Source organism: Devosia lucknowensis (assembly GCF_900177655.1).
Lineage (GTDB): Bacteria > Pseudomonadota > Alphaproteobacteria > Rhizobiales > Devosiaceae > Devosia > Devosia lucknowensis.
The window spans coordinates 851,489-1,080,172 of sequence record NZ_FXWK01000001.1 but is presented as its reverse complement, the minus strand read 5'-3'; the positions used below and the strand labels follow the sequence as shown (position 1 = coordinate 1,080,172).

General features: G+C 62.3%; 212 protein-coding genes, 10 tRNA genes and 2 pseudogenes (2 of these 224 only partly in view). 87 read left to right on the top strand and 137 right to left on the bottom strand.

The genetic code is table 11. From position 1 onward, the window contains the following. The 5 genes in view from CCK88_RS05085 to CCK88_RS05065 are tightly spaced (at most 56 nt apart) and all read left to right on the top strand, a layout consistent with a single transcriptional unit that may run on beyond the window. A protein-coding gene (locus tag CCK88_RS05085) for an ABC transporter substrate-binding protein (RefSeq protein WP_086469409.1) crosses the window boundary here: on the top strand, positions 1–240 show its end. The gene continues 801 nt to the left of window position 1, outside the view; 240 of the gene's 1,041 nt are visible here — the last part of the coding sequence; its start codon lies beyond the left edge, outside the window; its stop codon occupies positions 238–240. Between the two features lie 56 nt (positions 241–296). Then, on the top strand, positions 297–1,106 hold the full coding sequence (locus CCK88_RS05080) for an ATP-binding cassette domain-containing protein (RefSeq protein WP_086469408.1): 810 nt from the start codon (positions 297–299) through the stop codon (positions 1,104–1,106). After that, entirely contained in the window at positions 1,103–2,353 is a 1,251-nt protein-coding gene (locus CCK88_RS05075; RefSeq protein WP_086469407.1) for a sugar ABC transporter permease, read from the top strand. The genes CCK88_RS05080 and CCK88_RS05075 overlap by 4 nt, the downstream gene beginning before the upstream one ends. A gap of 18 nt (positions 2,354–2,371) precedes the next feature. Further along, positions 2,372–3,100 (top strand): SDR family oxidoreductase, encoded by a 729-nt coding sequence (locus tag CCK88_RS05070; RefSeq protein ID WP_086469406.1) that lies wholly within the window; start codon positions 2,372–2,374, stop codon positions 3,098–3,100. Between the two features lie 8 nt (positions 3,101–3,108). Beyond that, complete coding sequence (locus tag CCK88_RS05065; RefSeq protein WP_086469405.1) at positions 3,109–4,707, top strand: FGGY-family carbohydrate kinase; 1,599 nt, start codon at positions 3,109–3,111, stop codon at positions 4,705–4,707. A 32-nt stretch (positions 4,708–4,739) separates the two neighbouring features. Here CCK88_RS05065 and CCK88_RS05060 read toward each other — a convergent pair whose 3' ends face one another. The 7 genes from CCK88_RS05060 to CCK88_RS18755 form a co-directional block, all read right to left on the bottom strand. Further along, entirely contained in the window at positions 4,740–5,567 is an 828-nt protein-coding gene (locus CCK88_RS05060) for an MBL fold metallo-hydrolase (RefSeq protein ID WP_086469404.1), read from the bottom strand. Positions 5,568–5,571: 4 nt separating this feature from the next. Beyond that, the gene (locus CCK88_RS05055) at positions 5,572–6,351 is read right to left on the bottom strand and encodes a TatD family hydrolase (protein ID WP_086470822.1); all 780 of its coding nucleotides are present in this window, start codon (positions 6,349–6,351) and stop codon (positions 5,572–5,574) included. 8 nt (positions 6,352–6,359) lie between these two features. After that, positions 6,360–7,910, bottom strand: a complete 1,551-nt coding sequence (gene metG, locus CCK88_RS05050) for a methionine--tRNA ligase (protein ID WP_244557431.1) — start codon at positions 7,908–7,910, stop codon at positions 6,360–6,362. Continuing rightward, complete coding sequence (locus CCK88_RS18650) at positions 7,907–8,932, bottom strand: AAA family ATPase (RefSeq protein WP_086470821.1); 1,026 nt, start codon at positions 8,930–8,932, stop codon at positions 7,907–7,909. The genes metG and CCK88_RS18650 overlap by 4 nt, the downstream gene beginning before the upstream one ends. Before the next feature lie 166 nt (positions 8,933–9,098). After that, positions 9,099–9,785, bottom strand: a complete 687-nt coding sequence (gene tmk, locus CCK88_RS05040) for a dTMP kinase (RefSeq protein WP_086469402.1) — start codon at positions 9,783–9,785, stop codon at positions 9,099–9,101. A 264-nt stretch (positions 9,786–10,049) separates the two neighbouring features. Beyond that, complete coding sequence (locus CCK88_RS05035; RefSeq protein WP_244557430.1) at positions 10,050–11,192, bottom strand: D-alanyl-D-alanine carboxypeptidase family protein; 1,143 nt, start codon at positions 11,190–11,192, stop codon at positions 10,050–10,052. Positions 11,193–11,249: 57 nt separating this feature from the next. Next, complete coding sequence (locus CCK88_RS18755) at positions 11,250–12,299, bottom strand: septal ring lytic transglycosylase RlpA family protein (RefSeq protein ID WP_280173808.1); 1,050 nt, start codon at positions 12,297–12,299, stop codon at positions 11,250–11,252. 231 nt (positions 12,300–12,530) lie between these two features. Here CCK88_RS18755 and metH point away from each other — a divergent pair, with 231 nt between their 5' ends. Both metH and CCK88_RS05020 read left to right on the top strand, forming a co-directional pair. Continuing rightward, positions 12,531–16,286: a methionine synthase gene (metH, locus tag CCK88_RS05025; RefSeq protein WP_086469401.1), complete on the top strand. Its 3,756-nt coding sequence runs from the start codon at positions 12,531–12,533 to the stop codon at positions 16,284–16,286. 138 nt (positions 16,287–16,424) lie between these two features. Then, on the top strand, positions 16,425–16,760 hold the full coding sequence (locus tag CCK88_RS05020) for a hypothetical protein (protein ID WP_086469400.1): 336 nt from the start codon (positions 16,425–16,427) through the stop codon (positions 16,758–16,760). A gap of 154 nt (positions 16,761–16,914) precedes the next feature. Here the strand turns inward: CCK88_RS05020 and CCK88_RS05015 are convergent, their stop codons facing one another. Next, positions 16,915–17,463 carry a DUF1643 domain-containing protein gene (locus CCK88_RS05015; RefSeq protein WP_086469399.1) on the bottom strand — a complete coding sequence of 183 codons (549 nt, stop codon included), beginning with the start codon at positions 17,461–17,463 and terminating at the stop codon, positions 16,915–16,917. Then, positions 17,460–18,362: a bifunctional methylenetetrahydrofolate dehydrogenase/methenyltetrahydrofolate cyclohydrolase FolD gene (gene folD / locus CCK88_RS05010; protein WP_086470819.1), complete on the bottom strand. Its 903-nt coding sequence runs from the start codon at positions 18,360–18,362 to the stop codon at positions 17,460–17,462. The genes CCK88_RS05015 and folD overlap by 4 nt, the downstream gene beginning before the upstream one ends. Positions 18,363–18,437: 75 nt before the next feature. On the opposite strand from folD, the gene CCK88_RS05005 reads away from it, so the two are divergent. The 3 genes from CCK88_RS05005 (at position 18,438) to CCK88_RS04995 (ending at position 21,264) form a co-directional block, all read left to right on the top strand. Then, a complete protein-coding gene (locus CCK88_RS05005) occupies positions 18,438–19,046 on the top strand; it encodes a DUF1176 domain-containing protein (protein ID WP_170926358.1) in 609 nt (202 codons plus the stop codon). A gap of 4 nt (positions 19,047–19,050) precedes the next feature. Beyond that, positions 19,051–19,479 (top strand): DUF1801 domain-containing protein, encoded by a 429-nt coding sequence (locus tag CCK88_RS05000; protein WP_086469398.1) that lies wholly within the window; start codon positions 19,051–19,053, stop codon positions 19,477–19,479. 309 nt (positions 19,480–19,788) lie between these two features. Then, complete coding sequence (locus CCK88_RS04995; protein WP_086469397.1) at positions 19,789–21,264, top strand: AMP nucleosidase; 1,476 nt, start codon at positions 19,789–19,791, stop codon at positions 21,262–21,264. An 8-nt stretch (positions 21,265–21,272) separates the two neighbouring features. Here CCK88_RS04995 and CCK88_RS04990 read toward each other — a convergent pair whose 3' ends face one another. After that, entirely contained in the window at positions 21,273–21,863 is a 591-nt protein-coding gene (locus CCK88_RS04990) for a hypothetical protein (RefSeq protein ID WP_086469396.1), read from the bottom strand. A 177-nt stretch (positions 21,864–22,040) separates the two neighbouring features. On the opposite strand from CCK88_RS04990, the gene arr reads away from it, so the two are divergent. Then, positions 22,041–22,454: an NAD(+)--rifampin ADP-ribosyltransferase gene (gene arr / locus CCK88_RS04985; RefSeq protein ID WP_086469395.1), complete on the top strand. Its 414-nt coding sequence runs from the start codon at positions 22,041–22,043 to the stop codon at positions 22,452–22,454. Between the two features lie 76 nt (positions 22,455–22,530). Here the strand turns inward: arr and eno are convergent, their stop codons facing one another. Further along, positions 22,531–23,808 (bottom strand): phosphopyruvate hydratase, encoded by a 1,278-nt coding sequence (eno, locus tag CCK88_RS04980; RefSeq protein ID WP_086469394.1) that lies wholly within the window; start codon positions 23,806–23,808, stop codon positions 22,531–22,533. A 103-nt stretch (positions 23,809–23,911) separates the two neighbouring features. Beyond that, a pseudogene (locus CCK88_RS04975) lies at positions 23,912–24,867 on the bottom strand (NAD-dependent epimerase/dehydratase family protein). 90 nt (positions 24,868–24,957) lie between these two features. On the opposite strand from CCK88_RS04975, the gene CCK88_RS04970 reads away from it, so the two are divergent. Beyond that, on the top strand, positions 24,958–25,389 hold the full coding sequence (locus tag CCK88_RS04970) for a VOC family protein (protein ID WP_244557429.1): 432 nt from the start codon (positions 24,958–24,960) through the stop codon (positions 25,387–25,389). Positions 25,390–25,464: 75 nt separating this feature from the next. After that, positions 25,465–26,457 carry a serine hydrolase domain-containing protein gene (locus tag CCK88_RS04965; protein WP_086470817.1) on the top strand — a complete coding sequence of 331 codons (993 nt, stop codon included), beginning with the start codon at positions 25,465–25,467 and terminating at the stop codon, positions 26,455–26,457. Positions 26,458–26,593: 136 nt separating this feature from the next. On the opposite strand, the gene CCK88_RS04960 is transcribed toward CCK88_RS04965, so the two are convergent. From CCK88_RS04960 to tpiA, 4 genes are all read right to left on the bottom strand, one after another. Next, a complete protein-coding gene (locus tag CCK88_RS04960) occupies positions 26,594–26,770 on the bottom strand; it encodes a DUF4169 family protein (protein ID WP_086469392.1) in 177 nt (58 codons plus the stop codon). Positions 26,771–26,949: 179 nt separating this feature from the next. Then, positions 26,950–28,578, bottom strand: a complete 1,629-nt coding sequence (locus CCK88_RS04955; protein WP_086469391.1) for a CTP synthase — start codon at positions 28,576–28,578, stop codon at positions 26,950–26,952. Positions 28,579–28,689: 111 nt separating this feature from the next. Then, positions 28,690–29,253 carry a preprotein translocase subunit SecG gene (secG, locus tag CCK88_RS04950; protein ID WP_086469390.1) on the bottom strand — a complete coding sequence of 188 codons (564 nt, stop codon included), beginning with the start codon at positions 29,251–29,253 and terminating at the stop codon, positions 28,690–28,692. Between the two features lie 143 nt (positions 29,254–29,396). Continuing rightward, on the bottom strand, positions 29,397–30,140 hold the full coding sequence (tpiA, locus tag CCK88_RS04945; protein ID WP_086469389.1) for a triose-phosphate isomerase: 744 nt from the start codon (positions 30,138–30,140) through the stop codon (positions 29,397–29,399). Positions 30,141–30,272: 132 nt separating this feature from the next. Here tpiA and CCK88_RS04940 point away from each other — a divergent pair, with 132 nt between their 5' ends. The 8 genes from CCK88_RS04940 to lexA all read left to right on the top strand — a co-directional run bounded on the left by CCK88_RS04940 (position 30,273) and on the right by lexA (position 38,856). Continuing rightward, a complete protein-coding gene (locus tag CCK88_RS04940; protein WP_086469388.1) occupies positions 30,273–32,147 on the top strand; it encodes a peptidylprolyl isomerase in 1,875 nt (624 codons plus the stop codon). Between the two features lie 30 nt (positions 32,148–32,177). Further along, positions 32,178–33,686 carry an anthranilate synthase component I gene (trpE, locus tag CCK88_RS04935; protein WP_086469387.1) on the top strand — a complete coding sequence of 503 codons (1,509 nt, stop codon included), beginning with the start codon at positions 32,178–32,180 and terminating at the stop codon, positions 33,684–33,686. Between the two features lie 221 nt (positions 33,687–33,907). Continuing rightward, positions 33,908–34,507, top strand: a complete 600-nt coding sequence (locus CCK88_RS04930; protein WP_086469386.1) for an anthranilate synthase component II — start codon at positions 33,908–33,910, stop codon at positions 34,505–34,507. Further along, the gene (gene trpD, locus CCK88_RS04925) at positions 34,504–35,523 is read left to right on the top strand and encodes an anthranilate phosphoribosyltransferase (RefSeq protein WP_210189901.1); all 1,020 of its coding nucleotides are present in this window, start codon (positions 34,504–34,506) and stop codon (positions 35,521–35,523) included. The genes CCK88_RS04930 and trpD overlap by 4 nt, the downstream gene beginning before the upstream one ends. Then, positions 35,523–36,335, top strand: coding sequence for an indole-3-glycerol phosphate synthase TrpC (gene trpC, locus CCK88_RS04920; RefSeq protein ID WP_086469384.1), 813 nt, complete (start codon positions 35,523–35,525; stop codon positions 36,333–36,335). Before trpD ends, trpC begins: the two co-directional genes overlap by 1 nt. Beyond that, entirely contained in the window at positions 36,335–36,814 is a 480-nt protein-coding gene (gene moaC / locus CCK88_RS04915; RefSeq protein WP_086469383.1) for a cyclic pyranopterin monophosphate synthase MoaC, read from the top strand. The genes trpC and moaC overlap by 1 nt, the downstream gene beginning before the upstream one ends. Next, the gene (locus tag CCK88_RS04910) at positions 36,811–38,013 is read left to right on the top strand and encodes a molybdopterin molybdotransferase MoeA (protein WP_170926357.1); all 1,203 of its coding nucleotides are present in this window, start codon (positions 36,811–36,813) and stop codon (positions 38,011–38,013) included. Before moaC ends, CCK88_RS04910 begins: the two co-directional genes overlap by 4 nt. 129 nt (positions 38,014–38,142) lie before the next feature. Then, a complete protein-coding gene (lexA, locus tag CCK88_RS04905) occupies positions 38,143–38,856 on the top strand; it encodes a transcriptional repressor LexA (protein WP_086469382.1) in 714 nt (237 codons plus the stop codon). A 598-nt stretch (positions 38,857–39,454) separates the two neighbouring features. Here the strand turns inward: lexA and CCK88_RS04900 are convergent. Next, positions 39,455–39,949: a hypothetical protein gene (locus tag CCK88_RS04900; RefSeq protein WP_086469381.1), complete on the bottom strand. Its 495-nt coding sequence runs from the start codon at positions 39,947–39,949 to the stop codon at positions 39,455–39,457. 291 nt (positions 39,950–40,240) lie between these two features. Here CCK88_RS04900 and uvsE point away from each other — a divergent pair, with 291 nt between their 5' ends. Further along, on the top strand, positions 40,241–41,278 hold the full coding sequence (gene uvsE, locus CCK88_RS04895) for a UV DNA damage repair endonuclease UvsE (protein ID WP_086470815.1): 1,038 nt from the start codon (positions 40,241–40,243) through the stop codon (positions 41,276–41,278). A gap of 159 nt (positions 41,279–41,437) precedes the next feature. On the opposite strand, the gene CCK88_RS04890 is transcribed toward uvsE, so the two are convergent. Further along, positions 41,438–43,246, bottom strand: a complete 1,809-nt coding sequence (locus tag CCK88_RS04890) for an IlvD/Edd family dehydratase (protein WP_086469380.1) — start codon at positions 43,244–43,246, stop codon at positions 41,438–41,440. Positions 43,247–43,535: 289 nt separating this feature from the next. Here CCK88_RS04890 and CCK88_RS04885 point away from each other — a divergent pair, with 289 nt between their 5' ends. Genes CCK88_RS04885 through CCK88_RS04870 form a run of 4 tightly spaced genes read left to right on the top strand, consistent with a single transcriptional unit; the run spans position 43,536 to position 47,912 of the window. Beyond that, a complete protein-coding gene (locus tag CCK88_RS04885; RefSeq protein WP_170926356.1) occupies positions 43,536–44,453 on the top strand; it encodes a 2-dehydro-3-deoxygalactonokinase in 918 nt (305 codons plus the stop codon). 8 nt (positions 44,454–44,461) lie between these two features. After that, a complete protein-coding gene (locus tag CCK88_RS04880; RefSeq protein WP_086470814.1) occupies positions 44,462–45,073 on the top strand; it encodes a 2-dehydro-3-deoxy-6-phosphogalactonate aldolase in 612 nt (203 codons plus the stop codon). Further along, a complete protein-coding gene (locus tag CCK88_RS04875; RefSeq protein WP_170926355.1) occupies positions 45,070–45,945 on the top strand; it encodes an SMP-30/gluconolactonase/LRE family protein in 876 nt (291 codons plus the stop codon). The genes CCK88_RS04880 and CCK88_RS04875 overlap by 4 nt, the downstream gene beginning before the upstream one ends. Before the next feature lie 8 nt (positions 45,946–45,953). Beyond that, a complete protein-coding gene (locus tag CCK88_RS04870) occupies positions 45,954–47,912 on the top strand; it encodes a beta-galactosidase (protein ID WP_086469377.1) in 1,959 nt (652 codons plus the stop codon). Here CCK88_RS04870 and CCK88_RS04865 read toward each other — a convergent pair. Then, positions 47,881–49,965: a ComEC/Rec2 family competence protein gene (locus CCK88_RS04865; RefSeq protein ID WP_170926354.1), complete on the bottom strand. Its 2,085-nt coding sequence runs from the start codon at positions 49,963–49,965 to the stop codon at positions 47,881–47,883. The genes CCK88_RS04870 and CCK88_RS04865 overlap by 32 nt on opposite strands. Positions 49,966–50,087: 122 nt before the next feature. Here CCK88_RS04865 and gltX point away from each other — a divergent pair, with 122 nt between their 5' ends. After that, positions 50,088–51,509: a glutamate--tRNA ligase gene (gltX, locus tag CCK88_RS04860; protein ID WP_086469375.1), complete on the top strand. Its 1,422-nt coding sequence runs from the start codon at positions 50,088–50,090 to the stop codon at positions 51,507–51,509. 177 nt (positions 51,510–51,686) lie between these two features. After that, the gene (gene gltA / locus CCK88_RS04855) at positions 51,687–52,976 is read left to right on the top strand and encodes a citrate synthase (protein ID WP_086469374.1); all 1,290 of its coding nucleotides are present in this window, start codon (positions 51,687–51,689) and stop codon (positions 52,974–52,976) included. Here the strand turns inward: gltA and CCK88_RS04850 are convergent. The 17 genes from CCK88_RS04850 to proS form a co-directional block, all read right to left on the bottom strand. Next, positions 52,955–54,100 carry a lipid-A-disaccharide synthase gene (locus CCK88_RS04850; RefSeq protein WP_086469373.1) on the bottom strand — a complete coding sequence of 382 codons (1,146 nt, stop codon included), beginning with the start codon at positions 54,098–54,100 and terminating at the stop codon, positions 52,955–52,957. The genes gltA and CCK88_RS04850 overlap by 22 nt on opposite strands. 21 nt (positions 54,101–54,121) lie before the next feature. Continuing rightward, positions 54,122–54,931 carry an acyl-ACP--UDP-N-acetylglucosamine O-acyltransferase gene (gene lpxA, locus CCK88_RS04845; RefSeq protein WP_086469372.1) on the bottom strand — a complete coding sequence of 270 codons (810 nt, stop codon included), beginning with the start codon at positions 54,929–54,931 and terminating at the stop codon, positions 54,122–54,124. Beyond that, positions 54,928–55,401, bottom strand: a complete 474-nt coding sequence (gene fabZ, locus CCK88_RS04840; protein WP_170926353.1) for a 3-hydroxyacyl-ACP dehydratase FabZ — start codon at positions 55,399–55,401, stop codon at positions 54,928–54,930. Before fabZ ends, lpxA begins: the two co-directional genes overlap by 4 nt. After that, positions 55,398–56,426 (bottom strand): UDP-3-O-(3-hydroxymyristoyl)glucosamine N-acyltransferase, encoded by a 1,029-nt coding sequence (gene lpxD / locus CCK88_RS04835; RefSeq protein ID WP_086469371.1) that lies wholly within the window; start codon positions 56,424–56,426, stop codon positions 55,398–55,400. Before lpxD ends, fabZ begins: the two co-directional genes overlap by 4 nt. A gap of 71 nt (positions 56,427–56,497) precedes the next feature. Continuing rightward, positions 56,498–58,612 carry an outer membrane protein assembly factor BamA gene (bamA, locus tag CCK88_RS04830; protein WP_086469370.1) on the bottom strand — a complete coding sequence of 705 codons (2,115 nt, stop codon included), beginning with the start codon at positions 58,610–58,612 and terminating at the stop codon, positions 56,498–56,500. A 183-nt stretch (positions 58,613–58,795) separates the two neighbouring features. Further along, positions 58,796–59,932 carry an RIP metalloprotease RseP gene (gene rseP / locus CCK88_RS04825; RefSeq protein WP_086469369.1) on the bottom strand — a complete coding sequence of 379 codons (1,137 nt, stop codon included), beginning with the start codon at positions 59,930–59,932 and terminating at the stop codon, positions 58,796–58,798. A gap of 42 nt (positions 59,933–59,974) precedes the next feature. Next, positions 59,975–60,829 carry a phosphatidate cytidylyltransferase gene (locus CCK88_RS04820; RefSeq protein ID WP_170926352.1) on the bottom strand — a complete coding sequence of 285 codons (855 nt, stop codon included), beginning with the start codon at positions 60,827–60,829 and terminating at the stop codon, positions 59,975–59,977. After that, complete coding sequence (locus tag CCK88_RS04815) at positions 60,826–61,587, bottom strand: undecaprenyl pyrophosphate synthase (RefSeq protein WP_086469367.1); 762 nt, start codon at positions 61,585–61,587, stop codon at positions 60,826–60,828. Before CCK88_RS04815 ends, CCK88_RS04820 begins: the two co-directional genes overlap by 4 nt. A gap of 31 nt (positions 61,588–61,618) precedes the next feature. Then, positions 61,619–62,179, bottom strand: a complete 561-nt coding sequence (frr, locus tag CCK88_RS04810) for a ribosome recycling factor (protein WP_086470812.1) — start codon at positions 62,177–62,179, stop codon at positions 61,619–61,621. 105 nt (positions 62,180–62,284) lie between these two features. After that, entirely contained in the window at positions 62,285–63,004 is a 720-nt protein-coding gene (gene pyrH / locus CCK88_RS04805) for a UMP kinase (RefSeq protein ID WP_086469366.1), read from the bottom strand. 193 nt (positions 63,005–63,197) lie between these two features. Beyond that, positions 63,198–64,124: a translation elongation factor Ts gene (gene tsf, locus CCK88_RS04800; RefSeq protein WP_086469365.1), complete on the bottom strand. Its 927-nt coding sequence runs from the start codon at positions 64,122–64,124 to the stop codon at positions 63,198–63,200. Between the two features lie 111 nt (positions 64,125–64,235). Further along, entirely contained in the window at positions 64,236–65,009 is a 774-nt protein-coding gene (gene rpsB, locus CCK88_RS04795) for a 30S ribosomal protein S2 (RefSeq protein ID WP_086469364.1), read from the bottom strand. A 329-nt stretch (positions 65,010–65,338) separates the two neighbouring features. Further along, on the bottom strand, positions 65,339–65,986 hold the full coding sequence (locus CCK88_RS04790) for an exonuclease/endonuclease/phosphatase family protein (protein WP_140048888.1): 648 nt from the start codon (positions 65,984–65,986) through the stop codon (positions 65,339–65,341). Positions 65,987–66,023: 37 nt separating this feature from the next. Continuing rightward, positions 66,024–69,479 carry a DNA polymerase III subunit alpha gene (gene dnaE, locus CCK88_RS04785; RefSeq protein WP_086470811.1) on the bottom strand — a complete coding sequence of 1,152 codons (3,456 nt, stop codon included), beginning with the start codon at positions 69,477–69,479 and terminating at the stop codon, positions 66,024–66,026. A gap of 516 nt (positions 69,480–69,995) precedes the next feature. Next, on the bottom strand, positions 69,996–70,682 hold the full coding sequence (locus tag CCK88_RS04780; RefSeq protein ID WP_086469362.1) for an ABC transporter ATP-binding protein: 687 nt from the start codon (positions 70,680–70,682) through the stop codon (positions 69,996–69,998). Further along, the gene (locus CCK88_RS04775; RefSeq protein WP_086469361.1) at positions 70,675–72,048 is read right to left on the bottom strand and encodes an ABC transporter permease; all 1,374 of its coding nucleotides are present in this window, start codon (positions 72,046–72,048) and stop codon (positions 70,675–70,677) included. The genes CCK88_RS04780 and CCK88_RS04775 overlap by 8 nt, the downstream gene beginning before the upstream one ends. Continuing rightward, positions 72,045–73,394, bottom strand: a complete 1,350-nt coding sequence (gene proS, locus CCK88_RS04770; RefSeq protein WP_086469360.1) for a proline--tRNA ligase — start codon at positions 73,392–73,394, stop codon at positions 72,045–72,047. The genes CCK88_RS04775 and proS overlap by 4 nt, the downstream gene beginning before the upstream one ends. 296 nt (positions 73,395–73,690) lie before the next feature. Between proS and CCK88_RS04765 the strand changes: the two genes are divergently transcribed. Next, positions 73,691–74,020: an MmcQ/YjbR family DNA-binding protein gene (locus tag CCK88_RS04765; RefSeq protein WP_086469359.1), complete on the top strand. Its 330-nt coding sequence runs from the start codon at positions 73,691–73,693 to the stop codon at positions 74,018–74,020. Here the strand turns inward: CCK88_RS04765 and CCK88_RS04760 are convergent. The 4 genes from CCK88_RS04760 to mgtE form a co-directional block, all read right to left on the bottom strand. Next, positions 74,017–74,268: a DUF1467 family protein gene (locus tag CCK88_RS04760; RefSeq protein WP_086469358.1), complete on the bottom strand. Its 252-nt coding sequence runs from the start codon at positions 74,266–74,268 to the stop codon at positions 74,017–74,019. The two genes, CCK88_RS04765 and CCK88_RS04760, sit on opposite strands and share 4 nt — an antisense overlap. Positions 74,269–74,356: 88 nt before the next feature. Beyond that, on the bottom strand, positions 74,357–74,782 hold the full coding sequence (locus tag CCK88_RS04755; RefSeq protein WP_244557428.1) for a DUF1489 family protein: 426 nt from the start codon (positions 74,780–74,782) through the stop codon (positions 74,357–74,359). Then, on the bottom strand, positions 74,779–75,456 hold the full coding sequence (locus CCK88_RS04750) for a glutathione S-transferase family protein (RefSeq protein ID WP_086469357.1): 678 nt from the start codon (positions 75,454–75,456) through the stop codon (positions 74,779–74,781). Before CCK88_RS04750 ends, CCK88_RS04755 begins: the two co-directional genes overlap by 4 nt. 342 nt (positions 75,457–75,798) lie before the next feature. Further along, a complete protein-coding gene (mgtE, locus tag CCK88_RS04745) occupies positions 75,799–77,214 on the bottom strand; it encodes a magnesium transporter (protein ID WP_086469356.1) in 1,416 nt (471 codons plus the stop codon). Between the two features lie 115 nt (positions 77,215–77,329). Between mgtE and CCK88_RS04740 the strand changes: the two genes are divergently transcribed. Further along, on the top strand, positions 77,330–77,683 hold the full coding sequence (locus CCK88_RS04740; RefSeq protein WP_086469355.1) for an MmcQ/YjbR family DNA-binding protein: 354 nt from the start codon (positions 77,330–77,332) through the stop codon (positions 77,681–77,683). Positions 77,684–77,978: 295 nt separating this feature from the next. Here CCK88_RS04740 and CCK88_RS04735 read toward each other — a convergent pair whose 3' ends face one another. The 4 genes from CCK88_RS04735 to ugpB form a co-directional block, all read right to left on the bottom strand. Then, on the bottom strand, positions 77,979–79,022 hold the full coding sequence (locus CCK88_RS04735; protein ID WP_086469354.1) for a sn-glycerol-3-phosphate import ATP-binding protein UgpC: 1,044 nt from the start codon (positions 79,020–79,022) through the stop codon (positions 77,979–77,981). A gap of 5 nt (positions 79,023–79,027) precedes the next feature. Next, positions 79,028–79,876: a sn-glycerol-3-phosphate ABC transporter permease UgpE gene (gene ugpE / locus CCK88_RS04730; RefSeq protein ID WP_086469353.1), complete on the bottom strand. Its 849-nt coding sequence runs from the start codon at positions 79,874–79,876 to the stop codon at positions 79,028–79,030. A 2-nt stretch (positions 79,877–79,878) separates the two neighbouring features. Further along, positions 79,879–80,763 carry a sn-glycerol-3-phosphate ABC transporter permease UgpA gene (gene ugpA, locus CCK88_RS04725; RefSeq protein ID WP_086469352.1) on the bottom strand — a complete coding sequence of 295 codons (885 nt, stop codon included), beginning with the start codon at positions 80,761–80,763 and terminating at the stop codon, positions 79,879–79,881. Between the two features lie 87 nt (positions 80,764–80,850). Continuing rightward, entirely contained in the window at positions 80,851–82,176 is a 1,326-nt protein-coding gene (gene ugpB, locus CCK88_RS04720; RefSeq protein ID WP_086469351.1) for a sn-glycerol-3-phosphate ABC transporter substrate-binding protein UgpB, read from the bottom strand. A gap of 335 nt (positions 82,177–82,511) precedes the next feature. On the opposite strand from ugpB, the pseudogene CCK88_RS18925 reads away from it, so the two are divergent. The 3 genes and pseudogenes from CCK88_RS18925 to CCK88_RS04710 form a co-directional block, all read left to right on the top strand. Further along, positions 82,512–82,610, top strand: a pseudogene (locus CCK88_RS18925) (GFA family protein); the annotation flags it as partial. A 45-nt stretch (positions 82,611–82,655) separates the two neighbouring features. Beyond that, positions 82,656–83,048, top strand: coding sequence for a hypothetical protein (locus CCK88_RS04715; RefSeq protein WP_244557427.1), 393 nt, complete (start codon positions 82,656–82,658; stop codon positions 83,046–83,048). Positions 83,049–83,120: 72 nt separating this feature from the next. Beyond that, positions 83,121–83,540 (top strand): nitroreductase/quinone reductase family protein, encoded by a 420-nt coding sequence (locus CCK88_RS04710; RefSeq protein WP_086469349.1) that lies wholly within the window; start codon positions 83,121–83,123, stop codon positions 83,538–83,540. Positions 83,541–83,638: 98 nt separating this feature from the next. On the opposite strand, the gene CCK88_RS04705 is transcribed toward CCK88_RS04710, so the two are convergent. From CCK88_RS04705 to CCK88_RS04570, 28 genes are all read right to left on the bottom strand, one after another. After that, a tRNA-Leu gene (locus CCK88_RS04705) sits at positions 83,639–83,723 on the bottom strand. Positions 83,724–83,875: 152 nt separating this feature from the next. After that, entirely contained in the window at positions 83,876–85,549 is a 1,674-nt protein-coding gene (locus CCK88_RS04700; protein WP_086469348.1) for a ribonuclease J, read from the bottom strand. Between the two features lie 74 nt (positions 85,550–85,623). Then, positions 85,624–86,454 (bottom strand): biotin--[acetyl-CoA-carboxylase] ligase, encoded by an 831-nt coding sequence (locus tag CCK88_RS04695; RefSeq protein WP_086469347.1) that lies wholly within the window; start codon positions 86,452–86,454, stop codon positions 85,624–85,626. Then, positions 86,455–87,900, bottom strand: coding sequence for an NADH-quinone oxidoreductase subunit NuoN (nuoN, locus tag CCK88_RS04690; RefSeq protein ID WP_086469346.1), 1,446 nt, complete (start codon positions 87,898–87,900; stop codon positions 86,455–86,457). 9 nt (positions 87,901–87,909) lie between these two features. Then, on the bottom strand, positions 87,910–89,493 hold the full coding sequence (locus tag CCK88_RS04685; RefSeq protein WP_086469345.1) for an NADH-quinone oxidoreductase subunit M: 1,584 nt from the start codon (positions 89,491–89,493) through the stop codon (positions 87,910–87,912). Continuing rightward, positions 89,493–91,610, bottom strand: a complete 2,118-nt coding sequence (gene nuoL, locus CCK88_RS04680) for an NADH-quinone oxidoreductase subunit L (protein WP_086469344.1) — start codon at positions 91,608–91,610, stop codon at positions 89,493–89,495. The genes CCK88_RS04685 and nuoL overlap by 1 nt, the downstream gene beginning before the upstream one ends. Positions 91,611–91,620: 10 nt before the next feature. Continuing rightward, positions 91,621–91,929, bottom strand: coding sequence for an NADH-quinone oxidoreductase subunit NuoK (gene nuoK / locus CCK88_RS04675; protein WP_086470809.1), 309 nt, complete (start codon positions 91,927–91,929; stop codon positions 91,621–91,623). Positions 91,930–91,944: 15 nt separating this feature from the next. After that, entirely contained in the window at positions 91,945–92,553 is a 609-nt protein-coding gene (locus CCK88_RS04670; RefSeq protein ID WP_086469343.1) for an NADH-quinone oxidoreductase subunit J, read from the bottom strand. Positions 92,554–92,564: 11 nt separating this feature from the next. Next, positions 92,565–93,053, bottom strand: coding sequence for an NADH-quinone oxidoreductase subunit NuoI (gene nuoI / locus CCK88_RS04665; RefSeq protein WP_086469342.1), 489 nt, complete (start codon positions 93,051–93,053; stop codon positions 92,565–92,567). Then, positions 93,053–94,150: an NADH-quinone oxidoreductase subunit NuoH gene (gene nuoH / locus CCK88_RS04660; protein WP_086469341.1), complete on the bottom strand. Its 1,098-nt coding sequence runs from the start codon at positions 94,148–94,150 to the stop codon at positions 93,053–93,055. Before nuoH ends, nuoI begins: the two co-directional genes overlap by 1 nt. 9 nt (positions 94,151–94,159) lie before the next feature. After that, complete coding sequence (gene nuoG, locus CCK88_RS04655; RefSeq protein WP_086469340.1) at positions 94,160–96,262, bottom strand: NADH-quinone oxidoreductase subunit NuoG; 2,103 nt, start codon at positions 96,260–96,262, stop codon at positions 94,160–94,162. Between the two features lie 5 nt (positions 96,263–96,267). Then, positions 96,268–97,575, bottom strand: a complete 1,308-nt coding sequence (gene nuoF / locus CCK88_RS04650) for an NADH-quinone oxidoreductase subunit NuoF (protein WP_086469339.1) — start codon at positions 97,573–97,575, stop codon at positions 96,268–96,270. Between the two features lie 2 nt (positions 97,576–97,577). Continuing rightward, a complete protein-coding gene (locus tag CCK88_RS04645; RefSeq protein ID WP_086469338.1) occupies positions 97,578–97,781 on the bottom strand; it encodes a hypothetical protein in 204 nt (67 codons plus the stop codon). Next, positions 97,782–99,119, bottom strand: a complete 1,338-nt coding sequence (gene nuoE, locus CCK88_RS04640) for an NADH-quinone oxidoreductase subunit NuoE (protein ID WP_086469337.1) — start codon at positions 99,117–99,119, stop codon at positions 97,782–97,784. Then, complete coding sequence (locus CCK88_RS04635) at positions 99,119–100,309, bottom strand: NADH-quinone oxidoreductase subunit D (protein ID WP_086469336.1); 1,191 nt, start codon at positions 100,307–100,309, stop codon at positions 99,119–99,121. Before CCK88_RS04635 ends, nuoE begins: the two co-directional genes overlap by 1 nt. Then, positions 100,309–100,941, bottom strand: coding sequence for an NADH-quinone oxidoreductase subunit C (locus tag CCK88_RS04630; RefSeq protein WP_086469335.1), 633 nt, complete (start codon positions 100,939–100,941; stop codon positions 100,309–100,311). The genes CCK88_RS04635 and CCK88_RS04630 overlap by 1 nt, the downstream gene beginning before the upstream one ends. A gap of 9 nt (positions 100,942–100,950) precedes the next feature. After that, entirely contained in the window at positions 100,951–101,532 is a 582-nt protein-coding gene (locus CCK88_RS04625) for a NuoB/complex I 20 kDa subunit family protein (RefSeq protein ID WP_086469334.1), read from the bottom strand. Further along, complete coding sequence (locus CCK88_RS04620; RefSeq protein ID WP_086469333.1) at positions 101,523–101,888, bottom strand: NADH-quinone oxidoreductase subunit A; 366 nt, start codon at positions 101,886–101,888, stop codon at positions 101,523–101,525. The genes CCK88_RS04625 and CCK88_RS04620 overlap by 10 nt, the downstream gene beginning before the upstream one ends. A gap of 395 nt (positions 101,889–102,283) precedes the next feature. Further along, entirely contained in the window at positions 102,284–102,847 is a 564-nt protein-coding gene (locus CCK88_RS04615) for an outer membrane protein (protein WP_086469332.1), read from the bottom strand. Between the two features lie 224 nt (positions 102,848–103,071). Beyond that, complete coding sequence (locus CCK88_RS04610; RefSeq protein WP_140048886.1) at positions 103,072–103,662, bottom strand: outer membrane protein; 591 nt, start codon at positions 103,660–103,662, stop codon at positions 103,072–103,074. A gap of 319 nt (positions 103,663–103,981) precedes the next feature. Then, positions 103,982–104,533 (bottom strand): outer membrane protein, encoded by a 552-nt coding sequence (locus CCK88_RS04605; protein ID WP_086469330.1) that lies wholly within the window; start codon positions 104,531–104,533, stop codon positions 103,982–103,984. A 228-nt stretch (positions 104,534–104,761) separates the two neighbouring features. Further along, positions 104,762–105,490 (bottom strand): peptide-methionine (S)-S-oxide reductase MsrA, encoded by a 729-nt coding sequence (gene msrA, locus CCK88_RS04600; protein WP_086469329.1) that lies wholly within the window; start codon positions 105,488–105,490, stop codon positions 104,762–104,764. A 145-nt stretch (positions 105,491–105,635) separates the two neighbouring features. Next, positions 105,636–105,712 (bottom strand) — tRNA-Asp (locus CCK88_RS04595). 66 nt (positions 105,713–105,778) lie between these two features. After that, positions 105,779–105,855, bottom strand: a tRNA-Asp gene (locus CCK88_RS04590). Between the two features lie 220 nt (positions 105,856–106,075). Beyond that, a tRNA-Val gene (locus tag CCK88_RS04585) sits at positions 106,076–106,151 on the bottom strand. Positions 106,152–106,290: 139 nt separating this feature from the next. Then, the gene (locus CCK88_RS04580; RefSeq protein ID WP_046104301.1) at positions 106,291–106,563 is read right to left on the bottom strand and encodes an HU family DNA-binding protein; all 273 of its coding nucleotides are present in this window, start codon (positions 106,561–106,563) and stop codon (positions 106,291–106,293) included. 202 nt (positions 106,564–106,765) lie between these two features. Then, positions 106,766–107,962 carry a Tet(A)/Tet(B)/Tet(C) family tetracycline efflux MFS transporter gene (gene tet, locus CCK88_RS04575; protein ID WP_086469328.1) on the bottom strand — a complete coding sequence of 399 codons (1,197 nt, stop codon included), beginning with the start codon at positions 107,960–107,962 and terminating at the stop codon, positions 106,766–106,768. Between the two features lie 134 nt (positions 107,963–108,096). Then, positions 108,097–109,599, bottom strand: a complete 1,503-nt coding sequence (locus CCK88_RS04570) for an NAD(P)H-hydrate dehydratase (RefSeq protein WP_086469327.1) — start codon at positions 109,597–109,599, stop codon at positions 108,097–108,099. A gap of 156 nt (positions 109,600–109,755) precedes the next feature. Between CCK88_RS04570 and CCK88_RS04565 the strand changes: the two genes are divergently transcribed. Together CCK88_RS04565 and CCK88_RS04560 are read left to right on the top strand one after the other, a co-directional pair. Further along, complete coding sequence (locus CCK88_RS04565) at positions 109,756–110,403, top strand: PilZ domain-containing protein (RefSeq protein WP_086469326.1); 648 nt, start codon at positions 109,756–109,758, stop codon at positions 110,401–110,403. A 202-nt stretch (positions 110,404–110,605) separates the two neighbouring features. Next, positions 110,606–111,256, top strand: a complete 651-nt coding sequence (locus CCK88_RS04560; protein ID WP_140048885.1) for a PilZ domain-containing protein — start codon at positions 110,606–110,608, stop codon at positions 111,254–111,256. A 97-nt stretch (positions 111,257–111,353) separates the two neighbouring features. On the opposite strand, the gene glnA is transcribed toward CCK88_RS04560, so the two are convergent. Together glnA and CCK88_RS04550 are read right to left on the bottom strand one after the other, a co-directional pair. Next, positions 111,354–112,763, bottom strand: coding sequence for a type I glutamate--ammonia ligase (glnA, locus tag CCK88_RS04555; RefSeq protein ID WP_086469324.1), 1,410 nt, complete (start codon positions 112,761–112,763; stop codon positions 111,354–111,356). 67 nt (positions 112,764–112,830) lie between these two features. Then, complete coding sequence (locus tag CCK88_RS04550; protein ID WP_086469323.1) at positions 112,831–113,169, bottom strand: P-II family nitrogen regulator; 339 nt, start codon at positions 113,167–113,169, stop codon at positions 112,831–112,833. A 219-nt stretch (positions 113,170–113,388) separates the two neighbouring features. Between CCK88_RS04550 and CCK88_RS04545 the strand changes: the two genes are divergently transcribed. The 5 genes from CCK88_RS04545 to CCK88_RS04525 all read left to right on the top strand — a co-directional run bounded on the left by CCK88_RS04545 (position 113,389) and on the right by CCK88_RS04525 (position 117,302). After that, positions 113,389–113,745 carry a nuclear transport factor 2 family protein gene (locus CCK88_RS04545; RefSeq protein WP_086469322.1) on the top strand — a complete coding sequence of 119 codons (357 nt, stop codon included), beginning with the start codon at positions 113,389–113,391 and terminating at the stop codon, positions 113,743–113,745. 61 nt (positions 113,746–113,806) lie between these two features. Next, a tRNA-Leu gene (locus tag CCK88_RS04540) sits at positions 113,807–113,891 on the top strand. Positions 113,892–113,936: 45 nt separating this feature from the next. Next, positions 113,937–115,316 (top strand): trigger factor, encoded by a 1,380-nt coding sequence (tig, locus tag CCK88_RS04535; RefSeq protein ID WP_086469321.1) that lies wholly within the window; start codon positions 113,937–113,939, stop codon positions 115,314–115,316. A gap of 400 nt (positions 115,317–115,716) precedes the next feature. After that, positions 115,717–116,019, top strand: a complete 303-nt coding sequence (locus tag CCK88_RS04530; RefSeq protein WP_086470808.1) for a PRC-barrel domain-containing protein — start codon at positions 115,717–115,719, stop codon at positions 116,017–116,019. A 125-nt stretch (positions 116,020–116,144) separates the two neighbouring features. Beyond that, the gene (locus CCK88_RS04525; RefSeq protein ID WP_086469320.1) at positions 116,145–117,302 is read left to right on the top strand and encodes a GGDEF domain-containing protein; all 1,158 of its coding nucleotides are present in this window, start codon (positions 116,145–116,147) and stop codon (positions 117,300–117,302) included. Positions 117,303–117,428: 126 nt separating this feature from the next. Here the strand turns inward: CCK88_RS04525 and CCK88_RS04520 are convergent, their stop codons facing one another. Together CCK88_RS04520 and CCK88_RS18355 are read right to left on the bottom strand one after the other, a co-directional pair. Next, complete coding sequence (locus tag CCK88_RS04520) at positions 117,429–118,943, bottom strand: ABC-F family ATP-binding cassette domain-containing protein (RefSeq protein WP_086469319.1); 1,515 nt, start codon at positions 118,941–118,943, stop codon at positions 117,429–117,431. 275 nt (positions 118,944–119,218) lie between these two features. Further along, on the bottom strand, positions 119,219–119,389 hold the full coding sequence (locus CCK88_RS18355; RefSeq protein ID WP_170926351.1) for a hypothetical protein: 171 nt from the start codon (positions 119,387–119,389) through the stop codon (positions 119,219–119,221). 296 nt (positions 119,390–119,685) lie between these two features. Here CCK88_RS18355 and parE point away from each other — a divergent pair, with 296 nt between their 5' ends. Continuing rightward, on the top strand, positions 119,686–121,701 hold the full coding sequence (gene parE / locus CCK88_RS04515; RefSeq protein ID WP_086469318.1) for a DNA topoisomerase IV subunit B: 2,016 nt from the start codon (positions 119,686–119,688) through the stop codon (positions 121,699–121,701). Here the strand turns inward: parE and CCK88_RS04510 are convergent. Further along, positions 121,698–122,525 carry a DUF1206 domain-containing protein gene (locus CCK88_RS04510; RefSeq protein ID WP_170926350.1) on the bottom strand — a complete coding sequence of 276 codons (828 nt, stop codon included), beginning with the start codon at positions 122,523–122,525 and terminating at the stop codon, positions 121,698–121,700. The genes parE and CCK88_RS04510 overlap by 4 nt on opposite strands. Positions 122,526–122,914: 389 nt before the next feature. On the opposite strand from CCK88_RS04510, the gene CCK88_RS04505 reads away from it, so the two are divergent. Together CCK88_RS04505 and CCK88_RS04500 are read left to right on the top strand one after the other, a co-directional pair. Then, positions 122,915–124,321, top strand: coding sequence for a DEAD/DEAH box helicase (locus tag CCK88_RS04505; RefSeq protein WP_244557426.1), 1,407 nt, complete (start codon positions 122,915–122,917; stop codon positions 124,319–124,321). Positions 124,322–124,465: 144 nt separating this feature from the next. Then, complete coding sequence (locus tag CCK88_RS04500; protein ID WP_086469315.1) at positions 124,466–125,533, top strand: GGDEF domain-containing protein; 1,068 nt, start codon at positions 124,466–124,468, stop codon at positions 125,531–125,533. Here the strand turns inward: CCK88_RS04500 and CCK88_RS04495 are convergent, their stop codons facing one another. The 9 genes from CCK88_RS04495 to CCK88_RS04455 all read right to left on the bottom strand — a co-directional run bounded on the left by CCK88_RS04495 (position 125,534) and on the right by CCK88_RS04455 (position 134,449). Further along, on the bottom strand, positions 125,534–126,802 hold the full coding sequence (locus tag CCK88_RS04495) for a 3-phosphoshikimate 1-carboxyvinyltransferase (protein ID WP_086470807.1): 1,269 nt from the start codon (positions 126,800–126,802) through the stop codon (positions 125,534–125,536). Positions 126,803–126,998: 196 nt separating this feature from the next. Beyond that, positions 126,999–127,379, bottom strand: a complete 381-nt coding sequence (locus tag CCK88_RS04490; protein WP_425290608.1) for a HesB/IscA family protein — start codon at positions 127,377–127,379, stop codon at positions 126,999–127,001. Between the two features lie 52 nt (positions 127,380–127,431). After that, positions 127,432–127,803, bottom strand: coding sequence for an SUF system Fe-S cluster assembly protein (locus CCK88_RS04485; RefSeq protein ID WP_086469313.1), 372 nt, complete (start codon positions 127,801–127,803; stop codon positions 127,432–127,434). A gap of 11 nt (positions 127,804–127,814) precedes the next feature. Then, the gene (locus tag CCK88_RS04480; RefSeq protein WP_086469312.1) at positions 127,815–129,035 is read right to left on the bottom strand and encodes a cysteine desulfurase; all 1,221 of its coding nucleotides are present in this window, start codon (positions 129,033–129,035) and stop codon (positions 127,815–127,817) included. A 157-nt stretch (positions 129,036–129,192) separates the two neighbouring features. Then, complete coding sequence (sufD, locus tag CCK88_RS04475; RefSeq protein ID WP_086469311.1) at positions 129,193–130,404, bottom strand: Fe-S cluster assembly protein SufD; 1,212 nt, start codon at positions 130,402–130,404, stop codon at positions 129,193–129,195. A 2-nt stretch (positions 130,405–130,406) separates the two neighbouring features. Next, positions 130,407–131,168 (bottom strand): Fe-S cluster assembly ATPase SufC, encoded by a 762-nt coding sequence (gene sufC / locus CCK88_RS04470; RefSeq protein ID WP_086469310.1) that lies wholly within the window; start codon positions 131,166–131,168, stop codon positions 130,407–130,409. 36 nt (positions 131,169–131,204) lie between these two features. Next, the gene (locus tag CCK88_RS04465) at positions 131,205–131,708 is read right to left on the bottom strand and encodes a cupin domain-containing protein (protein ID WP_086469309.1); all 504 of its coding nucleotides are present in this window, start codon (positions 131,706–131,708) and stop codon (positions 131,205–131,207) included. Position 131,709: 1 nt separating this feature from the next. Continuing rightward, a complete protein-coding gene (gene sufB / locus CCK88_RS04460; RefSeq protein ID WP_086469308.1) occupies positions 131,710–133,239 on the bottom strand; it encodes a Fe-S cluster assembly protein SufB in 1,530 nt (509 codons plus the stop codon). 64 nt (positions 133,240–133,303) lie between these two features. Then, positions 133,304–134,449, bottom strand: coding sequence for a cysteine desulfurase family protein (locus CCK88_RS04455; RefSeq protein WP_086469307.1), 1,146 nt, complete (start codon positions 134,447–134,449; stop codon positions 133,304–133,306). A 282-nt stretch (positions 134,450–134,731) separates the two neighbouring features. Between CCK88_RS04455 and CCK88_RS04450 the strand changes: the two genes are divergently transcribed. Then, on the top strand, positions 134,732–135,394 hold the full coding sequence (locus CCK88_RS04450) for an alpha/beta hydrolase (RefSeq protein WP_086469306.1): 663 nt from the start codon (positions 134,732–134,734) through the stop codon (positions 135,392–135,394). Positions 135,395–135,665: 271 nt separating this feature from the next. Continuing rightward, positions 135,666–136,910, top strand: a complete 1,245-nt coding sequence (tyrS, locus tag CCK88_RS04445; RefSeq protein ID WP_086469305.1) for a tyrosine--tRNA ligase — start codon at positions 135,666–135,668, stop codon at positions 136,908–136,910. A gap of 97 nt (positions 136,911–137,007) precedes the next feature. Here tyrS and CCK88_RS04440 read toward each other — a convergent pair whose 3' ends face one another. Then, positions 137,008–140,430: a YhdP family protein gene (locus CCK88_RS04440; RefSeq protein WP_086469304.1), complete on the bottom strand. Its 3,423-nt coding sequence runs from the start codon at positions 140,428–140,430 to the stop codon at positions 137,008–137,010. 204 nt (positions 140,431–140,634) lie between these two features. Between CCK88_RS04440 and CCK88_RS04435 the strand changes: the two genes are divergently transcribed. Together CCK88_RS04435 and CCK88_RS04430 are read left to right on the top strand one after the other, a co-directional pair. Beyond that, positions 140,635–141,114 (top strand): peroxiredoxin, encoded by a 480-nt coding sequence (locus CCK88_RS04435; RefSeq protein ID WP_086469303.1) that lies wholly within the window; start codon positions 140,635–140,637, stop codon positions 141,112–141,114. Between the two features lie 79 nt (positions 141,115–141,193). Further along, entirely contained in the window at positions 141,194–142,327 is a 1,134-nt protein-coding gene (locus CCK88_RS04430; protein WP_140048884.1) for a M23 family metallopeptidase, read from the top strand. A gap of 204 nt (positions 142,328–142,531) precedes the next feature. Here the strand turns inward: CCK88_RS04430 and prfB are convergent. Together prfB and CCK88_RS04420 are read right to left on the bottom strand one after the other, a co-directional pair. Beyond that, positions 142,532–143,654, bottom strand: a protein-coding gene (prfB, locus tag CCK88_RS04425) for a peptide chain release factor 2 (protein WP_140048883.1) whose coding sequence is annotated in 2 segments (ribosomal slippage) — positions 142,532–143,584 and positions 143,586–143,654 — 1,122 coding nt in all. Because the reading frame shifts where the segments join, the coding sequence is not laid out codon by codon here. Between the two features lie 107 nt (positions 143,655–143,761). Further along, positions 143,762–144,295, bottom strand: a complete 534-nt coding sequence (locus CCK88_RS04420; RefSeq protein ID WP_086469300.1) for a peptide deformylase — start codon at positions 144,293–144,295, stop codon at positions 143,762–143,764. Between the two features lie 40 nt (positions 144,296–144,335). On the opposite strand from CCK88_RS04420, the gene CCK88_RS04415 reads away from it, so the two are divergent. The 7 genes from CCK88_RS04415 to mnhG all read left to right on the top strand — a co-directional run bounded on the left by CCK88_RS04415 (position 144,336) and on the right by mnhG (position 150,710). Further along, positions 144,336–144,412, top strand: a tRNA-Arg gene (locus CCK88_RS04415). Positions 144,413–144,683: 271 nt separating this feature from the next. Further along, positions 144,684–147,617, top strand: a complete 2,934-nt coding sequence (locus CCK88_RS04410) for a monovalent cation/H+ antiporter subunit A (protein WP_425290627.1) — start codon at positions 144,684–144,686, stop codon at positions 147,615–147,617. Continuing rightward, a complete protein-coding gene (locus tag CCK88_RS04405; RefSeq protein ID WP_086469298.1) occupies positions 147,617–147,949 on the top strand; it encodes a Na+/H+ antiporter subunit C in 333 nt (110 codons plus the stop codon). The genes CCK88_RS04410 and CCK88_RS04405 overlap by 1 nt, the downstream gene beginning before the upstream one ends. Before the next feature lie 4 nt (positions 147,950–147,953). Beyond that, a complete protein-coding gene (locus CCK88_RS04400) occupies positions 147,954–149,591 on the top strand; it encodes a monovalent cation/H+ antiporter subunit D (protein WP_086469297.1) in 1,638 nt (545 codons plus the stop codon). Further along, positions 149,588–150,076 (top strand): Na+/H+ antiporter subunit E, encoded by a 489-nt coding sequence (locus CCK88_RS04395; RefSeq protein WP_086469296.1) that lies wholly within the window; start codon positions 149,588–149,590, stop codon positions 150,074–150,076. The genes CCK88_RS04400 and CCK88_RS04395 overlap by 4 nt, the downstream gene beginning before the upstream one ends. Further along, on the top strand, positions 150,073–150,354 hold the full coding sequence (locus CCK88_RS04390) for a K+/H+ antiporter subunit F (RefSeq protein WP_086469295.1): 282 nt from the start codon (positions 150,073–150,075) through the stop codon (positions 150,352–150,354). The genes CCK88_RS04395 and CCK88_RS04390 overlap by 4 nt, the downstream gene beginning before the upstream one ends. Beyond that, the gene (mnhG, locus tag CCK88_RS04385; protein WP_086469294.1) at positions 150,351–150,710 is read left to right on the top strand and encodes a monovalent cation/H(+) antiporter subunit G; all 360 of its coding nucleotides are present in this window, start codon (positions 150,351–150,353) and stop codon (positions 150,708–150,710) included. The genes CCK88_RS04390 and mnhG overlap by 4 nt, the downstream gene beginning before the upstream one ends. Positions 150,711–150,717: 7 nt before the next feature. On the opposite strand, the gene CCK88_RS04380 is transcribed toward mnhG, so the two are convergent. The 3 genes from CCK88_RS04380 to CCK88_RS04370 all read right to left on the bottom strand — a co-directional run bounded on the left by CCK88_RS04380 (position 150,718) and on the right by CCK88_RS04370 (position 153,988). Then, positions 150,718–151,173 (bottom strand): PTS sugar transporter subunit IIA, encoded by a 456-nt coding sequence (locus tag CCK88_RS04380; protein WP_086469293.1) that lies wholly within the window; start codon positions 151,171–151,173, stop codon positions 150,718–150,720. A gap of 105 nt (positions 151,174–151,278) precedes the next feature. Then, a complete protein-coding gene (locus CCK88_RS04375; protein WP_170926349.1) occupies positions 151,279–152,301 on the bottom strand; it encodes a carbohydrate kinase family protein in 1,023 nt (340 codons plus the stop codon). A 97-nt stretch (positions 152,302–152,398) separates the two neighbouring features. Next, positions 152,399–153,988: a sensor histidine kinase gene (locus CCK88_RS04370; protein WP_140048882.1), complete on the bottom strand. Its 1,590-nt coding sequence runs from the start codon at positions 153,986–153,988 to the stop codon at positions 152,399–152,401. A gap of 178 nt (positions 153,989–154,166) precedes the next feature. Here CCK88_RS04370 and CCK88_RS04365 point away from each other — a divergent pair, with 178 nt between their 5' ends. Next, entirely contained in the window at positions 154,167–154,640 is a 474-nt protein-coding gene (locus CCK88_RS04365; protein ID WP_086469290.1) for a CAP domain-containing protein, read from the top strand. After that, the gene (locus tag CCK88_RS04360; RefSeq protein WP_244557425.1) at positions 154,630–154,863 is read left to right on the top strand and encodes a sulfurtransferase TusA family protein; all 234 of its coding nucleotides are present in this window, start codon (positions 154,630–154,632) and stop codon (positions 154,861–154,863) included. The genes CCK88_RS04365 and CCK88_RS04360 overlap by 11 nt, the downstream gene beginning before the upstream one ends. Here the strand turns inward: CCK88_RS04360 and CCK88_RS04355 are convergent. Further along, a complete protein-coding gene (locus CCK88_RS04355; RefSeq protein WP_086469288.1) occupies positions 154,860–156,011 on the bottom strand; it encodes a D-alanyl-D-alanine carboxypeptidase family protein in 1,152 nt (383 codons plus the stop codon). The two genes, CCK88_RS04360 and CCK88_RS04355, sit on opposite strands and share 4 nt — an antisense overlap. 165 nt (positions 156,012–156,176) lie before the next feature. Between CCK88_RS04355 and CCK88_RS04350 the strand changes: the two genes are divergently transcribed. Both CCK88_RS04350 and CCK88_RS04345 read left to right on the top strand, forming a co-directional pair. Then, positions 156,177–156,746 (top strand): DJ-1/PfpI family protein, encoded by a 570-nt coding sequence (locus tag CCK88_RS04350; protein ID WP_086469287.1) that lies wholly within the window; start codon positions 156,177–156,179, stop codon positions 156,744–156,746. 113 nt (positions 156,747–156,859) lie between these two features. Beyond that, a complete protein-coding gene (locus CCK88_RS04345) occupies positions 156,860–157,276 on the top strand; it encodes a winged helix-turn-helix transcriptional regulator (protein ID WP_086469286.1) in 417 nt (138 codons plus the stop codon). A gap of 7 nt (positions 157,277–157,283) precedes the next feature. Here the strand turns inward: CCK88_RS04345 and CCK88_RS04340 are convergent, their stop codons facing one another. Continuing rightward, positions 157,284–158,180: a division plane positioning ATPase MipZ gene (locus CCK88_RS04340; RefSeq protein ID WP_086469285.1), complete on the bottom strand. Its 897-nt coding sequence runs from the start codon at positions 158,178–158,180 to the stop codon at positions 157,284–157,286. Positions 158,181–158,796: 616 nt separating this feature from the next. Here CCK88_RS04340 and CCK88_RS04335 point away from each other — a divergent pair. The 4 genes from CCK88_RS04335 (at position 158,797) to CCK88_RS04320 (ending at position 161,523) form a co-directional block, all read left to right on the top strand. Next, positions 158,797–158,946, top strand: coding sequence for a DUF1127 domain-containing protein (locus tag CCK88_RS04335; RefSeq protein ID WP_086469284.1), 150 nt, complete (start codon positions 158,797–158,799; stop codon positions 158,944–158,946). A gap of 150 nt (positions 158,947–159,096) precedes the next feature. Beyond that, the gene (locus CCK88_RS04330) at positions 159,097–159,657 is read left to right on the top strand and encodes a type 1 glutamine amidotransferase domain-containing protein (protein WP_086470806.1); all 561 of its coding nucleotides are present in this window, start codon (positions 159,097–159,099) and stop codon (positions 159,655–159,657) included. A gap of 43 nt (positions 159,658–159,700) precedes the next feature. Next, positions 159,701–161,083 carry a methylenetetrahydrofolate--tRNA-(uracil(54)-C(5))-methyltransferase (FADH(2)-oxidizing) TrmFO gene (trmFO, locus tag CCK88_RS04325; RefSeq protein ID WP_086469283.1) on the top strand — a complete coding sequence of 461 codons (1,383 nt, stop codon included), beginning with the start codon at positions 159,701–159,703 and terminating at the stop codon, positions 161,081–161,083. Continuing rightward, on the top strand, positions 161,080–161,523 hold the full coding sequence (locus CCK88_RS04320; RefSeq protein WP_086469282.1) for a YiiD C-terminal domain-containing protein: 444 nt from the start codon (positions 161,080–161,082) through the stop codon (positions 161,521–161,523). The genes trmFO and CCK88_RS04320 overlap by 4 nt, the downstream gene beginning before the upstream one ends. A gap of 46 nt (positions 161,524–161,569) precedes the next feature. On the opposite strand, the gene CCK88_RS04315 is transcribed toward CCK88_RS04320, so the two are convergent. From CCK88_RS04315 to yajC, 4 genes are all read right to left on the bottom strand, one after another. Then, on the bottom strand, positions 161,570–162,415 hold the full coding sequence (locus CCK88_RS04315) for a phytoene/squalene synthase family protein (RefSeq protein WP_086469281.1): 846 nt from the start codon (positions 162,413–162,415) through the stop codon (positions 161,570–161,572). After that, positions 162,415–162,807 (bottom strand): Mth938-like domain-containing protein, encoded by a 393-nt coding sequence (locus CCK88_RS04310; RefSeq protein WP_086470805.1) that lies wholly within the window; start codon positions 162,805–162,807, stop codon positions 162,415–162,417. The genes CCK88_RS04315 and CCK88_RS04310 overlap by 1 nt, the downstream gene beginning before the upstream one ends. Positions 162,808–162,952: 145 nt before the next feature. Then, positions 162,953–165,517, bottom strand: a complete 2,565-nt coding sequence (secD, locus tag CCK88_RS04305) for a protein translocase subunit SecD (protein WP_086469280.1) — start codon at positions 165,515–165,517, stop codon at positions 162,953–162,955. 60 nt (positions 165,518–165,577) lie between these two features. Next, positions 165,578–165,925, bottom strand: a complete 348-nt coding sequence (gene yajC / locus CCK88_RS04300) for a preprotein translocase subunit YajC (RefSeq protein WP_086469279.1) — start codon at positions 165,923–165,925, stop codon at positions 165,578–165,580. A 195-nt stretch (positions 165,926–166,120) separates the two neighbouring features. On the opposite strand from yajC, the gene CCK88_RS04295 reads away from it, so the two are divergent. Further along, on the top strand, positions 166,121–166,990 hold the full coding sequence (locus tag CCK88_RS04295; RefSeq protein WP_425290607.1) for an ATP-binding protein: 870 nt from the start codon (positions 166,121–166,123) through the stop codon (positions 166,988–166,990). A gap of 100 nt (positions 166,991–167,090) precedes the next feature. Here the strand turns inward: CCK88_RS04295 and CCK88_RS04290 are convergent, their stop codons facing one another. From CCK88_RS04290 to CCK88_RS04240, 11 genes are all read right to left on the bottom strand, one after another. Then, positions 167,091–167,960 (bottom strand): M23 family metallopeptidase, encoded by an 870-nt coding sequence (locus tag CCK88_RS04290; protein ID WP_170926348.1) that lies wholly within the window; start codon positions 167,958–167,960, stop codon positions 167,091–167,093. Positions 167,961–168,634: 674 nt separating this feature from the next. Continuing rightward, a complete protein-coding gene (surE, locus tag CCK88_RS04285; protein WP_086469277.1) occupies positions 168,635–169,411 on the bottom strand; it encodes a 5'/3'-nucleotidase SurE in 777 nt (258 codons plus the stop codon). Beyond that, a complete protein-coding gene (gene serS, locus CCK88_RS04280; RefSeq protein WP_086470803.1) occupies positions 169,408–170,739 on the bottom strand; it encodes a serine--tRNA ligase in 1,332 nt (443 codons plus the stop codon). Before serS ends, surE begins: the two co-directional genes overlap by 4 nt. 232 nt (positions 170,740–170,971) lie before the next feature. Continuing rightward, positions 170,972–171,805 (bottom strand): twin-arginine translocase subunit TatC, encoded by an 834-nt coding sequence (tatC, locus tag CCK88_RS04275; RefSeq protein ID WP_244557424.1) that lies wholly within the window; start codon positions 171,803–171,805, stop codon positions 170,972–170,974. Then, the gene (gene tatB, locus CCK88_RS04270) at positions 171,802–172,539 is read right to left on the bottom strand and encodes a Sec-independent protein translocase protein TatB (RefSeq protein WP_086469276.1); all 738 of its coding nucleotides are present in this window, start codon (positions 172,537–172,539) and stop codon (positions 171,802–171,804) included. Before tatB ends, tatC begins: the two co-directional genes overlap by 4 nt. Positions 172,540–172,599: 60 nt before the next feature. After that, the gene (locus CCK88_RS04265; protein WP_086469275.1) at positions 172,600–172,812 is read right to left on the bottom strand and encodes a twin-arginine translocase TatA/TatE family subunit; all 213 of its coding nucleotides are present in this window, start codon (positions 172,810–172,812) and stop codon (positions 172,600–172,602) included. A 119-nt stretch (positions 172,813–172,931) separates the two neighbouring features. After that, positions 172,932–173,597 carry an SMC-Scp complex subunit ScpB gene (gene scpB, locus CCK88_RS04260; protein WP_086469274.1) on the bottom strand — a complete coding sequence of 222 codons (666 nt, stop codon included), beginning with the start codon at positions 173,595–173,597 and terminating at the stop codon, positions 172,932–172,934. Then, positions 173,594–174,382: a segregation and condensation protein A gene (locus CCK88_RS04255; protein WP_086469273.1), complete on the bottom strand. Its 789-nt coding sequence runs from the start codon at positions 174,380–174,382 to the stop codon at positions 173,594–173,596. Before CCK88_RS04255 ends, scpB begins: the two co-directional genes overlap by 4 nt. Positions 174,383–174,469: 87 nt before the next feature. Beyond that, positions 174,470–176,563, bottom strand: a complete 2,094-nt coding sequence (locus tag CCK88_RS04250; protein ID WP_086469272.1) for an SPOR domain-containing protein — start codon at positions 176,561–176,563, stop codon at positions 174,470–174,472. 97 nt (positions 176,564–176,660) lie between these two features. Further along, positions 176,661–178,406, bottom strand: coding sequence for an arginine--tRNA ligase (gene argS / locus CCK88_RS04245; RefSeq protein WP_086469271.1), 1,746 nt, complete (start codon positions 178,404–178,406; stop codon positions 176,661–176,663). Positions 178,407–178,436: 30 nt separating this feature from the next. Next, positions 178,437–179,627 carry a deoxyguanosinetriphosphate triphosphohydrolase gene (locus CCK88_RS04240; protein ID WP_086469270.1) on the bottom strand — a complete coding sequence of 397 codons (1,191 nt, stop codon included), beginning with the start codon at positions 179,625–179,627 and terminating at the stop codon, positions 178,437–178,439. A gap of 86 nt (positions 179,628–179,713) precedes the next feature. Here CCK88_RS04240 and CCK88_RS04235 point away from each other — a divergent pair, with 86 nt between their 5' ends. The 3 genes from CCK88_RS04235 to xth are packed head-to-tail and all read left to right on the top strand — an operon-like array spanning position 179,714 to position 182,018. Beyond that, a complete protein-coding gene (locus CCK88_RS04235; RefSeq protein ID WP_086469269.1) occupies positions 179,714–180,067 on the top strand; it encodes a HesB/IscA family protein in 354 nt (117 codons plus the stop codon). A gap of 57 nt (positions 180,068–180,124) precedes the next feature. After that, entirely contained in the window at positions 180,125–181,222 is a 1,098-nt protein-coding gene (locus tag CCK88_RS04230) for a serine hydrolase domain-containing protein (RefSeq protein ID WP_086469268.1), read from the top strand. A 16-nt stretch (positions 181,223–181,238) separates the two neighbouring features. Beyond that, positions 181,239–182,018, top strand: coding sequence for an exodeoxyribonuclease III (gene xth / locus CCK88_RS04225; RefSeq protein ID WP_086470801.1), 780 nt, complete (start codon positions 181,239–181,241; stop codon positions 182,016–182,018). Between the two features lie 24 nt (positions 182,019–182,042). Here xth and CCK88_RS04220 read toward each other — a convergent pair whose 3' ends face one another. Next, the gene (locus CCK88_RS04220) at positions 182,043–182,849 is read right to left on the bottom strand and encodes a tetratricopeptide repeat protein (protein WP_170926347.1); all 807 of its coding nucleotides are present in this window, start codon (positions 182,847–182,849) and stop codon (positions 182,043–182,045) included. Positions 182,850–183,461: 612 nt separating this feature from the next. Here CCK88_RS04220 and CCK88_RS04215 point away from each other — a divergent pair. Next, on the top strand, positions 183,462–185,303 hold the full coding sequence (locus tag CCK88_RS04215; protein WP_086469266.1) for an ABC transporter ATP-binding protein: 1,842 nt from the start codon (positions 183,462–183,464) through the stop codon (positions 185,301–185,303). A gap of 45 nt (positions 185,304–185,348) precedes the next feature. Here CCK88_RS04215 and CCK88_RS04210 read toward each other — a convergent pair whose 3' ends face one another. From CCK88_RS04210 to CCK88_RS04185, 7 genes are all read right to left on the bottom strand, one after another. Beyond that, on the bottom strand, positions 185,349–186,356 hold the full coding sequence (locus CCK88_RS04210) for a CorA family divalent cation transporter (RefSeq protein ID WP_086469265.1): 1,008 nt from the start codon (positions 186,354–186,356) through the stop codon (positions 185,349–185,351). A 4-nt stretch (positions 186,357–186,360) separates the two neighbouring features. Further along, complete coding sequence (locus tag CCK88_RS04205; protein WP_086469264.1) at positions 186,361–189,114, bottom strand: valine--tRNA ligase; 2,754 nt, start codon at positions 189,112–189,114, stop codon at positions 186,361–186,363. 123 nt (positions 189,115–189,237) lie between these two features. Continuing rightward, positions 189,238–189,981, bottom strand: coding sequence for a DUF2497 domain-containing protein (locus tag CCK88_RS18750; RefSeq protein WP_086469263.1), 744 nt, complete (start codon positions 189,979–189,981; stop codon positions 189,238–189,240). Between the two features lie 189 nt (positions 189,982–190,170). After that, positions 190,171–191,541 carry a TolC family outer membrane protein gene (locus CCK88_RS04195; RefSeq protein ID WP_086469262.1) on the bottom strand — a complete coding sequence of 457 codons (1,371 nt, stop codon included), beginning with the start codon at positions 191,539–191,541 and terminating at the stop codon, positions 190,171–190,173. Between the two features lie 124 nt (positions 191,542–191,665). Continuing rightward, positions 191,666–192,310, bottom strand: a complete 645-nt coding sequence (locus tag CCK88_RS04190; RefSeq protein WP_086469261.1) for a protein-L-isoaspartate O-methyltransferase family protein — start codon at positions 192,308–192,310, stop codon at positions 191,666–191,668. A gap of 101 nt (positions 192,311–192,411) precedes the next feature. Then, complete coding sequence (locus CCK88_RS18350; RefSeq protein WP_170926346.1) at positions 192,412–192,570, bottom strand: hypothetical protein; 159 nt, start codon at positions 192,568–192,570, stop codon at positions 192,412–192,414. 238 nt (positions 192,571–192,808) lie between these two features. Beyond that, positions 192,809–192,882 (bottom strand) — tRNA-Cys (locus CCK88_RS04185). Positions 192,883–193,008: 126 nt separating this feature from the next. Here CCK88_RS04185 and CCK88_RS04180 point away from each other — a divergent pair. The 8 genes from CCK88_RS04180 to CCK88_RS04145 all read left to right on the top strand — a co-directional run bounded on the left by CCK88_RS04180 (position 193,009) and on the right by CCK88_RS04145 (position 199,706). Beyond that, the gene (locus CCK88_RS04180; protein ID WP_086469260.1) at positions 193,009–193,221 is read left to right on the top strand and encodes a hypothetical protein; all 213 of its coding nucleotides are present in this window, start codon (positions 193,009–193,011) and stop codon (positions 193,219–193,221) included. A 68-nt stretch (positions 193,222–193,289) separates the two neighbouring features. Next, positions 193,290–194,477, top strand: coding sequence for a benzoate/H(+) symporter BenE family transporter (locus tag CCK88_RS04175; RefSeq protein WP_086469259.1), 1,188 nt, complete (start codon positions 193,290–193,292; stop codon positions 194,475–194,477). Continuing rightward, positions 194,474–195,085 (top strand): molybdenum cofactor guanylyltransferase, encoded by a 612-nt coding sequence (mobA, locus tag CCK88_RS04170; RefSeq protein ID WP_086469258.1) that lies wholly within the window; start codon positions 194,474–194,476, stop codon positions 195,083–195,085. Before CCK88_RS04175 ends, mobA begins: the two co-directional genes overlap by 4 nt. Before the next feature lie 94 nt (positions 195,086–195,179). After that, a tRNA-Asn gene (locus tag CCK88_RS04165) sits at positions 195,180–195,255 on the top strand. A gap of 98 nt (positions 195,256–195,353) precedes the next feature. Further along, positions 195,354–196,574 (top strand): MFS transporter, encoded by a 1,221-nt coding sequence (locus tag CCK88_RS04160; RefSeq protein ID WP_086469257.1) that lies wholly within the window; start codon positions 195,354–195,356, stop codon positions 196,572–196,574. Then, positions 196,571–197,023 carry an SRPBCC family protein gene (locus tag CCK88_RS04155; protein ID WP_086469256.1) on the top strand — a complete coding sequence of 151 codons (453 nt, stop codon included), beginning with the start codon at positions 196,571–196,573 and terminating at the stop codon, positions 197,021–197,023. The genes CCK88_RS04160 and CCK88_RS04155 overlap by 4 nt, the downstream gene beginning before the upstream one ends. Positions 197,024–197,076: 53 nt before the next feature. After that, entirely contained in the window at positions 197,077–198,495 is a 1,419-nt protein-coding gene (locus CCK88_RS04150; protein ID WP_244557423.1) for a cryptochrome/photolyase family protein, read from the top strand. A 161-nt stretch (positions 198,496–198,656) separates the two neighbouring features. After that, positions 198,657–199,706, top strand: a complete 1,050-nt coding sequence (locus tag CCK88_RS04145; RefSeq protein WP_086469254.1) for a cysteine synthase A — start codon at positions 198,657–198,659, stop codon at positions 199,704–199,706. A gap of 42 nt (positions 199,707–199,748) precedes the next feature. Here the strand turns inward: CCK88_RS04145 and CCK88_RS04140 are convergent, their stop codons facing one another. After that, a complete protein-coding gene (locus CCK88_RS04140; RefSeq protein ID WP_140048881.1) occupies positions 199,749–200,240 on the bottom strand; it encodes a hypothetical protein in 492 nt (163 codons plus the stop codon). Between the two features lie 73 nt (positions 200,241–200,313). Between CCK88_RS04140 and cls the strand changes: the two genes are divergently transcribed. Further along, complete coding sequence (cls, locus tag CCK88_RS04135) at positions 200,314–201,765, top strand: cardiolipin synthase (RefSeq protein WP_244557422.1); 1,452 nt, start codon at positions 200,314–200,316, stop codon at positions 201,763–201,765. A gap of 5 nt (positions 201,766–201,770) precedes the next feature. Then, positions 201,771–202,484, top strand: coding sequence for an alanyl-tRNA editing protein (locus tag CCK88_RS04130; protein ID WP_086469252.1), 714 nt, complete (start codon positions 201,771–201,773; stop codon positions 202,482–202,484). A 9-nt stretch (positions 202,485–202,493) separates the two neighbouring features. On the opposite strand, the gene CCK88_RS04125 is transcribed toward CCK88_RS04130, so the two are convergent. From CCK88_RS04125 to CCK88_RS04105, 5 genes are all read right to left on the bottom strand, one after another. Then, positions 202,494–203,531: a transporter substrate-binding domain-containing protein gene (locus CCK88_RS04125; protein WP_170926345.1), complete on the bottom strand. Its 1,038-nt coding sequence runs from the start codon at positions 203,529–203,531 to the stop codon at positions 202,494–202,496. A gap of 90 nt (positions 203,532–203,621) precedes the next feature. Beyond that, positions 203,622–204,422, bottom strand: coding sequence for an amino acid ABC transporter ATP-binding protein (locus CCK88_RS04120; protein WP_086469250.1), 801 nt, complete (start codon positions 204,420–204,422; stop codon positions 203,622–203,624). A 4-nt stretch (positions 204,423–204,426) separates the two neighbouring features. Beyond that, positions 204,427–205,554, bottom strand: coding sequence for an amino acid ABC transporter permease (locus CCK88_RS04115; protein WP_086469249.1), 1,128 nt, complete (start codon positions 205,552–205,554; stop codon positions 204,427–204,429). 9 nt (positions 205,555–205,563) lie between these two features. Beyond that, complete coding sequence (locus CCK88_RS04110; RefSeq protein ID WP_086469248.1) at positions 205,564–206,754, bottom strand: amino acid ABC transporter permease; 1,191 nt, start codon at positions 206,752–206,754, stop codon at positions 205,564–205,566. A 111-nt stretch (positions 206,755–206,865) separates the two neighbouring features. Then, on the bottom strand, positions 206,866–207,882 hold the full coding sequence (locus CCK88_RS04105; RefSeq protein WP_086469247.1) for an amino acid ABC transporter substrate-binding protein: 1,017 nt from the start codon (positions 207,880–207,882) through the stop codon (positions 206,866–206,868). Between the two features lie 219 nt (positions 207,883–208,101). Between CCK88_RS04105 and metC the strand changes: the two genes are divergently transcribed. Then, positions 208,102–209,289 (top strand): cystathionine beta-lyase, encoded by a 1,188-nt coding sequence (gene metC, locus CCK88_RS04100; protein WP_086469246.1) that lies wholly within the window; start codon positions 208,102–208,104, stop codon positions 209,287–209,289. On the opposite strand, the gene CCK88_RS04095 is transcribed toward metC, so the two are convergent. Then, positions 209,271–210,008: a phosphatase PAP2 family protein gene (locus CCK88_RS04095; protein WP_140048880.1), complete on the bottom strand. Its 738-nt coding sequence runs from the start codon at positions 210,006–210,008 to the stop codon at positions 209,271–209,273. The genes metC and CCK88_RS04095 overlap by 19 nt on opposite strands. A gap of 104 nt (positions 210,009–210,112) precedes the next feature. Here CCK88_RS04095 and CCK88_RS04090 point away from each other — a divergent pair. From CCK88_RS04090 to CCK88_RS04080, 3 genes are all read left to right on the top strand, one after another. Further along, a tRNA-Pro gene (locus CCK88_RS04090) sits at positions 210,113–210,189 on the top strand. 86 nt (positions 210,190–210,275) lie between these two features. Then, entirely contained in the window at positions 210,276–210,581 is a 306-nt protein-coding gene (locus CCK88_RS04085) for an ETC complex I subunit (protein ID WP_086469244.1), read from the top strand. A 95-nt stretch (positions 210,582–210,676) separates the two neighbouring features. Then, complete coding sequence (locus CCK88_RS04080) at positions 210,677–211,540, top strand: TraB/GumN family protein (protein WP_086469243.1); 864 nt, start codon at positions 210,677–210,679, stop codon at positions 211,538–211,540. 48 nt (positions 211,541–211,588) lie between these two features. Here CCK88_RS04080 and CCK88_RS04075 read toward each other — a convergent pair whose 3' ends face one another. The 8 genes from CCK88_RS04075 to CCK88_RS04040 form a co-directional block, all read right to left on the bottom strand. After that, complete coding sequence (locus tag CCK88_RS04075; protein ID WP_086469242.1) at positions 211,589–212,740, bottom strand: Gfo/Idh/MocA family protein; 1,152 nt, start codon at positions 212,738–212,740, stop codon at positions 211,589–211,591. A gap of 114 nt (positions 212,741–212,854) precedes the next feature. Beyond that, positions 212,855–213,913 carry a sugar phosphate isomerase/epimerase family protein gene (locus tag CCK88_RS04070; RefSeq protein ID WP_086469241.1) on the bottom strand — a complete coding sequence of 353 codons (1,059 nt, stop codon included), beginning with the start codon at positions 213,911–213,913 and terminating at the stop codon, positions 212,855–212,857. A 139-nt stretch (positions 213,914–214,052) separates the two neighbouring features. Next, the gene (locus CCK88_RS04065) at positions 214,053–215,195 is read right to left on the bottom strand and encodes a Gfo/Idh/MocA family protein (RefSeq protein WP_086469240.1); all 1,143 of its coding nucleotides are present in this window, start codon (positions 215,193–215,195) and stop codon (positions 214,053–214,055) included. A gap of 1 nt (position 215,196) precedes the next feature. Further along, positions 215,197–215,946 carry a sugar phosphate isomerase/epimerase family protein gene (locus tag CCK88_RS04060; RefSeq protein WP_086469239.1) on the bottom strand — a complete coding sequence of 250 codons (750 nt, stop codon included), beginning with the start codon at positions 215,944–215,946 and terminating at the stop codon, positions 215,197–215,199. Between the two features lie 170 nt (positions 215,947–216,116). Then, on the bottom strand, positions 216,117–217,199 hold the full coding sequence (locus tag CCK88_RS04055) for an ABC transporter ATP-binding protein (RefSeq protein WP_086469238.1): 1,083 nt from the start codon (positions 217,197–217,199) through the stop codon (positions 216,117–216,119). A gap of 4 nt (positions 217,200–217,203) precedes the next feature. After that, positions 217,204–218,127, bottom strand: a complete 924-nt coding sequence (locus CCK88_RS04050) for a carbohydrate ABC transporter permease (RefSeq protein WP_244557496.1) — start codon at positions 218,125–218,127, stop codon at positions 217,204–217,206. Between the two features lie 2 nt (positions 218,128–218,129). Then, positions 218,130–219,071, bottom strand: a complete 942-nt coding sequence (locus CCK88_RS04045; RefSeq protein WP_086470799.1) for a carbohydrate ABC transporter permease — start codon at positions 219,069–219,071, stop codon at positions 218,130–218,132. 94 nt (positions 219,072–219,165) lie between these two features. Further along, entirely contained in the window at positions 219,166–220,407 is a 1,242-nt protein-coding gene (locus CCK88_RS04040) for an ABC transporter substrate-binding protein (RefSeq protein ID WP_086469236.1), read from the bottom strand. Between the two features lie 225 nt (positions 220,408–220,632). On the opposite strand from CCK88_RS04040, the gene CCK88_RS04035 reads away from it, so the two are divergent. The 3 genes from CCK88_RS04035 (at position 220,633) to CCK88_RS18885 (ending at position 222,250) form a co-directional block, all read left to right on the top strand. Further along, positions 220,633–221,682, top strand: a complete 1,050-nt coding sequence (locus CCK88_RS04035; RefSeq protein ID WP_086469235.1) for a LacI family DNA-binding transcriptional regulator — start codon at positions 220,633–220,635, stop codon at positions 221,680–221,682. Positions 221,683–221,731: 49 nt separating this feature from the next. After that, positions 221,732–221,808 (top strand) — tRNA-Arg (locus CCK88_RS04030). A 178-nt stretch (positions 221,809–221,986) separates the two neighbouring features. After that, positions 221,987–222,250, top strand: coding sequence for a CPCC family cysteine-rich protein (locus CCK88_RS18885; protein ID WP_086469234.1), 264 nt, complete (start codon positions 221,987–221,989; stop codon positions 222,248–222,250). 37 nt (positions 222,251–222,287) lie between these two features. Here CCK88_RS18885 and CCK88_RS04020 read toward each other — a convergent pair whose 3' ends face one another. Both CCK88_RS04020 and CCK88_RS04015 read right to left on the bottom strand, forming a co-directional pair. Then, complete coding sequence (locus CCK88_RS04020) at positions 222,288–223,580, bottom strand: glycoside hydrolase family 32 protein (protein WP_086469233.1); 1,293 nt, start codon at positions 223,578–223,580, stop codon at positions 222,288–222,290. A gap of 35 nt (positions 223,581–223,615) precedes the next feature. Next, positions 223,616–224,758 (bottom strand): glycoside hydrolase family 2 TIM barrel-domain containing protein, encoded by a 1,143-nt coding sequence (locus CCK88_RS04015; RefSeq protein WP_140048879.1) that lies wholly within the window; start codon positions 224,756–224,758, stop codon positions 223,616–223,618. A gap of 160 nt (positions 224,759–224,918) precedes the next feature. Between CCK88_RS04015 and CCK88_RS04010 the strand changes: the two genes are divergently transcribed. Beyond that, positions 224,919–225,662, top strand: coding sequence for an HAD hydrolase-like protein (locus tag CCK88_RS04010; RefSeq protein ID WP_086469231.1), 744 nt, complete (start codon positions 224,919–224,921; stop codon positions 225,660–225,662). A 3-nt stretch (positions 225,663–225,665) separates the two neighbouring features. Here CCK88_RS04010 and CCK88_RS04005 read toward each other — a convergent pair whose 3' ends face one another. Continuing rightward, the gene (locus CCK88_RS04005) at positions 225,666–226,220 is read right to left on the bottom strand and encodes an ArsR/SmtB family transcription factor (RefSeq protein ID WP_086469230.1); all 555 of its coding nucleotides are present in this window, start codon (positions 226,218–226,220) and stop codon (positions 225,666–225,668) included. A 166-nt stretch (positions 226,221–226,386) separates the two neighbouring features. Between CCK88_RS04005 and trhA the strand changes: the two genes are divergently transcribed. Next, entirely contained in the window at positions 226,387–227,076 is a 690-nt protein-coding gene (trhA, locus tag CCK88_RS04000; RefSeq protein WP_086469229.1) for a PAQR family membrane homeostasis protein TrhA, read from the top strand. Here trhA and CCK88_RS03995 read toward each other — a convergent pair. Together CCK88_RS03995 and CCK88_RS03990 are read right to left on the bottom strand one after the other, a co-directional pair. Next, complete coding sequence (locus tag CCK88_RS03995) at positions 227,060–227,548, bottom strand: DUF192 domain-containing protein (protein ID WP_244557421.1); 489 nt, start codon at positions 227,546–227,548, stop codon at positions 227,060–227,062. The two genes, trhA and CCK88_RS03995, sit on opposite strands and share 17 nt — an antisense overlap. Positions 227,549–227,559: 11 nt before the next feature. Then, positions 227,560–228,117, bottom strand: coding sequence for a cold-shock protein (locus tag CCK88_RS03990; RefSeq protein ID WP_170926344.1), 558 nt, complete (start codon positions 228,115–228,117; stop codon positions 227,560–227,562). A 247-nt stretch (positions 228,118–228,364) separates the two neighbouring features. Here CCK88_RS03990 and CCK88_RS03985 point away from each other — a divergent pair, with 247 nt between their 5' ends. Further along, positions 228,365–228,684 carry the 5' portion of a VOC family protein gene (locus tag CCK88_RS03985; protein ID WP_086469226.1) on the top strand. 103 nt of this gene lie beyond the right edge of the window, so 320 of the gene's 423 nt are visible here — the first part of the coding sequence; it begins with the start codon at positions 228,365–228,367; its stop codon lies off the right edge, out of view.

Below are 228,684 nucleotides of genomic sequence, written 5' to 3'. Positions count from 1 at the left end.
ATTTCCAAGCCTTCGGAGATCGTGGCCCGTGCTGCTGCCGAAGTGGCCGTCAAGTTGATGAACGGCGAGACCCCCGAGGCCACGCACACCCTCTACGACACACCCTCGCAGCTCTTCACGCCTGCGGTAGTCACTGCCGAAAACATCAAGGCAGAGATCTTCGACAAGGGTATCCAAACGGCAGCAGAAGTGTGCACCGGTGAATATGCGGAAGGCTGTAGCGCGCTGGGCATCCAGTAACAAGCGTCCCCCAGGCTCCGTCCTTTCGGGGGCGGGGCCGAATTCGCGAGATCGATATGACAGAACTGACGCAGCCGCAGACTGAGCCGATCTTGAGGCTGCGCGGCATTTCAAAGAACTTCGGTGCCGTCTCGGCGTTGACCAATATCGAGCTTGACGTCCATCCCGGCGAAGTCGTGGCGTTGGTCGGCGACAATGGTGCGGGTAAATCGACGTTGGTCAAAATTCTCGCCGGCGTGTTTCAGCCAAGTGCCGGCACCATCGAATATCTGGGTAGTCCAGTGTCCCTCAACGGTCCGGGACGGGCTCTCGAACTGGGCATCGCCACCGTATTCCAGGATCTCGCCCTGTGCGAAAACCTCGATGTCGTGGCCAATCTTTTCCTCGGCCACGAATTGGCGCCGTGGCAGCTGGATGAAGTCTCGATGGAATTGCGCGCCTGGTCGCTGCTGCGAGAACTCGCCGCCCGCATCCCATCAGTGCGCCAGCCCATTGCCTCGCTCTCCGGCGGTCAACGCCAGACGGTGGCTATTGCCCGATCTCTGCTGCTCGAGCCGAAAATCATCATGCTCGACGAGCCGACTGCCGCGCTCGGCGTCGCCCAGACCGCCGAGGTGTTGAACCTCATCGAGCGCGTTCGCGACCGCGGGCTTGGTGTCATCATCATCAGCCACAACATGGAAGATGTGCGCGCCGTTGCCGACCGCATCGTCGTCCTGCGGCTTGGCCGAAACAATGGCGTCTTCACCGCCGATACGTCCCACCAGGACCTCGTCGCCGCCATCACCGGCGCCAGCGAAAACGCCGTCACCCGCCGCCAGAAAACACGCGCCGAACACGCCGCTACCAGAGAGGCCGGACTATGACCATGCCCGATCCCCAAAATGCAGCAGCCCTCGACCGCGCCGACAGCCGCGTTCGCAACGACGACAGTTTTGCCGGCGCCTGGCGCGGCTTTGTCGACCGTGTCCGTTCCGGCGATCTCGGCATGTTGCCGGTCATTGTCGGGCTCATTCTCATCTCGGTTGTCTTCACCGCGCTCAACCCTGTCTTTCTCGCCCCCAATAACCTCGTCAACCTGCTCTTTGATTGCGCCACGGTCGGCGTAATTTCCCTCGGCATCGTCTGCGTCCTGATGCTGGGCGAAATCGATCTGTCCGTTGGTTCGATGAGCGGGCTTGCCTCGGCCATAATCGGCGTGCTGTGGGTCAATACAGGCATGCCTCTCCCCGTCGCCATTCTCGCCGCTTTGGCGACTGGCGCTCTGGTCGGTTTCGTTTATGCCATCTTCTATACCCGCTTGGGCATGCCAAGCTTCGTCGCCACGCTGGCTGGCCTACTCGCGTTGCTAGGTCTGCAACTTTACCTCCTGGGCGCCACCGGTTCGATCAACCTGCCCTTCCAGTCTGACCTGGTGCGCTTCGGGCAGACCCTGATCATGCCGGATTGGCTGAGTTACCTGCTTGCCATCATCCCAGGCGCCCTGATTGCTTTCAACGGCTGGCGCACCAGTCATCGCCGTGTCGCCGCAGGCCTTTCACCACTTGCAATGCGGTTGGTCTTTGCCAAGGCAATCGCGCTGACGCTCGCTCTGGGCATTGCCGCCTGGTATCTGAACCTCGGTCGCGGCCTGCCGTGGATGTTCGCGCTCTTCGTGCTGATCGCCGTAGTGCTGAACTATGGCCTGACCCGGACGAAGTGGGGTCGCTCGATGTTCGCGGTCGGCGGCAATCGGGAGGCAGCACGACGCGCCGGCATCAACGTCAAGCGCATCTATACGTCCGCCTTCGTGATCTGCTCGACCCTTGCTGCCGCAGGAGGCATTCTTGCCGCGTCGCGCCTGGCCTCTTCGAGCCAGCAGGCCGGTACCGGCGACGTCAATCTCAACGCCATCGCGGCTGCAGTCATTGGCGGCACCAGCCTCTTCGGCGGGCGGGGCAGCGCCTGGTCGGCCGTGCTCGGCATCATCGTTATCCAGGCCATTTCGAACGGCCTGACCCTGCTCAACCTGTCCTCGTCGTTGCGCTACATGATTACGGGCGCCGTGCTCGCCATCGCTGTCATCGTTGATTCCCTCGCGCGCCGCAGCCGCGTCACGCATGGACGTGCCTAACTATCGGAGAATGCTGAAATGACCCAGAAGCTGAGCGGCAAAGTTGCCGCCGTGACGGGTGCCGCCTCGGGCATAGGGCTTGAATGTGCCCGCGCCATGCATGCAGAAGGCGCGCGCGTGGTGCTGATCGATCGCGATGCAGCACGCCTCGACGAGCTGGTCGGTGACATGGGCGACGGCGCTTTTGCCCTTAAGGTCGACCTTTTCGACCATGCCCAAGTCGACGGTCTTGGCGAGGCCATTCGCGCCCTGGCCGGCGGGCTCGACATCTTTCACGCTAATGCCGGCGCCTATGTCGGCGGACCGGTGGTGGATGGCAATCCGGATGACTGGGAGCGCATGCTGAACCTCAATATCAATGCCACCTTCCGCGCCGTCCGCTCGGTGTTGCCGCATCTGGTGGCTCAGAAATCGGGCGATGTCGTCTTCACCAGCTCCATCGCGGGACTGGTGCCGGTGGTGTGGGAGCCGATCTACACGGCTTCGAAATTTGCCGTGCAGGCCTTCGTTCACACTCTTCGACGCCAGGTGGCGCCGGACGGGGTTCGCGTCGGCGCCGTTGCACCTGGCCCGGTTGTCACCGCTCTACTCAAGGACTGGCCCAAGGCCAAAATGGACGAAGCTCTTGCCAATGGAAGCCTGATGCAGCCGACCGAAGTCGCCGAGGCAGTCGTCTTCATGGTCACCCGGAAAAAGGGCGTCACCATACGCGATCTCGTCATTCTGCCCACAACTGTTGACCTTTAGGGCTCCCCATGACTATCGCCCAGCATTTCCTCGGCATAGACGTCGGCACGGGCAGTGCTCGCGCCGGCATTTTCAACGCCGCAGGCGAGATGCTCGCGTCAGCCAAGCGCGACATCGCCATCTTCCACGAACCTGGCGAGATCGTCGAACAGTCGAGCAACGACATTTGGCGCGCTATTTGCGCTTCGGTACGGGAAGCGCTTCGGGTTGCCAAAATGCAAGCCGGCGACATCGGCGGCATCGGTGTCGACGCCACATGTTCCCTCGTCGTTCTTGGACAGGGCGGAGCCCCCCTGCCCGTCGGTCCCTCCGAAGATCCGGAACGCAATGTCATCGTCTGGATGGATCATCGTGCCATCGATCAGGCCAGGCGGATAACCTCCCAAGGCCACGACGTCCTGCGCTATGTCGGCGGCACGATTTCACCGGAGATGGAGACGCCGAAGCTCCTCTGGCTCAAGGAGCACCGGCCACAGGTCTTCGATGCTGCCGAGAACTTCTTTGATCTTGCCGACTACCTGACCTGGCGCATGAGTGGCAGCCTCAGCCGATCATCCTGCACTGTCACCTGCAAGTGGACCTACATTGCCCATGAGCGCCGCTGGGATCCAACCTATTTCCACGCCATCGGCCTCGGCGACCTGGCCGAAGAGGGGTTTCGCCGCATTGGCACCGATATTGTGGCTCCAGGGACCCGCATCGGCGGCTTGACCCCTGAGGCCGCGAAGGACCTCGGCCTTATTCCCGGCACGCCGATCGCGGCTGGCCTGATCGATGCTCATGCTGGCGGCGTCGGCACGGTGGGCGCGATAGGGCGACCCGAAGAAAACATGGCCTATGTGTTCGGCACCTCGTCGTGCACCATGACCACGACCGGCGATCCCGCCTTCGTCCCGGGCGTCTGGGGTCCCTACTACGATGCGATGCTCAGCGGCCTCTGGCTTAATGAGGGTGGACAGTCGGCCGCGGGCGCGGCGATCGATTGCCTCGTGGCGCTTCATCCAGCCACGATTGAGTCAAGGCAGCGGGCAGCCGTTCTTGGCCTTCCGCTGCTATCCTACCTGTCCCGCAGTGCACGCCAGCAATATGATCTGGCGTCCGAAACTGTCCTGCTGGCCGACGGGCTTCACGTCGTCCCAGAATTTCTGGGCAACAGGGCGCCCTTCGCCGACCCCGACGCGCGCGCTGTCATCGCCGGGCTCGGCATGGACCAGTCGGAACTCAGCCTCGTCGCCCTCTATGTCGCGGGCCTGACAGGGATCGGCTATGGCCTCCGGCAGATCATCGAAACCCAGGCGCGACACGGCGCGCCGGTACAGCGCGTGGTTATTTCAGGCGGCGCCGGCCAAGACGAACTGGTCCGACAGTTGCTCGCCGACGCTTGCGGGTTGCCCGTCATTGCGACAGAGGCGGATGAGCCAGTCCTCCTCGGCGCCGCAATTTTGGGGGCGCTGGCTGCAGATGCATACACCACGATGACAGACGCAATGGCGGCGATGACCCGGAGTAGCCGAGCGTTTCAGCCTGCCGTGGGGGCGATCGGAGATGTGCACGAGCGGCGATACCGGGTCTTTACTGCGCTACAAGCTGCGGCCAGACGCAGTTAAAGACCGCGAGATCCAGCTTCTCAATCAATGTGTTAGCGACGATCCGCTGTCACCTTGACCTCCATGCCGTCGAAGGCAGGTGCGACATTGGAAGGCGTGGTTCGATCTGTTTCGGCATAGTCGAGATCGATGTGCATGTTAGTGAGGACCGCTTGGCGCGGCGCATGCTTGGCGATCAGCTGGAGCGTTTCGGGAAGGCTGAGGTGGCTGGGATGAGGCGTCGGGCGCAGCGCGTCGACGATCCAGGTATCCAGTCCCTCAAGAGCCGGTCCTGCCGTTTCCGGGACGGAGGAAAGATCGGGGGTATAAGCCAGTCCGCCGACGCGATAGCCGAGGGCGTCGATGTCCCCGTGATGGAGGTTAAAGGCTTGAAATTCCAACGTTCCGCCGGGGCCTTCGACACGCACCATGTCACCATCGGTGATCTCGTGGGCGTTGAGGATCGGCGGGTATGAGCTACCCTGTGGCGTTGAGAAGCAGTACCCGAAGGCCTCTCGCAGACGCAGGCCGCACGCGGCCGAGAAGTAGACGTCTACACGCCGGCGATTATGCAGCGCCAGAACCCGGAGATCGTCGATCCCGTGGGTGTGGTCGGCATGCTCATGGGTGTAGAGAACGGCATCTATGCGATCCACCCTCGTGCCCAGGAGCTGCTCGCGAAGGTCAGGCCCGGTGTCGATAAGTGCCCGTGTTGGTTCATCAATTGCGTCGCGCCAGCCTTCGATGAGCAGCGCGCAGCGGCGCCGGCGATTGCGTGGATCGGACGGATCGCAGGCACCCCAGTCATTGCCGAGGCGCGGGACGCCGCCGGATGATCCGCAGCCCAGAATGGTCGCGATGATCCGGTCCGGCGGAGCCATGATTTCAGCTCACACCGGTCTTGGAGAACAGGCGGCCGAAGTTCGCGGTGGTTTCGGCGCCGAGCTGTTCGAGCGAAATGCCCCGGATTTCCGCCACTTTCTGCGCAGTATGGCGCACAAAACTGGGCTCGTTCGACTGACCGCGATGCGGAATCGGCGCGAGATATGGGGCGTCGGTTTCGACGAGATACCGGTCCGCCGGGACCATGCGGGCCACGTCCTGGATTTCCTGGGCGTTCTTGAACGTGACGATCCCAGAAAAAGATACGTAGCCACCGAGACTTAGCGCGCGATTGGCGAGGTCACGACCGGCAGTGAAGCAATGGAGGACGAACGGAAAAGCCCCCTGCCCGCTTTCTTCCTCGAGGATCGCGGCCATGTCCTCGTCGGCCTGACGGCTGTGGATAACCAGTGGAAGACCGGTGATGCGCGCCGCCGCGATGTGGCGCCGGAGGCCGGTCGCCTGGGCCTCGCGCGGCGCATTGTCATAGAAGTAATCGAGCCCGGCCTCGCCGATAGCAACGCAACGCGGATGGGCACTTAGACGAACAAGTTCATCCGTTTGTATATGCAGTTCCTCATGCGCGTTGTGCGGATGAGTACCGACAGAGCACCAGACGTTCGGGAAACGTTCTGCCAAGCCGGTGTAGGTGGAAAAGTTCTCCACCCTTGTGGAAATCGTCACCATTCCCGCCACGCCGGCTGCGGCTGCGCGAGCGAGGACGCCGTCGAGATCGGCGGAGAGCGCTTCGAAATCCAGGTGGCAATGGCTATCAATAAGCACGATTTTTGTCACTCAACCGGCTTTTCCAGACGCGCAAAAACGCCCTGGGGTGGCGGAAGTTCGGAATTTGCTAGCAGACTGTTAGCATTTGCCGCCGCAACGAGCGTGCGCTGGTCATCAGGGACGCCGAGCTGGTCGAGAAGCCTCGATGCCGAAGCCGGAACGAAGGCCTGCATCGGGATGGCGAGACGACGAACGGTGTCGGCGGTGACGTAGAGGACGGTCGCCATGCGAACAGGATCGGTCTTCTTGAGGGCCCAGGGTTCCTGTGCGGCGAAGTAGTTATTGGTCGAGCTGAGGGCGGCGATGATGGCGCCGGTGGCCTCGTGAACCAATTGCTGGTCCATGGCCTTCTGTGCCACTTCGAGCGCCTCGGTCACTTCGGCGATGATGGCGGTGTCGGCGTCGGTGAGCGCACCGAGTTCGGGTACCCTGCCCTCGCAGTTCTTGTTGATCATCGACAGCGACCGCTGGGCGAGGTTGCCGAGGTTGTTGGCAAGGTCGGCGTTGACGCGGTTGACGAGCTTGTCGTTGGCGTAGTCGCCATCATTGCCGAAGGAGACTTCGCGCAGGAAGAAATAGCGGACGGCGTCGGCGCCGAAGGTCTCGACCAATGCAAAGGGGTCGATGACATTGCCGAGAGATTTGCTCATCTTCTGGCCATCGACCGTGAGGAAACCGTGGGCGAAGACGCGGTGCTGCACGTCAAGGCCTGCACTCATGAGGAATGCGGGCCAGTAGACCGTGTGGAAGCGGATGATGTCCTTGCCGATGACGTGGAGATCAGCCGGCCAGAACTTCCTGAAGAGTTCACTCTGCTCGTCCGGATAACCGACACCGGTGATGTAGTTGGTGAGCGCATCGACCCACACATACATGACGTGACCATCGGCGCCGGGCACGGGGATGCCCCAATCGAAGGTAGTGCGCGAGATCGACAGGTCCTGCAGGCCGCCCTTGACGAAGGAAATAATCTCGTTGCGACGCTCCTTGGGCGCAATGAAATCGGGGTTGGCCTCGTAGAGATCGAGAAGTTTCTGCTGATAGGCGGAGAGTCGGAAGAAATAAGTCGGCTCCTCGACCCATTCGACTTCCGCTCCTGACGGGGCAAAGCGCTTGCCATCCTTTTCGGTGAGTTCGGCCTCATCGAAATAGGCCTCGTCGCGAACGGAATACCAACCCTTGTAGGTGGACTGGAAGATATCGCCGTTGTGGCTCTGTTCCATCTTCTTCCAGATGGCCTGGGAGGCGTCGTGGTGACGCTTCTCAGTCGTGCGGATGAAGTCGTCGTTGGACAGGTTCAGCGCCTCGGCAAGGCGCTTGAACTCGGCTGCATTGCGATCGGCGAGTTCCCGGACCGGGATGCCTTCCCTGGCAGCCGTCTGCACCATCTTGATGCCGTGCTCGTCAGTGCCGGTCAGGAAGTAGACCTCCCTGCCCTCCAGCCGCTTCCAGCGGGCAATGGCGTCGGTCGCGATCATCTCGTAGGCGTGGCCGATATGCGGCGCGCCATTGGGATAGGAAATCGCTGTCGTGACGTAGAAAGGCTTGGTGGTCATTCTGGCTCGGCGGGATTGGCGATGAGGGCGCAGTGCTTCCTGATAGCGTCGAAAAGGACCACCAGCGTCTGCTTCATATCGAGGTTGACGCTGTCGGCTTCCGCCAGGAGAGCGCCAGCCTTCTCCCATAGCTCCGTGGCAGAGGCAAGACGCCTGCGCGCGCCCGGCTCCATCGCTGCCTCGCGCATTTCCGTCGCCAGCCAATCGTTGAGGATTTCGCGCGCAAAGGACATGTCGGCCCCCTGCGGATCGCTGCCCAGAGCATCAGCCAACTGGAGATGGGCAGCCACGGGTGCCGCATCGGGCCGTCGAAGCCAGAGCACGAGAGCGCCGACCGGCGAGTTTTCCGCCAGTGCAAGAGTCTCGAAGGCACGCCGCGGCCTGCCGCCGGCAAGCTGGATCGCCCGCTCGAGCGCGGTCCGGTCCAGATCGGGAAGGCTCGTGGTGACAACCGAGGCGACCAGATCGTCCGGCAGCGGACGGAGCGCGAGATTGTGGCAGCGCGAGCGAATGGTGGGCAGCAACTGCCCGGGGCGATGCGAAATCAGGAAGAAGGTCGTGTCCGCCGGCGGCTCTTCCAGGGTCTTGAGCAGGGCATTGGCGGCATTGGGATTGCAGTCGTCGATGCTGTCGAGAATGGCGATGCGATGCCCGGCCCGACCCCGCGTGTGGTGCAGCGCCTCACGCAACTCCCGCACGTCTTCGACCCGGATCACCGAATAATAGCTCCTGGCATCCTTGGGACGGCGCCTCAGGACCGAGAGGTTGGGATGAGAGAAGGCGGCGACCTGCTCGCTGACGCGATGCGCATCCTCGTCGCCGGTCGCGGTGAGGATGGCGACGGCCAGCTCGAAAGCGAGGGTGGCCTTGCCGATCCCCTCGGGGCCGTGGAACATGATCGCGCCTGGAAGCCGACCTTCGGCGAGCTGCGCGAGGATAGCGCCACGAGCGCCGTCATGACCGATGGCGGCCTGGCGCTGTTCCGGCAGCGGCAGATCGGGGAGCGCGGTCGGATCAGTCATTGCGAACCGGCTCTCCCGGCCTGGGTGGACCCCAGATCGTCCGCCATTTCCCGATGGGGCTCGCTCCGGAGGCCAGTCCAAGCATTTTTGCGCGGTGAGAGTGGCCCTTGGGTCAAGTCCGAGAGCGGCGCGGTGTGTGGGGATGGATTGGGGCCGAGGGCGGTGGTCACTGGACCGGACCGGTCTGGAGCTCAGGGAAACGGCCGCTGACGACTTCCCAGATGGCCGCTTCGAGTTTTTCCTCGCCCTGCTCGGCCGAGAGGACGACGCAGCGATCGGGATTGTTTGCGGCGATATCGAGGAAGTTTTCACGCAGGCGCTGGTGCCAATCCAGCTCCTCCTTCTCGAAGCGGTCGCCCGTCAGCTGCAGCCCATCCTCGACGGCGCGCTGCTCAACGCGCTTGAAGGCGAGAGCCGGATCCATGTCGAGGACGATGGTGAGATCGGGGACATGCCCGTCGAGGGCGAGGTTCTCGAGGGCATCGATCAGGCCGTCATTCACGCCACCAGTCAGCCCCTGATAGGCGCGGGTGCTGTCGCAGAAGCGGTCGGAAATGACCCAGGTGCCCTTGGCCAGGTTCGGGGCGATCAACTGATTGACGTGATCGAGGCGAGCGGCGGCGAACAGTACAGCTTCCGCCCCGGCGCCCCATTCTTCGGAACGGCCCTGGAGAATAAAGGAGCGGATGGCTTCGGCCTTGGGCGTGCCACCCGGCTCGCGCGTGCGCACGGCCTCGATGTCACGATCGCCCAGATTGTTGAGAAGCCGCCGAACCTGCGTGGACTTGCCCACGCCTTCACCGCCCTCGAAGGTGATGAAGCGAGCAGGACGACGATTTGGCGCTTCGAGCATGGGCAGGATGATTCCTTGGTCCGGTTCTTTTTAGGGCACCGCGGTGGATGGGGAAAGATAGGAGGGGTCGGTGGCTGAAAAAGGCCCCCACCCAACCTCCCCCTAGAAGGGGGAGGGACCGAGGGAGAGGCCACCGGTGACGCGCCGAGTTACCCCTCGCCCGCTCCGCTACAGGCCGAAGGCCTCGCTATGCTACCTTCTCCTCAAGGAGAAGGGTAATAAGGAACAGAGACGTCCGTGGCCTCTCCTCAGGATCGGGCCGGATCAAAGCCAGCCCAACGCCAATTGCTTCAGGGCATCCGTTGCCCGGCGGACAAGGTCGCCCTGCGCGACCGTTTCGGCAGCGAAGAGCGGCGTCGACTGAACCAGCTGGTCGTTGCAGAACACGCGCAGTTCGGCGACCTGAGCGCCCTGGTTGACCGGCGGGAGCAGCGGCGCGGAATAGCTGACGGTCGCGCTGAGGCACTGACGGGAACCCCGCGGCAGGTAGAGCGCGATTTCGCCCTTGCCGACGAGAGCGACGTTGGGGCTCGACCCGCCGTAGACATCGGCATAGGCCACCACCTGCCCCTCGGCATAGGGCGTGAAGCGCTCGAAGGCGCGGGCGCCCCAGGTGAGCAGCTTGCGCGCCTCTTCGGTGCGTTCGCGCATGGACGTCAGGCCATGAACAACGGCCACCAGACGCCGGTCGCCCTGGGCGGTCGAGGTGACAGAACCGTAACCGGCCGCTTCCGTATGACCGGTCTTGAGACCATCGACGCCGATGCCCATTTCGACCAGCGAATTGCGGTTGGCCTGCTTGATGCCGTTCCACTCCATCTCCGGCTCGGAGAAGTAGTGGTAGTATTCGGGAAATTCGCGGATGAGGTAGCGACCGATCTCGGCCAGGTCGCGGGCCGTCGAATATTCGTTGGGATCGGGCAGGCCCGTGGAGTTCGTGAAGTTGGAGCCATCCAGCCCAATCTGGCCGGCCAGCTCGTTCATCATCACGGCAAAGGTGCCCTCGGAGCCGGCAATGCCTTCGGCCAGCACGATGGCGGCATCATTGCCGGACTGAATGATGACGGAGCGGACCAGATCCTCAACGCGGATCTGGGAATTGAGCTCGGCGAACATGGTCGACCCGCCGGACGAGGCACCCCCGGTGCGCCAGGCATTTTCGGAGACGAAGAACTCGTCGTCGAGGCTGACGCGCCCTGCCCTGATCTCGTTGAAAACGACAGCCAGGGTCATGAGCTTGGTCATGCTGGCCGGCTCAAGCCTGAGATCGGCATCCTTCTGGAAGATGACCGTGCCGGATTCGTAGTCCATGAGGACGGCGAAGCGCGCCTTGGTTTCGAATTCAGCCTGGGCAGACGCCTGGACCGCCAATCCCAGAAACAGCGCGATGGCGAGCAGTATTCTCACAGGCAGTCCCCCTATCCGCCAGCCCGGCACATGCGGAGGGCCAGCCAGTCCTTGCCATCAATAGATGACAGCATCTCCAAGGCCAAGCTGACGCGCCAAGGCCAGAGCATCGTCCGCCGTCGCACCGGGCTTGAGGTGCGTCAGAGTGAGACGGGTCGCCGGGCGACCGCTGACCTCAACCGCTTCTTCGGTGACGGCGCCGAGCAGCGCAAATTGCTGGGCAAGATTGGCAGCGTTTGCCGGATCGGCATAGACGCCAAGCGCCATTGTGATCGCGCGGCTATCCTCATCGACGGATGCGGCCCATGCGGCCAGCTCGGCATTACCGCCCGCCATGGCATTGACGGCTGCATGCGCCGTGCCGATGGCGGCGTCGGCCTGCTGCGGCGTCGTATCGGCATAAGAAAAGAGGCCAGTGAAGAAGTTTGCGGTCATGCCGGCAAGGCTGCGATCGCTCTGGCCGCCGGCGCTGGCGACCTGAACGCCGGTATCAAAATTGGCGGGACCGTTGTAGCTGGCCACGAGGGTCCGGGTATCATCGCCCTCCAGTGGAGCGGGCCCGACATAATCGACCTTGATGGATGCCGACCCCTTGGTAACGTAACCCAGCATGGCAGCAGCGCGATAGGACAGGTCCATGACGCGACCCGGAAGGTAGGGACCGCGATCATTGACGCGGACAATCAGCGAGCGGCCGTTTTCCTGATTGGTCACCCGGACATATGACGGCAGCGGCAAGGTGGGATGCGCGCCGGTGATGGCATTGGCCGAGAAGATTTCGCCATTCGCCGTGTAGCGACCATGAAAATCCGAACCGTACCAGGAGCCCTTGCCCGTGGACGAGTATCCCGTGGGGTTTTCCTGCGGGACATAGGTGACGCCGCGGACCGTGTAGGGCTTGCCGACCTGATAGCGCCCGCCGCCGCGCGGCGGATTGGGATTGCTGGTGACCCGGGGCGATACGGCGACGCCGTATTCACTGGAGGTGAAAGCCGCCCGCTTGACGGTGGCCCCGAGGCCGCCGCCCGTCGCGCAGGCCGCGATCATGGGCATGAGGAGAGCCGAAAGGCCAATGACACGGACGGCGCTGCGCCAGGAGGTCGTCACGGTACGCAATACTCTTTGCAAAACACAGGTCTTCGCGCGGGAGCATAGCCGGCAAAGAGAGTGTTTCAAATTAAGGAACAATTTTACGGTTTAGAGGGAGTTAAGGCAGCGATGAGCACCGCCCCGCGGCAGCAGGGATGGCCATTGGCGCTTGACTGATATAAAGATATCTTTATGTGATCGGCGCAGCACCCTCCCTGTGCCTGCCCAGTAGAGAAAGCGAGGACGGCGATGAGCCCCTCCCCCATCAACGACACGCCCATCATTCCGGACTGGAACGAGGTTCGCTCGGCGCTGAGCCGCGCCATGGCCGAGCGCATCCTGGTGCTCGATGGTGCGATGGGCACGATGATCCAGCGGCTGGGCCTGACCGAGGAGAATTTCCAGGGCGAGCGCTTCAAGGACTGGAGCCATCCGCTCAAGGGCAATAACGACCTCCTCGTCATCACCGAACCCAGGATGATCGAGGATATCCACTTCGCCTATTTCATGGCGGGTGCCGACATCGTCGAGACCAACACATTCTCGGCAACCTCGGTGGCACAGGCGGACTATGCCTGCGAGGACGCAGTCTACGACATCAACTACCAGGGCGTGGTGGTCGCGCGACGCGCGGCGATCCGCGCCGAGGCAGAGGACGGGCGCCGGCGCTTCGTGGCGGGCGCGCTCGGGCCGACCAACAAGACCTCGTCCATGTCGACCGACGTCAACAGCCCCGGTCATCGCGCCATCACCTTCGACCAACTGGTGGCGGCCTATGGCGAGGCCATTCGCGGACTGGTGGATGCGGGCGCGGACCTTCTGTTGTTCGAGACGATCACCGATACGCTGAACACCAAGGCCGGCATCTTCGCGGCTCAGCGCCTGTTCGAAGACCGCGGCATCGACGTGCCGATCATGATTTCGGGCACGATCACCGACCTTTCGGGGCGCACGCTGTCGGGGCAGACGCCGACGGCATTCTGGTATTCGGTGCGGCACGCCAATCCAATCACCATCGGGCTCAACTGCGCGCTGGGCGCGGACCTGATGCGCGACCATATCGCCGAACTGTCGGCGGTCGCGGACACGTTCATCTGCGCCTATCCCAATGCGGGCCTGCCCAATGAAATGGGCGCCTATGACGAAACGCCCGAGCAGATGGCGCGGCAGCTGGAGGCCTTCGCAAGCGACGGGCTGCTCAACATCGTCGGGGGGTGCTGCGGCTCGACGCCCGATCATATCCGCGCCATCGCCGATACGGCCGCACGCTTCAAGCCGCGCCAGGTGCCCCAGGCCGAGCGGCTGTTGCGGCTGGCGGGGCTCGAGCCATTCACGCTGACCAGCGACATTCCCTTCGTCAATATCGGCGAGCGCACCAATGTCACGGGATCGGCCCGGTTCCGGAAGCTGATCACGGCGGGTGACTATACCGCGGCGCTCGATGTGGCGCGGGACCAGGTGGCCAATGGTGCGCAGGTCATCGACATCAACATGGACGAGGGCCTGATCGACAGCCAGCAGGTGATGATCGAGTATCTCAACCTCCTGGCCGCCGAGCCCGACATCGCCAAGGTGCCTGTCATGATCGACTCGTCCAAGTGGGACGTGATCGAGGCCGGGCTCAAATGCGTGCAGGGCAAGGCGCTGGTGAACTCGATCTCGCTCAAGGAAGGCGAAGAGCAGTTCATCCACCACGCCAAACTCGTGAAGGCCTATGGCGCCGCCGTGGTGGTGATGGCGTTCGACGAGACCGGACAGGCCGACACGAGGCAGCGTAAGGTGGACATCTGCGCGCGGGCCTACAAGATCCTCGTCGAGGTCGTGGGCTTCCCGCCCGAGGACATCATCTTCGATCCCAACGTGTTCGCGGTGGCGACGGGTATCGAGGAGCACAATAACTACGGCGTCGATTTCATCGAGGCGACGCGGGAAATCACCGAGCAGCTGCCGCATGTGCATATCTCGGGCGGTATTTCCAACCTCAGCTTCTCGTTCCGCGGCAATGAGCCGGTGCGCGAGGCCATGCATGCGGTGTTCCTCTACCATGCCATTCGCAACGGCATGGACATGGGTATCGTCAATGCCGGGCAGCTCGCCGTCTATGAAAGCATCGACAAGGAATTGCGCGAGGCCTGCGAGGACGTGATCCTCAACCGGCGCGCGGATTCGACCGACCGGATGCTGGAGCTGGCCGAGCGCTACAAGGGCCAGGCTGGCGGCGAAGGCAAGGTCAAGGACACCAGGTGGCGCGAGCTGCCGGTGGCCGAACGCATTACCCATGCACTCGTCAACGGCATTACCGAATTCATCGAGGCCGACACCGAGGAAGCGCGCACCACATTCGAGCGGCCGCTGCACGTGATCGAGGGACCGCTGATGGCGGGCATGAACGTGGTCGGCGACCTGTTCGGCTCGGGCAAGATGTTCCTGCCGCAGGTGGTGAAATCGGCGCGCGTCATGAAGCAGGCCGTGGCCTATCTGCTGCCCTTCATGGAGGCCGAGAAGGCCGCCAATGGCAGCGCCACGGGCCGCAGCAGCGCCGGCAAGGTGCTGATGGCGACAGTTAAGGGCGACGTGCACGATATCGGCAAGAATATCGTGGGCGTGGTGCTGGCCTGCAATAACTACGAAATCATCGACCTGGGCGTCATGGTGCCCACACAGAAGATCCTGGAGACCGCCAAGGCGGAGAATGTCGATGTCATCGGGCTGTCCGGCCTCATCACGCCTTCGCTCGACGAGATGGTGCATGTAGCGGCCGAAATGGAGCGCGAAGGTTTTGATATCCCGCTCCTGATCGGCGGGGCGACGACCAGCCGCGTGCACACGGCGGTGAAAATCCATCCGCGCTATGCGCGCGGCCAGGCAGTTCATGTCAACGACGCCAGCCGCGCCGTTGGCGTGGTTTCGAACCTGCTGTCTGATGACACCAAGGTGACGTTCATCGAGCAGGTGCGGGCCGAATACGCCAAGGCCGCCGCGGCGCACGAGCGTGCCGAACAGGAAAAGCGCCGGTTACCGATCGAGGCGGCCCGGGCCAACGCCTTCAAGCCCGACTGGACCAGCTACACCCCGCCTGCCCCGTCGTTCCTCGGAACCCGGGTGTTCGCGGATTTCGACCTGGCGGAACTGGCCCAGTACATCGACTGGACGCCCTTCTTCCAGACGTGGGAGCTGAAGGGTCGCTACCCCGCCATTCTCGAGGACGAGAAACAGGGCGAGGCCGCGCGGGCGCTGTGGGCCGATGCGCAAGCGATGCTCAAGCAGATCATTGATGAGAAGTGGTTCAAACCCAAGGCGGTGGTCGGTTTCTGGCCGGCCAATGCCGTCGGCGACGACGTGCGGCTGTTCACCGGCGAGGATCGCCGCGCCGAGCTGGCAACGTTCTTCACGCTGCGCCAACAATTGTCCAAGCGGGACGGCAAGCCGAACATGGCACTATCCGACTTCGTGGCGCCAGAGGGCAAGGCCGACTATCTAGGCGGCTTCGTCGTTACCGCCGGCCTGGAAGAAGTCGCGATCGCCGAGCGCTTCGAGCGGGCAAACGATGATTACTCGTCGATCCTCGTCAAGGCCCTGGCCGACCGCTATGCGGAAACGCTGGCCGAGTTCATGCACATGAAGGTGCGCCGTGAGCTCTGGGGCTATGCCGCCGACGAGACGCTGACGCCCGAGGACATCATTCTCGAAACCTATCAGGGCATTCGCCCTGCCCCAGGTTATCCTGCCCAGCCTGACCACACTGAAAAGACGACGCTGTTCCGCCTGCTCGACGCCGAGAACACGGTGGGCGTGACGCTGACCGAGAGCTACGCCATGTGGCCGGGCTCGTCGGTTTCCGGGCTCTATTTCAGCCATCCGGACGCCTATTATTTCGGTGTGGCCAAGGTAGAGCGCGATCAGGTGCATGACTACGCACAGCGCAAGGGCATGGACGTGGAAGAGGTCGAGCGCTGGCTCGGGCCGATCTTGAACTACATGCCGGGTCGGGTGGCGGCGGAGTAAGTCGGCACCCCCACCCAACCTCCCCCTGAAACAGGGGGAGGAGCCGTCCGGTGGTCCACCGCCACCGAGGCGGACTCGATAAGTCCCTCCCCCTCCTTCAGGGGGAGGCTAGGTGGGGGCTCTTCTCAGGAGACCAACATGCAGCCCATCCCCGTGACTCTCGTCACCGAACCCGGTCAGCTTGTCGCCCTCGACGCGGACACGGCCCTGCTGCGTCTACCCGCCAATTCCGGCCACGGCCACGCCGATGGCGATACCTGTGTCGCGTGCGCGGCGCAGACCGATGTGCGGGCGCAGCTTTACAACCTGCTGGAAGAACGGCGGCGCGACATGCGGCCGGCTTTTTCGCGGGTTGTGGTGGATGCCAGCGCGGTCAAGGACACGGCGCAGGTGGTCGCGGCGCTGACAGGCAAGCTGCCGGCGCAGGCACTGCGGGATCATACCGTGGCAAGAATGTTCGTGCTGGTGGGGTAGGTCACCCCTGCCTTCTCCCCTTGCGGGAGAAGGTGGATCGCGCGTAGCGCGAGACGGATGAGGGGTATCCTTCGCGAACTCGGCGCTGGAAGAGACCCCTCATCCGCCCTTCGGGCACCTTCTCCCGCAAGGGGAGAAGGGGATAAGCAGGCAGCTAGCCTGGGAACCGCACCAGCGGCGTATCTGCCCTGAGATAGAGGGGATGCTTGGGCGAACCATCGCCATTGGAGCCGAAGCACCAGAGGTCGATGCCGTCGGCGCGGAGGGTGTCGACGAGTTCGCGACCGGCGGGGGCCAGTGCCTTGTTGAGCTTGCCGTGGCAGAGGACGACGCGCGCTGCTCCCCTCGCCGCATCACGGATCATGGGCAGATTGGCGGGTGAGACGGCCGAAATGCCCGAGGCTACCAGCATTTTCGGATCGGTGGCTCGATAGTCGCCGACATTGCATTTTACCATGCCGGAAAATCCTTCGCGTCGGGCAAAGGTCCATTCGCGAGCGCAGGTCGGATCGTCGACGGTGGCGTCGGCAGTGGACGGGTTCATGCCGATGAAGACGATGTAGCGCTCGGGGAAGGTTTCGCCCAGCCAGCGGCGCATGCGCTGGCGATAGCGGCCATCGGCGCTCATGACGGCGTCGCCCCGGACCCCTTCGCCCAGGCGCAGGCGGACCTTGCCGCCCGGGTCGTGCAGGGCGGAACTCATGCCGTCAGGTCGCTCGGCGGAGTCAGACCGTTGATGAGCGAGGCGGTGGTGATGGTATTGGCCAGGAGGCAGGCAATGGTCATGGGACCGACGCCGCCGGGCACAGGCGTGATGGCGGCTGCGACTTCGGAGGCAGCAGCGGTATCCACATCGCCAACAAGACGCGTCTTGCCTTCGCCGCGCTCGGGCGCATCGATGCGGTTGATGCCGACATCGATGACGACGGCGCCGGGCTTGATCCAATCGCCCTTGATCATCTGCGGACGACCGACAGCGGCAACGACGATGTCTGCCTGACGCACCACTGCAGCGAGGTCCCTGGTGCGCGAATGGGCGACAGTGACCGTGCAATTGTCGCGCAGCAGCAGCTGCATCATCGGCTTGCCGACGAGATTGGAGCGGCCGATGATGACGGCATGCTTGCCCTCGAGGCTGCCGAGTTCATCGCGTAACAGCATGAGGCAGCCGAGCGGCGTGCAGGACACCGGGCCGGCCAGGCCGATCTGCACCTTGCCGACATTGGCGGGCGTGAAGCAGTCCACATCCTTGGCAGGATCGATGGCTTCGATGACCTTGTTGGGATCGATGTGTCTGGGGACCGGCATCTGAACGAGGATGCCGTGGACGGCCTTGTCGTCGTTGAGGCGGCGAATGAGTTCGAGCAGATCGAGCTCGGACACGTCCTCGGGCAGTTCGTACTTGTAGGAGTTCATGCCCACTTCGGCGGTCTGCCTGGCCTTCGAGGACACGTAGACCTGGCTGGCTGGATCGTGACCAACGATGACCACTGCCAGACCGGGGGTGATGCCGTGCTCGGCCTTGAGGCGCTCGACATGGCCGGCGATGCGACCGCGCAGTTCTTCGGCAAAACGTTTCCCGTCGATGATTTTTGCGGTCATATCGGCCCCGATCTGCTTGAATGGCTGGGTGCGGGAGCGCTTCCCGCAGTTTGGCTTCGACATAAGGGATGCTCGATGATCCGTCCATTGCTTTGCCTGCCATTGCTGGCGGTTTTGGTCTCGCCGGCCCTGGCCCAGGATGCCTCGATGGAAAAGAGGGTGATGAAGCTTCATGCCCTGGCCGGTGGTGACTGGTGCGAGCCGGATGCCCAGCCCTACGACCCGGAAGACGCTTTCCGGAGCTGGACATTTACCTACCAGCCATCGTGGGATGAAAACGCCGAGCCCGAAGAGGTCACGCTGTTTCGCGTCTGGTGCATGTCGGGCGCCTATAACGTAAACCACGCCTACTACATCCTGACGGACTTCAACGGGCTCATGCCGCTGAGTTTCGCCACGCCGACCTACAAGACCGAATATGGCGAGGCGGATGATGGCGACGCCCCGCTGGAAAGTCTCAAGGTCACCGGCATGGGCACATCGAATTTTCTCGTCAACTCCGAGTTCGACCCCGATAGCAAGACGATAACCGCGCATTCGCTGTGGCGCGGCATCGGCGATGCGTCCTCGACCGGCTGGTGGGTGTTCGACCAAGGCGACTTTTCGCTGCAGCAGTATGATATCGACGCCAGCTACGATGGCGAAGCCAACCCGGAGACCGTCGTCGACTACCGGGAGGGTTGAGCCGATGGCCGAGCAGAAGACCAAGCCCCATTCCGGTGATGTCGATGCGTATCTGGCGCAGATCGAAGACCCCACCAGACGCGCCGATTCGCGGGAGCTGCTGGCTATGATGGCCGACGTGAGCGGGCACGAGCCCGTGCTCTGGGGCACGATGGTGGGCTTCGGACAGTATCACTATCGTTACGCATCGGGCCATGAATGGGATGCCTTTCGCATCGGCTTTGCGCCGCGCAAGGGCGACATCAGCCTTTACCTGCTGGGCAGCGACGCACCGGACGGGGAGCCTCAAGCCTCGCTTCTGGCCCGGCTGGGCAAGCATAAGGCCGGGAAATCCTGCCTTTACGTCAAGCGGCTCGCCGATATCGACCATGCCGTCCTGAGGGAACTTACCGTGCACGCCTATGCGCGGATGCAGAAGGCCTATCCGGAATAGAAAGGCCGCCTCGGCACTGCTGCCGGGCGGCCTCTATGGGATGCGGTCCACCGCGCTGTTGAGGGCTTGGGGGACATGCGACAAACCGCTTCCCGCTCACCGGTGCATGGGTCGTTTGCGTCGCCGATGAACTGACCGGAAAGATGGTCAGCAATTGCGGCAAGAAAAGAGCGGGTCACCGAAGTGTGATTATTCCGGAGTGCCGGACGGGTCACGTTGAGAAGCCGTCATGCGGCTTCTATATTGGGCGAGATAAAAGCGACGATTCCAACCTTGCTGCCCGATCCGCGGGCCGCGCCAGAGGAGCCCATGAAGACACTCAGCCCACCGCGTCTCGACAAGAAAAGCTTCACCGATCCGGAGGCTGCGTGGGCGCACCTCGCCCAAATCTATCATCGCAACTGCAATTTCATCCGCTCGCACCTTGAAGCACTGAGTCGCGGGGAGGCGCCGAGCGGGCGCGTCCGCGCCTTTTATCCGCAGGTGGAAGTGCGCTCGACGAGCTATTCCAAAGGTGAAAGCACCCTGCCCTACGGGTATCTCCATTCCCCGGGCCTCTACCGCACGACGGTGACGGCGCCGGACCTGTTCAAGGGGTATCTGCAGGAGCAGTTCGCCGTCATCCTCAAGAACCATGGCGGCACCATCGATGTGGGCGAGAGCGAAACGCCGATCCCGCTGCATTTCGCGCTCGGGCCGCGCGACCATGTCGATGGTTCGACCATCAATGCGCTCGACATTCCGCTGCGCGACCTGTTCGACGCGCCCGACCTTGCCAATACCGACGACGAGATCGCCAATGGCACCTATGTGCCGCCGCGGGGCGGGCCGTATCCGCTGTCCGCGTTCACGGCACCGCGCGTCGACTATTCGCTGTTCCGGCTGGCGCATTACACCGGCACTGATGCCGAGCATTTCCAGAACTTCGTGATCTTCACCAACTACCAGTTCTACATCGATGAGTTCTGCCGCATCGCCAAGGAGCACCTCAAGGGCGGCCACGACGTTTATCAGCGCTTCGTCGAGCCCGGAAACGTGGTGACCGACAACATGCTGACCGGGGGCGGCGTAACCGGACAGACGCCGGTGCGCGTGCCGCAGATGCCGGCCTATCACCTGGTGGCCGAGCGCGGCAAAGGCATCACCATGGTCAATATCGGCGTCGGACCCTCAAACGCGAAAACCATCACCGACCACATCGCCGTGCTGCGCCCGCATGCCTGGATCATGCTCGGCCACTGCGCAGGGCTGAGGAACAGCCAGGAACTGGGCGACTACGTGCTGGCGCATGCCTATGTGCGCGAGGACCATGTGCTCGATGCCGACCTACCGCTGAGCGTGCCGATCCCGGCGCTGGCCGAAGTGCAGGTGGCGCTCGAACAGGCCGTGGAGGAGATCACCCACACCGAGGGCGTGGAAACCAAGAAGATCATGCGCACCGGTACGGTGGCGACATTCGACAATCGCAACTGGGAATTGTGGGACCAGACCGCCATCACGCGGCAGCTCAGCCAGTCGCGCGCCGTGGCGCTGGACATGGAATCGGCGACGATCGCTGCCAACGGCTTCCGCTTCCGCGTTCCCTACGGGACGCTGCTGTGCGTGTCGGACAAGCCGCTTCATGGCGAACTGAAACTGCCGGGGATGGCCTCGGATTTCTATCGCACGCAGGTGAGCCAGCATCTGCTGGTGGGACTGCGCGCGATGGAAATCCTGCGCGACCAGCCGGCCGAGCGGCTGCATTCGCGCAAGCTCAGGAGTTTTGCCGAGACGGCGTTCCAGTAGACTCAGGGCTATTGCAGATGGCGGATGGCGATGGCGGCGAAGGTGCCGCGTGCCTCTGCCGTGGCGTCGGCGGGCGCCAGCAGACGGTAGAGGGTGATGTCAGTGACGGTCGCGGCATCGGGAGGCGCGACCGTCACGATCTCGTGACCATTGACGGTGCGGATGTCATCGCCACCGCCGTCGAAGGCGTAGGCGACTTCCTCGAACTCGTTGCCGGCAAAGGTGCACCGGATCATGCCGCCACCGCTTTCGACCGCCTCGACCGCGACGACCAGACCGTCGCGCTGCAAGGTGGCCGCATCGATCAGCATGGCTTCGCCCGTTTCATGGGCGAGCGCGATATGCCGGTCATATTCGGGGCCGGTGGCGACGTTGGGCAAGTTCTGCATGGCAAACAGCGCCTCGGCGGCGGCCTGCAGGTTGCGGACATGCTCTTCATTTGATGTCGGAAACGCCCAGCCTTCCGCCTGCAAGGCGCCGATCAGCCCTTCCATCGTCGGTTCGGCATCGAGGCACGGGGACCAGATGGCCTCGGACTGGGCAAATGCGGGGCCAGCAAGGCCGAAGGCCAGAACAAGGGTGGCGAGGGAGGTCTTCATCTGCAGCTCCTGAAAGGGGTTTTGCTGATGAGACGCGGGGCAGCAGCGCGATCTTGGTGCTGGAGAGAAAATACGTGGGCGAGGCCCTGCTCACCACTGAGATATGGATCACGACCGGCTTGCTTCAAGGCCCCGGGACGGGTGTATGGCGTATGCTCTGACGCAGAGGAGCATGCCATGTATGCCGCGGAACAACCGGCGGACGCCGTTTTCTATCATGGGACACGAGCTGACCTGCCCATCGGCGGGCAGATTTCGCCCGGTTTCCGATCAAACTTCGGGGCGGGCAAGCCGGCCTCGTGGATTTACTTCGCGGCGACGCTGGAAGCGGCGATCTGGGGCGCCGAACTCGCCCAGGGCGAGGGGCGGCAACGCATCTATGTCGTGCGGCCGACCGGGACGTTCGTGGACGACCCCAACCTCACGGACAAGAAATTTCCCGGCAATATCACGCAGTCGTATCGCAGCCAGGCGCCGCTCGAAATCGTCGGCGAAGTCGAGACCTGGACCGGTCATCCACCCGAGCAGCTCGAGCGCATGCGCGAGGGTGTCGAGCGGGCACGGAAGGCCGGGATCGAGGCGATAGACTAGCAAGCGGACCGTCCGCTGAATCAACAAAAAAGCCCGGTGTGGCCACCGGGCTTTTCCGTAACGGGCGGCGAACCGATCAGCGGCCCTTGACCACCGAATAGCCGGCATATCTGGCCGAGCCACCGAGCTGCTCCTCGATGCGGATCAGCTGGTTGTACTTGGCCATGCGGTCCGAACGGCTGAGGGAGCCGGTCTTGATCTGACCGCAGTTGAGCGCGACCGCGAGGTCGGCAATGGTCGAATCTTCGGTTTCGCCCGAGCGGTGGGACATGACCGAGGTGTAGCTGGCGCGGTGCGCGGTATCGACGGCGTCGAGGGTTTCCGAGAGCGAGCCGATCTGGTTGACCTTGACGAGGATCGAGTTGGCGACGCCCATCTTGATGCCGGAGACGAGGCGCTTGGTGTTGGTCACGAACAGGTCGTCGCCCACCAGCTGCACCTTCTTGCCGATGGCATCGGTCAGCGCCTTCCAGCCATCCCAATCGTCCTCGGCCATGCCGTCCTCGATGGTGATGATCGGGTAGCGGTTGGCCAGGTCCTCAAGGAAGCGGACGTTCTCGTCGGAGGAGAGCGACTTGCCTTCGCCCTTCATCTCGTACTTGCCACCCTTGTAATATTCGGTGGCAGCGCAATCGAGGCCGAGGAACACGTCCTCGCCCGGCTTGTAACCGGCCTTTTCGATCGAGCGCATGATGAAGCCGAGGGCTTCGTCGGCCGATGCCAGGTTCGGAGCGAAGCCGCCTTCGTCACCGACATTGGTGTTGTGGCCTTCGGCAGAAAGACCCTTTTTGAGGGTGTGGAAGATTTCCGAACCAATGCGGACGGCGTCGGCAATGGATTTGGCACCGGCCGGCAGGATCATGAATTCCTGCATGTCGATCGGGTTGTCGGCGTGCTCGCCGCCATTGATGATGTTCATCATCGGCACGGGCAGGACATGCGCATTCGGGCCGCCGATATAACGGTAAAGAGGCAATTCGCTCGATTCGGCAGCAGCCTTGGCGACGGCCAGCGATACGCCCAGAATGGCGTTGGCGCCGAGCTTGCCCTTGTTGGGCGTGCCGTCGAGCTCGATCATCGCCTTATCGATGGCCAGCTGATCGAGCGCGTCCATGCCAAGGAGTTCGTCGGCGATCGTATTGTTGACGTTCTCGACGGCCTGGGTCACGCCCTTGCCGTTGTAGAGCTTGCCGCCGTCGCGCAGTTCAACCGCCTCGTGCGCGCCGGTCGAGGCCCCCGAGGGAACGGCGGCACGGCCGAAGCTGCCATCATCGAGCACCACATCGACCTCGACGGTCGGGTTGCCGCGGCTGTCATAGATCTGGCGGCCATTGACGTGGATGATTGAAGACATGCGAGCCCTTCCCGGAAAGCATCTTGGGGTGTGGATGCCTGTCTAGACGGGCCTTGTGACAGAGAAAAGGGGAAAGTCGCAAAAATTGCGCAAGGAGGCGCCGCTAGAGCGCGAGCCTGCCGTTGGCGACCAACCACTGCACCGATTCCTGCACTGCCGCGAGCGATGTGTAGCGCGGCGCATAACCAGCAGGCGACGCCCCTTGTCGATGCTTGCATTGGGACTGCGACTGATGTGATCCCAGGTCGCCTCAGCGTTTTCCGGCGCCTGCATGGCCTTCCACTCGTCCCAGGAGTCAAATCTCAGCGCCGGTTCGCGACCGAACCAGCGATACATTTCCTCGGCATAATGGCGCAGCGTCACTGCACCCGGAGAAACCGCATGGAACGCCTCGCCGGTAGCCGCGCTCCAATTGCCCATCGCCTGCATGGCCAGGACCGCAATGTCGTCAGCATGGACGTGATGGACAGTTTCCATGCCGAAGTTGGGCAGGGCCAAAGTCTCGCCGCGCGCAATCGTGGCAAAGGCGGCAATGTCGCCATTGCCGGCCGGATTGAGCGGCGTCCATCCCTGGCCGACAATATGACCCGGATGGAGAATGGTCGCGGGAAACCCTTCGCGCCGCGCCAGACCGAGCAGATACGCCTCGATAGCGGCCTTTTGCACGCCGTATTCACCGAAAGGTCGCTTGATGACGTCCTCGGGCGTCGGGACGACTTCGGAAAAACCGTGCGTCCAGATCGTGCCGATATGGATGAACTGCTGGACCCTGCCCCGCAAGGCTTCTACCAGTTGGCGGGCACTGTCCAAGGTGAAGCAGATATTGTCGATAACGACATCTGCACGCAGGTCGGCGATGCGGGCGCCGAAAGCGCCTTCGCGTTCGGCAGCTTCGCGATCGATGACGACCTTATCCACACGCGCCCAGGCCGGGTCCGGCAGGTAGGGCGTGCTGGCACCGCGGGACACCGCGACCACATCGTGGCCCGCCCGAACGAGCCGCGGGACAAGGTAGCTGCCGATATGCCCCGAGGCGCCAATAACGACAATGCGTGACATCGCCTTCTCCTCCCGGGCTGGCCTAGATGATGGAGCTGTCCTAACATGTCAGCGCGGACTGTCCAGTCCGACGATTCCGGAGGACCCATCTTGAACAAGCCCCTCGTCAAACAGGTTGCACATACCTGCGTTTATGCCCGCGACCTCGACGCCGTCGAGGCGTTCTATCGTGACGTGCTCGGGGTGGCGCCGAAATTCGACTTCAAGCGTGGCGAGCAGAGGATCGGGTTCTACCTCGATTTCGGCAACCGGACCTTCGTCGAGGTCTTCCTTAAAGGCGAAAGCCGCTTCGAGGACAGCAATCAGATCAATCACATCTGCTTCGAAACCGACGACATCGACGCCTTCATGAGCAATGCGCGCGCCAAGGGCGTTGCGGTGACCGACAAGAAGCTTGGTGTCGATCATACCTGGCAGTGCTGGCTGGCCGATCCGAGTGGGGTCAAGATCGAGATTTTCCAGTATACGCCCGACAGCATGCAGTTCGGTGCTGACGGCGTGGTTTGCCAGGTCGACTGGTAATGTTGCGCCTGGCATCACCAAATCTCTGGTGATGCACATGATTTTGCCGCAAGTGGCCGCAATGGCTTGCGCATGATGACACGCTTCCTGCCACTTGCCCTCCTTCTTGTCGCTCCCCTGCCCGCCTTGGCTCAATCCCTGGACCTCGAAGCCACGCTCGAACGCGCCGATGTGCTCGAGCCGCTCGAGACCGTTCTGGTTTCAGTGGACGGCGACGTGATCGCCGAGCGCGGCTATAACGGGCATTCGCCCGATGATCCGACCAATATCAAGTCGGCCTCCAAGACGGTCATCTCGGCCCTGGTCGGCATCGCCATCGACAAGGGCGTGCTTGACGGCGTCGACCAGACGGTCGCGAGCATCCTCACGGACGACCTGCCCGAAGACGCCGACCCCCGCATCAACGACATCACCATTGGTAACCTGCTTTCGATGCAGGCGGGGCTGACACCGACTTCGGGCGCCAATTACGGCCGCTGGGTCGCCAGCCGAAACTGGGTCCGCAATGCCCTGGCCCAGCCGTTCGAAACCGATCCTGGCGGGCGGATGCTCTATTCCACCGGGTCGACGCACCTGCTCTCGGCAATCCTCACCGAGGAAAGCAGTCAATCAACGCTTTCGCTGGCCCGCGACTGGTTCGACGGCGTGCCTGATTTCGGCATTGGCGGCTGGGAGCGTGATCCGCAAGGCGTGTACCTCGGTGGCAACCAGATGGCGATGAGCCCGCGCTCGCTGCTGGCATTCGGGGAAGTCTATCGCAACGGGGGACTGGCACCCGACGGGACACGCGTGATCTCGGAAGACTGGATCGAGCAATCCTGGAGCGAGCGGACCAATTCGCGCTTCACCGGCGACGGATACGGCTATGGCTGGTTCCTGAGGGAAATCGGCGGCGAGGATGTGCGCTATGCCTGGGGCTATGGCGGGCAGATGCTCTATGTCGTGCCTGACCTCAACCTCACAGTGGTCATGACCTCGGATGAAAATGCGCCTTCCGCAGGCAATGGCCATCGTGACGCGCTGCATAGGCTGCTGGGTGAGATCATCACGGATGTGCGTGCGGACTAGATTGTCCCTTTCAGGACTGGGATAGAGGGCGGGAGTCATCGGCGTAACGCCGAGCCACTCCCACCCCAGTTTCGCTACGGCCTTCGGCCTGGCTGCACTACCCTTGCCGCAAGGGAGAGGGTGAGCAGAACACGGGTCAATTGTCTCGCTTGTGGCCGTCGATGTGTTTTTCGGCTCGCGCCTTTTCCGTGGCGTCCTTGAGCTTTTCGCCCTTGGTGCGGCCGAATTTCAGGCGGTTGGCTTCGGCGGCAACCTCTTTGGCAGTTCGTGCCTTGGCCTTGCGGGCCGTGCGGAGATTGATGATTTCGGCCATGGGGCGATCTCCAGACTGGAAGAGCTTAGCATGGTACCCTTGCCCCGCCCAGCACCGTGCCGTCCTCGGGCTCGACCTGGAGACCATAGCCGGCGCATGCGAGATTGCCAGTGGCCCTCGGGTCAAGCCCGAGGGCAGCGCCGCGAGGGGAACTGGCCCCCTTCGAAAACGGCTTGGCTTCAGACCAGCCGGCTCTGTTCCATTGCTGCGGAAATGAAGCTCGTGAACAGCGGATGCGGCTCGAAGGGCTTGGACTTGAGTTCGGGGTGGAACTGCACGCCGATGAACCACGGGTGATCGGTGCGCTCGACGATTTCGGGCAGCGTGCCATCGGGCGAGACGCCGGAAAACAGCAGGCCGTTCTTTTCGAGGACCTTGCGATAGTCCATGTTCACTTCGTAGCGGTGACGATGGCGCTCGGAAATGCGGGTGGAGCCATAGATGTCGGCGACGCGCGAACCGCGGGTCAGCTGGGCGGGATAGGCGCCGAGGCGCAGCGTGCCGCCGAGATCGCCATCGCTGGCGCGGCTTTCCTTCTCGTTGCCCTTCACCCACTCGGTCATCATGCCCACCACGGCTTCCTTGGTGGGGCCGAACTCGGTGGACGAGGCTGCCTTGATGCCGGCCGTGTTGCGCGCGGCTTCGATGCAGGCCATCTGCATGCCGAAGCAGATGCCGAAATAGGGTACGTCCTTGACGCGGGCGAAGCGCGCCGCCTCGATCTTGCCGGCCGAACCGCGCTCGCCGAAGCCGCCGGGCACGAGGATGCCGTGGACGTGTTCGAGATAGGGAGCGGGATCGTCGCGCTCGAAAACTTCCGAGTCGATCCACTGCAGGTTGACCTTGACCTTGTTGGCGATGCCACCGTGGGTCAAGGCTTCAGAGAGCGACTTATAGGCGTCCTTGAGGCCGGTATACTTGCCCACGATGGCGATGTTCACTTCGCCTTCGGGGTTGTGGTAGCGGTTCGAGACGTCTTCCCAGGCCGACATGTCCGGCTCTGGCGCATCGGCAATACCGAGCGCGGCGAGAATTTCGCGGTCGAGGCCTTCCTTGTGGTAGGCCATGGGGACGTCATAAATCGAGCCGACGTCGAGGCCCTGGATAACGGCGCTTTCGCGGACGTTGCAGAAGAGGCTGAGCTTCTTCTTCTCGCCTTCCGGAATCGGACGATCGCAGCGCACGAGCAGCACGTCGGGCGCGATGCCGATGGAGCGCAGCTCTTTCACCGAGTGCTGGGTCGGCTTGGTTTTCAGTTCGCCGGCCGAGGGAATGTAGGGCATCAGCGTCAAGTGCAAATAGGCGGCGTGGTTGCGCGGCAGTTCGTTGCCGAGCTGACGGATGGCCTCGAAGAACGGCAGGCCTTCGATATCGCCCACGGTGCCGCCGATCTCGACGAGCACGAAGTCGTAGTCCTCGTTGCCGTCGAGGACGAACTGCTTGATCGAGTCGGTGACGTGCGGAATGACCTGGACGGTGGCGCCCAGGAATTCACCGCGACGCTCCTTGGCCAGGAGATCGGAATAGATGCGACCCGAAGTGATGTTGTCGCGCTTGTTGGCGGCACGACCGGTGAAGCGCTCGTAGTGCCCGAGATCGAGGTCAGTCTCGGCACCGTCATCGGTGACGAAGACCTCGCCGTGCTGGGTGGGCGACATCGTGCCCGGATCGATGTTGAGATAGGGGTCGAGCTTGCGCAGGCGGACCTTATAGCCGCGTGCCTGCAGCACGGCGCCAAGCGCCGCCGAAGCAAGACCTTTGCCAAGGGAGGAAACCACGCCTCCGGTGATGAATACGTACCGAGCCATGGGCGATCACCATAAGCATATCGTTGTCGATTCGCAGAGCGGGATCGCCGCTCTACACAAAAAGAAGAAGGGGATGTTTCCATCCCCTTTTCACAGTCGCCTTGCGGCGGATCAGTTGCCCGCAGGCGCCGCGGGCGTTTGTTCGTTCGTCGGAGCCGCAGCAGCTCCGGCGTCGGTACCGGTCGCTGCCGGGGTTTCGGCAGCCGGCGCGGTCGTCGTCGAAGTGCCGGCAGCGGGCGTTTCGGCAGCAGGAGCCTGGGGGACCGGCAGGTCGTTGGCCGGGACGGTGGTAGCCGGCGTGCCGGTGGCAGGCGTCGTCGTGGTGTCGGCCGGCAGGGGCAGGTCCGACGTTTCGTTGGCGCCAAGCGCGTTCAGCGCATCAAGAACCGTGGTCGGCGCTTCTCCGTCCTGAGCCGAACGGGCGCTATCGAGAATGCTCGAGGTGCCGCGATCGAGTTCGTTGATGATGGTGAGGCCGATGGCCAGCGCGAAGAACAGGGTGGCCAGGATGGCCGTGGTGCGCGTGAGCAGATTGGCAGAACCACGCGCGGTCATCAGACCGCCGCCACCGCCGCCGCCAATGCCCAGGGCACCCCCTTCGGAGCGCTGAAGCAGGATGACGACAATCAGCGCCAGCACGATCAGCAGGTAGGCGACGAGCAATACGTTGGCCATGAATCTCTTGTCTTCGCGTCAGTTCCGGACGTGCCGAAAGGCCTCGCCCGGTTTGGAAAGGATGCGGGGTCATACACAACCCCAACGGCAAATACCAGCGGGTCGGGGCGAATTTCGCCGCGACCGGGCACGCGCCGCTCGAACTATACGGCGGAGATAATCGTATAGAAGTCCTTTGCCAAGAGGCTGGCACCACCCACCAGTCCGCCATTGACGTTGTCCACGCCCAGAATCTCGCGGGCATTCTGGGGCTTGAGTGAACCGCCATAGAGAATGCGGATCGTCTCGCCCCGTTCGCCGAAGCGGTCGGCAAGGCGAGCGCGGATGGCATTGTGCATCTGACTGATTTCATCGAGCGTGGGGGTACGGCCAGTGCCGATGGCCCAGACGGGCTCGTAGGCGACGATGACTTCATGCTGTTCGGCGGCATCGGGGATGGAGGCGGCGAGCTGGCCGGCCACCACGGACTCGGCCTCTCCGGCGTCGCGCTGGGATTCGGTTTCGCCGACGCAGATGATCGGCTTGAGGCCGGATCCGATGGCAGCCTCCGCCTTGGCGCGGACGGTGTCGCTGGTTTCGGCATGGTCATTGCGGCGCTCGGAATGGCCGACGATGACATATTGGGCACCGGCATCGGCCAGCATGCCGGCGGAAATGTCGCCAGTATGAGCGCCCGAAGCGTTGGCATGGCAATCCTGCCCGCCTGCGATGATGCCGCTCGAGGCGCCCTGAGCCGCGACGGCGGCCAGCAAAGTGGCGGGTGGACAAACGACGACAAGGGCCCGCGGCGCTTCACCGGTGGTCAGGAGGCGCGCCAGTTCACTCAGCTCGTCGAGCGAGTGCGTAAGGCCGTTCATCTTCCAGTTTCCTGCGATCAGCGGTGACATGGTCGTCAATCTTGCTACTCCTGCCTCTTGCGCCGAGGAGGGGTTTGCCCTAACCCCGGCTGTCGTATTTGTCTTACTAGTCTGCCCTCGCCTTCTCGGTAAAGGGTCGGACCCGAAACTGGAACGCTTCAGATGCTTGATGGTTTGCGTGGCTTTGCAAAATCCTGGCCGGGAAAGATCATGGGGGCGTTCCTGCTGGTGGGTGTCGCCGGCTTCGGCATCAACAACGTGATCGTCGACCTGGGCAGCAACACCGTTGCGCGCGTCGGTAACGAAGAAATCAATTCCCGCGAATTCCTGCGCGCCTACCAGAGCCAGGCCGGCGCCATCGCCCAGCAGATGGGCTCAATGCCGACCGCAAGCCAGGCCGAAGCAATGGGCATTCCGACCGCCGTGCTGCTGGCGCTTTCGGAAGGCGCCGCGCTCGATACGCTGGCCGACCAGTTCAACCTCGGCGTCTCCGAGGCCAAGCTGGCGCAGATGCTGCGGCAGGATCCCTCGTTTGGAGGCACCCTCGGCACGTTCGACGCGTCGCGTTTCACCCAGGTGCTGCAGAGCGCGGGATGGACCGAGGCGGAATATTTTGCAGCGCGCGCCAAGGAAGCGCGCCGGGACCAGCTGGTCCAGTCGCTGTTTGCCAAGACTAACATGCCGGCCGTGGCATCGTCTCTCATCAGCGACTATGCGACGGCTGCCCGGACCATCGACTACATCACGCTCAGCGCCACCAGTATCGAAGCGCCGGCAGCGCCCACCGAGGAAGAACTGGCCGCGTATCTCGCCGAGCATCAGGCCGAGTTCCGCACTGTGGAAACACGCCAGGTCAAGCTGCTCGACCTCTCCCTTGCCTCGCTCGCCGCGACCAAGACCGTGAGCGAAGACGAGATCGTCGCCGAATACGAAGCCCGCAAGGAATCGCTGACGACGCCCGAGCGCCGGACCATCGAGCAGGTTGCATTGGGCACTCCCGAACTGGTGAGCCAGTTCGAGACCGGCCTGGCTGATGGCACGGACTTCGGCACGCTGATCGCCGAGGCCGGGCTAACGCCATCCACCATCGGCACCCTGGCGCAGTCGGAGGTCACCGACTCGACCCTCGCATCGACCGCTTTCGGCCTCGAGGAAGACGGGTATGCCGTGATCGACGGCGTCGGCGGCAAGCGCGCCATCCATATCGTCGAAATCGAGCCTGCCCGCGAGCCGACCCTCGAGGAGGCGCGCGCCGATATCGTACAGCGCCTGGGCCAGGCGCAGGCACGCACCGAAATCAATGACGTGCTGGACCAGATCGAAGAGCTGCGCGCGGCATTCCAGCCGATCGAACAGATCGCCGAGCGGTTTGGCCTGCCAGTCTACGACGCCGCAGTCACTGCCGGCGGCAGCGAATTGTCGGTGTTGCCGAACCTAGCGGCAGAAGATTATTCGCGCGTGGCGCAGGCCATCTTCGCTGCCTCGCAGGATCGCCTGATCCCTGCGATTCCACTGGCCGGCAACGCCCATGTCTGGTTCGACCTGGAAGAGATTGCACCGGCCCGCGACCAGACCCTCGACGAAGTTCGCGACGAAGTCGAAGCGGCCCTGATCGAGGAGCGCACCAATGATGCGCTGCTCGCCAAGAGCGAAGAAATCGTCGGCCGACTGGACGCAGGCGAGGCGCTGGCCGACATCGGCTTCGAGATCAATGCCCTGCCCCAGATCAGTTCACCCTTTACCCGTTTCGGCTCGGATGATGGCCTTGTCGACGCGACCCTGGCTGCCGCCGTGTTCGCCGGTGGCCCAGACCATGCCGGACACGCCGTGACAGAGGCGGGCGATGTGGTGGTCTTCCAGGTGGTCGATGCGGCAGCAACCGCCACCCCGCTCGAACAGACGGCAATCGACAACCTCAATGCCGACACCAGGGCCGGTCTGCGCTCCGAATTTGTTTCGGCGGTGCGCGACGATGCAGGGCTCAGGATCAACCAGCAGGCTCTCAACCAGCTGCTCGTCAACAATTTCGGCCAATAACGGCCGGGCGTAACCACGGAACCAGACCAAATGGACGACGACTTTTCCAAGACCTTTACCGCGCAATATGATGCCGGAAAGTCTGGACTCGTCTGGCGTCGCATCGTGGCGGACCTGGAAACGCCTGTCGGCACCTATCTCAAGCTGGCTGCGGGACGCTCGCACACCTTCCTGCTCGAAAGCGTACAGGACGGCACGACCCGGGGCCGCTACTCCATGATCGGCCTTTTGCCGGACCTGATCCTCAAGATCGAGGACGGCAAGGCATCGATCAACCGGACGGCCCAGACCGCGCCAGACGCCTTCTCGCCGCTCGATGACAAGCCGCTTGAAGCCCTGCGCAACCTGGTGGCGGAAAGCCGGATCGACATGCCTGCGGGCCTGCCACCGCAGTCGGCCGGTATCTATGGCTATCTCGGCTACGAGATGGTCCGCTACATGGAAGTGTTGCCCAACGGCAATCCGGATGACCTTCAGACCCCGGAAGCGGTGCTGATGCGCCCGTCGCTGCTGGCCGTGTTCGACACCGTCAAGGACGAACTTTACCTCACGGCGCCAGTGTATGTGCGGGAGGGCGTGACTGCAGCGCAGGCGCTGGCGGCCGCGGAAAGCCGTATCGATGACGCGATCGCGCGGCTGTCACGAGCCATGCCGGCGACCACTCCCCTGCCCGACCTGGGCTCGATCGCGGTGACCAGCAACACCTCGAAGGACGAGTACTTCGACATGGTGGCGCAGGCCAAGGAGTACATCACTGCCGGCGACATTTTCCAGGTGGTGCTCAGCCAGCGCTTCTCGGCCGATTTCACCTTGCCACCCACAGCGCTCTACCGGGCGCTGCGCCGCACCAATCCAAGCCCCTACATGTATTTCTTCGACTTCGGTGGCTTCGCGGTCGCCGGATCGAGCCCGGAAATCCTGGTGCGGGTGCAGAATGGCGAAGTGACGATCCGCCCGATCGCCGGGACGCGCAAGCGCGGCGCGACGCCTGCGCGCGACAAGGAACTGGCCGACGAACTGCTGAGCGACCCCAAGGAGCTCAGCGAACACCTGATGCTGCTCGACCTCGGGCGCAACGATGTGGGTCGCGTGGCCAAGACCGGCACGGTCAAGGTGACCGACAAGTTCTTCCTCGAATACTATTCCCACGTCATGCACATCGTTTCCAACGTCGTGGGCGTACTCGATCCGCAACATGACTTCGTGGACGCGCTTTCGGCAGGCTTTCCCGCGGGCACCGTTTCGGGCGCACCGAAAGTTCGCGCCATGGAAATCATCGACGAGCTCGAAAAATCGAGACGCGGTATCTATGGCGGCTGCGTGGGTTATTTCGGTGCCGACGGGGCCATGGATACCTGCATCGTCCTGCGGACCGGGATCATCAAGGACGGCAAGCTGTTCGTGCAGTCCGGCGCCGGCATCGTCGCCGACAGCAGGCCTGAACTGGAGCAGCTCGAATGCGAGAACAAGGCGCGCGCCCTTTTCAGCGCGGCCGAGGAAGCGCTACGCTATGCCGGGGAAGCGGGAGTTGGGCAGTGATGGGTTCGGCCGTTTCGACATTGTCGTCCTCCATCGTGATTGCCCGGCTTGTCCGGGCAATCCACGGGATTTTGCCACATCGCCTGGACCACCGGGACAAGCCCGGTGGTGACTATTGGGAGAGGTCTGCACTTCGATGGCGAGGCTGGTTCTGAGACTGGGGTTCCCGCCTTCGCGGGAATGACCCGGTGATTGGAAACAGCCTTCTGAGGACAAAGAGAATGACCAAGACCCTCGTCATCGATAATTACGACAGCTTCACCTACAATCTCGTGCATTTCCTCGGGGAACTGGGCGCCGATATCATCGTGAAGCGTAACGACAAGATTACGCTTGAAGAAATTGCTGCCATGGCGCCCGAGGCGATCGTGCTGTCGCCGGGGCCCTGCACGCCAAACGAGGCCGGCATCTGCCTTGCGGTGATCGACCGCTTCAAGACCACCATTCCAATGCTTGGCGTGTGCCTGGGCCACCAGGCCATGGGCCAGGCGCTGGGTGGCGAGGTGGTGCGCGCCCCGAGCCTGTTCCACGGCAAGACCAGCACGATCAATCATAACGGCAAAGGCATTTTCCGCGGGCTCAATGCGGGCTTCGAAGCGACGCGCTACCACTCGCTGATCGTCAAGGCCAACACCCTGCCCGACGTGCTGGAAGTGACCGCCACCACCGACGATGGCCTGATCATGGGGATGCAGCACAAGACGCTGCCGATCCATGGTGTGCAGTTCCACCCCGAGAGCATCGCCTCGGAAAACGGACACGCCCTGCTGCAGAATTTCCTCAACATTGCCCGCGACTTCAACGGAAAGAAGGCCGCGTGATGGACATCAAGCAGGCACTCAACAAGATCGCCGACGGCAAGGACCTGACCGGCGAGGAAATGCGCAGCGTGATGCGCATCATCATGGCGGGGGAAGCAACCGCGTCGCAGATCGGCGCCTTCCTGATGGGCATGCGCATCAAGGGCGAAACGGTGGGCGAAATCGCCGCCGCGGTCTCTATTCTGCGCGAGCAGATGGTGCCGGTAGCGGCGCCCGAAAATGCCATCGACATCGTCGGCACGGGCGGCGACGGGGTGGGCAGCCTCAACATTTCCACGGCGACCGCGATCCTCGTGGCGGCAGCAGGCGTGCCGGTGGCCAAGCATGGCAACAAGGCGCTGTCGTCGCGGTCGGGTTCGTCGCAGGCACTCGAGGCACTCGGGGTGCGGTTGGACCTGACGCCCGAGCAGATCGGCAAGACCATTGCAGAGGCCAATATCGGCTTCATGTTCGCGCCGCACCATCATCCGGCCATGCGCCATGTGGGCCCGGCCCGCGCCGAAATGGGCGTGCGGACGCTGTTCAACCTGCTCGGGCCGCAGTCCAACCCGGCCGGCGTGCGGCGCTACCTGCTCGGCGTCTACTCGCAGCAATGGGTGGAGCCGGTGGCAGCGGCACTGCTCGCCAACCGGGCGGTCAAGGCCTGGGTGGTTCATTCGAGCGAAGGGCTCGACGAGCTGTCCACATCCGGGCCGAACTTCGTCGCGCAGATCGTCGATGGCGACCTGCGCAGCTTCGAATTGCACCCTGAGCAGGTGGGCCTGGACCTCACCGACCCCAAGGACCTGCTCGGGGGCGAACCGGCGGAGAATGCGGCGGCGATCGTGGCGCTGTTCGACGGAGCGTCCGGAGCCTACCGCGATACCGTGCTGCTCAATGCCGGCGCGGCCCTGCTGGTGGCCGACAAGGTGGGTACAATCGAAGACGGGATCGCCATGGCCCGCGACACACTGGAAAGCGGCAAGGCCAAGGCGACACTGGCCCGCCTTGTCGCAGTATCGAACGGACACGGCTGATGACCGATATTCTCAAGCAGATCGAAGCCTACAAGCGCGAGGAAATCGCCGCTGCCAAGAGCATGCGCCCGTGGGCCGAGGTCGTTGCCGAAGCGCATGACCAGCCGCCGCCGCGCGGGTTTCTCAAGGCCATCAAGGACCAGCGGGCGCGGGGCGAATATGCTCTTATCGCCGAGGTGAAGAAGGCCAGTCCCTCCAAGGGGCTGATCCGCGAAGATTTCAATCCGGCGGAGATCGCGCGCGCCTACGAGATCGGCGGGGCGACCTGTCTTTCGGTGCTCACCGACAGGCCCAGTTTCCAGGGATCGCCGAGCTACATGATCGAGGCCCGCGCCGCCACGCGGCTGCCGGTTCTGCGCAAGGATTTCCTGTTCGAGACCTACCAGGTGGCGGAAGCCAGGTCCTGGGGGGCGGATTGCATCCTCGTCATCCTTTCAGCGGTGGGAGACGACGTGGCCCGCTATCTGCTCGATGCAGCCCAGGAATGGGGCATGGATGCGTTGGTGGAAGTGCACGATCAGCTCGAGCTCGATCGGGCGCTGGCCCTGGATGTCAAGTTCATCGGCGTCAACAACCGCAACCTGCGCACCTTCGAGACCACGCTCGAGACCACGGTGAACCTTGCGATCGGCCTGCCCCCGGATGTGGTGCTGGTGAGCGAGAGCGGGATCTTCACCCATGAGCATGTGCGGATGCTTGACGAGCGCTGCAATGTGGGCTCGTTCCTGGTCGGCGAGAGCCTGATGCGCCAGGACGACGTGACCGCGGCGACCCGGACCCTGCTCACGGGGATGCCGGAGGCGGTCCGCTGATGAGCGGGCGCCTCACCCATCTCAACGACAAGGGCGAGGCCCATATCGTCGATATCGGTGACAAGTCGGTTACGCGGCGACGGGCCGTGGCGCAGGCCCGGATCAGCGGAGAAGCCGCGACCATTGCGGCGATCCTGGGGGGTGCGCTCAAAAAAGGCGACGCGCTTGCGGTGGCGCGAGTCGCCGGCATCATGGCCGCCAAGAAGACCAGCGAGTTCATTCCGCTGTGCCATACGATTGCGCTGACCAAGGTGAGTGTCGACATCGTTGGCGATGGCGAGACTGCTATCCTGGTGTTGGCGGCGGCCGAGACGACCGGGCAGACGGGCGTCGAAATGGAAGCGCTGGTGGCAGCGTCCACCGCGGCGCTGACGCTCTACGACATGGCCAAGGCGATGGACCGCGCGATGGTGGTTTCCGACATCTGCCTGGTGGAAAAATCGGGCGGGAAATCCGGCGACTTCAGGCGCGACGCATGAGCCTGCTCCCGGTCGAAGCCGCACTCGAAGCCATTCTTTCCCATATTCCGCCCGTCGTGATCGAGCACGTGCCGCTGAAGGAAGCGGTCGGGAGGGTGCTTGCGCAGGACCTCGTGGCCAGCCACGACCAGCCTCCGTTCGACGCCAGTGCCATGGACGGCTATGCAGTGCGGGCCACCGACGTATGCGACGATGCCGTGCTCAAGGTGATCGGGACGTCGCAGGCGGGCTCGGGTTACAGTGGCACGGTGGGCCCCGGGGAGGCGGTGCGCATCTTCACGGGCGCGCCAGTGCCTCGTGGCGCCGATACCGTCATCATGCAGGAAGAGGCGGTGCGCGACGGCGATCGGGTCCGGTTCACAGCCCCTGCCCGGCCGGGTCACAGTGTCCGCCTGAAAGGGAACGATTTTGCCGTCGGCCAGGTACTGGTGGCGGCGGGCACACGGCTGACGCCGATGCAGATCGCAGTGGCGGCGGCTGCGAATGCGGCCTCGCTGGCCGTCGCGCGGCGGCCGCGGATCGCGCTCCTCGCGACGGGCGACGAACTGGTGCTGCCCGGCAACCGGCTCGAGCCGGACCAGATCGTCGCATCGAACAGTTTCGGTCTTGCTGCGATGCTGCAGCCCTATGCCGAACGCATTGTGGATCACGGCATCGCCTCGGACGACCGCGTCGTCCTGCGGTCACGCCTCGAGGCAGCATTCGCGGATGCGCCCGATATCCTCATCACTACCGGCGGCGCCTCGGTGGGCGAGCATGACCTGGTGCAGGACGTGCTCAAGGACCTGGGCGTTTCGCTGGATTTCTGGCGCATCAACATGCGGCCGGGCAAGCCGCTGATGTTCGGCACGCGCGACAAGACGCTGGTATTCGGCCTCCCCGGCAATCCGGTTTCGGCCATGGTGACAGCGACAGCGTTCATCAAGCCGGCATTGCGCGCGTGGCTCGGTCACTCGGCCGCGGCGGACTGGAGGTTGCCCCTCGCCTCGCCCACGCCTGCCAACACCGCCCGACGCCATTTCATGCGCGCGCGGCTGGTGCAGTCCCCGTTCGGGCCCGCCGCAGAGCCGATCGCGCAGACCGATAGCGGCCATACATCGTCCCTCGCGGCCGCGGACCTCCTCATCGTGCAGCCGGAGCATGATCCGGGCCAGCCCACAGGCGCTGTCGTCGCCGCCATTCCGATCGACGCCTTCTGAACTCCGTCGGGACCGCGCGCCAGTTTGTCGGCTCCCAAAAAAATCCTCCGCCACCGCGGGCATTGCAGAACATAAATGGAACATGTATTGTCGTTCCGTCTATGTTCCGATTCTGGGGTCAACGGGCCAATGCTCACACGCAAACAACATGAGTTGCTGATGTTCATCCATGAACGGATGAAGGAAAGCGGCATTCCCCCGAGCTTCGACGAGATGAAGGACGCGCTGGACCTGGCGTCGAAGTCCGGCATCCACCGCCTTATCACCGCGCTGGAGGAGCGCGGCTTCATCCGCCGCCTGCCGAACCGCGCGCGGGCCCTCGAAGTGGTGAAGCTGCCGGATTCGATGAACCCGTCGCTGGGTGGCCGCAAGGCGCGGTTCGAGCCTTCGGTGATCGAGGGGAGCCTGGGCAAGGTCAGCGCAACTCCGGTACGCGGCATCGCCACGGAAGAATATGCGCGGCCGGTGTCTATTCCCGTCATGGGCCGTATTGCCGCTGGCACGCCGATCTCGGCGATCGAACAGCATACGCATACGATCCAGGTGCCGCCCGAAATGCTGGGGGCGGGCGATCACTATGCGCTCGAAGTGCGAGGTGACTCGATGATCGAAGCCGGCATTTTCGATGGCGATACTGTCGTCATCAAGAAGCAGGAAACAGCCGGCACCGGCGAGATTGTCGTAGCGCTCGTCGATGATGAGGAAGCAACGCTGAAGCGACTTCGCCGCAAGGGCGATACCGTGGCGCTCGAGGCGGCAAATCCGGCATATGAGACGCGGATCTTCCCCCCTGACCGCGTGAAGGTGCAGGGCCGGCTGGTTGGGCTTCTCAGGAAGTACTGATATCTCGGCGGCACGCGGACGATCCTCATGTCGGAGGACGTGGCAAGTTCGCGCCTTGGCGGGACGAGCAGGTATCCGGGCTGACGCTGGCGTCGCCCGGATGGTGTGAAGCGGTAAATCGGGGCCGTTCGTGTCCCGACTTGCGTCATTGCCGGGCTTGTCCCGGCAATCCCCATTCACCGCGGCATAGAGCACCGGGACACGTCCAGTGGTGGCGATGAGGGACAGTTCAGTCTCTGAACGAGTTCACCCCGCGGATTCCCAAGCGATCTCGCGATATGGATCCCACGCTTGCTTGTGGCGCTGACTGTCGCGGGTGCATGGCATGGACTACCGACTTACGTATGGCGGTGGCGATGTGGGACCGTTCTAGATCGGTGCGAGTTCACCCCGTGGGTTCCAAGCGACCTCGCGGTATGGCTTGCGCCGGGAGCCGTGTCCGGTCAGGGCCACCGAGTGAACTTGCGAGGAGCAGCGTTCAATCTGGAAGCGTGCTGCGGGCTTTCAGGTAAACGCCGACGGCGCTCAGCGCGAAGGCGAATGCCCGTCCGCAAGGCGACAGTCGGCATGGCCGAAAAGAAGCAGGTTCCGCGATGTGTCACGAGAGACGTGGTCGGTGAGTTTGGCGTCGGATCTGGCAACGAAGCGGCAGGCTGCTTGAAGCTGGAACGGCTTGGGGTCTGCGTTTTGCGCCGCCGCAACTTCGTGTCCTGGCCTTTTCGGGCGTATCGTGGTCATCGCCATTGAGGACGATGTTGCCGGTGGTGTTGGTGCCGTCGCCGATGGTGATCGTGGCAGTCGCGGCATTGGTACCCGCGTCAGCAAGATCCCCGAAGCCCGTGGTGGTCGCATCGAACGTGCCGCCACTGGTTCCATCGTCATAAACCCAGCCGCCCGCAAAGTTGATTTCAGAATTCGGGCCAGTCGAGGTGGACTGAAGTTTGATCTCGGTGCCGTTGTCGGTCAGCGAGAAGCTTGTGGCGTCGAACCCGACTGCCACGATTGCAGCCTGCATGGCCGCGCGGAATTCACCGATGGTGTCGAGATCGCCGTCATTGCTGGTGGATGCGGCATCGGCAATCGTCTTGTTCATGATGACCTGCCTGGTCGAGCCGTCAATGGTGAGATTGAAGGTGATGCTGTCGCCAGGCGATTTTTTTTGGGGTCAGCCGCGGTTGTTTCTCTGAGACATGCGCGAGACATGCCCAATGGTGACGTCAGCAGAATGCGCGGAACCGTAGTGCGATTGACCGATTGCTGCCTTGCGACAGCATCTTTGGAACCACCGGCCTGAGTGGGAGGACGCTCTACTTTCGGGGCACTAAAGCGTGTCTCAGGAACGCTCGCTTGGTTGCGGCATTCATCCATCATGGAGGAACGCGCAATGACTTCTGGTCCGCTCAGGCTCGGGTTTCCGGTCAAGGTGCTCGGCAATCCGGCCCTCAAGAGCAACGACGCCAGACGCGCGCAGTCTAACCCGCATCTGCGGGTATCGCTCGGATACCTCGCCGAAATATTCGACTATCTGGCCAAGCACGAGATCGGCATGTACCGGATGTCGTCGGACCTGGCACCCTACGCGACCCACCCCGACATGCCGCAATTCCACTCGATGGTGAACGATTGCGCTGCCGACCTCGCCGCCTTGGGGCTGAGGGCGCGGGAGCAGGGATTGCGGCTCTCGTTCCACCCGAGCCAGTTCATCGTGCTCAACAGCCCCGACCCGGAACTGGTGCGCAAAAGCGTGTGGGATCTCACCAGCCAGGCCGAGATGCTGGACCTGATGGAACTGGGCCCCGAGGCAGTGCTGGTGGTTCACGTCGGCGGGGTCTACGACGACAGGATCGCAGCCCGCCAGCGCTGGATCGAAACCTGGCCGACCCTGCCCGAGCCGGTGCGGCGGCGGCTGGTGCTGGAAAATGACGACCTGCGGTTTTCCTGTGCGGACGTGCTGCATATTCATGAAGCGACGGGCGTTCGACTGATTTTCGATCACCAGCATTTCTGGTGTCTCAATCAAGAGGGGCTGGATTTGCGCGAGACGCTGGAGCGCATGCTCCGCACCTGGCCAGGCGACACGCGGCCCAAGATCCACTTTTCGTCACCCCGAACCGAATTACGGCAGCTGAGCCGCAAGAACCGCAAGACCGGCAAGACGGAAATCGTCAACATCGCGCCGGTCTGGACCGGGCATGCAGATTTCGTGCAGCCCTTCGAATTCATCGCCTTCATGCGGATCGCGCAGGGGCTGGAATTCGATGTGATGGTCGAAGCGAAAGCAAAGGACCTGGCGCTGATCCGGCTGCGGCCGGACTTGGTACGGTACGCGCCGGATGTCGCGGCGCGCTTCGGGCTTTTTGATGCCCAGCAGGATGCGCTGGATGGCGAGGAGGCCTCATTGCTTGTAGCAGGCGGGGAGTAGGTTGGGCGAGGTCAAATTCACTGTGATGACCGAGCATGGGCTCCCGCATATGCCGGAGTGACACCGGTGTGTGTGATAGAACCGCGTTCAATCTCAGCGGTCACCCAAGTGAAAACGCCGCCGGGGTGGCCGGCGGCGTTTTGTCATTGCGTGTTGAGCTTAGTGGTTGTCGCGCGGCAGGCCTTCGGTCTGGGCGATGCGCTGGTATTTCTGGGCGGGCTTGAGGATGGCACCATCGCCCAACTGGCCAACGAGCGAGCGCTGAATTTCCTGCCACGGGGTCTGGTGCTTGGGGAATTTATAGCCCCCTTCGGCTTCCAGCGCGGCGCGGCGGGTGGCGATCTCCTCGTCGGAAATCAGGATATCAGCCTCACCCTTGGTGAGATCGATCCGCACCTTGTCGCCGGTCCTGAGAATGGCAAGATTGCCGCCCGCAGCCGCCTCGGGGGACGCGTTGAGGATGGAGGGTGAACCCGACGTGCCCGACTGGCGTCCATCGCCGATACAGGCAAGCGAGGAAACGCCCTTCTTGATGAGGTAGGCCGGGGGCCGCATGTTCACGACCTCGGCAGCGCCGGGATAGCCGATCGGGCCGGCGCCACGCATGAAGAGCAGCGTATGCTCGTCGATCTCGAGTGACGGATCGTCGATGCGATGGTGGTAATCCTCGGGACCGTCGAAGACCACGGCCTTGCCCTCGAACATGCCGGGATGAGCCGGGTCGCTGAGATAGCGTTCGCGGAATTCCTGGCTGATCACGCTGGTCTTCATGATGGCGTTGTCGAAGAGGTTGCCGCGCAGCACGAGGAAACCAGCTTCGGCCTTGAGCGGATTGTCGAAGCGACGAATGACCTTGTCGTCTTCGATGACCGTGGAGCGGCAGTTTTCGCCGATGGTCTTGCCGTTCACCGTCGGCGCGTTCTCGTGGATTAGACCCTGGGTCATCAGTTCGTTGACGACAGCGGGCACGCCACCGGCGTGATAGTAATCCTCGCCCAGGTACTCACCGGCGGGCTGGAGATTGACCAGCAGCGGAACCCTGAGGCCATGCTCCTGCCACTCGTCGATTTCAAGGTCGACGCCAATATGCTTGGCAATGGCGTTGATATGGATCGGCGCGTTGGTCGAGCCGCCAATGGCCGAATTGACCACGATGGCGTTGAGGAAGTTTTCCTTGGTCAGGATGTCGGAGGGTTTCAGGTCCTCGTGCACCATTTCCACGGCGCGCTTGCCGGTGCGATAGGCCATTTCCTGGCGATCGCGATAGGGCGCGGGAATGGCGGCAGAGCCCGGAAGCTGCATGCCGAGAGCCTCGGCCAACGAGTTCATGGTGGAGGCCGTGCCCATCGTGTTGCAGTAGCCGGTCGAGGGTGCAGAAGACGCCACCAGCTCGATGAACTTGGGGTAGTCGATTTCGCCGGCGGCGAGGAGCTGACGGGCCTTCCAGACGATGGTGCCCGACCCGGTGCGCTCACCCTTGTGCCAGCCATTCAGCATCGGGCCGACCGACAATGCGATCGCCGGGATGTTGACGGTGGCAGCGCCCATGAGCATGGCGGGGGTGGTCTTGTCGCAGCCGATCGTCAGCACGACGCCATCGAGCGGGTAGCCGTACAGAACCTCGACAAGGCCGAGATAGGCGAGATTGCGATCAAGGCCAGCGGTAGGGCGCTTGCCGGTTTCCTGGATCGGGTGAACCGGGAATTCTATGGCGATGCCACCGGCTTCGCGAATCCCTTCGCGCACGCGCTCGGCCAGAACCATGTGGTGGCGGTTGCATGGGCTGAGGTCGGAGCCGGTCTGCGCGATGCCGATGATCGGCTTGCCGGACTGCAGTTCTTCGCGCGAGACGCCGAAATTCATATAGCGCTCGAGGTAAAGCGCGGTCATATCCGGATTGTCAGGATTGTCGAACCACGCGCGCGAGCGGAGCTTGCGGCCGCCGTTGGCGCCATTGTCTGCAGTCATTTGCCTGTTCCTTGGTTATCCGCCAGGTTGCGGATCGAGGGCCTTGGTGGCGCTGTTCTAGCATGTCGAGGCCCAGTGTGAATGGGTCCGGAGCAAAAAATCATACAAATAGTGGACCCGTCTCGTCTATAATCGGCAAATCTGTCTCAGGCGGTGGTCGAACTTACCCCGGGACGGGTTCACCGCGGGGGTTTGCGGTAATCGAAACACCGTGGAATCGGGCTGGCCACGCGCGTGGCCGGGCATTACGGTCGCGCCCAAAATCGACCTGGTGGAAATGAGGACTGCATTGACTGAGACGATTTCATGGATCGCGGTGGACTGGGGAACCTCCAACCTTCGCTCCTGGGGCATCGATGCCGGAGGCGAGGTCGTGTCGACGGCGTCGTCCGACCAGGGGATGGGAAAACTTGCGCGCGAGCAGTTTCCGGCTGCATTGCAGGCCGTCCTGGCACAGCTGGCTCCACCGTCGACCGTTACCGACATTGTGGTCTGCGGCATGGCCGGCGCCCGCCAGGGCTGGCTGGAGGCCCCCTATCTCGACGCGCCGACGGATCTCAGCGACCTCGGCCGCGGTGCCGTGCACCCCGAGGTTCCCGGTACCGAGTTCCGCGTGTCGATATTGCCCGGCGTCTGCCAGCGCGAAGGCGGCGAGAACGTCATGCGTGGCGAGGAAACCCAACTCCTGGGGCTCGCCAGCGTGACGCCTGGATATGAGGGGCTGGTCTGCATGCCCGGCACGCATTCCAAATGGGCGCAGCTCGAGGGAACGCGGATCACGACATTCTCGACGGCCATGACCGGGGAAATGTTCGAGCTGCTGAAAACGCATTCCGTGCTGCGACATTCGCTGGTCGGCGAGCTCGAGGGGCCGGAACGGGAAACCGGTTTCCAGGCAGGTGCACGCGCCGGTCTCGATCATCCGGAGGCGTTGCTGGGCCAACTGTTCCGCGTACGCGCCTCGGCCTTGTTGTCGGGCCGGACGCCGGACTGGTGCGCCGGCTTTCTTTCCGGGCTGCTGATCGGCACCGAAATCGCGGCCAACCGGAGCCAGATCGGGACCGACCCCGTGCCACTGATCGGTTCTGCCGGGCTTTGCGCCCTTTACGCCCGCGTGCTGGCCATGGCCGGCGCAACGGGCCGCGTCGTCGATTCCACCGAAGTCGTCCTTGCCGGCCTCAAAGCCGCACGGGCATCGATCGCTTGAGGTTCATCGTGTCCCATCGTCACATCATCGCCATCCTGCGCGGCATCACCCCGCCTGAAGCCGTGCCGGTCTGCACCGCACTCGTGGACGCAGGCATCACGCTGATCGAGGTGCCCCTCAATTCGCCCAATGCGGTAGACAGCATTGGCCGGGCCGCGGCCGCGCTGTCCGACCGGGCCGAGATCGGCGCCGGAACCGTGCTCACTCCCGAGGATGCTCGCGCCGTTGCCGCCGCAGGTGGGACGTTCATCGTTTCGCCCGACACCAATCCCGAGGTCATCGCGGAAACCGTGCGACTGGGGCTCAAGTCCTATCCGGGCGTATTCTCGCCGACGGACGCCTTTGCCGCCATTCGCGCGGGCGCGACCGGACTGAAGTTCTTTCCGGCAGAAGTGCTGGGATCAAAAGGCATCAAGGCGATGAAGGCGGTGCTGCCGCCCAGCCTGCCCGTCTATGCGGTGGGCGGCGCCAACCCTGACAATTTCCACGAATACTTCGCCGTAGGCTGCACCGGCTTCGGGCTCGGCACCTACATTTTCAAGCCGGGCATGAGCGTCGACGACGTCGCCGAACGCGCACGCCTCGCCGTGGAATCATACGATCGTGGAGCCTCCAAGTGAGCGAAACAGCAAAACTTCTCGTCGACAGCCAATGCGCGTTGGGCGAAGGCCCGTTCTGGCACCCCGGCCGGCAGCAACTGTTCTGGTTCGACATCAATAACCAGAAGCTGTTCGCTGCGACTGCTGATGGCGACATCCAGAATGAGTGGGCGTTCGACGAAATCGTGGCGGCTGCCGCGATCGTCGACGACGAAACGCTGGCGCTGGCGACGGAAACCGGCCTCAAGCGGTTCGACCTGCGCACCGGCAGCACCAGTGACATCATCGATATCGAGCGCGACGTTCCAACCAATCGGACCAATGACAGCCGCGTGCATCCCTCGGGCGCGTTCTGGATCGGCACAATGGTCAAGGACGAGGGCCCCAAGGACGGCGCTGTCTACCATTACCGCAGCGGGGTTCTCACCAAGATCATCGGTAACGCCGCGATTCCCAATGCCACCTGTTTTTCGCCTGATGGTCGCATCGCCTACTGGACCGATACGCCGGACCAAAAATTCCTCAAATGCGCCGTCGACCCCGAGACCGGCATGCCCATTGGGGAGTGGGAGGTGTTTGCCGATGTGGCTGAGCATCCCGGATATCCCGATGGCGCGGTCGTCGACAGCGAGGGCTACCTCTGGAATGCCCGGTGGGGCGGCAGCTGCGTAATCCGTTATGCGCCCGATGGCACGATCGATCGCATGATCGACGTCCCCGTGAGCCAGGTGACCTGCCCTGCCTTCGGCGGCAAGGACCTCAAGCGCCTGTTCCTCACGACGGCAAACAAGACGATGTCGCCCGAGCAACTGGCTGCCGAAAAGGTGGCGGGTGGCGTGTTCTACATCGACCTCGACATTGCCGGCCTTCCCGAAGCGAAAATCAAGCTCTGAGCCTTCCCATGATCAGTCCCACCCTCGGCGTCTGCTACTATCCCGAACACTGGCCCGAGGACTGGTGGGAGACCGATGCGCGGCGCATGGCCGAGGTGGGTATTCGCTACGTGCGCATTGGTGAATTCGCCTGGTCGCGGCTGGAGCCTTCGCCCGGCGATCTCCGGCTCGACTGGATGATCCGCGCCATGGATGTGTTGGGGCGGCACGGGCTGAAGGTGATCGTCGGGACCCCGACGGCAACGCCTCCGCGCTGGATGATCGACAAGCATCCGGACATGCTGGCAGTGGACAAGACCGGCCGGCGCAAGGGATTCGGTTCGCGGCGCCATTACGATTTCTCGCATCTGGGCTATCGCGAGGACTGCGCGCGGATCACGCGCATTCTTGCAGAGGCCCTGTCGAGCCACCCTGCCCTGGCCGGCTGGCAAACGGACAACGAATATGGCTGCCACGGCACGACCTATTCCTATTCTCCGGCCGCGCTTGATGGGTTCCGACTGTGGCTGGAGCGAAAGTACGGCTCGATCGACGCGCTCAACGTCGCCTGGGGAAATGTGTTCTGGTCGATGGAGTACAACCGGTTCGACCAGATCGAGCTGCCCAATCTGCTCGTGACCGACGCGGCACCGGCGCATGAGCTGGATTTCCGGCGCTATTCCTCGGACCAGGTCGCCGATTTCAACGCGGTGCAGTATGAGATCCTCAAATCGGCACGGCCAGACCTGCCGGTGATCCACAATTTCATGAGCCGCTACAGCGAATTCGACCACTTCAAGCTGGGCGAAACGCTCGATATCGGGAGCTGGGACTCCTATCCCATTGGGCATCTGGCCAAGAGCGACGAGACGGCGGAGCACAAGGCGCTCTACCTGCGTCAGGGCGATCCCGACAATGCCGCGTTTCACCACGACCTTTATCGCACGGTCGGGCACGGCCGCATGTGGATCATGGAGCAGCAACCTGGACCGGTGAACTGGGCAGATTCCAATCCGGACCCTCTGCCGGGAATGGCGCGGCTGTGGGCCTGGGAAGCGTTTGCGCACGGCGCAGAGGTCGTCTCGTATTTCCGCTGGCGGCAGGCCCCGTTCGGGCAGGAGCAGATGCATGCCGGGTTGCTTCGGCCGGACAGCGAGCCCGCGCCTGCCTATGACGAGGCACGTCAGGTGGCCGATGAACTCAAGACGCTTACGTTTGACGGCGCCATCGCCAGGGGCAAGGTCGCGGTCGTCTTCGACTATGAAAGTGAATGGGCATGGGAGATCCAGCCACAGGCCAAAGGCTTCAGGCATGGCGATCACGTGCGCGGCGTCTATGCGGCATTCCGCAAGCATGGGCTCGATGTGGACGTGCTACCACCGACCATGTCGAGTTTCGAGGGCTACGACATCGTGGCTATCCCCGCACTCCTGGCGTGGACAGATGCCTTGCGAGAGGCCGTGGCCAATTTCGACGGCTATCTGCTGATCGGGCCACGTTCGGGCTCGAAGACCGCGAACTTCGCCATTCCCGACCGCCTGGGGCCGGATCTGGGCGCAAACCTGCTCGACACCAAGGTCGCGCGGGTCGACAGCCTGCCGGAGGGCATTCGGGTGTCGGTAAAGGGCGGCGGGTCGACGCATATCTGGCGCGAGAAGATCGTGGGCAATGCCGAAGTCGTCATGGAAGACGAAGAGGGCGAACCGGTGCTGGTTTCGCAGGGAAAACTCTTTTACCTCACCGCGAGCGGCGACAAGGCGCTGGTCCAGCGGGTCGCCGACTACCTGATCGCCGAGGCGGATACGCCCGTTCTGCAGTTGCCGGCGGGCGTGCGTTGCCGTACGCGTGGACGGTTCCGGGTCTACGTCAACTATGGCGCCCGCGCGCAGACGCTGACGCCGTCGGCCGACGAGGCGGGTTATGTCCTGGGCAGCGCCGAGATCGAAGCGGCAGGGGTCAGCGTGGCTGCACTCGCCAAGGCCGATTGAGAGTCTCGATCGCAGGGCGGATGGCAAAGCTGCCCTGCCCCGGTCGCCAATAGAGAACGTGGACGCCGCCCGACTGCAACTGCGCCTGGCCGATGACCTGGCCATTGCCAGTGCAATAGGCGGGCGGAACGATGCGGGCGATCAGGAGGTCGTGCCGACCGCAATCTTCCGCAAAGGCAGATGCATTGGTGGCGACCGCAATGGTGTAGTCAGGCGTCGTGACGATACAGCCCACACCATCGCAATGCCCGCCGGAATGGGTGGCGGCGATGGGCGTCTGAAAATGATCGCTCCAGACATCGACGGCGAAACTGCCAGTCCGCCCGGTCGCCAGACCCATGCCGCCACCGTCGCGTACTGCAATGGCCTGCGTCGTATCGGCGATGATGACATCCGGCCTCGGCAGGAAGCCAAAAATCAGGATCAACACGGAGGCGGCGGCTGGCAGGGCAAAGCGCCATCGATCCTCGAGAAAAGCGAACCAGGCCAGCGCCCCGAGCGCGACAACGAGCGTCCATCCGGCAAGCAACGGGTTACCGGTCCAGCCCTGGCTCCAGCCAGCCACGAGCGCGGCAACATCCACCATGCGGTCGATACCCCAGCCCATGGCGAGGATGAAGGGCGCGTCTATTCCCAGGGGCATGACCAGCACCGAGAGCACGCCGAATGGCATGATGACCAGGCTTACAAAGGGTAGAGCGAGAACGTTGCCAATGACGCCGAGCGGCGCGGTCTGTTGGAAATGATAGGCCGAGAACAACAGCGTTGCGAGACCGGCGACGAAACTGGTCCACGCGGTGACGATGACGACATTGCTCAGGCGTCGAAGAAAACCGGACGTGCCGACGGCCTGAGGCCGGGGTAGTTCGAAAATGCCGATCAGTCCGACGACGGCTGCAAAGGAGAGCTGGAAGCTCGGCCGAAACACACTGGCCGGATCGATGAGCACGATCACGATCGCGGCGATCGCGACATTGCGCATGGTCAATGCCTGGCGGCCGGCGAGGACCGCGCCGAAGATCAGCGCCAGCATGAGGGTGGAGCGGAAGGCAGGCACATTGTCGATGCCACCGGCCAACAGCAGGTAGAGGAATGCGGCAAGGATACCCGCGAGCGCCGCGATTTTCTTGACCGGCCAGCCCACTGAAGCGGGGACCGAAGCAAGGACGAGCCGCAACAGCCAGAAGATGCCGCCCGCGACAATCGAGAGGTGCAATCCAGAGATGGAGTAGATGTGGGCGAGGCCCGCTGCCGCCATCAGGTCACGGGTCTCGTCGCTGATGCCGCTCTGATCGCCAACCACCATTGCCTTGGCGATTGCAGCGGTATCGCCGGCGAGAACCGTGGCCAGGCGGTTCCCGATGCGGTTGCGCAGTGTCTGGATCGCGTGAGCAACACTGAAGCCTTCAGCACGCTGCAGCCGCTCCAGATCACCCGTGACCGACCCATAGGCGCCGATGCCCGAAAAATAGGAATGAAACTGCCCATCATGAGCACCCGGCAGCACGGGTCCGGGTATGGGCGCAAGGCGAAGTGCGCCCTTGATCGTATCGCCCGGCTCCAGCGCTATGTCTGGCGGAAGCAAAATCCGCGCACGCCTGATGGGTACGGGCCGTGCATCCTGCTGCGGCGCCAGACGCGAAACGATGACCCGCTGGGCGCCAGCGTCGCCCGGCAGAACTTCGTCGACCACGGCCTCGTAGGTCCCAAAGGCTGGAAAGACCAGCATTGGCGTTCCGAAGGCCAGTCCGTGAAGCGGCAGAAGGCAGAAGCCGAGCCACACGCATGCCAGTTGCACGGACCATCGCAGTGCGGTCAGAGACCCGAGCCACAGCGCAGCGAGCAAGGCCATAGCCGCGAGCAGCGAGGCAAATCCGTACAGCAGGCGCGACGGTTCGCCCGGCAGGATGGCGTAAAGGACGAGCCCGGCAATGAGACTGAATGGCAAAAGCACGAAGAGCCGACGATGCTCGATGGACCGGCTCACCGCGCTGGATATCGCCAGGACGATGCGATCCCACGGAGCGCGCGGTATCGCGCTCTGGCTGTGCAATCGATGCCAGAACCTCAACAGGCCCGATGTCCCCTGTCGCCCCGCCTCCATGCGCCCTGCCCTTGCGCTCAAGCCCCCCTATGCTACACACGGCCCGCAATTCCTCAAATCCCCCGGTTGCCATGTCTCAGGTCGTCACCCGCTTCGCTCCTTCTCCCACCGGCTATCTGCATATCGGCGGTGCCCGCACGGCCCTGTTCAGCTGGGCTTTCGCGCAGAACCAGGGCGGGAAGATGCTGTTGCGCATCGAAGATACCGACCGCGAGCGTTCGACCGAAGCGGCCGTGACGGCGCTGATCGACGGGCTGAAGTGGCTCGGCCTCGACTGGGATGGCGAGCCGATCAGCCAGTTCGGCCGGGCATCGCGTCATGCCGAGGTTGCCCATGAACTGGTCAAGATGGGCCACGCCTACTATTGCTATTGCTCGCCCGAGGAACTCGACCAGATGCGTGAAGAGGCCCGCGCCGCCGGCAAGCCGCCGCGCTACAACGGCTTCTGGCGCGATCGCGATCCGGCTGAGGCGCCGGAAGGCGTGAAGCCGGTCATCCGCATCAAGGCACCGCTGAGCGGCGAGATCGTCGTACACGACCATGTGCAGGGTGATGTCGTGTTCAAGACCGAGAACCTCGACGACTTCATTATCCTGCGCTCCGACGGCACGCCGACCTACATGCACGCGGTCGTCGTCGATGACCATGACATGGGCGTTACGCACATCATCCGCGGCGACGACCACCTGACCAATGCCGCCCGCCAGATCGTGATCTACAACGCCATGGGCTGGACGGTTCCGGAGATGGCGCATATCCCGCTGATTCACGGGCCGGATGGTGCGAAGCTTTCCAAGCGCCACGGCGCCCTCGGCGTCGAGGCTTACCGGCAGATGGGCTACCTGCCCGCCGCCGTCAGAAACTACCTCGCGCGCCTCGGCTGGAGCCATGGCGACGACGAGATATTCTCGACCGAGCAGATGGTGGAGTGGTTCAGCCTCGAAGCTCTCAACAAGGGCGCGGCACGCTTCGACTTCGTCAAGCTCGAGAACATCAACGGCCACTATATCCGCGAGTCAGATCCTCGCTATCTCTATGACGTGATGATCTCGACGGCCAAGGAAGTTGGCCGCAAGGTCGATGCCGAGGGCCTTGAAGCCAACCACAATACGGTGCTGGCGGCGTTGCCCGAGCTGCAGCCGCGGGCCAAGACCGTTCTGGAACTGATCGACCTGGCGCAGTTCATCTATGCGGTTCGTCCCATCGTCCCGGATGCGGCGGCGGCGGCATTGCTGACCGACGAAGCAAAGCATGTGCTGGCGAGCATTGCCGAAACGTTAGGGGGCCTTGCCGATTGGTCAGTGCCGGCTATCGACACGGCAATGCGTGCCTTGGCCGAAGAAAAGGGTCTCAAGCTCGGCAAGCTGGCACAGCCGCTGCGCGCGGCCCTCACCGGACGCACCGTTTCTCCGGGCATTTTCGAGGTGATGGTGCTGATCGGACGCGAGGAAAGCCTCGCCCGACTCGGCGACCAGATCGGCTCGGCAGCCTGACACACGAGGCTGTCGCCGAGCTGTCAGATAGATAAGTCATACTCACCTATCGGTTGCTTGCGATGGGCAAGACCTGATACCTCTCGTCGGGAAAATCGGCGCTTTGATGGCGCCGGCCCCGACCCCGTGTTTCCTGTCCTTTCCTGCGGGCGCGAGGGGTGAAGCGAGGAGAGCTCAATGACCGATAACGTCGCCAAACTCGTCATCGGAGACCAGACTCACGAATTCCCGATCCTGAGCGGTTCGGTGGGTCCGGATGTGATGGATATTCGATCGCTGTATGCCAAGACGGGCCTGTTTACCTACGACCCAGGCTTCACGTCGACCGCTGCCTGCGACAGCGCCATCACCTATATCGATGGCGACAAGGGCGAGCTGCTCTATCGCGGCTACCCGATCGAACAACTGGCCGACAAATCCAACTATCTGGAAGTCTGCTACCTGCTGCTGTACGGCGAGTTGCCGACCAAGACCCAGTTCGCCGAGTTCGAGAGCCTCGTCACGCGCCACACCATGGTGCACGAGCAGATGCACTATTTCTACCGCGGCTTCCGCCGCGATGCGCATCCGATGGCCATCATGACCGGCGTCGTCGGTGCCATGGCTGCCTTCTATCACGACAGCACCGACATCAACGATCCGCAGCAGCGCGAGATCGCGTCGATCCGCATGATCGCCAAGATCCCGACACTGGCGGCGATGGCCTACAAGTATTCGGTCGGTCAGCCTTTCGTGTATCCGCGCAACGACCTCGATTATGCGGCGAACTTCCTCCACATGTGCTTCTCGGTGCCCGCCGAGGAATACAAGGTGGATCCCAAGATCGCCCGGGCCATGGACCTGATCTTCACGCTCCATGCCGACCACGAACAGAATGCGTCGACGTCGACCGTGCGCCTGTCAGGTTCGTCCGATGCCAATCCGTTCGCCTGTATCGCTGCGGGCGTAGCATGCCTTTGGGGTCCGGCCCATGGCGGCGCGAACGAAGCCTGCCTCAACATGCTGCGCGAAATCGGCACCGTTGACCGCATTCCCGAGTTCATCGCGCGCGCCAAGGACAAGAACGATCCGTTCCGCCTGATGGGCTTCGGCCACCGCGTCTACAAAAACTTCGATCCGCGCGCCAAGGTGATGCAGCAGACCGCCAAGGAAGTGCTGGCCATCCTCGGCGTGGAAAACAATCCCACGCTGCAGGTCGCCCAGGAACTCGAGCGCATCGCACTCGAAGACCAGTACTTCATCGACCGCAAGCTCTATCCGAACGTGGACTTCTATTCGGGCGTCATCCTCGACGCCATCGGCTTCCCGACCTCCATGTTCACCGTGCTGTTCGCCGTTGCCCGCACCGTGGGCTGGATCAGCCAGTGGAAGGAAATGATCGGCGATCCGCAGAAGAAGATCGGCCGCCCGCGCCAGCTCTACAACGGCGCGACGGCCCGCGACTATCAGGCGATCGGCAGCCGCTGATTGCGCAGAATGGACAGGACCTGCTCCGCCGGGTCCTGTCGCAGATGCGGCGGGATACCCGCTTCCATCACGTCAACAAGCTCGTCAAAGGCCGCAATCTGGTCCTGACGGGCTTTTTTGTTGTCGAGGAGGTCCGCCAGGGCGTGGCTGACTCCGGCTGCGCTCAGCGGCGCGGCGACGATCTCCGGGACGACGTTCCTGCCAAGGATGATATTGGGTAGCGATACGGCCGGTCTCCCCAGCTTGTCGAAGACGCGGGCCTGATGGCGATCCAGCGCGTAGATGACCGCCATGGGGACACGTGCCAGAGCCAGTTCCAGAGTGACCGTGCCCGAAACGCAAAGCGCAGAGACGGCCGAGGCATAGAGCGCGCGGCGATCCGCCCGATTGTCGACTATGCGCACCGGGACCGGCCACGCTGCGGTCTCGGCTTCGAGACGCGCCCTCAATCTGGGTAAGGTGGGGATGACGAATTCGGAAACCGAAGGGCTAGCCGCGACGTCCTTTGCCACAGCCGCGAGGATTGGCATGTGGCGACGGAGTTCGCCAGAGCGGCTGCCGGGCAAGAGTACCAACGGGCCGCATTGCACGGGATCGCGGGGCGGGAGGACTTCGGCAAGGGCCGGATGGCCGACATAGCGGGTCCGCGGACCTGACAGCTTTTCCATGACCGCCGGCTCGAATGGGAGCACGGCAAGGACAGCATCGAACAGCGGGCGGAGACGCGCGGCACGCTCAGGATGACGCGCCCAGACCGATGGCGCAACATAGAGGATCAGGCTGCCGCGATAGCCTCGCTTGCGGAGCTTGGCAGCGAGCAGGCGCGAGAAGTCCTGTGCGTCGACCAGCACGACGACATCGGGCTGCGCGGCGAGGATGGCGCGGGCGGTCTGTTCGAGGCGCCAAAGCAGACGCGGCAGATTGACGAGCACATCGGTGACGCCCATCACGGCCAGGTCGCTCATCGGATAGAGCGAAACCAGACCCTGCGACGCGAGGTCATCGCCGCCAACGCCCGACAGTGTCAGCGAAACCCTGGACCTGAGACGGGCCACCAGATCGGCGCCGATGCGATCGCCGGACGGTTCGCCGGCGAGAATGAAGAGGCGAAGAGGGTCGCTCATGAACGCCTCGTCAATCGGTGACTATTCGCTTTCGTGCCCGTTGCGCGGCAGAAGGATGGGGCGATCCTGCGCCTCGGAGATGAAGCGCACCACTTCCTGGACCAGAACATCGTCCCGGAAGAGTTCAGCCGCATCCTCGACACGCTCGCGCAGTGTGCCTTCACTGGCAAAGATCTGCCGATAGGCGGCGCGGAGGCGGTGAATGGCCTCGCGATCGAACTTGCGGCGCTTGAGGCCCACGAGGTTGAGGCCCGTGAGAGTGGCGCGATTGCCGACTGCCATGCCGTAGGGAATGACGTCACCATCGACCATGGACTGGGCGCCGATGAAGGCATGTGCGCCAATGCGCGTGAACTGATGGATGACGCAGGTGCCGCCGAAGATGACATTATCGCCGACATGGACGTGGCCGGCGATGCCGACATAGTTGGCCATGATGACATTGTTGCCGATAATGGCGTCGTGGGCGACATGGGCATTGGCCATGATCAGGCATTCATCCCCGATCCTGGTGAGCATGCCGCCGCCCTCGGTGCCCGGATTGATGGTCACCGATTCGCGGATCGTGCAGTTGCGTCCGATCTCGAGACGAGAATCCTCGCCGTGAAACTTCAGGTCCTGTGGCTGGTGGCCGACCGAGGCGAACGGGAAAATGCGCGTGCCTTCACCAATCGTGGTGTTGCCCTCGACAACGGCATGAGACACGAGTTCGACATTGTCGCCCAAGACCACACGCGGGCCGACCATGCTGTAGGGACCGATGCGCACACCGGCTCCCAGCCTGGCGCCCTCGGCAATGATGGCCGTCGGGTGGACGACAGCAGAACTCACGAGGGCGCTCCGACGATCATCGCCGTGATTTCGGCCTCGGCGATGACCGCGCCATTGACCTTTGCCTCAGCCTTGTAGCGACCGACATTGCGGCGGCGGTGCATCTTAGCGATATGGAACTCGATGACGTCGCCGGGGCCCGCCGGCTTGCGGAACTTGGCGTTGTCCACGCCCAGCATGAGCACGATCTTTTTGCCACCGGCATTGCCATCGTGCTTGATGACGATGGCGCCGGCAGTCTGGGCCATGCCCTCGACGATCAGCACGCCCGGAAAGATCGGATTGCCCGGGAAGTGGCCGGTGAAGATCGGCTCGTTATAGGTGACGTTCTTGATGCCGACAGCCGACTCGTCACCATTGATGTCGACGATGCGGTCAATCATGAGGAAGGGGTAGCGATGTGGCAGCGCTTCCAGAATTTCGCCGATGCTCATGGCATCGAGTTCGGTGACGGCGGCGGTATCGTTCATCCCCGCTTCTCCCCCTTGGACAGTTTCCGCATGACGGCGAGCTCTCGCCAAAAATCTCTTATATCCTGTGCCGGCGCACCGGCAAGTTTGGATCCCGGCGGCCAATCCTTGGTCACCGCGGCGCGGCCATGGACCACGGAACCGGCCCCGATCGTCAGGTGACCCGAGGTGCCGACGCCGCCGCCGAGCAGGACGCCATCGCCCGTCGTGGTTGAACCGGATAGGCCGCTCATGGCCGCAATCAGGCAATAGCGGCCGATGCGGCAGTTGTGACCGATCTGGACCAGGTTATCGACCTTGGTGCCCTCTCCAAGGACAGTGTCACCGAGGGCGCCGCGGTCGACCGTGCTGTTGGCGCCGATTTCGACCTTGTCCTGCACGATGACGCGGCCGAGCTGCGGCACCTTGCGATTGGTGCGGCCAAAATCGAGCCAGCCGAAACCTTCGGTACCGATCCGTACGCCTGAATGGATTACGACATCATTGCCAAGATGGGCACAGTCGATCGTGCAGTTGGCAGAAATGATGCTGTTGCGGCCGATGGTGACACCAGAGCCGATGACGGTATTGGCCCCGATGATGGTGCCGCGGCCGATTTCGACGCCTGCGCCGATGACGACATTGGCCCCAATGACGACATCGCGCTCGAATACCGGCGCGCCGAGATCATCGCGTCCAGACGCGATGATCGCACGCGTGCTGCCGGGATAAAGCGCATCCAGAATATCGGCGAAGAGGTCGTATGGCTTGTCGACGGCGATGGCCAGACAGTGGGCGGGAACGGCATCAAGAAGCGCGGGAGCCACAAGCACGACACCGGCCGCCGTGCGGCGCAGCTCCTCGATGTAACTGGGCTGTGCGGCGAAGACGAGGTCCCCATTGCCGGCCATTTCGAGCTCGGAGACACCGGTGATCAGGTGGTCGCTGCCGGAGATCTGCTCAACCAGATCGGCACGACCAAGCTGCGCGAGCAGAGCGCCCAAGGTTAGCGGGCCGGCAAAGCGGTGAAAGCGTGTGTCGACCATAGTATCACTTAAAAAGAGAGAGCCGCGGCGCTACCGCCCCGCGGCTCCAAAACTCTGTCACGCCGACCTTATTAGAGCAAGGTCGAGATGGTGAACTGGAACATCTGTGTCCGGTCGTCGGTCGACTTGTTGAGCACGTGGGCGAAATCGCCACGCAGCGGGCCGAACGGCGAGTCCCAGATGAGCGAGGCGCCAACCGACGTCCGCCAGGGCTGGTCGTTGCTGGTGCCAACCGCAGCGCCACCACCAAGGATGTTGCTGCTGTCGCCGATCCAGGCCGCATCGGCCCAGACAGCACCGCTGAGGCCGTAGTTCTCAGGCAGACCGGGGATCGGGAACTCGATCTCGCCGGAGATACCGGCAAACATCGTGGTACCGACAAATTCACCGCTGGCGAGGCGCGGACCGAAGCCCCTGCCCTCGAAACCACGGATCAGCTGCGAGCCCGGCGTGAAGGCCTCGACCGCATGTACCTGACCGCCATCGAGGCTGTTGATCACGCCTGCCTGGCCACGGATGCTGCCGACGACGCCGCTGTCCGGAATGATCGGGACGAAGTAGCGTGCACGACCTTCGGTGCGGAGCAGGTTGTGATCCCAGCCGATATACTGCTGGCTGAACGTGGCGTAGAGCCCCTCGGTCGGCTTCTTGACGTCGTCAACGCCGTTCCAGGTCAGCGAGTAACCAACGAAGGCCTTATTGAATTCCTGGCCATTGGCGACGAAAGCCGAGAAATCAGGATTTTCGTCCTTGATGATCTTACGCTCGTATCCGCCAAAGAACTGGGCGTTCAGGGCGCTGGTGACCGGCACGCCGAGGCGCAGCTGACCACCGGTCGTTTGGGTGCCGTAGAAGCTCGCGGCGGTTTCGTCGCTGATGCGATGATATGCATCGACGCCAGCCGCGACCTTGAGGCCCATGAAGCGGGGTTCGGTGAACGAGAAGTCGAAGGTCCGACCGGCCTGCGACGCGCCAATGGCGGCACGCAGATACTGGCCACGACCCAGGAAGTTGCGTTCGGTGAGCGAGAGTTCGCCCAGGATGCCATCGCTGGTAGAGTAACCGGCGGTCACGCCGTACTCACCGGTCGACGCTTCCTCGACATTGATGTTGAGGACGATCTTGTCCGGAGCGGAGCCGGGACCGGTGGTGACGTCGACCTTGGAGAAATAGCCGAGAGCGTCGATGTTGGTACGGCCACGAACAACCAGCGAACGGTTGAACGGATCGCCTTCACCGAATTCGAGCTCGCGACGGATCACGAAGTCGCGGGTCTTGATATTGCCGGTGATGTTGATGCGCTCAACATAGACACGGGCACCCTCGTCGACGAGGTACGTCACGTTAAAGGTGTTGGTGGCCACATCACGGTCAAGACGGGCACGAACGTCGGCGAAGGAGTAACCCTGGGCCGTCGCTTCGTAAGCCATGTCCTCGATCGACTTCTGCAGGTCGAGCGTCGAATAGGTGGCGCCCTGCCCCGTACGGACCGTGCCACGCAGAACGTCGGTGTTGAGACCGTCGATGCTGGTTTCGATACCGACATTGCCGAACTTGTAACGCTGACCTTCATTGACGGTCACGTTGACATAATAGGCGTTCTTGGAGGCGTCGTACTCGGCAACCGAGTTCACCTGCGCATCGGGGAAACCGCGATTGGCGTAGTAGAGACGGATCCGCTCGCGATCGACGGCCATCTTCTGCTCGTCGTAGTTATCGTCGCGGAGCAACCAGCTCAGGATGCCCGACTCCTTGGTCAGCATCGTGCCCTTGAGGTTATTAGCCCCAATGGAGTTGTTGCCCGTGAAGTTGATGGCGGCGATGCCGGCGCGCTCACCTTCGTTGATCGTGAAGATCACACGGACACGGCCATCCTGAGTCGGCTCGGTACGGGCCGAAACAGTGATGCCGGTGAACCCATCGCGATCATACGCCTGGCGGATGCTCTCGATGTCAGCGTTGAGACGCTGCTGGGTGTAGATGCCTGACGTCGACATATCGACCATGGCCAGAAGCTGACTGTCGGGGAAACGACGATTTCCCTCGAAGAGTACGGAAGCAACCAGCTGTTCCTGAGCCTGGGCGGTAACGACGCCAAGGACAGGCAGGCCCGAAGCCAAGGGGGCAGCGCCCATAATGGCGATCGCGGAAACCGCGCCACGCATCAGCTTGGTAGGGTGGATCATATTGTTATTGCCTTCTGCGACCGGCCTGGAGAATCGCCATGCACAGCGCTCCCCCAAGCTAACTCCATGGAACTGTTTTACTGTTTTTTTAACCAGCGACAAGGCGTGAGTGACCACGCGGTTAGTAATTCATTGGCGTCCGTGTATTCGTGCAACACCTTGCGAACCAAGGTTAACAACGGGTTAGCGTAAAATACCGAAATGAGCGAACACCGTATCGTTGAAGAGTGTAAAGACCATCAATGCCAACACGAGGGCGAATCCGAACCGGAAACCGAGCTCCTGGATCCGCATGCTGAGTGGACGCCCCCTTATGGCTTCAACCAGATAGTACAGCAGATGCCCACCGTCCAGCATTGGAATGGGCAGCAGGTTGAATATCCCAATGTTCAATGACAGCAGCGCCATGAGGTTGATCAGCGCCACTATGCCCAGCGTGGCGACTTCGCCTGACACCTTGGCCACCTTGACCGGGCCGCCCAGCTGCTCGACGTCGCCGCGGCCGACGAAAAAATCGCCCAGAAATGCCGCGGTCCGCTGGATGATGAAGCGGATTTCCTCGAAGGTCATGCCGACCGCCTCGATCGGTCCCGGCCGATAAAGCGTGATGTCGGTATTCCCCACGTCACGGCTGATGCCGATACGACCGATGCGCTGTTCGTTTCCGAATCTGTCCTCGACGCGAACGGCCTCCGGCGTGAGGGTCACATCCTCAATGGCGCCGCCGCGCTCGAATTCGACCGCGATGGGACGCTCCGGGCTTGTGGCGACGAAACGCTGGAAATCCTCGAAGCCACGCACGACGTAGCCATCAACTGAGAGGATTTCGTCGCCCGGCAAGAAACCGGCCGCTTCCGCCGCAGAATTGGGCAGCACTTCGCCGATGACGGCGGGGATGGTGTAGCGACCGTAGCCGAGCAGCAATGCGTAAAGGATGAGAAAGGTCAGCAGCACATTGGCGATGGGACCTGCCGCCACGATAGCGATGCGCTGCCAGACATTCTTGTTGGCGAAGAGCTTCGGCGCCAGATCGGGCGGCACATCCCTGAGGGCATCGGCATCCGGTACGCTCGCGGCGTTCATATCGCCCACAAAGCGCACATAGCCCCCGAGCGGCACAGCCGAGATACGCCAGCGCGTGCCGTGCCGGTCGTTCCAGCCGAAGAGCTCGCGCCCGAAACCCACCGAAAAGGTCTGGATGGCGACGCCGTTCCAGCGGGCGACCAGATAGTGGCCCATCTCATGCACGAAGACGATGACCGTCAGTACCGCCAGAAACGGCACGAGGTAGGACAGAAGCCAGAAGGCGAAATCGAACATGCGTCTTCCAAGAACCGAGCGTTCAGCCGCGTAGGCGACGCGCTACCAGTGGAGCAAACCTTCCGCCACGCCGCCAAATCCGGCATGCGCAGCGCCGACCAATACGACCAGGAACACGCCGAATGTGAGGCTGTCCAGCCGGTCCATCAATCCACCGTGGCCGGGAATGATGTCGCCGCTGTCCTTGATGCGGAAATGGCGCTTGATCGCACTTTCGCTGAGGTCACCCGCCTGACCAAGCACGCTGATTGACGCAGAGAGCAGAAAGCCGATCCAGAGCGGAGAATCGGTAACCCAGGTCCAGACCAGCAGTCCGGCGAAAGTGCCGAGGGCGAGCCCACCCAATGCGCCTGACCAGGTCTTGGACGGCGAAATGTCGGGCGCCAGCTTTTCACCGCCGATCTGCCGGCCGGTGAAGAAGGCGGCCGAGTCCGTCATCCAGACAACCGTACCAAGGTAGACTCCTGCCCAGATGCCGGCTTCGCCCATGCCGCGCATCAGCAGCAGCGAGACAATGAGCGCGCCAAAAAGGACGATGCCGCCAATCCGCCAGAGACGGTGTTCGGGCTCCATGGTCAGCGCAACGACGCATGCGAGAGCTATCACGACCAGTGACCCGACGATCCCGAAGGCCGGAAACACCAGTCCGGACAGCGCCACCAGCCCGATCAATACCCAGCCCATGGGAGACAGCGGTGTTCTCGACACCATGGTCTCCCATTCGCGATAGGCGCCGCCATAGACGGCACCGACGACCGCAGCAAAAAGATAGCTACCGATGTAAAGGGCGGTGGCCGTCAAGGCGATCAGCACGATCGCCGAAAGGAGTCGCGGGCCCACATCGGCCCAGGATCGCCGCGGCTTGGACTGCGATGCCCCCCCCTCCGGTTCGCTCAAATCGCTGTCGCTCCAATGCCGCCGAAGCGCCGGTCGCGCTGGGAATAGACTTCGAGGACCCTGACGAAACTGTCTTCGTCGAAATCGGGCCAATGCTCGTCGACGAAAACGAATTCAGCGTATGCCGCCTGCCAGAGCAGGAAATTGGAAAGGCGCTGCTCGCCGCTTGTGCGGATGATGACATCAGGATCAGGCAGGCCAGCAGTATAGAGGGCATCGCCGAGACGAGTCTCGTCGATATCATCGGGCGCCAAGCGCCCTGCGGCCACTTCCCTGGCAAGATGGCGCGCGGCGGAGACGATCTCGGCCTTGCTGCCATAGTTGAAGGCGACTACGAGCGTCAGACCCGTGTTGGCTGAAGTCTTGTCCTCGACATCGTCGATGAGACGCACAAGGGAGCGATCCAGGCCCGCCCGATCGCCGATAATCCGAACCTTGACATTGTTGCGGATGAGACGCTGAAGATCTGACGCGACGAAGCGGCGCAGCAGATTGAAGATGAAGGACACTTCGTCGGGCGGACGCGACCAGTTCTCGGAAGAGAAACTGAAGACCGTGAGGTAGCCAACGCCGTAGTTGATGCAATGTTCGACGAGACCGCGGAGCGACTTCACGCCTTCGACATGCCCCTCGGTGCGGCGCTTGCCGCGCATCTTGGCCCAGCGTCCATTGCCATCCATGATGACGCCGACATGACGCGGGATCTTGAGGCCCGCGCCTGGTTCAGCTCTCACATTCGCGGCGGGTTCCCCTGCCATCGACGCCCTCCCGGCGCAATCAGCAGGTCAATCAGACCTGCATGATTTCCTGTTCCTTGGTCGTCACAATGGTATCGATCTCGGCAACAGCATCGTCTGTTGCCTTCTGCACGAGTTCGGTCTGCTTCTTGGCATCGTCCTGGCTCATGTCGCCGTCCTTCTCCGCCTTTTTCAAGGCGTCCATGCCGTCGCGACGAATATGGCGCACCGCGACACGGGCCTGTTCGGCATAGGTGTGGGCAACCTTGGCCAGTTCCTTGCGGCGCTGCTCGTTGAGCTCAGGCAGCGGAACGCGGATGACCTGGCCCTCGCTCATCGGGTTGAGACCAAGGCCACTATCGCGAATAGCCTTCTCCACGGCATTAGCCATGCCGCGATCCCATACCTGCACCGAGAGCATGCGTGGCTCGGGGACGGTAACGGTCGCCACCTGGTTGAGCGGCATGCGCGAACCGTAGGCATCGACGGTGACGGGCTCGAGCAGGCTGGCACTGGCGCGACCGGTCCGCAAACCACCCAGTTCGTCCTTGAGCGATGCGACGGTCTTCTGCATCCGGGTCTTGAGGTCTTTGAGATCGTAATTTGCGGCCATAACCGTTTCCTTCCAGTCCTTGTTCCGATGCGATGCAGACATCGCCCGGCGTCAAACAGCAGTGCATGGTGGCGCGGACAGGGCGCCGGGAGCCAGATGCAGGCTCTAGCGCGGATTGCCCACCCGGGTCGAGCGCCCCCTGCCCTCGAGCACGCCAGACAAACCCGCCGCATCGTCCAATGCGTATACGATTATCGGCATGGCATTGTCGCGGGCAAGGGCGAATGCGGCTGTATCCATGACCTTGAGGTTCTTGCCGATGACTTCGTCATAGCTGATCTGCTCGTAACGGGTCGCCGTCGGATCCTTGACGGGGTCGGCAGTGTAAACGCCGTCGACCTTGGTGCCCTTGAGGACAACGTCGCATTCGAGCTCGATAGCGCGCAGGGTTGCGGCCGTGTCGGTGGTGAAGAACGGGTTGCCGGTGCCGCCGCCCAGGACGACGACAAAGCCTTCCTCCAGCGCCATCTTGGCGTCGCGAGCGGTGAACGTATCGGCGACCGAAGGCATGGTGGCGGCGCTGAGCGGTTTGGATTTGACACCTTGGCGCGCGATCGCATTGCTCAGCGCAAGGGCGTTGATCATGGTGCCGAGCATGCCCATGAGATCGGCAGTAACGCGATCGGTGCCGTCGGCAGCGCCCGCCATGCCGCGGAAAATATTGCCGCCGCCGACGACGATGGCGACCTGCACGCCGCCACGCGCCACATCGGCTATCTGGGCGGCAACACGCTGCAGATAGGGCGGCTCGATGCCGAACGAATTGTCTCCCGCCAGCGCCTCACCCGAAACCTTGAGCAAAATGCGCTTGTAGGCAGATGACATCGACCGGACCCCTTTGTCGGTAAAGTGCGGGCCACCGAATCCGGCGGACCGGCGAACCCTAGGGCAAAACGACAGCCAAATGAAGCCGACGCCCCTTGTGCAATTTTTGAGAAACTTCAGGCTCGATCCACAAGACAGGACAGTCCCGGAGAGCGGGAGACGGACCCTTGGGCCCGTCTCCGATTGATCTGGCTTACTTGACGCCAGCCGTCGCGGCCACTTCGGCCGCAAAGTCGCTCTCGACCTTTTCGATGCCTTCGCCAAGGGCGAAGCGGACGAACTTGGTCAGCTTGATCGGAGCGCCGGCATCCTTTTCGGCGTTCTTGATCGCATCGGCAACCTTGGTCTCGCCATCAATGACGAAAACCTGGCTGAGCAGAGTGACTTCCTCGAAGTACTTGCGCATGCGGCCTTCGACCATCTTCTCGGCAATGTCAGCGGACTTGCCGCTTTCCTTGACCTGCTCGAGAATGATGGCGCGCTCGCGGGCAACGACGTCCTGGTCGAGCTCGTCCGGAGCAATCGCCTGCGGCTGAGCCGCCGCAATGTGCATGGCAAGCTGCTTGCCCAGTGCCGACAGAGCGGCCTTGTCGCCGGTCGATTCCAAAGCAACCAGGATGCCGATCTTGCCCATACCGGGCTTGACCGCATTGTGGATGTAGCTTTCCACGACGCCATCGGACACCGACACGGTCTGCGTGCGGCGCAGGGTCATGTTCTCGCCAATCTTGGCGATGGCTTCGGTCAGTTCGGCGGAAACCGAGTGGCCAGTACCGGGGAACGGCATCTCGCCGAGCTTGACCACGTCGCCATCGGCGTCGAGAGCGAGCTTGGCAACGGCGCCGACGATATTCTGGAACTGCTCGTTGCGGGCAACGAAGTCGGTTTCAGAATTGACCTCGACGACAGCAGCCTTGGTTCCGGCGGTGGCGACACCGACGAGACCTTCAGCAGCGACGCGATCGGCCTTCTTGGCGGCCTTGGCAAGGCCACGTGTGCGCAGCCAGTCGACCGCAGCTTCCATGTCGCCATTGGTTTCGGCCAGAGCCTTCTTGCAGTCCATCATCCCGACGCCAGTCGAGTCGCGGAGCTGCTTGACCATTGCAGCAGTGATTTCCATGGGTTCACCTCTTGGCGGCCCCTCTCGGGGCGGCTTATTCGAGTAGGGATCAGTCTGAGCCCGAAATCGGGCTGGACGTGCTTCCGGTGAGGAAGCACGTCCGCACGACGATTAGTTGACGGCGGCCTCGCCTTCGGCCGGAAGGTCTTCCACCGGAGCTTCGGTCGAGGAACCGAGGTCGGCGCCCAGGGCGCTCGACGAACGGCCGATGCCGTCGATGGCAGCGCGCGAAATCAGCGAGACATACAGCTCGAGAGCGCGGCTGGCATCGTCATTGCCGGGGATGGCGTAGTCGACGATGTCGGGATCGCAATTGGTATCAACAATGGCGACAACCGGGATGCCCAGACGACGGGCTTCCTTGATGGCGTTCTCTTCCTTGTTGGTGTCGATCACGAACAGGAGGTTCGGCAGGTTGCCCATGTCCTTGATGCCGCCCAGGTCGCGCTCGAGACGCTCCTGTTCGCGGGACATCATCAGGCGTTCCTTCTTGGTGCGCAGAGCCAGATCGGCTTCGCTCATCGATTCCAGCTCGCGCAGACGGGCGATCGAGTTGGAAATGGTCTGCCAGTTGGTGAGCGTGCCACCGAGCCAACGCGAGTTGACATAGTACTGAGCCGACTGCTTGGCGGCTTCAGCCACCAGCGGAGCGGCCTGGCGCTTGGTGCCGACGAAGAGCACGCGGCCGCCATCGGCGACGGTGTCGCTGACGAGCTGAAGGGCGCGCTGCAGAGCAGGAACGGTCTGCGACAGGTCGAGAATGTGGATGTCGTTGCGAACGCCAAAGATGTGACGTTCCATCTTCGGGTTCCAGCGGTGCTTCTGGTGGCCGAAGTGCACGCCAGCTTCCAGAAGCTGACGCATGGAGAATTCAGGCAGTGCCATGATGGGCTGCTCCTTAACCGGTTATACCTCCACGAAACTTGCAGCGGATAACCGCCACCGGATGGAATTCCCTCAAGTGGAATGCCGGTTTCGTGTGTGAGATCACGTCCAACCCGTGTCGAACGCGTGGGTGCTATAGGCGAACCCAGCCGAAGACGCAAGCACTTGCGCCCCAACCGGCGGTCTCCGGCATTTTCACGATCATTTCAATGAACGCATCAGAGCCGGATGGTATTGTCCTTCATGGACCCGCGCGACGACGCGGGGACGAAGGGTGAAAGCCCCCATGCGGGAGAGAGGGCGCAAGCCCGGCTCTCCCGTGTCTGTTTTCAGCCCGTTGCAAAATCGACTACAATTGGGACGTGGTCACTGATCGATGTAGCGGTCCATTCCTCGTAGCCCCCCACGGTCACCTTCCTAGAGGCGCCTTTTGGGCCAAAAGCATAGTCGATATGGAAGCCCCGCTCCTCTCTCCAGTATTGGAAATAGGTTGGGCTTTGCTCCGCACCGAACGGCTCTTTCGTGATCGCGTGGTATGAGCTCTCTAATCCAATCGAATCAAAAGCCAGCTTGGCATCCTCAAAATTATGTCCAGCGGGCCGTTTGAACTTCTGAGACTGGTTGAAATCACCTGCCCACACCGTAAAATGCTGTCGGCTCCACCCTGATAATTGTTCAATTGCTGATAAGGTACCTCGCGTATAGGAAGGGTCCTTCTTGGAACACACACCCACAATCTGGAAGTGACGATCGAAAATTTCGAAACTGCCTGTGACGAAGATACTGGACTGAACCTCAGGACCTGGAGTTAAGACCACTCCCGCTGGTGCAATAATCGCCACACCCCGGTCGCCTTTGCCCAACCAAACCATTTGGGATGCCGGTAGTGATCGAAAGTCCGCCGTTCGACATTCACTCACGATAAGAACAGATGGCCGCAGGTCCTGGATGCGCGACCAGCCCTTGGGCAAATTCATGGCAGCGTTCCAAGCGACAACTCTCAAACTTTGTCGTTCAGGCAAATCGCACGTCGGTGACGCCGTCGAGCGCCTTGATGCCACCCGCCACTTCTGCCGTGACATTGTACTTTCCGGGCAGCTCGATCTCGTATTCGCGGGCGCCATCGTCGCGGATGACCACGAAGTTGACGGTGCCATTGCCACCGCGCTTGAGCTGGGCGCTCGTCGCCGTCAGCGCGCGCTGATCCGCCAGGAATACAGTCAACTGCCGATCGACACGCTCGGCCATGCCCTCGATGGGCTTGGCGGACACAAGACGCAGGCTGATGCCCTCTGCGCGCTCGTCGGCGCCGACCTCGAGGATCACCGAATTGCCGGGCTGCAAGATGGAGCCGAAATCGTTGATTTGCTCCGAAAAGGCAATGCATTCAAAGGTGCCGCTCTGATCCGACAGGGTCAGGATCATCATCGGCGTGCCTTTACGCGTTCGCCTGTCGTTACGGGACGAGATGGTGCCGGCCAACCGCCCCGCCCCAGCTCCGTCCTTGACCGCGCGCTCAAAATCGCTCCAGCGTTGCACGCGCAGTTTTTCGAACAGATCCGAATAGGCATCGAGCGGATGGGCCGACAGGTGGAAGCCGATGGCGGCCAATTCCCGGTCGGCGCGCTCGGTGGAATTCCAGACCGCGACACCGGTGGGAAGACGGAACGGCTCGGGCTCGGCGGAATCGAACATGTTCCACTGGCCTTCATTGCGCTCGCTGGTGAGTGCCTGAGCCGTGCCGATGATCGTTTCCACGGCAGCGAAAGCCACCTCGCGGCGCGGCGCCAGACTGTCGAAGGCACCGGCATTGACCAGGGTTTCAAGGGTCCGCTTGTTGAGAACGCGCGGATCAACACGGCGGGCGAAGTCGCCCAGATCCACGAACGGCTTGTCTCCGCGCACCTCGACGATGTGCTCGGCCATGGCGCGGCCGACGCCCTTGACGGCCGAGAGACCGTAGTGAATGCGGTCGTCCTTCACCGAGAACACGACTTCGGACTGGTTGACGCAGGGTGGGACGACTTCGATCTTCTTCTTGCCGGCCTCACGGCGGAAATCGGAGAGCTTGTCGGTCTGCGCCATGTCGAGCGTCATCGAGGCGGCGTAGAATTCGTGCGGGAAATGTTCCTTGAGATAGGCCGTCTGGTACGACACCCAGGCGTAGGCGGCCGCATGGCTCTTGTTGAAGCCGTAATTGGCGAACTTGGCCAGAAGGTCGAAAATTTCGTCGGCAAGCGCCTCCTTGACGCCTTCCTTGGACGACCCGTCACGGAAACGGACGCGCTGACGATCCATCTCAGCGCGGTCCTTCTTACCCATGGCGCGGCGCAGCATGTCGGCTTCGCCGAGCGAATAGCCTGACAAGAGCTGGGCGATCTGCATCACCTGCTCCTGGTAGACGATGATGCCGTAGGTCTCGTCGAGCACCGTCGACAGCGTCGGATGCGGATACGCCACGTCCTCGCGCCCGTGCTTTCGATCGATGAAGCTCGGGATGTTGTCCATCGGACCAGGCCGATAGAGCGCGTTCATGGCGATGAGGTCTTCGATACGGTCGGGCTTGAGATCCATGAGGGCGCGGCGCATGCCCGCCGACTCAAACTGGAAGATGCCGTATGTGTCGCCGCGGGCGTAAAGCTTGTAGGTGGCGGCATCGTCGATCGGAATGGCATCGATATCGATCTCGATGCCGCGCTTTTTCACCATGTCGACCGCATAACGGATGGTGGTGAGGGTCTTCAATCCAAGGAAGTCGAACTTCACGAGGCCGGCCGGCTCGACCCATTTGAGATTGTACTGCGTGACCGGCATGTCGGAGCGCGGATCTCGGTAGAGCGGCAGCAATTCCTGCAGCGGCCGATCGCCGATGACGATGCCGGCGGCGTGGGTCGAGGCGTGACGGAACAGCCCTTCGAGCGACTTGGCGATCTCGACCAGCTGCGCGACCGTCTCGTCCTCGTCGGCCATCTGCTTGAACTGCGGCACCTCGTTCATGGTGCGTTCGACGGACCAGGGATCGGCAGGATTGGCCGGCACGAGCTTGCAGATGCGGTCGACCTGCCCATAGGGCATCTGCAGGACGCGACCGACGTCGCGCAGGACGGCGCGGGCCTGGAGCGTACCGAAGGTGATGATCTGCGCGACCTGCTCGCTGCCGTACTTGTCCTGCACGTAGTCGATGACTTCCTCGCGCCGGTCCTGGCAGAAGTCGATATCGAAGTCAGGCATCGAAATGCGTTCAGGGTTGAGGAAGCGCTCGAACAGCAGATTGTAGCGAAGCGGATCGAGATCGGTGATGGTGGTGGCATAGGCCACCAGCGAGCCGGCGCCGGAGCCGCGGCCAGGACCAACAGGAATGTCGTGGGCTTTGGACCACTGGATAAAGTCGGCCACAATCAGGAAGTAGCCCGGGAATTTCATCTTTTCGATGATGCGAAGCTCGAAATCGAGCCGTTCCCGATATTCCGTTTCGGTCTTGCCAGGAGCGATGCCGGTGGTGGCGAGGCGCTTGTCGAGCCCCTCGACCGCGATGCGACGCAGCTCCGCGGCTTCGGCGGCGACGACTTCATCTTCGGTGGCGTGCGACCCGGCGGCGAATTTGGGCAGGATGGGCCCGCGCGTGCGCGGACGGAATGCGACGCGCTTTGCAATCTCGATAGTGGAATCGAGTGCCTCCGGCAGGTCGGAGAACAGCTCCACCATCTCGGCGCGGGTCTTGAAATAGTATTGGTCGTTAAGCTTGCGCCGCTCGGTCTGGGCCAGCACCGAACCACCGGCAATAGCGAGCAGCGCGTCGTGCGCTTCGTACTCCTTTGCCGTCTTGAAGAATGGCTCGTTTGTCGCGACCAGCGGGATGCCCTTGCGGTAGGCATAATCCACAAGACGGGGCTCGACCGTCGCCTCCGTGGGACGGCCGTGTCGCTGCAGTTCGATGTAGAAACGATCCCCGAACAGGTCGGCCAGGCGATCAAGGCGCCTCGTCGCATTGGCGTCCTGGCCGTTGGCGAAGGCCATGTCGATGGCACCCTCGGGGCCACCGGAGAGGCAGATGAGGCCTGAAAGAGTGTCGCGGCTCATCCACTCGAGACTGGCGCGGGCCAGGCCATCAGCGCTTTCGAGATAGGCACGCGACACCAGTTGCGAGAGGTTGGAAAACCCCTCTTCCGACTGCGCCATGAGCACGACGCTGGATTTGCCGGTCCAGGCGGCATGGCCGCGTTCGCTGATGCGCTCCTCGGTTGCGGCGAAGTCGACGGCGAGTTCCACGCCAATCAGCGGCTGAATGCCCTTCTTGGTGGCCTTTTCGGAAAATTCCAGCGCACCAAAGAGATTGCCGGTATCGGCCAGACCGAGTGCGGGCTGCTTGTCTTCGGCGGCCAACTTGAGGATTGTCTCAAGCTGAACCGCACCTTCCAGAAGCGAGAAGGCAGAGTGAACGTGAAGGTGAATGAAGCCAGGGCCGCGCATTTGCATCTCCTTGCCCATCCTTGGTCGACGCAACGCGGCGGGTCAAACCACGCATTGTTCAATCCACAGGGGATCAGGCGAAATGGGCGATGATGTCCATCCAGGTGAGCGAGCCGACGGTGAAGGCCCCCAGGGTTACAAAAGCGGCGAGGTCTTTGACGAAATCAAGCATTCTAATCTCCCGTGTTTCTGTGTTTGTTCTTATATGTTCGATTTTTGTTCTCGTCCAGATGGGAACAGTGGTGAAACCGGGGACAGGGGTTAACTGGTTAGGATTTGGTTAGGGGAGGTATCGCGCACGTTAAGATTCGGGACATGCGTCGAGGGGTATGGACCCGAACGCGCCGAAGCGCCGGCTCGCCCTGAGGCGGTCGGTTGCACGGTAACGAACGGCCGGTGACCCTTCCGAAACAGACAGGACGATCCACTGGCCATTTGTAATGGAAACACGGATTCAGATCGGGGCGGCGCTTCCGCCCGTTGGCCCTTGAGAAAGGGCCAACGGGCGAAACTGGGCTAGAGCGTATGCGGCACCACAAGGCCACCCTTCAGGGTGACGATGCGATCGGCGCGGCGGGCCAGATCGTGATTGTGCGTGGCGATCAGCGCTGCGGCGCCCTCGTTCTTGATGAGAGACTTGAGGGCCTCGAAGACGAGGTCGCTGGTGTCGGGATCGAGATTGCCGGTGGGCTCGTCGGCGAGAATAACGCGCGGGTGATTGGCGGCCGCCCGGGCGATGGCGATGCGCTGCTGTTCGCCGCCGGACAGTTCTGCCGGGCGATGGCTGGCACGGGGCGCGACACCCAGGAGATCGAGCAGTTCCATGGCGCGCCCTTCGGCGGCCTTTTGGTCCTTGCCCGCTATCAGCTGCGGCATGACCACGTTTTCAAGCGCGGTGAATTCGGGCAGCAGGTGATGGAACTGGTACACATAGCCGACCGTCGAGCGACGCAGCTGGGTGCGGGCGCGATCGTTGAGCTTGCTGGTCTGCTGACCGACGATCTCGATCTCGCCGCTCTGCGGCGACTCGAGGAGACCGCAGAGGTGCAGCAGCGTCGACTTCCCGGCACCGGATGGCGCCACGAGGGCAACCAGCTCGCCGCTCTCGACGGTCAGATTGGCGGCTTCCAGAACACGCACGAGCCGGTCGCCTTCGCCGTAGTGGCGATGCACGTCGGTCAGCTTGAGGTGGGGCTTACTCATAGCGCAGTGCCTCCACCGGGTCGTACTGGGCCGCGCGCCATGCGGGATAGATCGTGGCAAGGAAGCTGAGGCCGAGCGCCATGCACACCACGACGGTCACTTCCACCGGATCGGTGCGACTGGGCAGCGAGGAGAGGAAAAAGACTTCGGGCGGAAACAGGGTCACGCCCAAGAGATTGGAAATCGAGGCTCGCAGGGTTTCGGCGTTGGCCGCAACTATGAGGCCGATGACGGTGCCGGCCAGGGTGCCGATGACACCGATGGTGGTGCCGGTAATGGAGAAGATCCGCATGATGGAGCCGCGCGTCGCACCCATGGTGCGTAAGACGGCGATGTCGGCGCTCTTGTCCTTCACCAGCATGATGAGGCTGGCGATAATGTTGAAGGCAGCGACCAGGATGATCATGGACAGGATGGTGAACATCACGACGCGCTCGACCTGGAGGGCCGAGAAGAAGGTTTCGTTGCGCTGCTGCCAGTCGGTGAGGACCATCGGGCGGATGCCGGGCGTGGACTGGATGCGCTGACGCATCAGGTTCACCTGATCGGGGTCGTCGATGAAGATCTCGGCAGCGCTGACGCGCGGAATACGCTCGTAGGCAGCATCGATCTCTTCGTCGCTGGCGAGCGGATCGAGCGGCCCCATGCCGGGCTTGAGGACCTCGTCGACCAAGCGGAAATAATCCTGGGCAGGCTCGAGCGGCATGTACATGAAGAAGCTGTCGAACTCGACCATGCCCAGATTGTAGATGACGTTGACCGGGTAAGAGCGGATTTGGGGCGTGGAGCCGAACGGCGTCATGGCCCCATCGGGATTGATGATCTGGACCTGGTCGCCCAGGCTCAAGCCGAGTTGCTGCGCCAGCCGATAACCGATGGCGACGCCCTTGCTGTCATCCCACTGATCGAAACCGCCCTGCTCCGCTCCGTTGTAGAGCAGGCTGAGCTTTTTCAGGTTTTCCTCATCCATGCCGCGCACGGACACGCCCGTCGAGGCGCCGCGGCCGGAGGCCAGGACCTGGCCTTCGACGAAGTAGACGGCGAAGCTAACGCCATCGATCTGTTGGAGCGCGGCCACTGTTTCCTTGTAGTCCGTGAACTGCGATTCGATCGGATGGGCGGTGAAATGCCCATTGAGGCCCAGGATCTTGTCGAGCAGCTCGCCTCGGAACCCGTTCATCACCGACATTACGACGATGAGAGTCGCAACGCCGATGGCCACGCCGACCATGGTGAGGCTGGCGATGACGGAAATGAACGCTTCCTTGCGGCGGGCGCGCAAATAGCGCCCGGCGATGATCCATTCGAAGCGGGCGAAGGGACGGGTTGCCCTGCCCCCGGAAACGGCGTTGGCGCTCTCGGTCAAATGTCGGTCATCCGCTGCGGTTCGATCAGGCCCTTGAGACGGGCGACCGCCTCGGTAAGCGGCAGCGTTTCGCGCTCGCCGGTCTTGCGATGCTTGATCTCGACTTCGCCGGATTTAAGGCCGCGCGGCCCGAGGATCAGCTGGTAGGGAATGCCGACGAGGTCGGCGGTGGCGAACTTGGAGCCCGCCGGCTGGTCGCGATCGTCATAGAGCATGTCGAGGCCGCAAGCGGTGAGCTCGGCATAGAGCTTTTCGCAGGCGGCGTCGGTCTCCGCATCGCCGGCCTTGAGATTGATCAGCACGGCCTCGAAGGGCGCGACAGAGACCGGCCAGATGATGCCGTTCTCGTCGTGGCTGGCCTCGATAATGGCGGGCACGACGCGCGTGGGGCCGATGCCGTATGAACCCATATGCACGGGGGTATCCTTGCCGTCGGCACCGGTGACGTTGGCCTTCATCGGCTCGGAATATTTCGTGCCGAAGTAGAAGATGTGGCCCACTTCAATGCCGCGGGCCTTGAGCTGGTTGTCCGCCGGCACCGCCTCGCGGAAGGCCTCCTCGGTGGTCATTTCGTCGGTGGCGGCAAAGAGCGAGGTCCAGTCCTTGAAGATCGGATCGAGATCACCGCGGAAATCGGTGTCAGCGCCGGGGATCGGCTTGTCGAGCAGGTTCCTGTCGAGGAAGACCCCGCTCTCGCCGGTCTCGGCCAGCACATGGAATTCATAGGACAGGTTGCCACCGATGGGGCCTGTATCGGCACGCATGGGCACGCCGACCAGGCCCATGCGACGGAAGGTGCGCAGATAGGCGACGAACATGCGCTGGAAGGCCGCTACGGCAGCCGCTTCGTCGAGATCGAAGGAATAGGCGTCCTTCATCAGGAATTCGCGGCTGCGCATGGTGCCAAAGCGCGGCCGCACCTCGTCGCGGAACTTCCACTGGATATGGTAGAGATTGAGCGGCAGGTCCTTGTAGGACTTCACATAGGTCCGGAAGATGTCGGTGATCATCTCCTCGTTGGTGGGACCGTAGAGGAATTCGCGCTCGTGGCGATCCTCGATCCGTAGCATTTCCTTGCCATAGGCGTCGTAGCGCCCCGACTCGCGCCAGAGGTCGGCGGACTGGATGGTGGGCATAAGGAGCTGGATGGCGCCCGCGCGGTTCTGTTCTTCCTCGATGATCTTCTGAACCTTCATCAGGACCTTGTAGCCGAGGGGCAGCCAGGAATAGAGGCCCGAGGCTTGTTGGCGGATCATGCCGGCGCGCAGCATCAGCCGATGGGAGACGATCTCGGCTTCCTTGGGGACGTCGCGGAGCACCGGCAGGAAATAGCGGGAAAGGCGCATGAAAACTCCGAAGAAAGCGGCTTCGACTCGTGGGTTTCGTTGATGCCCACTCAAATCGCAACCGTCCATTCGATGCAAGCATGCAAGCCATGCAGAATCTACTTGGCAGAGCGATTTTCTGTTGTTAGGGTCCGCCCCAATAAAACAAAGGCGGCCCAAACCGCCGGACGTCGACAACGTCAAGGGAGGAGCGTTGGCTGCCGCTGTATAGCGTGCCTAAGACCAACGTATTGTCGAACAAACTCATTCAAGCGGGGCCTTCGTGCCCCGCTTTTTTATTTTGGAAACAAGCCGCTATGGTCACTTCCGAAGAGTTCACGCGAATAGCGATGGCCCTGCCCGGCACCGTGTCGGCGCCGCATTTCGATCGCACGGCCTTCAAGGTAAAGCGCACCTACGCCACGTTGGCTGCAGACGGAAAGTCAGCCAATCTCAACTTCACGCCGGAAGAGCAGGACTTCAAGTGCATGTTGGCGCCGGACGTATTCCAGGCCATCGACAATGGCTGGGGGCGGCAAGGCTGGACGGTGCTGCAACTGGGCCCGGCCACCACTGAGGATGTCGCGGCCGCGCTGGGAATGGCGCATGCTCATGCCATCGGACCGGCGCGGAAGCGTTCGACCTAGCGGTTCCAGTAGGCTTGGAGGATCGGCTGGCTGATGCCCCAGAGCAGAAGCGCCGTGAACCCAGCGGCGAGCACGGTAGCGATAAGCCCCTTCATCAGCAGGCGCGGCCGCACCGGGGCGCCCGGATCGGAGCCGGAGACGATCTCGCCACCAGTCTCGTGATAGCTCTGACTGCCGATGGGCAGCACGGCAACGAATGTCAGCCACCAGACGACGAAGTAGACGGCGAGGAGGGAACCGATTTGCATGAGAGGCGGCCTTTCACTGGCCGACCTTGTAGACCACCATGGAGCAGAGGCAAAGTGCGGCCGGCGTTACCTGTTGCCGCACCAGCGGCTAGAGGAGCCCCATGCGCGCCAGTTCGGCAGCGATCTCCGCGGAATTGTCGCTGCCCCCCGCTTCCATGTCTGGCGGCGCATCTTCAGGACGAAGATAGCGCCAGCCCTGGAACGGGCGCTTGGGATACGGCACGGTGCGCACGATGTCGGGCGCCATGATGATATCGCAGTAGTCCTTGCCTTCGGCGTCGGTATAAGGCGCCAGGCGCAGGATCGGCTGACGGCAGCAGATCGTGCCCGACATGACCCAGTAGATGGATGCCATGCCTTCGATCTCGCTGCCGCGCCGGGGCATCATGCGGGTGCGGTGAACGTGGACATCCTCGCCATAGTCCGCCCCCCACCAATGGGCGCGTTCGTCCCGGTAGCCCTCGAGCTCCTCGACGCTGGACACGCCAACGCAGAGCTTGACGATGTGGATCATGCGATCGTTCCCGGTGCGACCCGTCCCTGGATCACGTCGATCTCGTCGTCGTCCACCACCCAGGGCTCCTGAAGCGCCTGGTTCAGCCAATCCTGGAAGGCGGGCAAGGCGTAGATGGCCTCGACATAGCGTGCAGCGACGTCGGAGACAGGCAAATCGTAGGTCCGCAACCGCGTCGCCAACGGCGCGTACATGGCGTCAGCGGCAGTGAAGTGACCGAACAGGTAGGGACCGCCGGATCGGACAAGCAGTTCGCCCCAGAGAGTCTCGACGCGGTGGAGATCCCTGCTGATGGCGTCGAGGTCGACCTTGCCGGGATGAGAGGCGCGCAGGTTCATCGGCGCATGGCTGCGCAGAGAGCTGAAGCCGGCATGCATTTCGGACGCCGCCGCCCGCGCCCGCGCGCGATCCTTGATATCCTTCGGCCAGATGGCCTTGTCAGGAAAAAGATCGGCCAGATATTCGATGATGGCCAGTGTCTCGGGGACGGCAAGATCACCATCGAGGAGAACCGGCACCTTCCCGGTGGGCGAGCGGCGCGCGAGCGTATCGCGCCAGCCGGGGCCGGAGAGCTGCAGCACCTCATCCTCGAACGGTATCTCGAAGTGGCGCAAAACCAGCCAGGGACGCAGCGACCAGGTGGAGTAGTTGCGGTTACCGATCAGAAGCTTCATGCGCGCACCGTCTTAAAACTGAAGGGCGCCCAGTGGCCGGGCGCCCTTCGTTTAAACCTTCTAGAGTGAATAACTCCAGCGTCTTTTCTAGACGCTAGCAACTACGGAGAAAACCAGCCCCATAGACAGGAGGCACACCAGCGCCCAGCTCATCGTTTGCCAGGCGGCGGTCTTGGTTTGACTGCGCATAGATCGCTCCTTGTCAGTCGTCCACATCGGCTCATAAACGCGCCAAATCAGTTGGGCGTTCCGGTCGATAATGAATCGTTAGCCGTGTCACAGATGTGGCGCAAGCGACCAATCTGCAACAGTCCACAGCCACGAAGACGCCGCATGTCCGGCCTAAAAAAGACCGAACCAGAGCCCGGCAATGCCCAAAAAGGCAAAGAAACCAACGACGTCGGTTATGGTTGTGACGAAGACAGCCGAGGCAATGGCGGGATCGGCCTTGAGCTTGTCGAGGGTCAGCGGGATGAGAATTCCGAACGTGCCCGCGACGATCATGTTGATGACCATGGCTAGTCCGATCACGATACCGAGCTGGACATCGCCGTAGCGTAGCCCTGTGACGATCCCGATCAGAATCGCGAAGATCACGCCATTGGCGAGCCCCACGACCATTTCGCGACGAATGAGGCGTCGCAGCCGCCCGCCGTCCAGCTCGCGCATGGCCAGGGCACGCACCGTGACGGTCATGGTCTGAGCGCCGGCATTGCCGCCCATGGAAGCCACAATGGGCATGAGCACGGCGAGGGCGACCATCTGCTCGATGGTCGCATCGAAGAGACCGATGACGAAGGAGACGGCCACGGCGGTAAAAAGGTTGATCACCAGCCAGGGCACGCGGCTCCTGACCGTATCCACGGTGGTGTCTGACACGTCCTCGTCGCCCACGCCGGCCATGAAGCGGATGTCTTCTTCGGCTTCCTCCTGGATCACATCGACGATGTCGTCGATGGTGAGGACGCCGACCAGGCGACCGCTTTCATCGACAACGCCGACCTCGACAAGGTCATAGCGCTCGAAGCTGCGGGCAGCCTCTTCCTGGTCCTGCTCGGCATCGATCAGAACAAAATTGGTGTTCATGATCGTGTCGATCTTTATCGCGCGGGCCGAGCGCAAGAATTTGTCGAGCGGGAGCGTGCCGAGGACCTTGTAGGCGGCATCGACCACGTAGAGCTGGTAAAACTCGTCCGGCAGATCCTTCTCGGTGCGCAGGTAGTCGATCACCTGCCCTACCGTCCAGAAGGGCGGAATGGCGATGAACTCGGTCTGCATCCGGCGACCAGCCGAATCCTCGGGGAAATCCAGGCTGCGCTTGAGCGCCAACCGCTCGAAGGTCGGCAAGGCCGAGAGAATTTCGTCGCGATCTTCCTGCTCGAGATCTTCGAGAAGATAGACGGCATCGTCATTGTCGAGCTCGGCCACGCCGCGTGCGATTTCCGCATTGGGCAGGGCCTGCATGATCTCGAGGCGAATGCTTTCGTCGACCTCGGTCAGAGCGGAAAAGTCGAAAAGATCCCCCAGGGACCGGACCAGCGCGACGCGTTCCGCGGCATCGAGCTGCTCGAGAACGTCGCCGACGTCGGAATTGTGGAGGGGCTCCATGACCAGAGCCACATCCTCGGCGCGACCGCCCTCAAGGAAGGCGCGCAGACGCTCGAGCCAGAGCGGACTGATGCGGCCATCCGCATCGCGGAACATGTCGAGTTCGATCCCGGTTTCAGGACCGGGCGCATTTTCAAAGTCGTCGCTCATCGGGAGCCCTTTTCGTGTCCTGGGGGTTTCAGGGGCAGGACAAGCATGTAGCCAATCGGGCGCACATGCGCCAGTGTGGGTTACGCGCTTTTTAGCAACGCGAAGGTGAAACCGGATGACCGCTCCAAACGAACTGGATTCCGCATTCGACCGCCTGGTGCGCCTGGCCGAAACACGGGCGCTGGCGGAGGTGGAAAGATCGACGAGCTACGGCACGCCGGCGCTTAAAGTTGGCGATGTCGCCTTCATCCGCCTCATCGATGCGACGACCGCCGTGCTGCAATGCCCGAGCGACCAGAAGGTGCTGCTGATGGAGATTTCGCCCGATCTCTATTTCGAGACTGATCATTATGTCGGCCACGACGCGATGCTGATCCGCCTCGACCGCATCAGCGACGAAGAACTGTCGCTCCGCCTGCATGACGCGTGGTCATTCAAGGCGCCGGAAAAACTGAAGCGCCCGATATAATCAACGAAATTTATCTGCGGCCACCACCACGCGCCAACGTCGCTTTACTGCAGTGACGAAACATATATCCGCATTTCCAGATATCGCCCAAGCAATCATGTGACGTTGGCGGGGCGAGCGATGACGATGTTTGGCGGCCGAGGCCGCATGGCAGGCCTTTGCCTGCCTTTGGCAGTCACGAGGGCCTGGGGCCTTATCTCTCGCTGTGGTTCTATTTCCAAAGGATCGTGAGTTTCGTGATCCTGCTGCTCATGGTCGCCGGGGCGTTCAATGTCTTCCAGTAGAAGAGCCGCGCCTACTCCACCCGCAGGCCGCTTTCGCGATCGAAGGCGTGCAGCGCCTCATGCGGGAGGACGAAAGCGATGCGATCGCTTTCGGCGATGCTGGCATGGCCTTGCTGGACCAGGATCAGCGACTGGGCGAGGCCATCGACGCGGACGTAGAAATGGCTCTCGCCACCCACGGGTTCGATGAGCTCGACCGTGCCCGAGAGAGCGATCCCCTGGTCCCCGGCCAAGAGGATGCGATCCGGGCGGATGCCGACGATGTCGGTGCCGGCGGAGAGCTGTGGCATAGACGTGCCCGCAATGGCGGCGAGCCGCTCGACCGGGATGAGGTTCATGGGCGGCGAGCCGATGAAGCCGGCAACGAACAGGGACGCCGGCCGGTCGTAAAGCTCTATCGGTTTGCCGACCTGCTCGATGCGGCCACCATTCATCACCACCAGCCGGTCGGCCAGGGTCATGGCCTCAAGCTGATCATGCGTCACATACACGCTGGTCGTCTTCAGCGATCGCTGCAGCCGCCGGATTTCGATGCGCATCTGTCCGCGCAGCTTGGCATCGAGATTGGAGAGCGGCTCATCGAACAGGAAGGCCTTGGGTTGGCGGACGATGGCGCGACCCATGGCCACGCGCTGGCGCTGGCCGCCCGAAAGCTGGCGGGGCTTGCGATCGAGAAAGGGCGTGATCTCCAGAATGCGTGCAGCCTCGGTTACGCGACGATCGATCTCGGCGGGTGGCGTCCCCCGGTTCCTGAGGCCGTATTCGAGGTTCTGGCGCACGCTCATATGCGGATAGAGCGCGTAGTTCTGGAAGACCATGGCGATGTCGCGCTCGGCCGGCTCCTTCTGGTTGACCACCGAGCCACCGATGGCGATCGTGCCGTCGGAAATGGTTTCGAGACCGGCGATCATGCGCAGGAGCGTGGACTTGCCGCAGCCCGAGGGGCCGACGAGGACAACGAGTTCGCCATCGGCGATGGAGAGATCGAGCGCGTGGATGGCGGTGACGTTGCCGGGATAGACCTTGCGTACGCCCGTGATGTCGATGCTTGCCATTGTTTTTATTTCTCCGTTTCGACCAGGCCTTTGACGAACAGGCGCTGCATGAAGATGATCACGAGGATGGGGGGCAGCATGGCCATGACCACGGCCGCCATGACGAGATTCCACTGCGGATCGCTGTCGGCCACGGCGGCCATGCGCTTGATACCCATAACGACGGTGTAGAATTTGGGGTCGGTGGTGACGAGCATGGGCCAGAGGTACTGCATCCACCCGTAGATGAAGAGGATGACGAAGAGCGCCGCGATATTGGTCCGCGAGAGGGGCAGAAGGATATCGCGGAAGAATTTCATCGGCCCTGCCCCGTCGACGCGCGCGGCCTCCATGAGCTCGTCAGGGACCGTAAGGAAAAACTGGCGAAACAGAAACGTGGCGGTTGCCGATGCGATCAGCGGGATGGTGAGACCGGCATAGGAATTGAGCAGGCCCAGATCAGACACGACCTTGAACGTCGGGATGATGCGCACCTCGACCGGCAGCATCAGGGTGATGAAGATGATCCAAAAGGCCAGCGTGCGGAATGGGAAGCGGAAGTAGACGATCGCATAGGCCGAGGTGATCGAAATAGCGATCTTGGCCACTGCGATGAGGATGGCCATGAGGAGCGAGTTGGCCAGCATCAGCGTCAAGGGCGGAGCGCCCGACGTCGACATGCCCTGGCTCAGCATCTGGCCGTAGTTGTCGAGGAAATGCGGGCCAGGCAGCAGCGGGACGACGCCGCGAAGGAAGGCGCCACCGTCATGTGTCGAGGCGATAACGGCCAGGTAGACCGGGAAGGCTATGACGGCGACGCCGACGATGAGGACAATATGGGTGAGGATGTTCAGCCAGGGACGGTTTTCGACCATGGTCAGTACTCCACCCGCCGTTCGACATAGCGGAACTGCACGACGGTCAGGACGATGACGATCAGCATGAGCAGGACGGACTGGGCTGCCGACGAACCGATGTTGAGGCCCAAAAAGCCATCGGCGTAGACCTTGTAGACGAGGATGTTGGTGGACTGGTTGGGGCCACCCGAAGTGGTGGCATCAATAATGCCGAACGTATCGAACATGGCGTAGTTGATGTTGACGATGAGAAGGAAAAAAGTGGTCGGGGACAAAAGCGGCAGCACGATCGTGAAAAAGCGCTTCATGGGCCCTGCCCCGTCGATGGCAGCGGCTTCGCTCAGCGAGGCCGGAACCGCCTGCAACCCGGCGAGGAAGAACAGGAAGTTGTAGGAAATCTGCTTCCAGCTGGCAGCGAGCACGATGAGGATCATGGCCTGATCGGCATTGACGCGGTGGTTCCACTCAATGCCAAGCTGGCGCAAAACATAGGACAGGATGCCGATGGAGGGATTGAACATGAACCACCACAGAATGCCTGCAACGACGGGGGCCACGGCGTAGGGCCAGACCAGCATGGTGGTGTAGACACGGCCGCTGCGGATCAGGCGGTTCACGGCGACGGCGAGAACCAGCGAGACGCTCATGGCGATGACGGTCACCAGCAGGGCGAAAACGAGGGTGCGCCAGAGCGAGTTGAGATACATCGGATCGGCCAGCAACTTGGTGTAGTTGCCGAACCAAATGAAGGTCGTACGGAAACCGAAGGGATCCTCGCGCTCGAATGAAGACTTCGCCGCCTGCAGTGCCGGCCAAATGAAGAAGACGAGGGTGATGGCCAGCTGCGGCAGCAGCAACAAATAGGGCAAGCCCTTGTTGGGGAAGATGGTGCGCTTGGTCTGCATGAAAAGTCCTCGACGCGCAGACGCAGCGCTGCGGCGGAAAACGGCAACAAGCCCCGGAGATGTACTCCGGGGCCCGTCGATCAGGGATTACTGGTTGGCGGTTTCGAATTCGCGCAGGATCTCGTTGCCGCGGGCAACGGCGGAGTCGAGGGCTTCCTGGGCGCTCTTCTGGCCACCGAGGACAGCTTCGAATTCCTGGTCGATCACGTCGCGGACCTGGGTCAGGTTGCCGAAGCGGATGCCCTTGGAATTTTCCGAGGGTGTGCCGCGCGTGATCTGCTCGATGGCGATGTCGGAACCGGGGTTCTCCGCATAGTATCCCTGCTCCTGGCCAAGCTCGAAGGCAGCATTGGTAATCGGCAGGTATCCAGTGAACTGGTGCCAGTCGGCCTGGACTTCAGGCTGGCTGAGGTAGTTGAAGAAGGCCGCGGCGCCAGCATATTCCTCAGGCGACTTGCCGTTGAGCACCCAAAGGGTGGCGCCGCCGATGATCGAATTCTTGGGTTCGGCGATGACGTCGTCATAGTAGGGAAGCGGCGCGAAGCCGACTTCGAAGCCGGTGGCATTGGCGATGACGCCGGCACGTCCAGCCGAAGAATTCATGAAGATGGCGCATTCACCCGAATAGAAGAGCGGCGCAGCGTCGGCACCACCGGCCGGACCACCGTACTTGAACAGGCCATCCTTGCTCCACTGAGCGAGGTTGCCCCAGTGACGCGCCTGCAGTTCACCATTGAAGGTGAATTCGGTGCCGAGGCCACCGAAGCCGTTCTGCAGCGTGCCATAGGGCAGATCGTGCAGGGCGGAGAGGTTTTCAGTCTGGATCCAGCTGACCCAGGCCGTGGTCAGGCCACAGGAAGCGGCGCCGGAGTCGACGATCTGCCTCGAGAACTTCTCGACTTCGGCCCATGTCTTCGGCGCGACTTCGGGATCAAGACCGGCCGCTTCGAACACGTCCTTGTTGTAGTACATGATCGGCGTGGACGAGTTGAATGGAAGCGAAAGAATGTTGCCCTCGGGATCCGAGTAGTAGCCGGTGACGGGCGCAAGGAAGCTCGCCGGATCCCATGGCTGATTGTTGTCGGCCATCAGCTGGTAGACCGGATAGACGGCGCCCTTGGCTGCCATCATCGTGCCGGTACCAACTTCGAACACCTGGACGATGGCCGGCTGCTCGTTGGCGCGAAACGCTGCAATGGCAGCGGTGAGGGTTTCGGCATAGGAGCCCTTGAACACCGGGGTCACGACATAGTCGGACTGCGATGCATTGAAGCCGGCAGCCACTTCTTCAAGCTTGGTGCCGAGCTCGCCACCCATGGCGTGCCACCAGGTGACCTCGGTTTGCGCAAGCGCGACCGAGGTGGAAAGGGCCAGCGAAAGGGCGACGAGGCCCACGCGATTCAGAGTCTTCATGCTTGTCTCCCAACGGCTTGGTGCGCGCCCCGAGGGGGCCGCCCAAGTCCTGCCAGACCGTGTTTTTTATGAGCGCCCGCCAAAGGGTCGAAAGCGATCGAAAATATCCGAAAGCTGCGGCGCACAGACCGCCCGCCCCCAGGGGCCCTCGACCTGCCCGCCCCGTCTAGTGAGCTTGCTTGACGTTCACTTGAAGGTTCGGTGACGAACCTGTGACACTCCAAAAGTTCCGGCATGCGGGCGCATTTTTCGCCCCGACCCTCGAGCGGGTGTCGAAAACAGCATTGACCACCCGTCGCTTCAGCGACACGATTTGCCGAGGAGACCAATCCACGATGACCACCAGAAACACGCTCACATGCGCATGCGGCCAGTTTCATGTGGAGGTGACCGGAAAGCCATTCATCACGGCGGAATGCCACTGCCGGTCGTGTCGGGAAGCGGCACGACGCCTGGCATCCGTGCCCATTGCGAGAGCCATGACAAGCGCGAGCGGCGGCGTGCCCTATGTGCTGTACCGGAAAGACATGGTCGGCTTTCCCGACGGAACCGACAGCCTTGCCGAATTTCGACTATCGGAAACTTCGCCCACTCGTCGGGTGCTGACGACATGCTGCAGCACGCCGGTTTTTACCGAATTTTCGGGCGGACACTGGGTGAGCTTGTTCGCCAGCCTGTGGCCGGAGGATAAGCGCCCGCCGATGCAGATCCGTACGCAGACGGGTGACGTGGACGAGGGCACGACGCTCGACGCATCATTGCCCGCTGGCGCCATGACTACGGCGGGCTTCTACGCAAAGCTGCTCGCAGCGTGGATCGCCATGGGGTTCAAGGTGCCCAAGATTGCGGTGACGCGAAAGTTTGCTGCGTAGAGCCGATTGTTGGATCTCAAAGCGGCTCCCATATCGGGTGTGACATACTCGCTTGCACAAGGAGACAGTTCCATGTCCGACTTCAATGCCCAGGTGATTGCCGACTTCAACGCCACCAAGGGGAAGCCCGGCGGCTATTTCAAGAATGCGCCGGTGCTACTGCTGCATTCGGTGGGCGCCAAATCCGGCATCGAGCGCACCCTGCCGCTGATGTATCTGCGCGAGGGGGACGGCCCGTACTACATCTTCGCGTCCAAGGGCGGGGACGAGCACAATCCGGACTGGTTTCATAACCTCGTGGCGAACTCGGACGCGGCGATCTCCGTGGGTGACGGCACGACGATTCGGCGCGTGCCGGTGGCGGCCCGGGTCGTCGAGGGCGAAGAGCGCGACCGCATCTACGCTCATCAGGCCGGGCTTTATCCGCAGTTCGCGGAATACGAAAAGAAGACGAGCCGGACCATCCCGGTGTTCGAACTGACACCTGCGTGAGGGGCACGGTGGTCGCGGGTCGGACAGGCCCGCGGCCCAAAGCGCAGACAACAAAAAAGCCGCCTTGCGGCAGCTTTTTGTTTCGTCACCGGAGTGACTGGTGCGGTCGAGAAGACTCGAACTTCCACGCCTCGCGGCACAGCGACCTCAACGCTGCGCGTCTACCAATTCCGCCACGACCGCACTGTGTGGTAGAAGCTTCGGCGCCAGAGCCCCGAAGCGAGTGGGGATGTAGCAAACGTCTTTCATAACCACAAGCAGATAATCGGGATTTTTAGCCTGCCTGTGGACATGTCTGCGCCATCCCGGAAAATTCCGGGTGGCGCGGCGCCGTGCTAGACCCGGTGCACGAAGATCGAGACGTTGGGCTTCCTGCCCCAGAACGCGTTCACTTCGTTGCGGATGGCCTTGAACAGCGCGGAATTGAGGACCTCGGTGTCACTGCGGCGCTTGGCCGGCATGGACTTAATGACACCGGCGATGGTGTCCTCGATAAGATCGGAGACCGACTCGTCGTCCGTTTCGGGAAGGCCCTCGATCATCATATCGGGCCCGGAGACCACCTGGCCGCCGCCATTGACGCAGAGGCTGACGATGATCATGCCGCCGAACGACAGGCGCCGCCGGCCCTTGACCCCCGATTCCTCGGGCGTGCAGAGTACGAGTCCATCGAGATACAGCTCGCCGGTGCGCACTTCGGCGGGGTGAGCCATCGGCTCGGGGAACAGGCGCACCATGTCGCCGTTGCGGGCTTCGCAGACATTGGGAATTCCCGAGTCGCGACCGAGCCGGGCATGGGCCTGAAGGTGCATGGCTTCGCCGTGGACGGGCACCAGAACCTGGGGCTTGACCCAGGAATAGAGCTTCTGCAGCTCGCCACGACGCGGATGGCCGGTGACATGCACCAGGGCATCGCCGGCCGTGATGACCTCGATACCGCGATCAATGAGAAGGTTCTGGATATCGATGACTTCACGCTCATTGCCCGGGATAGCCCAGGACGAGAAAATCATCCTGTCGCCGGCATTGAGATCGATCACGGGGTGTTCGCCACGGGCGATACGGGCAATGGCGGCACGAGCCTCGCCCTGGCTACCGGTGCAGATCAGCACGCATTTGTCGCGCGCCACCGACCTGTACATGTCCTGATCGTGGAGCGTGGGCAGGCCTTCGAGCATGCCCAACTCCCTGGCGATACCCATGATGCGATGCAGCGAGCGGCCCGACAGGACGACCTCGCGGCCGGCCTTGTGCGCGGCCCTGACGATGGAGACGACGCGCCCGACATTGGAAGCGAAGGTGGTGACAGCGACGCGGTGCGGAGCATCGGCGATCAGGGCAGCGAGGTTGTCGCCGATTTCCTGTTCGCTGGGGCTCTCCCCATCCTTCATCGCATTGGTGGAATCGCAGATCAGCGCCAGCGGCAGATCGCTTTCAGTGCCAATGCGCTCCATGCGCGCGAAATCGGTGGGCGCACCCATGGTCGGAGTGGGATCGAGCTTCCAGTCACCGGTGTGGAGAGCGCGACCAACCGGGGTGGTAATCAGCAAGGCATTCGATTCGGGGATCGAGTGGGCGACGTTGATCGGCTCGATAGTGAAGGGGCCGACCGTAAAGGGCTTGCCCGGGCGCATGATGGTGACGTCGACGTTTTCGACGATGCCATCCCCTGCCCGCTTGGCGGCCAGCATGGCAGCGGTGAAGGGGGTTGCGTAAACAGGCTTGTCGAAGACGGGCCAGAGGTCGAGCACGGCGCCGTAATGGTCTTCGTGGCTATGGGTGAGAATCAGCGCCAGCACGTCGTCGGCGTTTTCCTCGAGGAATTCGGGATTGGCCATGATCAGCTCGATGCCCGGCAGGTCGGGGCCGCCGAAGCTGACGCCACAATCGACCACGATCCACTTGCGCCGATTGGCCGGGCCGAAGCCGTAGGCGGCCATGTTCATGCCTATTTCGCCGACGCCGCCAAGCGGCACGAAGACGAGTTCATCCCTTTGGTTCTTAGCCATGGGTCTTTTTATTCCTTATGTCCGGGCTGACGCCGGGCGATCTATGGTCGCCGGTCGCTTCCCTCTCGTTATGGTCAGCTTCGGGCGCTGGCCGTTGCCCCAAAATGCACATCGCCTGCCGTGATCGGATGTCGCGCGCCATCGTCGTCGCGAATAATCAACCGGCCCGAGGAGTCGATGGTTTCAAAAATGCCGCGGCGAACCACACCATCCTGACTGATGGCCACGGGTGCACCGATACCGGCGGCAGAGCCGCGCCAGATATCGAGCACGGCAGACACGCCGCGCCCGTCATCCCAAAGGCCGAACACTTCGACCCAGGCATCAGAAAGCGCCTCGAACACAATCTCGGCCGAGCGATCGACCCCGAGTGCGCGTAGCGATGTCGCTGGATAGGGCGTATCGGCGGGCGCCGCAACAACATTGACGCCGCAGCCAATGACGATGGCCGTCCGACCATCGGGCGTCTTGGTCGATTCGAGCAGGATGCCCGAGAGCTTGGCACCATCGGCGAGGACGTCATTTGGCCATTTGAGCGCGATGCGCGAGCGCCCGTCGGCCCCGTCCGCACCATCAATACCGATGCGGAAAACGCCCTGTGGAAGCACCGACGCCAAGGCCCGGTTGAGCGCAACACCGGCCACGAAGCCCAGTGTCGCGATGACATCAGGCGACGCATCGGGAACGATCAGCAGGCTGGCGGCGAGGTTTCCCGGCACGCTGTGCCATTGGCGGCCGCGCCGACCGCGACCTGCCGTCTGGTGCGCCGCAGCAAACCAGATGCCGCCCGGATCACCAGACCGGACAGCGTCAAGCGCCTCGCTATTGGTGGAGCCGATAGCGTCAAAGCCCGCAACCCGGTAGCCGGCGTCGCGAGCCTTGGGTCCGAGGACGAACTGCGACACCTAGAACAGGCTTCCGGCCGCAATATGCGCCCAGCTGGCGAGCGGGTTGCCGACGGTGAAGTAGTAGGTGACGACAAGGAAGCCGCTAACACCCATGATGATGTTGAGCTCACCAGGGACTGCAGCGAACTGCTTCACGGGCGCATCGAAGAACATCACCTTGACCACGCGCAGGTAGTAGAAGGCGCTAATCGCGGAGGCCAGGACGCCGATCACCGAGAGAACGTAGAGGTTCGCCTCGATGGCCGCGAGGAAGACGTGCCACTTGGCAAAGAATCCAGCCAGCGGCGGCAAGCCGATCAGCGAGAACATCAGTATTGCCATGACGGCGGCCACAAAGGGACGGCTCTGCGCCGCGCCAGCAAGGTCGTCGATGTTCTCGACATAGCCAGCTTCCGTGCGGAACGAGAGCAGGCAGGCGAAAAGCCCGACGGTCATGGCAACGTAGATGGCCATGTAGATGGCGACGCCTTCGACGCCGACCTGGGTACCGGACGAGAGGCCGACAAGCGCAAATCCGACGTGGCCGATCGACGAATAGGCAATCAGGCGCTTGAGCGACTTCTGGCCGATGGCAGCAAAGGCCGCCAATACCATGGAGGCGATCGAGAGGAAGATCACAACCTGCTGCCAATCGGACGTGATGGGCGAGAAGGTATCCATGACCAGCCGGATCATCAGCGTCATCGCCGCGACCTTGGGAGCCATGGCGAAGAAGGCAGTGACCGGGGTCGGTGCGCCTTCGTAGACGTCGGGCGTCCACATGTGGAACGGCACGGCCGAAATCTTGAAGGCAACGCCGGCCAGGAGGAAGACCAGGCCGAAGATCAGACCGACGGAGCGGCCCTCATTGGCGATGGCAACGACGATTTCCTGCAGGTTCGTGTGGCCGGTAAAGCCGTAGATCAGCGATGCACCGTAGAGCAGCAGGCCCGAGGAGAGTGCGCCGAGCACGAAATATTTGAGACCGGCTTCCGAGGCGCGTGCGTCGTCACGCTTGATGGCAGCCATGACGTAAAGCGCCAGGGACTGGAGCTCGAGACCGACATAGAGGCTCATGAGATCGTTGGCCGAAACCATGACCATCATGCCGAGCGTAGCGAGAAGCGCGAGGACGGAATACTCGTATTTGTGGACGCCGTTCTCCTCGGCATTGGAAAGGCTGAGGATCAGGGCCAGGCCGGCGCCGCCGAGAACGAGAATCTTCATGAAACGGCCGAAACTGTCGGCAATGAAAAGTCCGTTGAAGACCACGCCATCTGCCGGCTGCAGTAGAACCACAAGGCCAGTCGCGACCAGGAGCCCGACCGAGAGCCAGGTGACCAGGAGCGAGCGCTCCTTGTTGAGCACGATGCCCACGAGCAGGAGGACGACTACGCCCACCGCCATGAGCATTTCGGGATAGGCGGGAGCCAGGCTCGCGAAATCGGTAACGTCAGAGTTCACTTGAGGCTCCTAATGCGCAGCGGGCTCGGCCGCGTGGTCTTCGGCCGGCTGGGCCGCGCCTTCGGCAGGCGCGACGTATACGAGGGGGGCGCGTTCGTCAGCGAGATCCACGGCCGGATTGCGGCCCGTGCTCTCGGAATAATGCGCGACCAGATTGTCGACCGCGGCGGCGGTCGTATCGAGGATCGGGGCCGGATAGAAGCCGAAGACCACGGTCAGCACGATAAGCGGATAGAGCACCACTTTTTCGCGCAGGTTGAGGTCGAGGATACCCTTGAGGCTGTCCTTGGTCAGCGCGCCGAAAACGACGCGGCGATAGAGCCAGAGGGCGTAGCCGGCCGAGAAGATCACGCCGAAGGCGGCACCGAAGGCCACCCAGGTGTTCACCTGGAAGACGGCGATCATGGTGAGGAACTCACCGACGAAGCCCGACGTACCGGGCAGACCGACATTGGCCATGGTGAAAACCATGAAGGCGAAGGCATAGCGCGGCATGCGCTCGACGAGGCCGCCATAGGCAGAAATCTCGCGGGTGTGCATGCGATCGTAGATGACGCCGACGCAAAGGAAGAGCGCGCCAGAAACAATGCCGTGCGAGATCATCTGGAACATGGCGCCCTGGATGCCCAGGGCGTTGCCCGCGAAGATGCCCATGGTCACGAAACCCATGTGGGCGACGGAGGAATAGGCGATCAGCTTCTTGATGTCGGTCTGCACAAGCGCGACCAGCGAGGTCAAAATGATGGCCGCGACCGAGAGCAGGAAGACGAAGTTGGCAAACTGCGCCGAGGCTTCCGGGAACATCGGCAGCGAGAAGCGCAGGAAGCCGTAGCCGCCAAGCTTGAGAAGGATCGCAGCCAGGATCACGGAACCGGCCGTCGGGGCCTGCACGTGGGCTTCGGGCAGCCAGCGATGGAACGGCCACATGGGCATCTTGACCGCCAGCGAAGCGAAGAAGGCCAGCCACAGCCAGGTCTGCATCCCCGTGGGGAACTGGTGCGCAAGGAGGCGGGTGATGTCGGTGGTGCCGGCATCCCAATACATGGCCATCATGGCTAGGAGCATGAGCACCGAGCCGATGAAGGTGTAGAAGAAGAACTTGTAGGCGGCCTGGATGCGCTGCGCGCCGCCCCAGATACCGATGATCAGGAACATCGGCAGGAGCGTGCCTTCGAAGAAGACGTAGAACATGGCCAGATCGAGCGTGGTGAAGACGCCGATCATCAGCGTTTCGAGCACCAGGAACACAATCATGTATTCCTTGACCCGGGTGTCGACTTCCCAGCTGGCGACGACAACGGCCGGCATCAGCAGAGCCGTGAGGACAACGAACAGCACCGAAATGCCGTCGACGCCGACGCGGTAGCCGATGGAGTCGCCGATCCAGTCGAAATTGACCACGAACTGGAAACCGGCATTGGCGGCATCAAAGCTCTGCCAGAGGGTCAGCGAGAGGACGAAGACGATCGTCGTCACGGCCAGCGAGATCCAGCGGATCGCATTGACCGCGGACCTGGGCGTCAGCATGAGGACAGCGGCGCCGAGCGTCGGCAACCAGGTCAGCAGGGTAAGGATGGAGTTCTCGAAGGTCATCAGATCAGTCCCCCGGCCGCGATGGCCCAGGTCAGCAGCGCCGCGATGCCGATGAGCATGGCGAAGGCATAGTGGTAGAGATAGCCGGACTGGAGCTTGACGACCCAGCTGGTGACGTTCTGCACGCGACGACCGAGACCTTCGGCAATCTTGCCGTCGACCAGCCAGTCATCGAAGCCCTTCCAGACGGCGGTGCCGATCCAGAGTGCCGGACGCACGAAGATCAAGTTGTAGAGCTCGTCGAAGTACCACTTGTTGAGCAGGAACTTGTAAAGACCCGGATTGGTGGCCGCGATGCGGGCAGGCAGTTCGGGACGACGGATGTACATGATGTAGGCGGTGATGAAGCCGATGATCATGGCGATCGTGGCGCTCCACTTGACCCACAGCGGCACATGGTGCGCCTCTTCGATGATGGCATGATCGACATAGATCGAGCCGGCGAAGAAGTGTTCGATGTGCTCCACCTCGTGGAAGAACATGCCGTAGAAGACGACACCTGCGAGAACCGCGCCCACAGCCAGCACATAAAGCGGCACCAGCATGACGTTGGGCGACTCGTGGGCATTGTCGTAGGCCGAACCATGGTGATGGTCGTGATGACCGTGCGCATGATCGTCGGCATTGCTGTCGTCGATCGGCTCGTCATGGGTTTCATGAGCGGCATGGGCAGGATCGGGATGCGGGCCTTCGCCGGCATGCTGCGCATCGCGCGGCGAGCCGTGGAAGGTCAGGTGCACCAGGCGCCAAGAGTAGAAGCTGGTGAACAGCGCGGCAACCACGAGCATCCAGAAGGCGAAGGAGCCGACATTGCCACCGAAGGCGTAGGCGCTCTCGATGATCGCATCCTTGGAGAAGAAGCCGGCGAAACCGAAGCTGGTGCCCGGAATGCCGACACCCGTGAGGGCCAGCGTGCCGATCATCATCATCCAGTAGGTGACGGGGATCTTCTTCCGGAGGCCGCCCATGTTCCGCATGTCCTGCTCATGGTGCATCGCGTGGATGACCGAGCCGGCGCCCAGGAACAACAGGGCCTTGAAGAAGGCGTGGGTGAATAGGTGGAAGACACCGGCCGAATAGGCCCCTACCCCAAGCGCCACGAACATGTAGCCGAGCTGCGAACAGGTCGAATAGGCTATGACGCGCTTGATGTCGTTCTGGACCAGACCAACCGTCGCGGCAAAGAACGCGGTGATGGCGCCAACGATGATCACCACGGTCAAAGCGACGGGCGAGGTCTCGAACAAAGGCGACAACCGCGCGACCATGAACACACCCGCAGTCACCATGGTGGCGGCATGGATGAGCGCGGACACGGGGGTCGGGCCTTCCATGGCGTCGGGAAGCCATGTGTGCAGCAGGAATTGCGCCGATTTGCCCATGGCGCCCATGAAGAGCAACAGGCAGACAACGGTCATCGCATCGAGGTTCCAGGCGAGGAACTGGATGGTGGGGAGGCCCGCGGTGGCGAATTCGTCGGCCGCGTGGAAGGCGCCATCGAAGTCGATATGGCCCAGCACCATGAAGGCGCCGAAAATGCCGAGGGCGAAGCCGAAGTCACCGACACGATTGACGATGAATGCCTTCATGGCAGCGGCCGTCGCGGACGGACGCGTGTACCAGAAACCGATCAGCAGGTACGACGCCAGACCCACGCCTTCCCAGCCGAAGAACATCTGGAGGAAGTTGTCTGCCGTCACCAGCATGAGCATGGCGAAGGTGAAAAGCGAGAGATAAGCGAAGAAGCGCGACCGGTGCGGATCCTCGTGCATGTAGCCGATGGAATAGAGGTGCACGAGCGCCGAAACGGTATTGACCACGACCAGCATGATCGCCGTGAGCGTATCGACCCGCAGCGTCCAGCGCAGATCCATGTCGCCGACCTGGATCCAGCGCATCACCTCGACCTTGAGCACGGCCGCATGACCATCGCCCACGGCGCCGACCAGGCCATCACCGAAGGCTACGGGGATGAAGACGTACCAGCTCAGCACCGCTGCGATCAGCAGCAGGCCGGTGGTGATGAATTCGCTCGGGCGGTGCCCGATCTGACGGCCCAGCAGACCGGCAACAAGCGCCCCGATGAGGGGCAGGAAAACAATCGCCTGAATGATCATAGCGGTGCTCTTAGCCCTTCATCATATTGACGTCTTCAACCGCGATCGTGCCGCGGTTGCGGTAGAAGATGACCAGAATGGCCAGACCGATGGCTGCCTCGGCGGCAGCCACGGTGAGGATCATCAGCGCAAAGACCTGACCCTGAAGGTCATTGAGATGCGCGCTGAAGGCCACAAGGTTGAGATTGACGGCCAGCAGGATCAATTCCACCGACATGAGAATGACGATGATGTTCTTGCGGTTGATGAAGATGCCGAACACGCCGAGCGTGAACAGGATTGCCGCTACGGTCAGGTAATGACCGAGCCCGATTTCCAGACCCATGATAACCCCCTATAGCCCCTGACCGCTCTTGACCTTGACATTGCGCACCGTCTCGCTGGGCTTGCGACCGAGCTGTGCGGCGGTACTCTGCCGCTTGATGCCTGTCCGGTGGCGCAGCGTGAGCACGATGGCGCCAATCATGGCGACCAGCAGCACGGCGGCAGCACCCTGGAACAGGAAAACGTAACGCGTGTAGAGCACCTGACCCAGCGCGCGCGTATTGTCCATGGTGGCATCGATCGGCAGACCACCTGACCCCACGACGTCCGGCGCGATGACGAAACTGCCCGCCACAAGAAGAAGCTCGAGAAACAGAACGCCACCCACCAGCATGCCCACTGGCGCATAGGCGAGAAGACCGGACTTGAGTTCGGCGAAATCGACGTCGAGCATCATGACGACGAACAGGAACAGCACGGCGACCGCACCCACATAGACCACGATCAGCAGCAGGGCGAGGAACTCGGCCCCGGCCAGCATGAACAGGCCCGCGGCGTTGACGAAGGCAAGAATGAGGAACAGCACAGCATGCACAGGATTGCGCGCCGAGATGACCATGAATGCCGACGCCACGGTGATCGCGGCGAAGACGTAGAAGAAGAACAGCGGAAGGGTCATGCTCTTCCCTCTCAGCGATAAGGCGCGTCGGCAGCCAGATTGGCAGCGATTTCACGCTCCCACCGGTCGCCATTGCTGAGGAGCTTCTCTTTCGAGAAATAGAGTTCCTCACGCGTTTCAGTTGCGAATTCGAAGTTCGGACCCTCGACGATGGCATCGACCGGGCAAGCTTCCTGGCAGAAACCGCAATAGATGCACTTCACCATGTCGATGTCGTAGCGCACAGTGCGACGGGTGCCGTCGTTCTGGCGCGGACCGGCCTCAATCGTGATGGCCTGAGCGGGGCAGATGGCCTCGCACAGCTTGCAGGCAATGCAGCGTTCTTCGCCGTTCGGATAACGGCGCAGGGCGTGTTCGCCACGGAAACGAGGCGATACCGGACCTTTTTCGAACGGGTAATTCACGGTCGGCTTTGCGCCGAAGAAATACCGCATGGCCAGGAAAAACGCCCCGACAAATTCACGCAGCAGCAGCGTATTGACGATCTGTCCGACGCGCATCAGGCAACTCCTCCGTGCCAGCCCCAGCCAGTGAGCTGCAGGACGAAAGCGACGATCACGACCATGATCAGGGAAAGCGGCAGGAACAGCTTCCAGCCGATCCGCATGAGCTGGTCGTAGCGGTAACGGGGTACGATGGATTTGGCCATTGCATACATGAAGAAGACGAGACTTACCTTGATGAAGAACCAGATCACGCCCGGGATCCAGGTGAAGGGCGGCAGGTCGATCGGCGCGGCCCAGCCCCCCAGGAACAGGATGGTGGTCATGGCGCACATGAGCAGGATGGCGATATATTCGCCCAGCATGAACAGCAGGTATGGCGTGGCCGAATACTCGGTCATGAAGCCGGCAACCAGCTCGGACTCGCCTTCGACCATATCGAAGGGCGGACGATTGGTTTCAGCCAGACCGGAGATGTAGAACACCACGAACATCGGAAAGAGCGGCAGCCAGAACCAGTTGAGGAAGCTCAGCCACGGCACGCCCAAAGCATGGGCAAGGCCCATTTCCTGCTGCGCGATGACGATGTCGTTGAGGTTGAGCGAACCGACGCAGAGCAGCACGGTGATAATGACGAGGCCGATGGAGACTTCGTAGCTGACCATCTGTGCGGCAGAGCGGAGCGCACCGAGGAACGGATATTTGGAGTTGGACGCCCAGCCACCGATGATGACGCCGTATACGCCGAGCGAAGAAATGCCGAGCAGATAGAGGATGCCGACATTGATGTTGGCCATTGCCCAGCCATTGTCGACCGGCACCACGGCCCAGCCTGCGAGGGCCAAGGTAGCCGTGATGAGCGGTGCCGCAAGGAACAGCACCTTGTCGGCACCAGCCGGAATAACGGCTTCCTTGAGGACGAACTTGAGAAGGTCGGCAAACGACTGCAGCAGTCCGAAGGGGCCGACGACGTTGGGCCCGCGACGCATCTGCACGGCCGCCCAGATCTTGCGGTCGGCAAGCAGAATGAAGGCCGTGAAAATCAGCAGACCGACGAGCAGCGCCAGAGCCTTGTAGACGAAACCGATCTGGCTTCCCCAACCGAGGAAGGGGATGCCCAGCAAGTAGTCGAGGGCCAAGAGAATGAAGTCCATTGTGCTCCCCTACTCCGCTGCCTGCTTGAGACCGGCAGCCATCTGGGCACATTCGGCCATGGTCGCCGAGGCGCGAGCGATCGGATTGCTGAGATAGAAGTCCGTGACCATCGACGCGTAAGGCGCGGACTTGGTCTTGATGGCGGCCTTGGCGAGCTTGGCGATATCACCGGCCGAACCGGCGGCAATCTCGTCAATGCGGGCCAGATGCGGGAACTCCGCATAGATGGCAGAGCGCAGCTGCGCCAGGGAATTGTAGGGCAGCGGCTGGCCAATGGCACCGGAGAGCGCGCGAATGATCGCCCAGTCTTCCCTGGCATCACCCGGCGGGAACACGGCGCGGGTGGTGACCTGAACGCGGCCCTCGGTGTTGACATAGGTGCCCGACTTTTCCGTGTAGGTCGCGGCCGGCAGGATAACGTCGGCCCGATGGGCGCCCTTGTCACCATGCGAGCCGATATAGACCACAAAGGCCTTGCCCATGGCGGAGGTATCGTATTCGTCGGCGCCAAGCAGGAACAGGACGTCGAGTTCCCCCTTGCCGGCGAGGGCGATCTGGTCGGCCGAGCAGACGCCACCATCATGCGGCACGAAGCCGATGTCGAGGCCGCCGACGCGGCTGGCCGCGTTGTGCAGGAGCGCAAAACCGTTCCAGCCATCGGCCACGTTCGCACCCGAGGCCAGCCTGGAGGCGAGCGCAATGGTGTCGCGACCCGCCTGCTTGCCCAGCGAGGCATGCGAAACAGCGCCTTCGCCCACGATGATCAGCGGACGCTGGGCGTTCTTGAGCGTCTCAACAAAGGCGCCCTTGCCGGCGGCCAGATCGGCCAGCGTCTCGAAGCCCGAGCCGAGATATTCGTAGGCGTAGGTGAGGTCGGCCTGTTCGCCGATTACGGCGATCGGCAGATTGGTGGCGCGCCAGGTCTTGCGGATGCGGGCGTTTATGAGCGCCGCTTCCTTGCGCGGATTGGCGCCGATGATGAGGATGGCGTCAGCCTGTTCGATCCCCGCAATCGTGGGGTTGAAGAGGTAGGCCGAGCGCGGCATCGACGGATCGATCCCGGACATGGCCGGACGCACATCAGTCATGCCCGAGCCGATCGACCCGAGCAGCCCTTTGAGGGCGTACATTTCCTCGACGGCTGCGAGGTCACCGGCGATGGCGCCGACCTTGTTGCCGGCCTTCTTGATGCGGCCCGCGACGGCAGCAAGTGCTTCTTCCCACGAGGCAGGCTGGAGCTTGCCACCCTTGCGTACGTAGGGGCGATCGAGGCGCTGGCTCTTGAGGCCGTCCCAGATGAAGCGCGTCTTGTCGGAAATCCACTCTTCGTTGATGGCCTCGTTGATGCGCGGCAGTACGCGCATGACTTCGCGGCCACGGCTATCGACGCGGATGGCCGAGCCCACGGCGTCCATGACGTCGATAGATTCGGTCTTGTTCAGTTCCCATGGACGCGCATTGAAGGCGTAGGGCTTGGACGTCAGCGCGCCGACCGGGCAGAGATCGATGACATTGCCCTGCAGCTCGCTGGTGAGCGCGCGTTCGAGATAGGGCGTGATCTCTGCATCTTCGCCGCGGCCCAGAAGACCCAGCTCGGAAATGCCGGCCACTTCAGTGGTGAAGCGGACGCAACGCGTGCAGTGAATGCAGCGGTTCATTGAGGTCTTGATCAGCGGACCCATATACTTGTCTTCGACAGCGCGCTTGTTTTCGAAGAAGCGCGAGCCGGAGACACCATAGGCCATGGCCTGATCCTGCAGGTCGCACTCGCCGCCCTGATCGCAGATCGGGCAATCAAGCGGATGGTTAATCAGCAGGAATTCCATCACGCCTTCGCGGGCCTTCTTGACCATCGGCGTGTTTGTGAACATTTCAGGCGGCTCGCCGTTCGGGCCGGGACGCAGGTCCTTGACCGACATGGCGCAGCTTGCCTGCGGCTTTGGCGGGCCACCCTTCACCTCGACGAGGCACATGCGGCAGTTGCCGGCGACCGACAGGCGGTCGTGGTAGCAGAAGCGCGGGATTTCCGCGCCGGCAGCTTCGGCAGCCTGCATCAGGGTGTAGTGATCGGGAACTTCGACGAGCTGGCCGTCGACCTTGATGTTGGCCATCAAACTTACTCCGCAGCGATGGACGGAACAGCGCCGTCGCTGGTGGATGAATAGGTATACTGCTCGATCCGCGCCTCGATGGTCGGGCGGAAATTGCGGATCAGGCCCTGGATCGGCCACGCGGCTGCATCGCCGAGGGCGCAAATGGTGTGACCTTCGATCTGCTTGGTCACTTCGAAAAGCATGTCGATTTCGCGCTTCTGGGCGCGGCCCTGCACCATGCGGTCCATGACACGCATCATCCAGCCCGTGCCTTCGCGACAGGGCGTACACTGGCCGCAGCTCTCGTGCTTGAAGAAAGCCGAGATGCGCCAGATGGCCTTGATGATGTCGGTGGACTTGTCCATGACGATCATGCCGCCGGTACCGAAGCTCGACTTCTTCTCGCGCATGCCGTCGAAGTCCATGATGGCGTCCATCATGTCCTCGCCCTTGACGACAGGGCACGATGCGCCGCCGGGGATGACGGCGAGCAGGTTGTCCCAGCCGCCACGAATGCCGCCGCAGTGCTTTTCTATGATGTCCTTGAAGCTCTCGCCCAGGGATTCCTCGAAGGTGGCCGGCTTGTTCACATGGCCCGAAACCATGAAAAGCTTGGTGCCGACGTTGTTGGGGCGGCCGATAGAGGAGAACCAGGCGCCGGAGCGGCGCAGGATTTCAGGCACGACGGCGATGGACTCGACGTTGTTGACGGTGGTGGGATTGCCATACACACCCATGCCGGCCGGGAATGGCGGCTTAAGACGGGGCTGACCCTTCTTGCCTTCCAGCGATTCCATCAACGCGGTTTCCTCGCCGCAGATGTAGGCGCCGGCACCATGGTGGACGATGATGTCCAGGTCCCAGCCGTGGACATTGTCCTTGCCGATCAGCTTGGCGTCGTAGGCTTCCTGGACGGCTTCCTCAAGACGCTGACGCTCGCGGATGAATTCGCCACGCACATAGATGAACGCCAGATGCGCATCCATGGCGCGGCATGCCAGAAGGCACCCCTCGATCAGATGATGCGGGTCGTGGCGAAGAATCTCGCGGTCCTTGCAGGTGCCAGGCTCGGACTCGTCGGCATTGACCAGAAGGTAATGCGGGCGACCGTCGCTCTGTTTGGGCATGAACGACCACTTGAGGCCAGTCGGGAAACCGGCGCCACCGCGGCCGCGCAGACCGGAGGACTTGACTTCATTGGTGATCCAGTCGCGCCCCTGGTCGATGAACTCCTTGGTTCCGACCCAACCACCGCGCTCGCGCGCGCCCTCCAGCCGCCAGTCGTGGTGGCCATAGAGGTTGGTGAAGATGCGATCCTTGTCAGCGAGCATGATCAGCTGTTCCGCTTCAACAAAAAGATAATCCAGGCAGCAACACCGATCGCTGCCCCAACCGCCGAGGCAACGAAGCTCGGCAGCGTGAAACCGAAGACCATTTCCGCGCCCGTCACGACGAAAGTCGCCAGCACCACATAGACCACGGCAACTGCGTAGTCCTTAATGGTCAGCGCTTTGAAGTCGATCTTGCGCGTGGTCATTTAGCGGGGGTCCTTTCCGAACACCCTGCGATATTCCTCGACACCACCGGCAGCGAGAGCCTTGGCCTGCTTAAGCCAGTCGTCGCGCTCGATACGGCCCTTGAAGTTCAGCGCATCGTCGACACGGGCGATGTCCGCCTTCTTGAACCTGGCGATCTGGTCATAGCGGGTAATGCCGAGGGCATTGAGCTTGCGCTCGATGACCGGACCGACGCCGGAGATCAGCTTGAGATCGTCGGCGGCGCCTTCGGGACGCTCGAAAAGCGGCTGAAGTTCGCCACCCTTTTCGGCCGTCGGCGACACCTCCTTGGGGTCGGCAGCGGGCGCCTTGATGGCCGGCTTGGTCTTCTTGACGGTTGCCGAAGCACCATCGGCGGCGGGAGCGCTGGCCTTGGCCTTGCCCACTGCCTTGCCATCATCGATGGCCTCGCCCCGGGACTCGGCGCCGGTAGCGCCTTCGCGCATCGCCGTGTTGGGCTTGCCGTCCGCACCGGCTTCGGCACGGGCACCAGCGCGCTCGGCTTCGGCCTTGGACTGGCTGACCTTGGCCTGCTTGGGCGTACCTTTAATGGCCGGGGCGTTTTCCTCGGCAACATCCTTGGGTCGTGCAGCCGTCGTCGGCGATGCAGCCGGCTGAGGAGCAGGAGCGGCAGGCGCTGCGGCCGGGGCAGCAGCGGCAGGCGCTTCAGGTGCCGGCGGCGGCACGAACTTTTCGCGCGTCGCGGATGGCGTCTCGAGCAAGGTGGTGCGGCCGCCGAAAGCAGCCGAGGTCTGACGCTCGATCTGCGGGCCCGCCTTGATGGTGTCACCCTTGCCGGCGGCGAAGGCGTCCACGATCTCTTCCATGCGCTCGGGCGTGAGATCTTCGTAGACGTCGTGATAGATCATGACCATCGGCGCGTTCACGCAGGCGCCAAGGCATTCGACCTCTTCCCAGCTCATGGTGCCATCGGCATTGAGATGGTGCGGCTCGGGATGAATCTTCGACTTGCAGACCTCGATCAACCCCTCAGCGCCGCGTAACATACAGGGCGTGGTGCCGCAGACCTGGATATGCGCATTCTTGCCCACCGGCTGAAGCTGGAACTGGGTGTAGAAGGTCGCGACTTCGAGGACGCGGATATAGGGCATATCCAGCATCTCGGCGACCGTTTCGATGGTCGCGCGGGTCACCCAGCCATCCTGGTCCTGCGCCCGCATAAGCAGCGGAATGACAGCGGACTGCTGGCGGCCAGCCGGATAGAGCCCGATACGCTTTTCAGCCCAGGCCTGGTTTTCAGTATTGAACGCAAAACTGGCCGGCTGAACCGACTCGTCTGCAAGGCGTCGCGTAGTCATCAGCGATCCACCTCTCCGAACACAATATCAATCGACCCGAGGATCGCGGTCACATCAGCCAGCATGTGCTTGCGGCACAGATAATCCATGGCGCTCAGATGGGCGAAGCCCGGAGCGCGGATATGGCAGCGATAGGGCTTGTTGGTGCCGTCGGACACCAGATACACGCCGAACTCGCCCTTGGGGGCTTCGACGGCGGCATAGATTTCGCCGGCCGGAACCTTGAAACCCTCGGTGTAGAGCTTGAAGTGGTGGATGAGCGCTTCCATGGACTGCTTCATCTCACCGCGCTTGGGCGGGACCACCTTGCCGTCGCTTGAAGACACCGGACCTTTGCCATCGGGTGCGTTCAGCTTGGCAACGCACTGCTTCATGATTTCGTTGGCCTGGCGCATTTCTTCCATGCGGATCAGGTAACGATCGTAGCAGTCGCCGTTGGAGCCGACCGGGATGTCGAATTCCATTTCAGCATAGGCATCGTAGGGCTGGCTCTTGCGCAGGTCCCAGGCCGCGCCGGAAGCGCGGACCATGACGCCGGAGAACCCGCGGCCCCAGGCTTCCTCGAGCGGTACGACGCCAATATCGACGTTGCGCTGCTTGAAGATGCGGTTGCCGGTGAGGAGCTTGTCGATGTCCGCAAGCGCCTTGGGGAATTCCTCGCAGAACGTGCCGATGTCATCAACCAGTGCCTGGGGGAGGTCCTGATGGACGCCGCCGGGACGGAAATAGGCTGCGTGCATGCGGGCGCCGGAAGCGCGCTCGTAGAACACCATGAGCTTTTCGCGCTGCTCGAAGCCCCAGAGCGGCGGGGTCAGCGCGCCAATGTCCATCGCCTGGGTGGTCACGTTCATCAGGTGCGCGAGCAAACGGCCGATCTCGGCATAGAGCACGCGGATCAGCTGGCCACGGCGCGGGACCTCGATATCGAGCATGCGCTCGACGGCCAGGGCAAAGGCGTGCTCCTGGTTCATCGGGGCCACGTAGTCGAGGCGATCGAAATACGGAACGGCCTGAAGATAGGTTTTGTATTCGATCAGCTTTTCGGTGCCGCGGTGCAGAAGACCGACATGCGGATCGACACGCTCGACCAGCTCGCCGTCGAGCTCGAGAATCATGCGCAACACGCCATGCGCGGATGGGTGCACGGGGCCGAAATTGAGGGTGAAATTGCGAACGTCGACTTCGGACATCAGTTCTTCGCCTTCTCGTCGCCAGGCAGCACGTAATCGGTGCCTTCCCAAGGCGACAGGTAATCGAACGAGCGGAATTCCTGGGCCAGCGTCACCGGCTCATAGACAACCCGCTTGCGCTCTTCATCGTAGCGAACCTCGACGAAGCCGGTGAGCGGGAAGTCCTTGCGCAACGGATGACCGTCGAAACCGTAGTCCGTGAGGATGCGGCGCAGATCGGGATGCCCGGAGAACAGCACGCCGTAAAGATCGTAGGTTTCACGCTCGAACCAGTTGGCGCCGGCGAAAACATCGGTGATCGAAGGCACCGGGGTCACATCGTCGGCTTCGAGCTTGATGCGGATGCGCTGGTTCAGGTGCGGGCTGAGGAAGTGATAGACCACATCGAAACGGAACTCGCGCGCCGGATAGTCGGCGCCGCAGACGTCCACGAAGCTGATGAAACGACATTTCGGATCATCGCGCAGGAATGTCACCACATTGACGATGGAATCGCGCGCCACGCTGACCGTCAAATCACCAAAGGCGACCTCGAAGCTAATCACAGCATCACCAAGGGATGCCGTCACGTGCTCACCAAGCGCCACGAGCGGATCGACGGAGACCGGCTCGACAACAACTGTTTCGTCCATGTCCCTGCCTTACCGTTCGATCGTGCCGTCGCGGCGAATTTTCTTCTGCAGCAGCAGAATGCCATAGAGCAGCGCCTCGGCCGTCGGCGGGCAGCCAGGAACGTAGACGTCCACCGGCAATACGCGATCGCAGCCACGCACGACGGAATAGGAATAGTGATAGTAACCGCCGCCATTGGCACAGCTGCCCATGGAGATGACGTAACGCGGCTCGGGCATCTGGTCATAGACCTTACGCAGCGCCGGGGCCATCTTGTTGGTCAGCGTGCCGGCAACGATCAACACGTCGGACTGACGCGGTGAGGCGCGCGGCGCGGCGCCGAAGCGTTCGATGTCGTAACGCGGCATCGACATCTGCATCATTTCGACGGCGCAACAGGCCAGACCCGTCTGCATCCACATCAGCGAACCCGTGCGGGCCCAGGTGATGAGCTGAGAGACGGTGGTGACGAGGAATCCCTTGTCAGCCAGCTCGTTGTTCACGCCGGCGAAGAACGGATCGTCAGCGCCGAAAGGCTTGCCGGTCGCCGGATCGATTGCGCCCGTGGGACGCGGGGTAACCAGTGTCGAACTGGACGGGCTCAATCCCATTCCAGAGCTCCCTTACGCCATTCATAGATAAAGCCGATGGTCAGCACGCCCAGGAAGATCATCATGGACCAGAAGCCGAACCAACCCACATCGCGGAACGCGACCGCCCAGGGGAAGAGGAAAGCCACTTCCAGATCGAAGATGATGAAGAGAATCGCCACGAGATAGAAGCGAACGTCCACCTTCATGCGAGCGTCGCTGAAGGCCTCGAAGCCGGCTTCGAACGCGGAGACCTTCTCCGGATCCGGGCGCTTCACGGCCACCAGGAAGGGCGCCACCAGAAGCGCGCCGCCGATCAGGGCCGAAAGGGCGATGAAGATGACGATGGGCAGATAATTGCTGAGCAATTCAGTCATGCGGCAGCCTAAATTTCTTGCCGACCAGGGCGGTCGAGAAGCGCAAGGGCCACGAGCAATTGGGGCGAGTGGGCCGACGCGCCAGTGATGCGGAACGGCTTAGACCTTCCCCCCAAACGTTTCAAGGGAAAGAAAATATGATCAAAATAATCATGTAAACAGGATGTCCAATCCGCTGCAATGCGACGGCGCACAACGCTATTTCCGCTACAGAAAGCGATTTTGGTGAGCCGAAAAAGGGCGGAATTGGAAACCGAAGCCAGGTACCGACGGAGAGATTCAGGAACCGCCGAGTGCCCTGCCCTGGAAAGCAAAACGGCGAACCGAAGAATCGGTCCGCCGAAATATAAGTACAGGTTCAGACCGCGCACTAGCGTCCGCGGCAGACCGTAATCTTAGAAGTGGTAGAAGAGACCAACGGTTGCCTGAGCGCCTTCAAAGAACTGGTCGCCGGCACCATCGGTGAAATCGCCGAGGCCGAGAACTTCACCGCGGATGGTGATCGCGTCGGTCACTGCGAACTCGACGCCGCCACCGAGCTGGTACACGCCGGTGTTCACGCCAGCATTGACGTCAACGCCTACGCCACCGAGGGCGTAGAGCAGCACGTTGTCGGTGACGACAGCGCCGGCCTTGAGATTGAAGTAGTAGACTTGGCCGTTGCCGGCAGCGTTCCAGTACTGATCGACGCCGACTTCGAGACCGACGAGAATCGGGTCGGCAACGATGAAGTTGACGCCTGCAACGGCACCGATCAGGCCGCTGGTGGTGGCTGCAGCGCCGTTGTCACCATAGGAAAAACCGCCGCCATGGGCGCCGAGGTAGATGCCATCCCAATCGAAACCGGCAGCAGCCATGATCGGCTCAGGGGTCGTCGGGATGATCAGGTCGGCGGCAGAAGCAGCGACGGAACCGAGAGCGGCGAGCGAAACGCCAAGAGCAAGTGCGCGAAGGGTCAATTGAGCCTCAGGAATTGGAGAATATGGCAAGTATGTGCCAGAGAGTCTGCTGCGCCGCAACATGCCTCAACTCAGCTCAATACTTCGCCGAAGTTTCACACACCGCATGTGGCAGAGTCGCCACACCCCCCAAAACCAAAACGGCGAACCGATGAATCGGTCCGCCGAAATGGGCTGCAAGATTGAGGGCGAAGGGGCGTTTCCGCCCCCACGCTTCTTCAAACTTAGAAGTGGTAGAAGACGCCGACGGTGGCCTTGGTCGACTCGAAGAACGAGTCGGCACCAACGGACGAGAAGTCGCCCTGGCCAACAACTTCACCGCGGACGGTGATCGCGTCGGTGACGGCGAATTCAACACCACCACCGAGCTGGTAAACGCCAACCGAGCCAGCGCCGGTGTTGGCAAAGCCAAGACCACCGATTGCGTAGATCAGAGCGTTGTCGGTGACGACAGCACCAACACGCAGGTTAGCGAAGAATTCGCCAGTTGCGGTCGGGGCTTCAGCCGAGTTCCACATGTAGTCAGCGGTGACTTCAACGCCGAGCAGGATCGGGTCGACCGGGATGAAGTTCACGCCAGCGGCAGCGCCGATGACACCGTAGGTCGAAGCCGGACCAGCAGCGATCACGCCGTAGTCCTGAGTGCCGACGAACTGACCGCCGAGACGAGCACCGACGTACAGGCCTTCCCAGTCGAAACCAGCAGCTTCGTAAACCGGCTGCGGGGTGGTCGGGATGATGAGGTCAGCAGCCTGAGCGCCACCAACCAGAAGAGCTGCGGCGGAAACGCCGATAGCCAGAGAACGTACAAACATGTCTTGCACTCCCATAGAGTTAACCGTAGTCGGCCGATAGATGCCTGAGGCTTTCGCGTGTGGCAAGGCTTGGCGCGACCAATTTTGGCGGTGCGGATAAGATTTCATGACCATTTCCGGGCAGGTGTTGCAGGAACACAACCGAATTGGTTCAATTTGATACAAATCCTGGCAAAACGCCCCGAACTCCGCGATTCCGCGTCGCATTTGCGGCGCCAAGGTAGCGGAGTACGCCGCGTAGCTGACACAGTTCGGCCCAAAACACAACCGGCCCGATGCTTTCGCACCGGGCCGGTCGAGATCCTTGATGTCGCCTGGTTTAGAAGTGGTAACTGGCGCCGACCGTGAACTGGTCCTTGGTGTTGCCACCGGTAACCGGGAAGCCGTGAAGGTACTGGGCACGAACGGAGATCGCATCGGTCACCGCGAGCTCCACGCCGCCGCCCACGAGGACATCCTCTTCTTCGGGCACGCCGAGGTCGATTCCGTAACCACCGGCTGCATAGACCAGCACGTTGTCGGAGACTACCAGACCGGCGCGACCCAGAACCTGGCCGTAGGTGGTTTCGCCGACGGTGTCGTTCGCGGCGAGGCCGCTCACCGCGACTTCAGCGCCGAGTAGGTAGAAGTCGAACTGAGCGTTGACGCCCGCCTGAATGCCGACGCCGTACTGAGTTCCGCTGACGGAGCCGTTCTGGGCAGTGCCATGGACGCCAGCATAGAAGCCGCTCCAGTCGAAGCCGACGTCCTCGACGATCGGCAGTTCGGCCTGAGTCGAGGTGGGCACAGTGATCAGGTCGGCGGCCATGGCAGCACCAACGGGCGCGGCGCTGACCAGAGCTGCAATTGCAAGAGTGCTTGCGATACGCATCGCTGTATTCCTTTATTCTGGACCGTCTGGTGAAAAGGAAACGCCACGTCGAAAGCGACGGTTCCTGGACGGCTTTCCGCTCGCGACAGGCCAGTTTGGGGAAGGATTTCCGTCTTGGTGCTGTCGGTCGCCAGCCCGGTTTTGCTGGGCTTTGGCGGCGAAAAGCCGACCTGGAGAGGGCCAGAATGAGGCGCCCTTCCGATGTTGCCGATGGGTCACAGTTGGAAGCTATGCGGCCGGCAAGGTCCCCACCAGCACAGGTTCAGCGCGGAACTTGTCGGGAAAGATCGCCTCGAGCGCCGCGATCTTGGGCAAGTCGTGCACGACGATGTAGGGCCACGAGGGATTCAGGGTCAGAAAGTCCTGATGATACTGTTCAGCGGGATAGAAGGCCTCGAAAGGCTCTATCGTCGTCACAATGGGGCCTTCGAACAGGCCAGTGGCGTCGAGCTGGGCGATATAGGCGCGCACGACGTCTTCTTCTTCCTTGGTGCGTACGAAGATCGTCGACCGATACTGGGTGCCGCGGTCTGGGCCCTGAAAGTTCAGCTGAGTCGGATTGTGGGCGACCGAGAAGAAAACATGGAGCAGCTCACCATAGCTGACCTCCCGCGGATCATAGGTAATCTCGACCGTTTCGGCGTGCCCGGTGTCGCCGCGCGTCGTCAGGTCATATGTTGCGGTCTCGGCAGCCCCGCCTGAGTAACCGGAAACCGCGTTGGTCACGCCTTTGACGCGCTGAAACACACCCTGGACGCCCCAGAAACACCCGCCGGCGAAGGTTGCCGTAGCAGTGGTGCCCGCCTCGTCAAGGTCCAGAGCAGGCGCGGGAATCACGACCGGCGCTTCCTGCGCCGCTACCCGCTGCAGGGATGGCAGGAGCGACAAGGCTGGAAGCGCGGCAAGGCCGAGAAGAAGGCGACGGCGGATGGGTTCGGAGAAAGACGGCGTGGGCATCGACGGACCTCATGCTGATCGTGCGATAGCATATACGGTCAAGCTGCGCCCAAAGTTACAGCAGGGGCAAGCGGCTCACGGCGAAATGACATCGCCGACAATTCGGCGCCAACCGTTTCAAAGCAATGATTTCATTGAGAAAGGGTGGCGCGAGAGACGGGGCTCGAACCCGCGACCTCCGGCGTGACAGGCCGGCGCTCTAACCAACTGAGCTACTCCCGCAGCGCTTGCGAACAGACGCATGGCCATGTCCGAAATCGTCAGACTGCGGTTCCACTTCAAAAGAAGTGGCGCGAGAGACGGGGCTCGAACCCGCGACCTCCGGCGTGACAGGCCGGCGCTCTAACCAACTGAGCTACTCCCGCAGCGCTTGCGAACAAGTCGTTCGCGCAACGTGGCGTCCATGTACTGGCACCCATAAATGAAGTCAAGCGAGCGAAATGCCAGGTGAGACATTTTCAATGACGGCACTGTGGAAAATGCGTCTTGCACAGCGGGTAAGGCCAATTTGCTCAAGCGGAACGCGAGCAACATCAGACACCGGCCAGAGAATAAGAGGAGGGAGATTGCCCGCAGCACGAAAAATGGTGGGCGATGACGGACTCGAACCGCCGACATCCTCGGTGTAAACGAGGCGCTCTACCAACTGAGCTAATCGCCCCCGGGCCGTTATAGCCTTGGGTGGAATGGCGCCCTGATTAGGGTGCCCGCCCCTGCCCGTCAACAGGCAAATGCGAATATGAAAAAGGCCCCGGCGGGAACCGCTCGGGGCCGGTTGCCGATTAAGGCAGGAGGCAACCTTAGTTGATCGCGTCCTTGAGGCCCTTGCCGGGCTTGAACTTAGCCTGGTTCGAAGCCGGAATCTGGATCTCGGCGCCGGTGGCAGGGTTACGGCCGGTGGAAGCCTTGCGCTGGGAAACGGCGAAGGTGCCGAAACCGACCAGACGAACTTCGTCGCCGCCCTTGAGAGCAGCAGTAATGGCTTCGAACACTGCGTCAACCGCTTCGGCGGCCTGTGCCTTGGTGATCGTAGCCTTGTCGGCAACGACGCCAACCAGATCGTTTTTGTTCATAGCGTTTCCTCACAGTGAATGCCCGCCGTCTCTGGCGAACGAAAACGCCGACAACCTTTTGCGATTCTGCGCTGAGCGCAAGGAAATCCGGGGGTTTTCGGCTGCCCGACGGTGCAAAACTGTTAATGGACCGGAAAATCGACCCCTGCAAGCCCGGATAAGCGGAAAAGCCGGGATTGCCGGGTGTTGTCCCCGCTTTGCCTCAGGCCTGAGTGGGTGACGCGATCCGCCGCTGCCTGAGCGATACCATAAGGGGCAAGGCCAGAAGATAGATGCCGATGGCGACCAGCCAGATCGCGCCCGGCCAGCTGGGGCGCAGTCCGTGATAGGCAGAACTGAACAGAAGCGGACCAAAAACCGAAGCCAGGCTGACAAGGCTCGCCAAAACGCCCTGCAACTGTCCCTGCCTGTCGGCATCGACCTGGCGCGTGGTCAAAGACTGCAATGCCGGCATGCCGATTCCCCCCAAGGCAAAGACAGGCGCCATGGCGAAGAGAATCCAGCCATGTGAAGCAAAGGCCAGCGTCAGCATTGCGCCGCCCTCGAAGCCCATGCCGACGATGAGCGCCCAGCGCTCGCCCAGCTTTTCGACGGCCGGCCCCGTCAGGAAGGCCTGTGCCAGGGCGTGGCAGATGCCATAGGCGCCCAGGGAGAGACCAATCATCATGCCGTTAAACTGGAAGCTGTCCTCGCTGAAGATCGCCCAGGTGCTTCCATAGACCGTCCCCACCAGATTCATGATGAAGTAGATCGCCATCAAGGGGATCAAGGCCTTAAAGGTCAAGGCCCAGGCCAGCGGCTTGAAAGGGTTGAGGGTGTTCCAGGTGAAGCGGGCATCGCGCTGGCCAGGCCGCGATTCGGGCAAGACGAACAGGGCCAGAGCGAAGTTGATGCCGTTGAGCAGCGCGGCCACCAGGAAGGGCGAGCGCAGCCAGATGTCACCGAGAATGCCGCCGAGCACCGGCCCGATAATGAAGCCCACGCCGAACATGGCATGGAAGAGGCCGAACCGCTTCGCACGCTCCTCTTCGGTCGAGATGTCGGTGATGTAGGCCGTGGCGACGGCCATATTGGCGCTGGTGACCCCGGCAATGGCGCGGCCGATGACGAGCAGCCAAAGCTCGGGCGCAAAGGCCATGACAATATAGTCGATTGCGGCACCCGCCAGTGAGACAAGCAAAACCGGACGCCGCCCGAAGCGATCGCTGAGCACGCCGAGAATCGGCGAGAACAAAAACTGACACGCAGAATAGAGAGCCAGCATCACGCCCAGGATCGTGGAAATGTCGGAGGTATGGCCCACTTCGCGCAGCAGCGCTGGGAGAATGGGGAATATCAGCCCGATACCCACGGCATCGAGCATCACCGCCGCGAGAATCACGACCAGCGCCTTGTTCATAGGTCCGCTCCATTTGGACATGCCGCATGGGTCGGGATGGCAGCGTGCTGCGGCCTGGCCCTGGGTGACGCCTGATGTAGGCCTACCCTCGAACTTCGGCAAGCACTTACCAGACAGGGAAATGCGGTGCTGCGTCAGCCGATGGCAGGAGGGCGGTCGTTGGGAACGAGGCTTCTCAGGACGAGGGGCACATTGGCGGGCAAGTCTTCGCTCAGCATTCCGGGGCCGCCGAAGCGATTGGCAGCCTCGGCGTGGATCCAGACAGCGGCGCTGGCGGCCTCGAGACCATCCATGCCCTGCCCCAGCAGGCCCGCAACGATGCCGGCCAGAACATCGCCCGCCCCTGCCGTGCCCAGCCAATGGGGGGCGTTGTCGTTGATGACCGCCCGACCGTCGGGCGCGGCGATGACAGTATCGCTTCCTTTGAGAATGACGATCGCGCCGGAGCGCCGGGATGCGTCACGGGCGCGGCCAAGCTTGTCTCCCGAGACGTCGGGGAAGAGACGGCCGAACTCGCCTTCGTGCGGCGTGAGCACGACGGGCGCCCGGCGCGCCTCGATGGCCGACCAGAGAGTCGTCGGATCATCAGCAAAGCTCGTGAGGGCATCGGCATCGAGCACGACGGCGGCGCCCGAGCGCAGAAGCACTAAGACGCGTTCCCTGGTGTCCCGGCCGACGCCTGCCGCAGGACCGATAACGACCGCATTGATGCGCTTGTCGCCGACGAAGGCGGCAAGGTCATCCGGTGTTTCGGCGGCATGCAGCATAATGGCCGTCACATGATTGGCATGGACCATCAAAGCGGCCGAGCTTCCGGCAAGCGTAACCAGGCCGGCACCGGTACGAAAGGCGCCGAGGGCCGACAACCTCGCCGCTCCGGTCTGCAAGGGTGCGCCGGACACGACGACAACATGCCCCGACTGGAACTTGTGCTGGTCCGCCTTGCGGACGGGCAGTGACCATATCAGCGGGCCGTTGCGCCAGACGAGCGGCCGGATGGCGTCGAGGACCGAATCGGGAATTCCAATCGGAGCGCAATGGACCTGTCCGCACAGATCGCGCCCCGGAAGCAGAAGGTGCCCGGGCTTGAGCCTGAAGAAGGTCACGGTGTCGGAAGCACGAACAGCCGTTCCCCTGACCGCACCGCTAAGGCCGTCTACCCCACTGGGCACATCTATGCTGACCACGGCCAATCCGGAGGCGTTCACCGCCTTGATCAAGCCGGAGAGCGCACCGGTGACGTCCCTGTCGAGGCCTGCTCCAAGCAGCGCGTCCACGATGATGTGGACACCAGAGAGCTCGGCAACGCTCCCCTGCTCCACCTCGCCTGTCCAGCGCGACGCCATCACCGCCGCATCGCCCGTCAAACGGTCTGGGCTGGTGGACAGCCAGAGACGGACTGGCCAACCCGCCATCTGCAGCAAGCGCGCGACCACGAAACCGTCGCCGCCATTGTTACCGGGACCACACAGCACCAGCACGGAGCCCCGGGCGTAGTGGCGGACAATGTGCTCGGCAACGGCTCGACCCGCCGCTTTCATAAGCTCAACGCCCGGCGTGCCCAAGGCGATAGTAGCGCTGTCTGCGTCCGCCATCTGGGCCGGGGTCAGCAGTACTTCCGAAGACGCAGCGTTCATGGAATTCGATTCAATCTTGAGATGAGAAAACTTGATCAGATCACATTAGGCTCAAATTTACGGCTGCCCGGTTCACTTGAACATGCATTGGGAGAACTCCTTAAGAAGTCCTCCGTAGTGTATCGATTTAATAGCTGGCAATTGGGAGGGGAGCCCTTGTCGGTAACAGCCGCATTCGCTGACGAAAGTCCGCGCGCGCCGCAGAAGTTCCACGACGTCAGGTTCATCGGCGCCCTTGCGGGACGCTATGCCCTGCCCGATCGCCGGAACAGCGCCGAGGACAAGATACCTGTCTATGCCTGCCGCCTGTGCTCGATCTCGACGCGGATGCTGGTTTGCGTCGGCCCGGTCGTGGGCAAGGAGGGGGAAACCGTCTCGGCCCACTTCAATGAGTTCGGTATCCTGCGCGGCCAGATTACCCGACGGCTGGCATCAGGGTTTGTCACCGACCTGCAGATGACGGACAGCGAACGGGAAAAGCTGGCGGCAAAGATCGACTGGCACAAGAAACATATTCACGCGCAGGTGCCCGACAAGCGCGAACACCGGCGCATCCTGCCGCGCGACCCGCGCAGCACGATCGTGCTTGCGGACGGCCAGAGGCTACCGTGCTTCGTGATCGACGTCTCTCGTTCGGGCGCGGCAGTTTCGGCGCATTACTGGCCGGAGCTGGGCATGCCGATGGCACTGGGACGCATCGTTGGCCGCGTGGTGCGGCACCTCGAAGTCGGCTTCGCCCTGCAGTTCATCCAGCCGCCGGACTTCGACGATCTCGAGACCCTGATCAAGTTGCCGGCGGACTGATCCAAATCCTGCAACGTTGCCGTTACTAGGGCGCGCACCGTTTGGCTTATTATGGCGCGCAATTTCGCTGACTGCGGCATTTACCCTGCATTCAGCACGCGGCGATCACAGATTGCGGCATCGATAAAATACGAAGTAACCGGGCAAGGTCGCGTTGACGGGACATCTCCATGGTTCTGGCGTTATCCGATGGAGGTCGGCCGTGTCAGAAGTTATGGAACGTCCAACAATTGCGCTGCATGGCATTGCCACCGTTGCGGGACGATATGTGATCGGCGCGCAGTCGAGCCATCCCGGCATAAACCTGTTCGCCTGCCGGCTGAGGATGATCGGGAGCGACAGCCTGCGCCTCACGGCGCCTGTCATTCCGCAACTGGGCGAACAGGTTTCGACCAGCTTTGCCTCGTTCGGAACGCTCAACGGCCATGTGACACGCCAGTATGACGACGGTTTCGAGCTGACATTCGACCAAACCGGCCAGGAGCGGGACGCGCTCAATGCTCGCATCACCAGTTTCAGCGAGAAGCTCTGGACCGCGAGCAGCGACAGGCGCGCGTCCAGCCGCGTCATGCCGAGCAATCCGCGCACCGTCATTGCGCGCCCCGACAACTGGTCGCAGCCCTGCCTGATCGTGGACTATTCCATTTCCGGCGCTGCCGTGTCGGCGGCTTTCCAGCCGGCTGTCGGTGAGATCGTTACGGTCGGCCGCGTCACGGGCGAGGTCGTACGCCTGTTCGATTTCGGGTTTGCCGTGCGCTTCTTCGAGCCGCAGAACGCCGAAAGCATCGAGGGGCTGCTGGGCGCACCGGACGAATGGCGGGACGTGATGCGCCGCAGCTCGAAGACCGCCTGAGACACTGCGCAAACGGATGGCAGCCCGGCCTCAGCAACGATGACCGGCAAAAAGAAAGGGGCCCGAAGGCCCCTTCCTCATTCCAGACTGTATCCACTCAGGCGGAGTAGTACATTTCGTACTCGACCGGGTGCGGGGTCATTTCGACACGAAGGACTTCCTGCATCTTGAGGTCGATATAGGCGTTGATGAAATCGTCATCCATGACGCCGCCGACCTTGAGGAAATCGCGGTCCTTGTCGAGGTTGTCCAGAGCTTCGCGGAGCGAACCGGAAACGGTCGGGATATCCTTGAGCTCGTCCTTGGGCAGCTCGTAGAGATCCTTGTCCATCGGGTCGCCCGGGTGGATCTTGTTCTTGATACCGTCGAGACCGGCCATCAGCAGCGCGGTGTAGGCCAGGTACGGGTTCGCCAGCGGATCGGGGAAGCGCACTTCGACGCGCTTGGCCTTCGGCGACTGGCCGAAGGGGATACGGCAGGAAGCCGAACGGTTACGGGCCGAGTAGGCCAGCAGCACGGGCGCTTCAAAGCCGGGAACCAGACGCTTGTAAGAGTTGGTGGTCGGGTTGGTGAAGGCGTTGATCGCCTTGGCATGCTTGATGACGCCACCGATGTACCACAGGCATTCCTGCGAGAGGCCGGCATACTGGTCACCAGCGAAGAGCGGCTTGCCGTCCTTCCAGATCGACATGTGGCAGTGCATGCCAGATCCATTGTCGCCGTAGACCGGCTTGGGAAGGAAGGTCGCGGTCTTGCCATAGGCGTTGGCAACCTGCTGGACGGCGTACTTGTAGATCAGCACGTCGTCGGCCGACGCGATCATCTGCTTGTACTTGAGGCCGAGCTCGTGCTGGGCCGAGGCCACTTCATGGTGGTGCTTCTCGATGATGATGCCCATCTGACCCATGGCTTCGAGCATTTCACCGCGCATGTCCTGGGCGCTGTCCAGCGGCGGGACCGGGAAATAGCCCTTCTTGATGCCGATGTGGTGACCGTTATTGCCGCCTTCATAGTCGGCGTCGTTGTTGGTCGGCAGTTCGGCAGCATCGACCTGGAAGCCGACCTTGTAGGTGGAGGTCGAGTACTTGACGTCGTCGAAGATGAAGAATTCGGGCTCAGGACCGAACACGACGGTGTCACCAACGCCTGACGACTTGACCAGGCCTTCGGCTTTCTTCGCGATGGAGCGCGGGTCGCGGTTGTAGGGCTGGTAGGTGTTCGGCTCGAGAATGTCGCAGTTGATGGCGAGGGTCGAGGCGGCGAAGAACGGGTCGATATAGGCCGAATTCGGATCGGGCATCAGGACCATGTCGGACTCGTTGATGGCCTTCCAGCCGGCAATCGAGGAACCGTCGAACATAACGCCGTCTTCGAACATGTCAGCGTCGACGACCGACGCGTCCATGGTGACGTGCTGCAGCTTGCCGCGCAGGTCGGTGAAACGCACGTCGAGATACTTGATGTTCTCGTCTTTCATGCGCTGGATAATGTCGGCTGCGGTGGTCATCAGGTCTTCCCCTGTCTAACGGAATGCTTGTTTCTGATTGTGGCGAGTGGCTTTTGAGGCAAGGGCCTCAGAGAGCGTCGTCGCCGAATTCGCCGGTACGAATACGGATAGCCTGCTCGATGGAGTAGACGAAGATCTTGCCGTCACCGATGCGACCAGTTTGCGCAGCCGCGCGGATCGCTTCGATGGCCTTCTCGGCCAGGTCATCGGGGCATACAACCTCGACCTTAACCTTGGGCAGGAAATCCACGACGTATTCAGCGCCGCGATAGAGCTCGGTATGGCCCTTCTGGCGCCCGAAACCCTTGGCCTCGGTCACGGTGATGCCCTGCAGGCCAACTTCCTGCAGCGCTTCTTTGACTTCGTCCAGCTTGAACGGCTTTACGATAGCCTCGATTTTTTTCACTTATGCCTCCAATGGCCTTTTCGGCAGTTACCGGCGACTTTGTATGCATGGGCTGTGCCAGCTGCTCCTGAGAGCTAAAAGGTCCTATTTTTCAAGCATTTATTTGGGTACACAATCCAGCCGCAAGCGCAACGCCAGTAGTGACATGAGCTATTTGACAGCAGTCTGCACAATTATTGAGCAATCAAGCAATGATCTTGAACTCCAGGAAAGATCCAAATGACCAAATTATCGGCACTTCAATGCGTGGAGTTGCAGTTCGATGCGTATAACGAGCGCAATCTGGCGCGCTTTCTCTCGGTGTTCGCAGACAGCGTGAAAAGCTATCGGCTGCCGGACATGGCGCTGGTGCTGGACGGCAAGGCGGCATCCGGAGCGCATTACGCCAACAACCGGTTCGTGCACGCGGGATTGCGGGCGGAACTGGTCAATCGCATGGTGGTCGGCAATACGGTCATCGACCACGAGCTGATCCACGGCCTCGGACCCGAGCCGATGGAAACGGCCGTCATGTTCGAGGTCGCGGACGGCCTTATCCAAAAGGTCTTTGCCATTCCCGCCAAAACGCCAAGCTAGGCTTTGACTGGCCCCGACACTTCATATAGATGCATCGCCAACCCGGCCGACGGGGACCCGTGCGGGTGTGGCGGAATTGGTAGACGCACTGGATTTAGGTTCCAGCGCCGCAAGGCGTGGAGGTTCGAGTCCTCTCACCCGCACCAAGCGGCCTCGGCCGAACGAGATGAACCAATACGGGATAAACCCCAATGCAGGTAACTGAGACCCTCAACGAAGGCCTGAAGCGCAAGCTCAGCGTCACCATTCCGGCAGCGGACCTCAATTCGCGCCTCGACGCCAAGCTCGAGGAGCTCAAGGGCCAGGCCAACATCAAGGGCTTCCGCCCCGGCAAGGTGCCGACCGCGCATCTCAAGAAGGTCTATGGCCGCTCGGCCATGTCCGAAGTGATGACCGACGCGATCAACTCGACGGTTTCCGACACGCTGGACAAGCGCGAAGAGCGCGCCGCCGCCCAGCCCAAGGTCGACCTGCCGCAGGACCAGACCGTGATCAACGACGTGCTCGACGGCAAGTCGGACCTGGCGTTCGAGGTCGAATACGAAGTGCTGCCGGCCGTGACCCTGATGGACATCAAGGGCGTCGCGCTGAACAAGCCCGTGGTCGAGATCGCCGACGAGGAAGTCGAAAAGGAAGTCGCTCGCGTCTTCGCGCAGAACCGCGGCTACACCAACAAGGGTGACGATGGCGTCGTCGAGAACGGCGACTACCTGGGCCTTTCGTTCGTTGGCAAGATCGACGGCAAGGAATTCGACGGCGGCTCGTCCGACCATGCGCATCTCACCGTCGGCTCGGGTGAATTCATTCCCGGCTTCGAAGAGCAGCTGATCGGCGCCAAGAAGGGCGACACCCGCGAAGTGAAGGTTACCTTCCCCGCGGACTACCAGAACAAGGAACTGGCCGGCAAGGACGCCGTGTTCGACGTCAACGTCCTGCATGTCGACGGCCCGAATGCCGGCGAACTGGATGACGACTTCGCCAAGCGCCTCGGTCTCGAAGACGTCGCTGCCCTGCGCAAGGCCGTCCGCGAGCAGATGGAAAACGCCCTCTCCTCGATGGGCCGCCAGCACATGAAGCGCCAGGTGCTCGACGCCCTGGACGATGGTCACAAGTTCGACGTGCCGGCCCAGTTGGTGGACGCCGAATTCAACACCATCTGGCAGCGCGTCGTTCACGAGATCGAGCATCATGGACGGTCCTTCGAAGACGAAGGCACGACCGAGGAAGCCGCCAAGGAACAATACCAGCGTATTGCCGAGCGCCGCGTCCGCCTGGGCCTGGTCGTTGCCGAAATCGGCAACCAGAACGAAGTGCAGGTCAGCGACGAAGAGCACCAGCAGGCGCTGATCGCCGAAGTCCGCCGCTTCCCCGGCCAGGAACAGCAGGTCTACGACTACTATCGCAAGAACCCCCAGGCGCTGGCCTCGCTGCGCGCCCCGATCTTCGAGAACAAGGTCGTCGATCACATCATCGATCTGGGCAAGGTTACCGACCAGAAGATGACCCGCGAAGAACTGGCAAAGCTCATCCAGGCCGATGAAGACGACGTGCCGGAAGAGCATCACCACTAAGCTGGTGCCCCGCAAACATCGTAAAGGCCGCCTCCGGGCGGCCTTTTTGTTTGCCGCTTTGTGATCGGGCACGTCGGGTAGCAGATGAACCAAACCGGGCCGGTAGCGATTTCTCCAACAGACAAGGAGAACTGCCATGACCCAGTATACGTCCGACTCTCCATACCAGCCTAAAGGCGACCACAACCGCCGCCTGTCGCTTGGCATCGACCCCGACCAATTCGCGGCCGAAGCAGGAATAACGACCGACGAATTGCGCGACTATGAGCGCACGGCGCCGGATCACGACTACGATCCGCAGGTGGCCCTGCGTGTGACCAATGCGCTCGACCGGTTGGAACAGGCCATGCCCAACCTTCAGAACGGCCGTGGCGAGAGCGTCTCGACCACCAATCCAACCCTGGACCACAGCCACCATCGTAGGCTTCAAGCCAGTGAAATGTCCGAAGCGACGCTGCGCGGCGCCACCATCTACGGCGCCGATAACCAGGAGATCGGCAAGGTCTCGCACCTGCACGGGCAAGGCCCCAGCGCGCAGGTCATCATCGATATCGGCGGGTTCCTCGGCATCGGCGCAAAACCTGTAGCGGTGGGCATGGCTAGCCTCGACTTCATGCGCGACGAGAATGGCCACGTCCATGCGGTGACGCTGTGGACCAAGCACGATCTTGAGCAGATGCCGGAACACCAACATCACCACTGATGAGGCAAACTGTTGCCAGGTCAGGGATTTCACCAGCGTTCCTGCGCAAGCGAGGGCGCTGGTTAAGCTTTGGTTATTGCCTGCTGGACTAGAGTTCGCGCGTTTCTGACAGATCGGGCGGGGGCATGTCGGATCAGTTCTATCTCGCATTGCTGAATCCGATCATCGCGCTGTCGTTTTCGATCGTGGTGGCGCTGCTTTGGCACCGGTGGCCGCGCCATACCCATTTCTTCCCACTCAGCGTGGCGTTCCTTTATGCAGGCCTAGCCTTCATCACCCAGGAATGGGCGCTGTTCAGCGCGCCCGGTGGCATCAACTACGCAGGCAATGCGCTGTTCTTTGCCGCGGTCATCCTTGCCTGCGTCAGCGCGCTACTTCGCGTGAAGGCTAAGGTTCCCCTTTGGGGATACGGCATCATCACCGTGTTCTCCCTCTGCGGCTTTCTCTATTTTTCACTGGTCGCGCCATCGACGATATCGCGCATCGTCCTGATGAACTGCAGCTTCATCGGACTGAGCGTGCTGACGATCACCAGAATGGCAGGCGCAGGCGTGCGGAGCCGCGCCGACCAGCTTTTCGTCGCCGTGGTCGCGTTGGGTGGCGCCATATCGGTCATTCGGCTGGTCATGGCGCTTTCCGGCATGTTGCCGCTCAACAGCGCCGGCGGCGTCGACCGCTCCGCCTATTGGAGTTCGGTCTCTGGACTTACTCCGTTGCTGTCCATCTTCATCGTCGCGGTTTTCGTCTTTGCGCTGGCACTCGAGATCGTCGCCGACCTCCGCCAGCAGGCGGACCACGATCACCTGACGGGCCTGCTCAATCGCCGGGGTTTTGAGACGGCCGCATCGACCGCCATGAACGCCAGCCGGACGGACGGCGCGCTGATGATTGCCGATATCGACGACTTCAAGCAGGTCAACGACCAATTTGGTCACGCAATTGGAGACAATGTCATCGAGGCGGTGGGCAGGGCTCTCAGAGAGCATGGACAGGCCGATTTCGTCGGGCGAATCGGCGGCGAGGAGTTCGCGCTTTTTTTCCGGCGGGCCTCGGCATCCCAGCTCCAGGATATCGCAGGCGCTGCCGCGGCAGCGCTCGACATGCGACACATCCCGGGGCTGCCGCCGGGCTACAAGCTGACCATCAGCATCGGCCTGCATCACCGGCAAGGCGGCGAAACGCTGGACCAGATGCTGGTCATGGCCGACCGTGCGCTCTATCGCGCCAAGGCTTCCGGCAAGAACCGGGCAGTGATGTCCCCTGCCCGGCTCAAACTGGTCTGAGGGCTTCAGTGCCCAGTTGGCCTATCAAGGCGCCCATTTAATGTGATGCCTGCGCCTCGAGTGGCCCTCGGATCAGGTCCGAGGGCGGAATGGTGTTGGTGAAGGCTCCGACGGCCAGATGAACCCCTACGACGACGCCTGATCGGCGAGGAATTCTTCGGGCCCATCCACTTCAACCAGCTTCTTCCTGTCGATCAACAGGAAGCGCGTGCCGACGGCACGCAGGAAGGCACGATCGTGGGTGACAAGGATGGTCGTTGCCCCCTGCTCCCTGATATCGGCTTCCAGCTGCTCCTGCCCCGGAATGTCGAGATGATTGGTAGGCTCGTCGAGAAGGTAGAAGTTAGGCTTTTCCAGACGCAAGGCCAGTAGCGCCACGCGAGCGCGCTGCCCCAGCGACAGGGTGCGGATCGACTTCGTCTGGCGGTCCGGCGGAAAACCGGCACCTGCCAGGAGGGCGATGGTGCGGCGGTCTCCCTCGTCGAAGCGATGCAGGATGTATTCGAGCGGCGAAGATTCGAGAGGCAGCCACGCCAGAGCCTGGTCGAGGTAGCCAGGCGTCAATTGCGGGCTTATCCGCAACCCTTTGGGTGCTCCACCGCCCAAGGCCTCGGTGACGACGCGCATAAACTGAGATTTGCCCCTGCCGTTTCGGCCCAGAAGCACGATGCGATCGCCCTGGAAGATGTGGAGCTTGTCGACAGTGAATAGCGCCCGGCCGTCGGGCGTTGCTATCGGGACGTCGTCAAAAGCCATCATGACCCTGGCGTCCGCACCACTATTGCTCAGCTTGACGAGGCCAGTGCGGTCGCGATGGACGTCCTGCACCTGGGCTTCGATCTTTTCGGCGCGATCGCGCAGCTGCTTGGATTTGACGACCAACAGGTCGCTGCCCGAGTTGATGCCGACATTTGTGAGCTTGGCCGCCTGCTTGCGCAGTTGGGTGGCGTATTTGAGCTCCTTGTCGCGCTGCGCCTGCGCGGCTGCATCGATCTGATCGAGTTCAGCACGGGCCGCCGAATAGGCCAGCGGCAAGTAGACCTGCTCGGTGGGCCGGAGAAACAGTGTCCGGTTGGTGGTAGCGTCGAGGAAGGCACGGTCGTGACTGGCGATGACGACCGGCAGAGAGCGAGCCGCATAACTCATCCACTCCTCGAGCATCATGATGCGGCCAAGATCGAGATGATTGGTCGGCTCGTCCATCAGCAAGGCATCAGGCTGGGTCACCCAGCAGCGCGCCAGGAGGGCCATTCGCTGCCAGCCGCCGCTGAGCTCGGCGAGTGGCTTATCTCGGAACGCGGCGGGAATGGCCATTTCATCGAGGACAACATCGACACGCCACCCTTCGGCATCGAGTGTCGCGGCATCAAGCGCCGAGGCGACAAAGCGCGAGAGCGTTTGCGGCAGGGCCACATCCGGAACTTCCTGAGGCACATAGCCCAAGGTGAGGCCTCTTGAACGGGTAATGCTCCCCTCGCTAAGCTCGGCGAGGCCGGCCATGGCCCGGAGCAAGGTCGACTTTCCGCGGCCGTTCGGAGCGACGAGACCGACACGGTCGCCATCGGCGATAACGAGGTCGAGACTGGAGAAAAGAAGGTCGCCTGCACGGTGGCCGGCGTTCTTGAGGCTGATCGTGCCCATGTAATCTGCTCACTGGATCGGCGCCATTTTGATGGGCGCCATTGCCGTCAATTCGGCGTCCTGGCATTGGCCAAGGCGGCATGAGGGGCAAACCAGAGGATCGGAAACGGAGAGGTTACGTCCGGACCGGCTGGTCAGCCCTGCAGCTGCTGCCACAGGGCCTGGACGGGTCCACGGGAACGATGCGTCTGAAACACAGTCATGCAGCCCTCCCTCATACGGACCAAAACGAATGGCAAATACCTAACCGCGCTGCCGAAGCAACGCAAGTCAGGTCATGCAAGATAGAACAGGAGACTGACGCCCATCAGGGCGCCGAAACGCGAAATACGAAGATTGGCCAGCCGGTACGCAATACTTTCAAATCCGGCAATCGGCCAATATCCGACAGGTGCAGAGCCAACCTCGACCGATTGATACGCAATACCCGGCTGTTCGGCTCGCATACGGCAACTCCAGACAAAAACCGTATGTCCACATTTCTATCAGGACGCACTTAAGAAAGTGCTCTCAAGAAGGAAACGAGGCGTAAACATTGCGCCCTATCTTGGGACGAAACTGTCTCATTCGGATTTCGAAGCTGTCGCCGTCGTGGCGGGGCAAGGTTCCGGTCCCGTTCCGGTTGACGTCCCCATGACGGCCTTGCTTGTGGGAATTGCCACGGTGGCCGGACCCGCGGAAATGCTTGCTATATGCTAGGGAACGGACCTGCCTGATTCGGGCCGAACCAATTGGAAAGTGCATGTCAGATCTTTTCGGAAGCGCCGCTCCCATTCCTGAACAGCCCAAGGAGACCGCACCGGCCAAGCCTGCGTCGCGTTCCGCCGCGGCTGCGCCGGAAGCTTACGGCGCGTCCGATATCGAGATTCTCGAAGGACTTGAACCAGTCCGCCGTCGCCCCGGCATGTATATCGGCGGCACCGACGTCAACGCCTATCACCACCTCTTCGCAGAGGTGATCGACAACTCGATGGACGAGGCCATTGCCGGCCACGCGACGCGCATCGAGGTGCACCTGGGCGCCGACGGATACATAACCGTTACCGATAACGGGCGCGGCATCCCGGTGGAGAAACACCCGAAATTTCCCAACCGGTCGACGCTTGAGATCGTCCATACGGTGCTCCACGCCGGCGGCAAGTTCGACAGCAAGGCCTATGAGACATCAGGCGGCCTGCATGGCGTGGGCGTGTCGGTGGTAAACGCGCTTTCGGACGACATGGTCGTGGAAGTGGCGCGCGACCAGCAGCTCTACCGGATCCAGTTTTCACGCGGGCTGGTGGTCGAAGACGTAGTCAATGTGGGGCGGGTGCAGAACCGTCGCGGCACGACGACGCGTTTCCACCCGGATCCGCAGATCTTCGGGCCGACGGCGCATTTCTCGGCCGGTCGCATCTTCCGCATGACCCGGGCCAAGGCCTACCTGTTCGGCGGCGTCGAGCTGCGCTGGAGCTGCGACGAAAGCCTTGCCAGCGACGACGTGCCAGCCAAGGCCGTGTTCCACTATCCCGACGGTCTCAAGGACTACATGACCGCACGGATCGAGGGAGAGACGCGCATCACCGACGAGATCTTCGCCGGACGCAGTGGCCGGCCGGGAAGTCACGGCTCGGTGGAATGGGCGATTGCCTGGACCATCGGCGATGGCGGGGTGCAGTCGTACTGCAATACGGTGCCAACGCCCGATGGCGGCACGCACGAAGCCGGGCTGCGCATGGTGCTGCTGCGCGGGCTGAAGAACTATGCCGAACTGACCAAGAACAAGGGCGCGGCCAATCTCACGGCGGAGGACGTGCTGACGAGCTGCGCGGCCATGCTGTCGGTGTTCGTGCGCGAACCGGAATTCGTGGGCCAGACCAAGGACAAGCTGGCCTCAGGTGAAGCGACGCGCATCGTCGAGACGGCGCTACGGGACGCTTTCGACCACTGGCTTGCGGCCTCGCCACAGCAGGCAGGCAAGCTGCTCGACTGGGCGATTGACCGCGCCGAAGAACGGCTGCGCCGCCGCAAGGAAAAAGAAATCGACCGCGCAAGCGCCACGCGCAAGCTGCGGCTGCCCGGCAAGCTGGCGGATTGTACCCAGAACGCGGCGCAGGGCGCAGAAATCTTTATCGTCGAGGGTGACTCGGCGGGCGGTTCGGCCAAGCAAGCGCGCAACCGCGCCAATCAGGCCGTGCTGCCGCTGCGTGGCAAGATTCTGAACGTGGCCGGCGCCAGCCGTGACAAGCTAGCCGCCAACCAGCTGATCGCCGACCTGATCCAGGCGCTTGGATGCGGGACACGTGATCGCTTCGTCGAGGACGACATCCGCTACGACAAGGTCATCATCATGACCGACGCCGACGTGGACGGCGCGCATATTGCGTCACTGCTGATCACCTTCTTCTTCCAGGAAATGCCGCGGCTGATCGAAAACGGACACCTGTACCTCGCCCTGCCCCCGCTCTACCGCATAAGCCAGGGCGGCAAGACGCTCTATGCGCGCGACGATGCGCATCGCGCCGAACTGATGGCCACGGAGTTCACCGGCAAGGGCAAGGTGGAGACCACGCGATTCAAAGGTCTTGGCGAGATGCCCTTCGCGCATCTGCGCGAGACTACGATGTCCCCCAAGACGCGGACCCTGCTTCAGGTGAAGATCCTCGATGATCGCGATGCGACGCGCCACACTGTCGACCGGCTTATGGGCAACAAGCCCGAGGCGCGGTTCGAATTCATCCAGGAAAACGCGGCTTTCGTAACCGACCTCGATATCTAGGTCGGGATGCCGGGTATGCGCGATGCAGTGCGGCGGATGTCGCCGGTATCGGGAGCGTCGACCTGACGATAGCGGGCCTGGATAATGCTGTAGGCACCAAAGGCCATGAGACCGACCGCGGCGAGAGTATAGAGCATGTTACCAAAGGGCAGCGCGTGCACCCAGTCGAGCGCGTCCGAAAGGCCGCCTGCCTGATCCGGATCCACAGTGATAGCGGCATAGATAAGAAACCCGCCGGTTACCGCAAGCAAGACGCCGCGCGCCGATAGACCCGTGGCGCAAACGGCGTGCACCGCTGCCCGGTGCTGGGACGGGAGGACAATGCGCTTCTGATAATCGCCGGAGAGGCCGCGCCAGACCTGGATAAGGCCGCCGACGATCAAGCCGAGGCCGGCTATGCCGACAAGGACATTGCCTAACGGAAGCTGCAGGACGGATGCCGTGGCCTCGCTCTCGCCGCCCGAACTTGATGCAGAAGCTGCGCCATTACCGAGCGCCATGCTCGCAGCCGTGAAGGCCAGAGCGACATTCACCACTGCGCTGCCAACGCTGGCCAGGCGCCCGACAACGCCCTTGGCGTCGTTCTTGACGTGATCGGCATTCAGCACGCCCTGGGCCAGACGCCAGAGCACGTGGCCCACAAGGCCGATGGCGACGAGCCCAAGAAGGATGCGGCCGAAAGGCTGGGCGAGAACGGTCGTCAGGGCGTCTTCGGTGGTCGCGGCGGTGCCTGCACCCCAGAGGGCGAGCGCGCCGAGAACAGCGTAAACGATGCCGCGGGCGGCATAGCCCCAGCGTGCCAGCAGCTCGAATTTGTTGTGCATGAGACCCTCCAGTTGACGCCAAGGACCAACGCAGCGTCGGTTGCAGCGTTCCCCCGGGAAGGGCGCGTTTACGCTTTTGCGGATGCGCAGGGCCAAAAACATTGACAGAACGGGGCTTTGCGCTATGGTCCGCGCCGCCGGTAGAGTACCAAGTGCGCGCAGGCAAAGTTTGCCGTCGCAGCGCCTGGGTAGCCGGCGGGCATGAGGCCGGTATTTACCGGGCCAGCAATGCCCGAGCCGAGGGTGCTGAGGAATTCGTTGATTGGTTGGCACCCACACCGGCACGATCCGTGAAGGATTGCGCCAGTTGACCTCCGATGACCGGTCGCGCGACCCAGGCAATCCTGCCCGCCGCAGTCCGGACAGCATCCTTGAGTGGAACGACCGACTTGACCGATACCTTCTCCGGGCTGGGCCTTTCGAGCAAAGTCACCGATGCGGTGACCGCAGCCGGCTACACCAAACCAACCGAAATCCAGGCGCAGGCCATCCCGCACCTGCTGCAGAAAAAAGACCTGATCGGCATCGCGCAGACAGGCACCGGCAAGACGGCATCGTTCGTGCTGCCGATGCTGACACTGCTCGAAAACGGCCGCGCCCGCGCACGCATGCCCCGCACGCTGATCCTCGAACCAACGCGCGAACTGGCCGCGCAGGTCTCCGAGAATTTTGAAAAGTACGGCAAGAACCATCGGCTCTCGATGGCGCTCATCATAGGTGGCGTGAGCTTCGAGGACCAAAACAAGAAGCTCGATCGCGGCGTCGATGTGCTGATCGCGACGCCAGGGCGACTGCTGGACCAGTTCGACCGCGGCAAGATCCTGCTAACGGGTGTGGAAATCCTGGTCATCGACGAGGCCGACCGCATGCTGGACATGGGCTTTATCGACGACATTGAAAAGATCTGCTCGCGCCTGCCGCCCCGCCGCCAGACCATGCTGTTCTCGGCCACGATGGATCCGCAGATCGAGCGGCTGACCAAGAAATTCCTCAAGGACCCCGTGCATGTGCAGGTGGCACGTGCCGCCTCGACCGCCGATACGATCGACCAGAAACTGGTGAAAGTGTCGTCCAAGCCCGATGAGAAGCGCGCAGCGCTGCGGGAGCGGATCGATGCGTCCGAAGGGCTGACCAATGCCATCATCTTTTGTAACCGCAAGCGCGACGTGGCCACCCTCGCCCGCTCGCTGCAGCGGCATGGCTATTCGGCCGGCTCGCTCCATGGCGACATGGACCAGAAAAGCCGCATGGAAACGCTGGACGCCTTCAAGAGCAACAAGCTGACCCTGCTCGTGGCCAGCGACGTCGCCGCCCGCGGCCTCGATATCCCCGCGGTGAGCCATGTGTTCAATTTCGACGTGCCTGTGCATGCGGAGGACTACGTGCACCGCATCGGCCGCACGGGACGCGCCGGACGCTCCGGCGTCGCCTATACTTTGGTGGCTCCCGCCGATGGGAAGCATCTCGATGCGATCCTCAAGTTGATCCAGAAACCAATCGACTGGCTCAATGACGGCAAGGCGGAAAAATCTGTCGCGCCCAAAGAGACCACCGATGCTGCCGAAGCCAGGCCAAGCCGCGGCCGGCGTGGTCGCGCAGGCAAGGCGGCAACTGAGGCCCCCGCGCCTGCAACACCCGTCGCAGCCGAACAAACGACGGAAAAGCCCGCCTCTGCCAAGGCCAATCGGCGTCAACGTCCGCCGCAGAAGAGTGAGCCTGAAAACTCCGACTCCCCGTTTGGCGATGCTGGGCCGATCCCGGCTTTCCTGCTTCGCTCGGCACGGCTTACCTCGTAAAGAGCGTCAGCAGTATTGGCCATTATTTGGCTGAATATTCTGAACTCGTGGTTGTGCGGAACGGTTTGGCGACTGTAACTTGGTCGCCACGACTCGTTCGAGGGAATCGATCCGGTTGGGGCGCAACGGGGCGCGGGGTGGATAGTGTCGGACCAAGAATTTACGCGCACTCTGGGATACGCCAATGCAGCGTTCGACCTGCTGAAGCGTAGCGGCATCCCACCCTATCCGCAGTTCTACGAGTTGCTTTACACCTATGCGACGGGCGTAAACCCGTCGCTGAACAACCGTATCAACGCTATTTTCCGCAGCGGCACTGTACCGACTTCGGATCTTGCGGAAACGCTTTACAACGAATTCCTCAAGGCCGACGTCAACGATCGCATGTCGAGCGTTTCGGAACGCATGCATGCCCGAATTGAAGCCGTGCACGAGGCGATCGATACGGCGATGACCACGGCCAACGCCTATTCAGGCTCCCTGCAGTCGGCCAGTGGCGACCTGCAGCGAGATCTCACGGGCGAAGGCATGAAGGTGCTTGCTGACCGCCTGCTATCGGAAACGCGCCGGATGCAGGACACCAATCGCCAGCTTGAGGCCAAGCTCGAGGCATCACGCGAAGACATTGCGGCGCTGCAACGCGACCTTGACGACGTGAGACGCGAGTCGATGCTTGACCCGCTCACCAAGATTGCCAATCGCAAGAGTTTCGACGAGGGTCTGGACGACGCCATCGAGGAGGCGAAGAAGTCCAACTTGCCCGTCTGCCTGATGCTGCTGGACATCGACCATTTCAAGAATTTCAACGATACCTATGGTCACCAGACCGGCGACCAGGTGCTGCGCCTCGTGGCGATGACGCTGAAGTCGAACATCAAGGGCAAGGATCTGGCGGCGCGGTACGGCGGCGAAGAGTTCGTGGCCGTGTTACCCTGGACCGATCTCGACGGCGGATTGATCGTGGCGGAAAACATCCGCAAGGCCATTCAGGCCAAGGAATTGCTGAAGCGCTCCACCAACGAGAAGCTGGGTCGTATCACCGCCTCGTTCGGTGTTGCCGTCTGGCATCCGACCGACAATGCGATGTCGCTGATAGAGCGCGCCGACCGCTGCCTTTACGCGGCCAAGCGCGCAGGCCGCAACCGGGTGGTTGCGGAAACCGAGCTGGTCGAGATCGACGTCGAGCCGGCCAAGGGCGTTTCGGCCGCCTGATCAGGCAGCCGGCGTCAAATGCACACCCAGATTTGCGAGCATGTCCCAGTATTCGGGGTAGGTTTTGCCCGTGCAAGCGGGATCGAGGATGGTAATGTCCTTCACAAGCAGACCTGCTAGCGCAAAGCTCATGGCGATCCGGTGATCGTGATAGGTCTCGATGCGGGCAGGCCGTGACTGCCCGGCGAGCGCGGGGTCGGCATTGACCACCAGATCATCCCCCTCCTCAACGGCCAGTCCCGGCCGAATGCGGTTGAGCTCGTTGGCGACCGCCCGGATGCGGTCGGTTTCCTTGACGCGCAGATTGGCGATACCGACGAAGCGCACAGGGCGGTTGCTGAAGGCCGCGACCACCGCGATGGTGGGAACGGCATCCTGCATCTGCGAGCCGTCGATAACGCCGGGCATATCCGGGAAAGTCGCGATAACGGCCTGAGCGGCGGCGTCGGGCTGAGTGAAGGCGTCGGCCGGCACGCCGAGGTCAATCTTACCCCCGGTGAGGGCCTCGATACCCCAAAGATAGGTCGCAGCCGACGCGTCGGGCTCGATATGGAAATCGGTGGCCTGGTATCCGGTGGGCTGGACCAGCCATGAGCCGTCGTCGCGGCTTTCGACTTCGGCGCCGAATGCACGCATGGCGGCCAGGGTGAGATCGACATAACCGCGCGCACCGATGTCCTTGCCGGTGAGGTCAACTTCGATGGGACCGTCGCCGAAGGGGGCGGCCACCAGGAGCGCCGAAACATACTGGCTCGAGAGGGACGCATCGATCTCCACCCGACCCGAACCAAAGCGGCCCGTACCGCGCAACGTGACGGGCGGGCAGCCGGTGGGTGACTGCGCGTCGATGCCAAGCGATTTCAGGGCATCAACCAGCGGCTTGATCGGCCGCAGGCGCATATCTTCATCACCGTCGACGACAACGGTGCCCTCGATGGTGGCGACGGCGGCGGTGAGAAAGCGGGTTGCGGTGCCGGCATTGCCGAGGAACAGCGCCTCTTCCGGAGCCTGCAAGCGGCCGGTACTGGTGACGAGAAAGCTCGTTGCGTCGGGCTCTTGGACCATGACGCCCATTTCCCGCAGTGCGCGCGCCATCAGCACCGTATCCTTGCTCTTGAGCGCCCCTGTGAGACGGCTGGTGCCTTCAGCAAGAGCGGCGAGCAGCAGCGCCCGATTGGTGATCGACTTGCTGCCGGGCGGCGAGACACGACCGGTCAATGGACGATTGGGTGGAGTGATAGTGTAGGCGGCGGGGAGAGCGTTCGGCATGATGGGGATCAATGCCTTACATGCGCGCTTCGTGCAACAGCCGGATTAGAATTGGCGATGCCACGAGCGGTCACCCAATACACCGGAGTGGGAACCCATCGTCACCACCGGGCTTGTCCCGGTGGTCCATGGTCCGCAAACTGGATTGCCAGGACACGCCCGGCAATGACGGTGAACGTGAGGTTTGGTAGACCTGTCAGGCCCCTGCCCGCGCCTCGGACAAGGCTTTCAAGTCGGCAGGAGCAAGCGTCACGCTTTCGCCGCAGCCGCAGGCGCCGGTCTGGTTGGGGTTCTTGAAGGTGAAGCTCGACTCCATCTTGGACTGTTCGAAATCCATGACCGTTCCGAGAAGGTACATGGTCGCCTTGGGATCGACCCAGACATTGACCCCGTGATCCTCGACGTGATCATCGCCGGCGATCGGCGCCTCGACATAATCCATCGTGTAGCTGACGCCGGCGCAGCCTGCATTCTTGATGCCGACACGCAGACCGATAACTGGCTTATCGCTGTCTTCGATGATCTCGGTAATGCGCTCGGCAGCAGCATCGGTGAGAGACATGATCTTGAACGGCATCGGCAGAAACCTTTATCGGCGTTTTGCGATATATAGTGTGAAACGCGCCGGATTACCACCAGTTCAACGCGACTTGAGCTTCTTCGCTCATGCGCGAAGCATCCCATGGGGGATCGAAGACCATGTTGACGGTGACATCTTGGATGCCTTCGACACCACGCGCGGCGTTTTCCACCCAGCCAGGCATCTCGCCGGCCACAGGACACCCCGGTGCGGTCAGTGTCATGTCGATGGTCAGGTTCCTGTCGTCATCAAGATCGACCCGGTAGATGAGGCCGAGTTCGTAGATGTCGACGGGAATTTCCGGATCGTAAACGGTCTTGAGCGCGGCGATGAGATCGGTGGTGATGCGCTCGACTTCGCCTTCGGGAAGCGTGTCGGACATTGTCGGCTGAATGCGGGTATCGATAGCTTCTTCGGTCATGTCAGCCTTCCTCAGGCGAAAAATTTGCGGGCGCGCTCGATGCCGTCGACCAGCGCGTCAACGTCGTCCTTGCCGTTATATAGGGCGAGCGAGGCGCGACAGGTAGAGGTGACACCGAAGCGTTTGAGCAGCGGTTGGGCACAATGGGTCCCGGCGCGGACGGCGATGCCGTAGCGGTCAAGGACGGTGGCAACGTCGTGGGCATGGGCGCCGGCAATTTCGAATGAGAATATGCCGCCCTTGCCTGGCGCCGTGCCGATGAGGTGCAAGGAATTGATGCGGCTCAGCTTTTCGTAGGCATACGCGGCGACGTCATGCTCGTGTGCGGCGATGGCGTCTCGACCGATGCTGTCCATGTAGTCGAGGGCGGCGCCGAGCCCCATGGCCTGAACGATCGGCGGGGTGCCGGCCTCGAAGCGATGCGGCGGCTCATTGTAGGTGACGCCCTCGACAGAGACCGCGTCGATCATTTCGCCGCCGCCCTGATAGGGCTGCATCTCAGACAGGAGATGGTATTTCCCGTAGAGCACACCAATACCGGTGGGGCCGTAAAGCTTATGGCCGGTCATGATGTAGAAATCGGCGTCCAGATCCTGCACGTCGACCTTGGTGTGAACCGCACCCTGCGAACCATCGATCAGGACCGGAATACCCTTTGCATGAGCAATGGCGATCATGTCCTTGATTGGATTAACCGTTCCCAGGACATTTGACATATGCGTAACAGCAACGATACGCGTTCGATCGGTGAGCGCCGCTTCAAAAGCCTCGAGATCGAGGCTGCCGTCGTCGTGGACATCGACGAATTTCAGCACAGCCCCTTGGCGCTCCCGGTGGAAGTGCCAGGGCACGATGTTGGAGTGGTGCTCCATGATCGTGGTGACGATCTCATCGCCAGCGGAAATGCGTGGACCGGCAAAGGACGACGCCACGAGATTGATGGCCTCAGTCGCGGACTTCGTGAACACGATCTCTTCGATGCGGCCGGCATTGAGGAAGCGGCGAACGCTTTCCCGGCCCGCCTCGTAGCCCTCGGTCGCCCGGTTGGCCAGCGTGTGCAAACCCCGGTGGACATTGGCATATTCGTGGCGGAAGGCCTGGTCCATACGGTCGAGAACCTGCACCGGCTTCTGCGCCGAGGCGCCGCTATCGAGGTAGACCAGGCGGTGGCCGTGGATCTGCTCGCCGAGGATCGGGAAATCGGCGCGGACTTTTTCGAGGTCGAAGGTCATGGGGGTTGCCTCTGCTTCACCTCTCCTCTGAGGGAGAGGTCGACCGTCTTCGGTCGGGTGAGGGGGCCTTCCTCCGCACCGTGTTTCTTGTAGGGCCCCCTCACCCGGCGCTACGCGCTGACCTCTCCCCCAAGGGAGAGGTGAAGGGGCTTCGACGTCAGTTGCCGCTCAGGAGCCAGCCGTCGACGATGCCCTGGAGGGCTTCGTTGAGTTCGAAATCCTCAACCGGATCAAGCAGTTCGGCGATGAAGCCGCGCACCAGCATGGTTTCGGCTTCGGCTTTCGGGATGCCGCGACTGAGGAGATAGAACAGGCTATCCTCGTCGAGCTTGCCGCAGGTGGAGCCATGACCGCAGACCACGTCGTCGGCGTAGATTTCGAGCTCGGGCTTGGAGAGGATTTCGGCCTCGTCCGACAGCATAAGGCCCTGATGCATGAACTTGGCGTCAGTCTTCTGGGCATCGCGGGCAACGATCAGCTTGCCCTGCACCACCGCCCTGGAGCGTCCGCGCGAAATGGACTTGAACAGCGGCTGCGAGGAGGTGTGCGGCACGGCATGCCGCGTTTCCATCGTGATATCAGCATGTTGGCCGTCAGCAACGAGGTTCAGGCCGGTGATATCGGCGTGGGACTCGGCGCCACCAAGAGTGGGATACACATTGGTGCGGGACAGGCCGGCACCGAGATGGATGGTCAGTGTCCGGAGCTTGGCGCCATCGGCGAGATGATACTCGTTGGTGGCGAAATGCGTAGCGGCACGGGCATTTAGGTCGACGGTAATGTGGGTGAGGACCGCGCCTTTACCGAGGGCGATATAGGTGGCGTGGTTGCCGACATGGGCGGCGTCCGATCCGGAGAAGGTCTCGACGATGGTGGCGGTGGCACCATCGGCAACGAAGACCTTTACAGCATCGGCCATATGGGCGGCCTCGCCTTCGATGCGGCGCTCGATCTGGATGACCGGGTCGACGGAATTCTCAAGAGTTAGCGTCAGAGCCGAATTCGTTAGCGCATTGCTAACACTAACGAGCAGGTCGTCGCGGGTCGTGAGCACGCCACCGTCGGCCTTGCCGACGATGACGCCAGCGGGGGCCGTGGACGCGTTCTGGATGACGCCATTGGCAATCATCAGTGTGTAGGCGCCAGGGATGCGCAGCGCGGGTGCACTGGCCTCGTTGGCGGGCTGGCCGAGCGCCGGGACGGTGCGCAGCAGGGTCTTCAAGTCGGTATAGTGATAGGCCTCGACCCGGCGGGTAGGCAGCCCGGCGACGGTGATGCGCTCGGCGACCTGGTCAGCGCCAACCGACTTGAGCTGGGCGATGAGGGTCTCTTCGGCAGGACCAAGCCTTACGGGAAAGTTCGGACGCATGATCAGGCCGCCTCGCCGCCGTAATTGGCATAGCCTTCGGCCTCGAGCTTGAGCGCCAGCGACTTGTCCCCGCTTTCCACGATCCGGCCGTCGGCGAAGACGTGGACGACGTCGGGAACGATGTGATTGAGAAGGCGCTGGTAGTGGGTGATCACCAGCATGGAGCGCTGGCCGTCACGCAGGGCGTTGACGCCCTTCGAGACAACCTGCAGCGCGTCGATATCAAGACCGGAATCGGTTTCGTCGAGCACGGCCAGCGACGGCTTGAGGAGCGCCATCTGCATGATCTCGGCGCGCTTCTTCTCGCCGCCCGAGAAACCGACATTGAGCGGACGCTTGAGCATTTCGCTGTCGACGTTGAGCTGCGAACCGGCTTCCTTGACGAGGCGCATAAAGTCCGGGGTCTTGAGTTCGTCTTCGCCCCGCGCCTTGCGCTGGGCGTTGATGGCGGCCTTGAGGAACGTCATGGTCGCGACGCCGGGGATCTCGATCGGGTACTGGAAGGCCAGGAACAGGCCCGCGGCGGCGCGCTCGTCAGGCTCCATGTCGAGGATGTTCTCGCCGTTGAGCAGAATCTCGCCCTCGGTGACCTCATAGTCTTCCTTGCCGGCCAGCACGTAGCTCAGCGTCGACTTGCCCGAGCCATTGCGGCCCATGATGGCATGAACTTCGCCGGGCGGGATGATGAGGTTCACACCCTTGAGGATTTCGCGGTCCTCGATGCGGGCGTGCAGGTTGCGGATTTCAAGAACGGGGGTGGTCATTTCTGTCTCCAAATGCGGACGGGATAGCTGCGGCGCTCAGGCGCCCGGCTCGCCATCCCAGTAATCGAGGTGGTTCTCGCCTTCGCGGCCACAATGGCGCAGGCGGTGATCGGGTGAAGTGCGGCTGGTCACCTGGAATTTGCCCGAGTCCGGGTATTCGCAGACTTCGGTGTCGGCATTGTTGGCTATGCCCAGGTACTTGAGAGTTACCGATCCGGTATTGAGGATCTGATGCGCCGTTTCCTGGCCGCCGGTGGGTGCGCCCAGAACGTCGCCCGCCTTGAACGAATAACGCTCGGCGCCGAAGCGGTAGGTCCCCTCGCCTTCCAGCACAATGAAGAGTTCCTCTTCGACGTGGTGGTTGTGGAAGGGGCAACTCGACTTGCCCGGCGGCACTTCGTTGTAGCTGATACCGAGCTTTCCAAGACCCAGCAGCCTGCCGAACGATGTGTCAGCAGACTTATAGAGCGTACCCTGCTCCCAGGCGTCGAGCGCCAGCGAGGCAAGGGTCACAACCGGGCTACGCGTTGCGGCGCTCATCTCAGCCCACGCTGCCTTCGAGGCTGATCGAGATCAGCTTCTGGGTTTCGACCATGAATTCCATGGGCAGATGCTGGAGCACGTCGCGCACGAAGCCGTTGACGATCAGCGCTACGGCTTCTTCTTCGTTGAGGCCGCGCTGCATGCAATAGAACATCTGGTCGTCGGAAATCTTCGACGTCGTCGCTTCGTGCTCGAAGACGGCAGTGCCGTTGCGGCTCTCGATATAGGGAACCGTGTGGGCGCCGCACTTGTCGCCGATGAGCAGCGAGTCGCACTGGGTGAAGTTGCGGGCATTCCTGGCCTTGGCATGGGCCGAGACCTGGCCGCGATAGGTGTTGTCCGAAAAGCCGGCGGCGATACCCTTGGAGATGATGCGGCTGGACGTGTTCTTGCCCAGGTGGATCATCTTGGTGCCGCTATCGACCTGCTGATAGCCGTTGGAAATGGCGATCGAGTAGAACTCGCCGCGCGAACCGTCGCCGCGCAGGATGCAGCTTGGATATTTCCACGTGATGGCGGAACCGGTTTCGACCTGGGTCCAGGAAATATGCGAATTGACACCACGGCAATCGCCACGCTTGGTGACGAAATTGTAGATGCCGCCCTTGCCGTCCTTGTCACCGGGATACCAGTTCTGGACGGTCGAGTACTTGATCTCGGCATTGTCGAGGGCAACGAGTTCGACGACCGCAGCGTGGAGCTGGTTCTCGTCGCGCATGGGCGCCGTACAGCCTTCCAGATAGGACACGTAGCTGTCATCGTCGGCAATGATCAGCGTGCGCTCGAACTGGCCGGTATTCTTCTCGTTGATGCGGAAATAGGTCGACAGCTCCATCGGGCAGCGAACGCCCTTGGGAATGTAGACAAACGAGCCATCGGTGAAGACCGCGGAGTTAAGCGTGGCGTAGTAGTTGTCGGAAACCGGGACTACGGAGCCGAGATACTGCTTCACGAGTTCGGGGTGCTCGCGCACCGCTTCCGAAATCGAGCAGAAGATGATGCCGGCCTTGGCCAGTTCCTCGCGGAACGTGGTCACAACGGAGACGCTGTCGAACACGGCGTCGACTGCGACATTGGCGCCAAAGGGCGTGCCTGTTGGTTCGCCCGCGCCCTGAACGCCTGCGAGGATCGCCTGCTCCTTGAGCGGAATGCCGAGCTTGGCATAGGTCGCGAGGAGTTCGGGATCGACTTCATCCAGGCTCTTGGGGCCCGTGACCGACTTGGGCGCCGCATAGTAGCTGATCGACTGGAAGTCGATCTTTGGATAGTGCACCTTGGCCCAGTCGGGCTCTTCCAGCGTCTGCCAGCGACGGAAGGCGTCCAGACGCCATTCCAGCATCCATTCGGGCTCCTGCTTCTTGGCGGAGATGAAACGGACGGTATCTTCGGTGAGACCCGGCGGCAGGACATCGGACTCGATGTCGCTTTCAAAACCGTACTTGTACTTGTCGACGTCGAGCGCGAGGACCTGTTCGACGGTCTCCCTGTCGATCTCTTCCTTCAACGTCGGGATATCGTAGTCCGCCATACGGCTTCTCCTTTATGTCCCTCGACGGTTCAAGGCCGTCGTGAACGAATGCAAGTGCAGCGGCCTACGCCGCTTTTCCGTCCCGCCGCTGGCGGGACAGGAGGTTTTCAAGGCCGACGAGGAACGCCTCCGCGTCACCCATCGTGGAATTCCAGCCAAAGCTGACGCGCAGGGCGCAATTCGCCAGGTCCTTCGGCACACCCATGGCGGCCAGAACATGACTGGCGCCGACCTTTCCCGAGGAACAGGCCGAGCCGGAGGACACAGACAGGCCCATCAGGTCGAGGGCCATCATCGCCGTCGCATTACCGAGACCGGGGACCGCGAAATTGGTAACATTGCCCGTACGGTTTGCCCCTTGACCGAAGATGACCGCATCGGCAGCGAGTGCGCGGATACCAGTTTCGAGACGAGACGTGATCTCAGCAAGGCGGCCCATATCATAGGTGCAGGCTTCGGCGGCAGCGCCAAAGGCGGCAATGAGGGCTGCCGATTCCGTACCCCCGCGCCGACCCTGTTCCTGACCACCGCCAGGGATCAGGCGAACCGTATCGGCATGCGCCTTGACCAGCAGAGCACCAATGCCTGATGGAGCGCCGATCTTGTGACCGCTGACGGCCATCATATCGGGAGCGGAGGCGGCAAAATCCAGTGGCAGCTTACCCAGAGCCTGCACAGCATCGATAAAGAGGGTGTGACGGGTCGGCCCAACCATGGCGTTAATTCGCTCGATCGGCTGGATAACGCCCGTTTCGTTGTTGACCCAATGGACGGCGACGAGAAGCGTGACGCTTTCGGCGTCGGCACGCGCCAGCACCGCTGCCAATTGATCGAGATCAATGCGCCCGTCGCTGTCGAGCCCTACCGTCCAGATCGGCAGGCCCGTGGCCTCGGCAGCCTTGGCCGCTGCTGCGTGTTCGCCCGCACTGATGGCAATTGCGCTGGCAGAGAGGGCCTTCACGCCACCGGTTATAGCCTGTGTAATCGCTTCGGTCGCCGAACCGGTAAAAACGACCTGACGGGTTTCGGCGCCACAGAGACGCGCAACCTTCTGGCGGCCAGTCTCGATGACGTTGCGCAGCGCGCGGCCGTGGCCATGGACGGAAGAGGGATTGCCGGCAAATTCCAGCGCGTCAAGCAACGCCGCCCGCGCTTCGGGACGAAGCGGGGACGCTGCATTGTGATCGAGATAGACAGTCTGCCTCGCCATCGCGCCTTCCGGACAACACGTGCCCGACATTGCTTCCATGCTTATCGGGAGGCGTTCGAACGCCCCCGCAATCAAACACTTCTTGAATTTTCACGCCCAACTTCATTACAAGGGGCGCTCCAAAGGGCCGCACGCGGCCTGAAAACGAGTTTCGAATAATTCTAAACTGGTGTTTCGGACCCATGTTTTAGGGAGCGGCCCACGCTTAGTCAAGCGCCGTGCACCCTTTCACATGGCCTAGAAACGCCGGGCAGACAGAGCCAGAAGAGGCCGCACAGACCCATGCCAGAAGTGATCTTCAACGGACCCGAGGGACGTCTCGAAGGCCGGTACCAGCCGGGCAAGGAGCCCAATGCTCCCATCGCCATCGTGCTGCACCCGCACCCGCAATTCGGCGGGACGATGAACAACCAGATCGTCTACAATCTCTTCTACATGTTCGCCGAGCGTGGCTTTTCGGTGCTGCGCTTCAATTCGCGCGGCGTGGGCCGCTCGCAGGGCGTGTTCGACCACGGCATCGGCGAGCTTTCGGATGCGGCGGCAGCGCTGGACTGGCTGCAGATCATCAACCGTGAATCGCGCGGCTGCTGGATTGCCGGCTTCTCTTTCGGCGCCTGGATCGGCATGCAGTTGCTGATGCGCCGTCCAGAAGTGGAAGGGTTCATTTCGGTGTCGCCGCCGGAAAACCTCTACGATTTCTCGTTTCTGGCCCCCTGCCCTTCGTCCGGCCTCATCATCCATGGCGACAAGGACCGCGTGGCTCCGGCAAGTTCGGTGCAGAAGCTGGTGGACAAGCTCAAGACCCAGAAGGGCATCACCATCGAGCAGCAGATCGTGGAGGGTGCAAACCACTTCTACGAGGGCAAGATCGACGAACTGACCACACGGTGCGCGGAGTATCTCGACCGTCGCCGTCAGGAGATCGCGGACGGTGGCGGGCGCTAGTCTGTATCGACCTTCAACCGAGGCAGGTCTGCAAATACCAGTTTTCTGCGCTTCCGGTGCTCACGTACCAACGTACGTTCCGCTCCGGTTCTCGAAAACCACCATCTTCGCCTCCGCCTGAGTTGAATTTCGATACAGCCTTGGGCGCAATCGAGGCGATTGATTGAGAGGGACCTCATCCTGAGCCTGTCGAAGGACGGGGTCCCGTGTGCACCGACCCCGTGGCTCGACAAGCTCACCATGAGGTCTCACAAGGCTTCTGTGGTTCAAAATGACCAAGTTCGACTACACATCCGAATTCATGCGCACGCTGTCGGAGCGCGGCTTCATCCACCAGACCTCCGACGATGCGGGGCTGGACAAGCTGTTCGCCACCGAAACGGTGACAGCCTATATCGGCTTTGATCCCACCGCTTCCTCGCTGCATGTGGGCAGCCTCATCCAGATCATGATGCTGCACTGGCTGGAAAAGACCGGCCACCGCGCCGTTGCCCTGATGGGCGGCGGCACCGGCATGGTGGGCGACCCCTCGTTCAAGGACGAGGCGCGCAAGCTGATGACGCCCGAGACCATCCAGGGCAATATCGACGGCATCAAGCAGGTGTTTTCGAACTACCTGAGCTTTGACGACGGCAAGTCGCTGATGGTCAACAATGCCGAATGGCTGCTGCCGCTCAACTATCTCGAATTCCTGCGCGACGTAGGCCAGCATTTCTCGGTCAATCGCATGCTCAGCTTCGACTCGGTGAAACAGCGGCTGGACCGCGAGCAGTCGCTCTCGTTCCTCGAATTCAACTACATGATCCTGCAGGCCTACGATTTCGTGGAGCTCAACCAGCGCTATGGCGTGCGGCTGCAGATGGGCGGCTCCGACCAGTGGGGCAATATCGTCAACGGCATCGATCTCGGCCACCGGCTGGGCACGCCGCAGCTCTATGCGCTGACGTCGCCGCTCTTGACCACGGCTTCGGGCCAGAAGATGGGCAAGTCGCTGAACGGCGCCATCTGGCTCAATGCCGACATGCTCTCGGCCTACGATTTCTGGCAGTACTGGCGCAATACCGAGGACGCTGACGTCGAGCGCTTCCTCAAGCTCTACACGACGCTGCCTCTGGACGAGATTGCCCGCATCGCCGCCGGGGATATCAACGAGGCCAAGAAGCGCCTCGCCACCGAAGTTACAGCGATGATCCGTGGGCGCCAGGCTGCAGAGGAAGCGGCGGAAACGGCGCGCGCGACGTTCGAGACCGGCAAGCTGGACCTGTCGCTGCCTACGGCCGAGGTGACCCATGCCGAACTGGCCAATGGGATCGGCGTGCTCAATGCGCTTGTGAAGGCGGGCCTTGCGGCATCGAATGGCGAAGCGCGGCGGCATGTGCAGTCGGGAGCCGTCAAGGTCAACGACGCCGTCATCGAGGACGAGAAGCTGATCCTGTCCGACAATGCGCTGCTCGACGAGGGCGTGATCAAGCTTTCGGTCGGCAAGAAGCGCCACGCGCTGATCAAGCCGGTCTAGCGAACAAACACTGTGTCGCCATTGGACGCGATCCGAGGGTGGTACGGTTGGGGGTGGAGGCATCAAGGCAAGGGCATCGCGACGGCGGTGCCCTTGGCTATTGCGCGGGCGCCGGGGGGAGTTCGCGGGCGCGGAATTCGAAGAGTTCGCGCAGGAAGCCGGGCGCCAGGATAGACAGCGGATTGACGAGGAATTGCGGCTGGTCGAGCGGGCCACGCACCGCGAAGGTGACGCCGACCAAGCCCTCGCCGTTGCGGCCGCCAAGCAGCGGACCCAGCACGGGCAATTGCTGGAAGATGTTGTTGAGGCCAAAGAGCGGAACGTAAGTGCCGGTGAGGTCGTAGCGGCGCTGATCGGTGTAGATGAAGCCGCGCATGGTGCCGCCCACGGTATCGCCGGCGAGAACGGCATCGGTGACCTCGACGCGGTCGCTGGAGCGGATGAAATCGACCTGGGCAGCACGGAAATCGAGGCGGTTCGACGCGGCGATGGCAGCGCGCGAGTCGGAGTGATTGCCAAGGATCTGAACGACGTTGTCCTCGTCGACGATAGCGAAGTTGCGCATGACGAGCTGACCGGCCTCGGCGTTGACGTTGCGATCGGTGGTCATGACCAGGCTGCCCGAGCCGCCCGCCAGTTGCGAATAGATGCCAAGGAGCCGGAGAACCGTGCCGGCGTCGTTGAAGGCCATGGACAGCGTGCGACCGTTGGGCGCCGGGTTGGTGGTGATCGAGAGCGCATTGCCCTCGTCGAACTGTGCCGTGAGATTGACGCGGCTGAGGTTCACGCCGCGCAGGGACATGTCGAGATCGATGTTGAAGGCGGTCGTTGCGTAGTAGCCGATGGCCCGGTCGAGCTGCACGTCGAGCACCAGGGACTGGCTGAACTGGGTGGACTGAACGCCGCCGCTGCCCTGGTTGAGGCTGAAGAAGCGCCCCAGAACCGGCTTCAGATCGAGTTGCGCACCACGGATGCGGACGGCAAAGCCGTTGTCCGTGGGCGTGAGGCTGACGGTTGCGCTGTCGCCCTCGCTCAGGGCGAAATCGGTGAAGCTGGCGGAAACGAGACCATCGGTGGCGTGATAGTCGAGCGTGCCGTTGAGGCGGACAGTCCCGAAACTGAGGGCGATATCCTCAAGGTGCGTCACCTCGCCATCGGGGCGGACGATGGCGCTGAGCTGCCCTGGCGTACCAACGCGCTTGGAGATCCCGAGGTCCCTGATGTCGAGGCTGGCGCCTTCGAGATCGACGGTCATCTGCAGCGCGCCGTCGGCCAAGGGCTGGGCGACGAACTGGACCTGCCCGTCGAGGAACTCGGAGGCATCGAAGCCCATGCCGGCGAGATCGGCCACGGCCAGCGTCGACTGCAGGCGGAACACCGGATCGGCACCCATGGCACCGGCAACGGAAATGTCGGCCTCCATGTCGTCGATGGTGGCCTTGCCGCCGAGCTGGTAGCCATCCTGATTGGCCGAGAAGGAGAGCTGGCCGTTGCCGATGATGCGGCCCTCGATCGGGTCGGCGCTGGCAAAGTCGGTCACCGTGCCGTTGACCACGTAGTCGATGTCCATGGCGCGGCCGGCATCCTCGTCGCCCAGTGCGATGGTGGCGACAAGTCCGAGATCGACGGTGCCGGTGAGGCTATCGAGATCGATGGGCAATTCGGCGCTGGCCAAGGCATCGGGTTGCTGCTGCTTGACGAGGGCCAAAAGCGCGGGGATCGGCGCGTTGAGGTCGCCCGAGATTTCGACGATGCTTTCACCGGCGGCGGAATTGTCCATCACGAGCGCCGGACTGGTCACGCTGATGGTGCCGCTTTCGGTTTCAAGCGTGCCGCCGCCGCCGGATATGGAGACGTTTTCGTCGTCGACGCGCAGACGGGTGTCGCCGGCTATGACGATGGGCGACATTTCCGGGGTCGGCTTGATCGCGACCTCTTCGCCGACGATCTCAATCTGCATGCTGTCTTCGGGAATGGGCTTGTCCTCGCCGCCGATGCCGAAGCTGCCGACGGGAAAGTTGAACCGCATGCGGGCACTCTTCACCCGGCCGTCGGTAACGTTGGCGACGAACCAGTCGCGGCTCTCCTTGCCCATGATGTAGGGCCACAGGCGCTTGAAGTCGTCGGCCGACACGCCCTGCCCGGCCACGGTCATGTCGAGGCCGATGCCGGACTGCAGCAAGTCCATGCGGCCAGCCGTTTCCACCACGGCGTCGCCGCGGCGTGCAGTCAGCCTGTCAATGCCGAGGGCGCCGTAGAGCGGCGTCGACCAGCCCGAGAATTCCACCGTTTCGAAGGGCGCCGCTGGCGCGTCCATGTCATCGGGGTGGATGGCGACGTCGCGGGCATGAATGGACATGCCGATGGTAGGACCATAGGTGGTGTCGAGGCCGAGCACGAAGACGCCGGAGACAAGGGCGCTGCTCTGCCCGATCTTGAGCGCGCCCTCTTCCATGCGGAACTGACCGGATGCGGGCTCCCAGTTGATATCAAGAATGGAACTGGCGACCGGAAAATGATCGGTGCCCAGGCGCAGGTCGAGCCCGGTCAGATCGATCTTGAAGGCGCCGCCGACGAGCTTGCCCTCGTCCGGGGTAAAGGTGACGTCGATCGACAGAGCGCCGGCGCCCGGAAGCGCGGCGATGCTGGTGCTGTCGTCCACGAAGGGCACGAAGGCGGAAAAGTCGAGGTTGGTGATATCGGACTGGAGGCGGCGCGTGCCGTCCTCGTCAATGGAGCGATCGATCGTACCGAAGACGGTGCGGGCACCGATGCGGGCAGAGAATTCGCCGCTCACCCTCTGTTGCCCCGGCACTGCGCCGATCTCGAGCGAGATATTCCTGAATTGGCGGAACAAGCCATAAAGCGGATCAGCCATGTCGACGTGACCATCGCGAATGACCAGCCGCGAGAAGCGTCCCTGACCGATCTGCTCGACCAAGTCGGCGATGGCCACTTCGCTGGCTTCGAGATTGTAGATCAGCCAGTCATTGTCCGAGCGCATGGGAGGGACGATTCCCTCGTCGAACGAAATGCCCTCTGACGAGATCGCGACCGCCGGGAAAGCGTCGTCGCCTTCAAGCACGCGCACGGTCGCAGGGCCGCCATTGGGATCGTCGACCACCTCGAGCGTACCGGGACGCGGACCATAGAGGTCCTGGATGATCTGCACGTGCGGGCCGACGATGGTCACCGTCGTGCCAGGCTGCCCGAACAGGGCACGCGCCGGAGAAAAGCCGACCTCGAGCGCTTCCATGCCGATACGGGCGCCCGACTTGCTGTCGGAAAACTCGACCGGTGAGAAGCGGATCACGGGCCAGACGCCGTTTTCGAGCGCCAAGGCCATATCGCCCATCTGCAGGTCCGCGGTCGGCGGGACGAAATTCTGGACGAGCGACCGGATCGCGCTGCCGGTAAACGGTATGCGGATCGGGGTGAAAAGCATGATCGCATAGAGGATCAGGACGACCAGACACGGCAGGCCCAGGACCCAGGTGAGGACGCGTCGAAGGCGCCGCATCCGTTTCGGGGGCGGCTTGGGCGGGTCCAACTCTGGAGACGATTCTGGTACTGTCGCTTCGTTCACTGCCGCCACGCCGATGACAGGCAGGTTATGTGGCCCTGCCCAATCAGAATCATCCGCCCCCTGCGGTGAATTGGAAGATGATACCGGCTGGAATGTGACGCCGACACCCTCTATTCATCCGCAAACCCAGGAACCGCGATGACACATCTCAAAGAAGGACATGCCGCTCCCGACTTTTCCATCGCGCGGGATGACGGCACGACTTTGGCCAAGGCAGACCTCGCCGGCCGCCGCGCGGTTCTTTTCTTTTACCCCGAAGACGACTCGGGCGGCTGCGTTGACGAAAACCAGGAGTTTTCCGCGCTGGCAGGAGAATTTGCGGCGCGCGATACGGTGCTGGTGGGCATTTCACCTGATACCATCGACAGTCATGTGAAGTTTCGCGGCAAATATGGCCTGGCCACCCCTTTGGGCGCCGATCCCGAGAGAACGACGATCGAGGCCTTCGGGCTCTGGCAGCTCAAGAAGCTTTATGGCCGGGAATTCATGGGCCTCGTGCGCACCAGCTTCATCATCGACAGAAGCGGCCGTATTGCGCGGATCATCAGAGCGACACGCATCAAAGGGCATGCGGCCAAGGTGCTTGCGGCCCTCGACGCACTGCCGCCAGATCAGTAATTTCCCGAAGTTTGCGGCTTCTTAACCAAGCCAGCGCACACTCCGATAACCATAGTTGGCGTGTTTCGGGGATCGTGGCGTGCGTCATTCAGCCATTTCGGACAGCACAGGGCACAGACCCAGCCGTCGCGGTATCCGCCCTGCCCTGTTCTACGGCATGTTCGCGGTGCTGCTTGGCGGTAACGCCGTAACGGGTACGGCCCTGATGATGGCTCCCGATATTGCCCGGCTGCTCGGCGGACAGAACGAACTCGTGCTTTCCGCCTATGAAGACCGTTTGGCGCAGATGCGCGTCGAGATCGACCGGTTGCACTCTCGTAATTACGCCCAAGCCGGCGACATGAACCTGCAGCTGCAGGAATTGTCGGCACAACAGGAAGTGCTGCTCGAGCAGCATCAGCTCGTCCGGGCCCTGGTGACGAAGGCCGACCAGCTCGGCATTGCGGCCGTTACGCCGGCGCAGGACGCGCCACTCGAACTTTCGCTGGAAACGACGCATTCAGGCAATCCGGATGTCGCAGCCACCGCAGCCAGCGTGGCGCAGATGATGGACGAAACACAGATGGCGATGACCGGCATCGCCGTGGCCGCAACAGAACGCACGGCCGGCATCGTCAGCGAACTGGGCAAGCTCGGCATCACGCTCGACCTGCCCGACACGCAGCCAGCCGGCGTCGGTGGCCCGTTCATCGCGGCAGATGACGCCCTTGCAAGCGTGCCGATGATCGAAGACGCCAATGCGGTCATGGATGCGCTGATGCTTTACCAGGCCGCGCGGGACAGCCTCAGCGTCGCGCCGGTGCACATGCCGATAACGGGCAACTTCCGGCAGAGCTCCGGCTATGGCAATCGCAAGGACCCATTTACTGGCGCGCGGGCCTTTCATTCGGGCCTGGACTTCGCCGCGGCGACCGGAACTGCCGTGCTGAGCGCGGCCGATGGGGTCGTGACCTTCGTGGGCGAGAAATCCGGCTACGGCAAAGTGGTCGAAGTGGACCATGGCAACGGGCTGATTACGCGCTACGCGCATCTGAGCGCCTATCTTGCACGCCAGGGGCAGTCCGTGCAGACGGGCACCCCGATCGCCAAGGTTGGCTCAACCGGCCGATCGACCGGACCACACCTGCATTTCGAAGTGCATCGCGGCGATAAAAGCCTCGATCCTAAACCGTTCCTGGATACCGGAAAGCGTATCCTGGCCATGCTTGGGTAGCTGGGCCGAGTATCGACCCGGCTGATGCGATGTCACCACCATGGTCTGCCCTCGGACTGGATCCGAGGGCTTTCTTGCAAAGTGCGGTGGTGTGGCGGGTGGCCCTCGGGTCTGGCCAGAGGGCGGAACGGTGCGCGTGGGGGCAGAAAGCCCAAGTAAACAAAAACCCCGGCCAGGCGGCCGGGGTTTGTCGTTTTGAGGTGATCAGTCGCCGGTGACGTCTGTGGCAACGCCAACGCGCTGGGCGAGAGCGGCTTCCATGAATTCGTCGAGGTCGCCATCGAGCACGACCGAGGGCTGACCGCTTTCGACGCCTGTCCGCAGGTCCTTGACCATCTGATAGGGCTGCAGGACGTAGGAGCGGATCTGGTGGCCCCAGCCGATATCGGTCTTGTTGGCCGCCTGGGCGTTGGCCGCCTCTTCGCGCTTTTGCAGTTCCATCTCGTAGAGACGGGATTTCAGCATGGCCATGGCCGTTGCACGGTTCTTGTGCTGGCTGCGTTCCTGCTGGCAGGCCACGATGATCCCCGAGGGCACGTGGGTGATGCGGATGGCCGAATCGGTGGTGTTCACGTGCTGGCCGCCGGCACCGGAGGCACGGTAGGTGTCGACCTTGAGGTCGGCTTCGCGGATCTCGATCTCGATGGAATCATCAATCACCGGATAGACCCAGCAGCTCGAGAAGCTGGTGTGGCGGCGGGCTGCCGAGTCATAGGGGCTGATGCGCACGAGGCGGTGGACGCCGCTTTCCGTCTTGAGCCAGCCATAGGCATTATGGCCCTTGATCTGGATGGTCGCCGACTTGATGCCGGCTTCTTCGCCGTCATGCATTTCGAGCACTTCCACCTTCATCTTCCGGCGTTCGGCCCAGCGGGTATACATGCGCAGGAGCATGTTGGCCCAATCCTGGCTCTCGGTGCCACCGGCGCCGGAGTGGATTTCCACATAGCAGTCGTTGCTGTCGACTTCGCCGGACAGCAGGGTCTCGATCTGGGTGCGGCGGGCAGTGCCCTTGAGATCGATCAGAGCCTGTTCGGCATCCTTGACGATCTCGGCATCGCCTTCGGCTTCACCCAGTTCGATCAGTTCGACATTGTCGGAAATGCCGGATTCGAGCTCGCGCACCGTCTTGACGGCCACATCGAGTTCATCGCGCTCGCGCATGGTGACGCGGGCCTTTTCCGGATCGTTCCAGAAATCGGGAGATTCGGTCTGCGCGTTCAGCGCGTCGAGGCGGAGTTGTGCGGTATCCCAGTCAAAGATGCCTCCTCAGCAGGGTCAGAACCTGCTCGATTTCGGCAACGGTCTTTTCGATTTCCGTGCGCATTTTTGTTCCTAGTTCGTCGCGTTTCCGAACCGCAAAACCGGTCGTTCATTTTGCTGGAAACGCTCAAGTCAATCAGGCGCCCCGTTTAACGGACGCGACACGACGGATCAACCCATGCGCTTCCCGAGCTTAGAAAAGCGCTTGATGGCGGCATCGCGCTTGAGGCGCGACAAGCGCGCAAGAAAGAAGACGCCGTTGACCTGATCGATCTCATGCTGGGCGACGCGGGCCGGGAAGCCGTCGAGATCCATACGGACGGCGGCGCCGGTGTCGTCCTGACAGGCGATGATCGCCCGTTCGGACCGCACAACGTCGACCTCGATGCCGGGCATGGACACCGAGCCCTCCTTGCCAGCCTCCATGGCGTCCCCGAGTTCGATTACGCACGGATTGTAGAGGATCCGGTAGTCGCGCGCGGACGGGTCGGCGATGCTCACGACCGCGACCGGCTCGACATGTCCCAAATGATGGGCAGCCAGGCCATAGGCCTGGACGGCCTGTGCCGCATCCAGAAGTGCCATGCCGACACTGCGCATCCGGTCATCGGGAGGCCTCATGACAGCCGCACGTTGCAGGCGTTCATCCGGCCAGGAAATAAAGCGGGGCGAGGCATCGGCCATTGCGGCATTTTCCTTGTTCATCTTGCAAGTCCCGGCCCCTGCTGGTAGGTCGAACTCGGCTGGTCCCGTAGCTCAGCAGGATAGAGCACAGGATTCCTAATCCTGGGGTCGTGGGTTCGAATCCCGCCGGGATCACCAGCCCAATCTAGCGCAAAGATGCATGTCCCGCTCGCCGTGTGGCGCTGCGCGCTCTGGCCTGCAATCAATTTCACGAATTGCGCTTGTTCGCGCCGGGCAGTCTTCTAAGGTTCATCCTGGGGAGACACATTCGGGAATTACTGTGGCTTGTTGTCCCATTTCGTCCAAGGTGTCTTGATCATCGGGGCGCGATCACGCTTTTTGTGTCAAGATCATACAAGGATTTGAATCACCTACCGATTTCCACCAACCAGAAAGGTCAGTCATACCGCTGATGCTGCCAGCCCATATCCTCCTCTTTGTCGTCGCCGCGCCGTTCGTGACGGCCCTGATCGCTGCATCATTTCCAGCGACTGCGCGCAACGCCGAAGCCTGGCTTTCGGGGATATTGAGCCTAGTTCTCCTGGGTATTTCGATAGCGCTCTACCCCCAGATCGCCGATGGCGGCGTGATCAGGCACGAGATCGAATGGCTGCCATCGCTGGGGCTGAACCTGATCTTCCGGATGGACGGATTCGCCTGGCTGTTCTGCGTGATGATCACCGGAATCGGCTTTCTGGTGGTTCTCTATACGCGGTACTACATGTCCCCCAAGGACCCGGTGCCGCGCTTCTTCGCGTTCCTGCTGGCCTTCATGGGCGCCATGCTGGGGCTCGTGACGGCAGGCAATATCATCCAGCTGGCCATCTTCTGGGAGCTGACCAGCGTCATCTCCTTCCTGCTCATCGGCTACTGGTACCATCGCAGCGACGCCCGCGACGGCGCGCGCATGGCGCTGATCGTGACGGCAACCGGTGGTCTGGCGCTGTTCGCAGGCCTTCTGGTGATCGGGCAAATCGTGGGCAGCTACGACCTCGACGTCATCCTCGCATCGGGCGACACCATCCGCGACCATTCGCTTTATACCGTCGCGCTGGTGCTGATGCTGCTCGGGGCGATGACCAAGAGCGCGCAATTCCCGTTCCAGTTCTGGCTCCCCCATGCGATGGCGGCGCCGACACCGGTCTCGGCGTATCTGCATTCAGCCACCATGGTGAAGGCGGGCGTCTTCCTGCTCGTGCGGTTCTGGCCGGTCATGGCCGGCACCGATGCCTGGTTCTGGATCGTCACTTTCGCCGGTCTCATCACGCTGATGATCGGCGCCTATGCTGCACTGTTCCAGCGTGACCTCAAGGGACTGCTCGCCTATTCGACCATCAGTCATCTGGGGCTGATCACGACGCTGCTGGGGATGAGCTCGCCGCTGGCGCTGGTCGCGGCGGTGTTCCACATTGCCAACCACGCGACGTTCAAGGCGTCGCTGTTCATGGCCGCGGGCATCATCGACCACGAGACCGGTACGCGCGACATCCGGCGCCTCAGCGGGCTTTACCGGTTCATGCCCTTCACCGCGACGCTGGCCATGATCGCCAGCGCGGCGATGGCCGGTGTGCCGCTGCTCAACGGCTTCCTATCCAAGGAAATGTTCTTTACCGAGACGGCGGAGTACGACCCCAACATCTTCGTCAACCTGGCGCTGCCTGTGGGGGCGACCATTGCCGGCATGTTCAGCGTCGCCTATTCGCTGCGCTTTGTGCATGGGGTGTTCTTCGGCCCGCCTCCAGAGGGGCTCGACAAGGAACCGCACGAGCCCCCTGCCCTGATGCGCCGTCCAATCGAATTGCTGGTGCTGATCTGCCTGGCGGTCGGCATCATTCCGGGCATCACCATCGGGCCGTATCTGGCGGCTGCCGTGACGTCCGTGCTCGGCGACGATGTTCCCTATTACAGCCTTTCGGTCTGGCACGGCTTCAATCTGCCGCTGATCATGAGCATCGTGGCGCTGGTCGGCGGGGTGCTGCTCTATCTGGCGCTTTTCAGGTATCTCGCCTCGGGTCAGGATGGCACGCCACTGCTCCATCGCTTCCGCGGACAGCGCATTTTCGAAAAGGTACTCGTGACCGTGACCTGGCGGTGGGCACGCGCGCTCAATACCTGGCTTGGGACGCGCCGGCTGCAGCCGCAATTGCTGATCATCGTCGCGCTCGCCATCCTGGCGGGAGCGGTGCCCCTATGGAACCGGATCGGCGCCGTGGCGATGCCGGTGACGGCGTTCGATCCGGTCTTTGCGCTGATGTGGGGCGTCGGCGGCGCCTGCGCCCTGGCCGCAGCCTATCAGGCCAAGTTCCACCGCTTCGCGGCGCTGATCCTGCTGGGCGGCGCGGGGCTCGTGACCTGCATGACCTTTGTCTGGTTCTCCGCGCCCGACCTGGCGCTGACGCAGCTCGTCGTCGAAATCGCGACCACGGTGCTGATCCTGCTTGGCCTGCGCTGGCTGCCACAGCGGCTGCCGACCCTTTCGATCGACGCGCAGGCACGCGATCGCTTCCGCCGCTATCGCGACATGATCGTTGCCGCCATTGCCGGCATCGGGCTGGCGTTGATGTCCTATCTCATCATGACGCGCCCGGCGGTTGACGGGATTGCCAGCTTCTTTCTCGATAACGCCTATAGCCAGGGCGGCGGCACCAATGTCGTCAACGTCATGCTGGTGGATTTCCGAGCGTTCGACACCTTTGGCGAAATCGCGGTGCTCGGGGTGGTGGCGCTTACCGTATTCGCGCTGCTGCGCCGCTTCCGCCCGGCAGCCGAGAGCCTTGGGAAAACCCAGCAGCAGCTGGCGCAGAACGCCTTCGACGAAAGCCGGCCGGAGCGCAATCCTGGCGACACGGTAGCGGCCTACCTGCTCGTGCCGTCGCAAATCATGCAGTGGCTGTTCCCGGTCATCATCGTGGTTGCGGTCTATCTGTTCATGCGCGGCCATGACCTGCCGGGCGGCGGTTTTGTCGGTGGCCTCACCATGTCGATCGCGTTCATCCTCCAATACATGGCGGGCGGCACGCGCTGGGTGGAAGACCGGTTGCGGATCCTCCCGGTGATCTGGATCGGCTCGGGCCTCGGCATCGCGCTGCTGACGGGCGTCGGGTCATGGTTGTTCGGCTATCCGTTCCTCACGACCTACTTCCAGTATGCGGAAATTCCCTGGATCGGCCGCGTGCCATTAGCGACGGCGCTGATCTTCGATCTCGGCGTGTTCCTGCTGGTCGTCGGCTCGACAGTCCTGATCCTCATCGCCCTCGCCCACCAATCGGTGCGTTCACCAAGGGTCAGCCGAGCCGCGCGCCGCAAGGCCGCGCCGGTGGCCGAAGACGGAGGAGCCCGCTGATGGAAATCGTCCTCGCCATCGCCATCGGCGTGCTCACCGCATCGGGCGTCTACCTGGTGCTGCGGCCCCGAACCTTCCAGGTGATTATCGGCCTGTCGCTGATCTCCTATGCGGTCAACCTCTTCATCTTCAGCATGGGCCGGCTGCGGATCGATGCCGCGCCCGTGCTCGACACGGCGGTCAAGGATCCGGCCGCCTATACCGATCCGGTGCCCCAGGCCCTGGTACTGACCGCCATCGTCATCGGCTTTGCCATGACGGCGCTGTTCCTCGTCGTGCTCCTGGCCGCCCGCGGCTTCACCGGCACCGACCATGTCGATGGACGGGAGTGATAGCATGACCAGTATCTTCGATCATCTCGTCATCCTCCCGATCCTGCTGCCGTTGGCGACAGCCGTCGTGCTGACGCTGCTCGACGACCGCTTCCGCACCGCCAAGGTGACGATCGGCCTCGTCTCGACAGCCATGCTTGTCGGCGTAGCCATCCTGCTCGTGGTGCCGACCGTGCATTTCGGGCCCTCAGACTCCGAGCTGATCAAGACCTATGCGCTGGGCGACTGGCCCATGCCGTTCGGCATCGTGCTGGTGGCAGACCGGTTGTCGGCCCTGATGGTGCTGGTCACAGCCATCCTGGGCATGGCGACGCTGACGTTTTCGGTCGCCCGCTGGCACAATGCCGGGCCGAATTTTCCGGCGATCCTGCAGATCCTGCTCATGGGTCTCAACGGTGCGTTCCTCACCGGCGACCTGTTCAACCTCTTCGTGTTTTTCGAGGTGATGCTGGCCGCGTCCTATGGTCTTCTGCTGCATGGCAGCGGTACCGCGCGCGTCAAGGCGGCACTGCACTACATCGCCGTCAACCTCGTGGCTTCGTTCCTGTTCCTGATCAGCGCTGCGCTCATCTATGGCGTGACCGGCACGCTCAACATGGCAGACCTCATAATCCGGATCCCGGAAGTCGCTGCTGCCGACCGCCCATTGCTCAATGCCGGACTGGGTCTGCTCGGCCTCACCTTCCTGATCAAGGCCGGCATGTGGCCCATCAGCTTCTGGTTGCCGGGCGCCTACTCCGTCGCGGTCGCGCCGGTGGCAGCCATGTTCGCCATCATGACCAAGGTCGGCGTCTACGCGCTGCTTCGGCTGTCCTACCTGCTGTTCGCCGCCGAGGCGGACGGGGTAATCGGCTTCAGCCATAACGTGCTGTTCGTGGGGGGTATCGCTACCCTGATCTATGGCACGATCGGGGTGATGGCGGCTCAGACCAGCATGCGGCTTGCAAGCTACCTTGTGCTCGTCTCCTCGGGCACGCTGCTCGCGGCGATCGGTTTTGGCGGTGCCGGGGTCATGGCCGGAGCGCTGTTCTACCTCGTCATTTCGACGTTGGCGATCGGCGCGCTGTTCCTGCTCATCGAGATTATCGAACGATCTCGAATTGTCGGTGCAGACGTCCTCGCGGTCACGATGGAAGCTTTCGGCGACGGCGAGGAAGAGGAGCAGGAGCCCGAGAACGAGGAGGCTGGTCTCGTCATTCCCGCCAGCACAGCCTTCCTCGGAATCAGCTTCGGTCTCTGCTGCCTGTTGCTGGCGGGGCTTCCGCCGCTTTCGGGGTTCCTCGCCAAGTTTGCCATGCTCAGCACCGCCCTCGGTGGCAACAACAACGGGCCTTCGGTTGAGGCGTGGTGGCTGATGGGAACGCTGATCATCTCCGGTCTTGCGGTGCTGATCGCCATGGCCCGCAGCGGCATCAACATCTTCTGGGCGACGCTCGAGCCAGGCCCGGCACAGGCCCGCATCAGCGAGATGCTGCCGATCGTGGTGATGCTGGCGCTTTGCATCGCCCTCAGCATCGTGCCGACATCGGTGCTCGAATTCATGGAAAGCACGGCCGCATTGGTCAGCGTCCCGGAATACTACGTGCTGGAAGTGATGGGCAGTGGCGCGACCGAAGGCGCTTTCGGAGGGATAAGCCCGTGACCCGTATCTTCCCGTTTCCGCTCCTCACCATCGGCCTGACGCTTGTCTGGCTGCTGCTGCAACAGTCGTTCGGGCTCGGTCATATCCTCTTCGGCTTCGTGGTCGCGTTTTTTGCTTCGCACGCCATGGCGCGTCTGCAGCCGCACAAGCCGCGCATTCGCCGACCGGACCTCATCCTGCGCCTCCTGGTAGAGGTCACGATCGACATCCTGCGCTCCAATCTTGCGGTGGCGCGGATCGTGATGGCCGGCGAGCGGCGCAAGACGACAGCCGCTTTTATCAAGATGCCGCTCGAGCTAAGGGATCCGATGGGGCTGGCCGTCCTGTCCTGCATCATCACAGCCACGCCGGGCAGTGCATGGCTCGAATACAGCCCTGCCGAAAATACGGTTCTCATCCACGTGCTGGACCTGATCGACGAGAAGGAGTGGATCGACACCATCAAGCGCCGTTACGAAACCCAGCTGCTGGAGATTTTCCGATGAGCCAAGCCATCCTGTTCTGGAGCATAGCCATTGCCCAAGTGATGCTTGCCGCCGCCATGCTGGTCACGCTGCTGCGCCTCGTGATTGGCCCCCGCGCGCAGGATCGCGTGCTGAGCCTCGATTCCATGTACGTGGTAGCGATGCTGCTGCTGGTGACCTTCGGCATGCGCGTGGGTTCGGTCATATATTTCGAAGTCGCGCTGCTGATCGGGCTGCTCGGCTTCGTCGGCACGGTCGCCCTGGCGAAATTCCTGATGCGCGGCGAGGTGATCGAATGACGTTCGAAGATATTCCACTGTGGGCCGCAATTCTCGTCGGCTTCCTGGTGGTGTTTGGTTCATTTCTGGCGCTGGTCGGGGCCATCGGCATGGCCCGCATGCCCTCGTTCTACCAGCGCATCCATGCGCCGACCCTGGGCACAAGTTTTGGCGCGATCGGGGTGTTGGCTGCTTCGGCCATCCTGTCGACCATCGGCGAGGACCGTTTCATCGCCCACGAATTCCTGATCTTCGTCTTCGTCAATGTGACGACGCCGGTGACGCTGATGCTGCTGGCGCGCGCCGCGCTCCATCGTGACCGCGTCGAGGGCTCAAGCGAAGTTCCAGCCGTGATGGAAAAGCCTGTCGACCAGTGAGGACAACCTAGAGGTCGTCTTCGGCATCCGCGAGGATCACGAGGACCTGCTCGGTCGTGTCGGCACGCCGGAGCTCGTCGACCACGGAATCCTGCCGGGCAAAGCGTGCGACCTGCGACAACACCTTGATCTGTTCGCCCGATTGCTTGGGCAGGAGCAGCATGACGGCGATATCGATAGGCTCCTGGTCCGGGGCGTCGAAATCGATCGGGCGCGCCAGCGTCGCCAGCATGGCCACCGGCGTTTCAAGGCTCGGTATGCGGGCGTGCGGAATGGCTATGCCCTTGCCCAGCCCCGTGGATCCAAGTTCCTCGCGATCGGTTAGTGCCTGCAAGCATTCGTCGCTTCCAACAAGGCCAAGCGCTCCCGCCTTCTCGGCAAAGAACGCCAGGAGCTGTTCGCGCTCAGCGATATCGATGTTCACAAAAACGCGTTCGGGGGGAAGAAGATCGACGAGCTTCATGTTGGCTATGATGGTCCTCTGGTCAACCAAGATGGGTACAAGGGATAAAGCAGTCGGCGCGGGATGGCCAGCCTAGGTGCCCGGAGGCTGGGCAAAGTGGCAGCGTTAGTTCGTCGCGGCCTGCCTCGACCCAATGTCCGGTCGTACCCAACCTGCCAGCGTACCTTCAGACAGTGGGCCGGAGACCGTTACCTTGTGACGGGCCAGGGAAAAGCCAAGCTCCGCTGCTGCGGGAGCCTGAGCGGGATCAGCTTCGTAAAGGCTGAGGAACCCCCCGCAGAATGTGTCGCCTGCGCCTGTTGCGTCGACAACCGAAGCGGTCGGCAAGGGAGAGGCTTCGGGCAAGGCGGTGCTTTGAAAACCAGCCGCCGTCTCCCGATGGACGGTTGCGGCGAGATGGGTCCGCGTGACGATCAGCCAGCCAGGACGGAGTTGCGCTCCGATCGTGGAGACGTTGCCCCGTCCACCGAGACAATCGAGCTCCTCGGCATTGAGGTGAAGAATGTCGGCCTGGGCAAAGAGAGCCTCCAATGCTTCGCCACCCGGCGCGATCCATCCCATCCCCGGATCGAGAGATACGGCAATATCGGGATTGAGGTCCCTGGCAGACTGCAGGATCCGAGCGATCAGCAAGGGGGCCGCGGGATCGAGGAACGAGGTGACATGGATGATGTCTCGCTGGGCAATCGCAGACGCGAGCGCGAGGTGATTTGCTTCGAGCCAGGCCGCTATCCCGGCATTCGCGCCCAGCGCGGTCAGCAGCGTCCGCCCCAGCGGTTCGACCAAGGCAAGGCAAGTCGCAGGGGGGGCGTCGGAACACTGGACCAAGTCGCTCGACACGCTCCATTCGGCCAGGGCTTCGCGATGCGGGTAGCGCCCATCGACCCGGCCGGCGACGCCGAAGAATGCGAGGTCGTGGGCTGCGTCCGCATTGAGAAGGGCGACGACGCGCGCGACATTGAAGGCGGATCCACCCAAGTGGGTATCGGCACCGAGTTCGCGCAGGAGCTGCGTCCCGCGTTCGCCAACTTCATCGGGGACAGGCGTCTCGAGCAAGGCGGGGGCCATCACGCCGAGCGCGGGCAACACGGCGTCGGCGGGCCGCTGCAGGACAACGTCGCGGTTCATTGCGCCAAGAAAGCCAAGTCGAGCCATCAGGTGCTGGTAGCCCGCGATTGGGAAACACACAAGCGGGGCATTGGCGCAGGGCACGGGTTTGACGCGATCAGTCGCGTTCGGGCCAATGCCGTGTCACATGGCCGCCTGTCGCAAGGGCGAGATCGCCTTCAAACCGCGTGCCGTTTTCGGAGACGTATCGATAGGTGCCGCCCATCTGCGAGACGACACCGCGGATGAGGCGCAGGCCCATGCTGGCCGGCGCGTCCGGAACTTCGCCGATGCCGACACCGTCATCCGCCACGATCAGGTCAGCGCGCCCGCCGCCCTTGTCGCGCAAGGTGACGGTGATCGCGCCCTGACGTCCGTCGGCAAAGGCATATTTGAGGGCGTTGGTGACGAGCTCGCTCAAAAGCAGCGACAGCGGCGTGGCATGGTCGCGGTCGACCGGTGCGTGATCGAGCTCGTAGTTCACCGCGACATCGGCTCCGTAGGCATGAATGACTTCGTCAACCACGACACGCACCAGGTCGTGAGCGTCGATGTCCTCGTAGCGGTCGTGCTTGTAGATGTGCTCGTGCATCGCCGCCATGGCGCTCAGGCGGCTCTGCAGGTCGATCTTGGCGTTTTTGGGCATGTCCTGCATGCGCACCAGCGACTGCACCGACTGGAGGTTGTTCTTCACGCGGTGGTGGATTTCACGGAACAGCAGAACATTGGTCTCGTTTGCCGCCTCGAGTTCTTCCCGCCGGGCCGCATCGCGTCGCAAGAGGCGGATGATCCACAGTCCCCCGACGATGAGGCCCACCAGAATCGGGGCTGCGATGATCATCACGGCAATAATGGCGCCGCGCATGTCGTCCCAGGTCTTGTTCGTCGCGATGGAAGCCAGTGCGAGGATTTCGGTGCCCGGCACGGCGCGATAGCTGACTACGCGCGAAATGCCGTCCACCGGCGATGCCTCGGAAAAATACGTCCCGGCTTCGGACTGTGGCAGATAGTCGGTGATAAGGACGTGGTCGGAGAGATCAATCGCTTCGGAGACGCTGGGAAACCTGGCCATGAGCAGGCCGTCGCGACGGATCAAACTGATGGTGGATCCAGGCTCAAGGTCCAGATAGGACCAGAACGATTGCACCAGTGCGTCGGTGAACGACACCATGACTGCGCCGGCGAATGAACCGTCGCGAGAGAGCCGGCGCGAAAACACGAAGATGTTCTGATTGGTGAGGCGGCTCACCAGCATCCCCGACGTATACGAAGTCGCCCCCGCCTCCAGCGCGGTGAAGTATTCCCGGTCGGCTACGCTGACATTTTCTGCACCGTCCACGGTGGAAAAGAGCGTGTTGGCGTCGGCATCGATGATGTAGACGTCGATATCACCGGGAAGGCCCTGAACGGCCGCTTCGAGCACCTGAGGATCGGTGGAGAGGGTGGGCCCGAGCATGGCATCGACGCGCCGCAGGGTCTGGTTGGCGACCTGCGCCATCCAGCCGGCATTGGTCGCCACGACCTGAGCAGCGGCCTGCGATCGTTCCTCGAGCTGCGTGCGTGTCTGGGCAATGCCCTGAAAGACAAAGAAAGCGAACACGCTGGCAAAGGCCGCGACGCACAGCACGATGAAGCCGGCAGCAACGGTTGCCGCCCGCACTTCGCTGGAACGAGCGATGTTCCCCCTCGTCAGAGTCGCCTCCCCCACATTCCTGCCCTTTTTTGCAGGCTTTCGTTCCCCCGCAAAGTCCCCATGCCTGTTTTGTGGCCGATATCAACGCCGATGACGCTTTTTCGCCGCAGCGGCCGCAGGTTGCGCCACATTAACAGGACGGAAGGCGGATCATGGTAAGGCCAGTGCCCACGAGTGCCCCGAAAGGAATGACATGACAAAGATAAGTGCCCTGCTGACCGCCGGCGCCGTTGCCCTCGTGCTGGCCGGCTGCTCGTCCTTCGGCGGTAGCCCAGCGTCGCCCGGCGCGCTTTCCGCCGGCCTTTCGGCGCGCATGGACCAGCCCAACGCTACGCTCGACAGCCAGCAGGCGATCGGCCTGATCAACGCCTACCGCGCCACCCGCAACATGCCGCCGCTGGTGGCCGATGCGGGCCTCAACGGCACCGCGCAGGCACTGGCAAACCAGTATGCGCAGACAAACACTGCGCCCACGAAACCGCAGGCCTTGGTTCAGATGAAGCTCAGCGCCGGCTATGCGACGTTTGCCGAAACATTCTCGGGCTGGCGCAATAATGCAGCCGACGCCGTGGGTCTCGTCGCACCGGCGACAAAGGCGGGCGTGGCAGTCGCCTACAACCCGACTTCGAGCTACGGCATCTACTGGGTACTGGTCCTTGGCAACTGACGCCGATGTGATCGACGCCAGGGGGCTCAAATGCCCCCTGCCCGTCCTGAAACTGGAAAAGCGGCTGGCGCAAGTCGCCGAAGGGACCGCGATCACGGTCCTCGTTACGGACCCGATGGCAAAGATAGATATCCCGCTGCACTGTCGGCAGAATGGTCATGCCTATAGCCAGGACGACGGTCCGGACGGCATGCGCTTCATGGTGACTAAGGGCGCGGCCTAAAGGTCGGCCGGGCGCGGACGCGGCAGCGCGATATCGAGGCCACCGGCAGTAATGGCCGGCCGGAGGACATCCTCGATGGCTGCGCTTTCCACTGGCGTCGTAAACATCGGAACATGCGAGGGGCGAGGACGGGGCAGCGCGATTCCCGCCCGCAGGCGTCCAAGATCGACGGCGGTATACTCGCGGGGAGCGATGTCGGCCGTGAGATAGGACGGCTGATCCTTCAGGCCCATCGGAAATGCCGCTTCCTGGGCTGCGACATAGGCCTTGGCTTCGGCACCGCAAATCTGCGAACGCATGTCCACGGGTGCTGCGCCCACCGCATTGGGCAGGCTCAGCACGCTCTGCCCCTTGGGCGAAAGGCGCCCTGAAAGTGCGTCAAGGAAAAGACCGGCTGCCCGCTCGTTGCGCTCCCGCCCGGACGAGCCGCCCAGAACCACGGCGAGCAGCCGGCGACCGTCGCGATCGACGGTGGCCACGATATTGAGGCCGGACGCGCAGACGTAGCCGGTTTTCATCCCCGTTGTGCCGACAAAACCTTCAAGCAGGCCATTGTTGGATTCGAGGCGTGCCTTGCCGAGCCTGACAACGGCAGTCGAGAACATCGGCATGTATTGCGGGAAGGACTGCTCGATGTAGAGCGCGATGATCGCCAGGTCGCGAGCACTGGTGACCTGAGCCGGATCGTGCAGGCCATGTGGATTGACGAAATGCGTCGCCGTCAGGCCCATGCGCTGCGCGGCATCGTTCATCTTGGACACGAAGTCCGCCTCGCTGCCGCCGACGGTTTCGGCAATCGCAACGGCGATGTCGTTGGCCGATTTTACGATCAGAATGTAAAGCGCGTCCTTGAGACTAACGGCACTGTCCACGGGCAGGCCGGACTTGCTCGGCGCCTGATTGAAAGCCTTGCGGGAAATGGTGACCGGCATCTCCATGGTCACCGTGCCCTTCGCGAGTTCCTCGAACACGACGTAGGCCGTCATGAGCTTGGTGAGCGAGGCAGGATGCCACGGGCGGCCCGCATCCTCGGCGTAAAGTACGTCCAGCGTCGCCCGATCGACCACCAGCAGCGGATTGGCCCAGGCTGGCGCGAGCGCCGTAAGGGACAGCATCAGGGCGAGAACGAAACGGCGAACAATCGGCAAGGTGGAGAGACTCCAGACGGATCGGACGGGAAACGGCGCCCCTCTTAGCAGCCGACCCGAACAAGCTCAAGGAAAGCGGGGGCGGGTGACAGGGCTGTGAAGGTACTGACACGAAATGTCGGCGCCGCATGTAACTGTGCAATCTCTGACGAAGGAGACGAAAACATGACAACCCTGGTGACGATCCTGACCCCCGGTTATGCAGACTGGGAAACAGCGCTGATCAATGCTGCCTCGCGGCAATATTATGGGCTGGAGACACGCTTCGCGACACCGGGTGGAGAGCCGGTCACCTCCGCTGGCGGGCTTAAGGTCGTGCCCCATATGGCGGTGGAAGACATCGAGATCGATCGCGTCGATGCGATCCTGGTGAATGGCGGCACGATCTGGTCAACCGATGACTACCCCGATATTTCTGACCTGCTCCGCAACGCCCATGCGGCCGGCAAGACGATCGGCGGGATCTGCGATGGTGTCATGGCCCTGGCGCGCGCTGGTCTGCTCGACACAATCAGGCACACCGCCAATGGGCCGGAAAGTCTGCCGGATACCGGATATGGCGGCGTGGCACATTACGTCAGCTCACAGCGCGCCGTGCTCGACGGTGGCATCGTGACGGCGCCAGGAACCGCGCCGGTCAGCTTCGCGGGAGCGGTGCTCGAGGCTCTGGGCATGCGCAACGGCGACCTGGATTTTTACCTTGGCCTTTATGGCACAGAACATCAGGCCGCGTGACCGGTCCGCACATGGGTTCATGACTGGCATGTGCCGATCGGCATCCGACGGGCTAGTAACGGATAGTAACTGTGGCTATATTTGTGCCTGAGTTCCTTTCCAAGGAGGCACAGATGTCCCTGACCGATACTTCACAGCAGGCCAACTGCTCCGCCATGTCGGATGTGCTGAACCGCATCGGCGATAAATGGAGCGTGATGGTGGTGGGCATGCTTGGCCGCAGCGGCACGCTGCGCTTCAACGAGCTCAAGCGGATGATCAACGGAGTGTCGCAGCGCATGCTGACGCTGACGCTGCGTAACCTCGAACGCGATGGCCTGGTGACGCGCACCATCTATCCGGAAGTGCCACCCCGCGTCGAATACAGCCTCACCGAGCTGGGCAAGACGCTGCAAGTGCCGATCAGTGCCCTATGGGACTGGTCCGCCGAAAACCACCACGCAATCGTCGATGCGCGCGCGATCTACGATTCGCGCGAACTGGCGGTAACGGCGGAGACGCCGCGCAAAATCGCCTACGCGCGCGGCTGATCGCGCTCTACTGTTCCGTCCGCGCCATATGGGCGAAGCGATTGACGTCGTGAGGCATGCTGTTGAGCACCTCACGACGCGCTTCGGCGCGATGGCTAGCGGGCAGGTTAAGCGCATTGACGAGGGCTCGATACTCCTGGCGGGCGCTCATATGCGACATGGACGGAACGCCACCGAGGAGCTCGTCGTCGAGCGGATCGAACACCGTCATCCCAGTGGAAAAGAGCGAGCGGAAGATAACACGCTCGGCAATGCCGTCGGCGACCCGGCAGCCCAGACGCATGGCGATGCGCTCGAGCATGGTCTGCACCTGGCGCATGTTGCGTGAGGAAAGCATAGAAATGCGATTGCGGACCAGGATCCAGTCGATGTTCTTGCCGTCGATCGCCAGACGCTCCGAGCGCGCCCTCTGCACCAGACGCGCATAGTGGCTGAGTTCGCGCGGCTCACCGGTCATCGGATCGACCTGCGCCATGACGCTGAGATCGATGAGGCTGTCATTGACCGGCGTGATCAGCGTATCGGCGAGTGAATGTGCCAACCGCGCCAGGTTCGTGTCGAAGCCGGGCGTGTCGATGACGATGAAATCGGACTTGCCCTCAACCTCGCCGATGGCCTGACGGAACAGGTCGAATTCGATGCGATGGTTCTCGTGTGCCGAATCGCCGCGTGCGAGCGGCAAATGATAGTGCGTGCTGTGCGGGAGGCTCAGACCCTTGGCGCGCGCCCAATCCCGGCGATTGCGAACGTAGTGGGTCAGCGTCTGCTGGCGGCTGTCGACATCGATCGAAGCCACCTTGTGGCCCTGATACAAAAGAAACACAGCCAGGTGGAAGGCAGTGGTCGACTTGCCCGACCCACCCTTCTCGTTACCCACGACGATGACATGCGCGCCTTGCCGCACTGTCGACTCCCCAAATCAGTTGCGCGGAGTGTGTTGATTTGGGACGCTTCGCACAAGGGAAAACATGGTGAACCCAAAGCAAATGCCTGCGCCGCTCGGGATAGTGCGTAGTTTAGGCGTCCAAGCTTGCCACAATTGCGAAGGTTTGGTGAATAATCCATGCATTGAGCGCATGCGCGACCTGTCGCGCCGCCGCTGGTCAGCCAGTTCGAAGCGGCGCAATGTCCCCGCGTAGTCAAAGCTGCAGCAAGGGACCACACCCATGTTTGTACGTGCCGTCTGGCGCTTGAAGCGCCTCGTGGACATTAGGCAGACGTTGCGGGAAATGGATGTTCCATCGACGCGTGATGCCGATGTTTTGGGGATTACCGGCCCCGAGTTCGCGAAGATGACAAAGTCGCTATTCGATCGCTGAGCCATGCGCGACGCGCCAAATCTTTCGGTGGCCGCCGGAGAGCGCTCCGGCGGCCATGTCATTGCCACCAGTGTGAATGAACAATGAATGAGCACTGCCCAAGCCTTGCACAAAACGCATGGCAAGTTTGACCAATCTCCATCTGCTCGATCGAGTTGTGCCGGACTATATCTTTCCTTGCAAACGACAGGAGACTTCCAAATGGACATTCGCAAGACTTTCAAGAAGTGGGCCGCCTACCAGCAGACCGTGCGTGAGCTCGCAGCTCTCGACACTCGTCAGCTCAATGATCTGGGCATTTCGCGCACTGACATCAGCCGCGTTGCTCGTGACCATGCCAACTCGCTCTAATCGATACGATCCGATTACTTCGCACCGAACACCCGCATCTCTCTGAGACGCGGGTGTTTTCGTATCCGCCGGTCGTTGTGAACGATGCTGCCGGAACGAAGCCACTCCCTTGTCGTTGGCACCGCACACGCACATGACAAGGAGCAAACCATGCCAGAGCTCAACGGCAAACGCATCGCCATCCTCGCCACGAACGGGTTCGAACAATCCGAACTCGAAGTGCCGCTCAACAGCCTGCGCAAGGCCGGTGCCACCGTCGACGTCGTTTCGCTCGAAGCCGGCGAGATCAAGGGTTGGGACGAGAAGGATTGGGGCCGCTCGGTACCGGTCGACAAGGTGATCGGGGATGTCTCGGTCGACGACTACGATGGCGTCGTCCTTCCCGGCGGCCAGATCAACCCTGACCTGCTGCGCGTCGAACCCGAAGTCATCAACCTCATCCAGGCATTCTGGGCGCAGAAGAAGGTTGTCGCTGCGATCTGCCACGCTCCGTGGCTATTGATCGAAGCCGGGATCGTGAAGGGCCGTAAGGTTACTTCCTACAATTCGATCAAGACCGACGTGATCAATGCCGGCGGCCAGTGGGAAGACAGCCCCGTGGTGACCGACCAGGGGCTTATCACCAGCCGCAACCCCGGCGACCTCGATGCCTTCTCCCAAAAGATCATCGAGGAGATCAACGAAGGTCGGCACGAGCACCGCGCCGCGTAAACTTCGATTGAACCGACGTGGCGGGCTTGGTATCTCGCTCGCCATGTCAAACGAACCCATTCATATCATCGGCGGCGGCCTCGCCGGATCCGAAGCCGCGTGGCAGGCCGCAGAAGCCGGCGCCAAGGTCATTCTCCACGAGATGCGCGGCATCAAGGGTACCGATGCCCATGAGACCGATGCCTTCGCAGAACTCGTGTGTTCCAACTCGTTCCGCTCCGACGACCATGAGCAGAACGCCGTCGGTCTGCTGCACGAGGAAATGCGGCGCTGCAATTCCCTGATCATGCGCGCGGCCGACCAGCACAAGCTGCCGGCCGGCGGCGCACTGGCCGTGGACCGCCACGGCTTTTCAAGCGCGGTGACCGAGGCCATCAGCAATCACCCCAACATCACCGTGATCCGCGAGGAAATCGCGGGCTGGCCGCCCGGCGAGTGGAAGCACGTGATCATCGCAACGGGCCCCCTCACCTCCCCGGCCCTCGCTGAGGCAGTGCTGGAAAAGACGGGTGAGGATTCGCTGGCGTTCTTCGACGCGATCGCCCCGATCGTGCACTATGACAGCATCGATCACGACATCGCGTGGAAGCAGTCGCGCTACGACAAGGCCGGCCCTGGCGGCACAGGCGCGGACTATCTCAACCTGCCGATGGACAAGGACCAGTACTTCGCCTTCGTGGACGCGCTGAAAACCGCGCCGCTGCACGAATTCAAGGACTGGGAAAAGGTGCCCTATTTCGACGGCTGCCTGCCGATCGAAGTCATGGCCGAGCGCGGCGTGGAAACCCTGCGACATGGCCCGATGAAGCCGGTGGGCCTGACCAACCCGCGCAACCCGACCGTCAAGCCCTATGCCATCGTGCAACTGCGCCAGGACAACGCCCTGGGCACGCTGTGGAACATGGTCGGCTTCCAGACCAAGATGCGCTACGGCGTGCAGACCGAAATTTTCCGGATGATCCCGGGTCTAGAGAATGCGCAATTCGCAAGGCTTGGCGGTTTGCACAGAAACACGTTCATCAACTCACCCAAGGTTTTGTCGGCAGATCTTAAACTGAAGGTCGATCCGCGCATCCGTTTTGCCGGGCAGGTTACGGGCGTCGAAGGGTATGTCGAAAGCGCGGCATGCGGACTGATCACGGGCCGGCTGACAGCAGCCGAGGCGCTGGGCGGATCGATGGGCACGCCGCCCGTCACCACAGCACTCGGCGCATTGATCGGACACATCACCGGCGGTCATATGGAAGCGGAAGCCTATAGCGGTGCGCGCAGCTTCCAGCCGATGAACGTCAACTTCGGTCTGTTCCCCGAAGTGACGATCACCAAGCCTGAAGGCGTGAAGCGCTGGCGCGGACCGGAAAAGACCATCGCCAAGCGGCGCGCCATCACCGGTCGCGCGCTGGAAGACCTGAAGGCCTGGGCATGACACCTCAGGCACTCGTCGCCTATCTGCACGAGCACATCCCGCTCTCGCGAGCGATGGATGTGTCGGTGCTGTTGGCCAGTGCAGAAGAGGTGGTACTCGAAGCGCCGCTCAATCCGAATATCAATGTGCACGGCACGATGTTCGGAGGCAGTGTCGGCGTTCTGGGCCTGCTGGCGGCGTGGTCGGTTCTGCATCTGCGGCTCGAAGCCGAAGGCATTGCCAACCAGCTGGTGATCCACAAGACTGAGACGGAGTATCTGCGACCCATCGGTGGCACGGCGCGGGCCGTGGCTCGGCTGGACGGCGCGGACTGGGGTGGTTTTATCCATACCCTGCAGCGGCGTCACAAGGCGCGGCTGACGGTTTCGGCCGATCTCGAATATGCCGGTGAGCTCGCGGCGCGGCTGCGTGGGGAGTTCGTGTCGATCTTGGAGGGATAGAGACGCCTGGCGTCTCGAACCAAGCCCCGGATTTGGGCTTGTTGCGTTACCGGTTCCGCAATGCCCACCAGGTCAGCCGAGCGATCTTTCGCCAACTGGCCTCTTCGGTCGGCACCGAGAAGGCGCCTGCCGCATGCCGCTGCCAGGCCAACACCTGCTGCTCAAGCACAGCTGTGATGGCAAAGGCGGGGCGCAGCGATGCCGGCAGCGTGGCGATGGCCGTTTGGGCCTTGGCCAGATGGCTCCCGGCGAGTTCGGCGATCTGGCTGAGGGCCGCGTGCAGCCCCTCGCTGTCCTGGCCAGCAAAGATTTCCGCTTCGCGGACGCCGTTGGCTTCGAGGATGGACCAGGGCAACATGATGCGACCCTGCGCCGACACGCGGCCGAAGGCACGCAGGTGTCCGATCATGGCCTGAGCAACGCCGAGGTGGCCCGCCGCATCCCCCTGCTCCACCGGTCGGCCGCCATTGAGGATCATGGCCGAAAGCTGCAGCAGGGTGGATGCCGTTTCCCCGGCATAACCTTCGAAGGTTTCAAGATCCGGCATGGGATCGTCGTAGAGGTCGAAGCGCCTCGCGCCGATCAGGCGCTGAAGCGTACCGACGGGGAGAGCATAGGTCTCGATGGTGGTCAGCAGCGCGTCGGCGAGCGGGTTCTGGCGAACTGCGCCATGACCATCACCGATAAGAGTGTCATTCCACCACTGCAGGCGTATTTCGCCCGGCTGGGGACCCGACACGCGCTCCCTGATCGCGGCGACATCGGCATTGAAAGCATATAGTGCCGTGATGCCCGGGCGGGCGGTCTGCGGCACGACCAGCGTTGCGAGAAACCGGTCATGGTCCATATCCCGCAGCGTCTGACCGGCGTGGGTGCAGCTGTCTTCCGCCATCAGCGGGCATTCTCCACGGCGATGAGGGCGGCCGCAACGGCACGCTCCTCGGCCAGAAGGACGTTGTAGGTGCGGATCGCCCCGCCAGTCTGGGTGGGTTCGACGATGATCCTGCGTTCGCGCAAGGCGGTGCGGATGGCGGGATCGATGGCCACGATGTCCGTGCCAAGGCCGATCAGAAGCACGTCGATGTCATCGGCCTGATCGAGGACGGGCTGGAGGCTGGCGAGCGTCAGTTCGGCCGGCGACGAAACCGACCATCCGGACATCCCATTGGGCAGGCAGAGCAACGAGCCCTTGTGGGACATTTCGGCGAACCGAAATCCGCCATTCCCATACGCGTCGATGCCGACCTGCTGGGGAAAGTGGGCACTGGTGATGTCGCTGATCATTGCCGCTCCCTTGAGGACGCTTGTGCTGTCACTGTCGCAGGCGGTCGAGGTCAGTGAGCGCCGATGGTGGTCCACGGGTCGAGCCCGAGGACGGATGGCTGGTGAAGGAGCGTAGCCCCCTCACCTGCCCTTGTCCGATACAGGATCAGACCGAAGCGCCGTCGTTGGACTTGATCTTCTTCTTTTCCTCGGCGGCCTCTTCCTCTTCGCTCTTCTGCTTGAGACCGAAATTGATGAGGATCGGGCCGTTGATGATGACCGAAGAGTACATGCCCACGAGCGAACCGAAGGTCATGGCAATGGTAAAGCTGCGCAGAGCCTCGCCGCCAAACAGCACCAGCGGCACGAGAGCGAGAAGCACGGTGAACTGCGTCAACGAGGTTCGCACGATCGTCTGGTTGATCGAAAGGTCGATCAATTCAGGCAATGGCATGCTTCGATATTTGCGCAGGTTTTCACGCACGCGGTCGGACACGACCACGGTTTCGTTGAGCGACAGACCGACAAGGGTGAGCACCGCCGCGATGGAACTGAGGTTGAACTCGAGCCCCGTCAGCGAGAACAGACCGATGGTCATGATGATGTCGTGCGACGTGGTGGTGACGGCCGCCATGGCGAACTGCCATTCGAAGCGGAACCAGATGTAGATCAGGATACAGAAGAGCGCGATGATGACGGCGATGGTGCCGGTCCAGGCCAATTCGCCCGAGACGGTGCCGCTCACCGCTTCGGTGCGACGCACTTCGTAATTGTCGCTGGCAAGCGCGTCCTGAACCTTCTGCACGGCGACCTGGTCGGCAGACTGGCCGCCTTCCTGAGCCTGCACGCGCACAAGCACGTCCTGCGGCGTACCAAAGCCCTGGACCTGAATTTCGCCCAGGTCGAGACCGGTCAGCAGTTCGCGCACCTGGCCGACATCGGCCGGGCCACCGACATGCTGGACTTCGATGGCGGTTCCGCCCACAAAGTCGATGCCGAGATTGAAGCCCTTGGTGAATGCGGACCCGATTGAAACCAGCGACATGATGATCGACAGGGCGATCACGTAGCGCGAAATCTTCATGAACGGAATCTTGGTGCCGTCCGGAATGAAGCGGAAATGCTGGATCTTGAGGGTCTTGGGACGGGTGCGCTTGTACCACAGGTTCACCTGGTAGGACGTGACCGTGTAGGACGTGAAGAGCGAGGTGAGAATGCCAAGGCCAAGCGTCACGGCGAACCCCTGGATCGGGCCCGAACCCATGAAGTAGAGCACGACGGCAGCGACCAGCTGGGTCAGGTGCGAGTCGATAATGGTGCCCCAGGCGCGTTCAAAGCCGGCATTGATGGCTTGAAGCGGCGATTTACCGGAGCGCTGCTCTTCGCGCATTCGCTCGTAGATCAGCACGTTGGCGTCGACAGCCATACCGATGGTCAGAACGATACCGGCGATACCAGGCAAGGTCAGCGTGGCGCCAAGCGTCGACAGCGCGGCGAAGATCAGGATGATGTTGAGGATCAGCGAGACGTTGGCGAAGACACCCCAAAGGCCATAAGCGATGACCATGAAGGAGAGGACGAGCACCGATGCCACGACGCCGGCGGTGAAACCGGCCTGGATGGAGTCGGCGCCAAGACTGGCGTCCACCGTGCGTTCTTCGATCACGTTCAGGCTGGCAGGCAGCGCGCCGGCGCGCAGCAGCACAGCGAGGTCGTTGGCCGACGCAGTGGTGAAACTACCGCTGATCTGGCCCGAGCCGCCGGTGATCGGCTGCTGGATAACGGGCGCAGTGATGACGGTGTCGTCTAGAACGATGGCGAAGCGCTGGCCGACATTGCGGGCCGTAATGTCGCCGAAAGCGATTGCGCCGCGGGTATCGAACTTGAAGCTCACCACAGGGATGCCGCGCTGCTGGTCGTAGGCCGGCTGGGCATCAACCAGGGACTCGCCACCGATCGCCACGTCTTCGTAGAGCAGTTCCTGCCCACCTTCCTGCGTCGGCACGATCATGGTGCCGACGGGCAGGCCCTGGGCCTCGGCCTGTGCCGGGGTCATCCCCGGATAGACCATGTGGAAGGTGAGACGCGCGGTCTGCGAAATGATGTTCTTGAGGCGTGTCGAATCGCCGAAACCGGGCACCTGAACCATCACGCGGGTGTCGCCCTGGCGCTGGATGGTCGGCTCGGTCGTGCCCAGCTCGTCGATGCGCGAGCGGATCACCTCGATGGACTGGGCCACCAGCGAGCTCATGCGCTGGGTAATGCCTTCGTCAGTAAGCGTAATGGTAAGCTTGCCGTCTGCCGTTTCGCCGAAACTCATCTCGTTGACGCCCGTTCCGGCGCCGAACAGCGAATTGCTGAGGTTGTTCTGCAGGCCCTGAATCGCGGTTTCGGCCGCGGCCTTCTGGGTCGGGTCGGTCAGCTCGATCTGGATCGAGTTGGTCGCCAGATCGGTGGTGATGATGTTGCCGATGGCATTCTGATTGGCCAGGACGTTGCGCGCGTCGCGACGGATGTCGCTCAGCCGCTGCTCGACAATGCCGGTGCGATCCACTTCCAGGAGCAGGTGCGAGCCGCCCTGCAGATCCAGACCCAGAACGAGCCCCGGCTGCGGCAACCAGCCTGGCAAGGCTTCCTGAACGCTTTTGGGCAGAAAATTCGGTGCCGCCAGCAGGATGCCGGCAAGGGTCACGAACAGGATTACGAATACGCGGAACGGCGACTGGTTCATAAAAGGCGTCCTGGAAAGGCATAAGGCCGGAGCCCTTGGGCTCCGGCCAGTTTCGGCAACTTAGGCCGGCTTGTTGTCGTTAACCGGTTCGGACTTGGAGCGGACATCCGCCACCATGCCGCGCACCACCTTGACCTTCACGCCCTGGGAGATCTCAATTTCGAGATCTTCACCATCGACAGCCTTGGTGACCTTACCGACGATACCACCGGTGGTCACGACCGTGTCGCCGCGACGGATAGCGGACAGCATGGCTTGCTGGGCCTTGAGGCGCTTCTGCTGAGGGCGGAAGATCAGCAACCAGAAAATGACGACCAGAAGGGCGATCGGCATGAGCTGGATGAAGATGTCGGCCATCCCGCCTGGGGCTCCAACGGCATCCTGCGCATAGGCGGGCGTTACAAACATCAAGCGAACTCCTTATCGATTCTTTTTCATGGATTGGAGGAAGGGGCGACCCGGTCCTGCGACACGCGGACGGTGGACGCTATCGGGCTTGCCTGCACTTGCGCCCCGGCCAAAATCGCGCGGACTATACATTTGGGGTTAGCTTAATGCAAAGCCAATAAGGACGCGCAGATTGCCGCGCCAACACTGAAGGACTTGTCGGTGAAAACCAAAGATAATCTGGGCAGGATTGCCGATGCGCTGGAAACCATAGCGCGCGCCATGACCGGGGACGACACCCATCGCGATTATGTGCTCGGCGCCGCCAACGCCTATCATTGGCAGGGTGAAGACGGCACGATGCTGCCAGTAAATAAGGTATCGCGCGTGCCCCTGGCGATGCTCAGGGGCATAGACCACGTCCGCGACCTGTTGCTGGCCAATACCGAACAATTCGCGCGCGGGCACGGCGCCAACAATGCCCTGCTCTGGGGCGCGCGCGGCATGGGCAAAAGTTCGCTGGTCAAGGCAATCCACGCCGATATCGAGGCCCGCGACGGGTTCGAGAGGCTGGTGCTCGTCGAAATTGCCCGGGAAGATCTCGAGACCCTCCCTGCCCTCATGCGCATGATATCGGGGCAACCGGCACGCTTCATCGTCTTTTGCGACGACCTCAGCTTCGACAGCGGAGAGACCAGCTACAAGTCGCTCAAGACTATTCTCGATGGAGGCCTCGAGGGCCGGCCGGACAATGTGCTGTTCTATGCAACATCCAACCGGCGCCACCTGATGCCGCGCGACATGATCGACAACGAGCGTTCCACCGCGATCAATCCTGGTGAGGCGGTCGAGGAAAAGGTGTCGCTTTCGGATCGATTCGGGTTGTGGCTCGGTTTCCACAATTCCGACCAGGACAATTACCTTGCGATGGTGTCAGGTTATGCCGACTATTACGGCCTTGGCATCGATCGCGAGACTTTGCGCGCGCGCGCCATCGAGTGGGCGGCGACGCGCGGCGCCAGATCCGGCCGCGTTGCCATTCAATTGGTGCGCACCCTTGCCGGTGAAGAGGGCAAGGTGGTCTGAGCCGAACACCCGCGGCGACGGACCCGGTTGCCGAAAGCCAGAAAACGAAGAAGGCCGGGCACCACTCCCGGCCTTCTCGATTCTGGAGGCAGGCGTCGTCTTAGCTGGCGAGCAGCGGAACCGGATCGACCGGCGTCGCACCCTTGCGCAGTTCGAAGTGCAGCTGGGGACGGGAAACCGAGCCTGTCTGGCCGACGGTGCCGAGCGAGTCGCCGCGGTTGACCGTGGCACCCTTGGCGACGCTCATGTCCTTGAGATGGGCATAGGCAGACACGTAGCCATTCGGATGGCGGACGAGGACCAGGTTGCCGTACCCTTCGACGCCGGAGCCGACATAGATGACGGTGCCATTCTCGGCGGCCTTGACGCTCGAGCCTTCGGGCACGTCGATATTGATGCCGGTGCCACGAGACGCGGCGAAGTCGGTGATGATGCGACCGGAAACCGGCCAGCGGAACTTGTCATTGCCCGACGGAGTCGGCTCGGCCGCGGGAGCAGTCGCAACCTGGACGGGAGCGGCGGGGGCAGCCTCAACCGGAGCGGGAGCAGGCGCTGTTGCTGCAGGGGCTGGTGTCGTGGCGGCCTGAAGGACATTGCCGCCAGCCAGATTGGCAGGACGATCGGACGGGAGACCTGCGACAGAAGCCTGCGGCGCGGCGCTGGCGACCTGTACCGGAGCGGTACCAACGAGATCGGCACGGCCGGGAATGATGATCTTCTGACCGACGACGATCTTGTCGGGCGAGCTCAGGCCGTTGGCATGAACGAGAGCCTGCGTGGTCACGTCGTACTTGCGTGCAATCGTGTAGAGCGACTCGCCGCTGGCAATGGTGTGCGTGTAGGCGTTGGTATTTGCCGCGGCCTGGACCGGCACGGCGGAATTGACCGGGAGAGCGGCATTGGACGGGGTGCCCATGGCAACGGCAGCGGGAGCCGCCGGCAGAGGGGCAAGGTTTTGCTGTGCGGGCATGGCTTGCGTGGTTCCCATAGAAGACGACGAACTCAATGCAGGAAGGGGCTGGGTCTGAACCCCGGAGCCCGAGGCTCCGATCGGCGAGGTCATGCCGGAAGGCTGCATGAAGCCGTTGCCCACTGGAGCTGGTGGGAGCGTGTTGCCACCACCCGACCAGGACCCACCGACATTTGCCGGCGGAAGATATTCCATGCTGGCAACCTGGACGCCCTGAGGCGCTCCGAGCGATGCGGGCATGGGCTGATTGAGGGTTGATGGCGCCGACTGCGCTACAGAGCCGGTGACGGTAGAGTCGCCGAAATTTCGACTCCCCAGGCTCGAACAGCCGGACAGACCAACAGCGGCGATCACAAGGCCGGTCAGGGCCAAGGCACTTTTATGGGTCCGCGGAAAAACGCGATTACTCATCGGCTTACTCGTACGCAGGTACTCAACAACTGAGCTTGACGCTACGCCGGTAAGGTAAAGACGAGTTTAAAGTCGATGCGATTTGAGCGAATTCGTGTCAGGCAGATTCAGAGAGCGGTAAGGTTAAGAGGAGAAGGCCGTTCACGGGTGTGGGAGCACGGCAATCGCATGGGCAAGCGTCCGTCCCCGTTTGCATTCTACCGACGGTTCCGCACTCGGAGTTGATCCGAGTGCGGCCCGGTGGAGTTGGCAGGGGCTGGACTTTACCGAGCCTTCTTCAGCTCGATGCTCCCCAGCCGCTCAAGAGCGCCCTGGTGAGTCTGCTGCAGAGCAAAGGGCGTGACCGTGATGGCGTTGCCGCGACGCAGGACTTCGAAGTCTGCCTTTGGATCAAGCGGCTTCGGCGTTTCCGGAATTGCCATGAAGAACCGACCGGCATTGTCGCTCGGATAGTGCCGGATGGGCGAGCGCGAGAAGCGCTGATGCGGCACGGCGACGAGCCCTGCCACTTCCGAGACGCCGCAGAAAGGAAAGTTGACGTTATAGAAGACGTCGTCGCCACGGTGCGCAGCGACGATCGCGTCAACGACCTCGGCGCCGAATCGGCTGGCGTTCGTCCAATCGGGGCTATGCGTCACCTCGTAGTCCATCGACTGGCTCATGGCGATGCCGATCGCGCCCTGAAGCACGCCTTCCCGGGCGCCTGCCGCTGTGCCGGAGCAATTGACGATATCGCCCAGGTTCTGGCCGGCATTGACGCCTGACAGGACAAGGTCCGCCGGTCTGTCGGCCAGCAGATGGGTCATACCCACGACCACGCAATCGGCGGGCGATCCGCCGGTGACGGCAAATCGGCGATGGCCATGCTCCTCAAGCGCGAGTTCGCGCCCGAAGCTGAACCGATGCCCTGCCCCGGACTGATTGCCATCGGGCGCAACAACCCAGACATCGTCGGAAATCGCCGCCGCGATCTCGGCCATGATGGCAATGCCGGGCGCGTCTATGCCGTCGTCATTGGTGATGAGGATGCGCAAGCTCATGCGCGCCGGCCGATGGACTTGAGACCGCCCATATAGGGCTGGAGCGCTTCTGGGATGAAGACCGACCCGTCTTCCTGCTGATAGTTTTCGAGCACGGCGATAAGGCAACGACCCAGGGCTGTGCCCGAACCGTTGAGTGTGTGCACGTAACGCGGAGCCTGCTTTTCGCCAGCCGGACGATAGCGCGCTTCCATGCGACGGGCCTGGAAATCGCCGCAGACCGACACGGACGAGATTTCACGATAGGTGTCCTGCCCCGGCAGCCAGACTTCCATGTCGTAGGTGCGGCGGGCGCCGAACCCCATGTCGCCCGTGCACAGCTTCATCACGCGGTAGTGCAGGCCGAGTTTCTGGAGCACGGTTTCAGCGGCGACGAGCATGCGCTCGTGTTCGTTCTCGCCTTCTTCCGGCGTAGTGATGGCGACCAGCTCAACCTTGTTGAACTGATGCTGGCGCAGCATGCCGCGAGTGTCGCGACCGGCCGACCCCGCTTCGGAGCGGAAACAGGGCGTTAGCGCGGTGAAACGCAGAGGGAGTTCTTCCTCGGCAAGAATGGATTCGCGAACCATGTTGGTGAGCGGAACCTCTGCCGTGGGGATAAGCGCCAGCCGGCTGTCGCCATGCTGGGTGAAGAAAAAATCGCCATCGAACTTGGGCAATTGCCCGGTGCCGTACATGGCTTCGTCGCGCACCAGAACAGGCGGCTGCACTTCCATGTAGCCGTGCTCGGTGGTGTGCAGATCGAGCATGAATTGGCCAAGAGCCCGTTCGAGGCGTGCAAGCTGACCCTTGAGGACCACGAAGCGGCTGCCAGACAGCTTGGCGGCAACTTCGAAATCCATATCCTTCTCGGCGACGCCGATGTCAAAATGCTCCTTGGGAGCGAAGGCGAAGGATGGCTTGGGCGGACGGGCGCGCGCCGCGGTTTCGGGCGAACCGTTCGGGCCGAAATAGGCGACGTTGTCGTGCTCATCGTTGCCGACGGGCACGTCATCGAGGGGAACGTTGGGAATGCTGGAGAGGAGTGCCGCCAGTTCGGCGTTGAGGTCGCGTTCGGCCTTTTCCCAGTCCTGGGTTTCGGCCTTGGAGGTGATTACCCTCGCCTTCAATTCCTCGGCGCGATCCTTTTCGCCCTTGGCCATCGCCTGGCCGATCTCCTTGGAGACCTTGTTGCGGGTTTCCTGGAGTTCGTTGAGCGTCTGGATTGCCTTGCGACGGCGTTCGTCGAGCGCGACGATGTCGGCGGAGTGGACGGAGACATTCTTGCGCGCCGACATAGCTTTGTCGAAGGCTTCGGGATTGTCTCGGATCCACTTGATATCAAACATCATGCATACGGGCCGACGCCCGCCTCTCCTGTGATCGGGACTGTTTACGGAGGAGGCAGAGGGGGTGCAAGGGGAAAGGCGGTCAAGGCCGCCTCAACTCGCGCCATGTCATTGCGGCGAACGCCGGAATCCAACCGAGGTGTGGCAACGGTGATCGCTGCAGGTGCCCGAAAGGGCGGATGTGGGTCCCGACCTTCGTCGGGACAATCCGGTGGGCGAGAAGCGGGGAGGCTTAAGCCTCTTTGGCCTGTTCCGCTTCCTGCGCAGCCAGGGCAGCCTTGCGGCGCTTCTCGACCATGCGCACCGAAAGGATGGCAAGCTCGTAGAGGCCGTACATGGGCAGGGCCAGGCCGATCTGGGAAATCGGATCGGGAGGCGTGATGAACGCCGCCACGATCAGGATGCCGACGATGGCATAGCGACGGCCCTTCTTGAGCTGTTCCACGCCCACGAGATCGAGCTGGGCGAGGAGCGTCAACACGACCGGCAACTGGAAACAGATGCCGAAAGCCAGGATCAGCGTCATGGCGAGGGCAAGATATTCCGAAACTTTGGCGAGAAGCTTGATCTCTTCGGTCTGCATGCCGGCGAAAAAGCCGAGGGCCATCGGCAGCACGACGAAATAGACCATCGCTGCGCCCAGCAGGAAGAAAACCGGCGTGGCGACCAGGTAAGGCACCAGCGCCTTGCGCTCATGCTTGTAGAGGCCAGGGGATACGAAAGCGTAGATCTGCGTCGCCAGATAGGGAAAGCCGATGAAGACGGCGCCGAAAAAAGCGAGGTTGAGCTGGGTGAAGAAGAATTCCTGCGGCGCCGTATAGATCAGCTCCATGTCGCCCGGATTGGGGTAGATCGAGCGGTACGGGTTGAGCAGGATGTCGAAGATTTGTCCGGCAAACAGGAAGCAGACGATCATCAGCACGACAATGGCGATGGCGCTGTGAATGAGGCGTTTGCGGAGCTCGATCAGATGATCGAGCAGTGGCGCCTCGCTTCCGGCCAGTTCGTCCTGTGGCTCAGCCTTGGACTTGTCTTCGATCTGCTCCGACTTGGTGTCTGCCATCATTCAGTCTTTCCGGCAGTATCGACAGGCTTCTTGCGAGATGCGCGCGGTTTGGCCACCGGCTTTTCCTGCGAAGCGGCCTTGGGCGTAGCGGCCTTGGACTTGGCAGGCTTGCTCGCAGCCTTCACCGCTTTCGGCTTGTCGACAGCAGCAGCTGCTGCCTCGGCTTCGGCGAGGGCGGCCTTGGTGCGTGCGGCCTTCGACTTTGCCGGCGCCTTGGGAACCGCAGCTGGAACGGTTTGCGTCTTGCTAGCCGCCACCTTTTTCGAGGCGGGGCGAACAGCCTTGATCGGCTCGGGCTTGACCTGTTCGACGTCCTCGCTCGCAGACGTAGCCGGCTTGAAGCCGTAGTCGGCGGCTAGTTCGTCGTTGGATTTTTTGGCAGGCGACATGCCCGCCTGCTGCTGGATGGCCTCGACCACGCTCTCGGTATTGGGATCGGTGGGCTTGAGGGCACCGGATGGCTGCTCCTTGCCGTCCTTGCCGATGGCGTTGAAGTCGCGGCGGATTTCGTCGGCGGTCTTCTTCAATGGCGAGGTGATGGAGGAGCGCAGATTGCGCACTTCGTCCAGGCCTGTGGTCTTGTTGATCTCGCGCTGGAACTCGCGCCCCATGCGCTGGATCTGACCGATCACCTTGCCCACACGCCCCATGACGACAGGCAAATCCTTGGGACCGATGACGATCAGCGCAACCACGCCGATCACCAGCATCTCTGTCCAGCCTAGGCCGAGCATAAAACTATTCTCCGAACGGCAGCGAACTGCCTGCAGCAGACATCAGAGCGGAGAAACGCCTCAGGCGTCCTTGCTCTTGTCCACCTCGCGCGCCTCGACTTCGGCGGACGTCTGGATACGTTCCGCCGGCTTGTCGTCGTCGCGCATGCCCTTCTGGAAGGCTTTGATGCCTGAGGCGACTTCGCCCATCATGCCCGAGATCTTCCCGCGGCCGAACAGCAGGATGACGACGACGGCGACGACGAGAATGCCCCAAATAGACGGCGCGTGCATAGTATTCTCCCTAGAAGTCCAGATACGCGTTACACGCGATAGATAGCCCGAGAAATAGGTTTAATCGCGCCCAAACACAAGAACGTGTTCCCCTGCTGCGTCAGAAAGGCCGGTCATCCTCAGTTTTCTTGGTCGTCAAGTTCCGTATCGCCCATATCTGATGGGTCCAAGGGATCCTCGTCATCCCGCAGGGCGCCGTCGAATGGCAGAGGGATCTGGAGATCGTGCGGGAGGCGTCCCGAGAGCAGACCGGAGCCCTTCAATTCGTCGAGACCGGGCAGATCCGAAAGCTGTTCAAGACCGAAATGGTCGAGAAATGCCTCGGTGGTCCCATAGGTGACGGGTCGGCCGGGTGTACGGCGCCGCCCGCGCATCCGCACCCAGCCTGCCTCCATCAAGAGGTCCAGCGTCCCCTTGCCTGTGGCGACGCCGCGAACCTCTTCGATCTCGGCGCGCGTCGAGGGCTGGTGATAGGCAATGATCGACAAGGTTTCGAGCGCAGCGCGCGACAGTGGCCGCGTCTCGTGCTCCTCGCGGCGCAGCAGGAAACCGAGGTCTTCGGCGGTTCGGAAGGCCCAGCCTTCGCCACGGCGAACCAGATTGACGCCCCTGCCCTCATACTGGCGCTGAAGCACCACGAGCAGGCCGTCCACGTCGACCCCTTCCCCGAGATACGGGACCAGCTCCGCAGCGCGAAGCGGCTGGGTCGACGCGAACAGCAGCGCTTCGACAATGCGCAGATGGCGCCGGAGAACGTCGCCAGTCTCGTCGTCCGGATGGCTCACGTCATGCCTTTCTTGCGGCGACGCATGAGCAACGGCCCGAAGGTTTCGGTTTGCCGAATATCGATCTCGCCCTGCCGGACCAGTTCGAGGCTCGAGGCGAACGTCGAAGCCCTCACTGTCGCGCGCTCTCCAGGAGCGGTGAGATAGTCAACCAGATAGGCATCGAGCGATACCCATTCCTGGCTGTCGCCGATGAGTCGCTGGAGGATGTCGCGCGCGTCCTGCAATGCCCAGACGGTGCGCATTCGCGGGGCGTACTCCATGGTGACGCCGCGCTCGCGTTGAGACGAATAGGCCTTGAGGAGATCGAACAGCGTCGCTTCCCAGGTCGAGCGGCGTGCTATCTCCATCGGTTCGGGCTCGCCTCGGGCATAGATCTGAAAGCCTAGTCGAGGCAGGCTCATGAGGCGGCTGGCAGCGGTGCGCATGGCCTCGAGCCGCTTCAAACGGAAATGGAGCATGGCGGCCAGCATCTCGCCGCTCGGCTCCTCGTCGCCTGGTGCCTGCGGCACCATCAGGCGGCTCTTGAGGTAGGCGAGCCAGGCCGCCATCACGAGATAGTCGGCTGCAACTTCGATGCGTCGCTCGCGGATCGTGTCCACGAAAGCCAGGTATTGCTCGGCCAGGGCAAGCACGGAAATGCCCGACAGATCCACCTTCTGGCGGCGCGCCAGATCGAGCAGCAGATCGAGCGGGCCCTCGTAGCCACCAACGTCGACGCGCAACACATCGTCGGCAGGCGCCGCCGCCGGCGTGTCGAACCAGTTGGTTTCAGCATTGGTCATGTGCAGTCGGCACCAATGGGGTTCACGCAGCATCCTTGGCCGCTAGCCGCGCCAGCGTCAAGCAAAGTCGCGGCGCCCCTTTTGCGCTTATGGCAGCAGGCACTCGCCGCCGGCGGCCCGGACATTGGTGCAGATATTGGCAGCGCTTTCGCGGGACGGCGCCGGAACGAGAACGCGGTAGTAGATGCCCCGTTCGCCGAGGTCCACGCGGCGAATCTCCGGCGAAGCACCACCGAAGAGGACACCATACCGCGTGGAGACGGCCTGGGCCGTCTGCTGGGCCTCCGCTTCGCTCCGCTGCGAAGCCAGCTGCACATAAGCCGCTGCAGTGCCACCGGTGGTCGTGGTAGCCGCCGGAACGGTTGGCGTCGCGGCCGGCGCTGCAAGCGGCTGGGTGGTTGCGGTTGGCGCTGCGTTTGCAGCGGAGATGGCAGACGATGCCGCAGTCGCGAAATCAGCCGGCCGATCCATAGGAATGGTCACGGTGCGACCTGCGAGTGGCGCTCCAGCAGCATCGACAACCGGGACCGACGAACCTGCCGTCACGGCCGGAACCGCGGGGGTCGTAGGTGCCGTTTCGGTGGCCGTTGTTGCCGTGGCGGTCGCCGCTTCAGCCGATGCATTGGCGATCAGGTCCGGCGTAGAGAAATCAGCGCCCGGGACATCGGGTACGTTGGGTCGATCGACAGGCAGAATGGCGGATCCGGCAAGGCTGTCATTGCCGCTGATAATGGTGCCATCGGGACGCACGGTGACGGTGCGCACCTTGCGGTTGACGAGCCCGTCCTGGTTGGGATCAACCTCGGTGCCGTCGACACCGGCAATCACGCCCGACGTTCCGGCCGGAGGGGTATTAGCGGCCACTACAGCGTCGGTGTCGGCTTGGTCACGCGATACGATCTGCTCGTCGGCGCCGGTGTTGGCTCCGGAAATCTCGTTGAAGACAACCGATTGCGGCGCCGGCTCGGTCGTGTCGACCTCCGGCACTTCCTTGGTGGGCGTGGTGTCGGCGACCAGGAGCGGCGCAGGACCCGAGGTCGTGCCACCCTGCCCCAGGACCCAGTACAGGCCACCGCCAGCCACCGCCAGAAGTGCAACGGCGACAAGGGGACCCGCGACAGCCCGGCTCATGCGGAAACCGGCGCGTGGAGGCCGCACCATGGGTTCAAAATCGTCGGCCGACGCCTCGGACGGCGCGCCCTGTCCGGCATTGACCCATTCTACATGCGCTCCCGTCGCCGCGGCGGCGGCAAGGATCGCTTCGTCGACAGAACTGACCTCCACCGACGAGGTCGGTGACGAGGTTCGCGCGCGCGGCTCCGGCTGGACCGGGGCGGCGACCGCAGGTTCAGGCAAGACGGGCGTAGCAAGGCTCCGCAGCGTCGGTGCCGGCGATGGGGCTGGAGTTGGTTGCGGTGCAGGAGCCACAGTCGGACCAGCCGCGTTCATGCGGACAGCAGGGCCGACGAGGCGTTCGATTTCATCGAGCGGATCGGCGGGCTCGGAGACCTCGGGCTGCGACGCTTCGGGTACTGGTGCCACGGGCGAAAAGACGGCCGGCGTCGTTGCCGCAGGCTGCGTCGCCGGGACCGGGCGCTTCTGATCCGACGCCTCAGACGCAGGCTGTCCAGAACCCAGGCCGAAAACCGGCGGAACGCCGAAATTGTCGGAGGATGCGGGGCGCGGTGTCGGAGCCAGCGGTTCCACCGGAGGTTCTTCTCGCGCCGGGCCCATGTCAGCGGCCAGCTCTGCGGCAATCAGATCGGCAAGGCTGTCCTGATCGAGCATGGCCGTCTCGTCCGCCACGACTTCGGGCTCGACCACCCGCACAGACTGAGGAACTGGGGCGATCGGTTCGGATCGCGCAGTGGTCGGCGATGTAGCCGACGGCGCCGCAGGCGAAGCGCCAAGATCGAAATTGAACGCGAAGGCTTCGCCGCCTTCAGGCTTCTTCAGTTCGGCACCAGGAATGCGCACAGGCGTGGAAGGCGCCTGGTTTGCCGTCGTTCCCGACGAAGCCGAGAAATCGAAACGAGGAACCGGGGCTGGCGCTGCATCTCCAGGAATACGAACAGGCTTGAGCTGGTCTGACGCCTTGGCCGGCGTCGCCTTGGCGTCATCGGCCATCAAGCGTGCGAGTTCGGCGATGAGATCGTCAGGTGCGTCTGTCTGTGCGGCCATCGATTGCGGTTTCGCTGCATTTATCCGGCAGCGCCCCTAGAATGCGGATAATCCTCTCAGGGATTTGGCCGCGAGTGTTCACACTATTGCGCCCGAATTATGAAAGTTCCTCGGGCGCCGAGACCCCCAAAATCCCAAGACCGTTCCGGATGACCTGACGAACGGCATCGACAAGTGCGAGTCGAGCAAGCGTCAACTTCGGGTCAGATGGGTTAACAAACCGTAACTGCGGTTCATCCTTGCCCTTTGCCCAGAAGCCATGAAGGGCAGCGGCAAGCTCATGGATATAGAAGGCGATGCGGTGCGGCTCGTGCGCCGTGGCTGCAGCGGCGACCGTCCGCGGCCATGCGCCCAGCAGGCGAATGAGCTCGAGATCGGCGCTGGTGGCGAGCAGACCGACATCCGCAGCTGCAAGCGATGCTGGTGAAACATCGAGCTCAGGCATGTCGCGCTGCGCAGTGCGGAAGATCGAGCAGGCGCGCGCATGTGCATACTGAACGTAGAAGACAGGATTGTCGCGCGTCTGCTCCTTGACCAGAGCGAAGTCGAAATCCATGGAGGCGTCGTTGCGGCGGAACAGCAGCATGAAGCGCGTAGCGTCTGCGCCCACCTCCTCGACGACGTCGGCCAGCGTGACGAGATCGCCGGAACGCTTCGACATCTTGAAGGGCTCGCCATTCTTGAGCAGCCGGACGAGCTGGCAGATGCGGACGTCGATATCCGCCTCGCCATTCGAGACTGCCTTCACGGCGGCCGAGAGACGCTTCACATAGCCCGAATGGTCGGCGCCCAGCACATTGACCATGTGCTTGAAGCCGCGCAGGTACTTGTTGCGGTGATAGGCAATGTCCGCCGCGAAATACGTGTACGATCCGTCGGACTTGATCAGGGCGCGATCGGTATCGTCGCCGTAGTCCTTGGCGCGAAACAGCGTTTGTTCGCGATCTTCCCAATCCTCGGGCGTCTTGCCCTTGGGCGCTTCGAGCCGCCCTTCGTAGACCATGCCCTGCTCCCGCAGCCAGGCAAGGGTCTTTTCGATGTCCCCGCCCTGCCCGTGCAGCGTGCGCTCGGAAAAGAACACGTCGTGATGAATATTGAGCTGGGCAAGGTCGGCCTTGATCAGTTCCATCATGGCGGCCAGCGCGGCTTCGCGCGCGATCAGGACAGCGTCCTGTTCGGGCATATCGAGGAGCGTCCTGCCGTATTCCGCAGCCAGAGCCTTGCCCACCGGGACCAGATATTCCCCGGGGTAGAAGCCGGACGGGATCTCGATGGTTTCGCCCAGAGCCTCCCGATAGCGCAGCAAGGCCGAATGACCCAGAATGATGGTCTGCCCGCCGGTATCGTTGATGTAGTATTCGCGCGTTACGTCATAACCCGACCACGCCATGAGCGAGGCCAGGGCGTCGCCGAACACAGCGCCGCGGGTATGGCCGACATGCATTGGCCCGGTGGGATTGGCGGAGACATATTCGACGTTGACGCGGTCTCCCTTGCCCAAATCCGAACGGCCATAGTTCTCACCCTGTACGCCGACGGCCCTCAGCACGTCGTGCCAGATGGACGGGGTGAGGCGGAAGTTGATGAAGCCGGGACCGGCGACCTCCACGGACTCGATATCGTCAGCGCGGGTGAACCGACCGGCCAGCGCCATGGCCAGCTCGCGCGGGTTCTTGCCCAGGGGCTTGGCAACGACCATTGCGGCATTGGTCGACAGATCGCCATGGGCAGGATCGCGCGGCGGCTCCACCACGACGCGCGCCAGCAGTTCGTCCTCGAGCTGAGGATAGTCGGCGCGCAGGGCCTCGATGACCCGGGTGGTGAAAAGGGCGAAAATATCCATGTCGAACCTATGGGAAATGGTCGCGTGGGGTTAACGGAAATCGGGTCGAGCGTCAAACAGGCGCTGGTGCTCGTCGAGAGCGTAGGGATCGGTCATCCCAGCAATGAAGTCAGCCACGATGCGCGCGCGCCGGGGGCCCGATGCAGCCCGGCCTGCCTCTCCCCAGCGGCCGGGCATGTCGGCGTTGGACATGTAGGCCGCAAAGAGCCGCTCGACCACGGCCTCGCTTTCGCGCACCGGCACCATCACGGTCTCGTGGCGGTAGACGCGCGCGAAAAGGAAAGCCTTCAGCCCCTTTTCGCTCAGCGCGAGGTCTGGCGAGAAGGACACCAGCGTACGCCCGGCCCGGCGAACATCCTCGGCACTGGCGACACCCGAAGCAGCGATGGCAGAGGCGCTGTGGGAAATCACGTCCTCGACGGCGCGGGTGATCATCCGGCGCTGCACTTCGTGGGCTTTGCGCTTGTCGTCGATCGCTGGAAACCGCGCCTCGACCTCCTCCACGATCGGTCCTGCCATCTCGATCCCGGCAAAATCCCCGAGCGACACGAGACCGGCGCGCAGGGCATCGTCAATGTCGTGGGCGTTGTAGGCGATGTCGTCTGCCACCGCAGCGACCTGCGCTTCGAGGCTGGCGAAGGTATCGAGCCGGAGATCGGCCGGCACCGGGATCGTGTCGAGGCCTCTGGGAATGCCCTCCTCGGCATAACGGCCAAAAGGGTGTCCATTCCGATCGACCAGAGGCCCGTTGTGCTTGAGGATGCCTTCGAGCGTTTCCCAGGTGAGATTGAGACCATCGTGCTCGGCGTAGCGGTTTTCGAGCATAGTGACGACCCGAAGCGCCTGGACATTGTGATCGAACCCTCCGTGGGGCTCCATGGCACGATGCAGAGCCCGCTCCCCGGCGTGGCCGAACGGGGTGTGCCCCAAGTCATGACTGAGCGCGACCGCTTCGGCCAGATCCTCATCGAGACGCAGGGCGCGGGCAATGGAGCGCGCTATCTGGCTGACTTCGAGGGTATGGGTGAGGCGGTTTCGGAAGTGCCGGCCTTCATGGGCGAGAAAAACCTGCGTCTTGTTCTGCAGGCGACGGAAGGCCGTGGAGTGGATGATGCGGTCGCGGTCACGCTGGAATTCCGAACGCGTCGGGCTGGGACCCGTGCCATGAAGCCGTCCAAGCGACTGTCCCGGCTTGGAGGCATAGGGGGCGGTTTCTTGCATCGATGGGGTCAGGCCTTTGCATTGGCGGCGCGAGCGCCTATCTTAGCGACAGCGTTATGACATTACGACCAATCGGGACCTCCCCCATGACCGAAGCCGCGCTCGCTGATAAACCTGCCGTAACCCTTTCGGATCGCGCCGCCAAGCGCGTGTCGCGCATTCTGGGCAAGGAAGCGCCGGGGACGGTACTGCGCATTTCCGTGGCGGGTGGCGGCTGCTCGGGGTTTCAGTATGAGTACAATCTCGTGCAGGAGACGCCCACGGCGGACGATCTCGTGCTGCAAAAGGGCGAGGCGACCGTGCTCATCGACTCGCTCAGCCTCGAATTCATGGGCGGATCTGAAATTGATTTCGTCGATGACCTGGTCGGGCAGTCGTTCCAGATCAAGAACCCGAACGCCGTTGCGTCCTGTGGTTGCGGAACCAGTTTCGCGGTTTAACTTCACCCTGTCTGCGCCAGCGGCTAAGGTCCTCCCGAATCTGGAGGAATCGTAGTCATGACCAGCCGCATCGATGCCGTGATGGACGCCGCCATCGCCAACGAGACCATTGTTGGTGCAGAGCTGGCGGTGGCGCGGCATGGCGACATCGTCTATCGACGCAGTGCTGGCTGGTACGATCGCGAGGCCGGTGTGCCGATGATTGACAACGCCATCTACCGGCTGGCCTCGGTAACCAAGCCCATTGTCGCCGCGACCGCCTTGGCCATGGTGGACAAAGAGCTCATCGCGCTCGACACGCCGATCACGCAGTACATTCCTTGGTTTGTGCCACGGCTGAAGGATGGACGCGAGGCCAGGATAACTGTCCACCACCTGCTGACCCACACGGCCGGCTTGGCATACGCCTATCCGCAAGACCCAGAAATCTCGACTGGGCTGGGCGCCAGCGAACGCAGTCTGGAAGAGAATTTCTCCCGCGTCGCGCAGCATGCCCTGGAGTATGAGCCCGGATCGGCATGGCAGTATTCGGTTGCCATCGACGTCCTTGGTGCCGTTCTGGCGCAGGTGCATGGCGGCACGCTCGGCGACGCTGTGAAAGCCCACATCACCGGACCGCTTGGTATGAGCGAAACCGGGTTTTTCGTTGCCGACGAAGATCGATTGGCCAAGCCATACGCGGATGGCACCCCGCCGACGCCGATGCGCGACCCTGAGGCAGTCCAGGGCGACAATGGGCCGGTGACGTTCTCGCCGTCCCGGATTTTCAGCAAGGCAGCATTCCAGTCGGGCGGTGCAGGCATGGCGGGCACGCCGGCGGATATCCTGCGCTTCCTCGAGGCAATGAGGACCGGAGGTGGTGGTGCGGTCCAACGCGACACCGTGGCCCTGGCATTCTCCAACCGTATCGGTGACGTCGATCGCGATCCCGGGCAACGCTTCGGCTATCTCGGCGCGATCGTGGACGATCCGGCCGCAGCCAATTCGCCATCGGCCAAAGGTACGGTGAACTGGGGCGGCGTCTATGGCCACTCCTGGCTCATCGATCCCGCCAATGGCCTGTCGCTCATTTCCATGAGCAATACGGCACTGGAGGGGTGCACGGGGCGTTATCCGAAGGATATCATCCAGGCTGTCTATGCCGAACTGACCTGAGGACGCCGCCATGACCCTGCGCATCGCCACCTGGAACATAAACGGCATCAAGGCCAGGCTCGAACTCCTGCTGCGCTGGCTGGAGGAGGAAAAACCGGACATCGTCGGCCTGCAGGAAATCAAGACCGTTGACGAAGGCTTTCCCAGGTCCGAGATCGAGGCGCTCGGCTACAACGTCGAGACGCATGGCCAGAAGAGCTGGAACGGCGTCGCGCTGCTCTCGAAAATCCAGTTCGACGAGGTGCACCGCGGGCTGCCCGGCAACGACGAGGACATGCAGTCCCGGCTCATCGAAGGTGTGTTTTCGGTCGAAGGCGGTGTCGTCCGAGTGTGCAACATCTACCTGCCGAACGGTAACCCAGTCGACACAGAAAAATTCCCCTACAAACTGGGCTGGATGGAGAGGCTCAATGCCTTCGTCGCCGATCGGCTGACTCTGGAAGAGCCTTTCATCCTCATGGGCGACTTCAACCTGATCCCTGCCCCGATCGACGCACATGACCCCGAGGCGTGGTGGGGCGATGCACTCTACCGGCCAGAGAGCCTCGAGAAATTCCGAATCCTGCGGAACATGGGCATGACGGACGCCCTACGCGCCATCACCGCCGAAGAGGCCTACACATTCTGGGATTTCCAGGCCGGGGCATGGCGCCGAAACGCCGGCATCCGCATCGACCACCTCATGTTGTCGCCGCAAGCGGCGGATCGGCTGGACGACGTGGTGATCCACAAGGACGTGCGGGGCTGGGACAAGCCGAGCGACCATGTTCCCGTGGAAGGCGCATTCAGTTTTTGAAGCCGGGCAACGCTTGAGCGCGGATCAGAATTCCGCGCTGATAGCCACGCCGGAACTCGCCATTTCGACGGCAGCCGCACGCACTTCCGGCGAAGCGACCGACATCGCGCCGTTCAGAAGTTCCTCGGCCTTGGCCATGTCTTGCGTGCCCAGGCAGGTGGTATGGGCGAAGTTGAGCCACATCAGGCCTTCGGCCGGACGCGGGTCATAGCCTTCCATGCCGTTGAAGAGCAGATTGCCAAGCTGGGCCTGCGCCAGGCAATGGCCCTTGTGCGCAGCCGATTGCAGCCAGCGCGCGGAGAGCATCGGGCTCACGCCGAGGCCGTCCTCGGCCTGGTAGAGCATGCCCACGCGATACTGGGCTTCGGCATCACCGAAATAGGTCGCCGCATGCATCAGCATGCGATGGTACTCCGCCGGATTCTGACCGATCCCGGCCTCGGGGACACCGAGTCGGAAATAATCGCCGAGCTTCACGAAGGAACTGGCAACGATATCGGCCTCGAGGCCGCGAGGCGCCGTGTCGGCATGCTGGTTGGCGATCTGGGCGAAATAGCCAAAGGCCTTTACAGGGTCCTTGTCCACACCCTCGCCCGTTTCATACATGGTGCCCAACTGCCAAAGCGCGAGCGGACGGCCGGCAGCGGCATCACTCTCAAGCGCAGACAGGTAGGTATCGCTGGAAACGATGGCGCCCGAACCATCCATAGTCTTGGCAAAATCGAATGCAGCATCGGCGGCCGTCTGGGCATGCGCGGGCAAAGCCATGCCGATGGCGAAAATCAGTCCTGACGCAGCGCAGGCAAGGGAACGCTCCCCAGTAATGCGCATGATACTCCTTTCGCCCACGGGGCCGTGGACGGGTACTTCCGGCCTAGCCGGTGCGGCTGCTATCCGCCGCTGGTTCATGATTGATTTTGCCCGGAAGAATGGCCCAAGCAAAGCAATGTCTGAACACTTCGTAAACGCGCTTTGTGACAGCATTCAGCCCATCCCATCACAACCACGTTCCGGCGACCGGTTGCTCGAAGCAATCGGAGCTTGAACGGGCATCATCTATTCGGGCCAAATAGCGCACTTCGTTACCGTTTCGGGCGTTCTGCCTAAGGGACAGGTCACGTCGGGGGATATGGTCGCGGACCTGGTTCCATGCCCTGCATGAACCACGCTGCCATCGATCGCATCCGCCCCCGAATGCCATGCAACCTGCTTTAGGGTCAGATTGTGGCGGGAAACATCGCCAAACCGTTGATGGTTGAGGGAGTCGATCTGAATCCGACCCTTTGTTGCCGAATCGTCACATCCCCGGCCGCGCGCGGGCTTCGGCATTGCCTCCGGTGAGGCGGGGGACCATAGTCGGCCTCCACGCAATGCGGGAGTTCGAGATGAAAACCCTTCTGTCCAACGAAAAAGCACAAACCTTCATTCAGGACAGAACCGTTCATGTCTTCACCTTCTCCCGTCGAGGAGCAGCGCGCTCCACGCCATAGCTTCCTCAAACATCTGTTCGTGCGCGCCGATAGCGGCGCCATCGCTCCAGAAATCCGGCGCGCCCACTCCCGGCGCTTCGTGTCTTATTATCGACCCCACCTTCCGCTTTTGGCGGCCGTCTTGTTGTGCGCCATGCTGGTCGCCGCTGCGGCACTCGCGCTACCGCTGATGACCAACCTCATCGTAAGCAGGCTGGCGGACCTTCGGACCGCCCCCGATGCCATCTGGCAGTTGCTGCTGATTGGCGGTCTCATGGTCGGCGTATTCCTGGTGCAGGCGCTCGCGACCTACTTCGTCGACTACCAGGGCCACGCCATGGGGGCCAAGATCGAGGCCCAGGTTCGGCAGGACCTGTTCGAGCATTGCCAAGGCCTGAGCTTCAGCTTTTACGATCGGCAGCGCACCGGGCAGCTGATGAGCCGCATCAGCAACGATTCCCTGTGGCTCGGCGAACTGTTTCATCATGCACCCGAAGACCTGACCATTGCCGGGCTCAAGTTCTTCGGGGCGTTGACGGTCATCGCCCTCGTGGATCCATTGATCGCAGTGGCCATAGCAGTTCTTATCCCGTTTGCATGTGGTTACGCATTGCACTTCAACCGTCGCATGAGCCTGGCGCTGCGGGTGAGCAAAGAGCGCATCGCCAATGTCAACGAGAAGGTGGAGGACGCGCTCGGAGGCATCCGTGTCGTCCAGTCGTTTGCGAACGAGGCCGATGAAATCCGCCGCTTTGCGGGCGAAAACCAGCGTTTCCTCATGAGCCGGAAAGATGGATATCGCAGCGAAGCTTTGCTGTGGAGCGGCATGGAGGGCTTCGGACAACTGGTGACGATCGTCGTGATCGTCGGCGGCGCCATCCGCATCCTCAGCAATGATCTGACAGCCGCGGATCTGCTGACGCTGCTGCTGTGCGTGGGGGTGCTGCTGGACCCTATCAAGCGCTTCGACAATTTCATCCGGCTCTGGCAGGAGGGGTATACGGGCTTTACCCGCGCGATGGAGCTGCTGGAGGAACGGCCGGAAATCGCCGACCGGCCCAATGCCGTGCCTCTCGGCAATGTAGAAGGGCGCATCGATTTCCGTGGTGTACGGTTCCGGTACGAGACGGACGGGCCAAATATCCTCGAAGATCTGTCACTTAGCGTCGAGCCGGGTGAATTCGTGGCACTGGTCGGACCGTCGGGGGTGGGCAAGAGTACGCTGTGCAGCCTCATTCCACGGTTCTACGACGTGGCTGACGGCAGCGTGTGCGTGGACGGCATCGATGTGCGCAACGTTACTCTGGCATCGCTGCGAAGCAAGATCGGCGTCGTGCAGCAGGACGTCTACCTGTTTGCCGGAACGGTCCGAGAAAACCTGCTTTATGGCCGTCCCGGTGCGTCTGAAGAAGAGCTCATCGCTGCCGCGAAGGCCGCCAATGCGCATGATTTTATCACAGCCCTGGCAATGGGTTACGACACCGATATCGGGCAGCGCGGGGTGAAGTTGTCAGGCGGGCAGAAGCAGCGACTGACCATCGCCAGAGCGTTTCTCAAGAACCCGCCAATCCTGATCTTCGACGAGGCAACCAGCGCCCTCGACAATGAAAGCGAACGCGCCGTGCAGCAGGCCCTGGTGGGATTGTCGAAGGGCAGGACGACCCTCGTCATCGCGCATCGCTTGTCCACCGTTCGCCATGCCGATCGCATCCTGGTGCTGGGCAAAAACGGCATCGTGGAGGACGGAAACCACGATACTTTAATGGCAAAAGGTGGCGTTTATTCCGCGCTTCATAGTGTCCAGGCCAGCATATGAAGCGACTTCGCTAGCGAATGGCTAGCATTTGACCGGGCGGCGGCGCTAAAGCCAGTGCCGCCGCCGCATCAGCCAGAGGGCTCCGATCCCGATCGCAAGGGCGAAGACGCAAACCACCCAGAATGCCCCCGGACTTTCGGCGAACGGAATGCCGGAGACATTCATGCCGAGCAATCCGGTCAACAGGGTCAACGGCGAGAAAATAACGGTCACCGCGGCAAGGACAAGCATGGCCTTGTTCATCTGTTCGGCGCGGTCGTCGATGATTTCTTCGTGCACCAGGACGGCGCGCTCGGACAGGGCCTGCAGTTCATCGCCGATGCGGGCGGTGCGCATGGACGATTCGCGCAGGCGCAGGCGATCGCGGTCGGAGAAAAAGGAGAGGTCCTCTACTTCGAGGGTCGAGAGTGCGTCGCGCTGCGGCCACACCAGCCGACGGAAATTGATCAGCGTGCGGCGAAGCTGTTCCAGATTGTCCTGGGCCTTGTCGGTGCGCTGGGTGATGAGGCTTTCCTCGATCTCGTCCAGCCGGTCACCGAGCATTTCGATCAGCGGCTCCAGACGATCCGAGGCCCGGAGCGCGAGGCGGGAGATGAGATCGGCCGGCGTAATGGGCGCATGTTCAGCCTGCTCCACCTTGGCCAATCCCAGGAAGTCGAGGATGTTGAGCTCGGAGGCGATGATGACGCGGCTGCGCTCGATCCAGATCGTGAGGAATTGCCGTCCCAGATCGTGCGGGGCTGCGCCCGGCCGCACGACGCGCAGCACGACCAGCGCGCGATCGTCCATCACCGAGCAACGGCTGCGGGAGGTCGGGGCGGTGACAAGGCTGGAATTGTAGTCGCCAAGCTCGGTCTTGAGCCAGAGCTTGAATTCTGGCCCCTTGGAATTGCCCACGACCAGCTTGAAGCCGCCCGGCGGAACGGTGGGGTGACCTTCGCCCGGCTCATGCCGCCGCATGCCACCCTTGCCATCGAAGATGAGGACCGCCCCGCCCCCGACCAGGCCATTCTGCATGGCACGTTCATTGGGGACTTTCGGGGCGTCGCTCATTTTGTCAGCTCAGACGCTTGAGGGCTTCGAGTATCTTCTCGCGACGCTCGGCAGCCGCCTCGCGCCGGGACTTCTGCTCCTCGATCACCTCTTCGGGCGCCTTGGAGACGAACTGCTCGTTGCCGAGCTTCTTGTCCACTTGCGAGATTTCTCCGTCCAGCTTGCCCACTTCCTTTTCAAGGCGAGCCTTTTCGGCAGCGAGATCGATCACGCCGGCAAGCGGCAGCGCGAAGGTCGAGTCACCGAGGACAAATTGTGCGGACTCACCGGGTACTTCGTTCTGAGGCGTTATTTCCTCGAGCCTGGCCAGGCGGGAGATCAGCGAGGTGCCGGAGACGAGCCGACGCAGGGTTTCCTCCCCTGCCCCTGACACGACCAGCTGCAACTTGGCGCTGGCGGGCACATTCATTTCGGCGCGCACGGAGCGAATGTTGGAGATGACGTCGACGAGCCAGGCCAGTTCGGAGTCGGCCGAGGCATCTTCGAGGCCAGAGAGATCAGGCCATTCGGTCGTAATGAGCATGCTCTCGCGCGCCGGACCGAACTTGCCCGTTTCGGCCCAAAGCTCCTCGGTGACGAAGGGCATCATCGGATGAAGCATGACCAGAATCTGGTCTAGCGCCCAGGCCGCGGTCGCGCGCGTCTCGACCTTGGCGGCCTCATCCGATCCGTTGAACACGGGCTTGGCAAACTCGACGTACCAATCGCAGAAGGTGCCCCAGACAAAGTCGTAGGCGGCATTGGCCGCTTCGTTGAACTTGTAGTCCTCGATCCCAGCGCGAACCGAAGACACCGCGCGAGCGGTTGCGCCGACGATCCAGCGGTTGAGCGGCAGCGTGTTGGCCTTGGGGTCGTAGCCTTCAACCCGGCGGCATTCGTTCATCTCGAGGAAACGAGCGGCGTTCCAGAGCTTGGTGACGAAGTTGCGATAGCCTTCGACGCGCGAAATGGCGAGTTTCAGATCGCGGCCCTGTGCCGCCATGGCGGTCAGGGTGAACCGGGTGGCGTCGGCGCCGTATTCGTCGACGAGCTTCAAGGGGTCGATGACATTGCCCTTGGTCTTGCTCATCTTCTGGCCCTTTTCGTCACGGACCAGGGCATGCATGTAGACGGTGTGGAAGGGCTCTTCGTCGAGGAATTCGAGGCCCATCATCATCATGCGGGCGACCCAGAAGAAGATGATGTCGAAGCCGGTGACGAGAACCTGCGTGGGATAGTAGCGCTTGAGCTCGGCGGTCTCGTCCGGCCAGCCCAGGGTGGAGAAGGGCCACAGGGCGGAGGAGAACCAGGTGTCGAGCACGTCTGGGTCGCGGGTCAGTTCTACCGGCTTGCCATAGTGCTTTTCGGCCGCTGCGCGCGCCTCTGCCTCGTCGTAGGCGACAAAGGCCTCGTTGTCGGGGCCGTACCATGCCGGAATCTGGTGTCCCCACCAAAGCTGGCGGGAAATGCACCACGGCTTGATGTTTTCGAGCCAGGCGAAATAGGTGTTCTCGTATTGCTGCGGCACGAACCTGGTGCGGCCTTCGCGGACCGACTTGAGCGCCGGCTCGGCCAGTACGTCGGCCTTCACCCACCACTGGTCGGTCAGGAACGGTTCGATGACGACGAGTTTGCTCTTCTCGTCATGCGGCACCATGATCTTCTTGTCTTCGATATGATCGAGGCCGCGGATCGGGTTTTCTTCGGCGAGGGCCGCAAGATCGGCAACGATGGCTTTACGCGCATCGAAGCGATCCATGCCGCGATACTTGGCCGGCACGAAATCGGCGTCGATAATGGCGCCGCGCGTGGTGAAAACGTTGATGGGCTCGACGCCAGCGCGCGCGCCGACTTCAAAGTCATTGAAATCGTGGGCCGGCGTGATCTTCACGGCACCGGTGCCCAGCGCGGGATCGGCATATTCGTCGGCGACGATGGGAATGCGGCGCCCGACCAGCGGCAGTTCGATGAACTTGCCGATCAGGGGCTGATAGCGCTCGTCCTCGGGGTGAACGGCAACGGCCACGTCGCCCAGCATGGTTTCCGGGCGGGTGGTCGCGACGATCACATAGTCCCTGACTTCGTGGCCCGTGACGTTGCCGTCTTCGTCCTTGACCGGGAACTGGTAGGTTACGCCATCCGCCAGCGGATAGCGCAGGTGCCACATGTGGCCCTTGACCTCGATATTCTCAACTTCGAGATCGGAGATGGCGGTTTCGAGGCCCGGGTGCCAGTTGACGAGGCGTTTGGCGCGATAGATGAGCCCGCGCTTATGCAGCTCGACAAAGACCTTGGTGACGGCACGGACCATCTGGTCATCAGGCTGGCCGCGCTCACCCATGGTGAAACGCTCACGCGAGAAGTCAGCCGACGCGCCGAGACGCTTGAGCTGGTTCATGATCGTGCCGCCGCTCTCGGCTTTCCACTCCCAGACGCGCTCGATGAAGGCGTCGCGGCCCATGTCGCGGCGGTTGAGCTGCTTTTCGGCAAGCTGGCGCTCGACGATCATCTGAGTTGCGATACCGGCATGGTCGGTACCGGGCTGCCAGAGCACGTCCTTCTTGAGCATGCGGTTGAAGCGGACCAGGATGTCCTGGATGGTGTTGTTGAGCGCGTGCCCGATATGGAGCGAACCGGTGACGTTGGGCGGCGGAATGACGATGGTGAAGGTTTCGGCACCCGGCTTGGCCCCTGCCCCGGCCGCAAAGGCCTTGGCATCGAGCCACGCATCGTAGATGCGGTTCTCGACGGCGGCTGGTTCATAGGTCTTTTCAAGCATCGGATCACTCGCGAACAGCAGCGACCCGCCAAGGACGATCCTGGCGGGCCGGAAACAGGTTGGAAGTCTTCAAGCAAATGCGGGGTGCGGGGTCAACAGGCCTTAGCCAGCCGATGCCGTGGCTTACTCGCCGCGCGAAACGCGGGCGATTTCCTTTTCCACCATACGCTCGACAACGGCGGGCAGGTTTTCGTCCAGCCACTCCTTTAGCATGGGGCGCAGCATATCGCGCATCATGGCTTCGATGGTGAGGCCCGGATTGCCGATGCCGAGAGCGCTGAGCTTGCCGATGGAGCCGCGGACTGCGGCGCGGGTGGCAGGCTCGAGCAATTGCTCGGCGATATCAGAGGTCAGCGTCGGATCGGGCAGCGGCGCGGCGGCGGCAGCGCTCATCTGCGGCTGCGGCTGCGGCTCGGGTTCCGGGTCCGGCATCGCAAAGGCCACTGGCTCGGGCTCGGGTGCGCGGATCGGCTGAACAATGGCTTCGCGTGCGGGCGCAGGATCAAAGCTTGGCAGATCGTCCTCGACCTCGAAGGCCACGTCCTCGGCTTCCACGAGCGTGGGCTCACCGGCATCCGTTTCGGTATCGGCGAGAATGGAATCGAAGCTGAACCCACCGACGTCATCGTCGCTTTCGACGATCTGCGAGGGGGACAGGGCCAGCGGCTCGATGTCGTCGAGCATGTCGCTCAGGTCGCGGTCGTCGTGATCGCTCAAAGCGCGCGCGGGGGCCGCCTGCATCGGCGGAGGCGCTGCCTGGACGGACGGGCGGCGCGGCGCGCCGGCAGCGTCATCATCGGCGATGATCTGTCGAATGGACGACAGGATCTCATCCATGGACGGTTCTTTGGGTGCCGGCTTGTTCATCAGTGCCTCTTACTCACGCGCCCGACTGAGAATGGCATCCGCAGGCACCAATCCCTGATTCGTAACGAACAGCTTAATAGCAAGGGCAGGACTTAGGAATCGTCCCGATGCCGTAACTTGCGGTCTTCCACGAAAAGTTGTGGCCGGGAGCGACCCGGCCACAAGATTTGGTTATGCCGCCGTCACCGATCACTCGGCGACGGTGCGCAGTTCCTGCCAGACATCCTCGACCGCCTGGGTGTAGGGCACGGCCGTCTTGACCTCGACGGCCAGACCGAGATCCTGGGCCGTCAGGCGGCCCATTGCGCTCAGCAGCGCAAAGGTCGCGATCGTCTTGTTGCTCGAGGCATTGATCAGGGTTTCGCGGGCACTGATCAGGTCGGCCTGCGCGTTGAGCACGTCAAGGGTGGTGGCGGCGCCCAGATCGCGTTCCTGGATCACGCCATCGAGCGCCGTATTGCTGGCGGAGACGGCCGCCTGGGCAGCACTGATCTGTGCGTCGGCACTCTGGATGCCGGTCCAGGCGGCAATGACCGCCTCGCGGATCTGGTCGTAGGCGGACATGGCGTCGACCTCGGACTTGATCTGATTGAGATTGGCCTGCCGCACAGCGGACCCCATGCGACCACCAGAATAGATCGGGACAGTGATGTTGAAGCCCATGGAGGCCGAAATACCGTCGCGGCCGGGTGCACCTGATGGACCCGTCCAGCTCGAGCCCACCTGTCCGGTGACACTGGCCGTGGCACCGAAATAGGAGGCATCGGCGACGTCGCTGCCGGCCTGAGCGGCACGAATGCCGGCCTTGGACAGCAGGATGGCAGGATGGCCCATCTCGGCTTCCGAAATGGCGGCGTCGATGGAGCGCGGGATGAGATTTGCGTAGGCGTGGCTGGTCGACAGGTTTTGCGGGCGCTGACCGACAAGGCGCTGGAACGTTGCCTCGCTGGACTGCAGCGTGCCGGAAGCGGCCTGCAGACCGGCCTGTCCCTGCGCCAGACGGGCCTGGGCCTGGGCGACGTCGATGCGGGTGCCTTCACCCACTTCGAGACGGTCGTTGGCCGACTGGAACTGGGCCTGGAAGAAGGTGACGTTGTCCTGACGGAGGGACAGCAATTCCCGGCCGCTCAAGACCGCCATGTAGGCCTGTATGACGTTGTAGAAGACTTCCTGCTCGGTGCTGCGGATCTGGTATTCGGCCACCTCGGCCTGTGCCCGAGCCAGTTCGACCTGAGCGGCCGTGCTGTTGTTGTCGAAAATCGTCTGGTTGTAGGATAGGCCCGCGGTCAGCGACGAACTGCCGTTCCAGTTGCCGCCGACGAGGCTGGTACCGTTGGTGCCCGCGATCTGTGCGCCGATGGTGGGCAGCGCTCCGGCCTTGGCCTGGACGATGCCTTCGGATTGGGCCTTGGCGGCCAGCAGAGCGGACTGGAGATCGGGAGCGTGATCATAGGCGGCGGTGAGCGCCTGGGTGATGGACTGGGCATGCGCACCACCAGTGGCAGACCAGGCCAACATCATGGCGAGCGCACTCGCCTTGAGAACTCCGCGATACATCATAGACCAGCCTCCAGACCCCGGCACTCTAATGCCCGGCAGATGGGGTACACAACCGACCCAGGCAATCCCTAACAAAATTTAAGCCGCAGGTCCTGCCCGAACGTGGCCGGAACGCAACAGCCTCCTAGAATACGAATTTCTCCGCAGCCGGTTCACCCGAGATCACCGGGAGCGTGGCATTGAACGACGACTCCTCGACGACACCCCTGGGCGTTTGCCGCAAGACCATTGCCGTGCCCACCGGCCCATGTCGCAGGAGGCAGACCAGACGCCCACCGGGCGCCAGGCAGTCGACAAGACCCTCGGGAACCCGCTCGACGGCGCCTTCGAGGAGAATGACATCGAACCCCTTAACATCGCGTGGCGGGAGGGATTCGGTGACGGCGACGTTGTCCGCAGCAAAGGCGGCCAGATTTCGGCGAGTGGCTTCCGCCAGAGCATGATCGGGTTCGACCGCCACGACCTCATCCGCCAGCTGGGACAGGACTGCGGTGGAGTATCCCGTTCCAGGGCAGTAATCGAGCACGCGGTCGGCGGCCTCGATACCGGCCAGTTGCAAGAGCCGGGCGAAGGTCGCGGGTGCTGGGAGAAAGCGGGCATTGCCGAGCGGAATATGCGCATCGCTGTAGGCGAGCGGTATTTTCTCGGCCGGCACGAAGTTTTCGCGCGGGATGCGGCCGAGCACGGTCAGCAACCGCGGACTGGTCACGGAACTCGTGGCAATCTGGTTGTCGACCATGACCTTGCGGGCATGCGAAAAATCGTTCATCGGCGTCGCCTGTCCGGCTCTTACATATGCCGGACGTGAATATGCCCTCGCCACGGCGAAGGCAACAGGGTCAGCGATGCCGCGACATTATTGCGCCGGGTTCAGCGCGCGGGCTTGTCGTCGACGGGCTTGCCGTCGCTGCCATTGACGGGCTGATCCTGCTCGGATCCGTCCGGGCGGCGGCCCATGTCGTCGATATTGTCGTCCTTCTGCGTGCCGGGAGCAGTCTGGGCGGGCGCAGGCTTGCTGGGCTTGGTCATGTCGGCCTCCTGTCGAGGGGCTAATCCCAGGGGACGGTTTGCGTTCCACCGTCGGGAAAACAAAGAAGCCCCGGAGGCTACGCGCCTTCGGGGCTCTTTTTATCGGTCTTCGATATGTTGCAATCGCGTTCCGATATCATAACAACGGGCGGCAACAGGGTTGGTTCCCGAGGGCGCGCGAATTATTTTCGGCGACAGGAGCGACCGGTCTCAGGGCATTTCGAAAAAAGGGGAAAGTTGGAGGCCGCGTCCGGAATTGAACCGGAGTACACGGATTTGCAATCCGCTGCGTAACCACTCCGCCACGCGGCCTCTGGGCGCCAGTACCTATTGGACGGCAATCCCTTATGCAATAGGCTGATTACCGAGCGGTGTATTTTCCGCCCGCCAGCGCCCCGGGAAGCTCAAAATTACGGTTGGCGCCGACACGAGGCCAGCATGCAGTTCAAGGTCACCTCGTCATACTATGACGAGGCGAGCAAATACCTGATCTATACCGCGACCGGCGAGCGCGACGGGGCGCGATATACCGTGTCGTCGCGGGTCAAATGCCTCAAGCCGCCCAATACGCCGGAGCGCCTCCATATGGTGGTGCTGCTGGCGCTGACCGATCAGTTCAAACGACCCAGCCCCTCGGGCAAGCGCGGATAGTGCCGAGCCCAGTGGCGCCGGACCGGGCTTCGGACTAGCTTCCGGGACAATTCGACCAGGGAATCGCCATGTCCGAGGACGCCATCGGGGTGAAACGCATCGATCATGCGCAACCCATCTTCGCCGGAATCCTCGCCGCGGTCGTCGGCTCGGCCAGCACCTTTACCCTTGTCCTCGCCGCACTGGCCGCGGCGGGCGCCAGTCCGCAACAGGCCGGCTCCGGGCTCTTTGCGGTCTGCATCGCGATCGGGATCCTCAATGTCGTCGTTGCCTGGCGGGTCAGGACGCCGGTGAGCTTTGCATGGAGCACGCCGGGCATGGCGTTCCTGCTGACGGTGGGCGAGCCGGCAGGCGGGTTTCCGGCGGTTGCCGGCGCGCTGCTGGTGTGCGCGGCGCTGATCGTACTCACCGGCCTGATCGCGCCGCTGGGGCGGGCGATAGCGGCCATCCCCGCCGTGATCGCCAATGCGATGCTGGCGGGCATGCTTCTCACACTGTGCCTGGCGCCGATGCAGGCAGTGGCCGAGATGCCCTGGCATACGATTCCGATCCTCCTCGCCTGGGGACTGGGGCTGCGGTTCTTCCGGCGCTATGCCGTGCCGCTGGCGGTGGTTGCGACGGCGGTGGTGCTGGCGACCACGACGCACCTGCCCGCAGGCACGTTCGATGGGGCGTGGCCGACGCTGGTGCCGGTGCTGCCCGTATTCACGCTGGACAGCATCATCCGCATCGCCCTGCCCCTCTATATCGTCACCATGGCCTCGCAGAACCTGCCGGGAATCGCCGTCATGCAGAGCAACGGCTACACGCTCAAGCCATCGCCAATCTTCGTGCTGACGGGCCTTGCGAGCGGCGCGGCGGCATTTTTCGGCGGCCCGACCAGCAACCTCGCCGCCATAACCGCGGCGATCTGCGCGGGGCCCGAGGCGCATCCGGACAAACAGCATCGCTGGCCCGCACCCGTCGCAGCGGGATTCACGTACCTCGCCTTCGGGCTGACGGCGAGCGTCGCCGCCGCCTTCATCGCCGCCTCACCGCCCCTGCTGATCCAGGCCGTCGCAGGACTGGCGCTGTTTTCGAGCCTCGCAACCGCACTGGCGGCGGCGCTTGCGGTGGAGGAGACGCGACTGCCTGCGATCCTTACTTTCGTGACCACGGCTTCAGGGATCACCATCGTGGGCGTCGGTGCGCCGTTCTGGGGCCTGGTGGGCGGGATCGCCCTGTTGCTGCTGTTGCGGTCGCGCGCACCAGCATGACGGTGCACGCACTCGTTCTCGCAGGGGGCCAGGGCAGCCGGCTGGGACAAGTTCGCAAGGACCTGATCCGCTTCGGCGGTACATCGCTCCTCGACCGGGTCATTGCGCAGCTTCCCGATTTCGGGACGCCGATCATGGTGTCCACTGCGGCGATGGGGCAGTTGTCGCGCCACGACTGCGTCGCAATGCCCGATCTCGACCTGCCCATTGGCGGACCGCTTGCCGGCCTGATTGCCGCGGTGGACCGACTCGGTAACGCCGACCCCGATGACCTGATCATCACCGTGGCAGTCGATACGCCGTTCCTGCCCGATGATTTCGCACGGCGGCTTATCGATGCCGTGGGCGATCGCGCCAGCGCCGCCCATGCTGCCTGGTGCGGGACCATCTATCCGACCAATGCCGTATGGCGCCTGTCTGGTATTGCCGACCTCCCTGCCCGGGCGCGGCGGGGAGTGGTGCCGAAGAGCCCCAAGGCGTTGCTCGGCACGCTGGATTCGGTGGAGGTCGATTGGTCCGACACACACCGGGAAGACCCCTTCGCCAATCTCAACACATTGGAAGACCTCGTCTCCCTGGCGCGGCGGGCCCAGGCTCAAGGCAAATGACAAGTTATTCACATGAGCTTGCAATGGGGGCTTGGCAAACCGGATCAGTTTGGGTACACGGACCTCGCCTTCGCAAGAGGGCGCACGAAAGTGTTCCGCGATAGCTCAGTTGGTAGAGCGTTCGACTGTTAATCGAATGGTCGCTGGTTCGAGTCCAGCTCGCGGAGCCATTTCCCTCCAAAATTCCTGATTGGTGTGCGCGAGCGATTGCTCTTGCGCGGCGCGTGGCGTAGGACCACGGGCGAACCCGTTTTTCCAAGCGATTTCCATGACCACGAATTCTGCTGCACCTGCGCCGGATGCGCAGCGTACCGCCCTGTCCATCATCCTTTGCGTGAGCGGGGCGCACCTGCTCAACGACCTCCTGCAATTCCTGCTGCCGGCGCTGTATCCGCTGCTCAAGGAGAATTACGGGCTCAGCTATTTCCAGATCGGGATGCTGACCCTGGGTCAGCAGATCACCGCCTGCCTGCTGCAGCCGGTGTTCGGCCTTTCCGGCGACCTCAAGCCCAAGCCCTACTGGCTGGCATTGTCGATGACGATCGTTACCGCGGGCACGGCCTTGCTGGCGGCTGCCAGCGGTTTCTGGATGCTGTTCCTGGCGGCGGTTGTGGTGGGCACGGGCTCGGCCCTTTTCCATCCCGAGGCATCGCGCGTGTCCCGGTTGGCCTCGGGCGGCAGGCTGGGATTCGCACAGTCGCTGTTCCAGGTCGGGGGCAATGCCGGGACGGCTCTCGGTCCCCTGGCCGCGGCACTGATTCTTCTGCCCATGGGCCAGACCAGCATTTTCTGGTTCCTGATCGTGGCGGCATTCGGCATTGCGGTCCTCAGCTATGTAGGACGCTGGTATGCCGAACATCAGCGCCAGGCCGCGTCGCGGCCAAGGCCGGCCGTTACCAAGCCGGCGCTGTCACGCGACCGCCTCATCGTTGCCTTTGCCGTGATCGGCGCGCTGCTGCTCAGCAAGTTCATCTATATCGAAGGGCTCAAGAGCTATTACGCCTTCTTCCTGATGGACAAATTCGCGCTCTCCGCCCAGGAGGCGCAGTATTATCTCTTCGCCTTCCTCGGCGCCGTGGCTGCCGGCACCTTTATCGGCGGTCCCGTGGGTGACCGCTACGGGCGGCTGGCCGTGATCTGGGTATCCATTCTCGGATCCCTGCCGTTTACGCTCGCCCTGCCCTATCTCGACCTCTTCTGGACATGCGTCATGAGCATCATGGTCGGCTTGATCCTGTCGTCGGCGTTCTCGGCCATGGTGGTCTATGCGCAGGAACTGGTGCCGGGCAAAGTGGGCATGATTGCCGGCTTCGTCTTCGGCTTTGCCTTCGGTATCGGCGCACTCGGCGCCGCAATAATGGGTGGCCTGGCCGACTGGATCGGGATCATCCCGGTGTTCCAGATTTGCGCCTTCCTGCCAGCGCTGGGTATCCTCACCATCCTTCTACCCAAGACCGCAGAACTGCACCCCGAAAGGAAGCCCGCATGACGCACGGCATGGATATCGACCCGGAAAGCCAGATCACCCTGACCCGGACAATCGGCGCCCATGTGTCGGACGTGTTCGCGGCGTGGACCGATCCGGCGCTGATCGAGCAGTGGGAGGCCGACGAGGCCGAGTTCGACGCCTTCGAGGGCGGGCAGTACCGGTTCGTGACCTTTGCGGAAGACGATGACGAGACCGACCACGAAGTGAGCGGCGAGGTGCTGACCTTCGTCGAGGACGAACGGCTGGTGCTGTCGTGGATCCACAAGGATGACGACGAGGACAGCGAACTGATCTTCGTGCTCGACATTGCCTTCAAAGCCGTGGGCGAAGACAGCACAACCATCACGCTGACGGAGCGGGGACTTCCGCATGCGGATGCGCAGACGCGAATTTTCTCCATGGAGGCGTGGAGCGCGGCACTGGAAGAGCTGGCCGAATTGATGGAATAGGCTGATCCGGCAGACGCTTCGGACCGTAGTGTCCGGAACGAATGGAGGTTCGCTTGTCCACTGCCCTGGTTTGGCTCCGCAACGACCTTCGACTGGCCGATAATCCCGCACTCCATGCCGCCGCCAAGAACCATCAGAAAGTGGTGGCGCTCTATGTTCACGAGGAAGCGCCAGGCCTGAGGCCGATCGGCGCTGCGGCGCGCTGGTGGCTGCACCAAAGTCTTGAGAGCATTGCGCGCGATCTGGCCGAGATCGGCGTGACGCTCGAGGTGCATGCGGGCAAGCCTGAAGCCGTGCTTCGCGCGGCCCTCAAGGGTCATGACGCCGAGACGGTCTACTGGAACCGCAGGTACGGGCCGGCGGAACGGGAACTGGATGCGGGGATCAAGCAGGCTTTGAAGTCCGACGGCTTCAGCGTCGAATCCATGCCCGGCAATGTCCTGATCGAACCCTGGCTTATCCAGACCGGGCAGGACAAACCGTATTCGGTGTTCACGCCGTTCTGGAAAAACCTGCGCACGATGGACATCGCGGCGCCGCTTCCCGCCCCCAAGGGAAAGTCCAGCCGTTTTCGCCCGGTGGATGCCGACTACGAAGAGCCGCACTGGGCCGGCAAGCTCGGGCAGTACTGGTCAATCGGCGAAACGGCGGCGCAGGAGCGGCTAACCACGTTTCTCGACGAAAGCGTCGTCGATTATCCGGAGGGGCGCGACTTTCCTGCCAAGGACGTGACGTCGCGCCTCTCCCCGCACCTGCGGTTCGGGGAAATCAGTCCCCGCCAAATCTGGCATACGGCACAGGCTTTCCTTCACGCGCACCACAGCAAGGCGGGCCCTGTCGACAAGTTCCTGTCCGAGCTGGCCTGGCGGGACTTCAGCTATCACCAGCTCTATCATCGGCCGAACATCGCCGAGATCCCGATGCAGGAGAAATATAGCAGCCTCCGGTGGCGGCACGCGCCGGCGCAACTGCGGGCCTGGGAAAAAGGCAAGACCGGCATTCCCATCGTCGACGCGGGCCTCCGTGAACTCTGGGAAACCGGCTACATGCACAACCGCGTGCGCATGCTGGTGGCCTCATTCCTGACCAAGAACCTCCTGATCGACTGGCGCGAGGGTGAACGCTGGTTCTGGGATTGTCTCGTGGATGCCGACGAAGCCAACAATCCGGCAAGCTGGCAGTGGGTGGCCGGGTGCGGGCTCGATGCGGCGCCCTATTTCCGCATCTTCAATCCGGTAACGCAAGGCGAACGGTTCGATGGCAGCGGGGACTTCGTGCGTCGCTGGGTGCCCGAGATCGCGGCGCTGCCCGACAAGTTCATCCATGCGCCAGCCGATGCGCCGCAAGACATTTTGGCCAAGGCCGACATTGCCATCGGCTCGACATATCCCCGCCCGATAGCCGATCTCAAGCAAACGCGGCAACGCGCGCTGGATGCCTATGGGGCCGTCTCGGCGCAGGCAGCGGACTGACCGGTGGGCGCAAAACCGTTCCCTGCAGGGCAAACATTGCGATGGCGTCTTGCGTGGTGAGGGCCAATTACGAAAAGCCCTGCCGCCTCCGTTGCTTATCGCTTGCCCAGGCATGGCCAGACCCTTAGGCTTGCGCCACCTTCCTCCCAGAAATAGATCCCATGGCCAAGCACGAAGACCTCATCTCCGCCATCGGCAATACGCCGCTGATCCGTCTCAATCGCGTTTCGACGCTGACCGGCTGCGAGATCTGGGGCAAGGCGGAGTTTCTCAATCCCGGGCAATCGGTCAAGGATCGCGCGGCGCTGTTCATCATCCACGACGCGGTGAAGTCGGGCAAGCTGAAGCCGGGCGGCACGATCGTCGAGGGCACGGCGGGCAATACCGGCATTGGCCTCACGCTGGTCGCCAATTCGCTCGGTTTCAAGTCGGTGATCGTCATCCCCGAAACGCAGAGCCAGGAAAAGAAGGACGCGCTGCGCCTCTATGGCGCCGAGCTGATCGAGGTGCCGGCCAAGCCGTACCGCAACCCCAACAATTACATCAAGGTGTCGGGCCGGCTGGCCGAAAAGCTCAATGCAGAGCTTCCCAACGGCGCGGTCTGGGCCAACCAGTTCGACAATGTCTCGAACCGCCGCGCCCATGTGGAAACGACGGGACCGGAAATCTGGCAGCAGACCAATGGCCGGATCGACGGCTTCATCTGCGCGGTGGGTTCGGGCGGCACCCTGGCCGGGGTCGCCGAGGCGCTGCGTTCCCGCAACCCCGATATCAAGATCGGCCTTGCCGATCCGGAAGGCGCTGCGCTCTACGAGTATTTTGCCAATGGCGAGCTGAAATCATCGGGCGATTCCATCACCGAGGGCATCGGCCAGGGACGGATCACCGCCAACCTCGAAGGGCTCACGGTGGACCTGCCGTACCGGATCCCGGATGCGGAGGCCCTGCCCTATATCTACGACCTGCTGGAGCACGAAGGCCTGTGCCTGGGCGGATCGAGCGCGATCAACATTGCCGGCGCCGTGCGGATGGCGCGGGACATGGGACCGGGCAAGACCATCGTCACGGTGCTGTGTGACTATGGCAACCGCTATGCCAGCAAGATCTTCAACCCCGATTTCCTGCGCGGCAAGAACCTTCCGGTTCCGCCCTGGATGGACGGCCGCACGCCGATCGACATTGCGAGCGTCATGGAAGCCGATCCGGCGTAACGCGGTGATATTGCCGGCAGGTGCCGGCAATATCGGCCTGGCTCAGCCGCGGAAATCGAGGTTTGTGGGACGCTCGAACCGGTGTGTCCCAGAGCGGGGCTGGGCTTCGCGTGCATCGACGGCGTCGACGGTGAAGTTCCTGGCCCGGACGAGGCCCCGGCCGCTGAGCAGGAAGCCGAAATAGATGCTTTCGGCCGCTCGGGGCACGTCCAGAGTGATGGCGAAGCCGGTCCAGTCGCGGGTGCCGTCGATGGCGACGCCCGGACGCTCCAGCAGATTTTCGAACCGCAGTCGCTTGCCCTGCCCATCGTCGATGCGCACCCACATGGTGGCCTTGCCCTCGACGGCTTCGGACGACAACTGGCAGGCGATGCGGATGGCCGTGTCCCGATAGGGATCAGCATCGATGACCTGCGCCATGGTGCCGAACCGGCTGCCCGCAAAAGGGATCAAACCGATCTGATTTCGCGCATTCACCATCCCATACGGGGCGAGCGGCAGGCTGCACGAGGCCTGATGGAAGAGTACGCGCACGAGCGCATCAGTCAAGGTTGCCCGGTAAGGTTTGGCTGATACAGTGCGTCACCTCCTTGTCTGCGAGACAGAATTGTTCGGCATTGACGATATCCTGCGCGCCATCGTGGCGGACTTGCATCTGGTCGCCCTCATCATGGGTGGCATCTACGCTCTGGCGCTGGTCTGCGCCGTTCGGGAAATCCTCAATTCCCGGACATCTCAAGGCTCCATTGCCTGGCTGCTCTCCCTCGTGCTGCTGCCGATCCCGACCGTGCTGCTGTACCTGGTGTTCGGGTGGAAGCTGTTCGACGACTATGCGACGGACCGCGTGCAGAACGGCCGCGCCGACAGGCCGCTGCGCGCCAAGGACCTGGCGCTGGTGGATCGGGAAACCGATGCCAAATGGCCGGTACAGGTGCATGTCTCGGAACTGCCGTTCCTCAAGGGGAATGCGGTGGAGCTGCTGATCGACGGCGAAGCGACGTTCGACTCGATCTTTGCCGGGATCGAGGCGGCGCAGGAATATCTGCTTGTGCAGTTCTACATCGTGCGCGACGACCGGCTGGGCAGCGAAATGGCGCGGCGGCTGATCGCCAAGGCCCAGACGGGCGTTGCCGTCTACCTGCTCTATGACGATATCGGCAGCACCGGCATGCCCAAGCGCTATCGCAAGGAGTTGCGCGATGCGGGCGTCAAGGTTTCGAGCTTCAATCGCCGGCACAAGTTCCTCAGGCTGTTCGGGGCGACGCGCATCAACTACCGCAACCACCGCAAGATCGTGGTGGCCGATGGCAAGCATGCCTGGGTCGGCGGCCACAATGTGGGCGTCGAATATCTCGGCGAAGATCCGCGCCTTGGCCATTGGCGCGATACCCATGTGCGCGTTTCGGGCCCGGCGGCCCTGGGCTGCGCGCTGCTGTTCCGCGAGGACTGGGAATGGGCGACGGGTGAAAGCCTGCCCAACCGGCCGCCGGCGGACCTCGAAACATTCGGTGACAATTCGGTGCTGGTGATGGGCAGCGGGCCGGCCGACAAGCTGGAAGAATGCGCGATCGCCTATACCGACCTCATCGGCCGGGCGCGGCACCGGCTGTGGATCGCCAGCCCCTATTTCGTCCCCGACACCGACATCCGCACGGCGCTGTTCGCGGCCCGCCTGCGCGGCGTGGACGTTCGGATCATGCTGCCGGACAAGCGGGACCACATGACGGTCTGGCTGGCCAGTATCGCCCATGCCGACAACATGGTGGCGCATGATATCGGCGTCTATCGCTATACGGACGGCTTCCTGCACCAGAAAGTGGTGCTGATGGATGACGAAATGGCGACGGTCGGCAGCGTCAATTTCGACAACCGGTCATTCGCCATCAATTTCGAAGTGACGCTCTGGTTCACCGACGACACGACGATCTCCGAGGTCGAGGCCATGCTGCTCTCCGATTTCGAGGCCTGCCGCCAGGTCAGCAAATCCGAGATCAGCACGCGCCCGTGGCCGCTTTATCTTGCAACACAGGCCGCGCGCCTGATGTCCCCCGTTCTGTGAGTTCCATGACCGAATTCGTATTTCGCGACGACCCCTATGCCCGGACAACCGCATCCACGGTGCTCGGCGTGACCGACGACGGCCATATCCTGCTCGATCGCACGGTCTTCTATGCGACGTCGGGCGGGCAGCCAGGCGACAGCGGGCGGTTGGTCAGGCCGGATGGCAGCGCCATCGTGATCGCCGGAGCCATTCATCCCGGCGGCGACAAGACAACGATCGTCCATGTTCCGGCGGACGGACAGCCGCTACCGCATGCCGGTGAGACGGTGACGGCGGAAATCGACTGGGATCGTCGCTACCGGCTGATGCGCATGCATACGGCGCTGCACCTGCTTTCGGTCGCGCTTCCCTTTCCGGTGACCGGTGGGTCGATCGGCGAGGACAAGGGGCGCCTGGATTTCGACATGCCCGACCTTCCCGGTAATCTCGACGCCATCGAGCGGCATCTCAACGCCATGGTGGACGCCGATCATGCGGTGACCACAGAGTGGATCACGGATGCCGAAATGGAGGCCAAGGCAGACCTGATCAAAACCATGAAGGTGAAGCCGCCGATGGGCCAGGGCCGGGTGCGGCTGGTGCGGATCGGCGATGTCGACCTGCAACCGTGCGGTGGGACCCATGTGGCGCGGACCGGCGAGATCGGCCGGCTGACGATGGGAAAGATCGAGAACAAGGGCAAGCAGAACCGGCGCGTCAACCTGCTGTTCGCCTGACGGCGCCGGTCAGCGCACCGGGGGCGCGTAGAGAAGGCCGCCGTTGCCCCAGAGCGCATTCTGTCCCCGCAGCATGGCCGCGCCCGTCTGCGGGCCAAAATGGCGATCGTAAAGCTCGGAATAATTGCCCACGGCTCGGATGGCGTCGGCAAGGAATGTCGGGCGCAGACCCAGACCGACACCGAAATCGCCCTCGATGCCGAGAATGCGGCGCACGGCCGGCGTGCGGGCGGCAGACAGGGAATCGATATTGAGACTGGTCACGCCGACCTCTTCAGCGTTGATGAGCCCATAGATTGTCCAACGGACGATCTTGAACCACTGGTCGTCGTCGTTGCGGACGACGGGACCCAGAACTTCCTTGGAGATGCGCTCGGGAAGAATGCGATGCAGGTTGGGTTCGGGGAGTTCCCGGCGGATCGCCTGCAGCTGCCGGCCGGATGCCGAAATCGCCTGGCAGAGCCCTGCCCTATAGGCCGTGGCGAGATCGGCGACGTCTTCATAGGCGACGCTGCTGAAGCTGGTCTGATTGGAAAAGAAGAACTCGTTGAGCGCGTCGAGTTCCCCTGCACTATCGATGACGCAGATGCTGATATTGTCGAGTTCGTAGGCGGAGACCACACCCAGGGACTGAGGCACCAGGAAGGCCTGCCCATCGAAGAATGCCGGGGTCACATACTGCGCGCCGTAGCGCGTGTCGCGGCCCGTGGTCCAGGCGCCATTGCGCATGAGCACATCGACCGCCTCGGTCTGGAGGGGCGCGAAGCGGGCCTCGCCCCGGTAGGAGCGGAATTCGATCAGGTCTGGATTGCCGAACACCGAGGCTGCCAGAGCCCGGCACAGATCCACGTCGAAACCGGACCAGCGACCATCGACATCCTGCTGGGCGAAGCCAGCCAGAGGATTGGACGAACCGCAGATCAGGAAGCCACGCTCGCGCACGTCATCGATGGTGGCAGCCGCGCTGGGCTGTGCCGCCAGGCCGAAAAGGCTGGCAGCCAGAAGCAGGGCCGGCTTGATGAAATTGCGCAAAATCGAGACTTCCATTCTGCCGTCCATATTGGCAGCCATGAAAAAGGGGTCAAGCCGACACCGGCTCGACCCCCTGCTAATTTGTTTGGACGGCCTTTCGACCGGTCAGTGCAGAATCTGGCTCAGGAAGAGCTTGGTGCGTTCATGCTGCGGGTTGGAGAAGAACGCTTCCGGCTCGTTCTGCTCGATGATCTGGCCCTGATCCATGAAGATAACGCGGTTGGCGACCTGACGCGCGAAGCCCATTTCGTGGGTCACGCAGATCATGGTCATGCCGTCCTCGGCAAGGCTGATCATGACTTCGAGCACTTCCTTGACCATTTCAGGGTCAAGCGCCGACGTCGGCTCGTCGAACAGCATGATCTGGGGCTGCATGCAGAGCGACCGGGCAATGGCGACACGCTGCTGCTGGCCACCGGAAAGCTGCCCCGGATACTTGTTCGCCTGCTCGGGGATTTTCACCCGTTCGAGGTAGTGCATGGCGGTCGTCTCGGCCTCTGCCTTGGGAACGCCGCGCACCCAGATGGGCGCCAGGGTCAAGTTCTGCAGAATGGTCAGGTGGGGGAACAGATTGAAGTGCTGGAACACCATGCCGACTTCGCGGCGCACCTCATCGATGCGCTTGAGGTCGGCGGTCAGTTCCGTCCCATTGACGATGATCTGCCCTTCCTGATGCTCCTCGAGGCGGTTGATGCAGCGGATGAGCGTCGACTTGCCGGAGCCGGACGGCCCGGCGATGACAATGCGCTCGCCCTTCATCACCTTGAGGTTGATGTCGCGCAGGACGTGGAAGTCACCATACCACTTGTGCATGTTGATGACGTCGATGGCCACGTCGGTCTTGGAGACCTGCATATGGCTGGTGTCGATCTCGCGATCAACGGTGGTTTCGGAAACCTGAGACATTGAGCTACCTCTTGTAGCCAGTGTTGAGCCGGTGCTCCATGTAGATGGAGTAGCGAGACATGCCGAAGCAGAAGACCCAGAAGACCATGGCGGCGAAGATGTAGCCGGTGGTCGCCGTATTGGCAGACTGCCACTCGAGGGCGGAGTCGTTCTTGGTCTTGACCGCTTCGAGCAGGTCTTTCATGCCGACGATGTAGACGAGCGACGTGTCTTTGAACAAAGCAATGAAGTTGTTCACGATGCCCGGGATGACGTGCTTGAGCGCCTGGGGCAGGATGATGAACCACATCCGTTTCCAGTAGCCCAGGCCAAGAGACGCCGCCGCCTCGTATTGCCCGCGCGGAATTGCCTGCAGACCGCCGCGCACCACTTCGGCAACGTAGGCCGAGGTGAAGAGCGTCACGCCCACGAGCGCCCGCAGGAACTTGTCCACTGTCGTCCCCTGCGGCATGAACAGCGGCAGCATGATCGACGCCATGAACAGGATGGTGATCAGCGGCACCGCCCGGATCAGTTCGATGAAGGCCACGCAGACCGTCTTGATAATCGGCAATTGCGACTGCCTGCCGAGTGCCAGGATGACACCGAGCGGGAAGGACAGCGTGATGCCGACAACCGAGATGATGAGAGTGACCAGGAGGCCGCCCCATTTTTCGGTCGGGATTTCCCGCAGACCGAACACACCGCCTGCAAGCAGGAAGTAGGTGACGATCGGGTAGACCACGAGGAACAGGAAAGCGTTGGTCCGCTTGAACGGCACTTTCGGGATCAGCAGCGGCACCAGGAGCAGCGCTCCCAAGGCAAAGACGATGTTCGGCCGCCATTGCTCGGGGATGTCGTAAAAGCCGTAGATGAAGAACTCCATCTCCGACGCGATGTAGGCCCAGCAGGCGCCGGCATTTTCCATGCGGCACTCTTCCACCGTGCCATTGGGCCCGACGGCATTGCCGAAGAAGAAGCCGTAGAGCGGCGGAACGACCCAGAGCAGGAACAGGATGCCCAAAACCGTGAGTACCGTATCGACCGGGGTGGCAAAGAGGTTCTTGCGCATCCAGGCAACCGGCCCGCTGGTCCTCGAGGGGGCGGGTCGTGCATCCACCAGATCGGAGCGGACGTAACCAATATCTGTCATGGCAACCTCCTACCGTTCCACCAGCCGGACACGGCCGTTGTACCAGTTCATGATCGCCGACGTGAGCAGCGAGAGGATGAGATAGACCGCCATGGTGATGGCGATACACTCGATGGCCCTGCCGGTCTGATTGAGCGATGTCCCGGCAAACACATTGACGAGCTCGGGATAGCCGATAGCGGCGCCGAGCGACGAGTTCTTGGTGAGATTGAGGTACTGGCTGGTCAGCGGCGGAACGATGACGCGCATGGCCTGCGGCACGATGACGAGACGCAGGCGGTCATTGTCCTTGAGACCCAGAGACTGGGCCGCCTCGGTCTGTCCCTTGTTCACCGCAAGAATGCCGGCACGCACCGTCTCGGCGATGAAGGCCGCGGTGTAGATGGTGAGGCCGAAGGCCAGTGCCGCAAATTCCGGTGGAAGCTGGAGGCCGCCGCGGAAATTGAAACGCTCGAGCACGGGCGGTTCAAAAGCGACGCTGGCGCCGCTCACGATGAAGGTGAGCACGGTGATGCCGACGAGAAGCGCGATGGAGGTGAGGAATACCGGGAAACGCTGTCCCGTTGCTTCAAGCCTCTTCTTGGCCCAGCGGCGCAGCACGAAAACGGCCGCGATGGCGACGGCGATGCCGATCCACACCAACCCGAACTGCTCATCCGGGATCGGCTTGGGCACCATGATGCCGCGCTGATTGATAAAGGAATCGAACGGCAGCTGCAGGGATTCGCGGACCGAAGGCATGGCCTTGAGCACGGCGAAGTACCAGAAGAACAGCTGCAGCAGCAGCGGGATGTTGCGGATCACCTCGATGTAGACGGTGGCCAGCCTCGACACGATGAAGTTCGTGCTGAGGCGGGCAATGCCGATGGTGAAACCGAGAATGGTGGCAAAGAAGATGCCGATCGCAGCAACCAGCAAGGTATTGAGCAGCCCCACCACGAACGCTTCCCAATAATAGGAGGCGCGCGACCATGGCAGAAGCGAGAAACTGATATCGAAACCGGCCGTTCTCCAGAGGAAGTCGAAACCGGTGGTCTTGTTTTGCGCTGCGAGATTGGCCGCCGTATTCCCGATGATCCAGAAAATAAAGGCGACGAGCAGCGCGGCCACAACGATCTGATAGATGATCCCGCGGATCACCGGATCGTTGAAAAAATTGGCCCTTGGGGCAACTTTCTGCCCCGTGTCGAGTGTCGTCATAAGTGGCTGTCCCCTGGCCGCGATAAGCCCCTGACCACGCGCGAAAGCGTGTCAGTCGACAGAACAAAAAGCCCGGCGCTCCAAAGGGAGCGCCGGGTCAGTTTGATCAGATTAGCGGATCGGCGGAGCGTACTGGATGCCGCCATCACGCCACAGGGCGTTCAGGCCGCGCTCCAGGCCAATCGGGGTATCCGGACCGACGTGCTTGTCGTAGATCTCGGCGTAGTTGCCGACGAGCTTGACGATCTGGTAGCCCCAGTCGTTCTCGATGCCCAGCGGCGCACCGAATTCGCCCTCAACGCCCAGGAGGCGCTTGATCGACGGATTGTCAGAACCCAGCATCTCGTCGACATTGGCCGAGGTCACGCCCAGTTCTTCGGCTTCGAGAAGCGCGAAGTAGGTCCAGCGAGCGATGTTGAACCAGGTGGTGTCGCCAGCGCGAACCACCGGGCCGAGGGGCTCCTTGGAGATGATCTCGGGCAGAATGACGTGATCGTCGGGGTTGGCGAACTTGGAGCGTTCGGCAGCCAGAGCGGAGGAGTCGGTGGTGTAGACGTCGCAGCGGCCGTCTTCATAGGCCTTCACGACTTCGTCCTGGTCAACGAACACGACGGTGTTGAAGTCCATGCCGTTGGCAGCGAAGTAGTCGGCGGCGTTGAGCTCGGTGGTGGTACCGGACTCGATACAGATGGCGGCGCCGGAGAGATCCAGAGCGGACTCGATGCCGTCGGCCTCGCGGACCATGAAGCCCTGGCCGTCATAGAACATGGTGCCGACGAAGCTGATGCCGAGCTGGGTATCGCGGCTCATGGTCCAGGTCGTGGTCCGCGACAGGACATCGATTTCACCAGCGGACAGAGCGGTGAAACGCTCCTGGCTGGTCAGCGAGGTGTAGCGAACGGCGTCGGCATCCTTGAAGATGGCGGCAGCCATGGCACGGCAGAAGTCGACTTCGAGGCCGGTCCAGACGTTGTTGGAGTCCGGCGCGGAGAAGCCCGGAACACCGCCGGTCACGCCGCACTGAATATATCCCTTCGCCTTGACGTCATCGAGAATGGCCGCCTGGGCAGCCGTCGCGCCGAGGCCCAGCGAGGCCGCGACTGCGATCGATACGAGCGCTTTTTGCATTTATTTGCCTTTTTGTTTCCTGACCCTGTGTTTCGAAGCCAAACTAGGTCCCTCGGCTTCGAGAGCACCATCACCTTTGTGCGGTGATTTGGATGCTGCTAAGCATGCAAGCCTCTATTGCCTTTAACGTCAAGGGCCGAAGGGGCGTTGGGTCAGGAAACCTGTCTCTTTATTAGCCAAATGCCCCCAGTTGATTTCTTTTTGAGCACCGAGCCTAGTATGAATGATCACCAAACCGGCAATCCCAGCAATACTTCAATAGAGACGCTGCTGACCCACGCCGGACGATCGCCTGACGACCAGTTCGGCTTCGTCAACACTCCGGTCTATCGCGGGTCTACTGTTCTGTTCAAAACGCTGGCAGAACTCGACGCGCAATCGCAGCGTTTTCTTTATGGGCGCGCCGGCAACCCGACGACAGAATCGGTCGAGGCGGTGGTCACCGCCCTCGAGGGGGCGTATCGCACCAAGCTCGTCCCTTCGGGCCTGAGCGCAATCACCATCGCGCTGATGTCCTGCCTCAAGGCGGGAGACGACCTGCTGATCACGGACAGCGCCTATGAACCGGGCCGCAAGTTCGCCAACGGCTTCCTCGAGCGGATGGGCGTCACCACCCGCTATTACGATCCAAGGATCGGCGCAGGGCTTGCCGACCTGATGCTGCCCAACACGCGGGCGGTGCTGGCCGAAAGCCCGGGTTCTCTCACATTCGAGGTGCAGGACATTCCAGCCCTGGCTGCCGCTGCGCATGCCGGTGGCGCGCGCCTCATCGTCGACAACAGCTGGGCCAGTCCGCTTTATCTCAAGCCGCTCGCGCTGGGTGCCGACATCGTCGTGCATGCGGCGACCAAGATGTTCGTGGGCCATTCCGACGCCTTCGCCGGCACGATTTCGACCACGGAAGACGCCTGGGCCGATGTCGAGCGGATCCGCACGCTGCTGGGGTTCTTCACCTCCGGCGACGAAGCGTTTCTCGTGGCGCGCGGCCTCAAGACACTGGCGATCCGCATGAAGGAGCATCAGGAGCGCGCGCTGGAGATCGCAGCGTGGCTTGAGGAGCAGGACGAGGTGACGGCGGTGCTGCACCCTGCCCTGCCGAGCCACCCGGACCACCAGTTGTGGAAGCGTGACTTCACCGGATCGGGCAGCCTGTTCAGCTTCGTGGCCGCACCGGCGCGGCGCGAGGCGGTTGCCGCCTTCGTCGATCACCTCGAGCTCTTCACCATGGGCTTTTCCTGGGGCGGCTATGAAAGCCTGTGCCTGCCGGTGGCGATCAAGTCGGCGCGGACGGTGCAGCCCTGGAGCGATCCGGGCAACCTGTTCCGTCTGCATATCGGCTTCGAGGGCATCGAGGATCTCAAGGCCGATCTGGCAGCCGCGCTGGGCCGCTATTCGCGCGCGCGGTGAAACAGACGGCTCAGCCCATCGAGCGGCTTGAGCACCATTCGCCCGTCGGGCAACTGCGTGAAAAGCCAGTTGCGGCGGGCGAAGACGTTCCGCACCAGGTATGCCCCGAGCATGCCGACGAGAATGCCTGCAAAGACGTCCGTGGGGTAATGCATGCCCACGGGCACGCGCGATATGGCAACAACGATGCCGATCACCAGCAGCACCGGGAAGAGCGGCGGAAACAGGAAGCCAACCACGAAGGCGGTGCCCACCGCCGTGGCGGAATGGCCGCTGGGAAAGCTCTGAAAGGTCCAGTCGTTGAAGACGTTCTGAAACGAGAACGCGCCGACGTCGTCGAATTCCTGTGGACGCCCCCGACCGACAAGCCGTTTCAGAAGATTGGTGAAGAGGCCCGGCGCGCCGACACCGAGGAAGATGAAGGCCGAAATCATGGCCAGTTCGCCCGTCGCCTGCTTCCAGATGCCGGTCATGGGGAACATGGCGAGGCGGAGCAGAATCATCAGTGCGAGGCTCGGAATCAGCACCCAATCGGACAGGCCGTAGTCGGTGATGAAGAAAAACGGCGCGCGCCAGGTGTCTGGCCAAGCCATCGCACCGCGCGAGACCGCAACATCGACGCTGGCGAGAATGGCGAGGACCACGACGACGGCAACGAGGAAATATGGCCAGGAGCGACGGTCGAGGCCCAACGGCCAAGGCTTTTCGAGATCAAACATGGCGAACTTGTCCACTGGCGCGCGCAGTTTCGTCAAGTCGGGGTATGAGCGTGCAAGTGGCCTTGCCCTTTGCAGCCGAACAGGCTAACGGAAAGGCGCGATCTCGGAGTGTAGCTCAGCCTGGTAGAGCACCGGTTTTGGGAACCGGGGGTCCAAAGTTCGAATCTTTGTACTCCGACCATCGCGTTTGTTCCTGGCGCATCGGATCAACCGACAACCGCGTCGCGTTTTTCGGTCCGGTGCTGTGCATCGTGTTGAGGACTTTGCATGACCGCCCGTATCTATCGCCCAGCCCGCAATGCAATGCAGTCCGGCAAGGGCAAGTCCAAGCAATGGGTGCTGGTGCATGAGGCGACCTCGGCGCGCAGCATCGACCCGCTGATGGGCTATACGAGCAGCTCGGACATGAGCCAGCAGATTCGCCTGTCCTTCGAGACGCTGGAAGAAGCCGAGGCCTATGCGCAGCGCAACGGCATTCCCTATTCGGTGCAGCCGGCCCATGATGCCACCCCCAAGCGCGTGAGCTATCCGGACAATTTCCGTTCTGATCGAAAGACCCCCTGGACCCACTAAGGTTCCGTTCATCGTGATGCATTCGGGCGCCGCAAGACATTGCGGCGCTTTGTTTATTGGCGGTACGATGCGACATCGACCACCAGGAAACAAACATGCTGTCTCGTTTGCTTTTTGGCCTGATGGCCTGCCTTGCCCCCACCGTACCCGCGCTGGCCGCCCCTGCCCTCTGGCAGGTCAGCGACGAGGATAGCTCGGTCTGGCTCTTCGGTTCGGTGCACATGCTGCGGGCCGATACCGAGTGGCGCAGTTCGGCTTTCGAGAAGGTCATGTCCAAGGTGGACAAGGTCTATTTCGAGACCGATATCGGCCCCGAAGCACAAATGCTGATCACGCCGCTGACCTTCGAGCTGGGCTTCAACCGGGACGGTACGCTGCTGAGCGAGATCGTGGGGCCGAAGCTGACCCGGCGCGTGCGCGAAGCGGCAGCGCTCTACAACATCCCGATGGCTTCGCTGCTCACCATGAAGCCATGGATGGCCGCGACGACGTTGTCGATGGGCCCGCTGATGTATTCCGGCTTTGACGCGGCGCTGGGCGTGGAGTCCGTGCTGCTGGCCGAACTCCCGCGCGAGCGCCAGGGCTTCCTCGAAACCGCCGAAGAACAATTGGGATTTCTCGCCGGCGGCACGACGGACGAACAGATCAGCATGCTGCGCGCCACCCTCGATACGCTCGACGTCATGGAAAGCGACATCGACGAGATGGTCGCGGCCTGGGCGGCCGGCCAGCCAGAGGAACTGGGGGCGGTGTTTGCCGAACAGATGGGTGGCTATGACGAGGGCATGGTCGAGCTGCTGATCGACGAGCGCAACCACAACTGGGTGGAGCAGATCGAACAGATGCTGGCCGAGAACGAGAGCGCCCTGCTGGTCGTTGGCGCAGCGCATCTCGCGGGCGACGTCAGCGTCGTCAAGCTGCTGGAAGACCGAGGCTTTTCGAGCCGGCGCGTGCAATAGAAAAGGCCGGCGGCTTTCGCCACCGGCCCTCATGTCCCAGTCGGACGATCAGACTTCCGAGAAGCGGGTCCACTTCGCGTCGTTCTGGCTCGACTTCACCGATGCGGTAATGAACTGCATGCCCTCGATACCATCGGCCATGGTCGGAAGAAGGCTCTCATAGTCGCCACCATCGCCGCGGATGACCGCAGCGAACTGGCTGTAGAGCGTAGCGAAGGCCTCGAGATAACCTTCCGGATGACCCGACGGAATGCGGACGTTCATCGAGGCGGCCGGCGGGACCGAGATGGAGCCGCCGCGGGTGAGCAGCTGGCGCGGCTTGCCGAACTCGGTGAACCACATGTAGTTCGGGTTTTCCTGGCTCCACTCAAGGCCGCCCTTGTCGCCGTAGACCCTTAGCTGCAGGCCGTTTTCCTTGCCGACGGCGACCTGGCTGGCCCAGAGCATGCCCTTTGCGCCGCCTTCGAAGCGCAGCATGATATGCACGTTGTCGTCGAGCTGGCGGCCGGGCACGAAGGCTGTCAGGTCGGCCGAGACGGCATCGGTCTTGAGACCGGTGACGAAGCGGAGCAGGTTGTAGGCGTGGGTGCCGATATCGCCGATGCAGCCGCCGGCGCCGGAGCGCGCCGGATCGGTCCGCCAGGCGGCCTGCTTGTTATCTTCGTCGGCGGCTTCAGTGAGCCAATCCTGGGCATATTCGGCCTGGACGACGCGGAGCTTGCCGAGGGCGCCAGAGGCCACCAGTTCACGGGCCTGACGGATCAGCGGATAGCCGGTGTAGTTATGCGTCAGCAGGAACTTCGCGCCGTTTTTCGGCTGGATGTCCAGAAGCTTGCGTGCGTCATCGAGTGACGACGTGATCGGCTTGTCGCAGATGACGTGGATGCCGGCTTCAAGAAATGCCTTGGCGGGGCCGAAATGCATGTGATTGGGCGTGACGATGGAGACAGCCTGGATACCGTCCGGGCGGGCTGCTTCCTTCTGGGCCATTTCCTCGTAGGAGGTGTATATGCGGTCATCGGCAAGGCCGAGATTCTTGCCGGACTCCCTGGCGACTTCAGGGCGCGAGGAGAGCGCCCCGGCGACCAGCTCGTAATCGCCGTCGAGTCGCGAAGCAATGCGGTGGACGTAGCCGATGAAGGCTCCGGTGCCGCCGCCGACCATGCCCAGACGGATTGGTTTTGCGCCATTTTCGGCCATGTTAGTTCTCCCTGTTCCTTGCTCCCCCATCAATCGTCACCACCGGGCTTGCCCCGGTGGTCCATGGATTGCCCGGACAAGCCGGGCAATGACGAGGCAGGGAGCTATCAGATTTTACGACAGACCCAGCATCTTGCGATTGGCCGCCTGATCGGTTCCGCCGCTGGCGAAATCGTCAAAGGCCTTTTCGGTCACGCGAATGATGTAGCTCTGGATGAGCTCGGCGCCTTCACGCGCACCATCTTCCGGATGCTTGAGCGCGCATTCCCATTCGAGGACGGCCCAGCCCTTGAAATCGTTGGCGGCCATCTTGGCGAAGATCGCCGGGAAATCGACCTGACCATCGCCGATGGAGCGGAAGCGCCCTGCCCGCTCGACCCAGGACTGGAAGCCGCCATAGACACCCTGGCGACCGGTCGGATTGAACTCGGCATCCTTCACGTGGAAGGCCTTGATGCGATCCTTGTAGATGTCGATGTAGTCGAGATAGTCGAGCTGCTGCAGGACGAAGTGGCTCGGATCATAAAGCAGGTTGGCGCGCGGATGGTTCTTCACGCGGTCCAGGAACATCTCGTAGGAGACGCCGTCGTGCAGGTCTTCGCCGGGGTGGATCTCGTAGCAGACGTCGACGCCGGCTTCGTCGAAGGCATTGAGGATCGGCGTCCAGCGGCGCGCGAGTTCGTCAAAGGCTTCCTCGACAAGACCGGCAGGGCGCTGCGGCCACGGGTAAATGTAGGGCCACGCGAGCGAACCGGAGAAGGTAGCGTGGGCATTGAGACCCAGGTTCTGCGAGGCCTTGGCGGCGTTGAGCATGGTCTGGACAGCCCATTCCTGACGCGCCTTGGGATTGCCATGCACGGAGGACGGCGCGAAGCCGTCGAAGGCGGTGTCGTAGGCCGGGTGAACGGCGACGAGCTGGCCCTGAAGGTGGGTCGAAAGCTCGGTGATCTCAAGGCCGTGACTGTTCACGATGCCCTTGATCTCGTCGGAATAAGTCTTGGAATTGGCAGCCTTTTCCAGATCGATAAAGCTTGAAACCCAGGTCGGGATCTGCACGCCCTTGTAGCCCAGGCCTGCAGCCCAGCGGCAAATATTGTCCAGCGTGTCGAAAGGTGCCTTGTCGCCAGCGAACTGCGCCAGGAAAATAGCGGGACCCTTGATTGTCGTAGCCATAGGTTTCTCCTCTGTCGGCCCCGTAGCCGCCTTGAGCCGGGGCTCCTATTCGTAAAGCAGGGCGACGATCGCTCGCCGCCCTGACATGTTAGGCAACAATCTTGACCGGCACAGGTCGCCTGTCAATGATGTACGTCCATCAGGCCTTGAGAAGAGCCCGAGCCTCGTCGATGCCGAGAGCACGCGGCCGCTCGCAGGTGGTCTGCAGCGTCAGAACCTCGCCGGTCTCGCCCGCCTTGAGCAGGCCGGTCATGACTTCAACGACATGGAGCGCGACATCGAGACCGCAGCGTGCCGTCTGGCCGCTGTCATGCGATATCATCATGTCGGCCAGACCTGCACACCGATAGTTGGCGCGCGGGATGGGCTGATCAAGGCCCTGGTTGGGCTTGCCGAAGGGGTGATCCCACGGCGTGACCGGGGTCCGCGTGCCATCGAGCGAAGCCGTGACCAGATCGCCGCCGAAGAAGTTCGGATCGGGTACGAAGATCGAACCGTCGGTGCCGTAGAGCTCGATATTGTGGTGGCCATGGGCTGCCACGTCCCAGCTGGCGCCGATGGTGACGATGGCGCCGTTGTGGAACTCGAGAATGCCATGGATCGTGGTCGGGGTGCCGACCTTGACGATGCTGCCCTTGTTCGGGCCCTCGGCGGTCACGACGCGCTCGTTGCGGGCCATGTTGGTGAAGGCCGACAGCTTCTTGACCGGGCCAAGCAGGTGCACGAGATCGGTAATGTAGTAAGGGCCGAGATCGAGGATCGGACCACCGCCGGGCTGGAAGAAGAAGTCCGGATTGGGGTGCCAGTGTTCCATGCCGCGGCTCATGACGTGGGTGGTGCCGCTCATGATCTTGCCGAGCTTGCCCGAGTCGATGATCTCACGGGCCTGCTGGTGCGCGCCACCGAGGAAGGTGTCGGGGGCCGAACCGACCTTGAGGCCACGTTCGTCCGCGGCCTTCTTCAGCGACAGGCCTTCATCGATGCTCAGAACGAAGGGCTTTTCCGAGTAGGAATGCTTGCCGGCCGAGATGATGTCCATCGACACCCGATAGTGCGCCGCCGGAACGGTCAGATTGACGATGACGTCGATCTCGCTGTTCTTGAGCAGTTCATCGGGGGTCTGTGCCGCGACGTTGAATTCGTCGGCGCGGCGCTTGGCGGCTTCCGGAACGATGTCCGCAACCGCGCGGACTTCGAGGCCCTTGAAAAGCGGCGCGAGGCCGAGATAGGCGGCAGAGATATTGCCGGCACCCATGATGCCGACGCCATAGGTCTTTGCCATCTTAAACCCCGTAGCTCTTGAGAGCGGCCGCGGCATTGCGCGCGAAGCGAATGGCATCGCTCGGCTTGTCGTGCTCGGCGACGAAGTATTTCGCCTTGGTCTTGGCCTTGATCTGGTTGATGTAGTTCGGCCAGTCCAGCGTGCCGGTGCCGACATCGGCCCAACCGTCTTCGTCGAGCTTTTCACCGGCGGGCGCGATGTCCTTGACGTGCACGGCGGTGATGCGGCTGCCCAGCTTGTCGATCCAGTACAGCGGATCTTCGTTGGCACGGATGACCCAGGCGAGGTCCATTTCCCACTGCGTGTCGGGCGACGCGTCGAGGATCAGTTCCATCGGCGTCTTGCCGTTGGCGTCCTTGACGAATTCCCAGTGATGATTGTGGTAGCCAAAACCCTTGCCGGCAGCCTTGAAGGCAGCGGCGATCCTGGCGAGCCCTTCAGCAAATTCAGCCCAGTTGCCGGTGCCGTTGCGATAATCCTCGGACGGCGGCGCGGGGCAATAAACGGTCTGGATGCCCACCTGATCAACGATCTTGAGGGCAGCGTCGGTATCCTCGAGCTGGCCATAGCCCATATGGGCGGTCGGCATGCTCAGACCAGCGTTCCTGAGGCTCTGCGCCAAAGCGGCGGGATCGGCGAACTGGCCGCCCCAACCTTCGACCTGGGTATAGCCAAGACCCGCGAGCGTCTTGAGGGTTTCGTCCAGCGACGCTTCGTTGCGTGCACTGTAAAGCTGGTAGGAGAAGTCCATTATCGGCCTCGTCTATGGTGTTGGAATGCGGCCCCGCAGTCCGGGTCGGAAGTAGACACTTGCCGCGCCTGAGTCACGCAGCCTGGTCAGGCCTGCCACCGCAAAGGTAAGTTCTCGCCGTCGGCGAAGGCGAACGGCGCCCCTGAGGGCGCCGTCAATCAATGTAGAGCCTAGAGGCGGCTTTCCGTGGCAGCGTCGAACAGGGAGCCGCGGGCAATGTCGAACCCGACGGTGACCTTGTCGCCTGCATGGAGCGGAATGTCGCTCGAGCAGCGGAAGGTGACCGGAATGCCGGCAACCTTGGTCCAGGCCAGGGTTTCCGAGCCCATCGGTTCCACGATTTCGATTTCCGCTTCAGTGCGGAACGGCATGTTCGCCGCGGCATCGCCGAGCAGGATGTGCTCCGGACGGACGCCGAGCACGGCCTTGGAGGCGCCACCGCGTGCAGCCAGGAAGTCGTAGTCACCCACGGGAATGCGGGTGCCGTCATTGGCCGTGAAGGTTTGGCCTTCGAGCGTGCCTTCGATGAAATTCATCGAGGGCGAACCAATGAAGCCGGCGACGTAGAGATTGACCGGCTTGTTGTAGATGGTTGCCGGATCGGCCAGCTGCTGAATGACACCATTCTTCATGATGGCAATACGGTCGGCCAGGGTCAGAGCCTCGATCTGGTCGTGAGTCACGTAGATCATGGTGTTCTTGAGGCGCTGGTGCAGGCGCTTGATCTCGACGCGCAGGTCCGAGCGGAGCTTGGCGTCGAGGTTGGACAGCGGCTCGTCGAACAGGAACACGTCCACGTCCCGCACCAGAGCGCGGCCGATGGCGACGCGCTGACGCTGGCCGCCCGAGAGGTTGGCCGGCTTGCGCTGCAGGAGCGGCTCGATCTGCAGGATTTCGGCAGCACGCTTCACGCGCTTGTCGATTTCCGCCTTGGGCATGCCGGACACGCGGAGGCCGAAGGAGAGGTTTCGCTCGACCGACATCTGCGGATAGAGGGCATAGGACTGGAACACCATGCCGATGCCGCGGTTCTTGGGCTCTTCCCAGGTGACGTTCTTACCCGAGATGAAGATCTGGCCATCGGAAACGTCCAGGAGGCCGGCGATGCAGTTGAGCAAGGTCGACTTGCCGCAACCAGAGGGCCCGAGCAGCACGATGAATTCGCCCTGGGCGATGTCGAGGTTCAGGTGTTCGAGAACCTTCACATTGCCGAAGTTGAGCGAGAGATCGCGAATGGAAACGCTGTGTTGCATTGGATTACCCCTTGACCGCACCGGCGGCAACGCCGCGGACGAACCACTTGCCGGAGATGAAATAGACTGTAAGCGGCACGAGGCCAGTGAGAACGGTGGCGGCCATGTTCACGTTGTATTCGGGCGTGCCCTGGGCCGAATTGACGATGTTGTTGAGCTGAACGGTCATCGGATAGTTCTGCGTGCCGGCGAAGACGACGCCGAACAGGAAGTCGTTCCAGATACCGGTCACCTGCAGGATGATCGCAACCACGAAGATCGGCAGCGACATGGGAAGCATGATCTCGAAGAAGATGCGCCAGAACCCTGCCCCATCGACGCGTGCGGCCTTGAACAATTCCTGCGGCAGCGACGCAAAGTAATTGCGGAACAGCAGGGTCAGGATCGGCATGCCGAAGACGGTGTGGATGAGAATGACGGCCTGCAGAGTGCCGAAAATCTTGAGTTCGCGGGTGATCATCACCAGCGGATAGAGCATCACCTGATAGGGGATGAACGAGCCGAAGATGAGGATGGCGAAGAAGACTTCCGAACCCTTGAAGCGCCAGTTGACCAGGGCATAGCCGTTGATCGCCGCAATGAAGATCGACACGATCGTGGACGGGATGGTGATCTTGACCGAGTTCCAGAAACCGGGCGCCAGACCATTGCAGTTGAGGCCGGTACAGGCGCTGCTCCACGCCTTGACCCAGGCGTCGAAATTCGGCGCGGTCGGCAGGGCGAAGATGTTGCCGAAGCGGATTTCCGGCATGCCCTTGAGCGATGTGGTGAGCATCACATAGAGCGGGAACAGGTAGTAGAGCGAGAAGAAGACCAGAGCCGTATAGAGAATGATCTTGCGGGGTGTGAAGAAGGGCTTGGGCCGTGGGCCGCGCGCTTCGTTGGCGCCGGTCGCAACGGGCGTACCGGCGGGAATGGTGGCGGTCATGCTCATGTGCGACGGCCCTTTCCGCCGAATTCCAGATAGGCCCACGGGATCATGATGATGAGAACGGTCAGCAGCATCATGGTGGCGCCGGCCAGACCCTGGCCGATATTGCCGCCCGAGAACATGTAGTTGAAGACGTATTTGGCGGGTACTTCCGAGGAGATGCCGGGCCCGCCATTGGTGAGCGCCACGACAAGGTCGTAGAGACGGACGATGCCGGAACCGATGATGACGATGGCGGTAATGAGGACGCCGCGCATCATGGGCAGAACGATCGAGACATAGGTGCGCCAGGTGGGAATGCCGTCGACCTTGGCAGCCTTCCAGACTTCCTCGTCAACACCACGCAGACCGGCGAGCATCAGCACCATGCAGAAGCCCGTGCCGTGCCAGAGACCGGCGATCAACAGGGCGAACAGCACCATGCGGGGATTGGCGATCCAGTCGAAGGTGAAGCCTGTCCAGCCCAAATTGCGCAAGGTACCCTGAAGGCCCAGTGTCGGGTTCATGATCCACTGCCAGACCAGGCCCGTCACGATGAACGAGAGGGCGAAGGGATAGAGCATGATGGTGCGGAAGGCGCTTTCGAAGCGGATCTTCTGATCGATCAGAACGGCCAGGATGAAGCCGATGACCAGCGTGAAGACCAGCGACATCGAGCCATAGGCCACGAGGTTCCAGACCGAAACGTTCCAGCGCGAGGTCGCGAACAGGCGCTCGTACTGGTCGAAGCCGACGAACTTGCCGGTCGGCAGGAGCCTCGAATTGGTGAAGGAGTAGTAGATCGTCCAGATCGTACAGCCCACGAAAACCACCAGAACGGTGATCACCATCGGCAGTGCAGCAATCTTGGCGGGCAAGTTGTGTAGAAGGATTCTGTTGAGCAGGCCGGGGCGAGATACCCTCGTCGCGCCCGCTTCCAGAGGAACGGCAGTGTCCGCCATAAGTCTCTCCAAGAGATTGTGGCCGACCTTGTCGAGCAAGGCCGACCACTGATTTCAAAGGCGGGAGCGTGCTCCCGCCAGACTTGTCGGGATCTTAGTCAGCCGATTCAATGATCGAAGCATAACGCTCGATGTAGTCATCGACGGTGATGCTGTCGTCATCGAGGAACTCGGTGTTGAGATCCTGGGTCTGCTGCTGGGTGTCGCTGGAGAGCGCGAAGTCACCCGAGGGGAGCAGGCCGTTGTCGAGAAGCGCGATGGCCTTCTGCATGCATGCGTTGGCGCCCGACAGGTCGATGTCGGTACGGATCGGCATGGAGCCCTTGACCATGTTGAACTTGAGCTGGGCTTCAGGCGAGATCAGGATACGAGCAAGCTGCTCCTGAGCTTCGATGACAGCCGGGTCGGTGCCTTCCGGCAGGACCGGGAAGTAGAACGAGTCGCCGCCGCCGGTCAGCTGAGTGCCGAGGCCGAGAGCCGGGAGACATTCATAGTCTTCGCCGGGGACGCCGCCTGCGATCTGCAGATCGCCAGCGAGCCAGTCGCCGTGGATGTTGCCGGCAGCAGTGCCTTCGAGAAGCTGGTTGCCGACGTCACCGAAGGAGGGAACCATGGTTTCGGGCGAGATGACCTTGCGCAGCTGGTCGAGCGCTTCGGCAACCTTGCGGAACTCCGGACCACGGACGGCTTCGGCATCCTTGTCGCGGTTGATGGCGAGGACGAGATCCGAACCACCGATGCCGTTCATGAGAACGCCCGGGATGCCCGAGAAGGGCCAGCCAGTGGCGAGACCGAAGGGCAGGATGCCTGCTTCTTCGAGAGCCGGCCAGGAGGCGACATACTCATCCCAGTTGGTCGGAACCGGCTGGCCGATCTTTTCGTAGGCAGCGGTGGAGAGCCACAGCCAGTCCCACGAGTGGATGTTGATCGGCAGACAGTAGAGACCGCCTTCGTAACGGCAGGGCTCGAGCAGGGTCGGATCAACGTAGAAGCTGTCCAGATCCATGTCAGCAACGACGTCGGTCAGGTCGCGCATCAGGCCAGCCTGGATGAGCTCCTCGGCATCACGGCCGGTGTTCATCTGGGTGGCGCCCATCGGATCGCCGCCGATGATGCGGCTGATGATGACCGGGTTTGCGCCCGTGCCGGAACCGGCCAGCGCGGAGTCGACCCAGTTGTTGCCGGTTTCTTCTTCGAAGACCTTGGCGAACTCGGCGATAGCAGCGGCTTCACCAGCCGACGTCCACCAGTGCGTCACTTCCAGATCCACAGCGTAAGCAGACGTGGAGCCGAGGAAAGCGGTTGCCATTGCGGCAACCACTGCAAACTTTTTCATAGGTAGTCCTCCCAACGAACACGAGGGGCGTAGCACCCCAGTGATGCACCGGCCGCATGGCTGCTCCTCTCTCAGGACATCCCGCGACCGTGTGTAATCGATTGCACTACACGTTCCAAATGTGTCCTGCAATCGATTTCAGGAGTTTCATACAAGCCTTGCGGAGATGTCAAGATCGATTTAGACCGGTTGCGTGACTGACAGCGAGAGGGGGCGCTGCCAGGTATGACAGAACTTCGAAAAACACCGACAATTCAAGACGTTGCGCGATTCGCCAATGTGTCGACCGCTACCGTGAGCCGCGCCCTGTCGAGCCCCGACCGGGTCAGCGAGGCCACACGCGCCCGCGTTTCCGAGGCGATCCGTGTAACCGGTTACACGCTGAACCAGGCGGCCCGCTCGCTGAGGCAGCGGACCGCACGGACGATCCTCGTCGCCCTGCCCGACATCCGCAATCCGTTCTTCTCGTCGATCCTCGATGCGATCGAGCGCGAAGCGACCAGTCGCGGCTACGGCATGCTGGTCGCGAACCTGTCTCTGGCGCATGAACCGGTGCGACGGCTTCAGGACTATATGCTGTCCAACCGCGCGGACGGGTTGCTGCTGCTGGGTGGATCGATGGACGTCGCGGCGCTCCGGGCGCTGTCGCTGGCCCCCTATTCCGTGCCCCTGGTGCTCGCCTGCGAGGAGATTTCCAATTCGGGTTTCCATGTGGTGCTGACCGACAACCAGCAGGCGGCCGAACGCGCCACGAACCACCTGATCGACCTTGGTCACCGCCATATCGGCCACCTCCTGGGCGCCGAGCACAACGTGGTGGCGCGGGAGCGGCTCGCCGGTTTCACCAAGGCGATGCACGACAACGGGCTCAACGTGCGCCAGAACTGGCTGTTTCGCGGGAACTTCGAGATCGAGAGCGGTTACGCGGCCGCGGCGCATTTCATGGCGCTGGAAGAACGGCCGACGGCGATCTTCGCCGCAAACGACGAATCAGCGATCGGCTTCCTGTCCGGATTGCGACAGCACGGGATCGTCTGTCCGCGCGACATATCGGTGGTGGGTTTCGACGATCTGGGCGTCGCGCCGCATTACACGCCGCCCCTCACCACGATGCGGCAACCGCGGGAAATGATGGGACGGATGGCAGCCGAAACGCTGATCGACCTGCTCGAGGACGTCGATCCGGGCCGGGGGCAGTTGCGCATGGTCCTCAATTCGGACCTGATCGTGCGCGGGAGCACCGCCCATCCCCGCAAGGAGAATGCCGGCTCGTGATCTGCGGGGGATGGTCTTGGCCGAAAAATGCGCTAAACAGGCGCCGTTCGGTCCCGTAGCTCAGCTGGATAGAGCAGCAGCCTTCTAAGCTGTTGGTCACAGGTTCGACTCCTGTCGGGATCGCCATCAGGCGCGGTTTTGATCTGCTCCGACTCGATGAGCCAATGAACACCTACGCATGGGCGCAAAGCCATGCGTCAGGGCCATGGCTACGGAATGGCCGGACACGACCCAGCAGCGATGATCGCTTTCGAGGAAGCGTTTTTTGGGAGCCCGGCACCGGGGTCCAAGCGCAGTTGAGGCAATGAGCATTACACCGCCCTTTCCCTGTCCATGCTGCGAGTTCCTGACGTATGTCTCGTTGCCCAAGGGGTGCCACGAAATCTGCCCGGTTTGTTTCTGGCAAGACGACCCTGTCCAGGCAGCGGACTCAAACTACGCAGGCGGGGCAAATCGCGTCAGTCTTGTGACAGCCCGAAGAAATTTCCGCGAGCATGGCGCCAAGGACCGACTGTCCCTGCCCCATGTTCGTCCGCCAGAGCTATGCGAGCTACCCGTTTCAGTCTGAGTTGTCGGCCCATCGCTGCGGCTGCGCAATATTGAATCTAGGCCGTAGGGTCGTCCGGAAAATGGAGGTTGGTTAGCCAAACTCGTCCTTCAGCGGCACAAAGCTCCACCAAGCCCCGATCAACGTAGAGCGTAAGGTCAAGGGGTTGGCCTTCTTGCCAATCAAATTCCACTGCATAGTCGTGTTCGAAGCTCACCATTCCCTGTCCAGGCTCACGAACCGTTCGGATCGAGACAGTATTGGAGCAAGTTCTCGTGACAATAAACTGCGACTGGTGATCACCAAAAAGGTTGATGGGATGCGCCTCGGCGATGCGGAGGTCGAGGACCAGGTCGACGCGGTAAACCCCGGCCAGATGAGAGTCACCGAAAGCATCGTGGATGGCTTTCGGTACGTCGGCCGCCACGCGGAGGCCCTCGCCGGTTTCAATCAGCCGGAGTTCACGCGGCAGGGACATGACGCCGCGAAAGTCGGCGGTTGGAGTTTGCTTGGCGTAGAGCCAGTTGCTCGCCCAAGCCAGCGATATGGGCGGTTCTGAGCTGTCACGGTCAAAAAACGTCTGTGCGGCATAGTAGTCGCGGCCATGGTCCAGCCAAAGTTCGGTTTCCGGCGCATGGATACTCGTGAACCTTGTGCCGTCGAATTCACCGAGGAAGTACTGCGTACCCGAGCCTTGCGCATATGCGCCCGGACACACGCCGACGATCAGCATCCAGACGATCCGGCCGTCGGGCGCGCGCAGCTGGACCAGATCCGGACATTCCCAGGGGCCTTCACTGTGGCGCCCCTCGCCTGCGCCGAAATCGGAAAGGCGATCCCAAGACAGCAATTCGGTGGAGCCGTAGAACCCGATGACCTGACCTTCGGTCACCAACATGATCCACCGCCGCGTTCCCTCGTGCCAGATGACCTTCGGATCCCGAAAGGCGGGCAGGACAGAGTTGGGAACAACCGGATTGTGCGCGTCGGCCGTGAACCGGGACATTGCGCGATCGACATGGACGAGGCACTGCGACTGGATATCCTGCCCATCCTCCCCCCGGAGATGCGCGGTATAGAAAAGCTTGATTTCCCCCTCGGCAGTCTCGATGGCGCTGCCGGAAAAGCAAGTGCCCGGGGCCGTCGGGTGGAGCGCTACCGGCCATTCGGTCCAATGCATCAGATCGCGGCTCGTGGCATGGCCCCAATGCATGGGGCCATGAACCGTACTGGCAGGGTCGTGCTGGAAGAACAGGTGCCAGATGCCATCAACGCGGATGAGGCCGTTCGGGTCATTCATCCAGCCGACACGTGGCGAAAAATGGAGCCTGGGACGGAATTTTTCACTCATCGCATGCCTGTTTTCATCAGATTGGATGTCGCTATTCAGATGGCTGCTGCTGGTTCTTCTCGGCTATCCAGCAATCCACGCTGCCGCGCTATTTCCACCGCCTCACTGGGAATCGAGGCGCTCGGTCGCATGATAATGTCGCGCAATTGGTCGACCGGCAGCTTCGGATTTCGGTTCTCATCCAGCAATCCGTTGGTCTCCTGCAACGTGTCGGTGATCTGGGTGTAGCAAAAGCCGACAATGTCGGAGCTTTGATAGATGGCATCGAACAAGCAACGGATCATGGACAAGAATTCTTCGTCCGACTTGGCGGTGGCGTAGCCGTACCATGCCTCCCCGCGCCTGGGATGTATCGAAAGCCCTCCAAACTCGGTGATCATGACCGGCTGGCCGCGTTGATCATCCTGATCGAGGAGGATGCGACGACGGTAAGGTCGAGAGCCACTGAGGGTCTCGCTTATCGCATCCTGTGTCGCGTAGCGGTCGGTCAGTTGTTGTCCATATTGGGTGTAGTCGTGGATGCCCCAGATATCGGACCGGGTGTGTTCCCAGCCATCGTTCGAAATAACGGGACGGGTCGGATCGAGGGCCTTGGTCAAATGGTACAGGGCCGAGGCGAATGCCTGTTGGTCTGCGCGCTGAGCGAGCTCGGGGACTCCCCAGCTCTCGTTGAGCGGAACCCAGGTCACAATACAAGGGTGGCTGCGGTCTCGCCTGACCGCGGCCATCCATTCGTGTGTCAGTCGCTCAACCGCCAGGGCATTGAAGCCGTAAGCATTGGCTGCCTCGCCCCAAACCATGAGCCCCAGGCGATCACACCAATAGAGAAACCGCGGGTCCTCGATCTTCTGATGGATGCGCACGGCATTGAACCCAAGAGATTTGATCAGCTCGACCTCGCGCCGCAACGCTTCTCCGTCCGGCGCGGTCAGATGAGTCTTTGGCCAGTAGCCTTGCTCCAGCACAGCCCGCACGAAAATGGGCCGATCGTTGAGAAGGAAGCGATTGCCGCCGGTGCCGACGCTGCGCAGCCCGAAATAGGATGCAACGCCATCCAAGGAGGTCGCATCATTCCGCAAGAGGCTGACGTCGACGTCGATGAGGTTCGGCTGGTCAGGGATCCAGTAGAGCTCCGCGCGATCCATTCCGTTGCGAGCCAGCGGAATATCAACGGTCAACTCGACCGCTGTGCCTTGCACTCGAACAGGTGATTTGCGGCGCGTGTTTGAAGTTCACCGACGTCGCCCCATAGCGGCGTCAAGCGGCCCTACAAGCAATCGTGCGCCTTGGCAGGGTTGCCGTGGGTGACGAATTGGGACAGGTTGCTCGCTGAGGCAAATGGGGGCTGATCCACTGGCTGATACTGCGAACCGACCGACCATCGTGATGTTCGACCTCGATGGGACATTGGTGCACCACGTCAATCCGCGTGTGCTGCAAATGCTGGAATTCCTCGACGATTGTTCGCACCGGGGCGGCCGCCTGGTGGCGCGATTCCGTTTGGCGCGCCGAAACCTGATGGCCGAAAAGCCGGCTCCGAAACTGCTGGTGCACCGGGCCATCCACAGGGTTCGGCGCAAGAGTGTCGACCAGATGCTGCTGCCCTGCGAGACCATGCGAACCGTCCTCGAGCGCCTGCGCGCCGAAGGTGTGAGCATGGGCGTGGTCAGCAACGGCCTCGGGCGTGGCTATGGCCACGACGTGCTGGAGGCCTTCGATCTCAAGCAGTATTTCAACGCAGCCGTCTTCCGCGAGGACGTGCACCGCGGCAAGCCGTGGCCCGACTCGATCCTCGCCTGCCTCAAGGGCATGGGCCGGGAGCTTCGGCGCAGCGACGTGATCTGGTATATCGGGGACCAGCGCAAGGATATCGGCGCGGCACAGGCCGCATCGCAAAGCATCGGCCATACGATCCGGCCGTTTGCCCTGGGGGCGCGCGCGGCCATCGGCGCAGTCGAGGCCCGGCTGCATCCTTCGCAAATCATGTGGTCAGCGCTGGATTTCGAACGCGCTGTCGGCGCCGCATTCGACACAGGGATCGAACATTCGCTAATCGATCCCCTGCCCGCTCCGTTGCTTTAGGCTTCAGAAATCGAAACCCATCTGGTCGATGGGCGCTTCAATCTTGGGCGGGCGCGGTGGACGCGGTGATCGCGCAGGCTGGACCTCGGGTTCACCACCGGACGCCAGTTCGACTTCGGCGGCTACGATCGCCTGACTAACCACGATGGCAGGCTCTTCCACGACCGGCGCCGGAGCCGGTTGCTGGAGAGGATTAGGTTCTCGCGTTCGCACCGTAATAGGTTCGGCTGCGACGACGGGCGCGGGCTCCTCCGTCGATGCGAATTCGATTTCTGCGACTGTCCGATCAGCAATCGCGGCAAGCCAGGCAGAGGCAGCGGTTAGCTTGGCCGGACGGAACGCATAGAGATTTTCCCGACCTTTCTTGACCTCGGCGACCAGCCCTGCGGTCTTGAGGACACGCAGGTGCCGCGAGATGGCGGGACGGCTGATGGAAAAGGCATCGGCCAATTTATGCACGGGTATGGGCCCCGCCAGCAGGATCTCGACGATCCGGCACCGGGTGGCATCGGCGAGGGCCGAGTAGATGGCGATGGGTGGCTTAGATTTGCGCGTCATGACAGCGCTTTAGAGTAACACCAGCGTTACAGGTCAAGCACCGCACACGCCTGGAGCGGGTTGTTCACCAGAAAAGTTCGCGCCGGGTTTACCGGTCCGTCGAAAAGACCGCCCTGCGCAAGGGTTTGGTCACACCGACGCCACAGGATGCCTGCATGGAGGCAGGATGATGATCACCGCAACGCCTGCCCGGACTGCAGCCGGGCTCCGAATTCGCCGCCCCTATTCGACTGCCGAACTGGTCGTCGATGCGGTCGTGCATATTTTCGGCCTCGTCGTTGCGATTGCCGCGGGTTCGATCCTGCTCACGTTTGCACTGCTGCATACGGCACCTGAAGCCTTTCCGGCCCTGGTTGTCTATGTGTCGACGCTTGTCGTGGTGCTGGGCGTTTCGCTGGCCTTCAACATGTGGCCGGCCTCACCAGTGAAACAGGCCCTCGCCCGGTTCGACCAGGCGGCTATCTTTCTCTTTATCGCGGGGTCGTACACGCCGTTCCTGGCGGTCATCGGCGGAACGTCGATGGGGATCGTGATGATGAGCCTCGTCTGGGGCGCGTCATTGGTCGGCGTGGCGCTCAAACTGATCGTGCCGCAACGGTTCGGGCGCATTGCGATCCTGCTCTATCTCGCTATCGGCTGGAGCGGCCTGCTGGTGTTCCAGTCGCTTGGGCAGGCGCTGCCGCCCACAACGCTTTGGCTGCTGCTCGCAGGCGGCATCACCTACTCCGCCGGCATCGTCTTCCACTTGTGGGAAAAGCTCAAGTTCCAGAATGCCTTGTGGCATGTCTTCGTGGTCGCCGGCGCCAGCCTTCACCTGTGGGCGGTGATCGACTGCATGGTCATTGCGCGGCTTTGATCCGCGAGTGGCTGACCTGATCGCCTGCTTCTATGCCAAGTTCGACAGAGCGACCGCCCGGAATTTCCAGCACAAACTGAACCGGACCGGCTGACGGTATCGAGGTCGTGTCATGCGGGCGGGCATTGACGTGGACGTTCAGCACCGTGCCGTCAGCTTCGATGAAGATCATATCGAGCGGAATGTAGGTGTTGCGCATCCAGAAGGACACCGGGCGCTCTTCCTTGAAGTCGAACAGCATGCCCGCATCGTCGGCCAGTTCCTGACGGTACATCAGGCCCTGAGCGCGACTCTCGGGCGTGTCGACGAGCTCAACGGTAAACTCGTGGTTGCCGGTGGCCGACTGGATGGACAGCCGGCCTTCTTCGGCGCTGCAGGCCGAGAGTGGCAACATGACCACGAACGTTGCGGCGGCGGCCATGACCGAGCGCAGGCCGCGCGACGATTGCAGAAGACTGCCCAGACTTGCCACGACCGGGCGCCTCAGTGCGACGACGGGGCATCGCCCCAGCCATCGGGACGGATTTCAGCGACCATCAGGCCCTTGGGGCCATTGCCGTAGCGCACCAGAACATACTGGCCGGGACGCAACTCGGTGATGCCGAAGCGGCGCAGCGTTTCCATGTGGACGAAAACATCGGGAGTGCCCTCACCGGCCGAGAGAAAACCGAAGCCGCGGATCCGATTGAACCACTTAACCTCGAGGCGCACCATGCCCGAGCTCGGCTCCACCACAACATGGGTCCGCGGAGCGGGCAGCTGAGAGGGGTGGCGGGCAGTCGATTCGTCCATGGAGACGACGCGGAACGCCTGAAGGCCGCCAGGACGATTGAGCGCTTCGACAACGATGCGTGCGCCTTCGTAGGCGGTCTGGTAGCCATCCCGCCTCAGGCAGGTGACGTGCAACAGGACATCAGGCATGCCGTTGTCGGGGACAATGAAACCAAAGCCCTTGCCGGCATCGAACCACTTGATGCTGCCGACCACTTCGATCGTATCGGCGACCGGCTGGGCGCCAGCCGACGCGCGATCGTCGCGCATCGAGGCGTCCGCTCCCGTCAGATGGACGGGATCACGATCGTCGCCGCTGCCCTGAGCCCCCATATCCCAAACGCCTTTTCACTCGCCCGCCGCCAGCGGGTACTCCTCACAAGAGCACGCACTCTGGCCGATTCAGCAGCAAAAGTTAAGAAGGTGTTGCGATTTTGTTGACAGCTCAGTTTTGCGTTTCTTGCCCTGCCCCAGCGGGCTTGCTAGGCCATTGCCCTGACCAGAACAGGAGACTGCCTTGAAATACCTGCACACCATGGTGCGCGTCACCGATGTCGAGGAAAGCCTCCGCTTCTATTGCGAGGGGCTCGGCCTCGAAGAGGTCCGTCGCACCGACAACGAAAAGGGCCGCTTCACGCTGATCTTCCTGCGGGCGCCGGGCGATGAAGGCGGCGAAGTGGAGCTGACCCACAACTGGGAGCCGGACCCTACCCCCTATGCCGGCGGCCGCAATTTCGGGCACCTGGCCTATCGCGTGCAAGACATCTATGCACTCTGCCAGCACCTTTCGGACATGGGCGTGGTCATCAACCGCCCGCCGCGCGATGGACACATGGC

What these genes read in the sequence shown, in the direction of transcription:
- CCK88_RS04450 (WP_086469306.1), top strand. Translation starts at nt 134,732, where the DNA reads ATGCCAGAAGTGATCTTCAACGGACCCGAGGGACGTCTCGAAGGCCGG.
- CCK88_RS04635 (WP_086469336.1), bottom strand. Translation starts at nt 100,309, where the DNA reads ATGTCCGAAGTCGACGTTCGCAATTTCACCCTCAATTTCGGCCCCGTG.
- secD (WP_086469280.1), bottom strand. Translation starts at nt 165,517, where the DNA reads ATGAACCAGTCGCCGTTCCGCGTATTCGTAATCCTGTTCGTGACCCTT.
- CCK88_RS04230 (WP_086469268.1), top strand. Translation starts at nt 180,125, where the DNA reads ATGACCAGCCGCATCGATGCCGTGATGGACGCCGCCATCGCCAACGAG.
- CCK88_RS04190 (WP_086469261.1), bottom strand. Translation starts at nt 192,310, where the DNA reads ATGAACGATTTTTCGCATGCCCGCAAGGTCATGGTCGACAACCAGATT.
- CCK88_RS04545 (WP_086469322.1), top strand. Translation starts at nt 113,389, where the DNA reads ATGACCAAATTATCGGCACTTCAATGCGTGGAGTTGCAGTTCGATGCG.
- CCK88_RS04900 (WP_086469381.1), bottom strand. Translation starts at nt 39,949, where the DNA reads ATGAACAAGACGATTGCCGATGCCGCATCCACCAGCAATGACGGCGAT.
- trmFO (WP_086469283.1), top strand. Translation starts at nt 159,701, where the DNA reads ATGTCAAACGAACCCATTCATATCATCGGCGGCGGCCTCGCCGGATCC.
- tet (WP_086469328.1), bottom strand. Translation starts at nt 107,962, where the DNA reads ATGAACAAGGCGCTGGTCGTGATTCTCGCGGCGGTGATGCTCGATGCC.
- sufD (WP_086469311.1), bottom strand. Translation starts at nt 130,404, where the DNA reads ATGCGTCCGAACTTTCCCGTAAGGCTTGGTCCTGCCGAAGAGACCCTC.
- nuoH (WP_086469341.1), bottom strand. Translation starts at nt 94,150, where the DNA reads ATGGACTTCATTCTCTTGGCCCTCGACTACTTGCTGGGCATCCCCTTC.
- CCK88_RS04160 (WP_086469257.1), top strand. Translation starts at nt 195,354, where the DNA reads ATGACCACGAATTCTGCTGCACCTGCGCCGGATGCGCAGCGTACCGCC.
- CCK88_RS04485 (WP_086469313.1), bottom strand. Translation starts at nt 127,803, where the DNA reads ATGACCGAAGAAGCTATCGATACCCGCATTCAGCCGACAATGTCCGAC.
- CCK88_RS04390 (WP_086469295.1), top strand. Translation starts at nt 150,073, where the DNA reads ATGAGCCAAGCCATCCTGTTCTGGAGCATAGCCATTGCCCAAGTGATG.
- CCK88_RS18750 (WP_086469263.1), bottom strand. Translation starts at nt 189,981, where the DNA reads ATGAACAAGCCGGCACCCAAAGAACCGTCCATGGATGAGATCCTGTCG.
- CCK88_RS04055 (WP_086469238.1), bottom strand. Translation starts at nt 217,199, where the DNA reads ATGCAACACAGCGTTTCCATTCGCGATCTCTCGCTCAACTTCGGCAAT.
- uvsE (WP_086470815.1), top strand. Translation starts at nt 40,241, where the DNA reads ATGACTTCTGGTCCGCTCAGGCTCGGGTTTCCGGTCAAGGTGCTCGGC.
- mnhG (WP_086469294.1), top strand. Translation starts at nt 150,351, where the DNA reads ATGACGTTCGAAGATATTCCACTGTGGGCCGCAATTCTCGTCGGCTTC.
- CCK88_RS18355 (WP_170926351.1), bottom strand. Translation starts at nt 119,389, where the DNA reads ATGCGAGCCGAACAGCCGGGTATTGCGTATCAATCGGTCGAGGTTGGC.
- trpE (WP_086469387.1), top strand. Translation starts at nt 32,178, where the DNA reads ATGGACGACGACTTTTCCAAGACCTTTACCGCGCAATATGATGCCGGA.
- metH (WP_086469401.1), top strand. Translation starts at nt 12,531, where the DNA reads ATGAGCCCCTCCCCCATCAACGACACGCCCATCATTCCGGACTGGAAC.
- CCK88_RS04435 (WP_086469303.1), top strand. Translation starts at nt 140,635, where the DNA reads ATGACACATCTCAAAGAAGGACATGCCGCTCCCGACTTTTCCATCGCG.
- CCK88_RS04330 (WP_086470806.1), top strand. Translation starts at nt 159,097, where the DNA reads ATGCCAGAGCTCAACGGCAAACGCATCGCCATCCTCGCCACGAACGGG.
- argS (WP_086469271.1), bottom strand. Translation starts at nt 178,406, where the DNA reads ATGGATATTTTCGCCCTTTTCACCACCCGGGTCATCGAGGCCCTGCGC.
- CCK88_RS04320 (WP_086469282.1), top strand. Translation starts at nt 161,080, where the DNA reads ATGACACCTCAGGCACTCGTCGCCTATCTGCACGAGCACATCCCGCTC.
- CCK88_RS04050 (WP_244557496.1), bottom strand. Translation starts at nt 218,127, where the DNA reads ATGACCGCCACCATTCCCGCCGGTACGCCCGTTGCGACCGGCGCCAAC.
- dnaE (WP_086470811.1), bottom strand. Translation starts at nt 69,479, where the DNA reads ATGCGCGGCCCTGGCTTCATTCACCTTCACGTTCACTCTGCCTTCTCG.
- CCK88_RS04265 (WP_086469275.1), bottom strand. Translation starts at nt 172,812, where the DNA reads ATGCACGCGCCGTCTATTTGGGGCATTCTCGTCGTCGCCGTCGTCGTC.
- lexA (WP_086469382.1), top strand. Translation starts at nt 38,143, where the DNA reads ATGCTCACACGCAAACAACATGAGTTGCTGATGTTCATCCATGAACGG.
- CCK88_RS04965 (WP_086470817.1), top strand. Translation starts at nt 25,465, where the DNA reads ATGACACGCTTCCTGCCACTTGCCCTCCTTCTTGTCGCTCCCCTGCCC.
- CCK88_RS18350 (WP_170926346.1), bottom strand. Translation starts at nt 192,570, where the DNA reads ATGACCAAGCCCAGCAAGCCTGCGCCCGCCCAGACTGCTCCCGGCACG.
- glnA (WP_086469324.1), bottom strand. Translation starts at nt 112,763, where the DNA reads ATGACCACCGCAGCCGACATTATCCAGCGCATGAAAGACGAGAACATC.
- CCK88_RS04760 (WP_086469358.1), bottom strand. Translation starts at nt 74,268, where the DNA reads ATGCAAATCGGTTCCCTCCTCGCCGTCTACTTCGTCGTCTGGTGGCTG.
- ugpE (WP_086469353.1), bottom strand. Translation starts at nt 79,876, where the DNA reads ATGGTCGAAAACCGTCCCTGGCTGAACATCCTCACCCATATTGTCCTC.
- CCK88_RS04240 (WP_086469270.1), bottom strand. Translation starts at nt 179,627, where the DNA reads ATGCAAGAAACCGCCCCCTATGCCTCCAAGCCGGGACAGTCGCTTGGA.
- CCK88_RS04110 (WP_086469248.1), bottom strand. Translation starts at nt 206,754, where the DNA reads ATGACGACACTCGACACGGGGCAGAAAGTTGCCCCAAGGGCCAATTTT.
- CCK88_RS04155 (WP_086469256.1), top strand. Translation starts at nt 196,571, where the DNA reads ATGACGCACGGCATGGATATCGACCCGGAAAGCCAGATCACCCTGACC.
- CCK88_RS04235 (WP_086469269.1), top strand. Translation starts at nt 179,714, where the DNA reads ATGACCGAAGCCGCGCTCGCTGATAAACCTGCCGTAACCCTTTCGGAT.
- metG (WP_244557431.1), bottom strand. Translation starts at nt 7,910, where the DNA reads ATGACCACCAAGCCTTTCTACGTCACGACAGCGATTTCCTATCCCAAT.
- CCK88_RS04045 (WP_086470799.1), bottom strand. Translation starts at nt 219,071, where the DNA reads ATGGCGGACACTGCCGTTCCTCTGGAAGCGGGCGCGACGAGGGTATCT.
- CCK88_RS04250 (WP_086469272.1), bottom strand. Translation starts at nt 176,563, where the DNA reads ATGGCCGCACAGACAGACGCACCTGACGATCTCATCGCCGAACTCGCA.
- CCK88_RS04380 (WP_086469293.1), bottom strand. Translation starts at nt 151,173, where the DNA reads ATGAAGCTCGTCGATCTTCTTCCCCCCGAACGCGTTTTTGTGAACATC.
- folD (WP_086470819.1), bottom strand. Translation starts at nt 18,362, where the DNA reads ATGACCGCAAAAATCATCGACGGGAAACGTTTTGCCGAAGAACTGCGC.
- CCK88_RS05020 (WP_086469400.1), top strand. Translation starts at nt 16,425, where the DNA reads ATGCAGCCCATCCCCGTGACTCTCGTCACCGAACCCGGTCAGCTTGTC.
- eno (WP_086469394.1), bottom strand. Translation starts at nt 23,808, where the DNA reads ATGTCTTCAATCATCCACGTCAATGGCCGCCAGATCTATGACAGCCGC.
- CCK88_RS04175 (WP_086469259.1), top strand. Translation starts at nt 193,290, where the DNA reads ATGTCCGAGGACGCCATCGGGGTGAAACGCATCGATCATGCGCAACCC.
- CCK88_RS05075 (WP_086469407.1), top strand. Translation starts at nt 1,103, where the DNA reads ATGACCATGCCCGATCCCCAAAATGCAGCAGCCCTCGACCGCGCCGAC.
- CCK88_RS04620 (WP_086469333.1), bottom strand. Translation starts at nt 101,888, where the DNA reads ATGACTGAATTGCTCAGCAATTATCTGCCCATCGTCATCTTCATCGCC.
- arr (WP_086469395.1), top strand. Translation starts at nt 22,041, where the DNA reads ATGTATGCCGCGGAACAACCGGCGGACGCCGTTTTCTATCATGGGACA.
- CCK88_RS18885 (WP_086469234.1), top strand. Translation starts at nt 221,987, where the DNA reads ATGAGCATTACACCGCCCTTTCCCTGTCCATGCTGCGAGTTCCTGACG.
- CCK88_RS04145 (WP_086469254.1), top strand. Translation starts at nt 198,657, where the DNA reads ATGGCCAAGCACGAAGACCTCATCTCCGCCATCGGCAATACGCCGCTG.
- CCK88_RS04205 (WP_086469264.1), bottom strand. Translation starts at nt 189,114, where the DNA reads ATGCTTGAAAAGACCTATGAACCAGCCGCCGTCGAGAACCGCATCTAC.
- CCK88_RS04520 (WP_086469319.1), bottom strand. Translation starts at nt 118,943, where the DNA reads ATGGGCACGATCAGCCTCAAGAACGCCGGCCACCGTGCAGGCGACCTT.
- CCK88_RS03990 (WP_170926344.1), bottom strand. Translation starts at nt 228,117, where the DNA reads ATGCGCGACGATCGCGCGTCGGCTGGCGCCCAGCCGGTCGCCGATACG.
- CCK88_RS04375 (WP_170926349.1), bottom strand. Translation starts at nt 152,301, where the DNA reads ATGAACCGCGACGTTGTCCTGCAGCGGCCCGCCGACGCCGTGTTGCCC.
- CCK88_RS04345 (WP_086469286.1), top strand. Translation starts at nt 156,860, where the DNA reads ATGTCCCTGACCGATACTTCACAGCAGGCCAACTGCTCCGCCATGTCG.
- CCK88_RS04790 (WP_140048888.1), bottom strand. Translation starts at nt 65,986, where the DNA reads ATGAATTTGCCCAAGGGCTGGTCGCGCATCCAGGACCTGCGGCCATCT.
- CCK88_RS04570 (WP_086469327.1), bottom strand. Translation starts at nt 109,599, where the DNA reads ATGAACGCTGCGTCTTCGGAAGTACTGCTGACCCCGGCCCAGATGGCG.
- CCK88_RS04255 (WP_086469273.1), bottom strand. Translation starts at nt 174,382, where the DNA reads ATGACCAATGCTGAAACCAACTGGTTCGACACGCCGGCGGCGGCGCCT.
- CCK88_RS04405 (WP_086469298.1), top strand. Translation starts at nt 147,617, where the DNA reads ATGGAAATCGTCCTCGCCATCGCCATCGGCGTGCTCACCGCATCGGGC.
- rpsB (WP_086469364.1), bottom strand. Translation starts at nt 65,009, where the DNA reads ATGGCACTGCCTGAATTCTCCATGCGTCAGCTTCTGGAAGCTGGCGTG.
- ugpA (WP_086469352.1), bottom strand. Translation starts at nt 80,763, where the DNA reads ATGCAGACCAAGCGCACCATCTTCCCCAACAAGGGCTTGCCCTATTTG.
- nuoL (WP_086469344.1), bottom strand. Translation starts at nt 91,610, where the DNA reads ATGATCATTCAGGCGATTGTTTTCCTGCCCCTCATCGGGGCGCTTGTT.
- CCK88_RS04420 (WP_086469300.1), bottom strand. Translation starts at nt 144,295, where the DNA reads ATGAACAAGGAAAATGCCGCAATGGCCGATGCCTCGCCCCGCTTTATT.
- CCK88_RS04850 (WP_086469373.1), bottom strand. Translation starts at nt 54,100, where the DNA reads ATGAGCGACCCTCTTCGCCTCTTCATTCTCGCCGGCGAACCGTCCGGC.
- CCK88_RS04740 (WP_086469355.1), top strand. Translation starts at nt 77,330, where the DNA reads ATGACCGCTCCAAACGAACTGGATTCCGCATTCGACCGCCTGGTGCGC.
- CCK88_RS04700 (WP_086469348.1), bottom strand. Translation starts at nt 85,549, where the DNA reads ATGGCTAAGAACCAAAGGGATGAACTCGTCTTCGTGCCGCTTGGCGGC.
- CCK88_RS04715 (WP_244557427.1), top strand. Translation starts at nt 82,656, where the DNA reads ATGACAAGCGCGAGCGGCGGCGTGCCCTATGTGCTGTACCGGAAAGAC.
- CCK88_RS04065 (WP_086469240.1), bottom strand. Translation starts at nt 215,195, where the DNA reads ATGGCAAAGACCTATGGCGTCGGCATCATGGGTGCCGGCAATATCTCT.
- CCK88_RS05070 (WP_086469406.1), top strand. Translation starts at nt 2,372, where the DNA reads ATGACCCAGAAGCTGAGCGGCAAAGTTGCCGCCGTGACGGGTGCCGCC.
- CCK88_RS04465 (WP_086469309.1), bottom strand. Translation starts at nt 131,708, where the DNA reads ATGAGCGCCGCAACGCGTAGCCCGGTTGTGACCCTTGCCTCGCTGGCG.
- frr (WP_086470812.1), bottom strand. Translation starts at nt 62,179, where the DNA reads ATGGCCGCAAATTACGATCTCAAAGACCTCAAGACCCGGATGCAGAAG.
- CCK88_RS04910 (WP_170926357.1), top strand. Translation starts at nt 36,811, where the DNA reads ATGAGCCTGCTCCCGGTCGAAGCCGCACTCGAAGCCATTCTTTCCCAT.
- ugpB (WP_086469351.1), bottom strand. Translation starts at nt 82,176, where the DNA reads ATGAAGACTCTGAATCGCGTGGGCCTCGTCGCCCTTTCGCTGGCCCTT.
- CCK88_RS04075 (WP_086469242.1), bottom strand. Translation starts at nt 212,740, where the DNA reads ATGGCCGAAAATGGCGCAAAACCAATCCGTCTGGGCATGGTCGGCGGC.
- mobA (WP_086469258.1), top strand. Translation starts at nt 194,474, where the DNA reads ATGACGGTGCACGCACTCGTTCTCGCAGGGGGCCAGGGCAGCCGGCTG.
- CCK88_RS04060 (WP_086469239.1), bottom strand. Translation starts at nt 215,946, where the DNA reads ATGGACTTCTCCTACCAGCTTTACAGTGCACGCAACGAAGCGTCGCTG.
- gltA (WP_086469374.1), top strand. Translation starts at nt 51,687, where the DNA reads ATGACCGATAACGTCGCCAAACTCGTCATCGGAGACCAGACTCACGAA.
- CCK88_RS04095 (WP_140048880.1), bottom strand. Translation starts at nt 210,008, where the DNA reads ATGTTTGATCTCGAAAAGCCTTGGCCGTTGGGCCTCGACCGTCGCTCC.
- fabZ (WP_170926353.1), bottom strand. Translation starts at nt 55,401, where the DNA reads ATGAACGATACCGCCGCCGTCACCGAACTCGATGCCATGAGCATCGGC.
- CCK88_RS04210 (WP_086469265.1), bottom strand. Translation starts at nt 186,356, where the DNA reads ATGAGCGACGCCCCGAAAGTCCCCAATGAACGTGCCATGCAGAATGGC.
- CCK88_RS04735 (WP_086469354.1), bottom strand. Translation starts at nt 79,022, where the DNA reads ATGGCAAGCATCGACATCACGGGCGTACGCAAGGTCTATCCCGGCAAC.
- CCK88_RS04335 (WP_086469284.1), top strand. Translation starts at nt 158,797, where the DNA reads ATGGACATTCGCAAGACTTTCAAGAAGTGGGCCGCCTACCAGCAGACC.
- CCK88_RS04525 (WP_086469320.1), top strand. Translation starts at nt 116,145, where the DNA reads ATGTCGGATCAGTTCTATCTCGCATTGCTGAATCCGATCATCGCGCTG.
- CCK88_RS04955 (WP_086469391.1), bottom strand. Translation starts at nt 28,578, where the DNA reads ATGGCTCGGTACGTATTCATCACCGGAGGCGTGGTTTCCTCCCTTGGC.
- CCK88_RS04670 (WP_086469343.1), bottom strand. Translation starts at nt 92,553, where the DNA reads ATGACCCTTCCGCTGTTCTTCTTCTACGTCTTCGCCGCGATCACCGTG.
- tatB (WP_086469276.1), bottom strand. Translation starts at nt 172,539, where the DNA reads ATGCTCGGCCTAGGCTGGACAGAGATGCTGGTGATCGGCGTGGTTGCG.
- pyrH (WP_086469366.1), bottom strand. Translation starts at nt 63,004, where the DNA reads ATGTCATCTGCCTACAAGCGCATTTTGCTCAAGGTTTCGGGTGAGGCG.
- trpC (WP_086469384.1), top strand. Translation starts at nt 35,523, where the DNA reads ATGACCGATATTCTCAAGCAGATCGAAGCCTACAAGCGCGAGGAAATC.
- CCK88_RS04195 (WP_086469262.1), bottom strand. Translation starts at nt 191,541, where the DNA reads ATGATGTATCGCGGAGTTCTCAAGGCGAGTGCGCTCGCCATGATGTTG.
- CCK88_RS04085 (WP_086469244.1), top strand. Translation starts at nt 210,276, where the DNA reads ATGACCGCCCGTATCTATCGCCCAGCCCGCAATGCAATGCAGTCCGGC.
- CCK88_RS04310 (WP_086470805.1), bottom strand. Translation starts at nt 162,807, where the DNA reads ATGATCAGCGACATCACCAGTGCCCACTTTCCCCAGCAGGTCGGCATC.
- CCK88_RS04365 (WP_086469290.1), top strand. Translation starts at nt 154,167, where the DNA reads ATGACAAAGATAAGTGCCCTGCTGACCGCCGGCGCCGTTGCCCTCGTG.
- CCK88_RS04040 (WP_086469236.1), bottom strand. Translation starts at nt 220,407, where the DNA reads ATGAAAAAGTTTGCAGTGGTTGCCGCAATGGCAACCGCTTTCCTCGGC.
- CCK88_RS04315 (WP_086469281.1), bottom strand. Translation starts at nt 162,415, where the DNA reads ATGGCGGAAGACAGCTGCACCCACGCCGGTCAGACGCTGCGGGATATG.
- CCK88_RS04580 (WP_046104301.1), bottom strand. Translation starts at nt 106,563, where the DNA reads ATGAACAAAAACGATCTGGTTGGCGTCGTTGCCGACAAGGCTACGATC.
- nuoF (WP_086469339.1), bottom strand. Translation starts at nt 97,575, where the DNA reads ATGCTCGCTGACAAGGATCGCATCTTCACCAACCTCTATGGCCACCAC.
- CCK88_RS04710 (WP_086469349.1), top strand. Translation starts at nt 83,121, where the DNA reads ATGTCCGACTTCAATGCCCAGGTGATTGCCGACTTCAACGCCACCAAG.
- mgtE (WP_086469356.1), bottom strand. Translation starts at nt 77,214, where the DNA reads ATGAGCGACGACTTTGAAAATGCGCCCGGTCCTGAAACCGGGATCGAA.
- CCK88_RS04005 (WP_086469230.1), bottom strand. Translation starts at nt 226,220, where the DNA reads ATGACGCGCAAATCTAAGCCACCCATCGCCATCTACTCGGCCCTCGCC.
- tatC (WP_244557424.1), bottom strand. Translation starts at nt 171,805, where the DNA reads ATGATGGCAGACACCAAGTCGGAGCAGATCGAAGACAAGTCCAAGGCT.
- CCK88_RS04220 (WP_170926347.1), bottom strand. Translation starts at nt 182,849, where the DNA reads ATGCGCATTACTGGGGAGCGTTCCCTTGCCTGCGCTGCGTCAGGACTG.
- CCK88_RS04755 (WP_244557428.1), bottom strand. Translation starts at nt 74,782, where the DNA reads ATGATCCACATCGTCAAGCTCTGCGTTGGCGTGTCCAGCGTCGAGGAG.
- nuoG (WP_086469340.1), bottom strand. Translation starts at nt 96,262, where the DNA reads ATGGCCAACATCAAGGTCGACGGCCAGCTCGTCGAAGTTCCCGATCAC.
- tyrS (WP_086469305.1), top strand. Translation starts at nt 135,666, where the DNA reads ATGACCAAGTTCGACTACACATCCGAATTCATGCGCACGCTGTCGGAG.
- CCK88_RS04180 (WP_086469260.1), top strand. Translation starts at nt 193,009, where the DNA reads ATGCAGTTCAAGGTCACCTCGTCATACTATGACGAGGCGAGCAAATAC.
- CCK88_RS04995 (WP_086469397.1), top strand. Translation starts at nt 19,789, where the DNA reads ATGAAGACACTCAGCCCACCGCGTCTCGACAAGAAAAGCTTCACCGAT.
- nuoE (WP_086469337.1), bottom strand. Translation starts at nt 99,119, where the DNA reads ATGACTACGCGACGCCTTGCAGACGAGTCGGTTCAGCCGGCCAGTTTT.
- serS (WP_086470803.1), bottom strand. Translation starts at nt 170,739, where the DNA reads ATGTTTGATATCAAGTGGATCCGAGACAATCCCGAAGCCTTCGACAAA.
- surE (WP_086469277.1), bottom strand. Translation starts at nt 169,411, where the DNA reads ATGAGCTTGCGCATCCTCATCACCAATGACGACGGCATAGACGCGCCC.
- CCK88_RS04645 (WP_086469338.1), bottom strand. Translation starts at nt 97,781, where the DNA reads ATGACCACGCGCAAGATCGACTTCAAAGCGCTGACCATTAAGGACTAC.
- CCK88_RS04610 (WP_140048886.1), bottom strand. Translation starts at nt 103,662, where the DNA reads ATGTTTGTACGTTCTCTGGCTATCGGCGTTTCCGCCGCAGCTCTTCTG.
- CCK88_RS04070 (WP_086469241.1), bottom strand. Translation starts at nt 213,913, where the DNA reads ATGGCTACGACAATCAAGGGTCCCGCTATTTTCCTGGCGCAGTTCGCT.
- CCK88_RS04765 (WP_086469359.1), top strand. Translation starts at nt 73,691, where the DNA reads ATGGTCACTTCCGAAGAGTTCACGCGAATAGCGATGGCCCTGCCCGGC.
- tpiA (WP_086469389.1), bottom strand. Translation starts at nt 30,140, where the DNA reads ATGTCACCGCTGATCGCAGGAAACTGGAAGATGAACGGCCTTACGCAC.
- tsf (WP_086469365.1), bottom strand. Translation starts at nt 64,124, where the DNA reads ATGGAAATCACTGCTGCAATGGTCAAGCAGCTCCGCGACTCGACTGGC.
- sufC (WP_086469310.1), bottom strand. Translation starts at nt 131,168, where the DNA reads ATGACCACCCCCGTTCTTGAAATCCGCAACCTGCACGCCCGCATCGAG.
- CCK88_RS04125 (WP_170926345.1), bottom strand. Translation starts at nt 203,531, where the DNA reads ATGGAAGTCTCGATTTTGCGCAATTTCATCAAGCCGGCCCTGCTTCTG.
- yajC (WP_086469279.1), bottom strand. Translation starts at nt 165,925, where the DNA reads ATGTTTGTAACGCCCGCCTATGCGCAGGATGCCGTTGGAGCCCCAGGC.
- CCK88_RS05080 (WP_086469408.1), top strand. Translation starts at nt 297, where the DNA reads ATGACAGAACTGACGCAGCCGCAGACTGAGCCGATCTTGAGGCTGCGC.
- CCK88_RS05000 (WP_086469398.1), top strand. Translation starts at nt 19,051, where the DNA reads ATGGCCGAGCAGAAGACCAAGCCCCATTCCGGTGATGTCGATGCGTAT.
- CCK88_RS04350 (WP_086469287.1), top strand. Translation starts at nt 156,177, where the DNA reads ATGACAACCCTGGTGACGATCCTGACCCCCGGTTATGCAGACTGGGAA.
- CCK88_RS05065 (WP_086469405.1), top strand. Translation starts at nt 3,109, where the DNA reads ATGACTATCGCCCAGCATTTCCTCGGCATAGACGTCGGCACGGGCAGT.
- lpxD (WP_086469371.1), bottom strand. Translation starts at nt 56,426, where the DNA reads ATGGTCGACACACGCTTTCACCGCTTTGCCGGCCCGCTAACCTTGGGC.
- CCK88_RS05015 (WP_086469399.1), bottom strand. Translation starts at nt 17,463, where the DNA reads ATGAGTTCCGCCCTGCACGACCCGGGCGGCAAGGTCCGCCTGCGCCTG.
- parE (WP_086469318.1), top strand. Translation starts at nt 119,686, where the DNA reads ATGTCAGATCTTTTCGGAAGCGCCGCTCCCATTCCTGAACAGCCCAAG.
- sufB (WP_086469308.1), bottom strand. Translation starts at nt 133,239, where the DNA reads ATGGCGGACTACGATATCCCGACGTTGAAGGAAGAGATCGACAGGGAG.
- rseP (WP_086469369.1), bottom strand. Translation starts at nt 59,932, where the DNA reads ATGTTCGATTTCGCCTTCTGGCTTCTGTCCTACCTCGTGCCGTTTCTG.
- CCK88_RS04290 (WP_170926348.1), bottom strand. Translation starts at nt 167,960, where the DNA reads ATGCCCGCACAGCAAAACCTTGCCCCTCTGCCGGCGGCTCCCGCTGCC.
- CCK88_RS04440 (WP_086469304.1), bottom strand. Translation starts at nt 140,430, where the DNA reads ATGCGGCGCCTTCGACGCGTCCTCACCTGGGTCCTGGGCCTGCCGTGT.
- CCK88_RS04455 (WP_086469307.1), bottom strand. Translation starts at nt 134,449, where the DNA reads ATGGCGAGGCAGACTGTCTATCTCGATCACAATGCAGCGTCCCCGCTT.
- CCK88_RS04780 (WP_086469362.1), bottom strand. Translation starts at nt 70,682, where the DNA reads ATGAGTAAGCCCCACCTCAAGCTGACCGACGTGCATCGCCACTACGGC.
- CCK88_RS04215 (WP_086469266.1), top strand. Translation starts at nt 183,462, where the DNA reads ATGTCTTCACCTTCTCCCGTCGAGGAGCAGCGCGCTCCACGCCATAGC.
- bamA (WP_086469370.1), bottom strand. Translation starts at nt 58,612, where the DNA reads ATGATCCACCCTACCAAGCTGATGCGTGGCGCGGTTTCCGCGATCGCC.
- tmk (WP_086469402.1), bottom strand. Translation starts at nt 9,785, where the DNA reads ATGCTCGAAGCGCCAAATCGTCGTCCTGCTCGCTTCATCACCTTCGAG.
- CCK88_RS04940 (WP_086469388.1), top strand. Translation starts at nt 30,273, where the DNA reads ATGCTTGATGGTTTGCGTGGCTTTGCAAAATCCTGGCCGGGAAAGATC.
- gltX (WP_086469375.1), top strand. Translation starts at nt 50,088, where the DNA reads ATGTCTCAGGTCGTCACCCGCTTCGCTCCTTCTCCCACCGGCTATCTG.
- CCK88_RS04605 (WP_086469330.1), bottom strand. Translation starts at nt 104,533, where the DNA reads ATGCGTATCGCAAGCACTCTTGCAATTGCAGCTCTGGTCAGCGCCGCG.
- CCK88_RS04120 (WP_086469250.1), bottom strand. Translation starts at nt 204,422, where the DNA reads ATGTCTCAGGTTTCCGAAACCACCGTTGATCGCGAGATCGACACCAGC.
- CCK88_RS04020 (WP_086469233.1), bottom strand. Translation starts at nt 223,580, where the DNA reads ATGAGTGAAAAATTCCGTCCCAGGCTCCATTTTTCGCCACGTGTCGGC.
- CCK88_RS05005 (WP_170926358.1), top strand. Translation starts at nt 18,438, where the DNA reads ATGATCCGTCCATTGCTTTGCCTGCCATTGCTGGCGGTTTTGGTCTCG.
- CCK88_RS05060 (WP_086469404.1), bottom strand. Translation starts at nt 5,567, where the DNA reads ATGGCTCCGCCGGACCGGATCATCGCGACCATTCTGGGCTGCGGATCA.
- CCK88_RS04400 (WP_086469297.1), top strand. Translation starts at nt 147,954, where the DNA reads ATGACCAGTATCTTCGATCATCTCGTCATCCTCCCGATCCTGCTGCCG.
- CCK88_RS18650 (WP_086470821.1), bottom strand. Translation starts at nt 8,932, where the DNA reads ATGACTGATCCGACCGCGCTCCCCGATCTGCCGCTGCCGGAACAGCGC.
- CCK88_RS04105 (WP_086469247.1), bottom strand. Translation starts at nt 207,882, where the DNA reads ATGCAAAAAGCGCTCGTATCGATCGCAGTCGCGGCCTCGCTGGGCCTC.
- secG (WP_086469390.1), bottom strand. Translation starts at nt 29,253, where the DNA reads ATGGCCAACGTATTGCTCGTCGCCTACCTGCTGATCGTGCTGGCGCTG.
- CCK88_RS04490 (WP_425290608.1), bottom strand. Translation starts at nt 127,379, where the DNA reads ATGCCGTTCAAGATCATGTCTCTCACCGATGCTGCTGCCGAGCGCATT.
- CCK88_RS04630 (WP_086469335.1), bottom strand. Translation starts at nt 100,941, where the DNA reads ATGGACGAAACAGTTGTTGTCGAGCCGGTCTCCGTCGATCCGCTCGTG.
- CCK88_RS04930 (WP_086469386.1), top strand. Translation starts at nt 33,908, where the DNA reads ATGACCAAGACCCTCGTCATCGATAATTACGACAGCTTCACCTACAAT.
- tig (WP_086469321.1), top strand. Translation starts at nt 113,937, where the DNA reads ATGCAGGTAACTGAGACCCTCAACGAAGGCCTGAAGCGCAAGCTCAGC.
- CCK88_RS04510 (WP_170926350.1), bottom strand. Translation starts at nt 122,525, where the DNA reads ATGCACAACAAATTCGAGCTGCTGGCACGCTGGGGCTATGCCGCCCGC.
- CCK88_RS04750 (WP_086469357.1), bottom strand. Translation starts at nt 75,456, where the DNA reads ATGAAGCTTCTGATCGGTAACCGCAACTACTCCACCTGGTCGCTGCGT.
- CCK88_RS04990 (WP_086469396.1), bottom strand. Translation starts at nt 21,863, where the DNA reads ATGAAGACCTCCCTCGCCACCCTTGTTCTGGCCTTCGGCCTTGCTGGC.
- proS (WP_086469360.1), bottom strand. Translation starts at nt 73,394, where the DNA reads ATGCGCCTTTCCCGCTATTTCCTGCCGGTGCTCCGCGACGTCCCCAAG.
- CCK88_RS04870 (WP_086469377.1), top strand. Translation starts at nt 45,954, where the DNA reads ATGATCAGTCCCACCCTCGGCGTCTGCTACTATCCCGAACACTGGCCC.
- CCK88_RS04115 (WP_086469249.1), bottom strand. Translation starts at nt 205,554, where the DNA reads ATGACAGATATTGGTTACGTCCGCTCCGATCTGGTGGATGCACGACCC.
- nuoI (WP_086469342.1), bottom strand. Translation starts at nt 93,053, where the DNA reads ATGCGCGTCGGACAGATCGTCAATACGCTGCTGCTGCGTGAATTTGTC.
- CCK88_RS04130 (WP_086469252.1), top strand. Translation starts at nt 201,771, where the DNA reads ATGACCGAATTCGTATTTCGCGACGACCCCTATGCCCGGACAACCGCA.
- CCK88_RS04495 (WP_086470807.1), bottom strand. Translation starts at nt 126,802, where the DNA reads ATGCCGAACGCTCTCCCCGCCGCCTACACTATCACTCCACCCAATCGT.
- CCK88_RS04625 (WP_086469334.1), bottom strand. Translation starts at nt 101,532, where the DNA reads ATGGGATTGAGCCCGTCCAGTTCGACACTGGTTACCCCGCGTCCCACG.
- CCK88_RS04815 (WP_086469367.1), bottom strand. Translation starts at nt 61,587, where the DNA reads ATGGCAGGGGAACCCGCCGCGAATGTGAGAGCTGAACCAGGCGCGGGC.
- moaC (WP_086469383.1), top strand. Translation starts at nt 36,335, where the DNA reads ATGAGCGGGCGCCTCACCCATCTCAACGACAAGGGCGAGGCCCATATC.
- CCK88_RS04685 (WP_086469345.1), bottom strand. Translation starts at nt 89,493, where the DNA reads ATGACCTTCGAGAACTCCATCCTTACCCTGCTGACCTGGTTGCCGACG.
- CCK88_RS04035 (WP_086469235.1), top strand. Translation starts at nt 220,633, where the DNA reads ATGACAGAACTTCGAAAAACACCGACAATTCAAGACGTTGCGCGATTC.
- msrA (WP_086469329.1), bottom strand. Translation starts at nt 105,490, where the DNA reads ATGCCCACGCCGTCTTTCTCCGAACCCATCCGCCGTCGCCTTCTTCTC.
- CCK88_RS04480 (WP_086469312.1), bottom strand. Translation starts at nt 129,035, where the DNA reads ATGACCTTCGACCTCGAAAAAGTCCGCGCCGATTTCCCGATCCTCGGC.
- trhA (WP_086469229.1), top strand. Translation starts at nt 226,387, where the DNA reads ATGATGATCACCGCAACGCCTGCCCGGACTGCAGCCGGGCTCCGAATT.
- CCK88_RS04080 (WP_086469243.1), top strand. Translation starts at nt 210,677, where the DNA reads ATGCTGTCTCGTTTGCTTTTTGGCCTGATGGCCTGCCTTGCCCCCACC.
- CCK88_RS04010 (WP_086469231.1), top strand. Translation starts at nt 224,919, where the DNA reads ATGGGGGCTGATCCACTGGCTGATACTGCGAACCGACCGACCATCGTG.
- metC (WP_086469246.1), top strand. Translation starts at nt 208,102, where the DNA reads ATGAATGATCACCAAACCGGCAATCCCAGCAATACTTCAATAGAGACG.
- CCK88_RS04890 (WP_086469380.1), bottom strand. Translation starts at nt 43,246, where the DNA reads ATGACTGCAGACAATGGCGCCAACGGCGGCCGCAAGCTCCGCTCGCGC.
- CCK88_RS04960 (WP_086469392.1), bottom strand. Translation starts at nt 26,770, where the DNA reads ATGGCCGAAATCATCAATCTCCGCACGGCCCGCAAGGCCAAGGCACGA.